This is a genomic window from Burkholderia pyrrocinia (assembly GCF_001028665.1).
GTDB classification, from domain to species: Bacteria; Pseudomonadota; Gammaproteobacteria; order Burkholderiales; family Burkholderiaceae; genus Burkholderia; species Burkholderia pyrrocinia.
In genome coordinates this window covers 2,241,700-2,472,385 of the sequence record NZ_CP011504.1, presented here as the reverse complement: position 1 = coordinate 2,472,385, position 230,686 = coordinate 2,241,700, and the positions used below count along the sequence as shown (strand labels likewise).

The following is a 230,686-nucleotide window of genomic DNA, read 5'->3' as shown; positions in this document are numbered from 1 at the left end:
CGTGCGTCCAAAAGCTGCAGCACCTTCGGATGCAGATCGAACTCAGGATGCCACGTTAACGCGTTCCCAATGAACGCCACGCAATCGTCACGGTCGAACAGGCCGTAGTGCGCCGCACGCGCGGCAGCAGCATCCGCCACTACAACTTCGGATGGCTCCGGTTGGCGATCAACCGCCATCGCATATAGCGCGAGCGCCCTGTTGATCAATCCATGACGATGAATCCGCTGCCATTGCTCCGTCGTGAGCGAAAGCTCATCACGTGACCCCGCCGGTACGCTGTACGCACAAGATTTCGCGCAAGCGTCGAGCGCGTGCCACACCTTTACCGGCCCCAGCAGCGCCTGCTGCTGCTCTTGGGACAACATTGGCCAGATCAAACTGAGCGCTCGCGTATCGTAGAAACGCAGCGCACACGGCCGCCCTTCCTCGTTGTACTGCAGAACGTGGCGGGACCAATGCTCGGCGACCTCCGCCAATGACGCCTCGCTGGCAAGCCATCCACCGACCCGCTGCCCCAACCCTTCGGCCATCGACATTGGACGGCGATCCTCGAAGGCTACCCGCACACTCTCTACCAAAACGTCAACTCCTTCGCGAATGGCAAGGTCCAACTCGACGAGACAGGGCCGATGACCGTCAGGAAAAGCGTCGTGCCTGACCTCTACGATCGCACTCGTCAAATCCTCGAATCGCTCGGATTCCTCGTCGTCATTCATAAGATCTCGCTGGCTCGGATCGACGACGAGATAGCAGTGCATCTCCGGCCGCTTGCTGAAATATGCGCGCAAGCCGCTGACGGCCGCACCTATCACGGCAGCCTCCGGGGACTCATCCATATCAAGCGCATCTGAGTTGTCCATATCCACTTACTCCAGCACAACGCTCGAAGCGCTATCGGCTGATGCCGCAGCGGTCTTCCACGAACAGCCCTTCGGCACGCTCGCGATCGGCGAAGGCAGGCGCATCGACGATGCGCCCGGCTTATCCCACGACGCACACTTTTCGAGAATTTGACCACTGGTGCCGTTCTCAATCAGATCAGGCGTGATCTTGATATACGAGCCACCTGCACCGATCCAGATTTCTTTTTCGGCCGAGATAACAACCTTCCCATTCGAACTCGTGATCGTCACGTCGTTGAGCGCCGAAAACTTCATCTCGTCACTCTGCGCCTGAATCTCAACCTTGCCCTTGGAAGCAAACAGCTTGATACCCGCGTTCTGCGCGAATAAGCTGATCTTTTCCATCACGCTCACAATCAGCGATTTACCGGCAGCCACGTGCGTGCTCTTGCCACTCACGATATTGACCTGCTGATTCGCCGTGAGCTGTGCCGAGTCCTGCGTTGACACGCCCACCCCGGCAGGGCTCGCAATCAGCATGATCGGCGTTGAAAACCCATTTGCGTTCCCAGTGCCGCCGCCGCCCGTGCGGCCACCGCTACCGGCACCACCACTCACGCTGTAATGCGTGGCATCGGTAAACTTCTTGAGCGCGTCCTGCCCCTCCTGCAGACTCTCCGCCTGGTTCGACGAACTCGCCTGCGATGTCAGATCAACAACGGTTTCCGCACTGGCCAACTGTTCGGACGCCGCCGTCACGTTCAACGGTTGGTTCGTCGCTGTCGGGTGAGTCGACACGAACAAACCCTGTCCGGCCCGAATCGCGCCGTAGGCATCCGATTTGAGATCGAAACCGCTGCCGAGGAACGCGCCGCGCGTATTGTCCGTCTGCTGGATCAGGTACCCGAGGTGCAAGTGAGACTGATAGCTGCTCGAGTAAAGGTGAACTCGATTCTGCTGCGTCGAGTCGTCCATCACGAGCTGGTTGTACCCGGTACCGCCGTACTCGCGAGAACGTTGGCCGGAGAGCAATCCGTTCGTATGCCACACAGGCTGCGTCGCGCCCCCGTACATCCTCGCGATAATGACAGGCCTGTCACAGTCACCTTCCATGAAACCGACGATCACTTCGTCGCCCTTGCGTAGCGGCTGAATCCCGCCACGGTTCGAGCCCGCATCAAGGAACGTCGGTCGCACCCAGCATGACGCGCGTTCATCCTGGCCATTGCGACGGTTCCAGTGGAACCACACCTTCACCCGGTTCAGCGAATCCGTATAGACCTCTTCGCCGCCTGGCCCAGCGACGATCGCGTTCTGCAACTGCATCACCGGCTTTTTGTGCTCAAATGGGCTGCGGAACGGAACACTACGCGGTTGAGCTTCAACCGTCACCTGAAAGAAACCTTCGCCACCATCCGCGTGGCTCACCGTCGCACCAACCTTCGCTGCCGCGATTTCCACAGCCAGTCCGTCGGGAAAATCCCCCACCTCATCCAGACCGGGCAGATTATTGCGAATTAACCAGTCCACCCCGAGCAGCACGAATTCACGATCCGGCTGACTTCCAGCGTCATGAACCGGATGGCCGTGCAATTCGAAGCGCCGCCCAGGCATCGCACAGCGCAAGCCGCCCACTCCGTGGAAGCGCTTCATTCTGGACTTCCTCTCCTCTAGCCGGATCTGCGTGAGGCGCTCGCCCTGCTCCCGGTCTGACCACATGTACGCGCCCGGGTAGTCGTAGACTTCGCCGTCCGTCGGCAACTGGCTCTGCGTATCGGTGACGCCTTGAACTTGCCGGGGAAGATCCGGCCGCTTGTAGTCGAACGAGCGCGAGGTCAGTTGAGCACTTTCGATCTGAAGCTGCTCCTTCCATTGCACGAATCCGTCCATTTCGCCGCTGAATCCCGTATGACTGAACTCGACAATGGACTGTTTCAGTTGCGGGACGAAATACACGTCGTCCGTCAGGACCATCGTGTGCGACCGGCCGTTGTCCGCCTGCTCGAAATACGGAAACACGCCTATTTCTTCAAGGCTGCGGTTGACGAAGTTCAGGTCATATTCCCACTGCACCCGATTCGAATAAGACGGCAGCGGCTTGTGGAGATCGAAGCGGAACGCGCCGCGCGCTTGAGGATGCTCATTGAAGACATCCGTCAGAATCTGCTCGCCGTTCTGTTCCTGCCAGTCGCGCATATCACGACGCAGGCGCAAAAAATAGAGCCAGGGGGAGAATGCCAGCTTGTAATAGGTCAACGCCCCATCGAATCCCAGCCGACTGAATCTGTGAACGTAACCGTGAATCGGCATGTACGTGCCGTCTGTCTGTTGAATCCAGAGCGTGACGGGTTTGGCAAGCAGCGCGTTGAGTTCGATCTGACTGCCGCGCGGTGAAACCGCATCAACGACGAATTCATAATCGCGGCCCAGCTTAGCCGTTCCTTTCACATAGAGCGGCAATAACCAATCAACGCCAAGCGGCGTGTCGAGTTTGACAAGACGATTGTATTGCGCGTTGCCCAGACGCAACGTCTTATAAAGTGCGGTGTGGCCCATGCAGCTTGCCCTTGGTTGGTATTCAGGTGGGGTTTCTGCCGAGCGCTGATTATAAATGCCTTTCGGAACAACACGATAGTACTGAGCGCCCATCTACTAGTCTCAATAAATTTACGGTTCGAATCAGTAAAAATTACCCAATCGATCAAAAGATAGGTTGTTATTGCTATTTTGAGTGCAATCCAAAATTTTTGAGTCACATATCACTTCCCTGAGCACGGCCCGGATACGGCCGCTCCGCCGAGGCACTTCCGCATTGGCGCATTTCGCTCAGGAGTTTTCGTGATCTCTCATCCCCCTACCTTTGTGCTGATCGGGCTGAGCCTCGCGCTCGTCGCGATGTTCGCGTTGGGTATCTATTGGCTCGCCACCAGGGACCGGCCAACGGCACCCCGGAGCGGTACGCCCTGATGGTTTTCACCGCCTGCGCACCGCTAGCCGACTGCAAAAGAACAGCCTGAATCTGCGTGCATCACGCGCCATTGCGCGCGATCCAATCGTCATCGCCACGCGATCGACCTTATAATTTCCCGCACCCGCTGCCCCCCCATGCATTCCGCGCAGCCGCATCGCGCGTGAAAAGGAGACTTTCGCTTGACCGGCCTCATCGCGCGCCTGCCTCGCGCCCGGACCACCCTGATCCTCGCCCTCTCGTTCCTGCTGCTCGCGTTCGCCGCAAACGCGTCCGCGCAGCGCGCGCAGCCGCATCGCACCACGCATGCCCACGCGCATGCGAAAGCCGTCAAGAAGAAGCCAGCCCACCGCAAGAGCAAGGCCGTCAAGCATCGCCGCCCGCGCGTGAAGCATCAGGCAGTCAAGCGTCATGCGGCGCCGGCCCCGCAGCATCGCCGCGCGAAGCGCACGACCGCCGTACGCCCGCGCCCGGCGGCCGCCAAACCACGCCTGATGGCAAGCTGCGGCTACACCCCGCGCGCGGTCGGGTCGCTGCATTCACGCGCGGCCTACGTGCTGGACGTCGATTCCGGTACACCGCTGCTGGCCCGCAACGCGCGCACCGTGCGGCCGATCGCGTCGATCTCGAAGCTGATGACGGCCGTCGTCGCACGCGACGCCGACCGTCCGCTGAACGGTGTGCTGCGCGTCACCGCACACGACCGCGACACGATCAAGTTCACCGGTTCGCGATTGCAGGTCGGCTCGCAGCTGTCGCGCCGCGACATGTTCCATATCGCGCTGATGTCGTCGGAAAACCGCGCGGCCGCCGCGCTGAGCCGCGACTATCCGGGCGGGCGCACCGCGTTTGTCAAGGCGATGAACCGCGAAGCGCGCCGGCTCGGCATGCGCCACACGCACTTCAGGGAGCCGACCGGCCTGTCGCCGCACAACGTATCGACGGCCGAGGATCTCGCGAAGCTCGTCGGCGCGGCGGCGCAGGATCCGCTGATCCGCTATTTCTCCACGGATACGTCGACCACCGTGCGCCCCGGCGACGGTGAGTTGCTGTACGTGAATTCCGACCCGCTCGTCCGCTACCGCCGTCTGCCGATCCGGCTGCAGAAGACGGGCTTCATCAACGAATCGGGGCACGGCGTCGTGATGCGCATGCGCGTGAAGGGCCGTCGCGAAACGGTCGTGCTGCTCGGCGCGCCGACGCGCGCCGGCGTATCGAGCGACGCCCTCAAGATCCATCGCTGGCTGACCTGCTCGATCCAGTAAGCGCGCGCAGGCGGCCGGCGCGTTCACCCTACGGGAGCGATGCCATGCAGGACGAATACCGCTTCAATGCATTCGGACGGCTGCTCGCCGTCGTGCGCAAGAACGGCCGCTGGACCGTGTTCGATCTGGGCGCCGAAGGCAAGCGGCGCCCGGCCGACCTGCACATTCCGTCCGCGCTCGCCGCGGACGAACTCGGACAATACCTCGGCGACCTGCTGCACGAGGACGCCACGCCGAAATACAGCGAAGTCGTGCCGGTTCCCCCGACCGGTCGCGTCTAGCGGAACACGCCCTCAGCGGGCGCGCGGGCAGGCGTCGCGCCGCCCGCGTCTCGCATTCCCCCTGTGTCAGCCGGTATCGTCACGCCACGACGTGCGCAACACGCCGATCGTCGAACGAACCGATCGTGTTCACATCCCTTTTTAAATTAGACAGTTTAACTTGCAAGTTAAACTGTCTTAACCTATGATCCCGCCCATGACCGATTCGCGTCCATCCGGCCTTGCTGCCGACACCGTCGCCGCCAACCTGACCCTGGCGGTCGGCCAGCTGATCCGTCGGCTCCGTTCCGAACTCCCGGCCGACGGCCTCGGGATGTCGCAGACGAGCGCGCTCGCGCGGCTCGAACAGAACGGGCCGATGACGACCGCCGATCTCGCCCGCGCCGAGGCAATGAAGCCGCAATCGATGAAGACGATCCTCGCGAGCCTCGAAGAGGAAGGCCTCGTCGAGCGCGAGCCGCACCCGACCGACGGCCGCCAGATCCTTTTCCAGCTGACCGCGATCGGCCTCGACGCGCGGCGCAAGCGCAACGTCGCGAAGCACCAGTGGCTCGGTGCCGCAATCGAGAAGCTCGATCCCGAAGAAATCCGCACGCTCGCCGCCGCGATCCCGCTGATCAGGCGGATCGGCGACCAGTGAATCCGGCGGGCACGCATGCCGCGATGCGCGGCATTCGCGCCCGCCTCCCTTCGTCCACTCCACGGAGCCCCATCATGAGCGCAACCCGTCTCGACACGAACACGGCCCTCGTCGTCATCGACCTGCAGAAAGGCATCGTCGCCCTCCCCACCGCACATCCGGTCGCGCCGGTGGTCGCGCATGCCCGCGAACTGCTCGACGCATTCCGCAGCCGCGGCCTGCCGGTCGTGCTCGTCAACGTCGCCGGCGGCGCGCCGGGCCGCACGCAGCAGCAGGTGCGCGTGGACGCCCTGCCCGCGGACTGGACCGAACTCGTGCCCGAACTGAACCGCCAGCCGGGCGACCATGTCGTGACGAAAAAGACCTGGGGCGCGTTTACCGCGACGGATCTCGACGCGCATCTGAAGGCGGCCGGCGTCACGCAGATCGTGCTGACCGGCGTCGCGACGAGCATCGGCGTCGAATCGACCGCGCGGCAGGCCCACGAACTCGGCTACAACGTGACGCTCGCCGTCGACGCGATGACCGACCTCAACGCGGACGCGCACGTGAACAGCATCGAGCGCATGTTCCCGCGCCTCGGCGAAACGGGCTCGACGCAGGACATCGTCGCACTGCTCGACCGGCGCGGCGCGTGAGCGACCGGTGCGCACTGCCGTTCGTGTTCCTCGCACTGACCGGCTACGATCCGACCGTGCTCGTGCCGGCGCTGTTTCTGCGCGGCATGGGCCAGAGCGCGATCGGCGCGCCGTCGATCTCCGCCGCGTATGCGTCGGTCGAGGGCCGCAACCTGCCGATGGCGACGACCTCGCTCAATATCGTGCAGCGCCTCGGCGGCCCGACGTTCACGACGCTGTGCACGCTGTTCCTCGCGTGGCGGCTGCAAGCGGAATCGATATCGGTCGGCGGCACGCAAGCCGTCGCGTACGCGTGGGCGTTCGGCCTGCTTTGCGTGCTGCATGCGGCGAGCTTCGTCACGACGCTGCGGCTGCCGTTGTGGTCGGCCGGTGCGGGCGGGCGAATTGCCGGCACCGCGCGCGCCGGTTCGCGCTGAACGTGGGGGAGCGCCGCACGACGCGCGCGGCCTCCCCGCTACGGCAGCCACATCGGCACGATCGAGATCACGAGCAACACGCCCAGCCCCGCATTCAGGCAGCGCCACTGCCGCTCCGTGCGCAACACACGCGCGAACAGCAGCCCGGCGAAACACCACAGCGACAGCGACACCATCGCGGCCACGCCGAACGCCAGCCCGAGCAATACGCCGAGCCGTGCCGGCCCGGACGCGAGCGCGGCGAACGACGCGGCCGCGCCGAGCGTCATCGCCCAGCCTTTCGGGTTGTGCCAGAGCATCCAGACGCCGCTGACGAACCCTTGCGGCCGGTGCACGGCGGCATCGAGCCGCGGCTTGCCGCCGCGCCCGATGCGTACGGCCAGCCACACGAGGTACAACGAGCCGGCCGCCTTCATCGCGAACTGCAATGCTGGCAGCGCAAGCAACACGCTGCCGAGCCCGGCCGCGGCGGCCGCCGCCATCGACGCCAGGCCGGCCGCGATGCCGGCCATCAGCGGCAGCGACCGCCGATAGCCGAAATGGGCGCCCGATGCGGTTGCAAGCGTCGTCGCGCCGCCCGGCGTCACGGTGGACACGATCACGAACAGCATCAGCGGCAGGTAGTCGCGAAGCAGCACGGAGGCTCCCGGTTGTCGTCGTCGAAGCCCTGTTTTACGCGCGATCTCCCCATTACGAAAGCGAAAGCTTTTTATGCCTGCCATTAGCATTCATAATGTTACGCATGACACGCAATCTCGACATCGCGCTGCTGCGCGCCTTCGTCACGGTCGCCGATCATCGCAGCATGACGGCGGCCAGCCGTGCGCTGCACCTGACGCAAGGCGCGATCAGCCAGCAGGTCGCGCGGCTCGAAACGCTGTCCGGCCCGCTGTTCGTCCGCGAGCATCGCAACCTGCTGCTCACGGCGGCCGGCGAGCGGCTGCTCGAACAGGCGCGCCGGCTGCTCGCCGTGCACGATGCGCTGCTGACCGACCTGACGGCCGGCGCGGTCGAAGGCGCCGTTCGCGTCGGCGCACCGCAGGATCTCGTCAGCACCTGTCTCGCGCCGATCCTGAAAGGCTATGCACAGGCGCATCCGCAGGTCGCGCTCTCGCTCGTGTGCGCGGCGTCGCCAGAACTGCGGCGGGGGCTCACGCAAGGCGATCTCGACGTCGCGCTGATCGAGGCGCCGGTCCGGCCGTCGCGCGGCGAATGCATCGCGGTCGACCGGCTGGTCTGGGTCGGCGCGAAAGGCGGCACCGCGCACCGGAACACGCCGCTGCCGGTATCGATGGTCGCGCAGACCTGCGCGTTCCGCCCGACCGTGCTCGACGCGCTGCGCGGCTGCGATCGCGCGTGGCGCACCGTGTTCGAGAACGGCAGCTTCGACGCGACGGCCGCAACCGTGCGCTCCGATCTCGCCGTGACCGTGTGGCTCGCGTCCACCGTGCCGGCCGACCTCGACATCCTGCCGGCCGGCAGCGGCCTGCCCGCGCTGCCGAATTTCGCGATCAACCTTCATCTGCCGCGCGGCCAGCGCACGCCGGCCGCAACGGAACTGGCCCGCCACCTGCGCAACGGCTTCGCACGCCTCCGCGCGGCAGCGTAGCGCCGGTTCACGCTACACGGTGCCCGGCTCCTGCGGCGCCGGCGTCGTGCCCGCCGCCTCCAGCGCCTGATGCAGCGTCGCGAAGATGCACGACGCGCCGACGATCTCGGTGATCCGGTGACGATCCATGTCCGCGCGCAGGTAGCGGTTGACGCGCCCGAACAGCACGCCGATCCCGCGCGCGTGCAGCGTCTTGACGAGATCGGTCACGGTCCGCGCGGCCGAATAGTCGAGATCGGTGATCGCACCCGCGTCGACGACGAACCAGCGCGGCGGCACCGGCGCCGCCTCGACGAGCTCGGTCACTTCGCCGGCGAACAGATGGTCGTTCGCGAAGAACAGGTCGGAACCGAACCGGTAGACGATCAGCCCCGGGGCCGTCATCGCGCCGGGCCGCGTGGGCACCGGCTGCCACCGCCCGTTGCCTTCGACCGGTTCGAGCACCATCGTGTGCGGCTGGTAGCTGTGGCGCACGTGCCGCATCAGTGACAACGCGATGGCCAGCAGGATGCCGTGCTCGACGCCGACCGTCACGACGGCCGCGGCCGTCACGAGCGCGAGCGTGAATTCGCCGGGGCTTTCCTTGCGGATCGCCGCGAGGCTGCGCACGTTGATCAGCCCGAGCGCGATCGTGAACACGATGCCGGCCAGCACCGCATGCGGCAGATACTGCAGGGTCGTGCTGAGGAACAGCAGCACGACGGCCACGACGGCGGCGAACGCGAGATGCCCGATCTGGCTGCGCACGCCCGCGCCGTCGGCCATCGCCGTCTGCGTCGGGCTGCCGTTGACGACGAACGCGCCGCCGATCGCCGCAGCCGCATTCGCGGCCGCGAGGCCGAGGATGTCGGCGTTGGTGTCGACCTCCTCGCCGTACTGCTGCGCGAACACGCGTGCGGCGGCCGCGCTCTGCGCGATGATCATCACGAAGCACGACGCGGCGACCGGCACGAGATCGAGGAACTGCTGCCACGTGACGGACGGCCAGCGCAGCGGCGGCAACCCGCCCGCGACGGGCCCGAGCACCGCGATGCCGTGCGCTGCAAAGCCGAACGCATGGCTTGCGGCGATGCTGCCCGCGACCGCGATCATCGGCATCGGCACGCGCGGCAGGAACCGCTTGCACGCAAGAATCGCGACGACGACGAGCGCCGCGAGCGCGAACGTCGGCCGGTTCGCGTGGACGAGATGCGTGACGACATAGTCGAGTTGCGCGAGGCTGCGCGATGCCGGGTACGGTACGGCGAGGCCGAGCATGTCGCCGAGCATCGCGATCGACACCTGCACGCCGACGCCGGCAAGAAAGCCGACCAGCACCGTGCGCGACAGGAAATCGGCGAGAAAACCGAGCTTGAAGAGGCGCGCGAGCAGCAGCATCGCGGCGGTCAGCAGCGCGACCATGCCGGCCAGCGCCGCATAATCGGCGCTGCCGGCCGGCGCCATCGACGAAAGCCGGCTCGCGAAGATCGTCGCGGTCGCGGAATCGGCGGCGACCACGAGATGGCGCGACGCGCCGAAGCACGCGAACGCCACGAGCGGCAGGAACACCGTGTAAAGACCCGTGACGGCCGGCATGCCAGCGATGCGCGCGTAACCGAGCACCTGCGGAATATCCATCGACGCGAGCGAAATGCCCGCGAATACGTCGCGGATCGCCGCTGCGCGGCGGATCGGGAGGATGCCTTTCAGCAGCCGCACGCGTAACGGACGGCTTTCGTTGGAATCGTGCATGCGTGAAATGCGTGAGGTCGAAGTGACGGGGTTCGCGAAGTCGTTCGTGCATCGTGCCCCGGGCAGGCCTCGCATGGCAAGTGCACGAACACGTCGCGTGTCGCTCACCGTCGCCGGATTGGCCGCAAACGACGGCAAGCAATACACCGACGACGCATGCGATGCCGGCATGATGGCATGAATCGCAGGCCGGGTGCCTTCGCCCGCGAAGGCCCGCCGTAGCGGCTTCGAGCCGATCGCGGGACTAACTAAAATGCATCCGGCGACAGGCGTACGCATCGGCTTGCGGTGATGCGGGTTCGCCATTCGCCATCACCGGAATACAGAGGAGACCTGCACAATGGTGAGGATATTCGGGAGCCGCGCGACGCACATTCACGGCACGCGTCCGGAACCCGATGGCACAATCACGGTCCCTTTCATGTGCCCTTCGCCGGGCGCGCGCTGCATCGCGGCGCCGATTCAACGCACCAGTAGGCCCTGTCTGCCCCCGTCTGCCCCATGAACCTGAATGAAGCTTCGTTTGCGCCGCTCGTCGGCATCCTCGTCCTGCTCGCCGCCGCCGGTGCGATCACCGCGGCCGTCCATTTCCTGCTGTTTCGCGTGGTCGCGCGGCTCGCGCGGCTGTCGGCCACGCGCGTCGACGACGCGCTGTTCGAGTTCGGCGCGTTCAAGTGGCTGAACCGCATCGTCCCGTTCGTCGTGATCAAGCTCGGCCTCGGCGCGGTGTCCGGTATTCCGGACACGGCCGCTCAGGCCATCGACAAGGTACTGTTCGCGCTGATCGTGTTCCTCGTGACGATGACGATCAGCGCGACGCTGTCCGCGCTCGAACACATGCATCGCACGCACCATCGCGACCAGCCGCGCCTGTCGCTGAAAGGCGCGATGCAGCTCGTCAAGCTCGTGATGTTCATCACGGCCGCGCTGGTCGTGATCGGCGATGCGACCGGCAAGCAGATCGGCCTGCTGCTGTCCGGCATCGGCGCGATGTCCGCGGTGCTGATGCTGATCTTCAAGGACACGCTGCTCGGCCTCGTCGCGGGCGTGCAACTGTCGTCGAACGACATGCTGCGGATCGGCGACTGGATCACGATGCCGTCGGCCGGCGCGGACGGCACGGTCATCGACATCACGCTGAACACCGTGAAGGTCGCGAACTTCGATCACACGATCATCACGGTGCCGACCTGGAAACTGATTACCGAGAGCTACCAGAACTGGCGCGGGATGACCGAAGCGGGCGGCCGGCGCATCAAGCGCGCGCTGTTCGTCGACGCGACGAGCGTGCGCTTTCTTGCGAACGACGAGATCAAACGGCTCGAACGCCTGACGCTGCTGAAGGACTACCTCGAAGACAAGGTCGACGCGATCGAGCAATGGAACGGCACGCTCGGCGCGGCCGGCGACTGCCCGGCAAACCGCCGCCAGTTGACGAATCTCGGCACGTTCCGCGCGTATGTCGCGAACTACCTGAAGAGCCATCCGCGGATCCGCCGCGACATGACGTGCATGGCGCGGCAGCTGTCGCTCACGGCCGAAGGCATTCCGCTCGAACTGTACTGCTTCACCGATACGACGTCGTGGGTCGACTACGAGACCATCCAGTCCGACCTGTTCGATCACCTGATCGCGGTGCTGCCGGAGTTCGGGCTGCGCGTGTACCAGCACCCGTCGGGCTTCGACATGCGGCAGATGGCGGGGGCCGCGCAAGCCGAATTGCAGGCGCCGCGCGCGAGTTGATCCATGCCACGGCGGCCGGCCACCGGCCGCCGCCTGCCTCGCGGCACAGCACCGCTCACCGCGCCGCGCACTCCGACGCGAGCCGCCCCAGCACCTTCAGCGCTTCCTCGATCTGCCGCGACCACGGATAGCTGTAGTTGAGCCGGATGAAATGCCGGTAATCGGTGCCCGCGGAGAACATGTGCCCGGGCCCGACCGTGATCCGCTGCGCGAGCGCGAGCGTGTAAAGCTTCATCGCATCGACCTGCGGCGGCAGCTCGACCCACAGCACATACCCGCCCTGCGGCTGCGACAGCCGCGTGCCTTCCGGAAAGAAACGCCGCACCATCGCGCTCATCAGGCTCGCCTGCTGCGCGTACTGCTTGCGCATGCGCCGCAGGTGGAAATCGTAGCCGTCGTATTTCAGGTACTCGGCGATCGCGAGCTGCTCGATCGCGGGCGTCGCGAGCGTGTTCAGGAATTTCAGCTTCTCGACCTGGTCGCGGTAGCGGCCCGGCATCGCCCAGCCGATCCGGTAGCGCGGCGACAGGCTCTTCGTGAACGACGCGCAATGCAGCACGAGCCCGTCGCGGTCGAACGATTTCAGCGCGCTCGGTGTCGTGTCGCCGAAGTGCAGCTCGTGATAGACGTCGCTCTCGATCGCCGGCACGCCGTGCTTCGCCAGCAGTTCGACGAGCGCGCGCTTGCGCGCATCGGGCATCTGGAAGCCGAGCGGATTCTGGAAATTCGGCATCACCATGCACGCGGCGATGCGCTCGCGCTCGAGGATCCGCTCGAGCGCGTCGAGATCGATGCCGTCGCTGGGGTGCGTCGCGACTTCGAGCGCGCGCATGCCCATGCGCTCGATCGCATGCAGCATCGCGTAGAACGTCGGCGACTCGACGGCGATCGTGTCGCCCGGCTTCGCGACGGCCTGCAGGCACAGGTTGATCGCCTCGGTCGCGCCGATCGTCATCACGATCTCGCCCGGCTCCACCGCGATTCCGCGCTCCGCATAACGCCGCGCGATCTGGCGGATCAGTTCCTGGTTGCCGGGCGGCAGGTCGTCGATCACGCCCCAGCGCGTGCGGCGGCGCCCGATCGCCTGCGCATAGCGCGCGAGGCGCTGCACCGGGAACTGCGATGCATCGGGATACGGCGAGCCGAGCGGCACCGCGTCGTCGCGCGCGATCGAGCGCAGCGTCGACAGCACGAGCCGGCTCACGTCCACTGCCGACGGCTCGGCGGCCGGCGCCGAGATGTGCAGCTCGGCCTCGGCCGGCGCCGCCGCGCGCGCCCGCACGAAATAACCCGACTGCGGCCGGCTTTCGATCAGGCCGCGGCTTTCCAGCACGAGGTACGCGCGCAGCACGGTCGTGACGCTCAGCTGCTGCTGCCGGCTCGCCTGCCGCACCGACGGAATCCGCTCGCCGGCCCGATACACGCCACGCTCGATCTGCGCCTGGAGATCGTCGGCGAGTTGTTCGTAACGCTTCACGCGCCTCCCTTTCAACTTCCCTTCAACAACACAGTTGCGATCCGCACTGTATGAATGGTCGCAACTGTACTCTTTTTTGAAGTGAACAGGTGTACACACAGCCGGACGGGTGCCGCGCGTACTCTGCACGCATCGACCCCGACACCCGCTGCATCATGAAAAAGAAATCCGCCACCGCGCGCATCGAACCGTACACCCACCCGGCTGCCGGCTGGGGCGCGCTGAAAGCCGTCACGATCAACCTGATCAAGGAAAAGGTCGCCGGCGGCAATTACCGCACGCTGCTGCGCCAGAACCAGCCGGACGGCTTCGACTGCCCCGGCTGCGCGTGGCCCGACCGCCAGCACGCATCGACGTTCGAATTCTGCGAGAACGGCGTGAAGGCGGTGGCCGCCGAAGCGACGAGCAAGCGCGTGACGCCCGAATTCTTCGCCGCGCACACGGTCACCGAGCTGCTCGAACAGTCGGATTTCGAACTCGAACAGCACGGCCGGCTCACCGATCCGATGGTGTACGACGCGCAGACCGACCGCTACGTGCCGATCGCGTGGGACGACGCGTTCGAGTTGATCGCGCGCCACCTGCGCGCGCTGCCCGACCCGAACCAGGCCGCGTTCTACACGTCCGGCCGCGCGAGCAACGAAGCGGCGTTCCTGTACCAACTGCTCGTGCGGCTGTACGGCACGAACAACTTCCCCGATTGCTCGAACATGTGCCACGAGGCGACGAGCCGCGGGCTGCCCGCGTCGGTCGGCGTCGGCAAGGGCACCGTCACGCTCGACGATTTCGAGCATGCGGACACGCTGCTGATCTTCGGCCAGAACCCCGCGACCAACCACCCGCGGATGATGGGCGAACTGCGCGAATGCGCGAAGCGCGGCGCGACGATCGTGTCGATCAACCCGCTGAAGGAACGCGGCCTCGAACGCTTCGCCGATCCGCAAAGCCCGATCGAAATGCTGACGATGTCGGGTACAAAGATCGCATCGACGTTTATCCAGCCGACGATCGGCGGCGATTTCGCGCTGATCAAGGGGATGGCGAAACGCGTGCTCGAACTCGACGACGCCGCGCGTGCCGCCGGTGCGCCGCGCGTGCTCGACACCGCGTTCATCGGCGAGCACACGGCCGGCTTCGACGCGTTCGCCGACGACCTGCGCAACGAAAGCTGGTCCGCGCTGACGGCCGAAAGCGGCGTGCCGTACGAGCAGATCGACGGCCTCGCGCAGCTCTATGCACGCAGCGAGCGCGTGATCGCGACGTGGGGCATGGGCATCACGCAGCACAAGCATTCGGTCGCCACCGTGCAGATGCTGACGAACCTGATGCTGATGCGCGGCAACATCGGCCGCCCCGGCGCGGGCCTGTGCCCGGTGCGCGGCCACTCGAACGTGCAGGGCAACCGCACGGTCGGCATCGAGGAAAAGCCGTCGCAGGCGTTCCTTGACCGGCTCGGCCGCGTGTTCGACTTCGAACCGCCGCGCCACCACGGCTACGACGTCGTCGAGACGATCGAGGGGATGCTCGAAGGCCACGTGAAGGTGCTGATCGGCCTCGGCGGCAACTTCGCGATGGCGACGCCCGACACGCCGCGCACGTGGGAAGGCATGCGCCGCTGCGACCTGTCGGTGCACATCACGACGAAACTGAACCGCAGCCACCTGATCCACGGCCGCGACGCGCTGATCCTGCCGACGCTCGGCCGCACCGAGATCGACCTGCAGGACAACGTCGCGCAAGGCGTGACGGTCGAGGATTCGATGAGCATGGTCCACGTGTCGTACGGAATGAACAAGCCGGCGTCGCCGAACCTGATGTCGGAACCCGCGATCGTCGCGCATATGGGCCATGCGCTGTTCGGCAGCGGCAAGATCGACTGGCTCGCGTACAAGGACGACTACACGAAGATCCGCGACGCGATCGAGGCGACGCTCGACGGCTTCTACGACTACAACACGCGCATCGCGCGGCCGGGCGGCTTCCACCTGCGCGTCGCATCGCGCGACCGCGAATGGCTCACGCCAACGGGCAAGGCGAACTTCATCGCGCACGCGCTGCCGACCGACACGCCGATCCAGCGCGCCCGCGCGCTGCACGGCGAACGCCTGATGACACTGATGACGACGCGCTCGCACGACCAGTACAACACGACCGTCTACGGGCTCGACGACCGCTATCGCGGCGTGTTCGGCCAGCGCCGCGTGGTGTTCGCGAACCGCGACGATCTCGCGATGCTCGGGCTCAAAGCCGGCGAATGGGTCGACATGGAAACCGTGTGGCACGACGGCATCGAGCGGCGCGCGGACGGCTTCCTGCTCGTCGAGTACGACATCCCGCGCGGCTGCATCGGCGCGTACTACCCGGAAACCAACCCGCTCGTGCCGCTCGACAGCGTCGGCGACGTGTGCAACACGCCGACGTCGAAGTCGGTGCCCGTGCTGCTGCATCGCGCGGCCGCGCCGGCATCGATCGCCGCCTGACGGAGCACGACGATGATCGTTCGGCCGCGCGAGCACTGGCTGCGGATGCTGCTCGTCTGGAACGGCTCGGTGCTGCCGACCATCCTGCCGCAGCTCGTGCTGACGCTCGCGATCAGTCTCGTCGCCGTGTGGGGCGGCGGCCGCGTGCTCGGCGAGAAGGTGCCGCTGAACCCGACGCCGTTCACGCTGATCGGCCTGACGCTGGCCATCTTCGCGGGGTTTCGCAACAACGCGAGCTACGACCGCTACCGCGAGGCGCGGCAACTGTGGGGCGGTGTGCTGACCGCCACGCGCACGCTGGTGTCGCAGGCGCTCTGCTACGGCGCGGTCGATCACGACGACGACGCGCGGCGCGCGTTCGTGCGGACCGTCGTCGCGTTCGTCTATGCGCTCAAGCATCAACTGCGCGGCACCGATCCGGCCGCGGACCTGCATGCGCTGCTGGACCACGACACCTACGCGCGCGTCGCCGCGTCGCGGTTCCGCCCGGTCGCGATCGTGCACGGGCTGCGCGAAGCATTCGCCGCGCGCGCCGACGCCGGTCACCTCGCCGACACGCGCCTGTGGATGCTCGACGCGCGCCTCGACGAGCTCGTCTCGATGGTGAGCGGCTGCGAGCGCATCGCGTCAACGCCGATCCCGTTCTCGTACGACGTGCTGCTGCACCGGACCATCTATGCGTACTGCGTGCTGCTGCCGTTCGGCCTCGTCGACTCGATCGGCGCGGCGACGCCGTTCGTCTCCGTGTTCGTCGCGTATACGCTGATCGCGCTCGACGCTATTGCACATGCGATCGCCGAGCCGTTCGGCGACGGACCGAACCATCTCGCACTCGATGCGATCACGCGGCAGATCGAGCGCACGCTGCTCGAACTGAACCGCGAGCCGCTGCCGGCGGAAGTGACGCCCGGCCGGTCGTATCGGCTCACCTGACCCGCCGCCCGCGCGGCGTCGCTCAGCCGCTGCGCCCGCGCAGGAAGCCGCCGTGCTCGGCGGCCGCATCCGCGATTCGCCGCAGCAGCACGATGCCGCGCAACAACGCATGCGTATCGTCGCCGTCGCGGGCGGCCACGCGCCGCCGCAGCACGCGGGCCGCCGCGTCGCAGGCCCGGTCGAGCTGCGCGAAATCCGAGCGCGCGACCCGCGCGCGCACCACGGTTGCCGCACGGCGCATGGCCGGCTCGCGCGCCGCCAGTTCGGCGAGCGACAGCAGGCTGTCGCCGATTCCCCAGATCGCCAGCAAGTCGCGCATGTCGCGCTCGATCAGCGTCTGCGGCAGGCTGCCCGCGAAACCGAGTTCGCGCGCGAGACGATCGGCCGTGCGGCTCAGCCATGTGCTCACGGACCACGCCCGCGGGTCGCGCGCAATGTCGGCCAGATCGCGGCGCACCGCGCGATGCAGGCGCCGCCGGCTGGTGCCGGGATCGCCCGGAAACACGAGCGCGAACACCAGCGCGCTGAACGCGATCCCGAGCATCGTCGCGAGTGCGCCATTCAGGAACGACGCGTCGCCGATGCGCGCCGTATTGTCCGGCGACGTGAAATTCCAGAAGAAGATCGAGAAGCCGCTGCCCATCGCGGCCGTGCGCGGATGACGCATCGCGATGCCCGTGCCGATCAGGAACACGCCGAGGATGTAGGCCAGCATCTCGAAGCCCGACACCGCGGGCAGAAGGATGAAATTGCAGACGACGCCCGCGACAGCCGCGCACGCGGAGCCCTTCAGGAAGCCGACGGCCGCGCGCACCGAGTTCGGGCGGGTCGAGAACAGTGCGCAGACCACGGCCGTGATCGCGACGAAACCGGCGCCCGACGGCCACGCGGTGACGATCCAGAGCGCCGACGCGACCAGTACCGCGATGAATGCACGGATGCCGTTGTGCCACGCGAGCACCGGATCGTGATGGAACGCGTAGCGCACGTGCGAAGGCGGCGGCTCAGGCCGGTCGAGCAGCGCCTGACTCGCGAATGCATGGTCGAAGCCCGCGAGCAGCGCCGCCAGCCGGTCGAGCGTCAGCAGGCGCGACGTGTCGGGGCCGGCCGGCCCGGCGGCCTCGGCGCGCAGCGCGTCGTCCACGCGCAAGCGCAACGCCGCCATCGCGCGCCCCGAGTCGCGTGACGCGCCCGGCTCGCGCGATGCGGCGACGCCGTCGAGCACGCGTGCGGCCTCGTCCACCAGCGGGTCCGGCGCATCGCCGCCGCGCATGGCGTGTTCGCGAATCGCCTGCCCCGCCGCCTGCGCGGTCAGCACGCCCAGCGCCGCGGCACGCAGATGGCCGATCGCGTTGCGCGCCGGCGGCGCGCCGGTCGCCGCATATTCCGCCGCCGTGTCGAGTTCGAGCGCGTCCGCGAACAGCCCGTGTACTGCCGCGTCGTTCGGCTCGCGGCGCAGTGCGCCCGCGCCGACGGCAACGGCCCGATCGAGATAGCGCGCGAGCCGCGTACGGACGTCCGTCAGCGGCGCGCCCGGCGCGAAAATCGTTTCGAACGCCGCGGCACACAGGATGCCGACCACCACGTACAGGAACCGCGCGATCGCGATGTCGAACGCATGCAGCGGCGCGGACACCGCGTCCATCGCGATGATCGCCGCTGTGTAACCCGAGAGCACCGCCGCATACGCGCGGAAATTCCGCTGGAACGTGGCGACGCCCGCGCACAGGCCGATCCACGCCGCGAGCGCCGGCAGGAACAACTCGGGGGTCTGCGCGAACGCGCCGGTCAGCGCGAGCGCGACGGCCGCGCCGATCGCGGTGCCGAGAATCCGGTACTGGCTCTTCGATAAGCCCATCCCGCGGCTGCCCTGCGCGACGATCCATACGGTCGACGCGGCCCATATCGGGTCGTCGAGGTTCATCCGGAATGCGATGTAAAGCGCGAGCAGCGACGCGGCCGTATTGCGCAGCGCGAATGCAATAGTGCCGGGCGGCAGCGTCGGGCGCGCGTCGCGCAGCGCGGCCCGGATGGCCGCGAACGGCGGCAGGCTGGGGAAAGCGAATTTCATCCGGCGAGCATACGATCGCGCGCCGGCCGCCACTACGGGGTACTGACGGGATGCGTTATTGCACCGCGCAGGATAATCGAGCGTGACATGAAACGATCCAGCGAGCGACGGTAAGATGCGCGCTGGCCGAACACTGAAACGACCCGTATGGACTTCGAGAGCATCCGGATATTTTTGCGCGTGGTGGAACGCGGCAACTTCACCGCCGCCGCCACGCAACTCGACATGCCACTCAGCCGCGTGAGCCGCAAGGTCAAGCAGCTCGAGGACGATCTCGGCGTCCAGCTGCTGTATCGCACCACGCGCCGCGTGTCCGTCACCGAAGCCGGGCGCGACTACTACGAGCGCTGCCTGCGCGCCGAGGACATCCTGCTCGACGCGGACCGCCAGGTCCGCGCGCTGCGCACGGACCCCGAAGGGACGCTGCGCGTGCTGGTGCCCTACTCGATCGGCCTGTTCGAACTGGAGCCGGCGCTCGCCGAGTTTCGCCGGCGTTACCCGTTGGTCCAGCTCGTGCTGATCTACGACAACAGCGCGCTCGACCTCGTCGAGCACGGCTTCGACGTCGCGCTGCGCACGGGCGTGCTGACCGATTCCGGCTATGTCGCACGCTCGCTCGGCTGGTCGCACGCGAAATTCGCGGCCAGCCCGCGCTACCTCGACCGCGCCGGTCGGCCGCAGACGCCGCAGGATCTCGTCGATCACGACATCCTGTTCGTCGGCCGCGATACGCCCGGCCTGACGCTGCGGCTCACCAACGCGGCCGGCGACGTGGCCGACGTGCCGGTCCGGCCCGTGCTGATCTCGAACGAATCGGTCACGGTGCTGCGCCAGGCCGCGAGCGGCGGCGGCATCGCGCTGATCTCCACGCACTTCACCGCGCAGCGGCTCGAGAAGAACGAGCTCGAAATCGTGCTGCCCGACTGGTACCGCACCGACGACGTCGAGCTTCATGTGCTCTATCCACGGCGCGCGACGCTCGATAGCAAGGTGCGCGCGTTCGTCGAGTTCCTGACGGAAGTCTTCACAGCGTGGCGGACCGCGCCGTAGCCGGCAATCGACACGTCGCATCCGGATTATTGCGGTACACGAAAGGATTTAATGAGCGCGCGAGCGTTGATCGTCGTACGCCGCATCGTTAGCCTGTGGCAATGAAAAACGACCACACCCGCTATGGCAGCCACGTGCCCGCTGCCCGCCGACGCGTCACGCGCGTCGCGCCTTCCTGACCGGCGATATCCCGCCTCCCGAAGCCTGCCACGGCTTCGTCGATCCGATTGAACGATTGAACGCCTGAACCCACGCTGCGCGCGGACGGCCCCGTTTGCCGGGCCGCCCGCGCGCGGTGCGTATTCGTCCGGTTCGTCCCGTTCGTCCATTGCGCGGCCCGCCCGCGCAGGCATCGCGCGCACGTGCGCGACGGTCTGCGCGCGCGCCGGGCCACCCTCCATCACGCAGGAACACAATGTCATCTCCGTCATCTCCGGCCCCGCTGTCGGGCGGCCGGCTCGCGATCGGCACGATCGCGGTATCGCTCGCGATGTTCATGAACGTGCTCGATTCGTCGATCGCGAACGTCGCCATTCCGACGATTTCGGGCGACCTCGGCGTGTCGGTCGACGAAGGCACGTGGGTGATCACGATCTTCGCGGCAGCGAACGCGGTGTCGATTCCGCTGACGGGCTGGCTCACGCAGCGCTTCGGCCAGGTGCGCCTGTTCGTCACGTCGATCCTGCTGTTCGTGTTCGCGTCGTGGCTGTGCGGGATCGCGCCGAACCTGCCGACACTGCTCGCCGCGCGGATTTTGCAGGGCGCGGTCGCGGGGCCGCTCGCACCGCTGTCGCAGGCGCTGCTGCTCGGCGCATGGCCGCGGCAGAAATCGTCGAGTGCGCTTGCGCTGTGGTCGATGACGGCGCTCGTCGGCCCGATCGCGGGGCCGTCGCTCGGCGGCTGGATCACGTACGACTACAACTGGTCGTGGATCTTCTACATCAACATCCCGGTCGGCTTCTTCGCGGCGGCCGTCACGTGGATCGTGTTCCGTGACCGCGAATCGGCCACGCGCCGCCTGCCGATCGACACGGTCGGCCTGCTGCTGCTCGTGCTGTGGGTCGCGTCGCTGCAGATCATGCTCGATAAGGGCAAGGATCTCGACTGGTTCAACTCGCCCGTCGTCGTCGCGCTCGGCATCGTCGCGCTGATCGGCTTCGCGTTCTTTCTCGTGTGGGAGCTCTACGAGGCCAATCCGATCGTCGACCTGCGGCTCTTCACGCAGCGCAATTTTGCGGGCGGCACGATCGCGATCTCGGTCGCGTACGGGATGTTCTTCGGCACGCTGGTGCTGCTGCCGCAGTGGATGCAGGGTTATCTCGGCTACCGCGCGGTCGATTCGGGGCTCGCCACCGCGCCGCTCGGGATTTTCGCGATCCTGCTCACGCCGGTCATGGGGCGCCTCCTGCCGCGCACCGATCCGCGCTACATCGCGACGCTCGCGTTCGTCGGCTTCGCGGTCGTCTTCATGATGCGCACGACGTTCTACACCGATGTCTCCCACTGGGATCTCGTACTGCCGACGCTGCTGCAGGGCATTCCGATGGCGATGTTCTTCGTGCCGCTGACGTCGATCATCCTGTCCGGGCTGCCGCCGGAAAAGATCCCGGCCGCGGCCGGCCTGTCGAATTTCGGCCGCACGTTCTGCGGCGCGGTGGGCACGTCGCTGATCAGCAATGCGTGGAACAACCGCACGATCCTGCATCACGTGCGGCTCACCGAACAGGCGAGCGCCACCAACCCGGTCTTCGCGCAGCAGGTCGACGCGACGCGCTCGCTGCTGCACATGAGCCCCGACTCGGCGCTCGCGTTCTTCAACGCGTCTGTCGATTCGCAGGCGGCCGTCATGGGATTGAACGACATCTTCTACGTGTCGGCGATCATCTTCATCGCGATCATTCCGCTCATCTGGATCACGAAACCGTCGCGCTCGGGCGGCGGCGATGCCGATGCGGCGGCGGCCGGCGCGCATTGATTCGCGGCGGCGCGGGCCCGCGCCGCAAAACGCAGACGTAATAAAGACTTGCAATCGATACAGGCGGAAACGTCAACAGCCGGTGCCCTCCACGCGTTTTTTCCTCAAGCGCCCACGATTCGGACGCACAACGACAGGAGAAAACACCATGCGAGCCCTTACCCGCCATTTCGCGATCGCCGCCACCCTGATGTCGGTGCTGACCGGCACCGCGTTCGCCGACACGCAGTGGCAGCAGGCGCATCCGCGCCGCGAAGAGGTCAACCAGCGTCTCGCAAACCAGAATCGCCGCATCCATCACGAAGTGAAGGAAGGCGAGATGTCGCACCAGCAGGCCGCGCGCCTGCACCGCGACGACCGCAAGATCCGCCAGGAAGAGCGGGACATGGCTGCGCAGAATCACAGCCACATCACCAAGAGCGAACAGCGCGTGCTGAACCAGCAGGAAAATGCGGTCAGCCACAAGATCGGCCAGTAAGCGACCACAACAAGCGCCCAATCGCCTTCACCTGAAACGCCCGCTGCCGCCGTGCGGCAGCGGGTGCTTGTTGTTGTATCGAATCGTTTCAACGCGCGATCCGTGTCAAATGCCGCGGGTATACTCCGTCGTCAGCCGCTTGCCGTAATCGACCGTCAAGAACGGCCCGATTCCGGGCGGTTTCGTCGCGAAGCTTCGCGTTTCGCCTCCCCCGCGCCCCAGCCTCGATACGAGACACTCGACGATCCGACCATGAAACGATTCCTGCTGCTCCTTCCCGCCGCCCTGCTCGCCGCCTGCGGTTCCGCGCCCTCGTCCGACTCGGCCTCGTCATCCGGCGCAGCGCCGATGATCTACGTGTCGTCGCAACGTCCGGCCCACGCGATCGCCAACTGCCTCGACAGCCGCCTGTCGGGCACCGAGCAGTCGCAGCACAACGGCGTGATCGACATCTCCATCGGATCGAACTCGTACTTCGTCACGCTCACACCGTCGGGCAACGGTTCGGTCGTCAAGGTCGTGCGCGGCTCGGGCAGCGAGCCGCCCGAGGAAGCGATGCGCTTCGCGATCGCACGCTGCGTGATCTGATCCGACACCTGCCGGCGCCGGGCGCCCGCCCGGCCCACTCGTGCGCGTCACCACGCGCACGCCGAATATTTTCATCCGGGTGGCCGTCGATGAGAGAATCGCACCACGATTCCCTTTCGATGGAGCCCGCATGAAGCACCTGCTGTCCCGGCTGTTCGTCAGCGCCGCGCTCGTCGCGCTTGTTCCGGCGCTGCCGGCGCAGGCTGCCACGCCGCCCGGCATCTTCGTCGTCGCCACGCAGCTCGGCGAATTCACGACCCTCGACCCGAGCGGGATCTACGAACTGGTGCCGTCCGAGTATGTCGCGAACACCTACGAACGCCTGGTGCGCGTCGACCTGAAGGACCCGACCAAATTCAACGGGCAGATCGCGCAATCGTGGACGGTCGGCGCCGACGGCGTGACCTACACGTTCAAGCTGCGCCCCGGCCTCATGTTCCATTCCGGCAACCCGGTGACCGCCGACGACGTCGCGTGGTCGCTGCAGCGCACCATCCTGCTCGACAAGGGGCCGGCCGGCGTGCTCGCCGATCTCGGCCTGACCAAGGCCAACGTGGTGCAGAAGGTACGCGCGATCGATCCGCAGACCGTCGTGCTCGAAACCGACCGCAGGTACGCGCCGAGCTTCGTGCTCAACGTGCTGAGCGCGTGCCCGGCATCGGTGTTCGACAAGAAGCTGCTGCTGTCGCACCAGGAAGGCAACGATTTCGGCAGCGGCTGGCTCAGGACCAACGACGCGGGCTCGGGCCCGTACCAGCTCGTCAAGTGGACGCCGAACGAAAGCATCGTGCTGCAGCGTTTCGACAAATACCGCACGCCGTACCCGATGAAGCGCGTCGTGCTGCGCCACGTGCCCGAAGCGTCCGCGCAGCGACTGCTGCTTGAGAACGGCGACGCCGACGCCGCGCGCAACCTGAGCCCCGACAGCCTCGCCGCGCTGACGAAGGCCGGCAAGATCAAGGTCGCGTCGTGGCCGGTATCCGCGCTGCTGTACCTGAGCCTGAACACGAAGAACCCGAACCTCGCGAAGCCGGACGTGCAGCAGGCGATGAAATGGCTCGTCGACTACGACGGCATCCAGCGCAACATCGTCAGCACGACCTACAAGGTGCATGAAACCTTCCTGCCCGAAGGCTTCCTCGGCACGCTGAACGCGCGGCCGTACAAGCAGGACGTCGCGAAGGCGAAGGCGCTGCTCGCAAAGGCCGGTTTGCCGAACGGCTTCGACGTGACGATGGACATGCCGAACGACTATCCGTACCTCGAGATCGCGCAGGCGCTGCAGGCGAACTTCGCGCAGGGCGGCATCCGCGTGAAGCTGATTCCCGGCGATGCGAAGCAGGCGATCGGCAAGTACCGCGCGCGCCAGCACGACATCTTCATCGGCGAATGGTCGCCCGACTACATGGACCCGAACAGCAACGCGCGCGGCTTCGCGTGGAACCCGGACAACTCGGACCAGTCGTCGACCAAGATGCTCGCGTGGCGCAATAGCTGGGACATTCCGCAGCTGACGAAGGACACCGAGGCCGCGCTCGTCGAGCCGTCGCCCGCGAAGCGCGCGCAGCGTTACGAAGCGCTGCAGAAGGCCGTGCTCGCGAACTCGCCGTTCATCATCATGTTTGAGAAGGTCGTGCAGGTCGCGACGCGCCCCGGCACGACCGGGCCGGAAATCGGGCCGATCAACGACCTCGTGTCATACCGTACGCTCGCGAAATAATCGCGGCTTCCCGCGCGGCCGGCCACGCCGGCGCGCGGGTAATCGCCGCGGCCCGCCGCGCCGGCGCTATGCCGTGCGGCGGCGGCGATCTACAATGGCCGACGCCACGGGGCCGGCCGCGCCCGGCGGCGATGAAAACCTCCGAATTCGGGTCACCGACGAAAACTGGATGCGCACGCCCGGGTGCGCGCAACGGGAACAGAACATGCATCCGAGCGAGCACGCGGTCTGCGTGGCGATCAACGACAACAACCGCGCATGGTACGAAATGCTCGTGCCGTTCCTGCTGTCGCTGCGGCACACCGGCTACGACGGGCGGATCGCGGTGATCGGGTACGGGCTGTCCGAACGCAAGCGGCAGATCCTCGCGAGCCAGTCGGTCGACGTGATCGACGCGTCGAGCGCGTATACGCTGCCGGTCGGCCGCTTCATCGAAGCCGCCGAGTATTGCGCCCGCAACCCGCAGATCCGCAAGCTCGCGCTGTACGACGCCGACATCTGGTTCTGTGCGCCGAAATTCGATCTGTTTTCGCAGATCGGCGACGACCGGATCCACGTGTGCCCCGACCCGCTGTTCTGCACGTTCGTCGTCACGCCGCTGATCGGCGAGCGGCGCGACCATCATTGGCGCCTCGTCGTGGACGAAGTCAATGCACGCCACGGCAACGCGTTGCAGGCCGGGCTCGTTGCGGGAACGGCCGATGCATGGGCGCGCTACGCGAACCACCTGCGCGACTGCATCACCCGCATCGGCACCGATTTCCAGGAATGCTTCGGCATCGATACGACGTTCCTGCACCTGTGGAGCGCACAGGGCGAAACGGCGCTGCTCGATCCGGTCCAGAACTTCGTCAGCAAGTACGGCATTCACGAATCGTTCGACGCGAATAACGGCAGCACGACGCTCCGGTACCAGGGCGAGCCGATCCGCGCGCTGCACATGACCGGCGATATCCGCTTCTTCGACCGGTGGCGCTACTATGCGAACCACGTCGACGCCGCGCTGCGCGACGGCATGCCGTTCGCGCTGTCGGACGGCACGCCGGCGCAGTCCGATGCCGTCGCCGCACGGATCGCGGCGACGGACTACGTGCGATCGGCCGGGATGACCGTGTCGGCCGCGGCGATCGAGGGCAGCGCGGGCGCGTACGTGCAGGCGATCGACGAACCGGGCGGCACGATGCTCGTCGGCAGCGGGAACCACGAAATCGTGTTCACCGCGACACGCGACATCGCGCGCCTGAACATCTACATCACGCACCCGTCCGGCTCGCCGTCGCCGCTGCGGTGCGAAGTGCTGATCGACGGGCAGGCGCAGCGCAAAGGCACCGAACTGATGGCGCATTTCTGGTACCAGGTCGCGGCCGGCACCGTCATCACGCTGCGCTCGACGAGCCTCGGCGGCCAGCAGTGCAACGCGATCTGGCGGCTGCGCGAAGCGTCGGACATGCAGCAGTAGGCTGCGGCCCTGCGGTAGCCGCGCACCGCTGCCGCTCAATTGAATGCCGCCCACACCAGATACGCATTCAACCCGACGATCACGATCGTCGCCGCGCCGGCGACGATCCGCAACGGCATCCGCATTGCGTAAGCACCCATCACGTCCTCGCGCGCCGACAGCATCAGCAGCGCGATCATCGGCATCGGCAGCACGAAACTCAGCACGACCTGGCTCGCCACCATTGCACGCGTGACGTCGCAGCCGAACGCGACCACCGCGAACGCGGGCGCGATCGTCACCGCGCGCCGTACCCATACCGACATGCGGCGGCGGATGAAACCCTGCATCACGACCTGCCCGGCCATCGTGCCGACCACCGAGCTCGACACACCCGACGTCAGCAGCGCGACGAGAAACAGCGCACCGGCCGCCGGCCCGAGCACCGGGATCAGCGTGTGATACGCGTCGCCGATGTCGGTCATGCCCGGCGCGCTCAGGTGGAACGCCGACGACGCCATCATCACCATCGCGAGATTCACGAACCCGGCCAGCCCGAGCGCGACGACGACCTCGCGGTTCGAGAAACGCACGAGCCGCCGCCGCTCGACGTCGTCGCGCGGCTCGGTGCGATCCTGCGTGAGGCCCGAATGCAGATACAGCGTGTGCGGCATGATCGTCGCGCCGACGATCCCGACCGCGATCGTCAGCGCCGCATGGTCCGGAATCTGCGGGACGATCAGGTGGAATGCGGCCGCACGCCAGTCCTGCGGCGCGATCAGCAGTTCGCCGAGATAACACGCGCCGATCACGCCGACCAGCGCCGCGATCGCGGCTTCCAGCGGCCGGAAGCCGCGCTTTTCGAGCGCGAGGATCGCGCAGGTCGCGCATGCCGTCGCGATCATTCCCGCGAACAACGACAGGTGACACAACAGCCCGAACGCGAGCGCGCCGCCGAGGAATTCGGCGAGATCGGTCGCCATCGAGGCGATCTCGGATGCGACCCACATGCCCCACACGACCGGCGCGGGGAAACGGTCGCGGCACAGCTCCGCGAGATTGCGGCCGGTCACGATGCCGAGCTTCGCCGACATCGCCTGGAACAGCATCGCGATCGCGTTCGCGGCCAGCACGACCCACAACAGCCGGTAGCCGTACGCGGCGCCGGCCTGGATGTTGGTCGCGAAGTTGCCGGGATCCATATAGCCGATCGACGCGATCACGGCCGGGCCGACGAACGGCAGCAGCGCGGCGACGCCGGTGCGGCGCCCTTCCAGCGCGGCGCGCGCCGCGCCGTCGGCACGCTCGGGAGACAGGCCCGGCAGCGCGAAGCCGCCGGCGGATTTGCTCGAGACGGGAATCATGGTGTGTTGTGTTCCGTTCGGATAACGAAGGCTGGCCCGGAAGCGGGCGCCATGGCCGGCATGCCGCCTGCCGGCCACGGCGGCACGACGGCACGACGGCACGACGGCAGCGTTACAGCGGCACGACGTCGGGACGGTTGCGCGGAAACTGCGCGATCACGTCCGGCGCGACGTTCAGGTGCGCCTCGACGAGCTTCGGCGGCGTGTGCGCAAGCCAGTCGGACAGCGACACCTCGGCGTAGCGGTCGGTCTTGAAGATCTCGAGGAACACCAGGTCGGTCTTGCCGGTGTTCTGCACGTAGTGTCCGAGGCTCTTCTTCACGTAGCCGACGTCGCCCGCGCGGAAGTCGGCCGTCTGCGCCTTCGGCCCCGTGTCGAACACGGTCATCCGCGCCTCGCCCTGCAGGTAGTACTGCCATTCGTCCGCGTTCGGGTGCCAGTGCAGCTCGCGCATGCCGCCCGGATGCACGGTGACGAGCGCCGCCGCGACCGTCGTCGACACGTTGAAGTTGGTGCTGTCCGCGATCCGCACTTCGCCGCCGCGCGTCTTCCTGACCGGCTTCATGTCGCCGAGCGAGAAGACGAACGGATGCGGCGGCGCACCGGCCGACGAAGCGGACGCGCGCTGGGCTTCCGCGAGCGGGCCGGGTTCGTCGCCCTGGAAGATCCACAGGTTGTCGAGCGGAACGTTCCTGAACGCATCGGCCGGCACGCCGAAGTTCAGCGCGAGCACGTCGGGCGGCGTATGCGCGACCCAGTCGGTCAGCAGCAGCGTATTGAATTCCGACGCACGGCCGTTATCGAACGCGAGCAGGAATTCGGCGCCGTCGGTGCCGAGGCCCTGCAGCGAATGCGGCAGGCCGGGCGGGAAATACCAGAGATCGCCGGTTTTCACGTCCTGCACCGACGGCCGCCCCAGTTCGTCGAGCACCGTGATCCGGCAACGGCCGTCGAGCATGATCGCCCACTCGGCCTGCTGGTGCCAGTGCATCTCGCGAATGCCGCCGCGCGTCAGGCGCATGTTTACACCGGATATTGTTTCTGAAATCGCAAAATCGTCCTGTGTAACTTCGCGCGCCCATCCGCCATTTTGAATTCGTTTATGGGCGTTATTGAAAGACGCCCAGAATAATGGCATCCCGTTGATATCGGTGGCCGGCGGATCCTGAAAAGACGGAAACTGGTTTGCGATTGCCGGATTTTTCGGCCCCGGGTCGGTCAGGCTCTGGCGATTACGCGCATTCACCGCGCCTTCCGGCGGGCTGTCCGGATTACCGAACGAGGCGGCCTTGGCCGATACCGCAATGCCCGCTGCGGCAATGGCGCCGGCCGTACCCGCCAGCATCCTGCGTCGAGAAAGATTCGTCATGATGTCCTCTTCATTCTTGCGATTGAGCGAATTTCCATTACGGAACACTTGCCGCTTTTCGGATTATCGAAAATCGAACAGCCCGTGACGCAAGTTAAATACAAATCGACGCAAAACTTAAATGAATTATTAACCTTAATTAATGATTTAATCTGATCTGCTTTAATTTTGTAATTATTGCGGTGCGGCGGGATGCCGGAAGATGACCGATGCCGATGAATCGATCAGGTCCGGTGAATGTGGAAATAGGACCGCGCGGTCGTGATGTAACGAATGGCGACGAGAAAAGATCGAGACACGCAACGACACGGATCAACGCAAATTATTCCCCACAGGCATAAACGTGAAATATGCCTGACAGACATAAAAAGGGCACCATTGCACGCCCCCACCCCGCCCTCGAACACGTTTCCGACCCTATCACCTATCCCCACACCATAGTTTTTATCCGCTGGCGCGAATGATTTTGGCTTTGTTAGATGGATGACATTCGATCATCAGACGACAACGATCTAACAGCCGATGACCTGCGCGTTCGCCCATACCGTCGAATCCCGCTATGCCGAGCTGACGCCGACCGCGAAGCGCATCGCGAGCTACATGCTCGCGAACCTCGACCGGCTCGGGCTCGAGACGGCCGACCAGATCGCGCAGCAGGCCGGCACGAGCGGCATCTCGGTCGGGCGCTTCCTGCGCAGCGTCGGCTACCGCAATCTCGACGACCTGAAACGCGAACTGCGCGGCGGCGGCGATCGCCCGTGGATGATCACCGACCGGCTCGACGAATACCGCCGCGTCGCCGGCACGCAACCGGCCGAAGGCAGCGGCAGCGACGGCACGCTCGCGTCGTCGCTCGAACGCGAGCTCGATGCGATCCGCCACGTGTACCGGCTCGCCGAAGGCCCCGTGTTCGCGCAGGTCGCCGACCGCATCGCGCATGCCGACGCCGTGTTCATCCTCGGCATCCAGTCGACGCGCGGGATCAGCAACGCGTTCAGCAGCTATCTCGAATACCTGCGCCCGCGCGTGTTCTATTCCGACGGCCAGTCGGGCTCGTATGTCGATTCGCTGAACTCCGAATTCGAGCGGCCGTACTGCATCGTCACCGACACGCGCGCGTATTCGCGCAGCGCGCGCCGCTATTGCCAGGCGGCCGCCGAGCGCGGGCAGCCGTTCGCGCTGGTCACCGATCTGTCGTGCCCGTGGGCGCGCGAATGGCCGGCCGACCTGCTGCAGGTGAAGACCGACGTCGGCCAGTTCTGGGATTCGCTCGCGCCGCTCACCTGCCTGTTCAACCTGCTGATCACGGCCGTCGTCGACCGTCTCGGCCCCGCGATCGACCGGCGCGTCGCGCGCAACCGCGAACTGCAGCACACGTTCGACCAATTCGAATCCTGAGCGAGCCTGAACGAACCCGAACCGCCGATGAACGACCACCGCCTCGTCGAAATCACGCCCGCCACGCATCGCGTCGACCTCGATCTCGTCTACGCGACCGACCGCAACCTGACCGGCAAGCCGATCTACCGCCGCGCGCACTGCCTGCTGCTGGAGCCGGCCGAAGCCGCATTGCGCCGCGCGGTCGACGTCGCCGCGCAGGCCGGCTTCACGCTGCGCATCTACGACGCATACCGGCCGCCGCAGGCGCAGCAGGTGCTGTGGGATTTCCTGCCCGATCCGGACTTCATCGCCGATCTCGGCCGCGGCTCGAATCACAGCCGCGGCACCGCGCTCGACCTGACGCTGGTCGGTGCGAACGGCGAGCCGCTCGACATGGGCACCGGCTTCGACGAGATGGTCGCCGCGTCCGGCCACTTCCACGCGGGGCTGCCCGAAGCCGTGCAACGCAACCGCCTGCTGCTGCTCGGCGTGATGCACGCGGCCGGCTTCGCGCACATCGACAGCGAATGGTGGCACTACGAACTGCCCGGCTCACACGCGTTGCCGCAGATCGACAACGCGGCGAGCGGCCCGTGGCGCCTGATGTGATGCATGTCCCGCTGCCGTTTTACGTTCACCCATTGCACGTTCACCTCACGATGGAGCGCACATGAAACCCCTGACATCCCGGCTCGTCGCGGCGCTGGCCGCCGCGTCCGTTCTCGCCGCCGTTCCCCTTTCCGCCGCGCGCGCGGAAACACCGAAGGACCTGTTCGTGATGGCCACGCTGCTCGACGAATTCACGACGCTCGATCCGGGCGAGATCTACGAGCTGGTGCCGGAGGAATACGTCGCGAACACGTACGACCGGCTCGTGCGCGTCGACCTGCGCGATCCGTCGAAATTCAACGGCGATGTCGCGCAATCGTGGACGGTGAGCACCGACGGGCTGACCTATACGTTCAAGCTGCGCCCCGGCCTCAAGTTCCATTCGGGCAACCCGCTGACGGCCGACGACGTCGCGTGGTCGATCCAGCGCGCGGTACTGCTCGACAAGGGGCCGGCCGCCGTGCTGACCGGCATCGGCCTCACGAAGGCGAACGTCGCGGCGAACGTGAAGAAGCTCGACGACCAGACGATATCGGTCACGACCGACCGCAAATATGCGCCGACCTTCGTGCTGAACGTGCTCGGCTCGTGGCCCGCGTCGGTGCTGGACAAGAAGCTGCTGCTGTCGCACCAGCAGGGCAGCGACTTCGGCAATGCGTGGCTGAAGACCAACGAGGCCGGCTCCGGCGCGTACAAGCTGGTCAAGTGGACGGCCGGCGACAGCATCGTGCTGCAGCGCTTCGACGGCTACCGGCTGCCGCTCGCGATGAAGCGCATCGTGCTGCGCCACGTGCCCGAAGCCGCAAGCCAGCGCCTGTTGCTGGAAAACGGCGACGTCGATGCCGCACGCGACCTGAGCCCCGACGATCTCGCTTCCGTCGTGAAATCCGGCAAGGCGAAGGTGTCGGCATCGCCGCAGGCGACGCTGCTGTATCTCGGCCTTAACACGAAGAACCCGACGCTCGCGAAACCCGACGTGCAGGAAGCGCTGAAGTGGCTCGTCGACTATGCCGGCATCCAAAGCAATGTCGTGAAGACGACCTACAAGGTGCACCAGACCTTCCTGCCCGAAGGCTTCCTCGGCACGCTGAACGCGAACCCGTTCAAGCTCGACGTCGCGAAGGCGAAGGCGCTGCTCGCGAAGGCCGGCGTGCCCACCGGCTTTTCGGTGACGATGGACGTGCGCAACGACTATCCGTACACGGAGATCGCGCAGGCCGTGCAGGCGAACTTCGCGCAGGCGGGCATCAAGGTGCAGCTGATCCCCGGCGACAACAAGCAGACGCTCGCGAAATACCGCGCGCGCCAGCACGACATCTACATCGGCGAATGGTCGGCCGACTACATCGACCCGCACAGCAACGCGCAAGGCTTCGCGTGGAATCCGGACAACTCCGACAAGTCGAGCTATAAAATGCTGGCCTGGCGCAACAGCTGGGACATCCCGCAGCTCACGAAGGAAACCGACACCGCGCTCGCCGAACCGACCGCCGCGAAACGCGCGCAGTCGTATCAGGCGATGCAGAAGGACGTGCTCGCGCCCTCGCCGTTCGTGATCATGTTCGAGAAAGTCGCACAGGTGGCGACGCGGCCCGGCGTGAGCGGGCTCGAAGTCGGGCCGATCAACGATCTCGTGTCGTACCGTAACCTGAAGAAGATGTAAGCGTTGCAGGGAAGTACGTCGGGACGAACAGTGGCCCGCTGCCTGTTGGGATCTCTCAAATTGCAACGTGCGACTGCCTATCACGCCATCGGAGGCACCGTGCGCATTCCCATTCAAGATGCGTCTTCGTGTCGACAACGCGCCGCCAGTCAAGTATCTACCGCGACTGGCGGCGATCGCCGGCATGTCCCCGATGATCAGCCGCGCGGGCCGTTCGCTCTTCGTGATATCGGTCATACGGTTCAGTGGCGCGCATCCAGTTCAAGCCGGTTTCCGTTCACGACGAGCCTTACCGGATCGGTCTTCTTCCATTGCGACTTCGGAATGACCAACTGCCACTCGGCCCCATCCTGATCCCGAAAGAATCCAACCACCCCGACGAATTGCGCGTCGTCCGGCATCGGCGCCGATAGCTTGGTCGTCGCGCCCGGCGCGAGTGACACTTCCAGGTTGCCGAGGAGATCGGCCTTCAATAACGCGCGGCCGCCGTCGAGCAACTTAGCGTAGCGCCTTCGCGAAGGCTTTTACATCCTTCAACTGGAAAATCCTTATCACGACCGGTAACGACTGTCCCTGACCGTTCTGATTGAGGGTCGCGCGGCTCTCGACCGCCAGATTCATATGCTTCACTTTCGCGGCGAATACTGCCCGTATCACATCCACCGTCGTGTCTTTCACCGACTGCCACATCCCGCACGCGGAAACGGCCAGTGCGAGGCCGACCGCTACAGTGCATCGCATGATCCATGCTGCCATCAGAAAGGCGCCCCTTCGTGTTCCATGCGTGGATAGAGGATTTCCCTGCCGTCCATGTTCAGCACCAGCCGCATCGAATAGTGGAAGCTCGCGTAGTGGCCCACAAACCGGCTCAACACCTCGCCAAAAAGCGCTGCGTCGCCCGGCCCGTCGAATGCCTTCGCATCGAGCCGGACATGCATGCGGATTTCGCGATGTATATACGCTCGCTCCAATTCCTGATACTCGACAAGCTGCACGCCCTCGATCGCGTTGATGCGCCGCGTCATCCCATCGTCGTCCGACCAGTCGTAGAGCATCAGCACTGCGCGCAGCGCCGGCGCACCGCCCGCTCGTATCGCGATCAACTCGTTTGCCCCGCCGGCCGTAAAGTGCCCGAGTACGCGCAAGTCGTACTCGGGACGGTGGCGCGGCGGATAAAGCGGCAGGGTCGGCGCTGTCAGGTTGCGCACCGATGCGATGCCGGTAAAACCCGATACCGTCTCGGTAATCGTTGCCTTGGTAAGCGCAAGGCGCGGCAAGCGTCCGTTATTCGCAAGCGCACGCACCGTCAGATACCGATCCAGTTCGACCGGCCCTTCCTCCACGGCATCGTCATCCCAGTTGCGCTGACTCCACTGCTGGCCCGACAGCGTTACCCAGAGTTCCAGCCCCGTTGCGCCGAATCGGGTCGCAGTATGGAAATATCGTTCGGGGTTCTCGTAGCGCAGCATCCAGCCGCGATGCCGGAAGGTCGTGAACGCGCGGTACGCATGGCGCGCGCTGTCTTCCGGATCGGAGGCGGTCACCGTAAGCACGTCATACGGTTCGACATGACCGGCTACGTCGGGCGGCACGCGGATGCTATGCTCCCGGTCATGCCAGTCCGCAGGCTGCAGCGGCAGCGCATCCACCTCGAACAGGTTGATCACGGGCGTGCAGAACAGGCGAAAATTCTCGCGGCCGACCGGATGATCGCCGGGCACCCGTCCGTCCAGTTCGATCTCGAAGGTCATCTGCGATTCACCCGCCTGCAGCATGGTCACATCGAAGCCGCACAGATCGACGAAGTGGAATTTCTGTGGGAACGCGAAATACTCCAACAGCGTCTGCTCGCGATCAAGGCCCCGATCACGGTCGGGATCGGCGACCGGCCAAAGCCGCGTCGACGGTCCAAAGCCTGCTGCTTCAAAGCGCACTTCATCGAGCGGCTGCAGTTCGCCGTTGCGCACCGACGGCAGGCGCAGGCCGATCAGTGCGACTTGATGCGTCAATGCCGCGTACAGTGCGGCGGCGGCAGGTCGGTCGCCGTACAGGTATAGGCGAATACGCGATAAATCCACGCGCTCTCGCTGCTCGGCGAGCCTGAGCCTGAATGTAAGACGGATGACCGTTCGCCCGTCGGCGCGTATCGCGGCACCAGCATCCTCCACCGAGAGCGGCAGCAACTGAACCGCTTGCGTCGTCCGGTAGAGACATCGCACCTGGTCAGGACCAATGGGCACCGAGCGCACCACTGCCCCTGCGGGGATCTGCGCGCCTGTCAAGGTAGCACCACTCACAGGTGTGCACTCGATGATCGACAGCGACGGAATCGGTCGTGCCGCATGTTCGTACAGGTTGTCGATCAGCGGCTCGGTGATTTCGGGCATGCCGTCGTCGAGCTTCATGCGCAGGCGTCCCGCGAGCAGCGCGAACCCTTCGAAGGTTGCGCGAACACGCTCATCCGCTTCACCGTAGCACATGCCGAGGCGGCGCGCGGCTTCGGGATGAGCTTGGGCAAATTTATCGGCCGCCGCACGCAGATAACGCATTTCCGCATCGAAATATTTGAGGAACGGATTCCCGTTCTCATGGGGGGATCGTTCCCACGGGGCATTCATGGTTGCATCTCCGGCGGCAAAGGTGGCGTGGACGGAAATGCCGGCATGACGCCGGCCTTGCCGACGACGAAGATCCGCTCGGGCATTCTGAAGCCCCGCAGCTTGAGCAGATCCAGCGGCCCGGCGCCGACTTGCGTGCGCAATACATAGCGCAGCGGCTCGTCGTTAGGCGCGTTCCACGTGAGCTGATAGCGAGTGCTGTCGAGCGGCTTCACGTCGGCGTTGCCCAACAAACGCAGGAATGCCCAGTCGCCCGTCGCATCGAATGCCTGCCGCAACCCCGCATCGACCGTATGCCACGTCAATCCCGCGTGCCCGTTCAGGCCGTTGCCGGGCCACGCGAGCGGCGTCCAGCTTTCCTGTTGGTTGAAGTAGACGATCTGCTTGCCGTCCACCGACAATTCCGAGCGCGTCACGTTCGGTGTCGGCAACGCCATCATCTCGAAGCGCTCGCCCGCATCGCCCTGCAGATACAACTGCGTCCCCACGGTCGACAACTGGCGCAAGCCGGAGAGGAACTTCGGATCGAACTGCAGCGCCCGCGGCGCCAATTCATTCGGCACCCAGTGATCGCCCTCCAACTTCAACACGCCAGCCAGTTGCGTCGAGACGAAGCGCGCGATCAGGCCTGTGTCAGGCCGTACATAGCGCCCGAGTTCGGCAAATGACGCATCAGTGTTGGTGTCGAAGAACGGATACCGGCCATTCATAGTCGTGTTGAATGGCGCAACGATACTCGCGCGCCATGCCTCGTTCAGGCTCGCTGCGGCCGGATGCAGGATAGTCTGCCACGCCCCCTCGAGCGGTTGAGCGAATGCGGCATTGCCGAAGCCCGACCATGCGGCGCCGAGGCTCGCGGCCGTGAGCGCTGCATCGTCGCGGGCCTGAGATAGCTCCGACAGCTTGCCCTGAAAAACCGCCTGCGCAAGCGAGCGGGCCATCGTCTGCGCGTCCGCGCTGCCCGCGACCTGCTGCAGCTTCAGGCGCATCGTCGTCACGGCCGTCAGATAGCGCGACAGGCTCACGCCACTCAGCGCGACGTTGGCGGGCGCGTTTCCCTTGCCATTTCCACCTGCCAGGGCAGCAGTGCCGACGTCACCCATCAGCGCAAGCAGCGGGTCGAATGGCTTGTCAAGTGGATTGACAGCCGGCGTGCCCATCTGTTCGTCGCTGCTCACCAGGCTTTGCGCCTTCCGCACCAACGTGTCGGTCAGCGCTTGCGACGGGCGCCCCGCCTGCGCCTGATCTTGTACCCCCTTCATCAACGCGATCAGCGGCGAGGTCTGCGCATCCGCGAGTCGGGACAACTGCTCGATGGCGCCATTCAGATTCGATGCCGGTTGCCACTGGATGCTGTTGAGCATGTGCTGCCACGCAGCCGTGTACTCGGCGAAATAGCGCGCCGTCAGGCGTTGCTTCAGTTCCTCGGCTGCGCGCTTCTCATCAATTGCCGCTGCCGTCTTGATGGCGCCCGCTGAAGGCCCGTTTCCGATGGTCTGCGTCGGCTGCGCACTGGCCAGCACCCAATCGCCGCTCACACGACGTGCGCTCGACGCCTTGTCGATTGCCGCTGCGATCACGCCGTCCCACGCAGCACGGGTATAGATGCCCGACACCGTCCGCGCGGTCGCATAAAGACCATTTGCGTCCGCACCGGCGAGTAGCGTCGTCAGCGTCGCGTCTGCATACTTGCCGCGTGCCGCATCGAGGATGTGCTGATATAGCACGTCGTCGCTGCCAGCCAGCCCGATCTGGTTGACGAGCGTCGAGCGCATCTGCGTGACAAGCAGCATCGATGCGTTGATCCGCCAGGCCGGGTGTGCCTCGAGGTGTGCAGCCCAAAACCCCGCCAGTTGCTGAGCGGTGTCGAGCCATTCTCCAGCGCGCATGCCGGCGGGCGCGGGCCATACATCGAGCAGTTGGGTCTTGAGGAAAGGCGCGTCGGTGCGGGACGGGTCGGCCAGCATCAGATAGGCCTTGAGGCGGTTATACGCGTGCGCCTGCGCGTCGCGACTCTGCTGTTCGTCGTCGCGAACCTGCGAGAGCTGGGCAAGCTGGCCTTCCAGCGCCTGCGCGACCGGTTGCCGCAAATTGCGTGCGGCGATCGTCTGGTACGGCGACCACAGCGCGTCGAGCAGTTCATCGTTGCGCGACAGGCCCGCGCGCAGATACCACGGCACCCCATGCTGCTGGCGGTATTCGAGCAGGGTAATCTGCTTCTGCAGCGCGAGTTGAGCGCGCAACGCCTGCGGTGTGCCAAGCGGAGCGGCCAGCGCCACGTCGGCCGCCGTTTGCGCAACGCGAATCAGCACCCGGTTGCCGATGCCAGACATCACGAGCATCACAGTCCACGCGATCGCCCCGAGCAACGCGCACGCCACCAGCACGTTCGGCCAGTAAAACTCCGTGCGGCGGCCCCGATAACGACGCACACCAGCGGCGATCTCCCGCCAGACCGGCAGCAGCGCGACCGGCTGTTCGCGCGTGACCGCTTCCACCGGCATCGCCGGAACGGACGGGTCTTGCGCTTCATCGACCTCAGGGATCGGCACCGGGGTGGCGGATGCGCCTGAAAAGACTGGCACGAACATGATCCCCGTCAGCGGCGCGCGCAGCCACTTCGATGCGGCGAGCGCTTGCCAGCCTTCGATCATCCGCGCGCGTTGGTCGCCGATATACGCCGAGATCTCCAGCAACCAGGCAAGCCAGTGCGGCTGGCCGCCCATGCGTACGCCAGCGTCCGCAGTCGTGTATTCGAGACTACACAATCTGTCCAGCAGCACGGTTCTGGCGGCGTGCGTCTCCTTGCGCGAACCGTTCGGCACGAATGTCCCAACCGGATCGAACCGTTCGGGTGGATTGCCGCCTTTAGCCTCGACCGGATGTAGAAAGGTGATCGGAGCAGCCCAGCCCAAAGCGATGGCAATCGCCGAGAGCGTGCGAGGCAGATCGGCATCGGAATCGTTTGCGCGAGCCACCTGTACCAAGCCATCGATCGGACAGCGACGGCGCAATTGCCGGATCTGCCCAAGCCACTTCACGGACTCAATCCCGTCCGGCGACGCATGTACCAGCACCATTTCGTCCACGTGCATGACGCCCGCCTGCTTGAGGCCGGGAGCGACCTGATCGATCCTCTCATCCGTGCCGTTCACCAGCAGCCAACTCAGGCGGCGGCGCCAGAACCAGCCGTGCTCGACGCGTAGCTCTTCGCAGAGACGGTACAGCCGGGCGTCACGCTTGAGCGGCTTCGGCGTCGTGGATGTTGCCCTCTTCTCACCCGTTTCAAGACGAAACAATCGGGCAGCGTTCGCATAGGCGCCCGTCGAGATCGAAAACAGATGAGCGACCACAACAGCGACCAGTAACACCGGAATACAGATCAATACCAGCGTGCGAGGTGTGCCATCTGCAATGCCGAGATGATCACCATAAAACCAGACCAGCCAAATCGCCAAGATGGCAAGAACCAAGGCGCCGAGGGGCAAGCCCCAGATCGTCGCGCGGCTCGGAGCCGTCTTGTCGGCAGCAACTTGGCGCCCCATGTGCTGCAGGTTATTTTTGGATATCGACATGCGCGGAAACCGTTTGAGCTTCGGATATGACATAGAGGACGGCCGACTGCAAACCATCGACGACAAGTTGCGCTCCGTCATCGGCACGAGCTTCGATGGCAGCGGCAATCGCCAACAAGCTATTGCCCGCGCAGGCGTCGCCGATAATGCGATCCAGTCGGCACTGCGCGGTATCTTTTGCGGCAGCCAGAAATCCGGCAGCACGCAAAGCCTCATCGAACTTTTCAATCGGACGGGTGATCCACGCTCTCTTCACCATCGCAGCATCAGTCTCGCCACAGATTGCCGCATCGGCGAAACCGTATTCGGGTTCAGCGGCATCGCCTGTGATGGGCCGGCACAGCTTCGCTTTCCGGCTGACTTCCGACGGAAGCCTGAAATAGCCGGCATCAATCAGTACGGCGGCACATCCCTCGGCGAAGCCTTCGTCAATGCAATCCTCGTACCACGCTGCCGCAATGACGAGAAGCGGACGGCGTTCGTGTGCATCAAGCCACGCATCGGCCACTAGCAATCCGTCGGCAGCCGCCGCTACCTGAACCGCCAGCGGCGGAAGTCCTGCCAGACGCATCGCGTCGCGAACCTGGGCGAGACGCAGGTTCGCCACTTTCGGTTCGGCCAATACTCGGACTTGGGGCCAATAGGTCGCTTTGTATCGGGTCAGTGCCCGAATACTCTCGATCAGCGGTTCAAGCGCCAAACGAATCATTTGAACGGCGGGCATGATCCGTACTGGTACTGGTGGATCACCTGTCTGGTCGCCCTCTTCATTCGTCGCGAATACGGCAGCCAGTAACGGATCGTTGTCCGCAAAGCGATTGCATAAAACCTTGCCTGAGCCGTGCCGAGGAGCCTGAATCTTCAGGATCGGCTTTTTCGCATCCAAAACGTCGGACAATGATTTGCCCGCCAGCGGCAAGCAATAGCCGGCGCCAAGCACGTAGAACGGGCGCTGCGCGAATCTAATTTTCTCCGCGAGCCAGCGATCACGATGATGGTTGCGCCAGTACGCGTGATACCACAGCACTTCGTAGCCAGCGCGGCCAAAGCCGAGCAGCAGCAGAAATAGTCCGTTCGGCGCGCCAACAATCCAGCTCCAGAATTTGAGGCCGCTTGCTGCTTCGCCTTTCGGCCACACAAGCAACACGATCACCGGACCGAATACGTTGCAAACGAACCACGTACATGCCCACGGCCAGAAACGCATCCGGCGGGGGTACGTGCTGGGATGCCCGGCAGGAGAAAGGTCGACCGGCATTAGGCAATACTGACGTTCTGTAGCGACGAAATCAGCCGGCACCCGCAGGCACAGCGGTAATGATGCATGGCGACGAACTTGCCGTCGCGATCGGGAAACCGCTCGTAGCCTTCGTCAATGGTGGTCGGTCCGTGCTGGTCGCAAATTGCGTCATCGCCCTTGCGGGCAAGCTGCCTACCCATGAATACAGTCCATGGGGAGCCGCTGGTGACTTCGCCACCGTTTTCGAGTTTGTCGCCTTTGCGAATGGGAGATTGCATTAATTTTCTTCCTTCTGCAAATCGTGGAGTGGCATCGGTTCACTGCGCGGCACGGACACTTGCAGCCACTGGTTTGGATCCTGAGGTGTCAACGAATTCGACGCTGCGAAGGATTTCAAGAACGTACGGGAGCAGATCGCCATTCGGATCACTAAGGTTCATTACGGGTTCACCACCACATACGGCCATGGTTTCGTGAAAAATACAGAATGACAGGTAGCGCTCGCGCTGCGCTGGATCACCACCCCGATCATCCTGGATCAAATAGAATCCGCTCCCATTGACTGCTTCCAGGCTGTACACATTTTGCAAATGTGCCCAGAAGCTTTGCATCTCTTTTGCTCTCGAAATAAGGGATCCACCTTTCTCCATGTCCGTCGTAGATAGCACCATATTGGCGTGCGACCTCCTCTTTCGATTGCCCGATCAAACTGGCACACACAAAATTAACACCAAACTTCGACAACGACGTTTTAACGGGTGTTTTTTCGTCCAGTAAGACGCATTCAATGGCATCCCGCTAGCCAGGTAACCTTGCAAATAACCTTTTTGATGCTGATGACACATTGCCCTCCCATGTCGACTACAAGCTTCGATGATTTAGCACCTGAAAAAGCTCTGCCTGTCGCACACGATATAAATGGGACGATTACAAAAATGATCCCAATCAAAATTGCACTCAATTTGTCACGCATGCTCAATCTCTCTGCGGAGCGCGTCCCTCAAGAAACCCCAGTGAGGAAGCCCCTGATGCGTCTGAAAATTTGACTTCCACCAGCACCGCTAGCGCTTGTGCGAATGCCACGCACCGAGCGATGTAACCATTAAATGGTTTATCGGGACGGCCTACTTCACCAGGAAGGTTCGCAGCAGCCGACGCGCTCCGAAAATTCATACTACGGCAATATATCTTGTCAACTCGCACCAAATGGCAATTAATACAATTTTGCGTTACCCCATACCTCATTCACTCAAAACCCAACAACACATCCTTCATGAAATAAATTAGTTGCGCAGCGGAATATTTTTAATAAAAATAAAAACCATTCCATTCCATAAATATTGATTTATAGAATAATCAAGATTACCAGGGTCGCTAACACTGTACTCCAAAGCCTCTGGAACCCCATTTTTATTAACCCCCACCTTAACACCAGTTCCATACGAGATAAATTGAAATTCAAATTCATCCAATCTTTTCACAAATACACCAGTATAGGAATTAGCAGCACTAAAGACCGGCTCGACCAAACATACCGACAAAACCCTTCCAATAAACGACTCATCATACTGATGAAATTGCAATCCCCGCTCGAAATCTTGCATTGAGCACGAATCACTCCCGCAGACGAATTTCTGCATATCAGCGTCTTCATATAGTCTCTTAGCCATGCTCTCACGCTGAGCGTCCGAGCCGCAAGCACGCACTAACCCAGAGAACAAAAGTAACGCAGCAAAAACGAAAACCTTTTTCATGGCCGCTGCTTCTCCAATGACACTTGAATATTGTGAGTAGTCGGAAAATATTGCTTCTTCGGAACACGCGTACGCGGGTTCAGCACCGGCTGACCACTTGCATCGAGCACCGGCTCCAGTGCCGAATTCCTCCGCCACACAAAGGAAAGCTGCTCAGAAGCGCCCTCCTCGATCAAATCAAGAAAAATATACTTAATATACACAAATGACTGCAACCGATGCTCAAGGCCATTTAAATTTTGATTTGCGACATTTCCGTTAGTAGATTTTGATGCCTGAATTGCCACTTCAACCTTCAGCCCACCAGTGTCGGTAGTTTTTATGGCATTAACCCCTATGGCCGTCATAGCTCTACACGTCCAATACAACGCCGCACTATCAGCACAATTATGCCGATTAAAAACAGAATTTGTATCCGCAAGCAGAACGTCCGGATTCCATTTAAGGCTTGCGTATTTCACAGGAACAGCCGGATCGATTGGAAATTTCCTAAACTCACCGTACTTAACGTAATTCGACATGTGCGTGAGTTGAATCAGACCACGTCCATAGTACGGACTGTATGATTTACGCTCTCCGTAATACTCTCGGACAGCCTCAAGCCACCCAGACTCCTCCATCAATTGAGCGAGAAAATGGGTCACTCTTTCTCTCGTCGAATTGATACGATATTTACGCATCGCCACATTGAGATCGGCCTTCCAAGCCACTCCCTGCTGAAATGCGTCCCGCCAGGGACGGCTTCTACTCTCAAATTGCGTGCCGTGAAGCGAAAGCATCTTACGGGGGATACATTGTGCAATTTCGGCTGCGGACAACCACCCACACTTTCTAAAATGCCGAATAAACGCCAGCGGATGAAAAAACCAAAGCTTCTGCCCGGCAAGCTGCGTCTTGTCCAGAAACTGAAATTTGCTCAAGAATTCAATGAACTTGTTGTACCCATCCGGGTTGGTATCTTTCTGTTTACCGAAGAAGCCATCCGGGTCACGCAATCCCTGATACCGCTCATCGTTGTCAGACGGGTCCCACTCGCTGCGCGCCTTGCACACCAATCCCCTAAGCTTTTCGCGCGCGCCCTCCGCGTTCCGTACATAGCCTGCGAGCAGCAGGTTGGCACTATCGTCGTTGTTCCTGTCGTATTCGAGCGGCGAGATCATGCCGGACGTGGCTTGCGGATCCGCGACGCCAGTCAGACGACAAAGCTCATCGTACCCGCAGAGTCCATCGTGATTGAATGGCGTACTGTCCTCATCGATCTTTTGCCAATCCGTGAAGAACGGAAAATCCGCGTCGGACAGCTTGATGATCGAATCTGACGCGATGTTGATATATCCCTGATTCCCGTTCTCGTCGACTGGCACCGCGACCCAAGTATCACAAGCCGCACCCGATAGCGTTGGATTGTCCGAGAGAATGCGCCCAAACCGAAGCATCTCGTAGCCATCGCTCGGGCATTCAGAATAGAGTGCCATCGAACGCTGATACAGGTCGTACTCGTACTGCTTTCTGTCATTGTCGTACGGGTCAGCGACGGGAGCAGACGTAAGCAGGGTAACGTCTCCACTGTTGCCGCGGTCGATCCACGCCTGCGTATAGCGCCGCCCCTTGTTGAACCAGGCTTCGACATAAAGTGTGTCGTTTTCACCAATTGAACCGCCCGGCAGTCGGGGAAACCAGGCCTCACTCATACCTGCCGGCTGAGCCACGAAATCCTGCGGGCCAGGAATGACAAAATACGTATGCCCCCAATAGTCACTCGACGTAGGCTGAACGAGGTTCTTTTCACCTAGCTGAACCTTGTGGCCGTCCTGATCGAACCAGGCCGTGAAATCATCGTCTGCCATGAAGATTTCAAAGTGCAGATGCCGCACGCTCTGATGCCGACCGACATAACCAAGCATGTCCTTGCGGTACACCTTTTTCGTGCCGCCCGGCTGAACCACGCCATCCTTGCCTTCTGCCGTGTCGAGCAGCCATTTGGGCAGGGCGTTCGCCGATCCGATCGCTGCCGGATCGTTCGGTTGGGGCACGATATCCTCCTGCTCGGTCATATCCAGCAGGTGCATGTAGAGCGAGTAATACGTGATCGTGCGCCCGTCACCCGTGTCGGTCGTGTGCCTGAGCAGGACGAAGCCGGCATTCGAGTTCAGTTCCGGCTGCCCGGTCGTCGAATCGATCCTGCCATCGGACAGGGCGTTCTTGCAAACCCGATAGGCCACCACATCACCGTCGGCAATCGCGCGCACGGGTTCGTGCTGCTCGTTTGGCGCCAAATGAATACCACCGTGAAAACGCCGGTCGAAAGCAACCGGGTAGACCCCGTGATGGCCGATCTCGAACTGATCGACCGCGTCCATCATGGGGTCCGACTTCGACGCATCGTTAGACGTCAGGCCAGATGCAGGCAGAAACGGAGGGCTGATGATCATGACTTCAATGAGACGACGAGTACTGGTCGGAAATTTTCAGACCGCTTTTCGGCAGGACCGGCAACGGCGCTGCAACCTTGTCCGGCCCTTCGAAGGTGAACGACGCCGCCTTGATAACGAATGCGCCGGGACAGTGGAACGTCATGCTGCCGTTTTCGATGACCAGCGACGCACCGCCGCTGTTGAGCGCGATTTTCGACTTTGCGGCCACCTGGACGTCCGCACTCTCGCTCGCGACACGCAACTGTTTCTGCGCGAACAGGTCCATCCCGTCCGTCAGGGCCGCCGCCGTGAATTTCCCCTTCGCGGCGGTCAGATTGATGCCGAGCTTGTGCGCACACAACGAGATCAACTCGCCCGCCACCATCCGTAGCCGTTTGGTGATGCTAATGTCCATGTGATTGCCCGCCGTGACGATCACGTTTCCGCCCGCCGAGTGCTGGGCCGATTTCGGCGTCACGAACGCCATACCGCCGGGAGCGCTCGCAAGCAGCCCCGCGTCACGAAGCTGGTCCAGCCCGTCCAACAGCGCCGCCTGCGTGGCCCGGTCGGCCGGTTCGGCCTTCGCTTGCCGCGAGGCATCGGCCAGTTCCGTTACGCGCTGCAGTGCGGCCTTCAGCAACTGGATGGCGGCTGACATGTCGAGGTGCGGCGTGTCAGCGCCACCCGCCGAGTCCGCGGAAAAATACAGCCCCTTCTCGGCGCGCATCGTGCCCCACGCGCGAGTCGTGATGTCGATCCCCTCTCCGCGCTTCAATTTCTTGCTGTCGAGCAGATAACCGAAATTCATCGCCGACTGGCCGTAGACCGTGGCGATGCGCGCGCTTTCCTTCTCTTGCAGGTCGTTGAACACGATCTCCGCGCCGCGCAGCGGCGAGCGCCAGATCGCGTAGCTGAACATCGCCTGCGCGCCATGCACCAGGTCCAGGTGCGAATAGTCGTGCAGCGCGCCCGATATATGCAAGCGATCGACGTCGTTGTGTTCCCCCTGCAGCAGAACCTCCGTCTGCGGCAGCAACGGTGAATGGAAACCACCTTGATACGACGACGACGGACGCACAAGGCGCAGATTCAGCAATTGCTTGTCGGCGCTGTCCGATCCCTGCAGGAACTTGGGGAGGACGGGATAGCGCCCATGCTCGTCGAGGCACGCATAGGGTGCGCTGTCAAACGTCGTTACAACGCCGGCGACGGGCCCTTCCAGAAAACGCCAATGCTTTTCGTAGTCGAATTTCGGCCGGTAAGCGCAATGTCCGGGCATCGCCTTGAAGCTGTTGTGCGTCGGCTTGGTACGGCTGCCCTTCATCTCCATCGAAGTGATCACGAACCCGTACTCGGCGCCGGGCATCTTCGTATTGCTGAGTTTCACCACCACACCCGGCATGAGGCCCTTCACGTTGCTGGTGCCGGACAGGGTGACCTGACGGGCGATCTGCTCGTCGCGCCGCGTTTGCGCGAGAGCCTCGCCCTCTCGCAGCGTCAGGTGAAATTCCGCGCTGCGGTTGATCCGGCCGAACACCGAGCGGTCGCCGTCCTCGCTGGAGACGGTCGCCGTCGCTCGTAGAGGATCTTCCGGCGTACGATAGTTGCGCTCCCATACCTCGATCGTGGCTGGCACCAGCGTGCGTTCGCCATTCAGTGAAAGCGCCGCCTCGTGCCAGTTTCCCGTGAGGCCGGAATCCGGCATCAGCGGCACTTCGATCGAACGCACATAGGCGCGCGGATTATCCGCAAATACGACCGTGTCGAGCTGGCCCTGCTTGCCGCGTCCCTGTTTGTAAAACCAGAAAATGCCTTTTCGGCGGCAATGACGTGCGATGAAGTTCCAGACAGACTCCTCGTACATGACCACCTGCTCAAGCTTCTCCTGCGCTCCTTCCAAGTTGAATTCGATATCGAACGCGTCGAAGTTCTGCCGGTCGACAACCAGCTCGGCGATGATCTCCTGCAAGCTCTTGTCGCGGAATACTCGCGAGCCATGCACGCGCTTGAGCAGTGCGGCAAACCTGGGCTCGATGCGCAACTGGTAGGCCGCCTCGTCGCGGCTCGTGCGGATGCGCTTCCAGCGCGTGACGACGCCATTGAAGGTAGCCGCGGCATGGTCGACGGGATCGACGTAGTTCACGGAGGGGACGGCCACCCGCTCGTCAATCTGCAAGCCCGCACGCCGCCCGACGCACCGCTTGCCATCGATATCGAGATGTGGCGAGGTGACTGTGACATCGACCTTGTAGTCCTTGCAGAACCCCGCACGAACCTTGAAGTCGAGCACGTCGAGCCCGAGGTCGAGCGTGCCGATCCATAATCCCAGATGCTGGCTAAGGCATGCGCTCGGATGGCGCAGTGCATCCAAAAGGGTTTTCGTCACAGTATTCATACGTCATCCCTATCCTGTTGAGCGAAACGATGCAATATCGTTGTACCAGCAACTTTTAGCGTAGAAGCGCAGAGGCGACAATATGAAAAATTCAATTTCCAACGCAAAGCATCTGGATTCCATATCAACATCGTTAAATAAAGTGAAAATTTGATTTCCGGGTGTGCACAACATCAATGATCTAATGGATCGGCCAACTATGATTAATATGTAGTCTTCGTGATATCCGGGTGGTGCATCGCTATAGAGAAACCAATGCAGATATCGGTACGCCGGCTTCAGCGCATGCGATCTTCGTGCAGACACGAGCAAGATGATCCTTCTCATGCGGCTACCAAAATCCGCTGGCTGAATTTGCGCAGGATTTGTTTTCCGCTTCGGGTGGCATCGGCTGATCCGGTTCAGATGCGAGTTGCATTGCGAACACCCGCGTGCTTCGAATATGTGGATGTTGTGTGGCGCTGCGTCATGAAGAAGCGATAAGATTCACTCCATGTCGACTCCCGCCTCCTCCCTCGAAGCACTGCGCACGCTGCCCGCGCGGCGCCCGGCCGTGCGCTGGGCACTGCGCGTGCTGCGCTGGGCGCTCACGCTCACCGTCACGTTCGCGGGGCTGCTTGCGCTGACGTTCGTGATCGGCCGCAAGGTGCCGATCGATCCCGTGCTCGCGATCCTAGGCGATCGCGCATCGGCCGAGGCGTACGCGGCCGAACGCATCGCGCTCGGGCTCGACAAGCCGCTCGTCACGCAATTCCTGATCTACGCGCGCGACGTGCTGCACGGCAATCTCGGCATGTCGCTGCTGACCGCGAACCCCGTGCTCGACGACATCAAGCGCGTGTTCCCGGCCACGCTCGAACTGGCGACGATCGCGACGCTGATCGGCATCGCGATCGGCGTGCCGCTCGGCGTCGCGGCCGCCGTGAAGCACAACCGGCCGATCGATCACATCGCTCGCTTCGTCGGGCTGATCGGCAATTCCGTGCCGGTGTTCTGGCTCGGGCTGATGGGGCTGCTGCTGTTCTACGCGCGGCTGCACTGGGTCGGCGGGCCCGGCCGGCTCGATCCCGTGTACGACGGGATGGTCGACCCGCGCACGGGCAGCCTGCTGATCGACGCGGCGCTCGCGGGCGAGTGGGATGTGTTCCGCAACGCGGTGTCGCACATCGCGCTGCCGGCCGCGATCCTCGGTTACTACTCGGTCGCGTATCTCAGCCGCATGACGCGCTCGTTCATGCTCGACCAGCTGAGCCAGGAATACATCGTCACCGCGCGCGCGAAGGGCTTGTCCGAGCGTCGCGTGATCTGGCGGCATGCGTTCGGCAACATCGCGGTGCCGCTCTTGACCGTGATCGCGCTCACGTACAGCAACCTGCTCGAAGGCTCGGTGCTGACCGAGATCGTGTTCGCGTGGCCGGGGCTCGGCTCGTACCTGACCGGCGCGCTGCTGAACGCCGACATGAACGCGGTGCTCGGCGCGACGCTCGTGATCGGCGCGATGTTCATCACCGTCAACCTGCTGACCGACGCGCTGTACCGCGTGTTCGATCCGCGTGCGCGCTGAGGGCCGTTTCGACATGACCGTTTCCCCCCTGCTTCTTTCATCGCCCATGCCGAAGGTCGTCCAATCATGAACGCCGAGCGCCTCACTCTGCGCGCGTGGCTGCTTTCCGATGCACCCGCATCGCGCTCGCAGGCCGCGCTCGGCCTCGCGTATCGACGCTGGCGCCGTTTCGCCACGAATCCGCTCAACCTGTTCGGGCTCGCGATCCTCGTCGCGCTGATCGTCGTCGCGATCGTCGGCCCGCTGATCATGCCGCACGATCCGCTGCGCCAGGTGCTGTCCGACCGCCTGCTGCCGCCCGGCTCGCCATCGCACTGGTTCGGCACCGACCAGCTCGGCCGCGACATCCTCTCGCGGCTGATCGACGGCTCGCGCCTCACGCTCGGCATCGCGCTGCTCGTCGTCGTGATCGTCGTGCCGATCGGCCTGCTGATCGGCACGACGGCCGGTTATTGCGGCGGCTTCGTCGACAGCGTGCTGATGCGCATCACCGACGTCGCGCTCGCGTTCCCGAAGATCGTGCTCGCGCTCGCATTCGCGGCCGCGCTCGGGCCCGGCGTGATCAACGCGGTCGTCGCGATCTCGATCACTGCATGGCCCGCGTATGCGCGGCTCGCGCGCGCGGAGACGATCCGCATCGCGCAGGCCGACTACATCCACGCCGCACGATTGCAAGGCGCGTCGGGCCCGCGCATCCTGCTGCGCTACATCGTGCCGCTGTGCATGTCGTCGGTGATCGTGCGCGCGACGCTCGACATGGCCGGCATCATCCTGACCGTCGCGGGCCTCGGCTTCCTCGGCCTCGGCGCGCAGCCGCCGAGCCCCGAGTGGGGCTTCATGGTCGCATCGGGCCGCAACGTGCTGCTCGACGCATGGTGGGTCGCGACGCTGCCCGGCATCGCGATCCTGCTCGTGAGCCTCGCGTTCAACCTGCTCGGCGACGGGCTGCGCGACGTCTTCGATCCCCGCCATGGAGCGTGACATGCCGACGAATACCGCCACCGCGCCCGCGCCGCTCTGCGAGATCGACGGGCTGAAGATCGGCTTTCGCGGGCACGACGGCGTCGTGTCCGATGCCGTGCGCGACCTGTCGCTGACGCTCGCGCCCGGCGAACGGCTCGGCATCGTCGGCGAATCGGGCTCCGGCAAGTCGCTGACGGGCCGCGCACTGCTCGGCCTGCTGCCCGACGCCGCGCGCTGGTCGGCGCGCACGATGCGCTTCGGCGGCCACGACCTGCTCGCGATGTCGCCGCGCGAACGCCGGCGGCTGTGCGGCAGCCAGATGGGCATGATCCTGCAGGACCCGAAGTATTCGCTGAACCCGGTGATGACGGTCGCGAAGCAGATGGGCGAAGCGTTCCGGCTGCACGAGCCCGGGCTGCGCGGCCGCGCGCTGCGCGAACGGATCGTCGACGCACTCGCGGCCGTGCAGATCCGCGACCCGGCGCGCGTCGCCGATGCGTATCCGCACGAGTTGTCGGGCGGCATGGGCCAGCGCGTGATGATCGCGATGATGGTGTCGACCGGCCCGCGCCTGCTGATCGCCGACGAACCGACGTCCGCGCTCGACGTCGCGGTCTCGATGCAGGTGCTGGCGGTGCTCGACGCGATGATCGCGCGGCACGGCACGGGCCTGATGTTCATCAGCCACGATCTGCCGCTCGTGATGTCGTTCTGCGATCGCGTCGCGGTGATGTATGCGGGCCGCGTGGTCGAGACCTGCGCCGCGCGCGACCTGCGCGACGCGACGCATCCGTACACGCGCGGGCTGCTCGCGGCGAACCCGCCGCTCGCGAACCCGCCGGACGAACTGCCCGTGCTGCGGCGCGATCCGGCCTGGCTCGATCCCGCGCCGCATGCGTCCACATCCGCTGATCGCCAGGAGGCCGCACGATGATCGACGTCGATCACGCATCGATCCGTTTCCCGACCCGCACGGGTCACGTCGACGCCGTGCGCGACGTGAGCTTCGCGGTGCGCGACGGCGAGGTGTTCGGGCTCGTCGGCGAATCGGGCTCCGGCAAGTCGACGCTGCTGCGCGCGCTGACGGGCCTCGTGCCGCTCGCGTCCGGCAGCCTGTCGATCGACGGCCGGCCGGTCGGCGGCACGCCCGACCGTGCGTTCCGCCGCCACGTGCAGATGGTGTTCCAGGATCCGTACGCATCGCTGCATCCGCGTTTCACGGTCGACCAGACGCTGCGCGAGCCGCTGTCGATCCACGCGATCGGGGACGCCGATGCGCGGATCGCCCGCGCGCTCGCCGAAGTCGGCCTCGGCCCCACGTTCCGCTTCCGCTATCCGCACCAGTTGTCGGGCGGCCAGCGGCAGCGCGTCGCGATCGCGCGCGCGCTGATCGTCGAACCGCGCGTGCTGCTGCTCGACGAGCCGACGTCCGCGCTCGACGTATCGGTGCAGGCCGAGATCCTGAACCTGCTGCGCCGCCTGCATCGCGAACGCAACCTGACGATGATCCTCGTCAGCCACAACCTCGCGGTGATCGGCTTCCTGTGCCAGCGCGTCGCCGTGATGCAGCATGGCGAGATCGTCGAGCAGCTGCGGGTCGAGGACGTACGCGCCGGGCAGGTCGCGCGCGACTACACGCGCACGCTGCTGCAGGCGACCGAAGGCTACCGCCGTCTCGACCCGGTCGCGGGCGCGCCGGCCGCCTGACATCTCCGCGACGCACCGGCATGCGATACTCGGCACGCCACGCGCCGGCTTGCCGCCGCATGGAACCCTTGTGCACCGCACGGGTCAATTTGCTTTCGTCAACAGCTCAACAGCAATAGGGAGGCGTTCATGCTGCAATTCATCGAAACCCTGGTCGTCGGGCTCATCGTCGGCCTCCTCGCCCGCGCGCTCAAGCCCGGCGACGACAAGATGGGCATCCTGATGACGGCCGTGCTCGGCATCGTCGGCTCGCTGGTCGCCGGCTACGTCGGCCGCGCCGCCGGCTGGTATGCACCGGGCCAGGGTGCGGGCTGGATCGCATCGATCATCGGCGCGATCGTGCTGCTGATCGTCGTCGGCGCAGTGCGCAAGCGCATGGCCTGATCGCATCGCCACACCGCACCACGCAAAACGGCCGCTCGTGGTCACGAGCGGCCGTTTTCTTGTGGCGACCGACGATTCGCGGCATTGCCAACTCGTTGACTCCGCAACGATTCACCCGCAACAACCGGCGTCCGCCGGCGACCGTCCATCTGGTTTACCGCACCGGCAATACCCGAACTTGCGGCCGCTCAAATTTGAGATAAATTGTTTGAAGGGATACGGCGCCGTTTGCTTATTCCCGTCCTTTCCGTATTTTCATTCAAGAGATCCGATGGAATTGCCGTTTACGCACTCAGCACCGCAGCGTTGACGGACTGCCACCCGAGCGGCCCCGCTGCGACGCGCTTCCTCTCTGGAGCCTGTCATGAAGCATCGCCTGTTCGCCGCCTCGTTCGCCCTGGCTGCCTCGCTTCTGGCCACGTCCTCGTCCTTTGCCGCCGGCGCGTCCGGCATCATTCACTTTTCCGGCATGATCGTCGAGCCGCCCTGCTCGTTCGCACTCGATACGGCCGACGCCGCGCATGCCCGCGTGCGCGCCGACTGCCCGCGCCCGGCGACCGGCCAGATCGCGTTCGTCGACGCGGCCAGCATGCAGGCCGTCAAGACCACGACCTTTACTCAGGCCTCGCGCGCAATCGTTTTACCGAACCGTCCGGGCAACAATCTGGCGCCGATGATCGCCGTCGTGACATACCAGTAACACCGGCCGGCCGCGCGGCGAGCGGCGGGTCCGTCGCGGCCGCACGTCAGTCCCGATGGCGTGCGATCCAGTCGCTGAACGCGCGGATCTTCTGCTGGTTGCCGATATTCTCGGGATAGACGAAGAAGTAGCGTGCGCCCGTCTCGAGCACGATGTCGAACGGCCGTTCGAGCCGGCGCGCGCTGACGTCGTCGTCGACGAGCGTCACGTCGCCGATCGCGACGCCGAAGCCCTGCATCGCCGCGTTCGTCGCGAGATCGAGCGTGTCGAACGTCGGCCCGCGCGCGGGATCGACGTTGCGCTCGCCCGCATGATCGAGCCATGCACGCCAGTCGCGATGGTCGCGTGTCGGATGCAGCAGCGTATGGCGCGCGAGATCGCCGACCGCGTCGAGCGGCGACGCCTGCCGCAACTCGGGTGCGCACACAGGCGTCAGCCGTTCGTCGAACAGCGGCAGCGCGAATACGCCCGCGCCGGGCGACGTGCCGTAGACGACCGCCGCGTCGAACGGCTCGGTCGAGAAATCGACGACGTGCTGCCACGCGGTCGTGATCTGCACATGGAGATCCGGATGCTCGCCCTGGAAGCGCATGATGCGCGGCAGCATCCAGCGCATCACGCAGGTCGGCACCTTCAGCGCGAGATCGGTGCGCTGCCGCGTGAGCTTCATCGAGATGTCCTCGATCCGTGCGAAGCTCTCGTTGACCACCGGCAGCAGTTGCTCGCCCTCCGCCGTCAGCGTGAGGCCCTTCGCATGGCGCTTGAACAGCGGAAAGCCGTAATGCGCCTCGAGCGTCTGGATCTGCCGGCTCACCGCGCCCTGCGTGATGCACAGCTGCTCGGCCGCGCGCGTGAAGCTGCGGTGGCGAGCCACCGTCGAGAAGATCTGCAGCGCGTGCAGGGGCGGAAGTCGGCGCATGAAAAGGCAGAGGAAACGGAGGGTCCGCACGCCGACGCCGGCGCGCGCTGACCGACACGATAAGCCAAACGCCGGCTTTGCGCGAGGCGCGCGACGCTCAGGCCGTCGCGGTGAGCGCGCCCGCCGCGATGCGCGCCGCCGATGCGACGACGTCCGCGCGTGCCGCCGCGTCGGCCTGCGGCTGCGTGAACGACACGGCCATCACGATCGGCGCGCGCGACGGCGGCCACAGCACCGCGACGTCGGTCGTCGTGCCGTAACCGCCGGTGCCGGCCTTGTCCGCGACGCGCCAGCCGGGCGGCACGCCCGCCGCGATGCCGGTCGCGCCACGCGCGCCGCCGACCATCCATTCCGTCAGTTGCGTGCGCTGCGGTTCGTGCAGCGTGTCGCCGAGCAGCAGACGCTGCAGCGCGTCGACCATCGCGACCGGCGTCGACGTGTCGCGTTCGTCGCCCGGCGCGGCCTGGTTCAGCTCGGGTTCCCAGCGATCGAGGCGGAACGTCGTGTCGCCGCTCCCGTGCGCGAACGACGTGACGGCCTGCGGGCCGCCGAGCACGCTCATCAGCAGGTTGCCCGCGCCCTTGTCGCCCGACTGCAGCATCGCCTCGCAAAGCTGCGCGATCGTCATGCCCGTGTCGACGTGGCTTTCCGTGATCGGCGAGCCCGACACGACTTCATAGCGGCGGTACAGGATGCGGCGCGGCAGCAGCGACGCGTCGAGCGAGCCGCGTGCAAGTATCGCGGCGGCCGCGACGACCGCATACGTGCCGCACAGCGGGAAGCGCTCGCGCGCGTGGTGGGCGATGCGCACGCCGTTCGACGTATCGAGCGCGGCGATGCCGAGCCGGCCGTTCGACGCCTTCTCGAGCGCGGCGAGTTCGGCCTGCGCGGCGTGGGCGCGCCCCTGGTCTGCGACCGGCGCGGACGTGCACGCGGCGACGAACGGTGCTGCAACGGCGGCAAGCAACAGCGAGCGACGTGTCGGAGAGTGTTCCATGGATGAGGTGTGTTCTGTCGGAAACGATGGCACGAAGCAATACGGGCGCACATCGGCGATGCGCGCCCGTTCACGCCGACGGCCGGCCCGCGACGGCATTCGCCGCGCATCCCCGAAAGACGCCCGTCGGCCCCGCGCGGAGCGCGGGACTCGCAAACAGCCCCTAGCCTAGCAGCGACCGCCGTCGCGTTCCAGCGGAACGGCCCCGCTTCACCCTTGCGACGAAGGCAGGTACGGCATCGGATTCACCGGCTTGCCGTCGCGCCTCACCTCGAACAGCAGCGCGACGCGCGAGTTGTCGAGGTCGCCCATCTCGGCGATCGCGTCGCCCTGGCGCACGATGTCGCCCGTCTTCACGAGCAGCTTGCGATTGTGCGCATACGCGGTCAGGAAATCCGCGTTGTGCTGGACGATGATCAGGCTGCCGTAATCGTTCAGGCCGGTGCCCGCATACATCACGCGGCCGTCGGCCGCCGCGCGAACCGGGTCGCCCGGCCGGCCGGCGATCTGGATGCCGCGGTTCTGGCCCGGCCTGAACCCCTCGACGATCTTGCCGTTTGCGGGCCACTTGAGCGCGACGCCGCCCGCATGCCGCTTCGTTTCCTTGACGACCTGACGGTCGCTCGCCGTCGATGCCGTGGCCTGTGCCGTTGCCTGATTACCCGCCGCCGCATCGCTCGCGCCGGCCGGCGCGGCAGCCTGCGTGCCGGCCGCGCCCGACGGCGGCAGCGGCTGCTGCCTGACGATGCGCAGCACCTGCCCCATGCGCAGCCTGCGGTTCGCGCCCAGCTTGTTCCAGGTGCGCAGGTCGGCAACGCTGCAGTCGTTCGCGGACGCGATGCCCGTCAGCGTGTCGCCGCGCTTCACGACGTACTTGCGCGCGACGAAAATCGGCGCCGGCGGCGGTGTGGCGGCCGACGGCGCAGCGGCGGGCTGGCTCGACGGCGACGACTGCCCCGCCAGCGTGTCGCTCGGCGGGACGGACTGCGTGCTTGCACAACCGGCCATGACGAGCACGGCGGCCAGGCCCGACAGCCATGCCGCCTTGTGGTGAATCTCGTGCGTTTCCATGGACGATCCGACTCCGGTTTGACAATCTTTCAAGCATCTCAAAAACGGAACGGCCGACGTGTAACCGGATGCAAACAATGATGACAAACGATCACGAACCGGACGCCGGCCGGCATTCGCTACCGGTAATACGGCCCGATCCGGAAAAACTTGATGGTCTTTTCGCGTGAAAACGGAAGAATTTTCGTTCGATAAAACTATGACAGCCTGATTTCAATAGGCGCCCGCCGCCGCGCTCAACGCAACCACGCGACGAGTTCGGAACAGGCCCACGCGATGCCGATGCACAGGAACAACACGTGCAACGCGATCTTGAACGACACGCCCCACGACGAATCGATCTGCATGACAGGCTCCCCGGTCGAGATACGGCCACGATCGGGCATCGATCGTGCCCCGAAAATGCGGAACCGGCGAATCGCGCCTCAGGCTGCGCCTGAGACCGACGCTGCGGTTCCTGCTAACTTATCGGCCATTCCAACGCTATCGCTCCCCGCCCATCATGCGCTTCGACCTGACCGACCTGCGGCTCTTCCTGAACATCTGCGAGGCCGGCACGATCACGAGCGGCGCCGAGCGGACGCACATCACGCTGCAGGCCGCGAGCGAACGCATCCGCGGCATGGAGGACGAGCTCGGCGTGCCGCTGCTGCATCGGACCAAGTCGGGCGCGCAGGCGACCGACGCCGGCCGCGCGCTCGAACACCACGCGCGCACCGTGCTGCAGCAGATCGACCACATGCGCGGCGAACTGCAGCAATACGGACAGGGCCTGCGCGGCCATATCCGGCTGCTGTGCAACACGGCGTCGCTGAGCGAATACCTGCCCGACGCGCTGGCCGATTACCTGCCGCATCATCCGAAGCTGTCGATCAGCGTCGAGGAGCGTTCGAGCCAGGAGATCGTGCATGCGATCCGCAACAGGACGGCCGAGGTCGGCATCGTCGCCGATTCGGTCGGGCTCGGCGGGCTCGAACAGAAACCGTTCCGCGAGGACTGGCTGATCGTCGTCGTGCCGGCCGCGCATCCGCTCGCGTCGCACGACAAGGTCACGTTCGACGCGATCGCCGACGCGGACTTCATCGGCCTCACCGACGGCAGCGCGCTGCAGGTTCATCTCGCCGACCAGGCGCGCGCGCTCGGCAAGCGGATCCGCTATCGCGTGCAACTGAAGAGCTTCGATGCGATCTGCCGCGTGATCGCGAGCGGCGTGGGCATCGGCATCGTGTCGCGGCATGCTGCCGAGCGCGCGATGCAGACGCTGGACGTGCGGCTCGTCGAGCTGGCCGATCCGTGGAGCCACCGGAAGCTGACGCTCTGCGCGCGATCGTTCGATGCGCTGCCGAAGTACACGCGGGAGTTCGTGGCGTTTTTGTCCGGCGAAGCAACGCCGCGGTGACGCGCGCCGCATTCGATGCACCCCAGCGACACACGGAGGCATGGCCTTGGCCGACACCGATCTGCCACCCGCTACCGCGCGTATATCGACTGCCTGAACCGGCAGGTGTGACCGGTGATCGACAAGGCCGCGATCGAGGCACAGCTTTAGCGGCGTCGGCCTGATTCATTTCGATCCTTATGGATAACGTTTTCTCTCGATATCCATCGAGAATGCGTAACCAGACAGCATTCCAGCCTGCCGCATTCACGCCTGCATCTCGCGCCGCACTGCACCACACATCGAAACAATCCCCGGTAATTTCCGCGTAATCCTGTTTTCCCTCTTCTCTCTCCCTTCCCACTATCCGGGTTTCTACCGGCGCCTCCGGCGTGAAAGTTCATTGACATCGCGCCGTCCGATGCATAAATTTGGAAAACGTTTTCCAATGCATCGGCGCGACGCCGCTCACGGCCCGTGCAGGGAGAACGCTTGCCCGCTCGAGTTGTGATTCAGGCCATCCGTCTTCAGGGATCAGGGTTGCAAGGCGGAGGTCAGGTACGGGCATCGAGCGCGGCAATGGCCACACCAGCCCGTCCGTCATCACTATTCAAAACTGGAGACACAATGCATCCGCGCAGCAGATTCGCGCTCGGCGCCGCGCTCAGCGCCCTTTCCGTCCTGTTCGTCAGCGCCTGCGGCGGCAACGACGTGACCGACACGCCGTCGTCATCGTCACCGCCGTCGACCTCGACGCCCACGCCAACGCCCGCGCTCGCCGCGAACTCTCTGCAGGCGCTCGTCTACGGCGCGCCCGACACCAGCGTGCCGGCCGGCACGAACATTCCCGTCACGATGATGGGCCAGATGCGCGCGCTGTTCGACCTGATCCGGAAATCGCCCGACTTCACGCAGGTCGTGATGGATCTCGGCGACGGCACGCCGGTGCACGTGCTCGACACGAACACCGGCGACAAATTCCTGCCCGGCAAGCTCGCGCTCGGCCTGTCGTACATCCTGATCGACATGAAGTCGAAGGGCGACCCGCAATACGCAAGCTATCTCGCGACGTACCAGACGATCACGACCGCGATGATGGCGCAGTCGGGCAGCAACTACGCGTATGCGAATACGTCGTGGGGCGAGTACTACTACCTCGTCGCGCTGAACAACCTGAAGGCGCACGGGATGCTCAACGAAGTCTTCAGCGACGCGATGCTCGCGACGCTGCAGCAGCGGCTCACCTTCTGCGACATGTTCGGCCCCGATGCGAGCGGCAAGACCAGTACGTGCCCGGCCGCCGGCACGCCGATCGACATCGCGTCGCTCAACACCGCGCAGAACTACTATGCGGTGTCCTACGGAATCGCCGGGCTGCGGCAGAAGCTCGGCTGGAGCAGCCCGTCGTTCGCGTCGGCGACCGATCCGTCCGTCGCGACGATGGGCGCGCGCGACGCGCTGCTTTACACGCTCACGAACCACATCCGCAAGGATTCGTCGGGCGGTTTCTCGGACGAAGCGTCGAACACGCACACGACCTATTACGACCAGGCGCGCTTCGACCGCTACAGCACGCTGCTGATCGGCGAAGTAACCGAGCGCACGTTCGAGATGGGTAACGAGGCGAACCTCACGCCGGAACTGAAGGGTTATCTGCGCAAGTCCGTCGACCTGATCCTCCAGCAACTGAACGGCGACGGCCAGGGCTTCAACTACGGCCGCTCGATCGGCCCGTACGGCGATTCCGCGTTCATGGAAGTGCTGACGGCCGCGGCCAACGCGGGCGTGCTGTCCGACCAGGAGAAGCAGATCGCGTATGCGTTCATCTACAAGGCCGCGCACCGCTTCGACACCTACTGGTACGACCCGTCGCTGCCGACGCCGTCGGTGAACATGTGGGTCAAGGGCCGCGGCACCGACACGTATCGCGGCAAGCCGCGCGTGATGGGCGAGAACTTCAGCCTGCTGCACCAGTACCTGTACGTGAACGCGTGGTGGAACAAGCTCGGCTTCGGCGGCAAGGCGCCGATGGCGGATGCGGACTACAACGCGTGGCTCGACGCGCTGCCGCGCTACACGCTCACCTGGTACAACCAGCCCGGCGACACCGCGCATCCGTACAGCGCGGCGCTGGTCACCGTGCGCGACGGCCGGCGCGTGATCAACCTGAACCTCAGCCAGGCGCCCGACTACAACTCGTTCACGCCGTACTACCCGGTGCCGTTCTCCGACAAGCTGATCTACGGCACGACCGACCTCGGCTACGCGCTGCTGGTGCCGCAGGTGTCGTACAACGGGAAGACCTATATTCCCGTCACGTACTACAAGAACCTGAACGTGCAGCAGGCCAACGGCCAGGTGATCGTGTCGTTCGATACGACGAAGTTCCGGCTCGCGTCGAAGAACGCGGCGTACACGACCGATCTCGACCTGCAGGTGCATACGGTGCTGACGTTCGCGCACGGCACGGTCGCGCGCAGCGATACGCTGAGCTCGGGCATGCTCGCCGGCAACCTGTCGGTCGAGACGGACTTCACGTCGTTCGCGGATTTCGCGTCCACGCAGGCCAACGGCGACGGTGTGTCGGTCACGTACGCGAACAGTGCCGCGACCGGCTATGCGGCGTCCGGGTTCGACAACTGCGCGCTGTCCGCCTTCGACACGGTGAACGGCACGACGAATCCGCTGTCGTCGACACCGATCGGTCAGTTGCATTCGAACTTCGCGTGCACGACGAAGCCGTTTGCGCTCGGCACGGGCGTGACCCGCACGTTCGGATGGACGCTGAAGTACGCCGACCCGGCCTGAGCGGTGTAATCGCCGTCCTGTGACGATTCCCGAAGCCGGCTCAGAAACCGGCTTCGGGAAGTTTCGGGACGACGGGCATCACGCTCCGCGGCGATGCCCGCTTACAGCCACCCCGAAACGGCCATGTACGCACCGAGCGCAATCAGCCCGACGAAGAAGCAGCGCCTGAACGCCTTCTCGCTCATCACGCGCCGCGCGTATTGCCCGCCGGCCATTCCGGCCAGCGCCGGCACGAGTGCGAGCGCCGACACGCCGAGATCGACCGTCTGCAGCGCGCCCGTCACGCGCAACTGCAAGCCGAGTGCGATCGTCGATGCGGTAAACGACAGCCCGAGCGCCTGGATCAGGTCGTCCTTCGACAGCCGCAGCGCCTGCAGGTACGGCACGGCCGGCACGACGAACACGCCGGTCGCGGCCGTCACGACGCCCGTCAGATAGCCGACCACCGCCGACAGCCAGGTTTCGTGACGCCCCGGCGCGGGCAGCCGCGCGGCGGCCAGCCCCCACAGCCCGTAGGCGATCAGCACCACGCCGAGCGCCGCATGCGTCCATGTGCTGCCGGCCGCGAGCGCGGGCAGCCCGCCCGTCAGCGTGCCGATCGCGAGACCGGCGAGCAGCGGCCACAGGCGACGCAGCAGCGGCCCGAACGACGGGCCGAGCCACAACTGCCACACATTGGTGATGAACGACGGCACGAGCAGCAGGCTCGCCGCGGCCGACGGCGGCATCGCGAGCGTCAGCAACCCCATCGCGATCGTCGGCAGCCCGAGCCCGATCATTCCCTTCACCGCGCCGGCCAGCAGGAAAACCAGCACGATGATCGTCAGCGTATGAATTTGCATGGAAGGCGTTCCGTACGGTTGGGTTGAATACGGCGCCGATGGTGAACCGCCGTCGGCCCGCCCGCCATCTGGTTTTGCCTGAGGCTGGCTAGGGCCTGTCGGGCGGGCCTGTCAGGCCCGCCGTTCAGGCCCCGTGAATCCCCCCCGCGCCTGCTCGCTGTCGAGGTGAACCATCCGTGAAGCCGGATAGCGGTCACCGGCAGCCGCCCCGGCGGGAACCGCCGCTTCGATGCGCGCGAGATCATTGACCGTTAGTTGCAATTCAGGCGCACGCAATGCGTCCTGCGGTTGTGTGCGCTTGCGCGCGCCGATCAGCGGCACGATGTCGCCCATCCCGGAGAAATCGCCGGTGTCGAGCATCGTGATCCCGTTGTCGAGCGCCGCGTGCAGCGTCGCGATGCTTTCGTCGCGGTCGGCCGGCCCGTAGAAATCCGACATCCCCATGCAGCCGAGCGCGATCGCCGAAACCTGCGGGCCCGTGCGGCCCAGTCGACGCGTGTCCATGTCCGTTTCCTTCAAGTGGTGAGTGGATCGACCGGATTCTGGACGCATCGCGGTGCGCGATAAACGCGAAACGCTCCACCAAACCATTCGACGCTGATTAACAATGGAGCCTGTTCCCACCCGCCAACGCTCCCGCCCCGCATGGACCATCTGCAAGCAATGCGCATCTTCGCGCGCGTCGCCCATCTCGGCAGCTTCACGAAAGCGGCCGAGCAATTGCAACTGCCGCGTCCGACGGTCAGCAACGCCGTCCAGTATCTGGAAAAGCACCTGAATATCCGCCTGCTGCAGCGCACGACGCGGCGCGTCGCACTGACCGCCGAGGGCGCGACCTATTACGAGCGCTGCGCGCAGTTACTGCTCGATCTCGACGATGCGGAATCGCTGTTCGAGGATGCCCGCGAGTCACCGCGCGGCGTGATCCGCGTCGACCTGCCCGAGCGCTTCGCGCTGAACCAGGTGATCCCGGCACTGCCGGATTTCCACGCGCGCTACCGCGACCTGCGCGTCGTGATCAGCACGACCGACCGCTTCGTCGATCTCGTCGCCGACGGCATCGACTGCGCGGTGCGGGTCGGTGTGCTGTCCGACACGTCGCTCGTCGCACGGCGGATCGGCGAGATGACGCAGATCAACTGCGCGTCGCCCGCGTATCTCGCGCGCCACGGCACGCCGCGCTCGCCGGACGAGTTGCCCGACCACATCGCGGTCGGCTATTTCTCGAGCCGCACGGGCCGCGAGCTGGACTGGGAATATGCGGACATGGATTCGGGCGAGTTGCACACGGTGAAGATGCACAGCATCGTGTCGGTCAACAGCTCGCAGGCGTATCTCGCGTGCTGTCTCGCGGGCCTCGGGCTGATCCAGGCGCCGCGCGACGGGCTCGCGCCGCTGCTCGCCGACGGCTCGCTGGTCGAGGTGCTGCCGGAATGGCATGCGGAGCCGCTGCCCGTGTCGGTGGTGTTCCCGCACGGGCGCCATCTCGCGCCGCGCGTGCGGATCTTCGTCGACTGGCTCGCGGAAACGCTCGGCGGCTCGCGCCGGACGGACTGACGACGGCCGGCGCCAGGGCGGTCGGCCCCGGCCGCCGCGCGGTCAGAACTTGTGGCGGATCGCGGCGCGCACCGCGAACTGGTTCGACGATGCGGACGGGCCGTCCGTCCCGACGACGTAACCGCCGTCGGCCGCCGTGCCGGTCTTGTCGCCGCCGACCTTCTGCCACGCGCCCTGCAGATAGACGTCGGTGCGCTTCGACAGGCTGTAGTCGGCCATCAGGCCGACCGTGTGGTACTTCGGCTTGAACGAGCCGGCCGCGGCATCGAACTTGCCGTCCGTGTATACGTATTGCGCGCCGAGATAGAAATCGGGCGTGAGCTGGTACTTGCCGTTGATTTCGAAGTTCTGGAACTTCGTCGCGGTCAGCCCGAGGCCGGCGAACGTCGAGGCCGGCAGGTAGACGGTCGACACAGGGTTCTTCACGTCCGTCTTCGTGTAGACGAAGCCGACCGTTGCCGGGCCGAACGTGTAGTTGACGCCGCCGCCGAAGATGCGCAGGCGATCGGCGACGAAGTTCGCGTCGTCGGCCGCGATCGCGCCCGCGTTGCCGATGCCCGGGTTGTTCGCCTGCAGGTACGCGGCCGCGACCTGCAGCCCGGCCAGCGAATACTGCGCGCCGATGCTGTACTGGCGGTTGTTCGAGAAGCCGGTGCTGTTGCTGAAGCTGTACGTGCCGCCGAACGTCAGTCCGTTCCAGTCGGCGCTCGCATACTTGACCGTGTTGTTGACGCGGAACGAGTTGTCCGTGTTGTCGTTGTCGAACGGGTGCGAGAACAGCGTGCCGCCCCAGTTGCCGTTCGCGGTCAGCGGCGCGAGATAGTCGACGACGGAATCGTACTGGCGGCCGAAGGTCAGCGTGCCGAAGCGCGACTCGCTCAGCCCGACGAACGCCTGGCGGCCGAACATGCGGCCGCCCTGGCCGAGCCGGCCGTTGTTCACGTCAAAACCGTTTTCCAGCGTGAAGATCGCCTTGAGCCCGCCGCCGAGGTCCTCGGTGCCCTTCAGGCCCCAGCGGCTGCCCTGCGCAAAACCGCTCGCGAGCTGGTAATTCGTCTTTCCGACCCCATTGACGTTCACGTTGTTCGTGTAATTGATGCCCTCGTCGATCAGGCCGTACAACGTCACGCTGTTCTGGGCAAACGCCGGCGCGGCGAAAGCGGCGAGCGCGGCGGCAAAAATGACGTGCTTCTTCATGACGGATCTCCGGAGCCGAGGGCCGGGCAGGCGAGCGCCCGGCGAATTGTTTGGTCTGTTGTATGTGTGGCCCGCAGGGCGGACGACGCGGTGTGCGGCCGCGTGCAGACAAAATGGTGTCACGTCGCAAACCGTCCGTCCATCGGGGTAAGGAAACCGCGCGCAAAGCGTTGCGCTCTCCCAACTGCCCCGTTGCGCAGACAGCCTGACCGGGCTTATCGGCAGCGGCGGGCGGGCTCGCCATCCGCGTAAACCCGATCGGCGTCGCATCGGTGGCACAATGCGCATCCGTTCGCCATTTCTTCACGAAGTCATGCTTCACCCCGATTCATGCGCGGCGTGTGCCCGCCGCGCACGCGGCCCGCGCCGGGAGGCGGTCCGATGACCGCGCCTGCCCGGGCCGGCCGCTACGCCGAGCTCGATTTCTTCCGCGGCCTCGTGCTGCTCGTCATCGTCGTCGACCACATCGGCGGCAGCATCCTGTCGCGCGTGACGCTGCACGCGTACGCGCTGTGCGACGCGGCCGAAGTATTCGTGTTCCTCGGCGGCTTCGCGACCGCGATCGCGTACAACTCGCTCGCCGAGCGGCACGACGAGGCCGCCGCGCGCCAGCGCTTCATCCGGCGCGCGTTCGAGATCTACCGCGCGTTCCTCGTGACGGCCGGCCTGATGCTGCTGATCACGGCCGCGCTGAACGCGTTCGCGATCGACGGCCCGAACATGCCGACCAACGATCTCGACGGCCTGCTCCACAAGCCGCTCGCCGCGCTGCGCGACATCCTGCTGTTCCGCCGCCAGCCGTACCTCGCGTCGGTGTTGCCGATGTATGCGTTCTTCGCCTTGCTCGTCCCGCTTGCGCTGCCGCTCGCGCGCACGCAACCGTGGCTGATGCTCGCGTTCAGCGGATCGCTGTGGGTCGCGGCGCCGCACGTCGCGCGCTTTTTGCCGACCGTCGAAGGCGCGCCGTGGGACTTCAATCCGTTCGCGTGGCAGTTCCTGTTCGTGCTCGGCGTGATCGCGCGCTGCCAGCCTGTCTACCAGACGCTCGCGCCCAAACCGCAGGGCTGGCTGCTGACGGCCGTCTCGCTCGCGATCGTCGCAGCCGGCGCGTACTACCGGCTGCGCATCGAGCCGTTCCCGACCGATCCGTCGATCAAGCAGAACCTCGGCGCGCTGCGGCTCGTGAACTTCCTCGCGATCGCGTGGCTCGCGGCCAAGCTCGTGCACCTCGGCTGGATGAAGAAGGTCGCGCACGCGATGCCGTGGATCGGCACGATCGGCCGGCAGGGGCTGCTGTGCTTCGTCGCGGGCACCGGCATCTCGCTCGCGGTCGATTCGCTGCTTTACCAGGCGACCGAAGGCTATCTCGACGTGCCGCTCGGCCTGACCGCCGATGCCGTCGCGATAGGCCTGCTGTATCTCGTCGCCAAACTCTACGGGCCGCTCGTCGCGCGGCTGCCGTTCCGTTCGCGGCAATGACGCGCCGCGCCGTCATGCGCCGCTGCTACGATAGCCGGCGCCTCTCCTGAAACGCTTCGCCATGCGCCGACTCGCCCTTCCGTTCGCCGTCGCCCTGATCGCCGGCTCGATCGCCACCGCCCGCGCCACACCGCCCGCGCCGACGGTTTCGCCCGCGCCGCCGTTGGCCGCGCAAGCCGCCCAGGCCGCGCCGGTCACGCCGGCCGCCCAGGAGCCGCCGGTCAATCCGGGCAGCAGCGTCGTGCTGCGCACGTTCCGGTCGGCATCGCTGAAGCGCGACTGGTCGTACACGGTCTACCTGCCGCCCGGCTATAACCCGGAAGGCGCGCGCTACCCGGTGATGTACCTGCTGCACGGCAATGCCGGCAACGCAAACGACTGGATCACGCAGGGCCGGCTGCAGGCCACCACCGACACATTGATCGAGCGCCGCGAGATTCCGCCCGTCGTGATCGTGATGCCGCAGGGCGGCACCGACTGGTACGTCGACCGCAAGGAGAAGATGCAGAGCGCGTTCCTCAACGACCTGCTGCCCGAAGTCGAAGCGCACTTCGCGGTGTCGAACCAGCGCGCGGGCCGCGCGATCGGCGGCGTGTCGATGGGCGGTTTCGGCGCGCTGCGTTTCTCGCTGCTCGAACCCGGCCTGTTCTGCGGCGCGATGCTGCTGAGCCCCGCGATCTATGCGAACGAGCCGCCGCTCAATTCCGCCGCGCGCTATGTCGGCGTGTTCGGCGACCGGCAGTTCGACTCGCGCGTGTGGCACGAGCTCAACTACCCGGCGCTGATGCGCGGCTATTTCGCGCGTAGCTGGCGCGTGCCGATGTTCATCGCGGCCGGCGACGACGACCTGACGATCCAGGCCGAATCGAGCGTGCTGTACACGCAGCTGCGCCGTGCGCAGAACCCGGCCGAGCTGCGCATCGTCGACGGCGGGCATACGTGGGACGTGTGGCGCGGGTTGCTCGGGCAGGGGTTGAAGTACGCGCTCGAGTGCGTGAAGTGACGACCGGCCGATAACCGGCGAACGCAACACCTGTCGCGTCCGCCATCGGGCTCAAAGCCAGGTACCGCCCTGCCGCTCGCTCGGCTCATCGTCGAGCGCGTCGAAGTCGTGAATCCAGTCGAGGTGCTGCAGCACGCGATCGCGGTCGGCCAGACGCGCGTTGCGCGCCTGCGCGGCCGGCCCGTCGGGCAGGTGCAGCACGTCGGCCGCGGAGATCGATGCGTATTGCACCTTGCGCGTGCGGCCGCGCCGCAACCGCTCGTAGGCTTCCTGCGCCTCGCGCCACTTCCCGGGCCCGGCCTTCGCGAGCTGTGCCGCCAGCACCACCGCATCCTCGATCGACTGGTTCGCGCCCTGCCCGTGGTGCGGCACCAGCGCATGCGCGGCATCGCCGATCAGCGTCACGCGCCCGCGGCTCCAGCGGCCGAGCGGCGGACGGTGGAACAGCCCCCAGCGCTGGCTGATCGGCACCGCGGTGATCATCTGCACCACGGCCGGGTGCCAGTCGCCGAACACGCGCAGTTGCTCTCCCTCCTGAGCCGGCATGACCCAGTCGCGCGACGGCCACGGCGACGGCGACGGATGCCGCTCGACCAGCAGGAAGTTCTGGTCGCCGTTGTCGCCAATCGGATAGTGCAGCAGATGCCCGTGCGGCCCGACCCAGAACTGGATCGTGTCGGGATCGGGCAGCAGGTCCATGCGTGCGGCCGGCACCACGCCGCGAAAACCCGAGCAGCCCGAATACAGCGCATCGTCGTAGCCGAGCATCCAGCGCCGCGTGATCGAACGCGCGCCGTCCGCGCCGATCACGAGATCGGCGTCGACGCGCGTGCCGTTGTCGAACGACAGCGTCACGCGATCGGGCTGCTGCGCGAGATCGACCAGACGATGGCCGAGATGGATGCAGTCGGGACCGACCGCCTTCGACAGCACGGCCTGCAGATCGGATCGATGCACGCCCCAGTACGCGCCGCCGAATTGCCGGCGGTAGTCGGGCTCGCCGCGATGATGGCCGATCACCGCGCCGCTGCGCCCGTCGCGATACACGAGCCCCGGGATGTCCGCGCACACCGCATCGAAGGCCGCGCGCAAGCCCATGCGTTCGTAGAAGCGCGTCGCATTGGCCGACAGCGCGACGGCCGCGCCGACTTCGCGCAATTCATGGGTCTGCTCGTAGAGCTGCGCGTCGATGCCGTGCTCGCGCAATGCGAGCGCGAGCGTCAGGCCGCCGATGCCGGCGCCGACGATCGCAACCTTCAGATTCGTCTGCATGATGAAGGTGTCTCCGATATTTCCGTGTGGGGCCAGCGCCTTGCGCAGCGGCCATGTCGAGTGCATGGGCCGTATCGGTATTTTCAGGAGTGGACTTTCATCCCGCAATAAAATGAAATGAATCTGCTTCATCACGGAATGCAATGAACCGGGCACCGCGAAACCCATGGAACTGAGCGAGATCGACCTCAACCTGCTGCTGCTTTTCCAGCGGCTGATGCAGGAGCGGCGCGTGTCGAGCGTCGCCGAACAGATGAACATGAGCCAGCCGGGCGTCAGCAACGCGCTCGCGAAGCTGCGCCGCCGGCTCGGCGATCCGCTGTTCGTGCGCGGGCCGGGCGGCGTCGTGCCGACGCCGTTCGCGCTGCGCCTGGCCGAACCCGTGTCGCATGCGCTGGCGACGCTGCACGCCGCGCTGAATCCCGAGACCGGTTTCGATCCGCTGCGCGCCACGCGCACGCTGACGATCGGCATGACCGATATCGGCGAAGTCGTGTTCCTGCCCGCGCTGCTCGAACACCTCGCGCGCGCGGCGCCGGGCATCGCGCTCAATACCGTGCGCAACACGAGCGTCAACCTCGGCGACGAAATGGCCGACGGTCGTGTCGATCTCGCGATCGGCCTGCTCCCGCAGCTCAAGGGCGGGTTCTATCAGCGCCGGTTGTTCGATCAGCGCTACGTGTGCCTGTTCAGGTGCGGCCATCCGCTCGAGGAAGCGGCGCTGACGGTCGACGCATGGCGCGACGCCGAACATCTGGTCGTGGTGTCGGCCGGCACCGGTCACGGGCAGGTGGACGAATGGCTGCAGCGGCGCCGCGTGAAGCGCCGGGTAAGGCTGACGGTGCCGCATTTCATGAGCGTGGGCTACATCCTGCAGCGCACCGACCTGATCGCGACGGTGCCCGAGCATCTCGCGCAGCAGCTCGCCGCGCCGTTCTCGCTCGGCTGGCGTGCGCTGCCTGTCACGTTGCCCGGTGCGCCGATTCACATGCTGTGGCACACGCGCGTCAATCAGGATGAAGGCAACCGCTGGCTGCGCGACGTCGTGGTCGACCTGTTCGCGGAGACGGGCGCACGAGCACGGAAGGCCGCGACTGGCCGGAAGAAATGATCGCCTTCGCCGCGTGGTCGGACACGAGTACCGATATCGCTCGAATCCGTGCGCCGCGCAACTCGACTACATTGCCGAAGGGCTGACGACATCGAACCTCGGCCGCCTCGTTCCTCACTCAACCCGCAGGAAATCAAGCCATGTCTGTCTCGAAGAAATTCGCCGCCGTTACGGGCGCCGGCTCCGGCATCGGTCGGGCAGCAGCAATCGCGCTCGCACAGGCCGGCTTCACCGTCGCGCTGCTCGGGCGCACGGAGGCCTCGTTGCGAGAAACGCAGGACACCATCCGCGCCGCTGGCGGCGACGCGCACGCGTTTCCCGCCGACGTCACCGACGAGGCGTCGGTCGACCGCGCGTTCGCGCAGATCGCGCAGCAATTCGGCCGGCTCGACGTCCTGTTCAACAATGCCGGACGCAACGCCCCGGTCGTGTCGCTCGACGAATACGACCTCGACGTGTGGAACAGCGTCGTCGCGACGAACCTGACCGGCGTCTTTCTGTGCGCACGGGCCGCGTGGCGCGTGATGAAAGCGCAGACGCCGCAAGGCGGCCGGATCATCAACAACGGCTCGATCTCGGCGCACGCGCCGCGCCCCGATACGATCGCGTACACGGCCACCAAGCATGCGGTGACCGGGATCACGAAATCGCTGGCGCTGGACGGCCGCCGGTACAACATCGCATGCGGCCAGATCGACATCGGCAACGCGGCGACCTCGCTCACGGAACGGATGACGCAAGGCGTCCCGCAAGCGGACGGCAGCCTCGCGCCCGAGGCGCGGATGGACGTCGCGCATGTCGCGAACGCAGTCGTCCAGATGGCGAACCTGCCACTCGACACGAACATCCTGAACATGACGATCATGGCGACCGCGATGCCGTTCGTGGGGCGCGGATAGCGCGCGCTGCGGGCGAAGGCGCGTTGCGCGCGCCGCACCGGCCGATTCTTCGGAACCCGATCACCGGGTCGCCGTGCAGTATCGCTCCAGGCGCTTCGCGACTTCGTCGATCACCTTGACGGGGGCGACTTCCAGCTGCAAATCATGCGTTGTCAGCACCCTCGCGAACAGATGGAATGCGTCGCCGTCGAAATGGAAATGCCCTTGGCAACCCGAGGAAAACGCGTGGTTTGCGATCTTTTCCAGGTCCTTGTACGAAGCGTCCTCGACATCCCCGTATCCGTATTCGCACAGGATGCCCGTGGCGATCACGGTCCTCATCAGGACCTGAAGCGCGACAAGCGACCCCACCCCGGCATGCAGCGCTTCGAGCTGAAGGTGATACTCCAGCGACAAGGCATCCCGTATCGGCCTCGGCAAGGGCAGCAGTTCCGTTTTCGCCTCGCGTTGCGCGCGGCTGGACTGACTGAGACGATGGGCCCATTTATTCACGTTCCATTCCACCGGCAATGCGCCGCCTCGACGGCCACGACTACGCGGTGCCTCCGACGGTCATTTCATCCACCCTCACGGTCGGTTGGCCCACGCCCACCGGGATCGACTGCCCCGCCTTGCTGCACGTCGCCCTGCCGGGATCGCAGGCGAGATCGTTGCCGACCAGGCTGATGTTCCGGATGGTGTCGGGGCCGTGGCCCGTGATCGTCGCGCCCTTGACCGGCGCGGTGATCCTGCCGTTTTCGATCAGGTAGGCCTCGGATGCCTCGAAGACGAACTGACCGCTCGTGATGTCGACCTGCCCGCCCTCGAGACCCGACACGTAGATACCGTTGCGTACCGACTCGATGATTTCCTGCGGCTCGTGGTCCCCGTTCAGCATGAACGTGTTCGTCATGCGCGGCATGGGCGGCGACGCGTAACCCTCGCGGCGGCCGTTTCCGGTCGGCTCCATTCCCATCAACCTCGCGCTCAGCGCATCCTGCATGTACGCGCGCAGCACGCCGTTCTCGATCAAGGTCGTGCGCCGCGTCGCGCACCCTTCGTCGTCGATATTCAAGGAACCGCGGCCCCCCTGGAGCGTTCCGTCGTCGACGATGGTCACGTTCCCGGACGCCACCTTTTCGCCGAGGCGTCCCGCGAAGGCGGACGTCCCGCGGCGCACGCCGTCGGCTTCCAGTCCATGGCCGACCGCTTCGTGCAGCAAGACGCCATTCCAGCCCGGGCCGACCACCACCGTCATTTTTCCGGCCGGCGCCGGCCGCGCCTGCAGCTTCGTGAGGGCGGCCGTCACACGCTCCCGCACGAAGGTACGAAGTTCGTCGTCATCCCACGTCCGGATGCCATAGCGCCCGCCGATCCCTCCGCTCGCGCTCTCCACGCGCGCGCCGGACCTGACGCGCACGTTGATCCACAAGGCCAGTTGCGGACGCACATCGCCGCCACTCAGGCCGTCGCATCGGGCGATCCAGATCGTTTCATGCACGGCGCTCAGCACGGCATGCACTTCGATCACGCGCGGGTCGGCGGCCCGGGCGATCTCGTCGAGCGTCTTCAGCAGCGCGATCTTGTCCGCTCCCTCCATCGTCCGCAACGGATGAGCCGGGTCGTAGAACGACCGTGCCGTTGCAACCGGCCTGCGCTGCATCGCTGCCGAGCCGTCACGCGACATGCCGCTTCCGGTTTCGCTAAGTCGCGACGCAACATGCCGGAGCGCGATCGCGTCGATGCATTGCGAACTCGCCAGCGTCGCCTGCTCTCCCTTCAACACGCGCAGTCCGAAGCCGCTATCGCAACGATACGAACTCGCGCGCACGGCCCCGCCTTCCAGCGACCAGGATTCCGCGGTCGTTTCCTTGAGGAAGACATCCGCAAAGTCCCATCGCTGGCCGAGGGCGATGCCCATCGCGGAAAAAAGCGCCGTTTCGTCGATGCCATGCCGGTCCAGCAGCGCGTGCCGCGCCAGCGTGCGGATCTCCTCGCGGGCAGGCCGCAATACCTGCCGCTGCTTCATGTCACTCATGTTTCAAGCTCCCCCGATCTTCATTGCATCGATCAGCCACGATCCGGAGGTCGCCCATCCCCTCGTCAACGCGTCGCTGCCGATCGCCTGTAGTCCGCCGAACATCCGGCGGAGATTCGACGCTATCGTGATACCGCTCACCGGGAAGCGGATCTCGCCGTCTTCCACCCAGAACCCCTTGGCACCGCGGGAGAAATCCCCGGTCAGGCGGTTCACGCCGCCGCCGACCATCTCCGTGACCAGAAGTCCGCGATGCAGCTTCCTCAACATCGCGGCGAAGTCGTCGCCGGGCCGGGTCCGTGTACTGCGCATGTCGAGGTTGTGAGGCCCGTAGCCGTTGCCGGTGGGCGTCAGGTTCAAGCGGCGCGCCGCATAAAGCCCGAGAAACAGCCCGCGCAGGCGGCCGTCCTCCACCACCTTGCGGCGCCCGCCCGGAATGCCGTCGCTGTCGAAGCAGCGGCTGGCCATCCCGCGCCTGACGAACGGATCCTCGTCAAGCTGGACATGCGGCGGAAACAACGGCGCGTCGATGTCATCCTTCAAGAACGATCCGCTCCGGTAGAGCGCATCTCCCGATGCCGAGGACACCAGTTCGGCCAGCAGCCCCAGCGATGCCGACGGCTCGAACAGAACCGGGCATTGCTGCGTGGGGACTTGCGTCGCGCCGAGCGCGTCGATGGCTCGCCTGGCGGCCAGTGCCCCGACCTCCTCCGGTTTCGCGAGATCGTCGAATGCGCGACTTGCATCGCCCCAGAAACCGATCTGCTTCTCGCCGGCGCCGAATGCGACGGGCGCACATGCGATCGAATGGACGGACCACGGCGCCGTCGCATGGAACCCCGCCGACGTGGCCAGCAATGACATGCCCGACATCGTTCTCACCGTCACGCCCTTCGACGCCTTGATCGACGGGTCATGTGCGAACGCCGCATCCTCGGCGCGTTGCGCATGGGCACCGATATCGTCGAGCGACCAATCCAGCGGGTGATGGAGATCGAGATCGGGAAAGTCCCTGGCCAACTGGCTCGAATCGGCGAATCCGGCCGCGGGATCGGGCTCGGTTGCGGCGGTACTCTCGATCGCCGCGCGAACGATCTTTTTCAGTCCGTCGTCCGACAGGTCCGACGATTTCGCGAAAGCACGTTTTCCGTCGCGCAACACCGTCACCGTCATCTCCAGGGTGCCGCAAAAACTGCGTTCCGTCTGTACCCGGTTCGTCACGGTCACGGCGCTCGATTCGGCGGCCTCGATCTCCACGCGCGTCCCCTCCGCGCCCGCCTGTCGCGCGAACGCGATCACACGCTCCGCCGAACTCGCCAGTTCAGCGACAACGGTTTGCAACTGCGTACTGCTCGATTGCATCAGCCTGCTCCTCCGCCATGCGGCATCGTGTCGTCGAATGCGTCAGGCGGTCTGCCCGGTGAGCTCGATCAGCATGTCGCCGATCGCGCTGCCCCGCTCGGCCGCGGCAAGATGGCCGTCCTCGTAATAAGACAGGAAACGCCCCACGAGTTGAGGATCGACCTCCGCCGCCCGCTCCATCAGCGCGCTGCCCCGCGGCGGCTCGACGCCGGCGTCGATTGCCTGCTTGAAGACCCCTTCCGCCAATTGATTCAAGCGCGCATCGTCCTGCGCGCCCCAGTTGCATTTGACCTGAAGCCATTTCCGCACGGAGCTGCAAAGTGAAAAGACGAATTCCTTCAAGACGTCCGGATTCCGGGCCAACGACGACGAAGCGGCCTCCAGCACCTCGGCGGCCACGGCAGCACTCCCGTCGCCGAGTTCGGCCGCCGCCTCCCTGGATGCCTGTCGGACGTCCGCCCAGTTCGCGTCCGCCACAGGAGCGCCGTCCGTTTCCGCCGCGTGCAGCGAAACCAGCTCGTCACGAATCGCCAGCAACCTCGATTCCCCCTCCAGCGTGTCCGAGACGATCCGGCTCGACAGGATCGACACCAGCAGCCGGCCGGGCAGCGTCGAGAGATTCGCGCCGACCGGCACGCTTTCCAGCCAGTCCGCCACGAACAGCGCCGCCTTGAAATGGGTGCCTCGATAGCTCGACAGGACCGTCACTGCCTCGACCACATCGGTCGGCATGCCCAACACGGATGCGCACTCGTCCGGATCATGCGAGTCGGCAACGAATTCCAGTGCGCCGCTGATCTTGTCCGGCCACATGGGGGTGTCGAGCGCGGCTTGCTTGTGTTCCAGATAGTCACGTAACCGTGCGATGCGCACCGCTTTCATCTGCGGATCGCCGCCGAACGCGCATAGCGTGATTTCAGGCTTCGCCAGTTGCGTGGCGGTTCCCAGGTGCGCGTCGAGATAGCTCGCCAGTTGCGTGGCCGAGCGGTTCCCCACGATGCGACCCGTCTCCTGGCCGCCGTTCATGAGCACCAGGGCGGGAATACCGCGCACGCCGAAGCGCTCGCGCAAGGCGGGATGTTCGTCGACGTTGACCTTGACGATGTCGACCTTGCCCTCGAAGTTCTGCGCCACCTTCTCGAGCGTCGGCGCCAGCGCCTTGCACGGCCCGCACCACTCGGCCCAGAAGTCGATCAGCACCGGGCGACTGTTCGTCATCACATCGGCCTCGAAGCTCGCTTCGGTCACGCTTTTCAAATCGCTCATTTCACATCCCTATTCGTTGGTTCGGTTTCATCGGATGCCGGGTACCGGCATGGCGGGACCTTGCGACGGCATCCGGGCCTCATGCCGGGAAAGCAGACGGAGCCGGGCCGGTCAGGCCGGCCGCGACCGCGGATGCCCGTTCCGGCGAAAAGTCGATGGTCTGCTGATGAAAGGCCAGCAACGCCTGTCGATGCGCGACGCTGAGGATCGTGGCCTGAGGTAGCCAGTCGATCAGCAGTTGGTAGAGCGTTCGCTCGCTCTCGGTGTCGAGCGCCGACGTGCATTCATCGAGAAATATCGTGGTCGGGCGGGCCAGCAACACGCGTGCGAACGCCACCCGCTGCTGCTCTCCGCCGGAAAGCCGGTCGCTCCAGCGATCGGCGTCCAGCATCGATGCAACGTGCGCATCGAGGCCGCATGCGCGCAGGACGTCCGCGCATTGGCCGTCGGTGTAGGTCGATTCCTCGTGCGGATAGGCGATCGCCGCCTTCAACGTGCCGACGGGAATGTAGCTGCGCTGCGGAACGAACATCGTTCCTTCGGCACTGCAGGTGACGCTGCCCTCGCCGTACGGCCAGAGGCCCGCGAGCGCTCTGAGCAGCGTGCTTTTCCCGCTTCCGGAGCGCCCGCGGATCAGACAGCGCGAACCGGGTGCGAGCGAGAAGTCGGGCACACGGGCAAGCTCAGCGCCGGCTGCGTCGCGCAGAACCAACCCCTGGGCGCCTACGGCTCCGCGCTCGCCGGCGGTCAACACGACGTTTCCCCGCGAATCCAGCGCGTTCACGTAGAGAAATTCCCGAAGCCGGTTCGCTTCGGCGCGCCACGCGGTGAATCCCAGATAGGCCTGGGGAAAGAATGCCAGCGAGCTCGACACGGAATTGAATGCGCTATTCGACTGCATCAACCCGCCCAGCGTCAGCCCGCCCTGCGTCAACTGCGGCAAAACCAGCAGGGTAGGCACCACCGAACTGAACTGCCCGACGATATTGCTAAACAGCGCGACCCGTGTGTTGACCCACAGCAGCGTATAGAGATTCGAAACGACGAGGCGGAAGGCGCCGTTCAATCGCGTGCTTTCCGCGCCGCTCCCATCGAAGAAGGCGATCTGCTCGGCGAATTCACGCACCCGCACCATCAGCACGCGGAAGTCGCCCTCCACGCGGTTCTGCTTGGCGTTGAGGGTGATCAGGCGCCGCCCCAGCAGATGGGTCGCGCCGAAAATCACGCCTTGATAGAGAAAAACGGCATAGACCAGGTATCCATGGATGCTGAATTCGTGTCCGCCGATATCGAGGTTCAGCGAACGCCCGATCGACCACAGGACCACGCTGAAGCTCACGATGCTCACCGGTACCTGCAGCACACCCGTCGCCAGCAACAAGGTGTCCTTGACGAACAGCTTCGCATCCTCTGCGATACGCTGATCGATGTTCTCGAGCGCGCGGTCGCGTTCGATGCGGTAGTAGGTATGGCTGGCCAGCCACTGATCGGCCAGCCAGGTCGTCAGCCATCGCCGCCAGCGAATCTCGACGATCGATTGCATCACCACCGTGGACACCGTCAGCGCGGCGGCGGCCATCGACACCAGCAGGAATTGCAACAGCAACTGCGGCAGCGCCGGAAACCTGCCGGATCCCACCGCGTCGTAGAACGTGCCGGTCCATCGATTGAGCCAGACCGCGATATAGGTATGGCCCCAGCCCGCGCCGAGTACATAGGCGAGCATCAATGCCGACAGCATGCCCTCCCGGGTGGTCCAGTACGGTTTGATCAGCTTCCAGACGGTGGGAAAGTGACGTCTGGCGTCCGGATCCTCGGCCCGGTCCGTCGGGCATGCCCGATTCCCGATCATTGCTGGCCCTTGGTCGGTTGCATGACGAAATTGATCTTGTTCAGCCCGCCGCCCTGCAACGCCGCGAGTATCGTGGCGACCTTCCCGTATTCGACGTGCTCGTCGGCATTGATGTTGACGGCCGGTGGATCGCCCTGCTTCGACGCCGCCTCGACACGCAGCTTCAGCGCCGCGTCGTCGACCACATCCTTGTTCCAAAGCACGGTCTTGTCAGCCGTGATCGACAGGTCGATGTCCTGCGTTTTCGACTGGGCGGGCTGGGCCGCGGCCTTGGGCAGATCGACCTTCACCGCCTTGTTGATGACCGGCAGCGTCACGATGAAAATGATCAGCAGAACCAACATGACGTCGATCAATGGCGTCATGTTGATGTCGTTCATCACGCCTTCGTCGTTGTTGCCATCCATGAGAATCGACACGATAGGCTCCCGGTCAGGCGGCGGCGTTGACGCGCTTGCTCGTCGCCGGCGCCGCAGGCACCGGGCGAACGTCGCAGCGGGCCTTGGCGCCCGTCACGAAGTACACGTGCAACTCGTGCACGAACCGGTTCAGCCGATGGCTCACCCGCTTGTTGCCTCGATTGACGTAGTTGAATCCGAGCACGGCGGGGATCGCCACGAACAGGCCGATCGCCGTCATGATCAGCGACTCGCCGACCGGGCCCGCGACATGATCGAGGCTGGCCTGTCCCGACACGCCGATGGCCATCAGTGCGTGATAGATGCCCCACACGGTCCCGAACAGGCCGACGAACGGCGCGGTACTGCCGATCGACCCGAGGATGGCCAGGCCGTTCTGCAGGCGGGCAACCTCGTCGTCGAAGGCGTTGCGCAGGCCGCGCGCCACCCATTCGCTGCTGCTGAGGCTGCCTTGCAGCGACGCGTCGCCGCCGGCCTGCTGGTCGTTCGCCTCGCGGCCGGCAAGGGCCACGGCGCGATACGGATTGTCGGTGCCGTCGCCCAGCGCCTCGATGCCGTCATCGAGCGACGGCGTGGACCAGAAGCGCGTCTGCGCACGCTTGCCCATGACCTCGAGACGTCGATTCGCCAGGCCCTTGGTCACGATGACGAACCACGACACGATCGACATGCCGAGAAGAAAGACGAAGATGAACCGGGTGATGAAGTCGCCCTGCTGCCAGACGTTGGCGATGCCGTACTGTTCCATTTTTTGCTCCGTAGATTCCAGGTCAATCATTCAGGTTGAAGGCGATCGGCTGCTCGGCCTCTACGGCACGGGCAATACCGGCGGTCGTGTAGGGCTGGCAATGGCCGGCTTCGATCGCCGCCAGCGCGGCCGCATCCAGCAGCGGGTAGCCGCTGCTTTGCGCAACCCGCGCCGTCTTCACCACACCGTCCACGCCGATGTTCAGCCTCACCACCACCGTGCCTTGCTGCTCCAGCCGCCGGGCCTTCGGCGGATAGTCCGGCCGCGGGATACGGCAACCGAGCTGCTTGAGCTCCGCGCTGCTGATCTGCTTCGGGCTATCGAGCAGTTGGGGACCCGGCGCGGGTGCGGGCGGTGTCGCAGCGGAGGGCGCGACCGCGCTGGGCACCGGTACCGGCGGCGCCGGCTCGACCGGTTTGACGGGCTCGGTCTTGGCTGGCGCGACGGTCCGGGCAGCAGGAGCCTCCGAGGAAAGCAAGGGTGCCGTCTTCCGCACCACCGGCTTTTCGACGGGCTTGGGTTCCGGCTTCCGCTGAGGCTCCTGCTTGGGCTTCGGTTCCGGCCGCGCGACGGGCTCGGGTGTCGGCGCGGCAACGAGCCTGACCTGAACCGACGCACCGGAGGCCCGGTCGGCCTCCAGCCTGATCAGGTCCACGCTGCGATGAACGATCAGATACAGCCCCAGTGCGTGCGCCAGCACGACCGCGCCCCCGATCGCCGCGCGCCGCCATCGCGCCCGCGAATGAGTGATGCGCTCAGGATTCGACATGCCGCCGCTCCACGGCCGAGTCTCGAGGGTGTCAGAAATCATAGGTGCCGGTGAGCATGATGGTCCGCTCCGGTCCCATCGGGATCAGGCTAGCGGTCGTGCTGCTGTAGTAGAGCTTGCGATTGAATACGTTCTTGACCGAAAGATTCAGGCCGTAACCCTTCTTCCGATAGAACACGCCGAGGTCCGTCTCCACCTGGCTGGGGATGCGGTACGCCGAGCCCGAACCGATGTACTGCCCGCTCGCGAAGAACAGCCCCGCGCCGACACCGAAACCCTGGAGCTTCTCGGAGCGGAAGTTGTAGGTCGCCCACAGGCTGGCGCTGTTCTTGGGCAGGTTCACCGCCAGCTTGCTGTTCGGCGGCTGCACGAAGTCGTTGTACGTGTAGCTGCCCACCACGTTGACACCGGGCAGCGGCTGCCCGGTAATCTCCGCTTCGAATCCGCGACTCACGGCGCCGCCGGCGGGAAGATAGAAGCCGCGATGGGCCGGGTCGGCAACGTTGTAATTGCTGAACGAGGTGCGGTAAGCCGAGGTCGTGATGGCCAGCTTGTCGTCCAGCAGGTTGAACTTCATGCCCACTTCGACCTGCTGGCTGGTTTGCGGGGGGAGCACACCGCCGCCGAATTTAAGCGCCGTGCCCGGCTGAAAGCCACGGTTGTAGCTGACGTAGGCGGCAACCTCGGACGTCAGTTCGTAGAGCAGGCCGAGGCTCGGGCTATACGCATTCTGATGGTTTCCCGGTGGTGGGTTACCGGCGTAGGTCGCATGTGTCAGATAGGTATCCCGGCGCACGGACGCGAGTGCATGGAAATTCTTGTAGGAGAACTGATCTTGTAGATACAAGCCGGTTTGGGTGAAGTAGGTAGTCCCATTCGGCATCAGGTTTCCCGTGTCGGAAGACGGAAGCGTAAATGAACCGAAGACATTCGGAATGGAAATGAATTTCGATGTCGTGGTGTCAGACTGATGCTGGCTGTAGCGAAGAACGTCCCAGCCAGCAATCACCGTATTTTTCGCAGCGCCGACATTGAACTTGGCGCGCAGGTAGTTCTGGAAGCTCCAACTGTAGAAATCCGAGAGCGAATCGAAATTGTGGAACAACACGCCGTTGGTCGCCGAGAGCGGCGTGGCCGTAGTCCAGGCTTGCTGCGTTTGTTGGGTCCGCGTATAGGAACCCTTGCTCACGAAGGTCAGCGCCGAGCCGAGCTTTTGTTCGAGATGAATGAAAATATTGTCCGTTTGCGCGCCGAAATGGTCGGACGGCGTGCCAAGCGGCTTGTCGATATAGTTTCGATAGATATCGCCGGCAGCATGGCCGAGCGTGAACTGGGGAACCGGCTCGCGGTAGACCGTGCGCTCATAGCCGACCGTCACATCCGTGGTCGAGTCCTTCCATTGCACAGTCGGCGCAAAGTAGAAATTTCTCTTGCCGTCATATCCCATCGAATTCTGGCCGACCCGTTCACCCGAGATGATGAAGCGATACCGGAGTTTCTTGTCGGCGGTGATCGCGCCCGTGCTGTCCAGCGCGATCTGGGTGTCGCCGTACGATCCGTAGCCCACCTGGATTTCATGAAACGGATCGGCCTGCGGCGTCTTCTTGACGAGATTGATGACGCCTCCCGGCGGACTGTTGCCATTCACGATGGCCGAGGGTCCCTTGACCACTTCCACGCTCGAGATGGCGATCGTCGGCGTAACGTTAGGGGCCGTCCCGACAGTCGCCAATCCATCCGACGTGAGGTTTTGCGCTACAAACCCGCGAATCGTGTAACTCGGCACGCCCAGCGGCCCCGGCCGCGTGACGACACCGGAAGCATTCCTCAGCACATCGGAGAGCGACTGAGCACCCTGGCTCTGGATCACCGCGGCATTGATGACGCTGACCGATTTCGGCGTCTCGCTCAGCGGCACATCCGAGCGCGCATAGGTGGAGGACGATTCCGCGACGAAGCCGGTACCGCCGGAATCCCGATTGGCCGCCACGCTGATGAGAGGCAACGTGGTATCCACCTGCGCCGTGGTCGCCCCGGCTGCGGCGGCGGCCGGCGCCGCTGAAACTCCCTTGGCATCCGTCTTCGCGTGAGCCAGCGTGTAACCGCCGTTCGCCGTCGGGACAAGGTCGAGGCCCGTGCCCTGCAACGCCTTGCGGATCGCGGCCTCGGCCGAATACGTGCCGTCCACCGGCGCCGATTTGAGCGACTGCACCAATGACGCGTCATAGCTCAACGGAAGCTGCGCGACCCGGGCGATCTCCACCAACGTGCGATCCAGCGGACCGCTCGGCAGATGATAGGTGTGTTGTTCCGCCTGCTGCGCATACGCCGCGGACACCATGAAAGTCTGGGCAACCGCCATTGCGATCGCCATTGCCGCAACGTTGCGAGCCATACCCTTGCCGTCGAACTTGATCCCCACGATGCACCCATCCCTAGTCGGTTGTATTTCGGCAAAACGCCTGTCTTGTCCCACACGATCGAGAAGTCGAGAAGCAGCGGTCAACCGCAACGGCATGCCTTCCCCCTTCACTCCCGGCTTCGCTCGAGGCCGCTGGCCCCGGCAGGCTTGCCGGCTCCTCATCCACATGAAAAAGTCTAGCGATCCTGCCCGGAATACTTTTTTGAAAGAATTCGTCCTTCGCGCCATTTCCGGTTTTTTATTCCCACCGACTGCGCCGTCTTTGAAAATTCAATCCAGCAGGCGGAATCCGCAGACAAGAAAATCAGCAAACGTAATCGAGGGGCAACCTCGTCGTATGCTTGATGGTCTCCATCGAGAAACTCGAACTCACATCGAAAATTTCCAGCTCGCTGATCAAGCGCTTGTACACGCCGTCATACCCGGCAATGTGCGGAACGACCACCTTCAGCAGGTAGTCGATATGACCGCTCATGCGGTACACCTCGATCACCTCGGGGATGTCGGCGACCACGTCGCAGAAGCGTTTGAGCCAGGCTGCGGTATGCTGCGCAGTCCTGATTTCGACGAGCACGGTCACGCCGACATTGAGCTTGTCGGCGTCGAGCAGGGCAACCCGGCGGGCGATGACGCCGTCCTGCTCGAGCTTCTGTATGCGGCGCCAGCAAGGCGTCGTCGACAAATGCACGCGATCGGCGATTTCCGCCACTGAAAGCGTGCTGTCCTCTTGCAGGACTGTCAGGATGGCCTTGTCGATATGGTCGATCACAGTTCCCCCCTTCGGGACAAGGTAAGCGTCGCAGGCATTCGGACGCCTTCATTTACCTTGTGCAACGAAGCGGGAAAAGTGACACCGGGAAAGAAAAATTTTTTCGCGCCCCGGCCGAACGGGGCGCGGCGTCAAGCCTCGGAGGCGACGGCCAGAACCTTGCCATACACGGCAAGGGAAAGTCCCAGGCCGTTGGCGAGCTGGTGCAGCGCCGCCTCGGCGTCGTTGAGCGGGAACACGCCGCTGACCCGGCGAGCGAGCGCGGCCTGCGGGAACCGGATATAGCCGCCGTAGTAGCGGCCCAGCGTCTCGAGGATGTCAGGCAGCGGCCGATCCAGGACGACGAGCGTGCCGCGGCTCCAGGCGAAGATGTCGGCGGCCGTCTCCGGCATGCGGGCAATGCGCCCCGGCGATAGCGACCAGACCGAACCATCGGCGATGCGGACGCTACCGCCGCGCGGTGTCGCAAGGGTTGCATCGCCGCCCTGCACCGCGACCACGGTGTGATATCGCAATGCATCGACGCTCAGGCGGGCGCGGCTCGTGATTGCCGTCCCGTCCCGCGTCCTCACGGCGAACGGCGAGCGGTTCGTCGTGGCGGGACTCGACAGGATCTGGCCGGACGCAAGATAGACGTCGCCGCGCGCGCCGTCCCGCGTCCAATAAACACGCGCCGATGCCCCGAGGACGATCGGCGTTCCGTCTTTCAGCGCCACGGCCTGCGGCGTCAGATCGCCATTGTGATAATCGGCGTCGAGCGAATAGGCCCGGACCAGTTCTCGCGTCCCGATCGCGGCCAGCGCCAGCGCGCCCACCCCGGCGCCAGCCTTCAACATGCGGCGCCGCGCACGAGACGGCGCGTTCAGCGCGCTTCGCACCGCCGTGCCGGGCGCGTTCCGCAGCGACGCAAACCGTGCCAGCCCTTCCTGGAGCCGTATCCACGCCGCTTCGTGCGCGGGATCGGCGCGGCGCCATGCCTCGAAGCCATCGCGATCCTGCTGCGTGGCGTCCTCGGCACGCAACCGGACCTCCCACTGAATGGCTTCCTCCGCGCACGAATCGACCGTGCCGGCGCCGCGCGCGGCATTCAACTGATCAGAAAGCATCGGGTAAGCGCCTGGGCGATGTATTTGCGAACCATGCTTGTCGAGACGCCGAGTCGAGCGGCAATCTCGGAATAAGTGAGGCCGTCGATCTGGCTGTAGATAAAGGCACTTCTCGCTTTCGGAGGCAATCCATCGAGCGCCTGATCGATCAGGAACAATGCCTGGGAAATCTCGACGATCGATTCGGCGGACGGCGCGAGGGGTTCCTCGGCATTGAGGAGCGCCTCATGATACGCGCGCTCGAGATCCCGGCGGCGCCACATCTCGAAGGTGAGACGCTGGGCGATGACGGTCAGCCACGCTCGAGGCTCGCGAATACCCGGCGGGTCATCGACGCCGGCAAGCGCCTCGAACGACGACGACGCCAGATCCTCGGCATCGGCCGGCGATCCGACACGCCGCAGCAGCTTCGCCTTCAACCATCCATAGCTGGCCCGAAACTCGTTGGCAAGCCAAACCGAGCGGGAACGAGCCGACTCGTCGTCGCTCCTTTCCAGTTTGTCGAGAGGCTGTGCTGCCGGGCCAGTGCTCATGTGCCAATTTCCAAAGCGATGGCGCGATGGGCGTGCACTGCAGGATGCCAATCATCTGCCGAAATGCAACGTCATGCCCCGCTAGATCGGTGTCGTAGTATGCCATTTCAAAATCGCCGCGTGCCGGCGCGATACCAATCCAGAACCCTGACGTCCGGGGCAGTCGTCCTTGACGCCGGGACGGCAAGGACGCCCCGATCACGTCGCCGAGCCGCAGGCCGCCCCGAATCATGCGCGCTCGACCGGCTGCGAGATATCGCTGCGGCGATTCGCCCGTGGATCCGTCGGAACATGACGACGCGCGCGCTGGCGCCGCGATACCCGAGATCCATCGCCACCGGCTCGCCTGCGTCAAATGCCGCCCATTGCCCGATCCATGTCGAGTCGGCAGCGAAGTCGAAGCGGCCGGGCGCAACATGCCCGGCCGCTGCCGTCACGGACGAACTCCGTTCGCGCGGGCCGTCAGTTTCGCCACGAGGACGTCGCCGAATTCCGGTGCCGACATCGGCTGCTGCCCCGTGATCAGTTCGCGGTCGACGACGACATTGCCGTGCCAGTTCGCCACCGTGTCGACGTGAGCGCCGGCTTCAGCCAACGCATTCACCGGATAGAACGGCACGTTGCCGCCAAGCCCGTTCGGCCCCTCGAGCTGCTGCTCCTCGCCCGTCGAGAAGACGGTCATCCGGTAACCGGCATACGGCCAGCCGGCCGCGAAGGCATTCGCCTTGCCGTCGTTGGCGGTCATCGATGCAACGAAGGCATCCGGATCGTGCAGCGTCGACAACAACACGATCGGCCCGTGACAGATGATCCCGGTGGGACGGCCGCTGTCATGGAAGCTGACCAGGATCTTGCCGAGATTCCGGTCCTTGAGCAGGTCGACCATCGGCGCATGGCCGCCGGGGATAAACAGGCCGACATAACCGTCGGTCCCCTCGGAGACGACGGACGCGAGCGTCTTCGGATGCTTCAGTTGCGCGATACCCTGCGCGTATTTCAGTGCATCCGCGCGCGCGGCATCGTCGCCGCCGAAAAACAGCTTGTTGTTCGAGTTCGCGTCCATCACCGGCATGTCGCCATTCGGATTGGCGATCACCGGCTCGTAGCCTGCCTCGACGAGCTTGCGGTACGGCACGACGAATTCGTTGAGGTAATAACCGGTCGAATATGTCTTGCCATCGCGCAGATCGAGCGCGTGAGCGCTCGACATGACAACCAGCACCTTGCCGCGCGACTGTGCCGACGCGCCCACCGGCAATGCAAACGCGGCCGACGTGGCGAGTACGGCAGCACCGATCTTGAGGATGTTCATCATCAAACCCTTCCGAAAAAATGAGTGAGCCGGTTCAAGCGCCGGCCTTGGCATCCGCCGCGTAGCGCGGAGCGGCCTTGGCGTTCGCGAATTTCGGCGTGAGTGCGCGGCGGGCCGCTTCCCATTGCGTCCAGCCGTCGCCGTCGTGCAGCGTCGGGATCGTCACGAGCTCGCCCTGATCGAGGCCCGCGAGCGCGGCATCCACCAGGTCGTCGGCCGTCATCGTGCTGGCGGCTTCCTTCTGTTTCGCATAGCCCGCCACATCCCAGAACTCGGTCGCCGTCGCTGCGGGCAGCACGGTCTGCACGCGCACGCCCTTGTCCGCCAGGTCGCGCTGAAGCGCGTGACCGAAGCTCAGCACGTACGACTTCGACGCGCTGTACACGCCGTTGAGCAGTTCGACCGCAATGCCAACGACGGAGCCGATGTTGACGATGGTGCCCGTGCCCTTGCCGGCGAACACCGGTGCGACGGCGTAAGTCAGGCGGGTGAGCGCGGTGATGTTCAGATTGATCATCGACTCCATCGTGTCGACGTCGCCGTTGAGAATCGACGCGACCGAGCCAATTCCCGCGTTGTTCACCAGCATCGTGATGCTGCTGTCCTCGCGCAGAATGCCTTCGATCTTCGCGAGCGCGGCCTTGTCGTTCAGATCGGCGGCAACGGTCTCGACCGAGCGGCCGGTTTCGGCCGTAAGGCGGCCCGCCAGCGTATTCAGACGATCCTGATTACGCGCCACCAGAATGAGGTCGTAGCCGCGTTTGGCGAGGCGGTCCGCGTAAATGGCGCCGATGCCGGCCGATGCGCCGGTGATCAGCGCGGTGCCTTTCGTAGAAGTCCTCATGTCTTTTCCTTTCCGGGGATTGAGCCGACCGGGTGTCGGTTCGTGGAATGAATTCTGGCTTCGACCACGCTCATCCTCAATGTCATAGATGCAATGATTTCTGCCATCCATGCATTGACCGGAAACCTTGCGGATTCGTCCTTTGCAAGAGACGCCCGGTTACCCAAAATCGGCCCTGCAGGGGGTGCCGCGCGGCGCCTTGCCCCCTCCGAAGACGGCCGACAGGACGAACCTGGAAAAAGACAGGGGAAAAACCGGTGAAGATAGGCATCCTGATTGAATCAAGGCCACACGAAACGCGCGTCGCGCGATGCCCGAAACGGTCGCGCAGTCCGTTGCGCCACGCCATCGGGCGGCGCCTCGACGACATCGACGGGCATGCCGGCGAAAGCGCGGCAGCCCCGGATCGGGCCGGGCACAAGGTCATGGGTGACGCGCCACCGCAGCCCGCGGCGATGTCCGTTTTATGCTAGATTCAATTAATCAGGCCATCCACCTGGCGGACATCATGCACACCGTAGGACTCGTTGTTTACCCAAATTTCCAGTCGCTCGCGCTCGCGGTGGCGAGCGTGTTCGAGTACGCGAATCTGCTCCGCGGCGAGGCGGTGTACCAGTTCCGGATCGTGTCCGAGCACGGCGGAGCGGTCGTGTCGTCGCAGGGGTTTTCGGTCAACACCGAGCCACTGGCCAACGACGGCTATGACACGCTGATCGTCGCCGGCGACAACGAATGCCGGCTTCCGTCGGCGACGCTGGTGGACTTCCTGCGTCGCGCGCCCTTCCACTCGCGGCGCATTGCGTCGATATGCACGGGCGCCTTCGTCCTCGCGGCCGCCGGCCTCCTCGACGGGAAACGGGCCACGACGCACTGGTATCACGCGCGGGATTTCAGGAAGCAATATCCGGACGTGCAGCTCGACGAAGACCGCATCTTCGTCGTGGACGGCCAGGTCTGGACTTCGGCCGGAATGAGCGCCGGGGTGGATCTCGCGCTCGCGATCGTCGAAAGCGACTTCGGGCTGGAAACGGCGCGCATGGTCGCGCGCAAGCTCGTGCTGTACCAACGGCGCGGCGGCGGGCAGTCGCAATTCTCGACGTTGCTGGAACTGGACGCGCGATCGGACCGCGTGCGAATGGCGCTGACCTATGCGAGCGAAAACCTGGCGAGCGATCTGTCGGTGGAACGACTGGCGGAGGCGGCACGTTTGAGCCCGCGCCAATTCAGCCGCGTGTTCCGGGAGGAGACGGGGCAATCCCCGGCCAAGGCGGTCGAGCGGCTGCGCGTCGAAGCCGCGCGCCTGATGATGGAAACGACGCGCCACCCGATCGAAATCATTGCGAGAGAAACCGGCTTCGGCGACCGCGAGCGCATGCGCCAGGCGTTTCTGCGCGCGTTCGGGCAACCCCCGCAGACCATCCAGCGAGCCTCGGGAGTCGCGCCGCTCGTGAACTAGGACTTGTTGAACCAAAAGGCGAGGTTTGCGCGGTCTTGCCTGCCCAAACCCTGAGCGCCCGACTACCGGCAGGTCTGCAGGCAGCGAGCCGTGCAAGCGGACGATCTATTGCTTGCCGGGGCCCCACTCCGGGCTGTAGCCGCCCAGCGCCGGGTGGTACATCTCGTCGCCGGAATGCTGCGTGAATTCGACATTGAGCCGGTCCTCACGCAAGCCGAGAATCTCCACGCAGTGCGCGCAAAGCGCCTGCGCCACTTCCATGCGCTGCTCGGGCGGGCGCCCCCGCCGGATATCCAGCATCATCACGGCGACCGGGACCGGCGCTTTGCCCGCCTCGGCAATGCGCCAGACACCGCCTTGCCCCAGTTCCCGGATCGCGACGCTGATACGCCGAATATCGACCGACATCATCCGCGCATAGGTCTCGCTCATTCTGGCGGCGAGCAATTGCTTGGCTTCCACCGAATAGTGGTCGTTCACGTCCAGTTGCAGATAGGGCATGGTGGTCAGGATTCCAGGTGATTGATCGAACTCGTGCGGCATCGGCCTGTGCGTATGCTGCCAGCCGATTCTGGCACCCGGCTCGCCGCCCTCGCCATGTCGGATAAGCAATGATTCCGGACACAGCGCGTCGCTACTGCCCAATGGCCTGTTGCTCGAAGGAGGCCGCCACCGACTCCGCGAGCACGTCGACCGCGCGCCGCAGATTGCCTAGCGCGCGCGGAAACACGAGCCACACGTCCAGCGCCAGCGCAAAGCCGCCGACCTCGACGACGCTGAGCTGCGAACGCCACGGGCTCGCGCGCAACACGTCCGTCGGCACGAGGCCAAGCCCGAGCCCGCTGGCCACGAGCCTGAGTTGCATGTCGGTTCCATAGGTGTCGATGCTCAATCGAAAGCGCTGCCCCCGATTGGCCATCGCACGCTCGAGCGCGGCGCGATAGCCGCAGCCGTCAGGGTTGAGTATCCATCCGTGGGCGGACAGCGCTTCCACCGTCGCGCGAGCATCGACGACCGGCTTCGATGCGCTCTGCACCACCTTCACATCGAATCTCGTGACGAGGCTGCAGCCGAAGTCCTCCGGCAGCGAAGCCCCCGCCGGCAACATCAGCAACGCGACGTCGAGCGATCCGTTTTCGACCATGCGCTGCAAACCGACGCTCCAGTCGGTAAGCAACCTCACGTCCAGCGCAGGAAACCGCGCCTTCATGGTCATGACGGCGTCGAACAGCACGATATCCGCGACGGCCTGCGGCAAGCCGAAGCGCAGCGTCCCCGACGGCGGCGAATCTTCCCGGGCAATGTCGTGAAGCTGGTTCAACGCGCGCAGAACCGGCACGGCCTGTTCGTAGACCCGGCTGGCAAGCGCCGTCGGCCGCGGCGGCTTGGCGTTTCTGTCGAACAACGTGGCGCCCAGCCCCTCCTCGAGCCGCTGTATGCGCTTCGATATCGTCGATTGCGACACGCACAGCTGATCAGCCGCGCGGGTCAGCGAAGCCGCGTCGACTACCGCGATGAACGATTTCAGTTCTTCAATCACCATTCCGATTCGTCAACATTTCAATGAAAAACATTCGTTTGTGGAAACTCGTGCACCAGCCTACTCTCAACCGCAATCGCACACCAGTCCACGGAGAATGAAATGCCCCTCGTACGAATCAATCTGTCGAAAGACGCATCGCCCGAAGTCGTCAAGGCTGTCAGCGACACGGTCTACGAAGCGATGACCACAGTCGCCAACGTCCCGGAGAACGACAAGTTCCAGATCATTTCGCGCCATGCGCCGGACGAGCTCGTTTATCCGGCCGACGGTTATCTGGGCGTGGTTTACACGTCCGGCATCGTGTTTATCCAGGTCACCTGGAACGCGGGGCGCACGATCGACGTGAAGAAGGCCTTCTACCGCGCCGTTGCGGACGGCATCCACGCGAAGGCCGGCGTGCGCAAGGAAGATGTGTGGATCAGCCTCGTTGACGTCGCGCGCGAAGACTGGTCGTTCGGCAACGGCGAGATGCAATACGCGCCGAAGGCGTGACTCCGCCGCCCCAACTCCTGCGTCACTCGCGCCATCGGACGGTCGGTCACGATGCGCTTTGCCGACATCACGCCGAGCGGCCAGCCGACCGTGTCGCCGGTATCGGCGGCGAGACGGCCTACTGGCCGGAGCACGACCGGGTGTGCCGGGGATAGGGTCGAACCGGGCGTGATCACCGGCAACGCCAGCGCGATGGTTGCGCTATTCCCTCCTCGATCGAGACGAACCCAATTCCCGGCCATCGAATCGAAACGTCATCCCCGAAAGCGAATCCAACCCGTTTCAGGGTCAGTCAAGCAGCTTGGCGGCACAAATTTGACTCAACGTTCTGTTGGCTGCGCCGTAAAGTACTGCGATTTGCACTCACCGATCTGCTCGCAGCTGCAGATCAAGCACTATATCTGGCCAAGTCCCAAGGTGGCAGTCAGCTGGTTCATCACGCCCGAGGACAAGAGCGCGACGAGACCGCACGTGCGTAGCATCGCGAATAAGTCAACTGTGAGCGATCGATAAACGACGCCCCTCGGTCATCAAACGTGCAAGAACGCTCTAATAGCTTTCGCCTCTCATTCTGGCTGACCAGGAGCAGTGACATGCGTTGGATAGTGCCTCTCGTACTGGCGATCGTATGTACGCGTTCCGCGCTGGCTGATTCGGCCGCTTTTAACGCAGGGGTAATCCGGCTCTGCCGCTTTCAATACGGTGATCTTTTACCCTACGCGTGAGCGTGAGGTTCCGTGGCAAGCGGGTCCGGTCACCGTTGAGGCGACGCGCGATGCTTCGCCTGTACCGGATGGCCGCTTCCCCGTTGTATTGATTTCACATGGACGAGGCGGCGGTCCCCTCAGCCTCCGTGAATTGGCCAAGGCAACGGAATCGGCCGTGGCTACTAGTCGACTTTGAAGATAGACACTACTGCTTTCAGGCTTTCCGCTTGGTCGGCCATCGACTACGCCGCGTTGCTTCCCTGGAGCAGGTCAGCTCAGTCTGGATGACTTATAGATTTGCGCGTAGGAAGTCCACGACCTCATGGTCGATCTGGCGATGAATCTCCACACGATCGCTCCCGGGCGCATCCTGACAGATCAGTGCCGCACTGGCTGCGACCGAGGCCGGACAAGGATCAATGAAAACGAAGTGGTTGCCTGGCACGATGTGGACTGCGGGCGGTGTGGGCAAGCCTGACACAACTCCAAGAGCGTTTCTCGCAGAACCAAGATAGCTGTCGTCCCGCGGTCGATAGAGCATCGTCGGTACGCGCACGGCGGACAAGCCAGATGCCTCAAACATCATCGCCAGCGGATCCATCAGCACCAAGGCCTTCAGGCGGCGATCAACGGGCGGTTGCCAAGCTACCAGGTCAGCGGGTACGGCCGCTTTGCCTTGGGTGCCGTGCGCACCATTGCTGGTTGCTGGACGCGGACACGATCCCGGATCATCGTGATCTGCGCAGTACGCGCTGGCATACGCAAAATCGGGTTTCGCTCCGGCCAGAATCAGCGCAGTGTAGCCGCCGGCTGAGTATCCGATCATGCCAATTCGGCCGACATCGGCGCTCGCGGAAAACCGTGGATCCGCGAGGACTGCATTGAGCGCGGCCTCTGCCTGCCGGGGGCGATCAATCAGAATCTGGGCTTGGGACGGCGCTCGGGGATAGCCTGAAGCGTCCCCAACGTGCGTCGGCAAGACGACGATAAATCCGGCGCGAGCCAGAGTTGTGGCCAATTCACGGTGGCTGAAGGGACCGCCGCCTCGTCCATGTGAAATCAATACAACGGGGAAATGGCCATCCGGTACAGGCGAAGCATCGCGCGTCGCCTCAACAGTGAACGGGCCCGCTTGCCACGGAACCTCGCGCTCACGCGTAGGGTAAAAGATCACCGTGTTGAAAGGGGCAGCTTCGTTCACCCCCTTGAGCCGGATTATCCCTGCGTTAAAAGCGGCCGGATCAGCCAGCGCGGAACACATACATACGATCGCCAGTACGAGAGGCACTATCCAACGCATGTCACTACTCCCCTGGTCAGCCAGAATGAGAGGCGAAGGATATCAGAGCGTTCTTACACGTTTGATGACCGAGGGGCGTCGTTTATCGATCGCTTACGATCGGACGATCTCCTCCATTGTCGCTCCAGCGTTCGAAACCGGATTTGAACCTGCAGCGACGTGAGATACCGATGTTCCGATGAGCTCCTTGATTTCCTTCGCCGCTACCGCACTTCGTTGTGCCAAGGTTCGGACTTCACCTGCGACAACTGCGAAGCCTCGTCCCTGCTCATCCGCACGCGCCGCGTCGACCGCTGCGTTGAGCGCAAGGAATGCGGTCGGCTTCCTGTGCCATATCTTGCTGGGCAGTGAGCAACGCCAGATTCCGGATGGCGATTGCGCGATCCTGTATTGATGAGCATAGTGGGTTTGCCAACCGTGCTTCCGTATTGCTTACTCGCGTAATAGCGTCAAGTTGATGGTTCAATTGCCACAGTCCGTAAAACGCGGTCACGGCTATTGCCACCAGTAGGACCGTCAATAACCCGAATCCGATAGTCAGGCGGCTAGATCCTTACATATTTCTCATAGAGGTTCCCGAGGCGATGATGAATGGTCCATACAAGTTGTTTACGACAAAATGCAAACTTGCTGAAGGGAACTCGTGATCGACGGCATTGGGAACCCCGTGCTCCATCGCGCGGGACCGTCATCGTCGATCTGTGTGCGGCTCCGGACGCGCGATCCCGATGCTGCGGGGCGCACAGCAGAAAATGCCGGAGCCACCTCTACAAACGCCGCGCGCGTACTTTTAGGAGGGGAACTTGAAGGCGCATGCAGGATTCTCGCCCTGTAACATCCTCAGTTGCCTGACGATCGTCGGTTGCAGCGCGGCGCGCGACGACAATCGGTGTATCGAGCGTATCAGCCGCTTGCGCGTCAGACTAGGTCTTGCGCAATTGACGCATTGCGGCGAGTGCGACGAGCGCACCCGCCGTGGAGGTGACAATGTCGAGAAACACGCTGTTGGCTACCGATAAATCTAGGACATGAGCAATACCTGAGACCACGCATGCGCCCATGACGCCCAGAACGATATCGCGAATGATCTGGTACGGGCGTCCACGCCAGACCACCCCGGCAAAGCAGCCTGACGCACCGCCGATGAGAATCCACGTTAGCAGGCTATGGGAGGTATCGCTCACGATGGTTTATCCGCGGGTGGCCGGCACGGCATTAATATCGAGTTGATCGAAGCGCTGGCTGTCCTGCACGTGGTGCAGGACGACACCTGCTTCGTAATACTTGCCCGCGTTCAGCAGTGCCGACGCCTGATCGATACGCTCGGCAGTTTGGTCGAGTGGAACGACGTCGACGGTATAGGCGACATTGACGTCAGCAAGTTTCAGCGCCTTGATCGCCCCTTCGCGGTCCCCCTTCTTCAAGGCCGCGTTGGCGTTGGCGACTGCCTTGGCCTTGACCGGCTGGGCGGTAAAGTCATCCAGTACGGTCATGTCACCGCCGACCGGCAGCCATGCCGTAGCCTGATTGCTCGTAGCCGTGTTGGCGTGTGCACCGGCGGCGTCGCTCAGCGTCGATTCGGCCTTCATGAAGGCCGAGTTGTCGGACTTCGCCGCCTGCATGGCCGTCTTGGCGTCGGCCAGCAGATGGGTGGCCGCCTCAGGATGGCCGTCGAAGAGCGCAGATCGGGCAATCATGACGTCAATCATGGCCCGATTCCCGGCATGCGACAGTTTCGTGAAATCCTGGTTGACGGCCTTTGCCTGGGTGACGGCCGCGACCGCATAGCCGGCAGGCACAGTACCGCAGACCAGCAATGCGACCGACATCACGCAGAAGGCTACTTTCTTTCTGTTCAGGGTGGACATGTCGAATTCTCCTTCTCTGATCGTTGTTGTTCCCGTAGGGCGGACTGGACCTCACGCAGTTGCATCATTCACGCGCCCTGAACACAAGATACGAAGGCGGACTTAAAAGAAACTTAACCCTGGCGGTCAACACGAGATTTCACCAACCCATCTGGCGCGCAGTGGAAGCCTCTCGATGGAAATCAACACATGAGTTGATTCGGATTCCGCAGAATGGAGTGCGTTCGCGTCGTGCCAACACAGAGAAATACGAATTAAGGTCACTTTCTCGTCGGTTTCGACGACAAGGCGCCAGCGCCGGGCCGTGCGTCATATCCCGGTGGATGCGCGGAGCATGTTCCATCATGACGAGATCGTTACCGAGGCCGGCCTGAAAAAAATGGAACCGACAGATTCCCTCGTCTCATTAACGTTGCGCTCCACGGCCTTCAGCCGTTCGCGTTCGTCAGTGGTCACGCCATCACGCTCGCCATGATCGACCTGGTTTGCCCAATGCGAGCGGCGTCTGCGCCGTACAGCCCATCATCGGCGCCATTGACTCGACCGCCGCTCGCGTCGACGAATGTTCGCTACGCTGCTCGCGCAAACTTGCCGAGGTTGAACTTCCACACGCGCGGCGTGCCGGTGCGGACGCGGGACCGCATTGCTTTTTATTGATCGCGCACGTACGCAAACGATTGCGCACAAGACGAAAATAAAACGTTTCTGTACCATTCAGATAATAAGGATCACTTCCGGATACGACCACGAACCGGCCTGACACATTGATTTCACAGCCGGAACGTGTCGCATTTCAGAAGCTGTTGTCTGACAAAACCTGCCAAACGAGCGATGCGAGTGCGTGCGTACCGCATACATCGCATGCTTCAAACAAGAATGGCCCGCCACATCGTCCCCACGGCCACCCCATTGTTCTCGACCGAACGTCGACGCAGACGCGAACGCGATTGCCCTGCATTGTGCAGACCATTTCCATGAGCACCGACGTAGCACCGTTCCACGCAAGACCATGCCGCTAGTCAGACCGAGGTTTTCAACGCAATTGTCGCTACTCGGGGCACTTGCCGCGGCGTTGTGCGCATCGCTGGTCGCAATCGTCTGGTTAATGGCCAGTTGCACCGAAGGCCACCGGATCGCATCCGCCAGGCAGCGCGCGAGCGACGCGTGCGACGCGATTGCTTCCCACTACACGCTGTCGTTACCTCACGCGACGGAGCCGAGCGTTCAACTGTTGCGCGACGTACTCAACGCGGCCCTTGCCGCATCCGCGGGTATCGAAGGGGGCTTCTGGCACGCTGGCGCGTTGCATTCCGCGCCGTCGGCGAATGCGCCCGAGCGTGCCGGTGGATTTCTGGCTTACGCGTTTCCGTCGTACCCCGGCAGCGGCATCAAGCGCGACATTCCGGAAGCGGAAACGCCGCTGATCCTGAGCGCGCTCTCGGCAGCGTCCACCGGCGTGCGCTCCGCCGCCGAAATAGCGGGAAGGCACCACGACGCAGTCATCGCGATCGCGTGCCCCGTGAACGGACATACCGGGCTCTATGCATGGACCCTTGTGCGCGCGCAATCGATGTTGGTCCGTCAGGGCGACGCCATCGTAGCAACGTTTGCCGTCGTTCTGGCGCTTCTGTTCGCCGTTTCCCTGTATCTCGCATTCGCACTGCGCGCATGGCGCGACAAACTCGTGCGGCTCGACACGGCGCTCTCGAACGACGACGCCGATTCCGCCGGCAGCATCCCCTGCCCGGGCGAGCCGGAACTGGATCGGATCGCGCATGCATTCAACCGCTGTACTGCGCGTACCCGCAATGCTCGCGAACAAGCGAGCGAACTGGAAATACGCCTCGCTCAAGCACATCGTGTCGCGCTGCTCGGCACACTGGCCGCCGAGGTTGCGCATGAAATTCGCAATCCGGCTGGCGCGATGCGATTGAAAGCCGAGAACGCGCTGGCCGGCGATGCCTGCCGGCAGCAATCGGCGCTGCGCTCGATACTCGGCCAGATCGAGCGCATCGAAATCCAGGTGTCCAGGCTCCTGGCGCTCACCCAGCCCGTTACGCCGCGCCTGGAGCCGGTCGATCCGGCCACGTGGCTTTCGGAAAGCGTGCAGACACACGACGAGCTCGCGCGCGGCAAGAATGTCGCGCTGACGGTGGCCTGCAATATGCCGACGGCCTTCACCAGCGACACGACCGATCGCCCCGTATTCGACCCTGCCCAGATGCGTCGCGCGCTCGACAATCTGATCGTCAATTCGCTGGCGCACGTTCGCCCGGGCGGCAAGGTTCACGTCGAGGCCAGCCGCCGCGCTTCACCATGCGGCGCACGCTTCGTGCTCGAAGTCGCCGACGACGGCCCCGGCGTTGCCGAAGCCGAGCGCGCGCGCATCTTCGAGCCCTTCGTCAGCGCGCGGCCCGGCGGCTGCGGGCTCGGTCTCACCCTGGTTCGAGAGATCGCAGCGTCGCACGGCGGCAACGCCTGTCACGCCGCCACCCCTACTACTTGCTTTGTCATCGATATCCCATGGCGACCATCCTGCTGATCGACGACGACGATGCCTTCTGCGAAGGATTGTCTGAAACGCTGACCGATCTGGGTCACGAAACCCTATGCGCCGGCACGGGCGAGCACGCGCTCGCCCGCGTCGACCGAGGTCTGCAACCCGCCTGCATATTCCTCGACATCCGGTTGCCCGACATGGACGGCATTGCCGTGCTCGAGAAACTGCGGCGCGTCCCTCGACTCGCGACGGTCCCCGTCGTGGTACTGACCGCCTATGCCCGTAGCGGCAACACGATCGCCGCCATGCGCCTCGGCGCATTCGACCACCTGACGAAGCCGGTCGGCCGCGACGATATCGCGAGCCTGCTCGAGCGGATCTTCGCGGCCCATCCTCCGTCCGATGCCGCTCCCCATGCGCAGGCGAACGTCGACGCGTTCGACGAACCTGTCGGTGCGGAGCCGCGCTTGCTCGGCATCAGCGCGGCGATGCGCGAAGTACAGAAATGTATCGGCCGCGCGGCAGCGTCGGATGCGACCGTTCTCATCACCGGGGAAACGGGAACCGGCAAGGAAGTCGCGGCCAGGGTGCTCCACGTCGAGTCGTCGCGTAGCGCCGGCCCGTTCGTTGCCGTGAATTGCGCGGCGATTCCTCATGAGCTGCTCGAAAGCGAGCTTTTCGGCCATTGCAAAGGTGCCTTCACGGGCGCCACGGCCGCACGGACCGGCCGAATCGTCGAAGCCGATGGCGGCACGCTTTTTCTGGATGAGGTCGGCGACATGGCGACCTCCATGCAAGCCAAGCTGCTGCGGGTGCTGCAGGAACAGCAAGTCACCCCACTCGGCGTCAACCGGTCCATTTCGGTGAACGTCCGCGTGATTGCGGCAACCCATCGGGACCTGCGGACCATGGTCGCGAACGGAACGTTTCGCGAAGACCTGCTTTACCGACTCAACGTCATCCCCATTCATCTGCCGCCGCTGCGCGAGCGGCTGGCCGACATCCCGCCGCTCGCCGTCCATTTTCTCGACACGACGTCGGCCTCGACTACGACGAAGCGGCTGTCCGTGCAGGCGGAGCGCCGCCTGATCGCGTATGCGTGGCCGGGCAACGTACGCGAACTGCGCAACGCGATCGCGCGCGTGAATGCGCTCGCGCCCGGCGCCGTCGTCACCGGATGCGATCTCGCGTTCCTCGACGAACCGGGTGTTCCTTCGCGCGACGCGCTGCTGCCTGCCGCGATGCTCAATCGTCCGCTGTCGGAAGCACTCGCCGCCGTCGAGCGCGAGATGATCCTGCGCACGCTGGGACTCACCGGCGATAATCGCGCGGAAGCAGCGAAGCGACTCGGCATCAGCCGCCAGTCGCTGTACACGCGCATGGCACACCTCGACATCGGCTAGCGTCGGATTGCCGGACACGCGTGTCCGGATGCGTTGACAGTCTCGCTGCCGCGCTGCCCGCAAAGCCTTGTCCGACAGTCCCCTTTATGTGGCACACCGCTTGCATGTATTGCCCGGAGCGATCTCGCGGATCGCACCGGGCAGGCGGCGCTCATCCTTCGCGAAACAGCACGCGAAGACATCGAAGCCGGTACCGGTCCCTGCGTGATCGTGATTTCAACGACGGGACGCGGATGAGCGTCGACGCATGTCGATGCCTTCCCGACCCGACGTTCATAACAAGCACAACGACAACCGCTCGACCAGGGCAAACGACAGGGGAAGACTAAACATGAGCTTCGGACAATTGACCGTGCGAGCGAAACTCGCGCTGACCTTCGGCATGATGGCCGCGCTGGTGGTTCTGGTTTCGGTGATCGCACTCGGTGCGCTCGGGGATGCGAACGACAGTTTCGCCAACTACGTCGACGGTGCGCGTGCGCGCGCGGAGTTGACCGAAAAAGTTCGTGCGGCGGTACTTCGTCGCGCGGTCGCCGTCCGTAATCTGGTGCTCGTGACGAAGCCCGACGATATCGAAGCCGAACGCGTTGCGATGACGCAGGCGCACGACGAAGTGCAGGCACGGCTTCGCCAGCTGAACGAAGCCATCGCCACCAACCCCGACGTGACGGCGAAAGGCCGCGCGCTGGTGGCCGAGATCAACCGCATCGAATCGCGATATGACCCGGTGGCCGTCGCGATCGGCGACGCTGCGTTGCACGGCCAGCGAGACCAGGCGATCGCGATGATCGACGATCAATGCCGGCCCCTACTGAAGGAACTCGTCGCAGCAGCCGACACCTACGCCGGCTTCGCAAGCAATCGGGCGGCCGAAAGCAAGCAGGCGTCCGCGCAACAGTACGACAGACACCGCGCGCTGCTGATCGGCATCTGTCTCGCTGCCGTCGCCGCCGCCGTCGTTGCGGCGCTCCTGATCACGCGCAGCATCACGCGCGCACTCGGCGCGGAACCCGGCGCCCTGAGCGACATCACACGCCGCGTCGCGGCGGGCGACCTCGGCACCGTGGACGGCGCCGCGGCCGCGCCGCAGGGCAGCGTGCTGGCATCGATGGGCGAGATGCAGGCGAGCCTCGTCCGGCTGATCGGGCAAGTCCGTACCGCCGCGGACAGCATCGCGACGGGATCCAGCCAGATCGCGTCCGGCAACCAGGACCTGTCGTCTCGCACGGAGCAACAGGCGGCGTCGCTGCAGGAGACGGCATCGAGCATGGAACAGCTCACCGCTACCGTGCGTCAGAACGCGGAGAGCGCGCAACAGGCGAGCGCCCTGGCCAACGGTGCGTCGGACGTCGCGCACAAAGGCAGCGCGGTGGTGAGCCAGGTCGTGGAAACCATGACCGACATCAGCGACAGCTCGTCGAAGATAGCCGAGATCACCGGGATCATCGAGGGCATCGCGTTCCAGACCAATATTCTCGCGCTGAACGCCGCCGTGGAAGCTGCCCGCGCGGGCGAACAGGGTCGCGGCTTCGCCGTCGTGGCGAGCGAAGTGAGAAGCCTCGCGCAGCGTTCATCGAGTGCAGCCAAGGAAATCAAGGCGTTGATCGGCGCATCCGTCCAGAAGATTCGGGACGGCTCGCGTTTTGCCGACGATGCGGGCCATACGATGGCCGAAGTGACGAAGGCCGTGGCACGCGTGACAGACATCATGGGTGAAATCGCCGCGGCGTCCTCCGAACAAAGTCGCGGGATCGAACAGGTCAACATCGCGATCACGCAGATGGACGAAGTCACGCAACAGAACGCGGCACTGGTGGAAGAAGCGGCGGCCGCGTCGAAGTCGCTCGAAGATCAGGGCCATCGATTGACCGAGGCCGTCTCGTTCTTCCGTGTCGGGTCCGTGGATAGCCATGCCTACGACCAGCCGGCGACGCGCCGGGGTGCGGCCACCACGGCGGCCGTGTCACGGCCGGTGCGACCGGGCCGCACGCCCGTGACGGAGGCAAGCGCGCCGTCACCCCGTGCCGCGATGGACGCGGCAGCAGACTGGACCGCCTTTTGATACGGCACGAACCATCCATTTTCTGGAGCATGACATGACGGAAGCAGTTGAAATCGCGGAGAGCACACCCGTACGCGAAAGTGCCGGCGACGCGACCAAGCAGGTATTTGTCGCTTTCGTGCTCGGCGACGACGAATACGGCATCGATATCATGAGTGTCCGCGAAATTCGCCCCTATGTAGAACCGACGCCCGCCGCCGATGCGCCGCCGTTCGTCAAAGGCACGATCAACCTGCGCGGCCTCGTCATGCCGATCGTCGACCTGCGCATGACGTTCTCGCTGGACCCGATCAGCGACACCGTACCGACCGCCATCATCGTACTCGACGGTGCGGAACAGGCGATCGGTTTGATCGTCGACTCGGTGAGCGGCGTCGTCGATATCGATCTCTCCGCTCGCCGCCCCGCGCCGGAGGTCGGGACCGCGATGCAAACGGAATGCGTCACGGGCCTCGCCATCCATGAAGGGGACGACGGCGAACAAATGCTGACCCTGCTCGACATCGATCGACTGATGGAAACGATCGATGTCGGCGCGTGCTGGAACCGGCCGAGCGAAGCTTGATCGACATTCAACCGATGACGAAAGACACGCAACGGCCGCCGGTATGGCGGCCCATCGAGTTTTTGCCGATCCTGTTTTATCTGGTCGACATTCAAGTGGACGAAGCGAGGGCGACCTTCGACAAATTGACCCGGCACACGACGGAAGGACGCATGGCCGATCCTGCGATGCGAGAGCGAGTCACGCATTACTACATCGGGCAACGGAAGCTGTTGCCGATTCAATACGAGCAATTCATGCGTTGGCAATGGGAAGCCACGACTACGGAGCAACGGGAAATGCTCAGGCGGATCGGCGAGCGCGCCGACCACCTCGCCGCGCTGTACGATTCGATCATCGCGTGGCTCGACGAATCGTCCCGGGCAACATCCGGCGTCAAGCAGCCGAACGATTCGTCGACGTTCGCCCGACCTCGATTCGAGCCGTCGCCATGAGGTTATGCGCACTGGCTTTGCTTCAACTCGCCGTACGAACGAATGGTATCGGCGATGTAACCGGCATCGCCTCCCTTTCCAAACTATTTCGGTTGATTGACGACAATAAAACAATACCCACATCAACCTCGATCGGCGTCTAATTCGTTGACGCCGGTGTATCGATTGATTGACACATCTGATTGTTCGCTGTTGGCAGTGCCTTTGTCCGGCATAGGCCTTGACGTGGCACGTCGCTTGCATATTTCGCGCGAACAGGAAGCGGCCCGTGCAACGGTGGACGTAGTCGAAAGCGGACCGGATAGCGCGGCATGCTCGCCTGACCGTCACGCTGCCCCTATGCGCGGCGACATACCGTATGGCCTTCAAACAGGTGCCAAGGATGAACATGCTACCGATCGAGAGCACGCTGCCCGTTTTGACGGATGCGGGCACGCTGCAATTTTCCGCTTATGGATTCGGTTGGGGATATCGCTCGTTTTCGTTATTGCGCGAGACGGTCCGCACCTGCCTCGGCGCCCGGGATACGAGCGAACAGCAGATTCGGCTGGCCTTCGAACTGAATCGGCATCGGATCCTTCGCGCGGTCGGACCGTTCTCGGCGATACCGTATCAAGGCGAGACGATTCCCGTTCCGGTCGAGAACCTGTAGAAAGCTTGCGCAGAATTCATCCACGCTTGAAGAGGGGCGAAACGACATGCGGGCGTGACGTGGTCGCCACACGGAAGCGCGATACGGCCGGCGCTCGGTTCACCGAACATCCTGCGACAAACTGCCTCGATCCACGAAAGCATCGCCACGCGAGCGACTCGGCGCCTCGCGCATCGACTTCGAGTGGAGCACCGAGATTCGGGGGGCGTCAGTGCGCGAGCGCGCGACCGATCCTGAATACACCGACCACCTCTCGCAGCGTGGTCGCCTGCTGCGCCATCGCCTGCGCGGCCGCCGATGCCTGCTCCACGAGCGCCGCGTTCTGCTGCGTGACCGAGTCCATCTGGCCCACGGCGACGTTGACCTGCTCGATACCCGTTCCCTGTTCGTCCGACGCCGATGCGATTTCATTCATGATGTCGGTCACTCGCCGCACGGACTGCACGATCTCCGACATGGTGGCGCCCGCGCGTTCGACCTGCTGCGACCCTTGGGCCACGCTTTCCACCGAACCCGTGATGAGATCCTTGACTTCCTTGGCCGCGTTCGCGCTGCGTTGCGCCAACGTGCGCACTTCGCCGGCCACCACCGCAAATCCGCGCCCCTGCTCGCCCGCACGCGCGGCCTCGACTGCCGCATTCAGCGCGAGGATGTTCGTCTGGAACGCAATCCCCTCGATCACGGTGATGATTTCGGCAACCTTGCCCGAACTGCTCGAAATGGCGCGCATGGAGTCGACCACCTGGTTCACCACTTCGCCGCCGCGCATCGCGACCTCGCACGCGCTGCCCGCGAGCGCATTCGCCTGCCGGGCGTTTTCCGTATTCTGACGAACCGTCGCGGTCAACTGCTCCATGCTGGCCGCCGTTTCCTCGAGCGAAGCCGCCTGCTCCTCCGTTCGCTGCGAGAGATCCAGGTTACCTTGCGCGATTTCGCCAGCCGAAGTCGTGATCGATTCCGCGGTCGACTGGATTTCCGACACGATGCCGCTCAGTTGCCGCCGCATCGATTCGAGCGACGCCATCAGGCTGCCGCGATCGTTCGGCGCGACCGGCACAGGTGCTTCGAGATTGCCTTCGGCAATACGCCCGGCCACGACCGCGGCGTCGGCGGGCTCGCCCCCCAGCGACCGCATGATTCCGCGCGTGATGACGGTTCCCAGCACGATCGAGAGGACGACGGTGATGACGCCTGCTGCCGCCAGCGTCAACTTGGTCAACGCAGTCAAGCTAGCCACTTCCCCTGAGCGCTGATCGAGCAGCGACTGCTCGGCCTCGTTCAGTTCGGCGGCCACGGCTCGATAGCGATCCATGAACTGCTTGTCGTTGCCCTGCTTGAAGTAGTCGATCAGCACGTTGGCCGGCTGCGTACCGGCATTGACGTCACGCCGCATCGCGATCAGCTTGTCATCGACCTCCGCCACCTTCCCATGCATGTCGCGCAGTGTCTCGAGACGACGCTGCTGCGCCGCGTTGTCCGCGGTGAGGCCGCGAACGACATCGAGCGACGCGGCGAACTGCTTGACGCCTGCCTTGTAGGGCTCCAGAAACCGGTCATCCCCCGAGGCCACGTAGCCGCGCACGCCCGTCTCCATGTTGACCATGCTGGTCAGCATGTCGTCGTTCGCTCGCAAGACCTGGTAACTATGAACGTTCCAGCCGTTCGCCTGATTCAGCTTCAGAAAATTGACGATCGAGATCGCGCTGCCGATCAACGATATAAGTACGACGATACCGAATGCAACGCCCAGCTTCCTGCCGACTGTCATGGAGCCCATGCTTGCTTCCCCCCGTGTGTTGTTGTTCGTTATGTCGGCACGCAGGCAAACTTCCTGTAACTCATGCATTCCTCGCCTGAAGAAACCTTTCGCGAGATGGTCGAATATATCGGTCGGCTTGCCCTGACACGCCTCCGCCTCAGGTAACTATCCGTCCTCGCAAACGATCACGGGCGTATTATCTTTTTATCGATTGCCGCGAAAAACGTCGCGTCGGCCGCGATGAAAATGCAGGACGCCCTCGTCACCGGGGAAACGGGGACCGGGAACCGGCAGCGCGGTCGCATCGTCGCGTACCGCGACGAGTACGGATTTCCATACATCGGTGTCACGAACCGTTGACACATGGGTTTCAGCCCTGCCGGCCAACCCTTGCCTGATCGCAGCGGACCAGATGGCATACCGATTGCATGTATTGCGCGGTCGATGTCCAGCCAGTGGCTCAATACCGGCGCGCGCAGCGTGGGGGACTCTCGACACAGATCGACAAAACAGTCATCCCGGCGGATTTCCAACGATGAACGACACCACGCGACAAGCGCCGGCATGGCGACCGATCCAGTTTTTGCCGACCTTCCTTTATTTGTTCGACGCTCAACTGGACGAAGCGCGTGGGATACAGGTCAAACTGACCACGCACAAAATGGAGCCGCACGTGCTGGACGGCGCGATGCTTGGACGAATCCGGCATTACTACGCCCGGCAACGAAAAACGTTACCGATTCAAGACGAGCAGTTCATGCGCTGGCAAGCAGAGGCGACGACCGCCGAGCAGCGAGAAATGCTTGCTCGCGTCAGCGTGCACGCAGACGAGCTCTCCGGGCTGTTCAATTCGATCATTGCGGCAATCGACGCGCTGTCTCGAGATACGCTCGACAGCAGTAGGCCGAATGCGTCAATCTCCGCCCAACCTCGCGTCGCGGCATCGCCATGATGCCGTCGCATCGGGGCCCGTGCCGACGGTGCGCAACGCTCCGTCCGTCACGTACGGAATGAGACCCGTCGCGCGAATCTTCGTGGCGATCGTGTCGCGGCACGCCGCGTCTTCCGGCGGGCAATAGTCGATCGAGACCACCGGTAGCGCATAGCGCGCTTCAATCGCCTTTGCTTGCGCGAGCAACCAGTCGCGATCCGCTGCGGGGACGGCGCCGTAACGCCGGTTGCGCTGATCCCAGTTGCCGAACAGCGATTCGAATGCAACCGCGGCGATCGCGTCATGCACCTTCGGCAAGATCTCGAAGCCGCGGTTCAGGATCAGTTGCGCAGTCGGATAGCGCGATTTCACGGCGTGGATCACGGCGACCAGGCCAGCCTCCTGCTTCGCGCGCGCCGCTTCCGTCTTCGCGACGAGCTGGTACGAATCCAGCGTGTCGAAAAAGAAGCCTCGGTACCCACGCGCCCACAGCGGCGCGATCACCTGTTCGACGAAAAACGACGGCCACCCCTGCGCCGACTGATCGACGACCGCCGACGCCCATGTCGTATTACGCCCGAACAACCACCGTTTCGGCATCCTGCGCGCATAGTCGCGCTCCTGCGTGACTTCGCCGACGCTCACATAGGCGAACCACGCGGGGCGTTGCACGTCTTGCGCACGTGGATCGAAGCCGCTGTCGGGTTCGACGACAACGACATCGAACTTCTCCAGCTGGCGAACCGGCACGTCGTTGCCGTAGAAGAACGCGACGGAATGCGGACGCATCGCATCGGCCGGATCGCACGCGTCAGGCGACGATACGGGCGGTGCGGGTTGCGCATAGCCTGCCCGCCCGCACAGCGCACCCAAGATGACGACTGCGATGGCAGCCGCGGCCGACGCCAGCGCCATCATCGGCCGCCTGTGCGACCGACGGATTCGGAATGAAAACATATCTCCTCAATGACGCAACATATAGGTTTCGTATTCGAGGCGGCCGAACTTGCGGTCGAGCAGCAGGACCGCCGCGACATCGAGAACGAGCAGCGCAAGCGCGAAGCCATAGCCGTATGCATTCGGCGTCATCCATAGCGTGATACCGGTCAGCACGCCGTTGAGCGCGACGAACGCCGTCGACAGCGCCACGACCAGCCGGCGCGCGTCGAGATAGAAGAATACGTTCAGCAAACCCAGCAGCAGCACCTGCAGACTCGCGGCGATCACGTCGACGAGCAGAAGCGGAAGGTACAGCGTCGAGATATGCAGGGCCGCCAGCAGCCAGTGACCGAATGCGACGATCAGCACCAGCACGGCGGCCTGCACCTTGATGATTTCATACAGCCCGGCGCGCACGCTGCCGACCATCATGTCGCGCATGTCGTTGATGTGCCGCAGCGTCGCACCGCTGCGCACGGCTTCGTAGAACGCATCGTAATACTCGACGAAGTCCGCCTCGATGCGTACCAGGAACGTCGCCATCCCGGGCATCACGCAAACGTACGCGATGAACACGGGTATGTCGTAGATCACCGATGCACGCAACGGCCCGATCACCTGCGCACCCGTGCCCGGTGCATACCAGAACATGAACTTGTCGAGCCATACGCCGAGATTGAACAGCAGTCCGACAAGCGCGAGCGTCGGATACGCGAAGCGCCGGTCGAGCATCTCGAACGAGACGAAGCGATCGCTGCGGTAGTTTCGGTAGATCAACCCCGAAAGCCCGGTAAGCAAGACGAGATGCCCGGCGACGAAACCGCCGAGCAGGCCGCAAATGCCCTGCCGGTTCAGCATCAGCGCGAACGCGACCGTGCAGCCGTATCCGACCAGAAATACCGCAAGAATCTGCCGGTACTGTTTCACGCTGGACAAAAAGATCACCGCGATCCAGATATTGCTGACGATGACGAATCCCGCGACCATCAGCAGCCGATACAGCAGCGGCTCGCCGCGAAATCCCGACGCCACCGCGATGAAGCCTGCACATCCCGATGCCGCCGTGGCAATCAACGCCACACCGTTATAGTTCGACAGCACGAGATCGTCGCGCTTCTCGAACAGCCGGTCGGAGATGAAGCGCGTGAACGACAATTGCAGCGGCCCGGTCAGAATCAGACTGCACGCGATCAGGTAAGTCACCGACACCTGAAACTGGACGATCGCATATTTGGGTATCACGAATGCGACGCTCATCACGCCGATGATCAGAATTCCGAATATCGACAGAATCAGCGGCCCGGAGCTGATCAGCCCCGCATATGCGTATGCGCGTGCGACGCCGAAGAGCGTCTGTTGCCGCAGGATCTTGCGCAACTCGAAGCCGATGCCGGCCATCAGCGGCCCTCCTTGCGCGAGCCGGATGCAACCACGCCCGCACCTGCATGGTGCACCGGGCAGCCGGCTTCGAACGGCCGCCCGCGGCGCATCCGGTCGGGGGCGATCGCGAGCGCATCGTACAACGCCCGATACCGGTCGATCATCTGTGCACGCGTGTAGAAGCGTCGGACGCGGGAGAGGCCGGCTTGCTGCGCGGCCTGCCAGCGCTGCGCGTCGCCGAGCAGGTCGAGCGCCGCCTGCGCGAACGCGGCCGGATTCGCGATCGGCACGACCGCGCCGGCGGGCCCGAACGCGCGGTCGTCCTCTCCGAGCCCTTCGATCAGTTGCCGGCACGACCCGACGTCCGTGGTAATCGACGGCACGCCGGCCGCGAAGCCTTCGAGCACGACGAGCGGGAGCGCCTCGCTGATCGAGGTCAGCGCGATCACGTCGACTTTCGGCAAAATGTCGTGCATCCGCTGGAAGCCGAGAAAGCGCACCGTCGTCGCGAGCCCGAGGCTCTGCGCGAGCGCCCGGCATTCCAGCGCGTACGCGGGATCCTCTTCTTCCGGCCCGACGATCCAGCCTTCGATTTCCGGCATCGTCCGCGATGCGATGAACATCGCGCGGACGAACGTCTTGATGTCCTTGATCGGCACCACGCGGCCGATCAGCGCGACGACGCGGCGCGGGCCGCCGTCCCGCTTGTCCAGCAGCGGCGCGAAGCCGTCCACGTCGACGCCGTTCGGAATGTTGCGCGTCCGGGCGGCATCGGCGCCGTCGGCGATCTGACGGTGCCGATTGGCCTCGTAGAGCGCGACGATCTCGTCGGCCGCGTCGTAGGCGAGCTTGCCGAGTGCTTCGAAGAAACGCACCCACAGCGCGCGAAAATAGCTGATCGCCGATACGTCCCGCTCGAACGCACCCCGGTTGTCGCGGATCCACTCGCTTTGCAGCAGATCGATCTTGCGTTCCTTGGTATAGATACCGTGCTCGGAAACGAGTAGCGGCCGGCCCGTGCGGTAATGCAACAGCGCACCGAGAAAGCCCGCATAACCCGTCGATACGGTGTGATAGACGCGCGCCGGCGGCAGTCCGCGTGCGATCCGCGCAAGCTGCCACAGCGGCTTGTGCATGATCCGTACCGTCCAGAAGTAGTCGGTGAAGGACGGGTCGGTGCAGTAGCGGCGATAACGCTCGACGATGAAGTCCCACGCCGCGCGGCTGGCGGAAAACTGCCGCTCGTTCAGCGGCCCGTCGTCGTCGATCAGTTGGACCAGGTCAGCCATCAGCGCAGCCGGATTCGCCACGACGCCGTCCGCATCCCGCCCGCGCCACGCATCGTGCAGCGCAGCCGAACGCCTGAACGCTTCGGCGTCGCCGGGAATCTCCCGTGCGCTGCCCGTATCGGCGGGCACGTCGCCATACAGATAATGGGACTCGAAGTGGACGACGTTGTCGGGCAATGCGTACGCGGCGCCATGATAGTCGTCTTCCCGGCTGCCGATGAACACGATCGCGAAGTGCTTGTGCGGGTAGGCACGAATCATCTCGTTGACCCAGCTCGATACGCCGCCTCGCACATACGGGAACGTGCCCTCGAGCAGCAGGCAAACGTCGATCGCGGTCGACGGACCGGCACGGCGGTGAATGGACGGTTTCATGACGACCAGTAACGAACGACGGGATTGAGAACGGGCAGCGCGGCCGCGTTGCCGAGCGACGCGAGCAGTTCGGCCGTGCGCGGATACTCGCCACGCAGGAATGCAGCCTCGGCAAGCCACGGCACGAGACGCTCGCGCGGAAAGCCCCATTCGAGCGCACGGCTCATGTATTGCACGGCCGCGTCTGCGTCGCCGGTCGCGAGTGCGAGGCGGCCGCGAACGAGCCACATCGCCGCGTCGCCTGCGTCGATCGCGAGCGCGGCCTGCGCGTGGCGGTCGGCCTGTTCGCGCGTGTGCCCGTGCACCGCACCGAGCACGAGATTCTGATAGACCAGCTCGAAGTACAGCTCGGCAAGCCGGCGATGATTCGCCTGGCGCGTTGCATCGTCGGCGGCGGCATCGAGCGTCTGCTGCGCACGGAAGATGTTCTGCGCGATCTCGTTCTCGGCGCGGTCGAGCGTGCCGTATGCGATGAGCCGCACGTCTTCGAGAGGATCGGCGAGCAGATCGCGCAGCAGCGTGCCGGTCGTGCGCGTCGGCATGCTCTGGATCGCAACCAGCGCGGAGAGCCGATCCGACGCGGCCACCCGCGTATTCACGAGACGCGCCTGCAGACGCGCACCGCCGCCGTGCGAGACGCGCGACACGAGATAGGTGACGAACTCGGGCAAAGGCACGTCGGCGTATGCGTCGTCGCCCTGCTTCGCGGGCCAGCAAGCCGCCCACGCACAGCTGGCCAGCACGACGAGGCCGCCGCCGACAGGCACGAACGTACAGGCGAGCCAGAGCGCCGCGAGCGTCCCGTTGCGTTGGGTTCGGTAACGTTGCGGCAGCAACTGCCGGTACAGCACCGCCTGCGCCGCGCCGCCTGCCACCATCGCCCCGAACACGGTCCACAGGGGGTCAACCGACGGTGCCAGGACGGTCATCGCCGCCCCCACCTGGGCGGACCCGCCGAACTGCACGAGCACGGCATACTGCAGTGCCGCGACGATCGCAATGCCGACGCACGACGCGAGTGCGGCCAGCATCGACGCCGGCGGCACGCGCAACGCGCGCCGCTCGAGACCGGGCGCCCGCGAACCGGATCGCGGCCTAGACATGAACGCCGCATCCCTTCAGCAGGCGCTGCAATGCCGCCCCCGGTTCGAGGCTGCCCAGATGCAGCGTATGCACGCCGATCCGCGCGCCTTCGAGATCGAGACCGAACTGCGCCGCGAAGCTCGCCTCGATGCGCGCGAGATAACCGTCGATGCCGGCCGTATCGGTCGCCGGCATCAGGTTCACGAGCACCGATTGCGTCGGCGTCTTCAGCGGCCATATGAGATCGAGCGAACGGCGCCCGCGCATCACGTGCTCGAACAGCGAATCGTCCGCCTCGTCGTGCTGGAACACGAGCGCGACCAGCGACGACGCGATCCCCGACTCGCGCTGCAGGCGCGTCAGACGCGCGATGTCGAGCGCGAATTCGTACGGGCATGCCGGTACTGCCGCCACCACGTCGCGCACGCACGCCGCATGCTCGACGCCGTCCGCGTAAAAGCCGAGCAGCACCAGCAGCAGTTGCAGATTATCGAAGTTCAGCGACAGAAACGGCATGCGCTTGATCGCGAGCAACGCGATCAGGCGACCGTCGGCGCACACGACCGGCGCGGCGACCAGCAGCGCCGTATTCGGTGCCACGTCGCCGCCGCTCTTCGGATGGGCGATGCATTTCGTCTCGAGCGTGCGGGCCACGAGGCCGTCGCGCGGATCGAAATCGAATGCATCGCCGAGCCGCGCAACCGGGTCGCACACGATTCTGGGCGACTGCGTCGCGCCTTCGACCGGATACAGCGCCGCCACCTCGATCTGACATGCCTGCGCGACGAATTCGAGCAGCGCGTGCGCACCGGGTAGCCGCACCGTGCTCGCCACACCCTGCGGAGGCGCATCGAATCCGTGCGCGAGCGACAGACGGCGCAGTTCGGTGATCGAATCCCGCAGCGTGGTCGGCTTCGACAGCAAATCCTTTTCCAGCCGCTCGTGCGACAGACGCATCAGGTAGTGGCTCTTCGTGATCGCGACGAGCCGGTCGTTCAGATAGTCGTTGAGCGCGTTCGCCCGAGTTGCGCGAGCGCCCCACGTGTCGCCGAAATGGCCGACGACGATCGTCTGCAGCAAGCCGCCGGCGAAGCGCTGCAGCGGCCACACTTCGCCGGCCGCGGCAGGATGCAGGTGGGCGACGCATTGCCATGCGCCGATCATCAACGCGTTCGCGAGCAACCCGAGCAGCGTCCCGTAACGCAGCGCGACGATGAGCGGGCCGAACCACAGCCACGGAAAATCCGCATGCAGCAGCAGCGGATCGCTCCGGTCGAAGTGCCACGCAAGCGCGAGCACGATCAGCATGAACACGATCGTTTCCACGACCGAAATCGGCCGCGCAGCGGCCGGCGCGACGAGACGGCGTATCCTACTCAGGTGCCCGAACGGATTCGTCTGGCGCGATCGAGGCGACGCCGATGCACGGCCGCTCCCGCCGTGAGGGTTATCGGTAGCGTTCGCGGAGCTCATGGTCGTCTTCCGGTGCAGTCGTGTCGAGCACGCATCACGAGCGCGGACGCAACGGCGCGAGCAGGCGGCCGACCAGCGCATTCGCGACGCTCGACAGGCTCGAACGGCTCCAGCCGCTGCGCGTACCCGCGGCGCTCCAGACGACCCGGCCCGACTCGACGTCGACGAGTTCGAAGGTCAGGCCGGCGACCGGCTCGCCGTCGACGCCCACCTTGTAGCGCCACTCCTCGACGGCGCCGGCCAGCACGTACTTCACGTGATGCTCGCGCGCCCACGCGAGCCGACGCTCGCCCGTGTCGCGCTGCGCGGTGTCGAACATCGCGTTGCCGTCTCCGTCGGCCGGCGCGAGACGCACGTCGGCCAGCCCGTTCGCGCGCAACACGGTCGCCGCGAGCGCCGCGGCGCTCCCGCCCGCCGCGGGCGTTTCGGTGAAGTTCGCAATCGGCGCGATCGCCACCGCATCGCTGGCCGCGAGCGTCGGCGCCGCAGTCTGGCGCATCGAGCCGCAGCCCGCGAGCACCGCCGCCGACATCGCGATCGCCGCGCCCCAACGGACGAGCCGGGCTGCCTCCGCGCAGCGCAACCATCCGGACCGTACAGCCGCTTCGTTCATCTCGTTCATCGAACCACTCCCTACTCACTTCGTTGTATGCATCATCGTGTGCGTCGTTCGGTTCGCGCCGCGCAACGACGGAAACCGGAATCAATAAAACCAGCGGTATTGCGCGCCGACCACCGTCACAGGCGTACCGAGGCGTGATACACGCTGGTGCTGGATGAACAATGCCGCGTGGTCCCCGCCGAACACCGAACCCGCCATGCCGGCATCGATGGCCGCTCCGCCGCCCTGAATCGAATCGTGCACGACGCCGACCTCGAGAAATGGCCGCCACCGATGCGTGTACCGTTCGCGCAGATCGGTCCCGAACCCCGCGAACAATCCGTATTGCGTGTACGTGGCCGGCATGAAGTTTCCTGCGGAGGCCGACCGGCTCGCGGCAGGCAGAAGCGACGAAATCAGCGTGTCCGCCCGCCCCCCCGCACCGTAAGCACCGTGCGTGCCGACGACGCGGATCGTATAGTCCGGGTACGCCGTACGAATTCGGTAGCTCACCTGCGCGGTCGACAGCACGCCGCTACCGAGATAGGTGCGCGCCTGGCTGTAGAAGCGGTCCATCTCGACACTGCCGGACACCGTCACGCATTCGTTCGCCTGCCAGTTTCCATCGGCGATCAGGTTGTCCTTCATCCCGCCGATGCGCAACGCCGGCAGCTCGTCGGCGACCTGATCGCGACCCGCACGTATGCCGAACCGCAGCGGTCCGTTGCGTCCGAATTCCGCGCCGAGTCCGATCGTATAGAAGGTGTCGAGTCCTTCTCGGCGGCCCGCACTCACCGTGAACGCATCGTCACGCGTCTGCCGACGGGCATGGACCACCAGCGAGCGGTCCGCCGACGGCACGTTGACCAGTTGCGACGCGTCCGTCGATCGCTGGAGGTCCAGCGTGGCGGTCATGCCGATCAGGTAATGCCCGGCGATCTTGCGGCTTGCCGCGATCGTCTGCTCGCTGTAATCGAGCGGACGTTCGGCGTAGGTCGTCATGCTCGCGTCGAGCGACTGCGGCCACGCGAGCGCGGTTTCGACGAAACGCCGATGCATTTCGCTGTCGTCGGGCGCGCCATCGAGGCCATCGAACGCGAGCGTTTGTGCTTGCGCCGGCCGGTCGACGGCTTCGGCCGCATCGATACGGTCGTAGCGCGGCAGGTGCACGCCCTGATCGAGCAGACGTTCCATCGTCCCGATGTCGCCGTCGGCTAGCGCGACGGTCAATTGCGCGGACGCCGGCCGCGCGAACAGGTTCGCCGCCTGCAACGCGAGCCACCGCTTCGCAAGCGGATTCGCCTCGTGCGACAGCGCCCAGCTAATCGCTACCTCCTGCGCGACCGCGACGTACGCACGGCGGTCTTTTTCCAGCATGTCCTGTGTCGATTTCGTGCTGCCCCGCGCCGACGATTCGAGCGGCGAAAGACCGCGTGCATCGCCGAGCAAGGTACGGCGTTCGCTGATGAAATCGGCAGTCGCCGAGCCGTCCTTCAGCAGTTCGTCGAGCAGCGCGACCGCGTGGTCGGCAGTCGAATATTGCGCAGCCAGATCGACGCCGCGGCTGCGCAGCTCCAGGTGCGTCTCGATGTCCTGCGACGTACGTGCCGGAACACCGCGTTGGATGGGTTGCGAGGCTTGCCGCTCCTGCGTCGTCCGTCGCGGCGGCGAGGACCGTGCATCCCGTTCCCGCGGCGTCTGCCAGGCCTGCTTCCGGCCGAATGCGCCGATCTGCAGCCACACCTTGCGACGAATCGACCACGCGAGATCCGGACGTCCTGCCATTTCCTGCGCATCGGCGTACGTGAGCAGCCACAGCGGATCGTGCGACATCATCACGGCCTGACGGCGCAGATATTCGAGCGCATCGACGGGCCGGTTCAGACGGAGTTCGGCCGCGGCGTACGGTCCCCACAGCGGCGCGTCAGCCGAAGCCTTGTCGCGCCAGCGCATGAGCGCCGCATGCAACTCGGCATCCGTGCCGTAATCGATCAGCGTCCACAATAGCGCCGCATTCAGATCCACCGATGCGCCCGGCAGATCGACCGCACGCTGCAGATCGTGCAACGCATCGAGCGGACGGCCCGCTTGCCGCTCGTACTCGGCGCGTACGCCGAGAAAACCCGGCGACGCCTCGGCTGCCTCGCGCTCCTGCGGCGTGAGGCTCGCGAGCAGCGCGTCGATGCGTTCCATCGCGCCGGCTGCGGTGTAGTAGTACACCGCCTGCTGCAGCGCGCGCACGGTATGGTCGCGCCGGTAGTGCAGCACCGAGATGCGGCCGGCGTCGATCGGGTACGCATCGTAGAAGTACGACATGTCGGCCAGATCGTCGGGCGTTGCCGCATCGCTCGCCAGCAGATGACGATACGCGTCGTGCGCCGCGTCGTCACGTTGCAGCAGGCGCGCGAGTTCGCCGTAGTTGCGCCAGAACGCCACTTCGCCGTCCTGCGCGTAACGGCTCGCATTCGTCATTGCATCGAGTGCGCCCGCGTAGTCACCGTCGCGATACAGCACATTGGCGGTGTGCAGCGCGTAGCGCGGATTGCGCGGCTCGCGCCGTTGCAACCGACGGTAGATCGCGAGTGCCTCGTCATCGTGGCCGGCACGTTCCGCGAGCGCACCGGCGCGTTCGTCGAGCGCGTTCGCTTCACGGCCGTGCGGCAGACCGTCGAGGAACGCGATCGCGTCGTCCGGCCGCCCGAGACGCTCATACGTTGCGGTGACGGAATCGACGAGCTTGAGATCGTCGGGCGTCGCCCGTGCCGCGTACAGCAAAGCGGCCAGGTAGGCGTCGTCGTCGTCCAGCATCGGGGCGATGCGCCGAACGTTCCGCCAGCCGACGGGGTCGCCCGTTTGTCGCGCATAGTCGAGCCACGACTTCAGCGCGAGCTGCGACGCCCCGTTCCATTCGGCCACCTGTGCAAGGCGCTTGCGCCACAGCGCCGAATGCGGGTCCTTGGCGAGCTGCGCGAGCGCGACCTTCTCCGCATTGGCGGGATCGGCGGACTCCAGGAACGACTGATAGAGAAGATCGGCAATGTCCGCCCCATCGGCAGCCGGCGGCGACGGAAGTTGCACAGCTCCCGCATGATTCGATACCTGCGTCGCGTCGACGAAGCGCATCATTGCGTCGCGCCGTTGCAGCGCGACCTTCACGATGTGCGCCCGCGGTTGCGTCTGTGCGGTGACTTGCGCTTGCGCCGCATCGATGAACGGGCCATGGCCGTCATGGCCTGCCCGGAGCTGCCGCGCGACGCGACCGCGACGTGCGCTACCCCAGACCATCGGACCGTCCAGATACGCGTACGCCTGCTGCGTCGAACCCGACCGGTGAACCGCCGGCATGGCGAGCACGCGCTCCGCGCGCCTGCTCCGATAGGCAATCCCGCCGATCCCCGCGCGCCGCGCCAACGCCTCCGCATACCGCTCGATCAGGTCCGGCCGCTGCGCCGCCCGTGCGAGATCGAGCAACGCGACGAGCGTCGGCTGATCGTCGATGAACGCGTCGTTCTGGCGCTGCGCAACCGCGATTGCATCGGCGGTCAGATTGCCGGCCTGCAGCACACGAATGCCGGCGATGAAGCAGCGTCGCTGCGCGCCGAGCGTCGTCGCGTTCCGCTGACGCCGGAACCAGCTGTCGGCCGCCTCCTGGTAGTCGCCGATCTGCAACGCGTAGCGCGACACGTATCCGTCCCACTTGTCGCGATGTGCGGTGTCGCGCCGTGCGAGGCGCACATAGAACCGCAGCGCGAGCGCGGGGGCACCGACCGATGCCGCGGATTGCGCGAACCATTCGAGATCGCGATCGGACCAGTCGAGCGCGGCAGCGTCGGAAATCTGCCGGCGCAGTGCGGCAAGCGCAACGGAACGGCGCGGATCGTCGGCCTGCATCTCGTTCGTGCGTTGCTGCGCGATCGCGAGCTGCAGCTTCATCGCGGCCTGCCGCAGGGGCGGGGAAGCCGCCTCGTCCATCCGTTGAACGACCCGCCCCGCATCCGCGAGCCGGCCCAGCGACACATATTGCTCACCGAGCATCGCCAGTAGCGCTTCGTCGCGCGGCCGCACTTTCAGCCATGCTTCGAGATACGCCGCGCTCAGATCGCTCGGGCCGCCCACCGCGGCCATCCGCTCACGCAGCCCGTCATGAGGTGCAACCGCATAGCCAGCCAGCAGCACGACGCCTGCCAGCACCAGCACGAGCCATGGCGGCGCGATACGCGGGCGATTACCGGTCACACGCAATCTCGACCGGCTGGTAGCGCATCGGCTGACGGACGTCGGCCGCCGTTTCGAAACGGAGAGCCGTTCCGTCGCGCCGTGCATCGATCGGTCGGCCCGCGATGCGCACACGGCAGCGCTGCGCGTCAGCAAGCTCGACGAACGGCTGGTAGTAGCCGCCGAACTCGAACGACATCCCGCCGGCGGTACGGTGGAAGTTCCGGACGAATCCGTTCGCTTGCGCGATGTACGGTGTCCCGCCCGGGCCATGCGATTGCACTCCGCCGCGCAGTCCGCTCTCCGTGTCGCGCTCGAACACGACACGTGCGGCGCCGTCGGCAATATGGATATAGAGGCCGTCCGGGCCGGGCGCATAACCTGTCACGCCCTGCGATGCACGCAGGTCCGGCACGTCGTTGCGCGGCCAGTGCAACTCGCGCACGTCGCCGTTGCCGCGCACGACCCATGCGCCGCCGGCCATTTCACGCGCGACCGCGAAATCGCGCCAGTCCAGCACCTTGTGCGTGTAATCGGTGATGTAGACGGGCAGCACCGGCTGCGTCAGCACGGTCGAGTAGATCTGATCCAGCGCGCGCAGCGACGCGATCTTCGTGCCGCTGTACATGTGGTAGTACACGTCGATCGGTTTGAAGCGATACGGATGCTCCGTCATGTCGTAGGTTTCGAGTACCTGCGTGAAACCATAAAACGGGCCCTGCCAGTCGTTCGTGTAAACGTTCTCGTCCTGGTCCGGCGCGTATACCTGGTACGCCCCCGGCCCTTTGTCGATGCCGAGCGGCGCGATATGGGTCCAGCTGTTCACCGACTTGCGGATGATCGTGTCGCCGCCGTTGATGTTCTGCACGCCGGCCGCATAGGCCTTGCGCACGGCGATCGCGGGCGGCTCGCAGTCGCCCGGCCATTGCAACACTTCGGTACGCTTCCCCGGCGGCGCGAGACGCGAATCGATGTAGGCGATCGAGCCGGCGATCTCGCGGTCGAGATCGAACGTGTAGCCCGGGATATCCAGCGAGAACGCCGTATCGCCGCCGTTGCCGCGCTCGACGTTGTTCCGGTGGTCGACGCGCGCGCCCGTCGTCGCATCGAGGTCGGCCATCTGGAACGGATGCGAGTAGGTGTGCGAACCGATCTGCACCCACGGCAGCGCGAACATCTGCCGCGCGAGCGCCTCGAGGCGCGGCGACAGTTTCGGATACAGGCCTGTCGGCCCCACTTCGCCTTCGATGACCGACAAAGTCATCGGCACTTTGTAGCGCGTGAAGATACGTCGATAGAGTGCGTCTCCCGAATAATCGGCACCGGGGAATTCCGCGCGCGACGCATAGCCGTCGCCGTCGACGTGCGTCATGAACAGGCGGCGGCCGTTCTCCGTCGTGACGCTCGGCGACGGCATCCGCACGAGACGCAGCGCGTCGGTCACGAACGAGATCGGCTGGATCGCCCAACGCGTCTGCCCGATGCCGTTCAGCGAAACGACCGTGTACGGACTCAGCGTATAGCCGCCCCACGGCGTGATCGCGGCCGCGTCGATGTTCGTGCCGGCCGCCGCGAGCCGCAACAGCACGCGGCTGCGCGAGCCGACCCGCATCCCGACGAGATCGCGCGCATCCGGCCTCGGATCGATCTCGAAGTGCATCATCGGATCGCGCGTCACGACGCTGAGCGGCGCCGTGAACGGGCCAGGCACCGGCTGCAGATCGAGCGCCGCGCCCTCTTCCTGCGCGGCGTCGAAACCGAACTGTCCCATGAAGGCGACCGGCACGTGATCCGCGATGCGCGCATCGATCCAGCGCCGCCATCTCGCCGGGTCGGCGGGCTCCGCGCCTTCGATCCAGGCGACGACGCCCGCGTAACGGTCCGGTGTGATATCGGCCGGCAGCGGCGCGTCGAGATCCGCGTATTCGACGTCGTAGCTGAGATAATTGAGCGGCATCGCGAGGTCGCGCACGCCGCGCGTTTCGTCCACCGGCGTATCGGCGTCGCGGTTCTGCACGATCAGCACCTTGCGAGGCAGCACTTCGATCGCACCGATGCCGACGACGTCACGGCCGGCGTCCGTCACGTACGGCGTCACGCCGGTCGCGACGACCTGCGCGGCCGTCGCGCGTGCACATGCACGGTCGGTGCGCTCGCAGATCTCGATCGACAACACCGGCACGTGCGTCTCACGCATGAAAATCCGCGCCGCGTCGACGCGTGCGGCACGGTCTGCAGCGGCGACGTCGCGTACCGTACCCATATCGTCGCCGTCCATGAAACCGCGTACCAGCGGCGGACCGAGTACCGCGTAAAGCACATTCGCATGCGATTGCGCCGCACGCAGCGCATCGTGGCCGCCGACGATCAGCCGCGCGTCAGGATAGGCTGCATGAATTGCCTCACTCGATGCGATCGCCTCCGGCGTGTCGAGCAGGAAGCCGCGATAACCGCGCGCCCACAGCGGCTCGATGCGCTGCGAGACAAACGCAGCCGGCCCAAGGGCCGAGCCCGACGCGTCATGCGGTACGTGCGCGATCCAAACGGTGTGCGCGAGCGGGTGCGTTGCCGGATCGAAGCCTCGGGCCGGATCGAGCACCACCGCGTCGAACGCTTGCAGCAACGCCTCGGGCGGCTGCGCGCCGTCGAAAAACGCGACGTTCGCACGTAGTGCGCCCGACGAGGATGGAACTGCCGGGGTATCGGCCGCCATGACGTGCAGCGAAACGAACGCAAGCGCCGCGCTGCACAAGATCGCGGCCACGCTGCCGCGGACGGCAAGCACGGAGGCCGCGCTTGCTCTGGGTGGGTGATTCAATTCGTGTCGTTCCGGACGTAAAGCAATGCCGGCACACGCCGCCCCGGCACAGCACAGGTAAGACCTAGCGGATGGTGTCGAAAGTCGACAGACGTCCGTCCATCTGCACGCGGCCGTCGCGCTCCATCGGAGCACGTGCATGCAGCAACCACGATGAAGTGGAGGTCGTTTGCGCACTCATCGTTTGCCGACGCCCATGCCTGCGAGGGCCCGCGTCCGTGATACGCGGCATCTGCAAGCGCGTGGCGATTCTGAAACCGGCGGCCTTGTCGGCAGCCAGTACGAGGGCGGCTTGAAGTGCGCCCATGCCGTGTATATCCGAGCAATATTCGAAGCAATCCGCTCTCTCGGCCTGCGCCCCGGACGGCACCACTTCGCCTCGATAGGCGACGAAAAAACAGCACGTGATTGCCAGCACACACAAGACCCGCACCGCAAATGGCTGCAAGCGCAGCGCATTGCAGCCATTGATCGCGGAAGAGCCGATGAAACTAGCGACAAGCATCAACCCGGATGCTTTTTCCGACTTGGCCATACTTATTATTTCCCCGTTTGTTCTTCTTTTTTAAATTACCATGCTCATTGATAAATTTTATGTTCTTACATAAATTTATGTTTTGATGCGACATCGTAAAGACGACGAAAGCATTTCGACGGACATTCGCGGCGAGATGGGATGACGCCGTTGCCCAATCGAACCGGAGCCATATACCGAGATCGAAATCACCGGCGGAGTTCCTGGATTATCCCGGCCCAAGATGACCTGCGTATGGCATTCGACTCCCTCGATACGTCGCAACAGGCGTGACGCGCACCATGGCCGCACACGTTTGCAGCGCCGCGCTGCCATGGGTACCGATTGCTTTGAATACCGAATTCAATTGCCTTACAGCCTGCCTTTAACCGCGATTTATCCACGCCGCGGCACATGCGGCGGGCGTGCCTACGCGCGAGCACGCCCGCATTCGCTTCGATCGATAAAATCGCCGATCGGGCGCGACCTGGCCATCTCGCCATCGCGTATCGGGCATATCGATGCCACTGGCGGCCCTCGGCATCACCGCGGCAACGCTACCGGCCGACGCGGTCGGCCCAGCCCCGGCAGAACGCGCGGTACTTGAGCACGAGCTTGTCGTATTTGCCGTACGCGCCGCAGCCGTCCGGCTTCATCCCGCTCCAGATCTTGACGTCGTACCCCGAGGCCTGCCGGGTCTGGAGCCCGAACAGCACGTAGTCGGTCGCGCGGCGCAGGAGGCCGTCCACCTTCCGGATCGAGATGAGCATGTGCATGACGTTCTTGCCGTCGCTCACCGGCGTCACGCACTGGAGCAGCTTGTACTTGACGTCTCCGTCCAGCGCGACGGTCATCACGCACCCGCCGGGGTAGCCGTCGAAGTGCAGGTTCATCTGCGACATGTTCAGGCCCAGCGCGCGCGTGACCTGCGGCGGCGACAAAAGATCTCGCATCTTGTGCCGCTCTAACCACGTCAACAGCTCTTTGCCAGCGACAGAAGCATTGCCAACGTCGATTAGGAATCGATTTGCATCGTGCAACGGCTATACCAACGTCTCCTACATGGGAGGTGGAGCTATACAGTTGGCAATCGCTTTAACCACATCAGATATCGAGACGTAACCCGGATGTAAATGGATTGGTCAAGTTATCAAGATCGTTGAAAAACATGCTGCTTTGGACTGACAGCCGTCGAACCCGATTCGGAGGCATCGATTCCACGAGGATCTTCGTAGACCGATGTCACTCCCGAATGCCTACACGACGCCTACACAATGACAAAAAACGACACGCCATCTTGAAAAACAACCACAACCCACTGAATTAATGGACTTTTCAGTAACAATCAATCATCAAACATCCGGATCCGGAATCCGCGCCGACTGAATCACCACCAGCGTATCGCCCTTCTCGATCCGGCACGGCGGGTCTTCATAAAACGACTGGATCTTCCCGCTCCGATCGAGCCCGACCACGATCGCGCCCGGCACGACATTGGTCATGCAGCCGATCTCGTGCGGCAGCGCCTCACGCTCGACCAGCGTCGCGCGCCCGCGCGTCGACAGCATGTCGTTCACGAACGGCACGATGTATCGGCTCTGCACCGCATCCGCGAGCAGCAGCGCGCCGATCTTCGTCGACGACACGATCACGTCCGCGCCGGCCTGCCGCAGTTGCCGCTGATACAGGTTCTCCTGGATCCGCACGACGATCTTCGTATCGGGCGCGATGCTGCGCACCGACAGCGTCAGCAGGATCGCGGTCGGATCGTCGGTCACCGAGATGATCACGGCCTTCGCCGCGCGCACCTGCGCCTGCTGCAGCAGATCCTCGTGCGCGGGATCGCCGAGCAGCCCTGTCACGCCGAGCGACGTCGCGGCCTCGAGCGCCTGCTGCTGCGAATCGATCACGATGATCGTCGCGGCATCGACGCCGCTCTCGAGCAACTCGCGCACGGCGATCGACCCCGACAGGCCGTAACCGCACACGACGATGTGATCGGACAATTGCTTTTGCAGGCGTTTCATGCGGAATTCCTCGATGACGCGCTGGATCACGAACTGATACGCCGTGCCCAGGAAAATGAACCAGATGACGATGCGGATCGGCACGATGAAGAACGCATCGATCAGGCGGGCGCGCGCGGTGACGGGCACGATGTCGCCGTAGCCGACCGTCGCGACCGTGACCATCGTGAAGTACACGAGATCGGCGACGGTCATCGGCGTGCTCTTGGTCGAATCGCGCAGACCGTCGCGATCGAGATACAGCACGAGGAACGCGAGCACGCACAACAGCACGACCGCACCGACACGAAACAGCAGCGTGCGCCGCGGCGACGTCGCGGGACGCGTGAACAGCATGCGCGCACGCGGCGCCTGCCACGGGTTGCGGGCGCGACGCAGGCGTGAGCGCAACGAACGGCGCTGGGCGGAGGGCGAGGCCAACGGGGAATCTCCTGAAGGATGCGGGCTCGATTCTACGACGGGAAGACGGTGATCCGGCCCGACATCATTGCATCGATTCGTCCGCTACAGCATGCTGCGCGGCCGCACCATCGTCCCGTCGACGAAACGCTGCGCACGAAACGCCGACAGGTCGAGCGACGGCGCGCCCGTGTCGATCCATTCGGCCAGCAGCCGACCGACGACCGGCCCCATCGCGAAACCGTGTCCGCAGAACCCCGTCGCGATCGCGAGCCCCGACGGCGTGCCCGGCGCATCGATCACCGGAATGCCGTCGGGCAGCACGTCGATCAGGCCGGCCCAGGCCTCGACGATCTGCGCGTCCTTCAGCGCGGGGAAGATCGCCTTGAGCTTCGCGAGCGCGCGCGGCGCGTGCGCGCGATTCGGCTGCGGCTGCGGATCGCGCGGCTCGATCGGCCCGGTCGCGCCGTTGATGCGCGCGAGCGCATCGCGCCATGCAGCCGAATTCACGTGCAGCCGGAATTTGTCGCGTTGCGACCAGAACTCCGGCCAGAACAGACTCAACCCGCGCAGGTGGCCAAGCGTCAGGTCGACGTCGACCTGCATGTCGTCGGCGAGATTGATCGCGCCGTTCTTGCGCTGCCGGATGCCGAGGCCGTGCCCCCAGAGCGTCGACGCCGACACCGGAGGCACCACGTTGGTGCGCATGCAGGTGCCGCGCACGGCCTGCTGCGGCAGCCGGATGCCGACGCCGTCGAGCAACCGGAAACTGGTCGCGCCGGCCGCGCAGATCACGCGCCGCGTGCGGATCGTGCCGCGCTCGGTCGCGACGCCGACGACCGCGCCGCCGGCCGTCTCGATCGCCGTCACGCCGCAGCCTTCGAAGAAACGCGCACCGGCCTCGGTTGCGCGCGCGGCGAATGCCGCGGCCACGCGGCGCGGCTCGGCCTGCCCGTCGGTCGCGGTGTACAGGCCGCCGAGCGTGCGCGCGTGCGGCGAAAGGCCGCTGACGCGCTCGTCGATCTGCGCGCGCGTCAGCGTGCGCGTATCGAGCCCGTGCTCGCGCGCGACGGCGAGCCACGCGTTGAACGACGCCCAGTCCGTTTCGTTGTCCGCAATATAGAGACAGCCGCCCTGCCGCCATTCGAGATCGAAACCGAGGGTTTCCTCTAACTGCTCCCAGATCCGCATGCCGGCCATCATCAGCGGCACCTCGGCGGCTTCGCGCCCCTGCTGCCGCACGAAGCCCCACGCGCGTGTCGACTGCTGTCCGGCGATGCGCGACTTGTCGAGCACGACGGCCTTCAGGCCACGCAAACCCAGGTAGTACGCGGCCGCGCAGCCCATGATGCCGGCGCCGGCGATCACGACGTCGGCCTCGGCCGGCAGCGCCGTTTCGACGCGGGTCAACGCATCGTGCAGCGGATAGGTTGTCGTCATTGCTTCCTGTCAGGCGTGAATACATTCGAGATACGGGCTGTCGCGGTAACGTCGTGACACACCTTTCACACAAACGCACCTTTCGCGACACTGAATGACGACCATTTTGCGGTAAAGTTATCTTTTCCGCGCGTGGCCGGTCGGCTCGCCTCTGGACGTCATGAAGATTGTCCATCGAGACTGCCGCAAGGCGTCGTTCTGAACGTCACGATCCGTTCCCGTAGCATGACCACTGAAGCAATCACCACGGATTCCCTCGCGGTTGCCGAGCGCGTGCGCGAGCTGATGACCCGCAACGGCATCGGCAAGCGCCAGCAGACCACCGAGCTGTGCCGCATCCTCGACCTGAGTTTCTCTCAAGGCCACCGCAAACTGCGCGGCAGCAGCCCCTGGACGCTCGCGCAAATCAAGAAAGTCGCCGAAGCGTACGGCGAACCCGCCGCGCAACTGTTCGGCGCGCAAACGCTCGACCCCGGCATGGTCGGCGCCTATTCGCAGGAGGCCGTACTTTACGCGGGCGTCGCCGAGATTCCGTGCACCGCATGGATCGGCGCGCCGCTCGAAGCCGGCGCGCGCCCCGAGTTCGTCGCGTACGAACAGAACGGCCGCTGGCGCGTGCTGCGCCACACCGGCGTGCTGTACCAGAACGCGTACGACGTGCACAAGATCGAAATCTATCCGCGCCGCGCGGAGAGCGACAAGCTCGTCGTCGCCGTGATCGATCCCGATCGCGTCAGCGCGACCGAGCTGTGCCGCTATCTCGAACGGCAGGGTTTCGCGACGGCCGCGTTCGACGGCCTCGCGCCGTTCGTCGACGCGCTGCAGGGCCAGGCCTTCGATGCGGTGCTGACCGAATGGCTGTTCGACGACAGCACGGCCGCGACCGCGATCAAGGCCGTGCGCACGTCCGACAACCCGGGCGCGCCGATTTTCGTGCTGACGGGCGACCTGCTCACCGGCCGCGCGAGCGAAGCCGACATCAGCGAAGTGATCCGCGCGTTCGACGTCGTCTGCTACGAAAAGCCTGCGCGCATGGCGATCCTCAGCGCCGATCTCGCGAAACGGCTCGCGCGCGGGTAATTTCCGCCGCGCCGCTCCTCTTCCGGACGGCCAACGTCCGCGGCACGGCGGCCGTGAACAGGTTCCTCAGTACAATAGCCGCACCTGTTCACGCCCACGCAGCCCGACTCCATGGCCCGCCTCATTCCCGACGACTGGAAAAGCCTCGCCGCGACCGGCGCGGCCGAACGCGAGCGCGAAACGCTCGCCGCGCTCGAACACGCGCTGCCGGACAGCTACACCGTGTATCACGGCGTGCACTGGACGCGCGCCGAACAAGGCTTCTCGGTGTTCGGCGAAGCCGCGTTCGTTGTCGTGAGCCCGGCCGGCCGCGTGCTGCTGATCGAACAAAAGGCCGGCTTCCTGCGCGAAACGCCGAAGGGGCTCGTGAAGGTCTACCTGCAGACCGAGCGCAACGTCGCGATCCAGCTCGCGCGCACGCAGGAAACGCTGCACCGGCGCCTGACGGCTGCGCTGGGCGCGGGCGTCTACGGCATCGAGGCGCTGCTGTACTGCCCCGACTACTCGATCCGCCAGGCGTCGATCGCCGGCGTCGCGGCCGACCGGATCGTCGACGCGTCGCGCAAGGCGCAGCTCGCGCAGGTGATCCTGCAGATCCTGCCCGAGGACGACGAACGCCTCCCGAACGCGCCGAAGCTCCACCATTTCCTCGCGGACGAGCTCGCGCTCACACCCGACACGAGCGCACTCGTCGGGCAGGCCGGCACGCTCGTCACGCGACTGTCGGGCGGCCTCGCCGCGTGGGCGCGTCAGCTCGAATTCGCGCCGTTCCGGCTGCGCGTCACCGGCACGGCCGGCTCGGGCAAGACGCAGCTCGCGGTGCAGGCGATGCGCGATGCCGTCGCGGCCGGCAAGCGCGTGCTCTACGTGTGCTTCAACCGGCCGCTCGCCGACTACATCGCGCGCATCGCGCCGCCCGGCGCGAAGATCGCGAACTACCACCAATTGTGCGACTGGGTCGCGCGCGACGGCGGCTATACGCCCGACTTCCAGGTGCCCGGCGAATTCGAGCGGCTCGAAGCGCGCTTCGCACAAGCGCCGATCCCCGAGCGCTGGCGCTTCGACGTGCTGGTCGTCGACGAAGGGCAGGATTTCCATGCGCCGTGGGCGGCCGCACTGGAGCGTTTGCTGGCGCCGGACGGCGCGTGGTGGTGGCTCGAAGATCCGCTGCAGAACCTGTACATGCGCGAGCCCGTCGCACTGCCCGGCTGGGTCACGCTGAAGGCGCTGACAAACTACCGCAGCCCGCGCGATTTGCTCGAATTCGTGCGCGACGTCGTCGGGCGCGTCGAGCCGCTCGCGGCCGAACTGCGCTCGGGCAGCCCGTTCGACGGGTCCGATCCGTCGGTGTCGGCATACGGGGAAGAAGGGATGTCGGGTGACGCGTTAGCGGAAGCCTGCATCGACGCGACCAAGCGCGCGATCACGCACGCGCTGTCGCTCGGCTTCCGCAAGCAGGACATCGCGGTGCTGTCGTATCGCGGCCGCGAAGGCTCGGTGCTCGCGCCGCTCGACCAGCTCGGCCCGCACCGGATCAAGAGCTTCACCGGCAAGTACGACCTGTTCGGCAACCCCGAATATCGCGAAGGCGACGTGCTGCTCGATTCGATCTACCGCTTCAAGGGCCAGTCGGCGCCGTGCGTGATCCTCACCGAAGTCGACTTCGATACGCTCGACGCGCGTGCCGCGCGCAAGCTGTTCGTCGGCGCGACGCGCGCGACGATGAAGCTGCTGATCGTCGCGTCATCGCGCGCGGCCGCGCAGCTCGCGGCCGTCTGACGCAGCGGGCGAGCAGCCGGCAGGCGATTGCCCGCCCCGTCACCGCCCGCCATCCATCAAGCGACCCGGAACGCCCCGACCGCGCGACGCAGCCCGTCCGCCTGCTCTTCCAGCGACGCGGCAGCCGCCGCAGCCTGCTCGACAAGCGCCGCATTCTGCTGCGACACCTGGTCCATCTGCGACACCGCGCGGTTCACCTGCTCGATCCCGTCGCGCTGCTCGTTCGATGCAGCCGCGATCTCGGTCATGATGCCCGTCACGCGCCCGATCGCCTGCTGGATGTCCTGCATCGTCGTGCCGGCCACGCCGACGAGCCGCGAGCCGTTCGCGACGCGCTCGACCGATTCGCCGATCAACGTGCGGATTTCCTTGGCGGCGGACGCCGAGCGTTGCGCGAGCGTGCGCACCTCGCCCGCGACCACCGCGAAGCCGCGACCCTGCTCGCCCGCACGCGCGGCTTCGACCGCCGCATTCAGCGCGAGGATGTTGGTCTGGAACGCGATGCCTTCGATCGTGCCGATGATGTCCGCAACCTTCTGCGAGCTCTGGTCGATCTCGTTCATCGTGCCGATCACCTCGCCGACCACCGTCGCGCCGCGCGTGGCGATCTCGCTCGCGCTGTCCGCGCACGCCTGCGCCTCGAGTGCATGGTCGGCGTTCTGCTTCACGGTCGCGGTCAGTTGCTCCATGCTCGCGGCCGTCTCCTGCAGCGCGGACGCCTGTTCCTCGGTGCGCTGCGACAGATCGGTGTTGCCGGCCGCGATCTGGTGCGTCGCCGTCGAGATCGCTTCGGAACCCTGGCTGACCTGGCGCACCGTGTCCGCGAGGCTGCGCTGCATGCCCGTCACGCCCTTGACCAGCTCGGCCATCTCGTCGCGCGACGACCAGCGCACTTCCGACGTCAGGTCGCCGTCGGACAGGCTGCGGAAATGCGACAGCAGCCGGTTCACCGGCTGCGTGATCGCGTAATGCAGGCCGATCGCGCAGCCGAGGCACGCGGCCAGGCCGAACGCGATGCCCGCGATCGCGCCTGCGCGCATCCAGCCGTAATAGGTCTGCGCGGTGTCGTAGACATCCTTGCCGCGCGCCGCCTGATACGTATCGAGCGCATCGCTCGCCTGCGTGAGCGCGACCGACAGCGGCGGCGCGACCGACATCAGCAGGCGGTCAGCCTCGTCGCGCCGGCCGTCGCGGATCGCGTCGATCAGCGGCTTCAGCGCCTGCCCGATCAGCGCCTGGCGCGCAGCGTCGAGACGGCTCGCGAGCGGGCCTTCGTCGCCGTCGTGCGGCATCGCCGCGTAGCCGCGCCACGCGGCGTCGGCCTTCGCGAGATAGTTCTCGGCCTTCTTGACGAGATCGGGCACTTCCGCCGCTTCCGGATGCAGCAGCGCGCGGTCGAGCGTCGTGCGCACGATCGTCAGGTTCAGGCTCGCCGCGGACAGCGCGGTCTTCGCAGCCAGCTGCTGCGTATAGGCCTCGTCGAGCGCACGGTTCGAGCTCTGCATCCCGGCGAGGCCGATCAGCCCCGACACGACGAGCAGCGCGGCAACGAGGCCGAGCGTGGAGAAGATCCGCGTACGGATCGAGAAACGGGAAAACAGGGCGTTCAGGTTCATGACGGCACGTGAGCGATGAAAAGTGCCGCGGCAATCGGTCCGCGGCATTCTGGATTACGGTTTGCCTGCAGAAAACTTGAGTCCGGCCCCCTTTCTCCCTGATCCCGGTCAATTTTTCGCGCCGGCAATCTCCTGTTACGGTTGCAACATATCGAGGCTGGGCAGAAATTGACTAGTCAATCACTGGTCGCTATATTTCGAACCAATTCCCTGCCATGGCAGATATCTCGATGACCACCAACACCCTCCTTACTGCGCCGGCCGCCGAAGCGGCCCGCCGCGACGCGCCGACCGGGCTGATCGTCGCGGCGCTGCTGCTCGTCATGCTGCTGTCCGCACTCGACCAGACGATCGTGTCGACCGCGCTGCCGACGATCGTCGGCGAGCTCGGCGGGCTCGACCAGTTGTCGTGGGTCGTCACCGCGTACCTGCTGTCGTCCACCGTCGTGCTGCCGCTGTATGGCAAGCTCGGCGACCTGTACGGCCGCAAGATCGTGCTGCAGGCCGCGATCGTGCTGTTCCTCGCCGGCTCCGCGCTGTGCGGCGTCGCGCAGGACATGACGCAGTTGATCGTGCTGCGCGCGCTGCAGGGGCTCGGCGGCGGCGGCCTGATGGTCGTCACGATGGCCGCGATCGGCGATCTGGTCCCGCCCGATCGCCGGGCGCGCTATCAGGGGATGTTCGGCGGCGTCTATGGGCTCGCGACGATCGTCGGCCCGCTGCTCGGCGGCTTCCTGGTCGAGCACCTGTCGTGGCGCTGGATCTTCACGATCAACCTGCCGCTCGGCGTTCTCGCGCTCGCGGTGATCGGCATCGCGTTCCGCCCGCACACCGCGCACGTGAAGCACCGGATCGACTACATGGGCGCCGCGTTCCTCGCGACCGCCCTCACCTGCGTGATCCTGTTCACGAGCGAAGGCGGCTCGCTGCTGCCGTGGACGTCGCCGCAACTGTGGATGACGCTCGTGCTCGGCCTCGTCGCGATCGGCGGCTTCATCTACGAAGAACGGCTCGCGGCCGAGCCGATCATCCCGCTCGAACTGTTCCGCCATCGCACGTTCGTGCTGGTCAGCCTGATCGGCTTCGTGGTCGGCACCGCGCTGTTCGGCTCGGTCACGTTCATTCCGCTCTACCTGCAGGTCGTGAAGGGCTCGACGCCATCGCAGGCCGGGATGCAGTTGCTGCCGATGATGGGCGGGATGCTCGCGACGTCGGTGATCAGCGGCCGGCTGATCTCGCGGCTCGGCTCATACCGGATGTTCCCGATCGCGGGCACGCTGATCGGCGGGATCGCGCTGGCGCTGCTGTCGACGCTGTCGCTCGATACGCCGCTGCATACGATGTACGCGTACATGGCGCTGCTCGGGATCGGCCTCGGGATGGTGATGCCCGTGCTCACGCTCGCGGTGCAGAACACGGTCGAGTTCCGGCACATGGGCGTCGCGACATCGGGCGCGACGCTGTTCCGCTCGATCGGCAGTTCGATCGGCGTCGCGGCGTTCGGCGCGCTGTTCTCGCACGGGCTGCAGGCGCGGATGCTGCAAGCGTTGCCGGCCGGCACGGAGCTGCCGCCCGCGCTCGGCCCCGGCGCCGTGCACCAGTTGCCGGATGCCGTGCGCGACGCGTACCTGCATGCGTTCGCGGGCTCGCTGCATGTCGTGTATCTCGCGGCGGCGACCGTGGTCGCGATCGCGTTCGTACTCGCGTGGTTCGTCGAGGATGCGCCGCTGCGCAAGGGCGACTGACCAGGCTGGCGGGCGGCGACGATGCCGGATCAGGAAACTGACACGCTCGCATTCATCGGCTCTGCCCACGAGACATCGACGCTGAAAAAGCTGCTTCCGCAAGTCGATACGCCGGCCGGTCAGGTTGCGATGCGTGGGTGTACGAGGTCAGCAAGCAGGAAGACAACAATTCGTCGTTCCCGTTGGCTTTGAGGCTGCCAGGTGGGCGTGTTGGGGCATCGATCAGGTCTCGGACCGTCGGCAATGACGCGAACGCAATTCGGTGGCATGCCCGCGGTTTCGAGGCCGCGATCTCGGCTCTGAGTGGCGACGCTCGACTCAAGCTCGTCACGTCGCCCAATCTGCAGATGCAGAAACCGTAACGCGTGTTCGGCGACGAATTCATCGTGCTCGTCGCTGGCGTTGCTCGAACCTCACCTCGTACCCGAGCAGGCGAATCTGCAGGCCATTCGGAAGTCGCTCCCCTATGGCGAGATACCGGGGTGTTTCCAGAACGGTTTGCGCTGAATCGTGTGTCAGGTGCCGACGGCGAGGGAGTGACATGGGGTAGCGGTGCTGCTTGGGGTAATCGTGCGGATCTGGCCTCTTGTCGTGCATGCGTCGCGGTACCCCGGAGTTGTTTGCGGCACGGTATCTAATCCGCTGCTCTCGCTCGCACTCGCAAAAATGGCAGGCGGGCCAAAGCGTGCGTCCAGCGTCAGGAATGGCCGGCCGGTGCCAGAACGACTTAGGGCGACTGCTTCGGCCTATGGTTGCGGGTTGGCGCGGCTCGGTTCGGCCTGCCGGACCGAGTAGCAGATATCTCCGTGAACGGGGATCGCTGGCAATGCCACATGCGCTCCTCTCCGCAAAGTTGCTTTTACTCTCAAGGACGTATTGCACATAGCCGAAGACGGATTCGAACTGTGCAGTGCTTCCCCAATCGCACAAACGACGCAGGCACGCCATTGCCATGGTGTAATTGAATGTAATGGACTTGCCGCCTGACGGAGAATATGTTTTTGGTGCGCGAGCTTTCAAATGTCGCGCTGCAGACCTAAATGACATTGATTCAATCGGGCCAATTATAGACGTGCGCCACCAATACCCGTGCCGCATGCATTGCCCGCCATCAAATCGCACTGGAGATTGACATGAGCACACAAGCTTCCCCTTCTCAAAAAGACCTGGTCCGCGCCACCGAGCAAGAGGCGAAGGACGCCCTGGCGGGCACTGACTGGAGAGCGTACGATGGCATACGTGTCAGGTCCCACCAGAGCACCAACCTGTACCTCGTTGTCAACGGCGTTCTCCATTACATTCCGAATCCGGATACGTATTTCAATTTGTTCCCGTCGTGGGAAGGCATCTTCATTGACGATTATCTCACCACCCATATCCCTAAAAGCATTCCACTGAGCGTTGGAGCTTCGCTCATCAGGGGGGATTCGTCTTCGTTGCGTTATTTGCTGACAAACGGCGAAAAGCGCGCGATCCCCGACGATATTATTTTCAAGAAGTTCGATTTTGATCCCAGTAAAGTCAAAGTCATTCCCGATAGCGTTGTTGAGTCTTTGCCTACGGGAGAAGACATCGACTAGTTGTCCGATGCCATGCATCGAGCGTCAGGTGTGTCCGGCCGGTTTCAAAGTGACGTAGAGCGACGGCCTTGACGCGGAATCGTGGCGATTGTCGCGCAGCTCGGCGCGGCCAGTCGAACCGAGCTGCGGGTATCTACGGGGGCGGGGAGCGCAGGCAGTGCCGTATGCGCCCCCTCCCGTCTCTGCGGGCTGCTTTTTATCGAATGAGCGGCGGCTGGGCGTGTGGGCCGGCGCGATGAATCGCACGCTTGATGCTCGATCGTCGGACACCGTATTCGTAAGCAGGCGCGGTAAGCGTGTAGCGTCCGACGCCATTGGCGCAGGACGCGGCGCCCGTCCTCGCTTTCAAGGCTTCGCGGTCGCCCCAGGCGAAGGCCGAGCTCGGTGGCAGCCTACATGCCGCTCCTGGTCCGCTCTCGGATCGTCTCCCGCTCGAATTCGGCGAGCGTGCCCAGCATCTGAAGTATCAGCCCGCCCCGCTGGCGAATGGGTGTCGATGTGCTCGGCAACGCTTTCGAAGCCTGCGCCACGCTCGAGGCTTCCAAGGAGTTTGCCTGGAACCGGTCTCCCGGGTGATGCCCCCGACCGCCGTTCTTCGCGGATTGCGTCTACCCCAGCCTTAGTCGATGCGTCGATCCGTGCTCGCCTTTCCAACTCCTGGGTGGAAACTCTGGCGTAACCGATTCTCGTAGGACGAAAAAATCCAGAAAGACAGTTTCGCCAATGCACACCGTATCGAGAATGCTCTTTTTTGTCTGGCGGAAGGGGGCCATTTCGCGCCGGGAAGCGACGTGATCGCCGTGCCCCGCCGGCTCGGCGATGCGCGAGTATCGAGCGGGATGTCCAAGCCGGCCTCGCCGCCCCGCTCACGGCACCAGCACGACCGCGCCCGTCGTCGCACGCGACTCCAGCAGCCGGTGCGCGTCGGCCGCCTGTTCGAGCGGCAGCCGTGCGCCGATCTCGACGTGCATTCCGCCGGCCAGCCGTTCGAGCGTCGCACGTGCGGCTTCCCGATATCCGGCCACATCGCGCGCGATGAAACCGAGCACGCTCGGCCGCGCGAGCGCGATCGAACGGGCCGGCCCAAGTTCGTCGAGATCGAACGTCTGCCGCGCGCCGATCGCGGCCACCTGCCCGATGCTCGCGACCATCCCGAACGGCCGGATCGCGCCGAGCGTACGGGTCAGCACGTCGCCGCCGATCCCGTCGATCGCGTAATCGACACCCGCGCCGCCGCCGAACGCACGCGCGGCCGCCACGAAATCCTCCTCGCGATAATCGACGACTTCCTCCGCGCCATGCGTGCGCACCAGCGCGGCTTTCGCGGCCGACCCGACCGTGCCGATCACCCGCGCGCCGAGCGCGCGCGCCCATTGCGTCGCCAGCAGCCCGACGCCGCCGGCCGCCGCATGCACCAGCACCGTGTCGCCGGCGCCGACCTGCCGGACGCGATGCAGCAGCATGTAGACCGTGATCCCTTTCAGCAGCCCGGCGGCGGCTGCGTCGTCGCTCAGGCCGTCGGGGATCGGCACCACGCGCCCGGCCGGCATCGTGCGCAGGCTCGCATAACTGCCGGTCGGCATGCCCGCATACGCGACCCGCTGGCCCGGCACGAGATCCGTCACGCCGGGCCCGACCGCGTCGATCACGCCTGCCGCCTCGACGCCGAGCGCGTCCGGCAGCGCGGGCAACGCGTGCGCCCCCGTCCTGAAATAGATGTCGACGAAATTCACGCCGACGGCGGTCTGGCGAATCCGCACCTCGCCGGCGCCGGGCGGCGCGACGGGCGCATCGACGCGGCGCAGCACGCCGGCGTCGCCGTAGCGGTCGATCCCGATCCGGACGGCGGTGGTTGTTTGGGTCATGACGTTCCTCGCAATCGAATGAAGTGACATGATCATCCCATCGTGCATAATCGATCGGAATTCCCGTTTTCCGCCCATTTACTGTGCAAAATTCGACCGATCCAGATCCCGTTCCTGCGTCCGCGTTGCCGATGAACTGGGACGACATCCGCACCTTCCTCGCGGTGATGCGCGGCGGCAGCCTGTCGGCCGCCGCACGCACGCTGCAGGTTCAACATTCGACAGTTGCGCGGCGCATCGACGCGCTGGAGTCCGCGCTCGGCATCCGGCTGTTCGACCGGTTGCCGCGCGGCTGGCCGCCGACCGACGAAGGGCTGCACCTCGCCGAGCACGCCGCTCGCCTCGAAACCGATGCACATGCGTTCGCACGCGCCGCGCAGGGTGCGGCGGCGCTCGACGGCGTCGTGCGCGTGTCGGCATCGCCGGTGTTCGCCAGCCATTTCCTCGCGCCGCGCCTTGCCCGCGCGCAGCGCGCATGGCCGGCGCTGCGGATCGACCTGATGGGCGAGATGCATGCGGCGAACTTGTACGCACGCGAAGCCGATCTCGCGGTGCGGCTGTCGCGGCCGAGCGAGCCGGGGCTCGCCGCGCGCCGGCTCGGCACGATGCGCTTCGCGCTGTGCGCGTCGCCGGAATGGGCGGACGCGCCGCCTGACACCTGGCCGTTCGTCGGCTACGACGACGCGCTCGCGCAAACACCACAGCAGCAATGGCTCGAACGCTTCGCGGCCGGGCGCCGTTTTGCGTTCGTCGCGAACGACCTGGCCGCGCAACATCGCGCGTGCGTCGCCGGCGCGGGGGTCGCGCTGCTGCCCAGGTTTCTCGTCGACGATTCGCTCGCCGAGGCCGGTGCGGCACCCTCGTCCACGCCAGCGCCGCTCGTCGAACTGACGTCCGCGCCCCGCTGCAACATCGAGCGCGAGATCTGGCTCGTCGTCCATCCGGATGTGCGTCGCTCGCCGCGCGTCCAGCGCGTCGCGGATGCAATCGCGGACGCGGTGCGCGCGGCGGACGGGCGGCTCTGACGGAGCATCCCCGTCGGAGCCCCTGCTCCGGGCCGGCCATGATCCCCGGCCGGTTGCGCCCCACCGATGCGCCGCTCAGGACTGCCGGACAGGCGACGCCTGCCGCTCACCGGCGCAGGCCGGGCGATCGCGATGCGACGCCGAGCGCCGATGATCGATCAGGCCGACCGCGACGGCCGCCGCCAGCGCGGGCAGCCCGATCGCCATGAAGTTCTGTTCCAGCGGCAGATCGATGCCCACCAGCAAACCGATGACGATCGGCGCCAGGATCGCGCCGCTGCGGCCCACGCCCAGCGTCCAGCCGATGCCGGTCGAGCGGATCGCCATCGGATAGAACTGCCCCGCATATGCGCAGTTGACGATCTGCGTACCGATCGTCGACGCGCCCGCGAGGCCGACCAGCACGAACAGCAGCGCGGTCGGCATCTTGTAGCCGAGCAGCGTGATCGACACCGCGGCGAGCAGATACATCGACACGAGCACCGTCTTGATCGGAAAGCGATCGGCCAGCCAGCCGCCGCCGATCGCGCCGACCATCGCGCCGGCGTTCAGCACCAGCACGAAGGTCAGCGCAGAGCCGAGGCTGTAGCCGGCGCTCGCCATCAGCCGGGTCAGCCACGAGCTGAGCGCATACACCATGAACAGGCACATGAAGCACGCGATCCAGAACATGACCGTGCTGAATCCACGACCGTCGTCGAACAGTTGGCGAACCGGCGCGCCGCCCGCCTTGTTCTCGCGCGGAACGACATAACAGTCGCCCGGCTGACGCCGGTATGCGGGATCGAGCCGGCGCGCGATACGCGCGAGCTCGTCGGTCCTGCCGCGCCGAATCAGGAACGGCAGCGATTCCGGCATCCATTTCACGAGCAGCGGAACGAGCAGCACCGGTGCACCCGCGGCGACGAACACGGACTGCCACCCGTACGCTTCGATCATCCCCTTGCCCATCACGGCCGCCAGCATGCCGCCGACCGAATAGCCGCTGAACATCAGCGTCACCAGCGTGCTGCGCACGCGGCGCGGCGCGTACTCGGTCATATGGGCGATCACGTTCGGCATCACGCCGCCGATGCCGATGCCTGCCAGGAAGCGCGCCGCGCCGAACAGCGCCGGCGTCGGCGCCAGCCCGGCCGCCGCGGTAAAGACGCTGAACAGCGTCAGGCAGGCCGCGATGGCCCAGCGGCGCCCGATCCGCTCGGCGACGGTCCCGAACACGATGTTGCCGAACATCATGCCGAACAGCGCCGAGCTGACCATAAAGCCGGCCTGCGCGGGGTTGACGCCCATCTCCTTCATGATCGCCGGCAGCGCGATGCCGGCCACCGCCAGGTCATACCCGTCGAACACGATGATCAGCGCGCACCAGAACAGCACGACGCCGTGCAGCTTGCCCAGCCGCGCATCGTCGGAGAGCGCCTGCAGGTTGATTTGACGCATGGAGCTTCCTTCCTTTTTCCAGAGGGGATTCAGGCCCGGCGGTAGCCGTCGCATTACGCGCATTCGGACTAATACGATCTATAAGCCTGTCTATTTAGTAGTTGTACGAATCGTTGTCGTGAATTGCGCCGCTGTCCGTCCGGCTGTCGGCGCAGTGTAGGAAGCCACAATGATTCCCACTATCCGGAATTTGCAGGCGGCTCGCGAACTTGATCCGCTTTTTCTCGTACCGCACGCCGCGCGCTATCCGATTTTTTCCCCGGTTGACGCGGGACTATCCGATTCTTGCGAAACTTTCGACAAGCCTGACAAAGATCAATATCATCCTTTCAGGTTATCTCGCTCACAAGAGAAGCCGATGTGGCACGACGCGCATCCACGGCCAGCCGGGTGCGCTGCACGAAAAACGCCACACAGGAGACGCCCCATGCCCCTCACCCCGAATGCGGAAGTGCTGTCCGCGCTGTATCGGAATTGCGTGTTCCGATCCGGCGTGCGCACGGATGCGCACGAGCAGGTCTCGCTGGAACTGGCCGAGCATGCGCTGCGCTGGAAGCAGGGCGTACCCGACGCGGCGCTTTTCAAGGGGCAACTGAATCACCTGAGCGTCTACGCGCTGCAGTACGGCGCCGAAGTCGAGGTCGCCCCGCGCCCGTTCGACGGCTTTTCGCTCGTCCACACGTCGCTTGCGGGCGGCGCCGAAATCGAGTGCGACGGGCACGTGATGGGCGTGTCCGAAGGGCGCACCGCCGTGCTGGCGCCGACGTCGCGCGTCCGCCTCCGCTGGCGCTCCGGCACCCGGCAACTGATCGTCAAGGTGCCCGATGCGCTGATGCGCGCGGTCTGCGGCCGCCGGCCCGACGACGCGGCGCCCGGCCTCGCGCCGGGATTCCTGTTGCCGACGGCGCTTGCGTCGCAATGGGATCTGATCGCACAGTCGCTGCTCAACGTGCTCGCCGTTGCCGACGACGGCGGCATCCGGGCCGAATGGCGCGACCACTTCGAACGAAGCCTCGCGCTGTTCCTGCTCGTGCATTGCCCGCCGTCGCCCGTCGCTGCGCAGGCCGGCCCGGCGCCGCACGCGCTCGGCGCGCCGGCGCAAGCCGGATCGCGCGGCGGCATCCGGCAGATGGATGCGCTGCACGAATTCATCCACGCGCGGCTCTGCGCGCCGATCTCGCTCGAAGATCTCGCCAGAGCGGCCGGCGTCAGCCTGCGAACGCTGAACGTGCTGTGTCGGCGCTACCACGGCGCAACCCCGATGGAGCTGCTGCGCAACATCCGGCTGGACGCCGCGCGCGTGCAGTTGCTGACCGACCCGGTGGCCAGCATCACCGATACGGCGCTGACGTTCGGCTTCGGGCACCTCGGCCGCTTTTCCGCCTACTACTTCGCCCGCTTCGACGAGTTGCCGCGCGACACGCAGAAGAACCGTACGCCGAACTGAACACCGCGGCGCCGGACGCGCGGCCGCCGCTTTACGCGTCACTCAATCGCCCGCATAGTAATGGTTTGCCCGCATCCCCGCCCTGCCGCACCGTCACCATGTCCGCCACGCCAGCCGCCTGCATCGTCCGCGATGCGACCGACGCCGATCTCGCCGCCATCCACGCAATCTATGCGCACCACGTCCGCCACGGCGTCGCGTCGTTCGAGGAAACGCCGCCCGACACCGCCGAGCTGCGCGCGCGCCGCGACGCGGTACTGGGCCACGGGTTGCCGTATCTCGTCGCGGAATGCGACGGCCGCGTGGCCGGCTATGCGTACGCGACGCCTTACCGCACGCGCAGCGCTTACCGCTTCACGATCGAGGATTCGATCTACATCGACGATGCGCAGCGCGGGCGCGGGATCGGCCGCGCACTGCTCGCGGCGCTGATTGCGCGCTGCGAGGCCGGCCCGTGGCGGCAGATGATCGCGGTGATCGCCGACGGCGGCACGGGCGGTTCGACGTCGCTGCATCGCGCGTTCGGCTTCGAGCCGGCCGGCACGCTGAAGGCGGTCGGCTTCAAGCATGGCCGCTGGATCGACACGGCGCTGCTGCAGCGCCCGCTCGGGCGAGGCGCACGCACGCTCCCCGCCTCGCCCGAGCCTGCCGCGTCGCGCTAGAATGGCCGCATGTCAAAACAGACTCATTCCACCCCCGACGAGGCCGCAGCGGATTCCCGCAACGAATACACGGTCGACGAACTGGCGCGCGTGTCCGACACGACCGTGCGCAACGTCCGTGCGTACCAGGATCGCGGTTTGCTCGCCCCGCCCGAGAAGCGCGGGCGCGTCGGCATCTACGACGACACGCACGTCGCGCGCCTGAAGCTGATCAACCACCTGCTCGCGCGCGGCTACACGCTGTCGAACATCCAGGACCTGATCAAGGCGATCGACGAAGGCCACGACCTGCGCTCGATCCTCGGCCTCGAAAACGCGATCGGCGGCCGCTGGTCGCATGAACTGCCGAAAACCTATTCGCTCGCCGCGCTCGCGCAGATGTTCGGCGCGCAGGCAACCACGCAGCTTTCGCGCGTGACCGAGCTCGGGCTGCTCGAACGGCGCGGCCTGTCGTTCGTCGCGAAGAGCCCCGCGCTGCTCGAGGCAGCCGCCGCGATGACGAAGGAAGGGATCCCGCCGCGCGAGCTGCTCGACGTGATCAGCCTCGCGCGGCCGCACTTCGACGCGATCGCGCGGCTGCTCGTCGATCTCGTCGTGAAGCGGCTCGACCGCTACGACGCCGACACGCTTCCGCCGGCCACCGACGTGCCCGAACTGGTCGACGCGATCTGGCGCCTGCGCCCGCTCGCGGCCGTGTTCGTCGAAGGCGAGACGAACCGCGCGCTCGAAACCGCGGCGAGCGCGTATCTTGGCGGACGCGTCGCGACGATCCTCGACAAGAAGCTCAGCGACGACGAGGCCGCGCGTCAGTCGGGCACGCCCGATACGCAAGACGACGGCGACAAAGCATAGGGCCGTCGCCGTCATATTCTTATCGGCAATGCTTCGTTTGCGGGCGCGATCGCCCATGCGACGATTCTTCCAACCGAGCGGCACCGGCCGCTCTCCCGAAGACGTTTCGCATGGAGTCCGTTCGATGATTCGTTTCACCCGCTGGATCACCCGCACCGCCGCCGTCACGCTCGTCGCGCTGTCCGCCGCGTCGGCCTTCGCGCAGGGCGGCGCCGACAAGGTCGTGCGCATCGGCTATCAAAAGGCCGGCCTGCTGTCGATCATCAAGGCGCAAGGCTCGCTCGAAGCGCGGCTCAAGCCGCTCGGCTACAACGTCCAGTGGTTCGAATTCCCGGCCGGTCCGCAACTGCTCGAAGCGCTGAACGCGAACAGCATCGACTTCGGCTATACGGGCGCGCCGCCGCCCGTGTTCGCGCAGGCCGCAGGCGTGCGCTTCGTGTACGTCGGCGCGGAACCGCCGTCGCCGCACAACGAAGCCGTGTTCGTGAAAACCGATTCGCCGATCCGCTCGCTCGCCGAGCTGCGCGGCAAGAAGGTCGCGCTGCAGAAAGGCTCGAGCGCGAACTACCTGCTGCTGGAAGCGCTGAAGAAGGCCGGCGTGCGCTATGACGAGATCCGCCCCGTGTACCTGCCGCCCGCCGACGCGCGCGCCGCGTTCGAAAGCGGCAACGTCGACGCGTGGGCCGTCTGGGATCCGTATTACGCGGCCGCGCAGAATTCGCTGAAGATCCGTACGCTGTCCGACTACACGGGCCTCACGCCGGCGAACAACTTCTACGAGGCGACGCGCGATTTCGCGGAGCAGCACGCCGACGTGGTCGGCGCGATCCTGAAGCAGGCGCGCGAGACGGGCCTGTGGGTCAACAGGCATCCGGCCGAGACCGCCGCGCTGATCGCGCCGAAGGTCGGCCTGCCGTTGCCGCTCGTCGAGACCTGGATCAAGCGCGTGCCGTTCGGTGCGGTGCCGGTCGACGAGAAGATCGTCGCGGTTCAGCAGGGCGTCGCCGACGCGTTTTATGCGGCGAAGCTGATTCCGCAGAAGCTGAGCGTTGCGGATAATGCGTGGACGGATAAACGCGTGGCGACCGCGCTTGCGGCGAAGTAACGCGCGAACGCAGCACAGCGCGAACTCATTCGAGAACGGCCGACGGGCACCCTGCCCGTCGGCCTTTTTTGGTTCTTCCCGACTTTTCGGGAAACGTAGGGCGAACTGTCGGCGTTCGGCCATCTACCCGCACTCTCGAGCTGCCATTCAAACGTCGCTTCCGCCCAGACAATGGACCTTTGTGTGCGGATTTCGTCAGCCATGTAGTCGGCCGTTAATTACATCCCCGTTTCATTCTTGGCCCCAGGCGGCACCTGCGGCACGGCGTGCGGGCGACGCCCGCGGAACGCCGTGAATTTCGATGGGTTGCCGCGAATTCATTGCACGCGACCTATACTTTCAAAATCATTTCGTCCGCGACAAGGAGGCGCAATCGTGCCCTATGTACTTCGCGCGGCATCCCGCGCGGTCATTCACGCAAGACCCATGACTACTGTCGTATGAGGAAGGCATCATGACGCGCAAATACATCGATTGTCGGGAATTCCCGAGCGAAATGAATTGTTCCGTTGCGCTATCCGCGGATTCCGAAAACGAGTTGCTCGAGGCGGCCGTACAGCATGCGGTCGCGATTCACAAGCATACCGATTCGCCGGAGCTGCGTTCACAGCTGAAAACGCTGTTTCATGACGGCACACCACCTGTTGAAGCACCGCGTCACGCGTAACGCCGGCGCGACGGATTGAAGAGCAGCGACCGGCTCACGACGGCCGTCTGCCAGCAACGAATTTGTGTTGACCGTAGCTGCACATCTTGCCGATATCTTCTTCTGCGCGTGGTCCAGTCGGGCGGCTACGGAAGTTCGGCTATCGTGCGAATACCTCGCTGTCGGGCCGAACTCATACTTCCGCGTTCGGCCAGGAGCGGCCCTTCGGGGGTATCTCACGCATGACGACTACTGAGCCGAAGCGGCCATTACGAGTTATATACCCTCGTTTGGCAAGATCTCCGTCAGCAGCGCAAGTTCTATGGATAAAAGGTTTCGCCACGGTTCAGCATGTCGACGAATTCCTCGATTTTACGCGCCCTTGTTTCCGGCTTTTTCGCATTCTGTACCCGAAACAGAATGGCATAGCGGTTACGGCTGTTCAGTGTCGCAAAGAACTTCTTGGCCCCCGGATTTGCATCCAAAGCCACCTGTAGGTCGTCCGGCACGATCGAGTTGCTGGCCGATGTATAAGCCGCCTCCCAGCGGCCGTCCTTCCTGGCCTTCTCGATTTCGCGCATACCGGGCGGGTGCATTCTGCCTGCGGCGATCAGCGCATCGGCCCTGTCTTTGTTGAGTTTGGACCAGATGCTTTTTGCGGAGCGTGGGGTGAAGCGTTGTAACCAGTATTTCTCGCTCTCAGCCCGCTTTTGACCATCGATCCAGCCATAGCAGAGCGCGCTTTCCAACGCCTGTTCGTAGGTTACGGTTCGCTGCCCGGTGCCTTTTTTCGCTAGACGCAGCCATGCTCCGGTCGAAGTGCTGCCGTTTTGCGCTAACCAGCTTTCCCATTCGGTCTGACTGGTAAATGTTAGAGCGCATTCGGTCATGTCACTCTCCTGAATGGTTGAGTACATGTGCGGGGAAGGCGTCCGCAGTCTAGCAGCGTTTATGCGGACATCAGCGTCCGTGGTGCGACCAAAGACCGGTCGCTCAGTAGCCGCTATCCCGTCGGCTGGTTCGGGTCGCGAGCGCCCGGCCGCGAGCCGCCGCCAGGGCGCGGCGACGGCCCTCCTCGAAATGTCGCGTCAGCGCGCAGCCTCGCCGTCGCGGGGCGATGATCCCCGGCGGCCGACGGAGTTCAGGCTGCTGCCGCCTTATGCATCGAGTCGTGCTGATCGCCACCCAGGATACCGACAAGATCGGTCAACATCTGCGCCAATTCGCCCGTCATCAGCGTGACATCCGAGTCGAAGCGCTCATCGTCGTTCTGCGCGGTGGGATCCGTCGCCTCCTTGATCACGTCGAGCGGCGTGACACGCTTGATCGTCAGCGACGGTGTCAGCACGAAGGAGATCCGGTCGTTCCAGGTCATCGCGAGGCGCATGCATTGTTTGCCGGCCTCGATGTGCCGGCGCATGTCGTTCGCTTCCAGCGCGTGGCCGACATATCGCACCGTGGCACCGCCTTCGCCGCTCGAGCGCAACTCGGCGTCCTGGTCCACGGTGAATCCGCCCGGCGCCTCGCCGGACAGCAGCCAATCCGTCATCGCGGCGACCGGCGAAAGCGCCACCTGAACGCCGGCGAGCGGCAACTGATCGATCGATTTGACGAGCAGGCCGCGAACCTCGTCGGCAAGAGCCTGTGCAGCGGCATCGATGACGAGCCAGCCGTTCGCCGTATCGATCCACACGCGGGTATCGCGGCGAATGGTGAACGCGCGCGGCAGCAGTTCGTCGGTCACCTGCTCCTTGAGTTCGCGCAGCTGTTTTCGCCCCACCTTGAAGCCCTGCTGCTCCTCGACTTCAAGCGCCCGGGCCTTGGTCACCTGATTGACGACCGACGCCGGGAGCAGCTTCTTTTCGGCACGAAACACCAGCAGCATCTGCCGGTTGATCGAATACACGAGCGCGCCGTCGTCACGCGGCGACGCCCATCCGTGGCGCTGCATCTCGACGCTGCTGCCCGGCTGAAACGCGTGGGGCGCCAGCCATTGTTCCATCTGATCGGGGGTAACGGCCCAAGGTGCCGGAAGACGATGAAGCTGAAGATTCTTGAACCACATAGGAGTACGGGCAAAGCGCACCATTCTATATGACGGGGGCGCTTCCCGGACATAAAGAGACAGTCGACGGTTGTATCAAGATTGATGACAATGAGAAGATGCTTGGGATTGGAGTCGCCGCTGCCGCCAGACAAACCAGATTCGGAGACGCCAATAAGCTATGGCGCCTACCACTACACGGATATAACCATTCCAACAAAGGCAAGACAATGATGACTTCCAGCGATGACCTGACCAGTCCAGCGCGGCTCCTGCGACTCGCCTCATGGGTGATTGCAATCGTCTTCGCCGTCTTTCTGAACATGCTCGGCAGTCTCGTGATCCGCGACATGGCGTTCGCGCCGAGGGGTGGGCCGCCCGTCATCGAGCAATTCGCTGATGCTCCGGCGAAAGCGCGGCTGGACGCAGCGCGGCGCGATCTGCAGGCGCAGCACGACAGGCTCGCCGAGAAGGCTGACACGATGGAGGTGGCGCGCGGACGCGCCGCGAAGGAGTACGCGGCCGAGAAAGAAAGTTTCCGCAACTGGCTGGCAACCCGCTCGGTGACGGGAGACAGTGCGAGGGACCCGGACATTCTGGCGAGAAACCGCAAGCTCGATACGCTCCAGGCAGTGGTGATCAACTGGCAGCATCAGATCGATGCGATCGGCGACCAGCAACGGGCACTGGCATCGCGGCAGGCTCAAGTGGATACGCAAATCGCCGACGCGGACGCAGCAGCCGAAAAGCGCTTCGAAGCGGCGACCCGGCATTACGAGTTACAGGTGTTCGGACTGCGGCTTGCGCTAACGTTACCGATATTGCTGGTTGCGATCTGGCTGTTCATCCGCTACCGCAAGGTGCGCTACTGGCCTTTCGTGTATGGTTTTGGCCTGTTTGCACTGAGCGCGTTTTTCATCGAACTGGTCCCGTACTTGCCGAATTTCGGCGGCTATGTCCGGGTCCTGGTCGGCATTGCGCTCACGGTATTCGCCGGCCTCTACATGATGAAGACGTTTCAGCGTTATGCCGAACGCAAGCGGCTCGAATTGCAGCAGGATCAGGGAGAACGCGCACGCACGATCGGATACGAAAAGGCCGTCCGTTCACTCGAAAAAAAGCGCTGCCCGTCATGCGACAAGCAATGGAATCTCGGCGGCGACGACTCCACGTTCTGCGTGCATTGCGGATTGCGGCTCTTCAATGTATGCGGATGCGGTGGCCGGAATTTCTTCTTCTTCCCGCATTGCCATCAATGCGGTGCTGCGCAGGGAAATGAGTTGCCAGCGTCATCCGAATGACGGTCAGCGTGTTTGCAACACGCAGCCGGCCTACGACCGCTTTGGAGAACTGTCGATGTCTCTTGCGGGTCGGTTTGGCACGTCGCGGACCGCCGGAACGGCAATCGGCCGGGTTCGGCCAGTTTCGGTCAGTCGCGCCGGAGCTTCGAATCGTTGACAATTCGCGATACGAAAGTCGATCGAAGGTATCTCTCGGCTTGCAGCCCAGGATCAAAAGCCCGGCGCTGGCCGCCAGTGAACAAATGGTGGGTACGGTGCACCGTTGAGGAAGGCTAGAAATACTTCCACAACCTGGTCGGCCATGAACCATTCATCTGAGCGCATCGGAATGCTGCCCGCTCCGAAGACGAGGATCGTGCCATCTGGACGCACAGGAGAAGGTTTGTCGTGAAACGCCCTCCATCGTTGGGCGCCGAACTCGAAACGCTCGATCATACAGCTGACACCGCCGCCCGCTACCTGCACATAGTTGCCGGCAGCGTCAGTCAATGACGCATAAGAGGACTTGCCAAAGCTTCGCAGTGATTTCAGCACGCGGGTAATCTGTATTGGAGTTGGCGTGATGATTCCCGCTTTCCCCTCGATGTCGAATTTCATTTGCTGACTTTTCCCGCTCCCGCTCAACCAGATACGAATCCTACCAGCCCCGAAGCCCTACACGGTCGCCGCTATTGGCAAACTTGGCGGGCCGCTCCGGGTCGGCAACCGCCGACTACATGCGGCGGTTTGCGGCCAGGAGCGGACTAGTCGACAACCGCTACACAAAGCGGCCATTGGCGTCGTCCGCAATCGCGAAGGACGATCTAAAATGAACTTCTGGCAGTCGGATTGTATTGAAACCACCCAATGAACATCGATCGTTCTCGCGTCTACGATTCGTCGGATGACTTTTTTTTCCTCGATGGAAGCATTGTGATGAAGCTTTCTACCGACGCGGCAATTGCAGTTTGTGAGCGGGCGGCCCAACACGGCTTGGTTGTCGCTCGAATCGAAGGCGGCATATGGCATTTCCCTGGATTCGAAGCGAGGGTCGATTGCATTTGGGATGGTGCTGATCCTCCTATTGATCTGGAGGCTGCGGAACGCAATAACCAAAGGGCAGCCGAGTTCATTAGATCGGAGAGCCCTCCGCACGATGTTTTCTTGATGACGGCCCCGCCGATGACAGGCTGGAAATCCAGACGGCCACGCGGCTTTTGACGCCCCCATGATGCATCTCGACCACCCGGATTTACACCCAGGTCACGGCCCCGCTCATTCCACGGTAAACGTTCGCTTTGCCAAGACGTCAAGGTCCGCAACGGGTCGACGACAGTCGACCGCGTGGGGCGGTAGCCGGCCACCAGCTGACATTTGGCTTCTGAAGTCGAAATGCTGGCTTCTCGGCTATCTCCGGCCGCTCCTGATATGAGACCCTCCCGGACAAGCGCACGTCTGCTGCCGAGCAAGCGAGCAGACTATTTCCCCGCCGACAGATCCGGGAGAGACAGGAAACGAGGGCATTCGCCTCCAAGGAATAGGCCGACTATCAAACTCAAACTCGACTACGTTGGCGTGTCGTTGCGAATACCCATCACGTAACGCGCATTGCGCGCCACGGACGGGTCGGGATCGGCGGCCAGCCGGGCAAGCAGGGCGGACGCCGCGCCATTGAATTCGGCGAGCGCCTGACAAACACGTACACGGGTCTGGACATCGGCTGGACCGTCCGAGATCGCTGCTTCAAAGCGCTCCACAATCTGCTTTGCGATCGCAGGGTCTTCCGCCAAATCGGCTAACGCATCGGCCGCCTCGACATCGTGAGTCCCGCCAAGAACCTGCTCGATCAGCAGGGGAATGGCGTCGCGTATCCCCCATCCGCCAAGCACCCGCGCAGCGCGATACCGCACGCGCTCCGCGGGGTCAAGAAGCGAGCCACGCAAGGTCTCCACCGCATCGGAACCGCCGAGTTTCGCCAGCGCGAGCACGGCCCGTTCGCGTACTGCCGGATCGGGCTGTTGAAGCGCCGCGCCAAGTACGCTGGCGCCGCTGCCTACGGTTCTTCCCAGCGCCCAGTGCAGCGCACCTGCGACATTCGGCTCCTGTTCCTGGAGCAGTGCGTGGGCGATGAGTGCTGCAAGCGGGGCATCGCTGGACGCGGCGTCAAACGCAGCACGCTGTCTCTCAGGCGCATGCGTCGACTCCAGTCCTTTCAACAGATGCACGACCTCAAGCACTGCTGACCAATCATCGGGAGAGGTGGCGGACACAGAAGTCAGCCGGCAAAGCAACGCTTGCTCTGCGGCCAGCCGCTCGCGGCTGCGAACCATCAGCGCGTCAATGAGCACATCGGGGTGAGGCGCCTGTTGGCTGAGCGCCTGACGCACCTCGGCCAGCCCAAGGCCCAGCGAACGCAGGCTCTCCACCTGGAACAGGCGCAAGGCATCGGCTTGCGAATACTCGCGGTATCCCGCTTCCGTACGTCCCGATGGGCTGACCAGTCCGATCGCGTCGTAGTGCCGCAGCATGCGCGCGCTGACGCCGGAACGATTGGCCAACTCGCTGATGCGCATCACTTGTCTCCGGTGTCATCTGGTTCACGCCGCGTCGTGTCTCGGCCTTGGCTCCCATCGAGCCTCGAAGATTCTAACAAACCGCCAACGGCTTCCATCACCTCGGCCAACACGTGGCTCATCACATCGATCGCCGTCAACCCGCCTATTCATCGGCGTAGGGCAACGGTGCACCTGCGCGCCACGCATCGGCTGGATCGAGCACAAACGCACTCTCCGGGTCCGTGATGAGCCTGAGGCTCGCGCAGGCATGAACGCGAACCGCCGGGTCCGTGTGTCGGGCCGCCGCATCGAGCGGGGCCATGGCGTCGTCTCCAAGCATGAGTAAGGCCCGGCTCAGACTCCGCTTGAGGTCCTTGTCGCCGCGGCCCAGCTCGCGAACCAGTTCGCGTGCCAAGGCGGCTCGTTGCCAGGTCGGCACCAGCCCCGCCGCGGTGCGCCACGCAGTTCGTGCCACCTCCGGATCGGGGTCATGTAGATGCCCGCTTGTGATCGCTGACCAGGTTGCGGGGTCGCCGATCTTCGAGAGCGTATGCAGCGCCTGGCTACGCGCTTGCGCCAACGGCGAGCGCAGCTCGTCAAGCAGCAATGGCAAGGTCAGATCCTGCGCATGCCGGGTGAGCGCCCAGGTGAGCATGTCGCGAACGAAGAAATCCGGTTCGACACCGCAACGCTTCACCAGTAGCGTGATCTGGCCTGGATCGGGAGCCGTGCCGGCACCAAGCGCAGCCGCAAGACGGAGCGAAGCGTCCGGATGCTCGAGTGCCGTGGTCAGTGCGTGACGGGAAGTCGGGGGATAGTGACGGGTCATGAACGCCTCCTCGCCCGACAGTGGACGCCTTGTCACTGTGACAAGGTCAAGCGTTTTCGGGCGAGGGGCGAATTGCACGCCCAGGCAGCCGTTCGTGGGGCCGATTACCGCCTCCTCCGCGGGTGAGGGGCGGCGGGCGGACAATATCGGTCACTCGAAATTTCCCGAAGAAATGACCACGTGGGTGCACTCAAACCCCTGCTTGTCGCACCAGGCAGTCAAACGAACCGTGTTCAGGTCCGAATAGCCAGTACCGTCTTCGCGTATGACGATCAAGGTGTTGCGGCCGATTGGGCGAAGCTCGGTGTCGGTCCTGCAGTAGGCGTGGGTGTCGACGAGCTCCGAGACCGCATCGTCGAGAACTACTCCATGTTTCTTGTGGATAATTTCGGAGAGGGAGAGATCCAGCTTGAGGGGGGCGGGTTGCAAAGTGAGGGACTTGGCCACGTCAACGGCTGCTGCGGAGAGCTGTCTCGGCTCCCAATCCGTGGCCCCAGGGCGCTTGAGGTCTTTCTCTGAGAGTTCGTGTGTACTAAGTTTGAAGACACCCTTTCCGTTTACAGATTCGCCTCGCATGACGATGAGTTCCGCAAGGTATTCATGATCCAGATCCGTGCCGAACGGCATCGGGACGCCACAGATAATCGAAATCTTGGTCCAAAGGAATTCCAAGAGGATGCGCGCGACATTGTTCCGGCCTGACGCTAGAAGAACCCATCCCCCATTTGGGGCACGGCACAGGTACGGTTGCCCCGTGCACTTCACCAGACTGAAGGTACCGGCGGTAATGAGTGCCGGCAAGATTTCTGGCAAATTCTTTGCCAACGCGCCTATGTTGGATTGGGTGAATTTGAGCATTGCCGAGCGAAGACCATGCTCGGTGGCGTAGCCGTTAAATCCCAGAAGCACCGCCACCGGGGCGTAGCTTTGGCGGAGAAGGGTGACAAAATTGATCCGATCCGGCTCTGGGAGGCTGAGTGCGGCCTGTGTACTGAGAGGCCCGACGCGGCCAGTGAGCATCTCGTACGACTCTCGTGCCGACCTTATGTCGAAGTACTCACCTGCGTCGAGCCTAGCTCGGACATCTACATCGCAGTAGCGCAGGATGTCTGCCAGATGCGTGACGCCCTCGGCTAGTGCTGTGCTCTCCAGGGTCTTCTTGACTTCGAGCACACACAGAACCTGACATGCCGGATAGATGTATTTATCGGTTAGGCCGTAGCGCCGCCCCTCTCCTTGGACGAGCATGCCATCTATCTGTTTGTGACAGCCTTCAATGAACCCAGAAACGACGCGCAGATCCAAGCCGGGCGGCAGAACGAATTGTTGGTCGATGCCTTCTTTTGCGATCGCCTCGTAGGCGCTGCCGAGCGTCGGCATATGCTGCATCGAGATGGCCTCGACCTTCTCACTCTCTTTAGCAATGAAGGCGGTCAGGATATCTGAGGCGTTCTTGATCATGGTGCGAGATTGTCGATTAATTTAAGGATTGTTTTTGCAGCAGCTAGTGGCAGACGTGGGCGAAGTCAAAAGTTCGCCGCGTGAATTGCCCCCAGACACAAGAAAGCCCGCTTCGAGCGGGCTTTTTTTCTAACCGATGTAGTTCGGTCTCTGATTCCGAATAGCCTCCGAAACCTCCGTAATCGTATCGAAGCAATATCGCACAAATTTGTCGTCAACTTCGATCAAGGTCGCAACTTCTGCTGTATCGCCCTCGTTAAAGAAATCCTGTCCAGGCAACTTCACACGGAACGGTAGTTGGCCAGCTTTCACACAGAGAGCGTTATAGCTCTTTCCGTGACCGTGCTTCAAGACATTAATTGCGAAGTACAAGTCTTCGAATCGTTCATTTAGGTCTGTCAATCCGGCCTGGGTAAGAATGGCCTTTGCCTCTTTGAATCCGTCCGCACAGGCTAGTCCGTCCTGCAACCGAGCCTCAAAAATTGAAAAGACACCGATCGCATGAATTACCTTCTCAAGCTGTACCGCTTGCAGCGTTTTGATATATGTCGTCGCGGCGCTTGTTTGCAGTGCCGCCGTAGCCGCCGTCGTAACTTCCTCCAGCTTTGAAAGTATGAACTCTGTGTTTCTCAGTGCTAGTTCGGTGTAGCTGTGCATTTCGTTCTCGATGGTGGTCTGTGTTTGGCTAACTACGGGCTCTTCGACAAGCTTAAGGCATAGCGGACGTCCTATCAAAGATCGGAATCCTTCCAGTCACGTCGAATGACCGCTTTGTAGAGTGCCGACTGTCGCCTTCGGGTCGGGAAGCGCCATCCACGGAAATCCGCGAAGCGCCTTTTTCTTGACACACGACGGGCAATCAGCACCCGCTCATTGATCCGGCGAAGTCACGCGCAGCGCATGAAAAAAGGCCGGCAGTCACCCTGCCCACCGGCCTTTTGCATTACGTAGCCATGCGCACCGGCCTACTTCAACGCCCCCGCCACCTTCTTCTGCCGCCACAGACACAGCAGATCGCACGCGACATGCGCGGCCGCGATCGCAGTAATGTCCGCATGATCGTAAGCAGGCGCCACCTCGACCACATCCGCCCCAACCAGATTCACCGCCCCGAGCGCACGCACGATCGCCAGCGCCTGCGCTGACGACAACCCGCCCGCAACTGGCGTCCCCGTCCCAGGCGCGAACGCCGGATCGAGGCAGTCGATGTCGAACGTCAGGTACGCGGGCCGCGCGCCGACGATGTCGACGATCCGCTCGACCGCCGCGCGTGAACCGTGGTCGTGCACCCACGCGGCATCGAGCCGCTCGATCCCGAGAAAGTCGTCGTTCCACGTGCGGATGCCGATCTGCACCGACGTGGCGGGATCGATCAGCCCTTCCTTCACGGCCTTGTAGAACATCGTGCCGTGATTGAGGCTGTCCGGATCGTCGTCGGCCCACGTATCGCAGTGCGCGTCGAAATGGATCAGCGACAGCGGCTTGCCGTAGCGCTCCGCGTGCGCGACCAGCAGCGGATACGTGATGTAGTGGTCGCCACCGAGCGTCAGCATCTTCGCGCCCGAGCGCAGGATCGTGCGCGCATGCTCGACGATCGCCGGCTTGATCGACAGCGGGTTGTGCGCATCGAACCAGCAGTCGCCGTAGTCGATGGCGGCAAGGTCGTCGAACGGATCGAAGCCCCACGGATACGGATTGAGTTCCGCGAGCTGCACGCTCGCCGCGCGGATCGCGGCCGGCCCGAGCCGCGCGCCGGAGCGATAAGTCGTCGCGAGGTCGAGCGGCACGCCGGAAATCGCGACGTCGACGCCGTCCAGCGCGCGAGAGTAATTGCGGCGCATGAACGACAGCACGCCCGCATAGGTGTTTTCGATCGAGGAGCCGTATGGCGTCGTGCGACGGATCGCACCGTCGCCGCGGAGAAGTTCGGTCATGGTCGGACCTGTTTTCGTGGGAGCCGGCTCCGCCCCGCTTTGCATTGGCGCGCGGGCCGGGCACGGCATGGATTCATCGGGCACGCACCGGCTTGCGCATCCAGTCGCGCGGCCGGGCGGGACAACGACAACGGCAATACCGCGGCGATCATAGCAAGCCGAATTGGAGTCGTTGCCCCGGTTCGGCGGGGGCAACGCGTTGAAGAAATCCGGCGGCAACGCCCGCGCATCGAAGGCCGGCATCGCCGGATCGATGCAGCGGCGGGCTCACGCCTGCGCAGCCGTCCCGACCGCGTCCTAGAAGGATTCGCCGGTTTTCGCCCGCCCTTTCTTCCGGATAATGGCCGCAGCCGCGCCGCCGACGGCGCGCCGTCCACCGCAGACAACAACAAACCGGAGACACCCGCCTTGATCGCCACGCTTCCCGCCACCTACCGCCGGCTCTGGCCGCTCGCCGCCGCCGCCGCGCTGCTGTACGGGCTGTCGCTCGCCGCCGCGCCCTATCCGGGCCAGGCCGCCGCGAAAGCCGCGATGGGCATCCTGCTGCTCGCGGCAGGCAGCACCTGCGGCGCGCCGCGCGAACGCGCGTGGCTGTGCGCAGCGCTCGCCACGGCCGTGCTCGGCGACGTGCTGCTCGCGCTGTCCGACTGGCCGCTGTCGTTCGTCCTCGGCCTCGGCGCGTTCCTGCTCACGCATCTCTTCTATTGCGCGATTTTCTTCCGCTGGCGCGCGCGGCCGCACGGCTGGCGCATCGCCGCGCTGGTCGGGCTTTGGATCGCCGCGCCGGCGTTCTACCTCGCCTTCCTGCCGCACCTCGGCGAGCTGCTGGCGCCGGTCGCCGTCTACATGCTCGTGCTGTGCGCAATGGCGAGCTTCGCGCTCGCCGCCCGCACGCACGGCCCGCTGGTGGCCGTCGGCAGCCTGGTCTTCGTCGGCTCCGATACGCTGATCGGCGTCGGCCGCTTCCTCGGCGGCTTCCCGGGCATCGATTACCTGATCTGGGGCCTCTACGCGCTCGCGCAGGTCACGATCGTGGCCGGGGTTTTCCATGAGACGGCCGCCCGATCGATCCGCCCCTGATTCCGTTTCAAACAGGCCGCCGCACGCCGGCGGTCTCGTCCACCGCTTCTCTTGCCCCATCGACGGGCCTTTCCGTGAATTCCGCAATGCGGAAACCGGCCTGTTCCAAACCCCGCTCAGCCTTTTCCCGCCTGGCTTCCGGCCCTTAGAGCGCCGCTTCTAGCCTCTTGCGGTTTCCGGGCTCACCCTCTATCGTTACATCAAACAATGTAACATTCGAAAATGAGCCAAATCGGAGACACCCGGATGAATGCTCGCACGTTGCCTTTCGGTCCGCCCGGCCACGACGGCCTGGACGAAACCATCGACATCGCCATCATCGGCACCGGCTTCGCCGGTCTCGGGATGGCGATCCGCCTGCGGCAAACAGGCGTGACCGACTTCGTCGTCCTCGAGAAGGCCGCGTCGGTCGGCGGCACGTGGCGCGACAACCATTACCCCGGGTGTGCATGCGACGTGCAATCGCACGTCTATTCGTTCTCGTTCGCGCCGAACCCGCGCTGGACGCGCATGTTCGCGCCGCAGCCGGAGATCCGCGCGTATCTGGAAGACTGCGTGCAGCGCTTCGGGATCGGCCCGCACCTGCGCCTGAACCATGAACTGCAGCGCGCCGAGTACGACGAGGCCGCGCAGCGCTGGCGCCTCACGTTCGCGAACGGCAAGCGGCTGTCCGCGCGCGTGCTGGTGTCGGGGATGGGCGGCCTGTCGCGCGCCGCGCTGCCGGCCATTCCCGGCGTCGAGAATTTCCGGGGCCGCGCGTTCCATTCGCAGCAGTGGGATCACGACTACGCGCTCGAAGGCAAGCGCGTCGCGGTGATCGGCACCGGCGCGAGCGCGATCCAGTTCGTGCCGCAGATCGCGCCGCGCGTGAAGGAACTCGCGCTGTTCCAGCGCACGCCGCCGTGGATCATGCCGAAGCCCGACCGCAACCTGACCGGGTTCGAGAAATGGCTGTTCCGCACGCTGCCGTTCACGCAGAAGGCCGTGCGCAGCGGCATCTACTGGATGCTCGAATCGCGCGTGCTCGGCTTCGCGATCCATCCGTCGCTGATGAAGAACGTGCAGAAGCTCGCGCTGCGCCACATCCGCAAGCAGATTCCCGATCCTGAGCTGCGCAAGACCGTCACGCCGAACTACACGCTCGGCTGCAAGCGCGTGCTGATCTCGAACGACTACTACCCGGCGCTGTCGCGCAAGAACGTCGACGTGATCACGACCGGCATCGACCATATCGAAGCCGACGCGGTCGTGACGACCGACGGCCGCCGCCATGAAGTCGACTGCCTGATCTACGGCACCGGCTTCCAGGTCGCCGATCCGTATCCGCGCGGCGCGATCGTCGGCCGCGGCGGCCTCGACATCGTCGACGCATGGCGCGACGGCGCGCACGCGTATCTCGGCTCGACGCTGCCCGGCTACCCGAACTTCTTCATGATCGTCGGCCCGAACACGGGGCTCGGGCACAACTCGATGGTGTTCATGATCGAGTCGCAGATCGAATACATCCTTGGCGCGCTGCAGGCGATGCACCGCGAGCGCGCGGACGCGATCGAGGTGCGCCCGCTCGTCGAGGCGCAGTTCAACAGCGACCTTCAAGGCAGGCTGAAGAAAGCGATCTGGTCGACGGGCGGCTGCAAGAGCTGGTATCTCGACCCGCGCACGGGCAAGAACACGACGCTGTGGCCGGGCTTCACGTGGCGCTTCCGCCAGGCGACCGCGCGCTTCTCGATCGCCGACTACCACGCGTATCGCGCGCCGCAAAACGACACGATCGCGCGGCCCGTCACCGCGCCCGCCGCTTCCGCATCCACTTCCGCCGAAGCGGCCTGAGCCAGACAAGGAGCCATCGACATGAGAGATTTCGCCAACAAGGTCGCCGCGATCACGGGTGCCGGCTCGGGCATGGGCCGCTCGCTCGCGATCCAGCTCGCGCAGGCCGGCTGCCATGTGTCGCTCGCCGACAAGAATGGCGTCGGCCTCGCCGAAACCGAACGGATCGTCCGCGCGATCGCGCCGAACGTGCGCGTGTCGACGCGCGTGCTCGACGTCGGCGAGCGCGACGCGATGTTCGCGTGGGCCGACGACACCGCGAAGGAACACGGCAAGGTCAACCTGATCTTCAACAACGCGGGCGTCGCGCTGTCGAGCACGATCGAAGGGATGGAATACAGCGATCTCGAGTGGATCGTGAACATCAACTTCTGGGGCGTCGTGCACGGCACGAAGGCGTTCCTGCCGCACCTGAAGGCATCGGGCGACGGCCACGTGATCAACACGTCGAGCCTGTTCGGGATCTTCGCGCAACCGGGCATGAGCGGCTACAACGCGACCAAGTTCGCGGTGCGCGGCTTCACCGAATCGCTGCGCCAGGAACTCGACATGATGAAGTGCGGCGTGTCGGCGACCTGCGTGCACCCGGGCGGCATCCGCACGAACATCGCGCAGGCCAGCCGCGTGTCGAAGAACATGGTCGGCTTCATGGTCGCGAGCGAGCAGCAAGGCCGGGACACGTTCGAGAAGTTCTTCATCACGACCGCCGACGACGCCGCGCGCACGATCCTCGCCGGCGTGCGCCGCAACAAGCGCCGTGTGCTGATCGGCCGCGATGCGAAGGCCGGGGACTGGATGGCGCGCGTCCTGCCGTCCGCGTACCAGGCGCTCGTCGTGCTCGCGACGCGCCGCGAGGCCGCGAGAGCCCGCCGCGACGCCGCACGCGGCACGCCCGCGCCCGCACCGCTGCACGCCACCTACAACAACGCAGGTAATCAGGGAGGAGAACAATCATGACGACCCCGAACATGATGCCCGTGCGGCGCGACATCCGTTTCGCGCTGCCGCCGGAACACGCGAAGGACTGGCACGTGCAGGGCGTGCCGGTCACGCACTTCATGAACGCGCTGTCGCTGCTGTTCCCGGCCGGCGAACGCTTCTTCATGGATTCGGTGCGCAACTACCGCGACCGGATCGAGGATCCCGAGCTGAAGAAGCAGGTGCTCGGCTTCATCGGCCAGGAAGCGATGCACACGCGCGAACACATCGAATACAACGACCTGCTGCAGGCGTCGGGCCTGCCCGCGCACAAGCTCGACAGGCGCCTGTGGACGATCCTCGGCTGGTTCAAGAAGGCGCTGCCGCATTCGATGCAGCTCGCGATCACGATCGCGCTCGAGCACTACACGGCGATCCTCGCGAACCAGTTGCTGTCGGGCCACGAGCACCGGATCGACGGATCGGTCGAAGGCTACCAGCAGATGTGGATGTGGCATGCGATGGAGGAAACCGAGCACAAGGCCGTGTCCTACGACGTATGGACCGCCGTGATGAAACCCGGCCTTGGCAGCTACCTGCTGCGCACGGGCACGATGCTGACGACGACCGTGTTCTTCTGGACGATCGTGTTCGACTTCCACGTGCGCCTGATGCGCGCGCACCGTCGCGAACACGGCAAGTTCGGCGGCATGTGGCGCCTCGTGAAGTATCTGTACGGCCCGAAGCACGGCGTATTCCCGAGCATCGCGCGCGAATGGCTCGACTACTTCCGCCCGGGCTTCCATCCGTGGGACCACGACAACCACCAGTACCTGCAGGGGCTCGACACGCTGCTCGAGAACATCGACGCGACCAACGCGCGCTACGCGGCGCAGGCCGCCCCGCGCCGCGTGCCGCTGCATCCGGTTCCGCAGGCATGACGCAATGGCGCGCGCACACGAGATGCTGACCGTCCAGTCCGGCGACGTGAAGCTCGCCGTCTACGTAAGCGGATCGCGTCGCGCGCCGCCGCTGATCCTCGTGCACGGCTACCCCGATTCGGCGGCCGTGTGGGCGCCGATCCGCGCGCGGCTCGCGAAGCGCTACCGCGTGATCGCGTACGACGTGCGCGGCGCCGGCGCGTCCGATGCGCCGCGCCGCCGCGCCGACTACACGCTCGCGCGGCTCGCCGACGACCTGAAGGCGGTGGCCGACGCGACCTGCGGCGGCCGGCCGTTCCACCTCGTCGGCCACGACTGGGGCTCGATCCAGTGCTGGGAGGCCGTGACCGACCCCGCGTTCCGCGGCCGGATCGCGTCGTACACGTCGATCTCGGGCCCGTGCCTCGATCACGTGTTCCGCGCGAAGCTGCGGCTCAAGCAGAGCCTGAAATCGTGGTACATCGCGTTCTTCCACCTGCCGCTCGTGCCGTCGCTGGTGTGGCGGCTCGGCGGTGCGGCGCTGTGGCCGCGCTGGCTGCAGCTCACCGAGCGCGTGCGTGCCGAGCGCGATCCCGTGCAGCTGAAGAATGCGCTGAACGGCCTGCAGCTGTATCGCGCGAACTTCATCGCACGGGCGCGCAAGCCGCGCGAACGGTACGCGCAGGCGCCCGTGCAGATCCTGGTGCCGGTGCGCGACCGTTATGTCACGCCCGAGATGTCGGTCGACCTCGACCGCTGGCTCGGCGACCACGTGCGCGAGGAAATCGACGGCACGCACTGGATCGTGCTGCGCCACCCGGACATGATCGCGTCGCGGATCGACCGTTTCGCGTCCGCGCAGGAGCGGCCGGCGGTCACGAACGCCGCGGTTCAGCGCCCCGTCGGCGCTGGCAGGCGTCTGAACAGCGTCTCGTAGTCGACGACGAGCCCGTCGGCGTCGATGTCCATCTCGGCCGTGAAATTCCGGAAGATGCCTTCGTAGCGGTAGCGCCGGCCCGGCTCGATGCATGCGTAGGCCTGCTTGACCGGCGTGACCTTCAGGTCCGGCGTCGAGACATACGCGACGTCGATCGGCCGCCGCTCGCCGCGCGCAAGCCCGAGGCGGCCGATCGGCAGCGAATTCGTGAACGGCGTTGCGGCGATGTCGATGTCGATGCAACCGTCGAGCTCGGTTAGCGCGCGGCCCGCGCCGTCGTGCCAGTGGCCTGCCCCGTCGCCGCGCAATTCCAGCGTGCCGCCGCCCATCACCTTGAGCACCGCGTATGTCACGCGCCAGTGCGGATCGCATTCGACGCGATACGCGAGCCCGTATGCGCGGCCGTACCGCTGGCCGACCACCGCGCTTTCGACGACGATCCCGCCGCCGCTCCGGTCGAACGTCAGATGTTCGACCCCGTCGCCTTCTAGCGACGCCCAACGCACTTCGCGCATCGTTCCGCCTCCCGGTTTCCTTGATGCGGGGCATCGTCGCACAAATTCCCGAACGAAGACGCCAACAAACGCGTACTTGCGCGGAAAGGCTAGCGATTGCCCAAATTCGCTACCGAAACCGACAAATTGCCCAAAAACCGTTAACGCAGGCCGGCTGGCATCGCCACGCCCCAGTTCGGGGCATCACCCACAAATCCTGACTATCCAGGATTCCCTATTCCGGTGCATGGAATTGTGTCCTATGCTCGCGGCTCGTCCTGTTCGGCCGCCATCATGCCTACCGCCCGCCCCGCTTCGCCGTCGATCGACCTGCGCATCCTTCTGCGCGGCATCGGGCAGATCGTACTGCAGGCGAATGCGCTCACCGGCGCGATGCTGCTCGCCGCGCTGGTGTTGACCGACATACGGCTCGCGTGTGCGGCGCTGATCGGTTCGGCCGCCGCCAGCATGACCGCCGTGCTGACGGGCGCCGAGCGGCGCGACGTCGAACAGGGGCTGCACGGCTTCAACGGCGCGCTCGCCGCGCTGATTGCCGTGCTGTTCGCGCCCTATTCGCTCGCTGCCCTGGCGTTGATCCCGCTGGTCGCGATCGGCGCGGCACTCGTGCAGCGCGCGACGCGCGCGCCACTCGCCCGCTGGCGCCAGTGCCCGTATTCAAGCCCGTGCCTGGCCGTCACCGCGCTGTGGCTGCCGTTTGTCGTGCTGCAGCATGCGGGCGACGCCGCGGTCGGCGCGGCACTGACGCCGTCTTCCGTCGCCGACGCGCTGCTCTCGGGCGTCGCGCAGACGACCTTCGCGCAAGGCGCGTGGCCCGGCGCGCTGATTGTCGCCGGCATCGCCGCCGCGTCGCGCCGCGCCGCCGCATTCGCGCTCGGCGGCGCAGTCGTGTCGACCATACTGCTGCTCGCGCTCGGCGCGAACGGCACGTCGTTCGCCGACGGCCTGCTCGGCTTCAACGGCGCGCTCGCCGCGCTCGCGCTGATGCCGCGCGGCCCGCGCGCGGCGTTCGCGGCCGCCGCACTCGCCGCGTTGATCCAGTGGCTCGCGACGCGCGCGGGCATCCCCGCATTCACGGCCCCGTTCGCGCTCGCGTCGTGGGTCACGGTGGCCGTCGCGCGCCGCTTCACCCTCGGAGAACCCGATGTCGTCATTCGCACACCGTCCTGATACCGTGAAACCCGGCGGCCCGATCTCGGACGCCGAACGCCGGCTGCGCGTCGACCTCGCCGCCGCGTATCGGCTCGTCGCGCTGAACGGCTGGGACGACCTGATCTACACGCACCTTTCCGCGACCGTGCCGGGCGAACCCGGCCACTTCCTGATCAACCCGTTCGGCCTCGCGTTCGACGAGGTCCGCGCATCGAACCTCGTGAAGATCGACCTGGCCGGCAACCGGATCGGCGACAGCGAGCACGCGGTCAACGTGACGGGCTTCGCGCTGCACGCGGCCGTACATGCCGCGCGCGCCGACGCCGTGTGCGTAATGCATCTGCACAATACGGCCGGGATTGCCGTGTCGATCCAGCGCGACGGGCTGTTGCCCGCATCGCAGCACGCGCTGCGCTTTCACGGCGACCTCGCGTACCACGACTACGAGGCGCTCGCGTTCTCGCCGGCCGAAGGCGCGCGTCTGACCGCGAGCCTCGGCGCGAAATCCGCGATGCTGCTGCGCAATCACGGCACGCTGACGGTCGGCCGCACCGTTGCCGAAGCCTATGTACTGATGGATACGCTGATCAAGGCGTGCGACATCCAGGTCCGCGCGCAGGCAGGCGGCGGGCCGCTCGTGCTGCCCGACCCGGCCGTCGCCGACCGCACCGCCGAACAACTGCGCGACGGCGGCGCGATCGAAGGCGAACTGGAATGGCCGGCGCTGCTGCGCCGGCTCGACCGGATCGACCCGTCGTATCGCGACTGACGCCGCACCCCTCGCCACAATCGCGGCCGAATCGTTCAAACCCAACCGGAGCACCTGTCATGCCGACTTTCAATATCCAGCTCTTCGAAGGTCGCACCGTCGACCAGAAGCGCGAATTCGTCGAAGCAATCACGCGCGTCACGTGCGAGACGCTCGGCTGCGCGCCGGGCTCGGTCGACATCATCCTGACCGACGTGAAGAAGGAGAACTGGGCGACGGCCGGGAAGCTGTGGAGCGACGAGCGCTGAGCGTGAAAACCGGAGTCGCTTCCGCGCCGCCAGCATCGCGCTGAGTCACCCCCTGCAGCGCCGCGCCACGGGCGCGGCAGGCTCCCGCTTCACGCGCCCTCCCGTTGTGCGCCCGCACATCGCTTTGTCACGCAATCGGCGCATAATGCCGGACAGACGCAGCAGCCAATGGCCACCCGGGAGACCGCCATGGAAGCGAAGAACGAGGAAGTCGTCGCACACCTGCTCTCCGACGTCGTCGAATTCGCGCGCGGGCGCCTGCCCGAAGCCACGTTCCGGATCGTCGAACCTTTCCTGCGTCATTACTACGATTTCGTCGACGCCGACGATCTCGAGAACCGCGGCATTGCCGACCTGTACGGCGCCGCGATGGCGCACTGGCAAACCGCCCAGAAATACGTGCCCGGCAGCGAGCGGCTGCGCGTGTACAACCCGATCCTCGAGCAGCACGGCTGGCACTCCGACCACACGGTCATCGAGATCGTCAACGACGACATGCCGTTCCTCGTCGACTCGGTGACGATGGCCGTCAACCGCCTCGGGCTCGCGCTGCATTCGGCGCTGCACCCCGTGTTCCGCATCTGGCGCGGCGCCAACGGCGGCATCGAGCGCGTCGACGCGGGCGGCGCGACGCCCGGCGATGGTCAATCGCAGCTCGCGTCGTTCATCCATTTCGAAGTCGATCGTTGCGGCGATGCAGCGCTGCTCAACACCTTGCGCAACGACATCGCGCACGTGCTCGGCGACGTGCGCGCATCGGTGGAAGACTGGCCGAAGATCGTCGACATCGCGCGCGCGACGATCAAGGACATGAAGGCGCGCGAATCGACTGCGGAAGACATCGAGGCGCGCGCGTTCCTCGAATGGATGTCCGCCGATCACTTCACGTTCCTCGGCCACCGCGACTACGCGCTCGTGTCGGACGGTACCGGCTTCGGCCTGCGCGGCATCGAGGGCACCGGCCTCGGCATCCTGCGCGAATCGCTGCGCACGTCGGGCGCGCCCGACGTGACGCCGCTGCCGCCGGCCGCCGCCGACATCATCACCGGCTCCTGGCCGATCTTCCTGACCAAGGCGAATTCGCGCGCGACCGTGCACCGGCCCGGCTATCTCGACTACGTGGGCGTGAAGCTCATCGGCGCCGACGGCAAGGTCACCGGCGAGCGCCGCTTCATCGGGCTCTACACGTCGACCGCATACATGGTGTCGAGCGCCGAGATCCCGATCGTGCGCCGCAAGTGCGCGAACATCGTGCGGCGCGCGGGCTTCCTGCCGAAGGGGCATCTCGGCAAGTCGCTCGTGACGGTGCTCGAAACCTACCCGCGCGACGAACTGTTCCAGGCCGACGAAGACCAGCTCTACGACATCGCGCTCGGCATCCTGCGGCTGCAGGAACACCAGCGCACGCGCCTGTTCGTGCGCCGCGACCGGTTCGACCGCTTCGTGTCGTGCCTCGTGTTCGTGCCGCGCGACAAGTACAACACCGACCTGCGCCGCCGCATCGCGAAGCTGCTCGTCGACGCATACAACGGCGTGAACGTCGAATTCACGCCGCTGCTGTCGGAATCGGCGATCGCGCGCATTCATTTCGTCGTGCATGCGGAACCGGGCACGATGCCCGACGTCGACACGCGCGAGCTCGAAACGCGGCTCGTGCAGGTGGCGCGCCGCTGGCAGGACGATCTCGCCGACGCGCTGCTCGACGCATTCGGCGAAGAGCAAGGCAACCGCCTGCTGCAGCGCTATGCCGACTCGTTCCCGGCCGGCTATCGCGACGACTATCCGGCGCGCACGGCCGTGCGCGACATCGAGTTGATCGAGCGCGTGAAGGATACGGGCCAGCTCGCGATGAACCTGTACCGGCCGATCGAGGCCGAGGCGCGCGCGTTCCGCTTCAAGGTCTATCGCGCGGGCGACCCGATCGCGCTGTCGCGCAGCCTGCCGATGCTCGAGCATCTCGGCGTGCGCGTCGACGAGGAACGGCCATACCGGATCCAGACGCAGGACGCCGCGCACGCATGGGTGCACGACTTCGGGCTCGAGCTCGCCGACGATACCGAGTTCGACATCGAGCGCGTGAAAGGCCTGTTCGAGGATGCGTTCGACAGGATCTGGAGCGGCCGGATCGAGAACGACGACTTCAACCGCCTCGTGCTGCGCGCGCACCTGAGCGCGCGCGAAGTGACGATCCTGCGTGCGTATGCGAAATACCTGCGGCAGGTCGGCTCGACGTTCAGCGACGCGTATATCGAGCGCGCGCTGACCGGCAATCCGGCGATCGCGCGACAACTCGTCGAGCTGTTCCTGCTGCGCTTCGATCCGCGCACCGGCGACACGCGCGACGTACAGGCCGAACGGCTGCTGAAAGCGATCGAAGCTGCGCTCGACCAGGTGCCGAACCTCGACGAGGACCGCATCCTGCGCCAGTTCCTCGGCGTGATCAACGCGACCGAGCGCACGAACTACTTCCTGCTCGACGCGAACGGCGAATCGAAACCCTACCTGTCGTTCAAGTTCAATCCGGCGAAAGTGCCGGGCCTGCCCGAACCGAAGCCGATGTTCGAGATCTGGGTGTATTCGCCGCGTGTCGAGGGCGTGCACCTGCGCGGCGGGCGCGTCGCGCGCGGCGGGCTGCGCTGGTCGGATCGCCGCGAGGATTTCCGCACCGAGGTGCTCGGGCTGATGAAGGCGCAGATGGTGAAGAACGTCGTGATCGTGCCGGTCGGCTCGAAAGGCGGCTTCGTCGTGAAGAACCCGCCGCCGCCGAGCGATCGCGAAGCGTGGATGCGCGAAGGCATCGCGTGCTACCAGACGTTCCTGCGCGGCCTGCTCGACCTCACCGACAACCTGGTCGGCAACGCGATCGTGCCGCCGCCCGACGTCGTGCGCCACGACCCCGACGATCCGTATCTGGTCGTCGCCGCCGACAAGGGCACGGCCACCTTCTCCGACTACGCGAACGCGATCTCGCACGAATACGGCTTCTGGCTCGACGACGCGTTCGCGTCCGGCGGCTCGGTCGGCTACGACCACAAGAAAATGGCGATCACCGCGCGCGGCGCGTGGGAATCGGTGAAGCGGCACTTCCGCGAGATGGGCATCGATACGCAGACGACCGACTTCACGGTGGTCGGCGTCGGCGACATGTCGGGCGACGTGTTCGGCAACGGGATGCTGCTGTCGCCGCATATCCGGCTCGTCGCCGCGTTCGATCACCGGCACGTGTTCCTCGACCCGAACCCCGATCCCGCGATCAGCTTTGCGGAGCGTCAGCGCATGTTCGCGCTCGAACGGTCGAGCTGGGCCGATTACGATCCGGCCGCGATCTCGGCGGGCGGCGGTGTGTATCCGCGCACCGCGAAGACGATCCCGCTGTCGCCGGCCGTGCAGGCCGCGCTCGGCATCGACGCACAGGCACTGCCGCCGACCGAGCTGATCCGCGCGATCCTGCAGGCGCCGGTCGACCTGCTGTACAACGGCGGCATCGGCACCTACGTGAAGGCCGCGCGCGAAACCCACCTGCAGGTCGGCGACCGCGCGAACGACGCGGTGCGCGTGAATGGCGCGGACCTGCGCTGCAAGGTGGTCGGTGAAGGCGGCAACCTCGGCTGCACGCAGTTCGGCCGCATCGAGTTCGCGCAGCGCGGCGGCCGCATCAACACCGATGCGATCGACAACTCGGCCGGCGTCGATTGTTCGGATCACGAAGTCAACATCAAGATCCTGCTCGGGCTCGTCGTCTCCGACGGCGAGATGACCGAGAAGCAGCGCAACGCGCTGCTCGCGGAGATGACCGACGAAGTCGGGCTGCTGGTGCTGCGCGACAACTACTACCAGACGCAGGCGCTGTCGATCGCCGGCCGTTATGCGGTCGAGCTGCTCGACGCCGAGGCGCGCCTGATGCGCTGGCTCGAACGCGCGGGCCGCCTGAACCGCGTGATCGAATTCCTGCCGACCGACGACGAAGTCGCCGAGCGGCAAGCCGCGAAGCTCGGCCTCACGTCGCCGGAGCGCGCGGTGCTGCTCGCGTACAGCAAGATGTGGCTCTACGACGCGCTGCTCGAATCCGACGTGCCGGAAGATCCGCTCGTCGCCGCGATGCTCGTCGACTACTTCCCGACGCCGCTGCAGCAACGCTTCAGCGAACCGATGCGCCGCCATCCGCTGCGCCGCGAGATACTCGCGACGCACCTGACCAATGCGCTCGTCAATCGCGTCGGCTGCGCGTTCGTACACCGGCTGCTGGAGGAAACCGACGCGAAGCCGGGCGACATCGTGCGCGCATGCATCATGGCGCGCGACGTGTTCGACCTCGATGCGGTATGGCGCGACATCGACGCGCTCGACAACCGCGTCGCCGACGACGTGCAGGCGCGCATGTTCGTCGACGTCGCGCGGTTGCTGGAGCGCGCGGCGCTATGGTTCCTGCGTCATCTGCAGTCCGGCGCGGTGGCCAACGGCGGCGTTGCCGAGTTGATCGCGCGCTGCCGCGACGCCGCGCAGCGGCTCGCGCCGCAACTGCCGTCGCTGCTGCCGGCCGACGCGCTCGATGCGTTGTCCGAGCGGCAGCGCGTGCTGGTCGAAGCCGGCGTCGACAGCGCGCTCGCGGTGCGTGTCGCGAGCGGCGACATCTCGGCCGCGCTGCTCGACATCGCCGAAGTGGCCGCGACCTGCAACCGCAGCCTCGAACTCGTCGCAGGCGTCTATTTCTCGCTCGGCACGCTGCTCAATTACGGGTGGATCGGCGAACGCGCGTCGACGCTGCCGACGCCGACGCACTGGGACATGCTCGCGCGTGCCGCCGCACTCGCGGAAATCGCTCGCCTGAAGCGCACGCTCGCGACGAGCGCGCTCGCGGAATCGCCGGATTCGACCACGCCGGAGACGATCGTCGGCGCGTGGCGCGAGCGCCGCGAGGCCGCGCTCGCGCGCTACGAGCACCTGCTCGCGGACTTGCGCGCATCGGGCGGCGCCAGCCTCGCGGTGCTGCTCGTGATCGTGCGGGAGATGGCCGTGCTCGAACGCGCGTAACGGTTCGGGCAGGGTCAGACCGTCGCGACCAGCAGCTCTTCCGCGTTGTTCGGCGGCCGCAGGCCGTCCGTGCGATCGGCGAAATAGCGGCGCGTCAGCTCCGCAGCCGACACGTGCCCGGCTGTCGCAAAGCCGGCCTCCAGCGCGAGCGCCTGGATCTGCGCAGGCATGAAGAAGCTGATGAACGGCGTGCCGCTCGCGCGCGCGCCCTTCGCGGCCATTTCGAGCCCCGGGCGCACGTCCGGGTCCGCGTTCTCCAGCGGCAGCAGGAACGTCATCGCCAGCGTCGAGCCCGGCGCGAGCGACGCGACTTCGCGCAGCGCGGCCGCGTTCGCTTCGCGCGTCAGGTACATGCTGACGCCGGTGGACACCACGACCGCCGGCTTGCCGGCGTCGAAGCCCGCGCCGACGAGCGCAGCGCGCCACGACTGCTTCGCCTCGAAATCGACCGGCACGAAGCGCAGCCAGTCGGGCACGCCGAAGCCGAGCTCGACCAGGCGGCGCTGCTTCCATGCCTGCGGCGCCGGCGGGTCGACTTCGAAGACGGTCACGCGCGACGCCATGTCGGGCCGGCGCTGCACGAAACTGTCGAGGCCCGCGCCCAGGATCACGTACTGGCTCACGCCGCGCGCGGCCTGCTCGACCACGAGATCCTCGATGAAGCGCGCCCGCGCGACGATCGACGCGCGAAACGGCCGCGTGAACTGCGGATCCATGTCGCCGCGCTGCTGCCAGCCCGGCGCCGGCGCGAGCAGTCGAAGCCCGACTTCATCGGCGAGCACGTGCGGCGGCGCGTCGAGTTCGACGTGCAGCGCGCGCCACAGTGCTACGCGTGCGGCGGTGCTGTCGGGGGCGTCTTCGCGGGTATCGGTCATAGCGGCCTCACGCGCCCTGCTTGCCCGGCGCCTGCAGGCGCCACACGCGACCGTCGGGATCGCGCACGGTCATGTCGCGCGTGCCCCAGTGCGTGTCCTCGAACGGCGTGACGACATCGACGATCGGCTGCGGCCGCACCGCCTGCTCGTCGGGCACCTTGAGCACGACCTGCATGCCGGGCGTCTCGCCCGGCGGCACTTCGGCGATGAACAGAAACGGGCCGTCGCCGCTGCGGAGCTGGCCCGAGTTGTGATCGGTTTCGAATTCCAGCGTGAAGCCCAGCGCCTGGAAGAACTTCGCCGACTTGCCCCAGTTGTGCGTCGTCAGGTACACGGCTTCGATTCGCTCGGATGACATGTCACTCCTCCTCGGTGGACGGCCTCGCGCCCGGCTGCGGCGCGGCCAGGTATGCGCGCAACGCGTCGGCCACCAGCGCGGACAGCGATTGCTCCGTTTCGATGGCGCGATGCTTGACCTGCCGGATCAGGCCGAGCGGCAGGTACACGTTGAATTGCTTCACTTCTTCGTCGGTCATGGAAGCTAGTATGCTAGTAATCTAGCAAAAATCAAGTACGGGTGATGGCGATGGATCGCGTGATCGGGCGCGGCCCGTGTGCGGGCCGCCTTCGAATACCGTGCGTTCGGGTTACTTCGCGGCGCGCGCCGCCAGCCGCGCAAACAGCGCGTCGAGATCGAATCCGGCCGTATCGATGCCGATCGTGTCGCGCAGGCACGCGCCCCACTCCGCTGCGTCGTCGAACGTGACGGTGCGCCCGGCCCCCGCCGCGTCGCGCAACGTCAGTGCGGTGTTGAGCAGCGCCGCGCGGCCGTCCGGCAGCACGCGACACGCGATCAGGTCGTTCACGAAGATCGATTCGGGATACGTCGACGTGAACCAGTTCGCGGCGTCGTAATCGATCCATTCGGCCGGTTTCAGCGAGAAACGGTACGTGGTCTGCCAGCCGTCGGGGATCTCGAACTGCATGTCGAATTCGCCGTCGACCGGCGCGTCGACCACGCGAAACGCGCCGTGCGGCGTCAGTTGCCGCTCGCCCGGCACGAAGCGCAGCGGCGCGGTCAGCGTCGCGCTGCCGAAGCCGATGTCCGCGAGCCAGGCCGCGCCGTCGAGATCGATGCGCAGCAGCATGTGGGTCTGCGCGGTGACGATCTCGGGCGGCCGCATCCAGCGTACGCGCGCGATCAGCGGCGTCACGCGAAAACCGATCGTCGTGAGCGCGGTGTAGAACAGCTTGTTGAGTTCGAAGCAGTAGCCGCCGCGGCGGCGCCCGATCACCTTGTCGACGATGGCGGGAAGGTCGAGCGCGACGCGCGCGCCGGTCAGCGGATTGAGGTTTTCGAACGGAATCGCCTGCGGGTGCAGCAGATGCAGGCGGCGCAGCACGTCGAGCGTCGGCTCGGCCGGGCCGTCGTAGCCGATGCGGGAGAAATAGCGCGAGAGGTCGAACGAGTCAGTCATGAACCTGCACCGATAAAAGGGACACGCCACGATAGCATCGTGCGAAATCCCCATGTTGTGCAGGGCGATTGTCCGTCGTCGCGCGCGATGCCGGCACCGCACCGCGCGCGGCCCCGCGCAACGTTACGGCAGCAGCTTCAGCGCCGACGACGCGACCGACGGCACCGAAATGCCCTGGCTCGTCGCGAACTGCACGGCCTGGCTGAGCGTCGCCGCGAGCGACTGCAACTGGCCCGGCGCGCTTTGCGCGATATACGACGCGGCCTGCATGTTCTGCGGATTCAGGCCCGACTGCAGCAGCGAAGCGGCGCTCGTCGAACCGAGATTGCCGAGCCCCGACTGCAGTTGCGAATACTGCGTGAGCCCCTGGCCGAGCGACGCGAGGCCGTTGCTGAACGCCTGCTTGTCGATCGGGCCGTGCGAGGCGCCGCCGCTCGCGAATGCCTGGCCGAGCGCCTGCGACACCGACTGCTGCGCGCCGCCCATCTGCGACAGCGCGGCCGGCGTCAGCGCATTGCCGCCGGCCAGTTGACCCGCGGCCTGCTGCGCCTGCCCGGCCGCGCCGGTGAGCCCCATCGCCGACGCGAGCGACGACTGGCCGGACAGCACCTGCTGGTTCGCACCGACATACGCCTGCAGCAACTGCGCGACGCCGCCCTGCGCGGGTGCCGCCTGCTGCTGGCCGCCGCCGAGCAGCGACGCGCCGAGCGACTGCAAGTCGAGCTGCGCGTGCGCGGCGCCGCTCACCAGGATGCCGAATGCGATGCCTGCCGAGGCCAGGTGCCTGCCCGTCGCGCGAATGTGCTTCATGTGTTTTCCCTCGTGCCGGAATGATTGAGGCCGATATTGTCGAAGCGCGTCGCGCGCCGCCGCAACGACTGAAACACATCGAAACGAAATCGCGCCGCGCGGCCGCTTGCAATTCCGCGAACGACGGGCCCTGTCGAGCGGATTCGTCCGCGGTTGCTGCGCGATATCGGGCGTGTGCCGGAATTCGTTCTCCGGTGGCATCAATGCAGGCGGGTTTCGGGCTTTGCGAGCGGTACCGCAAACGCATCGCGGACAGGAAACGCGTTCGTCGCCGGTGTGCCGGGTGCCGGGTGCCGACAAACATCCCGTTCAGAGATCGAAGCAAAACGGACAGCTCGCCGCCGCCCGTTTCGTCACCCCGCTACCGGCTGCCGGCCGGCCGCGACCTTACGCAGCCATCCACGCCGGCAGCCGCTGGCCGACCCAGTCGGCCGCCTGCTCGTAGCCGCGTGCGAGCTGCAACACGGCGAGATCGGCGCGCGGACGCCCGATCAGTTGCATCCCCATCGGCAGCCCCGCGTCGTTGAAGCCGACCGGCACGTTGATCACCGGGCAGCCGGCCAGCGTCCACGGCACGACCGTTTCCATCCAGCGGTGATAGGTGTCCATCGCACGGCCCGCGATCTCCTTAGGCCAGCGCTGGTCGACGTCGAACGGGAACACCTGCGCGGTCGGCGCCGCGATGAAGTCGTAGCGGTCGAAGAAACTCAGCACGGCCTGGTGCCACGCGGTGCGCTCGACGCTCGCGTCGAACACGGCCGCGCCCGGCATCGCAAGCAGCCCTTCGACCTCGTAGATCGCCTCGGGCTTCAGCAGCGCGCGGCGCGCCGGGTCGCGATAGTGCGCGAGCAGCCCACCGCCGGACAGCAGGTGCCGGTGCGCGAGCCACAGGCGCCAGATCCGGTCGGGCGCGAACGCCGGCAGCGCGGCATCGACGTCGCAGCCGATCTCGCGCAGCGTCGCCAGCCCCTGCTCGCACTGCGCGAGCACGCCGGCCTCGGTCGCGAGATAACCGTTCCAGTCGCCGACCCACGCGATGCGCTTGCCGCGCAGGTCCGCGTCGAGCGGTTGCGCGAACACGGCCGGATCTTCCGCGAGCGACAGCGGATCGTTGCGGTCGTAGCCAGCCTGGATCGCGAGCAGTTGCGCGACGTCGCCGACCGTGCGGCCCATCGGACCTTCGATGCCGAGCTGCTGCACGAACACGTCGACGCCCGGCCAGCGCGGCACGCGTCCCTGCGACGGGCGGAAGCCGTAGATGTTGCAGAACGCAGCCGGATTGCGCAGCGAGCCGCCGAAATCGCTGCCGTCCGCCACCGGCAGCATCCGCGACGCGAGCGCCGCCGCCGTGCCGCCGCTGCTGCCGCCCGCGCTCTTCGTCAGGTCGTACGGATTGCGCGTCGCACCATAAACCTCGTTGAACGTGTGCGAACCGAGCCCGAACTCCGGCGTATTGGTCTTGCCGATGAAGATCGCGCCGGCCGCGCGCATCCGCGCGACGCCGACGGAATCGGCCTGCGGCACGTTCTCGCGGAAGATCGGCGAACCGTAGGTCGTCCGCAACCCCTTCGTCATCGCCAGATCCTTCGGCGCCTGCGGCATCCCGTGCATCCAGCCGTGGTACTCGCCGCGCGCCAGCGCGGCATCCTTTTCCGCGGCTTCGGCGAGCAGCGCATCGCGGTCCCGCAGCGCGACGATCGCGTTGACCGCGCCGTTCACGCGCTCGACGTGGTCGAGATAGGCGCGCATCGTCTCGACGCACGAAACCGCCTTGCTGCGGATCGCCGACGCGAGCTCGCCGGCCGACAGGCGCACGATCGGGTCGACGGGGATGGAAGCGGGAGCGAGAAGCTGCGGGGCGCCGTGCGGCATGCGGAGTCTCCTGGAATCGGATTGGAATGGCGGGCCGCGTGGCGGCAGCGGTCGTTCCCGAACCGGCCGGGAGGGGCCGCGCCGCGGCCGATGTTCTACTCTACGCGACGCCGATTCGGCGACCTCCGATATTTTCCGCCGCGATTCATTGCGGATCCGACTAAATCGATGCGACGCGTGCCGGGCAGCCCGCGCCGCCCCGATCGATGAAATCGTTTATGCGCATAAACTTAAATTTCTTATATTTCTAATAGGCGCGACACGAGGCGGCACGCGTTAACGACATTTTTACGCGGCCGCCCGATCTCTTTAGATTGCGCGTTCCGGCCGCGCGCTACGCTGGAAGCATCTCGTTCTCTTGGACATCGTTCATGCTCAAGCTGCTGGTTCCGGTCGGTCACTCGCCCCGCTCGCTTCAGGCGGTTCGCCACGCGACATTCCTGTATCGCGAGCGGTGCGCGTCGGAGATCGTGCTGATCAACGTTCAGGCGCCGCTCGAATCGACGCGGCTCGAGGCCTATCACCCGCTGTCGCGGCTGCGCGCGATCGAGGAGAAGTTCGCGTCCGACGATCTGGCCATGGCCGAGCGGATTCTGCGGGAAGCCGGCGTCAAGTACAGCGTCGTGATGAAGGTCGGCCCGGTGGCCGATACGATCGCGACCGTGGCGGCCGAGACCGGATGCGACGAGATCGTGGTCGTCGCGCCGAGGCACGATCCGCTCCATGCGCTGATGTCGATGTTTCGCCGCAGCGTGATGGGCCGGCTGGTACGGATTTCGAATGTGCCGGTGACGGCCGTGCAATGACAGGAACGATGCGCGGCGGTGCGCCGATGCGTCGACGGTCGGTCGCATGACGGGCCGCAGGCTTGCACCGGCGATGGACGCATGAGCGGCGCAGTGCGTGTACGCGTTGCGCATCGCACGTGTACCGCCCGTCGCGCAACGCTTATTCGATGACCTTGCGCCAGAACACGAAATAGGCGGCCGCCGAAGACGCAACCAGCAGGATTGCCCACATCGGAGCGAGACTGATCAGCACGGAAGAGACGTTCAACATTTGGATTCCTCACTATTTCGACAGCGATGTTCAACACGCACCTGCTTGCCGGAACCGATGCATTCATCCGTCATCGCGCTCCGTCAAATCATGCATTCATGCTATCGCTTTGAGCGGCAGCGCGACCGTCCCCGCCTGCCCGTAACCTGACATTCGTCAAACTCGCGCGAATCACGCGCCTGTCGTGCCGAAACCCGTCGCGCGATTACCGCGCTGCGGGCCAATCCTCGTCTGCCTGCCGCCGGCCTGAAGTCCCCCTTCCTTTTGCACGCGAAACACGAAAAACGGGACAGGATCACGCAGCCCCGCCACCGATTCAGCAGACGTTTACCGGGGGAACCCCCAAGTGCTTCGCCGAACGTGTCCGCGTTACGCTTGAGCGACGAGGAGACGAACCGTGAGACGAGCCGTACATATCGCTGTTTTCGCGCTGCTGGCATATCTCATTGCCGATCGCGCGATCCTGCATGCGCAGGGCCGCGACGCCAGCCCGCTTGCATGCGAACAGGGTGCCGCGCAGGTGAAGGCCGACGCGCTCGGCCGCGGCTTCGGCGAAGCAGCCGCCAGCAGCCAGCGCGAGGCGTTCATGTCGGGTTGCCTGGTGACCGGGCGAGGCAATCAGGACGTCGCGATGGCGAACCGTTGACGCGAATCCGGTGACGTTCCGGTCGCGTTCAAGTCCGAACGCCTGGACCGAAGCCACGAGCGCCCACGTCAGTTCCCGCGGTTTATCGTCATTTTCCCGATCGCCGTTCCGACGGAGGCCACGGTCCGGACGCCGTTCGCGCTGAACGTCTGCTCGCGGTCCGTATCGTTGCCGGGGAGACGCATCGGCATCTGCGCCATCAGGCCATCCTTGCCGTAATAACCAAACCAGTGGACCAGCCGGCCGATGTAGCACGCGCCGCCGACATGAACCGGCATGTCGCCGACGATCTCGTATGCGTCGTGGTTCATGTACTCGCTGCGATCGTCGCCTTGCACCGAAGGCGGAACCGGACACAGCAGCGGGTCGAAACCGGCATCTCGTGCAGTACTGTCGCTCACATCGCGCAGCGCCCGTTTGATTTCCGATACAGTGGCTTGCCCGATATCATCGGGCCGTCGCGTCGAGACGCCGCTTCATCTACAACGACAGCCAATCAAAAGATGAGTCACCCCAACACCGATTTGATCCAGCGCTTTTACACGGCCTTCCAGCAGCGCGACATCGACGCGATGCTCGCCTGCTATGCCGACGACATCGTCTTCAGCGATCCCGCGTTCGGCGAATTGCGCGGCGAACTCGCGCGCGACATGTGGCGCATGCTGGTGGCGCGCGCGCAGGAATTTTCGCTGACGTTCGGCGAGGTCGACGCCGACGAACAGACCGGGCGCGCCCAGTGGGTCGCGCACTACAGGTTCACGACTACCGGCCGCATGGTCGTCAACCGGATCGACGCACGTTTCCGGTTCCGCGACGGGCTCATCGCCGAGCATCGCGACACTTTCGACCTGTGGCGCTGGGCGCGTCAGGCGCTTGGGCTGAAGGGCGCCCTGCTCGGCTGGACGCCGTTCGTGCAACGCGCGATCCGCGCGCAGGCGCGGAAGAATCTCGACGCGTATCGGGCGAAGCGGAGATAGGACACGCGCCGCTATTGCCTCATCGTGGCGTTGATGAGGTCGGAATGCCGTCCGGGCTCGTAAGACGGCACCGGCAATGCAAGCATTCAGCGGCTTCGGGGGTGCGAGCCGGCGAGCCCGACGCGCCCTATGCCATAGCGATAACTCGCGACCGCGATTTCGTTGTTCGGACAAGTCGCCGGCATGACACCGCCGGAGCCCGCCTTGGCGACAGGGAGCATCGCGCCGTCCTGGAAGTCGATCCAGCGCTTGTCGCCGCATCATACGGCCGGCGTCACCGCGTCCGCGATACCGTGAATCGTTGAACCCTTGGTCTCGATCCCGGAATCGAGACCAAGGGCTTCCTTGGCCGGGCACATGCCGTCGTCCGGCGCGGCCTCGCACGGTCCGCCTCTGTTCCACATCACGAAAGCCAGCCCCGACAGGGTCGATCCACCGTCCGCCGACGACCCCAAACCGCAGCCGGGCAACCCGCCCCAAATCGCCTCGCTCCCAGCCGACAACCGCAAGAACCACGCGGAATACCCTGCCCGCAAAGGCGCTCAGGCCAACCGCCGGCGCACGCCTGGAAAGGCCAACGCCCCCGTGCGACCACGCTCCCCCGCGTCTTGCGCCGCAACTCTTATATAAGACATAAGACATTTGACGTTCCAGAGCATTGAGATTAGAATCCCGCTCAAAGCAGTGCCTGGAACAGCCTCGGAGTGCCGGAAAGGCCTTCCCCTCAAACGCCATATCAGCAGGTCTCCCCATGCTTGAAAACTTTCGTGCTCACGTGGCCGCCCGCGCCGCGCTCGGTATTCCTCCCCTGCCGCTGACGGCTCAGCAAACCGCCGAACTGGTGGAATTGCTGACGAACCCGCCCGCCGGCGAAGAGCAGACGCTGGTCGAACTGATCACCTACCGCGTGCCCGCCGGCGTCGACGAAGCCGCCCGCGTGAAAGCCGGCTTCCTGGCCGCCGTGGCCAAGGGCGAGACCGCCTGCCCGCTGATCTCGCGCGAGCGCGCCACCGAACTGCTCGGCACGATGCTGGGCGGCTACAACATCCAGCCGCTGATCGAACTGCTGTCCGACGACGCAGTCGCGGCCGTCGCCGCCGACGCGCTGAAGAAAACCCTGCTGATGTTCGACCAGTTCCATGACGTGAAGGAACTCGCCGACAAGGGCAACACGCACGCGAAGGCCGTGCTGCAAAGCTGGGCCGACGCCGAATGGTTCACCAGCCGTCCGGAAGTGCCGCAAAGCCTGACCGTCACCGTCTTCAAGGTGACGGGCGAAACCAACACCGACGACCTGTCGCCGGCGCCGGACGCCACCACCCGCCCGGACATCCCGATGCACGCGCTGGCGATGCTGAAGAACGCGCGCCCGGGCATCACGCCGGAAGAAGACGGCAAGCGCGGCCCGGTCAAGTTCATCGAATCGCTGAAGGAAAAGGGCCACCTGGTCGCGTACGTGGGCGACGTGGTCGGCACCGGCTCCTCGCGCAAGTCGGCTACCAACTCGGTGCTGTGGTTCACCGGCGAAGACATCCCGTTCGTGCCGAACAAGCGCTTCGGCGGCGTGTGCCTCGGCGGCAAGATCGCGCCGATCTTCTACAACACGATGGAAGACGCAGGCGCACTGCCGATCGAACTCGACGTGTCGCAGATGGAAATGGGCGACGTGGTCGAACTGCGCCCGTATGACGGCAAGGCGCTGAAGAACGGCGAAGTGATCGCCGAATTCCAGGTCAAGTCCGACGTGCTGTTCGACGAAGTGCGCGCCGGCGGCCGCATTCCGCTGATCATCGGCCGCGGCCTGACCGCGAAGGCACGCGAAGCGCTGGGCCTCGCGCCGTCGACGCTGTTCCGCCTGCCGCACCAGCCGGCCGACAGCGGCAAGGGCTTCTCGCTCGCGCAGAAGATGGTCGGCCGCGCATGCGGTCTGCCGGAAGGCCAGGGCGTCCGCCCGGGCACGTACTGCGAACCGAAGATGACCTCGGTCGGCTCGCAGGACACCACGGGCCCGATGACCCGCGACGAACTGAAGGATCTCGCGTGCCTCGGCTTCTCGGCCGACCTCGTGATGCAGTCGTTCTGCCACACCGCCGCTTATCCGAAGCCGGTCGACGTGAAGACGCACCAGACGCTGCCGAACTTCATCAGCACGCGCGGCGGTATCGCTCTGCGTCCGGGCGACGGCGTGATCCACTCGTGGCTGAACCGCATGCTGCTGCCCGACACCGTCGGCACCGGCGGCGATTCGCATACGCGCTTCCCGATCGGCATCAGCTTCCCGGCAGGCTCGGGCCTGGTCGCATTCGCGGCCGCCACCGGCACGATGCCGCTGGACATGCCGGAATCGGTGCTGGTCCGCTTCAAGGGCAAGATGCAGCCGGGCGTCACGCTGCGCGACCTCGTCAACGCGATTCCGCTGTACGCGATCAAGCAAGGCATGCTGACGGTCGCGAAGCAAGGCAAGAAGAACATCTTCTCGGGCCGCATTCTCGAAATCGAAGGCCTGCCCGACCTGAAGGTCGAGCAAGCGTTCGAGCTGTCGGATGCGTCCGCCGAGCGTTCGGCCGCCGGTTGCACGGTGCACCTGAACAAGGAACCGATCATCGAATACCTGAACAGCAACGTCACGCTGCTGAAGTGGATGATCGCGCAGGGCTACCAGGATCCGCGCAGCCTGCAGCGCCGCATCGCGGCGATGGAGCAATGGCTGGCCGACCCGCAACTGCTGTCGCCGGATGCCGACGCCGACTACGCGGCCGTCATCGAGATCGACCTCGCCGACATCCACGAGCCGATCGTCGCGTGCCCGAACGACCCGGACGACGTGAAGACGCTGTCCGACGTGGCTGGTGCGAAGATCGACGAAGTGTTCATCGGCTCGTGCATGACCAACATCGGCCACTTCCGTGCGGCGTCGAAGCTGCTGGAAGGCAAGCGCGACATCCCGGTCAAGCTGTGGGTCGCCCCGCCGACCAAGATGGACCAGAAGCAGTTGACCGAAGAAGGTCACTACGGCGTGTTCGGCACGGCCGGTGCGCGTACGGAAATGCCGGGCTGCTCGCTGTGCATGGGTAACCAGGCACAGGTGCGCGAAGGCGCGACGGTCATGTCGACGTCGACCCGCAACTTCCCGAACCGTCTCGGCAAGAACACGAACGTGTACCTCGGCTCGGCGGAACTGGCGGCAATCTGCTCGCGTCTGGGCAAGATCCCGACCAAGGACGAGTACATGGCCGACATGGGCGTGCTCAGCGCCAACGGCGACAAGATCTACAAGTACATGAACTTCGACCAGATCGAAGACTTCAAGGAAGTGGCCGACACCGTGCAGCTGTAAGCACGCTGCCGGACTGCGGCGGGTTGTTGCCGCCGCAGCGCCACGCAATGGCGCCGCAGGCTGAATGCCTGCGGCGCCATTTTTTTATGCGGCTCTCATCAGCGCCGCTTCGCGACACTCACACGGCATCGCCGCCCGGCTCGCGACGGATCACCAGTTCGTTGAAGCCGGTACCCGCGTCAGGTTCGCGAGAGAAACGATGCGCGGGGAGCAGCGCGAGCAGGATCTCGGCGGTCGTGCGCACCACGCAACCGCTCGCCACATGGCCGCCCGACACGCGGCCGCCCGCGTCGGATACGGACATGTGCAGGTGTGCGCCGTCCGGCGAGACCGAGCCGGCCAGCGTCAGGATTTCGAGGTCGCCGCGCAGTTCGGTCGGCAGGTCGGCGCCGGCAAAACGCAACTGCGCGACGCTCAGGCTGCCGATGCCCTGGATCACGAACGCCGCGTGCGCGCCGTGCTGACGCAACGCTTCCTCGATGGATCCGCGCAGATCGTCGCCGGGGGACAGACGCAGAGGATGGGTTTGCATGATCGAGAACCCGCTGGTGGATCGTGTGTCGACAAAGAGTACGTTCGACCCGTGAATCCGGCAAGTCACCCCACCCTCACGAAAACTGCGCGCCCGCGTTCCGCACCGCCTGCCCGCCCGCGAGCGCCCTCGTCGGCGTCGCTTCGTTGTTCCGCCCGGATGGGCCGGTTGAAGCGGACGCGTTCGCGATCGTTCCTGCCGCGAAGTGATCCGCCCCGGCCGCATCACGCGCGGCGATCGCTCGCCAGCAATCCGTACAACGCGCTGTCAGACACTTCGTCGCCGACGATCCAGCGTTCGCGCAGCAGCCCTTCCCGCGCGAAGCCCAGCCGTTCGAGCAGCCGCGCCGACGCAACATTGCGCGGATCGATATCGGCCTCGAGCCGGTTCAGGCGTAGCGTGCCGAACGCATGATCGATCACGGCCGACGCCGCTTCGCGCATGTATCCGCCGCTCCAGTACTTGCGCTGCAGGCTGAAGCCGATCTCGGCACGGCGGCACTGCTCGTGCGCATGGAACAGCACGCATTCGCCCAGCGCTTCGCCGGATTCCCGCGATTCGAGTACGCACACGAAATCCTGTCCGCTGGCGGATGTCTTCAGGTTGCGCGCGACGCGCTCCGCTGCCTGCTCGATGTGCGTCATCGGCTCAAACGAGAAATAGCGCATCGCTTCCGCATCCGACCAGATCTCGAAGAAGGCCTGCGCGTCTGCGTCGCGCAACGGCCGCAGGACGAGGCGGGATGTATTCAGCGTGACAGGTTCGAACAGGGGCATGGCGACGGTCGGACGAAACACGGGATCGTGAATTAGACCATGCAAGCCATACGCCAACAATTGCATGCGTCCGCACTGCCCGACGACGCAACCGGATCGCCCCAAACAAAATGGCCCGGACATTGCCCGGGCCACTCTTTTCACCTCATCCGTCACCGCCGGCCGCGCTTACGCTTCAAGCGCCTCGAGCACCTTCCCCTTCGTCTCGATCCCGACGAAGTGCACGGTCACCGCCGCGATCAGCGGCACGACGCCGATCAGGTAAAACGCCGGCGCGAGGTTCCCGCCGATGATCGCGTGCGGCACGACCATCGGCGCGACGAACGACGCGATCTTCAGCCATGCGCTGCCGAGCCCGCAGCCCGACGCGCGGATGCTGGTCGGATACTGTTCCGGCGTGTAGACGTACGCGGTAATGAACCCCGATGCCATCAACCCGAGCGACAGCGAGCAGAAGACCGCGACGACATACACCGACGATGCGTGACAGATGCCGGCGAACGCCAGCGACAGCGCGCACAGCACGAACGACCACACGATCACCGGCTTCCGGCCGAGCTTGTCGACGAGCAGCGCCGACGCCAGCGACCCGAACACGCCCATCACCGAACCGATCACCGCGAGGTTCAGCGCGAGCTGCAGCGGCGCGTGATAGAAGTTCTTGTAGATCGTCGGCAGCCACGTCGACAGCCCGTACTGGATGAAACCGCAGGTCGCCCACAGTGTCGCCACCGCGAGCGTGCGCTTGCGATACGCGGCGCTGAACAGGTCGCTCATCTTGCGCTTCGGATGCTGGCGCACCATCTCGTCGAACGCGGCCGCCTGCGTAACCGGCGGCAGCTCGCCGCGCACCGACGCTTCGAACACGCCGACCGCGCGCCCGGCTTCCGCGAGCCGTCCGCGCGATGCGAGCCAGCGCGGCGATTCCGGCACGAGGCGCGTGAGCACGAACGACAGGATCAGCGGCAGCCCGCCGACGAAGTACATGATCTCCCAGCCGAACCGCGGCACCAGCCACGCACCGAGCGCCATCGACACGAGCAGGCCGATCGGGAACACGATCTCGTACAGCAGCACGAAGCGGCCGCGGCCATGCGCGCGCGTGATCTCGTTGATGTATGTCGCGGCGACCGGCAGCTCACCGCCGAGCCCGAGCCCCTGCAGGATCCGCAGCAGCACGAACACCTCGAAAGTCGGCGCGAAGCCGCATGCGATGCTCGTGACGCCGATCACGGCCGAGCTCCACGCGATCGCCTTCACGCGGCCGTGCTTCTCGGCCAGCGCGGGAAACAGGAATGCGCCGATCAGCTGGCCGATCGCGCCGGACGCGATCAGCATGCCGACCTGCGTCGGCGACAGCCCCCATTTGTGAATCAGCAGCGGCAGCGTCGCCGCGATCGTGATCACGTCGAAGCCGTCGAAGAACGTCGCGGTGCCGATCAGCACGCGCGCGCGGATCTGCATCGCGTTGCCCGGAAGCCGCTCGAGCCGCGCGATGATCGCGCCGGGCGTGGAAGCGGCAGCTTCCATCGTGGCGCGACCGGCCACGACGTTGTCGAAAGTGCTCATGCGGGGTGTCTCCTGGATCTTTCGCTGGTCAGGCAAGCGCTTTGGTCGTGTCTGCCAGGGCTTCCGTATCCACTGCCCGGCCCTGGTTCATCCACTTGCGCGCGAGCTTCAGCTCGCGTGCGTTGTTCACGGCGATGACACCTCTCACATGCCCGTCGCCAACGAAAAACAGCGTCGCGCGGCGCGCGGCGAGTTCGCCGCGCACGACGAGCTGCGCATCGGCCGGCAGATCGCCGAGGATCTGCAGGTTCACGTCGTACTGATCGGACCAGAACCACGGAATCTCCGCGTACGGCGCACGCACGCCGAGTACGGCCTTCGCAGCCGCGATCGCCTGGTTCTGCGCGTTGGCCCACGATTCGAGCCGCACGCGCCGCTTCAGCCAGCCGTTGTGATGGTTCGCGACGTCGCCGCACGCGAAGATCGCCGGGTCGCTCGTCGCGCCGAATTCGTCGACGACGATGCCGTCGTCGACGGCCAGCCCCGCATCGTTCGCAAGCGATGCGTTCAGCGCGAGGCCGATGCCGGCCACCGCGAAATCGGCGTCGATCGTCGTGCCGTCGGCGAGCGTCGCGCGTACCTTCGATACGTCGTCCGGCTGCGCGTCGAGCGATGCGAGCGCCGCCCCCAGACGCACGTCGACGCCGTTCGAGCGATGCAGGTCGAGCAGGAAATCCGACACGATCTGCGGCACCGATCGGCCGCACAGCCGCGGCGCGCCTTCGACCACGACCGCCTCGACGCCGAGCTTGCGCGCGGTCGCCGCGACTTCGAGGCCGATCCAGCCGCCGCCGATCACGAGCACGCGTTGGCTGGCACGCAGCTTCTCGCCGAGCGCGGCCGCTTCGTCGAGCGTACGCAGGTAGTGCAGGTTCGGCGTCTTCACGATCGTGTCGGGCAGGCGGCGCGACGTGCCGCCGGTCGCAATCACGAGCCGGTCGTATTCGATCTCGCGGCCACTGGCGGTCGTCACCACGCGGCGCGCGCGATCGATCGCTGCGGCGCGTTCCGGCTGCCACGCCTCGACATTCAATGCGTCGAATTCGTCGGGACGCACGACGCGCACGGTTTCGATATCGGCGTCGCCGGCCAGCACGGCCTTCGACAGCGGCGGGCGCTCGTACGGCAGATGCGGCTCGTCGGCGATCATCACGAGGCGGCCCGTGTAACCTTCCGCGCGCAACGTCTTCAGCACCCAGCCGGCGGCCTGGCCGCCGCCGATCACGACGACCGTGCCGGGTGCGGGCTGCGCCTGTGTGTTCGCTTCGGTCATGATTTGCGCTCCGTCATGAACTTGCCTTCCGGCGCCTTCGCGTTCTTCTGCCGGCGCGTGTTGCCGTCGAGGCCGCCGTCGACGGCCCACTCGGCGAACACGGTCGGGCCCGGTTCGAATTCGCGCGGCGTCCATTCGGGCGTCAGGACGTCCTCATCCGCGTAGTATTCGATCAGCCCGCCGGCCGGATTCTGGAAGTACCAGAAGTACGCGGACGACACGGGATGGCGGCCCGGGCCGAGTTGCGTTTCCCAGCCGCAGCGGTCGATATGCATGCCGCCGCCGAACACTTCATGGATGTCGCGCACGGTGAACGCGACGTGGTTCAGGCCGCGCTTGCCGTTCGGCAGCGCGAGCAGGAACAGGTCGTGGTGACCGCCGTGCGGCGCGCAGCGCATGAACGCGCCGCGGCCCGGGTAGCGATCGGACGTCTCGAAGCCGAGCAGCTCGTGATAGAACTTTTCCTGTGCGTCGAGGCAGTTCGTGAAGAACACGACATGCCCGACCTCGACCGGCTCCGCGCGTGCATAGATCGGGCTCGGCTGGTCGACGCGCAGCGTCTGGCCCCACACGTTCGACGGCGAGCCCGTGATGTCGAGTTCGCGCTTGCGCGTGACCTCGACACGGATCGCCATCCCGTTCGGGTCGGTGCAGCCGAGCGCATCCTTCCGTGCGTAAAAGCCGGGCTGGCCGGCGAGCTTGCCGCGCAGCGCGTCGAGTTCCTGCTGCGTCGCGACGCCCCACGTGACTTCACGCAGCGTCGGGCCGGCCTCGAACGCGGGCGGCAGCGCCGGATCGTCAGCCTTGACGGCCAGCACGGTGCAGCCGTTCAACGTCTCGAAGCGTGCTTGCATGTCGTCGTGCGCGACCTCCTTCAGCCCCCAGTCGGCGAAAAAGCGCCGGCAGGTCGCGAGATCGTCGACGCCATACGTGATCTGCTCGATTCCCAAAATGCTCATTGCGTCATTCCCCTTCGCTCAGTTCGCCCACGGCAGCGGCGCGTCGTTCAAACCCCAGTAGAGGCTCTTCTGCTGCATGTACTCGCGGATGCCGAGACGCCCCTTCTCGCGCCCCATCCCGCTCTCCTTCCAGCCGGAGAACGGCGTGGAGATCGAGAACAGCTTGTACGTATTGATCCAGACGGTGCCCGTCTCAAGCGCGCGCGCGATGCGCCAGGCACGCTTGTAGTCGCGCGTCCAGATGCCGGCCGCAAGGCCGAACACGCTGTCGTTCGCCTGCGCGATCAGCGACGCTTCGTCGTCGAACGGCATCGCGACGAGCACGGGCCCGAAGATTTCTTCCTGGCAGATGCGTGCGCTGTTCGGCAAGCCTTCGAGAATCGTCGGCTGATAGAAGAAGCCGTTCTCGCGCCCGTCGCCCGACGGCCGCTCGCCGCCGCACAGCAACCGGCCGCCTTCTTCCAGGCCCAGTGCGACGTAACGCTCCACCGATTCGCGGTGTTTCGCGGTAATCAGCGGCCCCATCTGCGTATCCAGCCGCGTCGGGTCGCCCACGCGCAGCTTGCGTGCGCCCGCGACCAGGCGCTTCATGAATTCGTCGTACACCGCGCGCTGCACGAACAGCCGCGAACCCGCGATGCACGCTTCGCCCGACGAGCTGAAAATGCCGTACAGCACGCCGTTCACTGCATGATCGAGATCGGCGTCGTCGCACACGATCGTCGGCGACTTGCCGCCGAGTTCGAGCGACACGGGCATCAGCTTCTCGGCCGCGATGCGCGCGATGCCGCGGCCCACTTCGGTGCCGCCCGTGAACGAAACCTTCTTCACCAGCGGATGGCGCACGAGCACGTCGCCGATCACCGAGCCCTTGCCCGGCAGCACGCTCAGCACGCCCTTCGGCACGCCGGCTTCCTCGCAGATGCGCGCGAGCGCCAGCGACACGAGCGGCGTGACCTCGGCAGGCTTGAGCACCACCGCGTTGCCGCCGGCGAGTGCCGGTGCGAGCTTCTGCGCATCGGACGCGATCGGCGAGTTCCACGGCGTAATCGCCGCGATCACGCCGATCGGCTCGTACACGCTCATCGTCAGGTAGTCGCCGCGCGAAGGCGTCAGTTCCTCGTCGAGCGTTTCGAGGCACGCCGCGAAATAGCGGAACGTATTCGCGGCGCTCGCCACCAGCACGCGCGTCTCGCCGATCGGCTTGCCGTTGTCGCGACGCTGCAGGTTCGCGAGCGCTTCGTGGCGTTGCATGATCAGATCCGCGATGCGGTAAAGCACCTGCGCGCGCTGGTGCGGCTTCAGCCCGGCCCAGTCGGCGCGGCGCCATGCGGCGTCGGCGGCTTCGACGGCTTCGGCCGCGTCTTCCGCGTTCGCCGTCGACACTTCCATGTTCACCGACTGGTCGGCCGGATAGATGCTGGCGTAGGGCGCGCCACGGCCGCGCCGCCACTCGCCGCCGATCAGGATGTTGCCGTCGGGTACCAGGCTCGTATCGAAAGGTGTCATGTCACAAGTTCCACAAATCTGTCTCTGCGCACCCGCCCTCGCCGTGGCGCGGACGGACGTTCAATAGTCCGAATCTCTCGAAGCGCCGCTCAGATCACGCAGCGGGACGCGCGGTTGCGCAGCGCGCGGATCGCGCTGAACGCCGTCAGCGCGGACGTCTTCGGGTTGTCGGGCAGCGGCTTCCCGCTCATTTCCAGCGACATCTCGCCGAATGCGCCGCGCGCGGTGAAGCGGTGCACGTTGCGCGCGACGGCCGGGTCGGCGATCAATCGCACGCGCGTCGCATCGAGGCCGAGGCCGGCGAGTGCGACGGTCGCCGCGACGTTCGCGTTCTTCGGATACAGCCGTGCGGCATCGCGCGCAGTGCCTTCGAAGATCACCTTCTCTTCGGTCATCGCTCGCAGGTCGCACAACTCCTCGGCCGGCGTGCCGAGCCAGCCGAGCGGCGGCTTGCGGCCGACGTACAGCACTTCGTCGAGGCCGCCGTGCTTCGCCGAAGCCAGCGCGTCGATGCCGCCGATCGCGCCGGACAGCAGCGTCAGCGTCGCGTTGCCTTCGTCGGCGGCCTGCGACAGCACATCGAGCAGCGCGAGATCGGACAGCGCGCCGATCGATGCGACCGCGCAATCGGTGCCGGCCTTCAAGAGCGGCACGACGTGATCGACGAGCGCACTGTGGCCCGCGCATTCGAGCGCGAACTCGGGGCGTCGGGCCAGTGCGTCGACCGACGACACGACCTCCACCGCGCCGCCCAGCACGCCCTGCACCTCGGCGCGCTGGTGTTCGGGCACGATCACGTGCGCGATGCGCAGCGACGCATCGTGCTCGACCGCGTGGTACACGGCCGCGCCGATCGCGCCGAAGCCGATCATCGCGACATCGACGGGTGCGTGCGCGTTACGCATACTGGCGCTCCGACGGCGCTTCCTTCTTCACCGGCGGGCCTGCGAACTGCGATGCGAACGAGCCGACCGACAGCATGTCGACCTCGACCATCACCGGCCCTTCCTTCGCGAGCCCGTCGCGCACGATCGCCTCGGCCTGGTCGAGCGACGTGATCCGGTAATGCGTGAGGCCGAAGCTCGCGCAGAACTGCGCGAAATCGGGCTGGTGCAGCTGGACGAAGCAGCGGCGGCCACCGTAGTGCGCGTCCTGGATGTTGCGGATCACGCCGTAGCACTGGTCGTTCATCAGCACGATCATCACGTTCGCGTTTTCCTGCACGGCCGTCACCAGCTCGCCGACGTTGACCATCAGGCCGCCGTCGCCGACGAGGCAGACCGTCTTCGCGGCTGCGCCCGCGAGCGCCGCACCGATGCCCATCTGAATGCCCTGGCCGATGCCGCCGCCGAGCGCATGCACGCCCGCGCGCGGTTCGAAGATCTTCAGCAGGCGGTTGCCCCACGTGCTGTTCGAGATCGTCACGTCGCGCACCCAGTTGTAGTCGCGGCCGACGGCGCCTTGCAGCGTATCGACGAGCTGCTTGTAGGGCCCGAGGCCCTTCGCCACATCGGCGACGGCCTGCTCGCGGGCCGCCGCGAGATCGGACGCGAACTGCGGATCGACCGACAGGCGGCCTTCGAGGCGGTCGGCCAGTTCGGCCAGCACGCGCTTCGAATCGCCGTGCACGAACAACTCGTTGCGATAACCGCGGTTGTCGGCGAGCGCGTCGGCATCGACGCGGAACAGCGGTTGCGGCAGCGCGAGCTTGTACTTCAGCGTCTCGTTGCCGCGCAGGCGCGAGCCGACCACGACGAGTGCGTCGCAGGTCTTGTAGAACGCTTCGACGGACGCGTGCACGTTGAACGCGCCGAGCGTCGCCGGATGATCCTCGGGCAGCACGCCGCGGCCCTGCACGCTCGTCACCACGCCGAAGCCGAGCTTCACGAGGCGTTCGACTTCCTCGCGGGCGTGGCGCGCGCCGCCGCCGAGCCACAGCAGCGGGCGGCGCTTGGCCGCGAGCGCGTCGGCGAGCTTCGCGACGCGTGCGGCGTCGTGCTCGCGCACCGTGATGTGCGCCGGCGCGAGATCTTCCGGCCATTCGATTTCGGCGGCCTGGATGTCGATCGGAATCTCGACCGACACGGGGCCCGTCGGCGCGGTCTGCGCGATGCGCACGGCTTCGCGGATCGTCGGCAACACGGTTTCGACCGTGCGCACGCGGAACGCGGCCTTCGAGATCGCGTCCAGCATCGTCAACTGGTCGGGCGCTTCGTGGATGTACGCGAGATCCTGGTCGAGGTACGGCGTCTCGATCTGCCCCGTGATGTGCAGCATCGCGGTGCCGGCCGTCAGCGCCTCGACCATCGCGCCGGCTGCGTTACCGGCTGCCGTGCCCGTGCTCGTGAACGCGACGCCGAGGCCGCCCGACACGCGGGCCAGGCCATCGGCCATGTTCACCGCGCCCGCTTCGCCGCGCGCGCCGACATAGCGGATGTTGCCGCGCGAGTGGATCGCGTCGAGGATCGGCATGTTGTGGATCGAGATGACACCGAATGCGGTTTTCACGCCGCACTGCTCGAGAAAGGCGGCAATCAGCTCGCCAACCGTGGTTTTTTTAGACATGGCGTGCAAACCCTCCAGAAACGTCGATATGGCTGCCCGTCGTATAGGACGACAGATGCGTTGCGAGATAAAAAAGTGCCCAGGCGGCCTCGTCGGGCTTGCCGAAGCGATTCAGCGGAATGTTCTTCTTGCGCGCGAGCGCGCCCGTCCAGTCCTCCCAGCTTTCGCCGGCTTGCGCCTGCGCTTCGTAGCGGCGGCGCCACTGGCCCGACTCGACGATGCCGATCAGGATCGAGTTCACGCGGATACGCTGCGGCGCGAGTTCGGTCGCGAGCGACTTCACGAGGCTCAGCACACCTGCCCGCGCCGACGACGTCGCGACCATGTGCGGCTCGGGCTGCAGCGCGAGCAGCGAGTTCACGCAGGTGATCGTCGGCGCCTGCGCGTCGCGCAGCAGCGGCAGGAACGCGCGCGTCGGGCGGATGATGCTGAAGTACTTCAGTTCGAGCTCTTCGCGCCACGCGTCGTCGGTCGTGTCGGCGAAGGTCGACACGCGGCCATGGCCTGCGTTGTTCACCAGCATGTCGGCACGGCCCAAGCGTGCGGACACCGCTTGCGCGAACGCGGCCACGTCGGCTTCGTCGAGCACGTTGCAGCGCTCGGCGAGCAGTTGCGCGCCCGGATATTTTTCGCCGAGCATCGCGGCAGCGCGTGCGAGGCGGTCGCTGTCGCGGCCGCAAATCGCGACCGATGCGCCGGCCTGCAGGAACCGTTCGGCCGTCGCTAGGCCGATGCCGGACGAACCGCCCGTCACCACCGCAACCTGCCCGGTCAGATCGATCTGAATCATCGGAGTCCTAACGCCTTAAGAAACGTGTGCTCGTCATCCGAGCGGTAATTGAGCCGCCGCGACAGTTCCGCCGCCGCGCGCTGCACCTTGTCGATCAACCCGTCCGCGATCAGCGCCGCGTCGATCTCCGGCCGCGGCACCGTCACCGTGATGCACGCGACGATCCTCTGCGTCTCGTTGCGCACGGGCGCCGTGACCACCGAGATGCCGCGTTCGAACGACGAATTGCTGACGCCATAGCCGCGCAGCGCATCCTCGCGGATCACTTCGTACAACGCATCGACCGTCTCCGGCGTCGCGCTCGTCATCCGGTTCAGCGTGCCTTCCGGATACAGCGAGCGCAGCTCCTTCAGCGACAGGTCGCCCATCAGCACGTGGCCGTGCGTCGTTGCATACGCGGGCAAGCGGGTGCCGACGTTCACGCGGATCGAGCTGAACACCGGCGACTGGCTCTGCGCCTTCGCGACGAACACGACGTCGCGGCCGTCGCGAATCACGATGTGCGTCGTGAAGCCGGTCGCGTCGCGCAGGCTCTCGATCACCGGCAGGCCGAGATCGGTCAGCTCCAGCGAGCTCAGGTATTCGAAGCCGAGCCGCAGCACGGCGATGCCGAGCCTGTAGTTGCGATCCTTGTCCGCACGCTCGAGGAAGCCGAGCGATTCGAGCGTCTGCAGCAGACGGAACACCGTCGTGCGCGGAATGCCGAGCCGTTTCGACAACTCGGGCGCGCCGAGCACGGGCTCGCGCGGCGAGAATTCGGCGAGAATCCGCAGCCCGCGTTCGAGGCCCGGCACCACGTAGCTGGCTTCGGCCTTCCCGTTTTCGGGTTCTTGTTGCAGCGGTTCGCTCATGATGCCTCCCGCCGGGCCGCCCCAAGGGAGGCATCCGCCCCCTCGGGGGGCAGCGAACGATAGTGAGCGTGGGGGTCGCTCATACCAGACCCCACTGCGTATCGCACTGACGGCAGAACGTTTCGATCAGTGCGGAATAAACGGACGGCGCTTCCACGTATCCGGCATGACCGGCTTGCGGAATCACCTGCAACCCGACGTGCGCGGCCGCGGCGATCCGCTCGCATGCGGCGGGCGGCGTAATTGCGTCGTTCGCGCCGACGGCCACGGCCGTGCGGCCGCGAAAACCGGCGAGATCGGTCGCGAGATCGGCGTTCGCGAGCAGATGCGTGGCCTGCGCATAGCCGGCCGGCACGATGCGCGCCATGTTCCAGCGCACCCACGCGCGCGCATCCTCGCTCGCGAAACCGGACAGCATGTTGCCGCTGCGCTGCTCGGCGAGCCCGGCCGGGCCGAGTTCCGCGAGCATCGCGAGCCGCGCGTCGCGGCGCGATTCGCGCGTTTCGGCGGGCGCGCTGCCGTAGCCGCCCGCGGGCGACACCAGCAGCAGGCCGGCGATCCGCGCGGGCATCACGCGGGCGAGACCGCCCGCGACGATCGCGCCGAGCGAATGCCCGACCAGCACGCAGCGCTCGATGCCGAGTGCCTCGAGCCACGCGTTCAACGACGCCGCGTAATCGGCGGCGGCCGGCGACGCGCCGTGCACGGGCGTCGACGCGCCATAACCGGGCGCATCCCACGCGAGCACGCGCCGCGATGCGCCGAGCGCGTCGAGCTGGCGCACCCACGATGCGGCGCCCGAGCCGATCCCGTGCAGCAGCACGACCGGCAGCGCGCGGCCCGCATGCTGCGCGCCGGCCTCGCGATAACCGATCGTGCCCGCCGCGCCGGCCGCGCAACGCTGCTCGGGAAACTGCCCGAGCAGCGCGGCGAACGCCGCGGTGCGGTCGCGTTCACGTTTGTCGATGACACTCATTGCTTCACCTGCCCCGTCTCAACGCTTGATCTTCGCGAGCGGCGAATCGGGCGGATAGGTCGGCGTGATCGGCTTCGACGAACCCAGCATCACGCACATCAGCGCGTCTTCCTCGCCGATGTTGATTTCCGTGCGATACACGCCCGGCGGCACCGAGATCAGGTCGCGCTCGCCGAGGATCGCTTCCCACGTCTCGCCGTCGCGCTCGCAGATCACCTTCATCTTGCCGCGCAGCACGAAGAAGATTTCTTCCACGTCGATATGGATGTGGCTCGGGCCGATGTTGCCGGCCGGGATGACCATCGTCGAGAACGTGAAGTTGCCGGCCGGCACCGTGTTGACGTCCTTCGCGACGCCCGTGCCGCCGGTGCCGACATAGCGCATCTGCGCACGGCGGTACTTCGGGTCGTAGTCGGCCTGGAACTTCAGTGCGTCCCAGTCGTAGCGACGCGTCGCGTAGCGCGCCACGCGCCCTTCCATCCAGTCGTTGAAGCTTGCGCCTTCCGGCTGGTCCCACGACTTGCGTTCGAGATCGGCGTCCGCCATCGTCAACTCCTTCATCAAGGGTGAAAACATCAATTCATTACGAAGCCGCCGTTCACCGGCAGCAGCTGGCCCGTCACGAAGCGCGCGCCGTCCGACAGCAGGAACAGCACGGGGCCCGTCACGTCGTCGGCCACCTGCGCGCGCGTCAGTGCGCGGCCCTGCATGTAGAACGCATGGCGCTCGGCCGGCACGTAGGCGGTCGCCTCGACTTCGGTCAACCCCGGCGCGATCGCGTTGACCGTCACGCCGTGCACGCCGAATTCCCGCGCCTGCGCATGCGTCATCGCGATCACCGCGCCCTTGCTCGCGACGTACGCGAGCAGCTTCGGCGCGCCCCACAGCGCGGTGTCCGATGCGAGGTTCACGATCGCGCCGCGGCCCGACTTCGCGAGGTGCGGCAGCGCCGCATTGCTGACGAGCCACACGCCGCGCACGTTGACGTTCATCACGGCGTCCCACGTCGCGACGTCGAGCTCCGTCGACAGCTTGCCGCCCGAGTTCGTGATCGCCGCGTTGTTGATCAGCGCGTCGATGCCGCCGAGCGCCGCCGCGCCCTGCGCGACGAATGCGTCGACGCTCGCCGGATCGGCCAGGTCGAGCGCGAAGAAATGCGCAACATGGCCGGCTTCCGACAGTTGCGCGGCAAGCGCACGGCCTTCGTCGGCCAGCACATCGCCGAACGCGACCTGCGCGCCCGCGGCGACGAGCGCCTTCACGAACGCCGCGCCGAGACCGCGCGCGCCGCCGGTGACGAGCACGCGGCGCCCCGCGAGCGGCACGACCGGTGCGAACTCAGCCATTCGCGGGCTCCGCAGCAGCTTGCGCCGCACGATGCGCGTCGAGCGCGGACAGGTGTTCCTGCGCACGCTGGCGCAGCATCCGGCGCACGCGCGTGATGCCGACGTCGTGCTGGTACAGGTATTCGTGATCGCGCGCCTGCGGCGCGAGGCTTTCGAGGACGTAGCGGTCCTGCTCGAGCACGTCCCAGTGCAGCCCTTCGAGGCGGTTGCGGTACATGAAGCGCCACACGTCGCGCTGCCAGCCGCTGACCTTGCGCGTGCGCCAGAAGTAGACCTGGCAGTTGTCGCCGTCGACCGGCGTCGCGAAGCCGATGATCCCGAAGTTGCCGCCCGGGCCGAACTTCTGCTTGTACGGAATCGCGAGGCGCATCCACAGGCAGCCGGTTTCGCCGAGTTCGACCCAGTCGAAGTTCACGTCGCGCTGGCCGATCTTCTCGAACATCAGGCCCGTTTCCGTCTTGCGCACGCGCATGTCGGCCTGCTTGTCGCCTTCGGCCATCGAGTGCGACGTCGCATGCAGGTACGCGCCGTGCATCGGGTCCATCACGTTGTCGATCGCGTACTGGTAATTGCACTTCCAGTTCGACACGCACAGGAAGTGGCCGTACTCGTCGGCGACCAGTTCCTCGGGCAGGTTCAGCGGCGCCGGCTCGCCGTGCGCTTCGTCGCCGAACCACAGGAAGATCGCGCCGGCCTTCTCTTCGACCGGATAGGACTTCACGCACTTCGTGCCTTCGAGCGGACAGTTCGACACGGCCGGCACGCGGTTGACCGTGCCGCCGCCGTCGACTTCGATGCCGTGATACCAGCACGCGATGCTGCCGCCGAGGTTCCAGCCGAGCGACAGGCGCGCGCCGCGGTGCGGGCAGCGATCCTCGAGTGCGTGGACCTTGCCCTCGTGATCGCGCCACAGCACGATCTGCTCGGACAGGCGCGTCAGGCCGACGGGGGCGTTCGACACCTGCCAGCTCGGTGCGACGGGATACCAGTAGTTCTTGATGCCGCGGTCGAGATAGTCACGGACCGGGTCGTGTTGGGAAGCGTGTTGTGCGGGGGACGTCATCAGTGTGCTCCGGATACGGTTGTCGTCGGGTCGGCGGATCGCGCGCTCGGCGCGGTCATTCCGCGAGCGCGGCCATTTCGGCGCGGAAGCGCTCCGGTGTCCACGGCGTGCCGTCCGGTGCGCGGAAGCCGATGCGGTTCAGGCCCGCGACGACGTCGTCCAGTTCGGTCGCGCCGGCCTCGAACACGCGTTCGAGCGCATCGCCGAGATCGTTCTCGTACTGGGTCGGCTCGGCCTTGCGGTTCTGCCAGATCCGGTTCTCGACCTGGCCGGGGATCTCGATCTGCCCCTTGCCGGCGACGTTGTTCGGCTGCGGCGCCACCCACGGCTTCAGGAAGGGATTGAAGTTCACGGTCGCTTCTTTCATGTCATTCCACCTTGATCTGGATTTCCTCGCCGGCGAGGCGCACCGCGTACTGCTTCAGCGCGCGTCCGCCCGGACCCTTCAGGCATTCGCCCGTCCTGATGTCGAACACGGCCTCGTGCAGCGGGCATTCGACCGTGCCTTCGTCGACGAACCCCTGCGTCAGCAGCGCGTACGCATGCGGGCACACGTTCTCGAGCGCATACACGTCGTCGCCGACGCGGTAGATCCCGATTTCGACGCCGTCGGTCCGCTTGAACTCGATCGGCGTGTCTTCCGACAGCGCGCCGGCGTGTCCGGCGCAAATCCATTGTTCAGACATCTCACACCCTTCCTTCTGATCGACTCTCGGTTTGTTCCTTGTTTGTTCCATATTAGGAACATCAGTTTATGGATGGTGATTATAGGAGCGACTTTCCACGAGTAAAACAAAAAGCTGCATGCCCTAGGGAAAACACTGACCGGTGGGTCGGCGATCGTCTCCGTCTACCCTATCAAATGTAATTTTTTGTTTGATAGCAGGGAGTTATGCCCTTTTTGCGGGCTTCGCGCACCGCTGCCACTCGTCGTGTCGGAACCCATCCGTCCCGAAAAAATTATTTTTGATCACCTGCATGACGCCTCTATACTCCATTCCATCAGAGGCACGTTGTTCCTTATATGGAACATACGAAATGCCCATCCGGCGGTGGATCACGCGTGACGGCCGGCCGTCCCAGCGCATGCCGCCACGGCACGTTTTCATCAGGTTGGAGAGTCAGGAGATCAAATGGTCAAGCATGCGGTAGCAGCAGCAGTCATCGGGATGGGCGCCATGTCGGGCGCGTGGGCGCAGAGCAGCGTGGTGCTGTACGGCAGCCTGGATGCGGGCGTCGCGTACGTGAACAACGTCGGCGGCCATGCGAAGTGGGCGATGATCCAGGGCAACACGCAGCCCGATCGCTGGGGCCTGAAGGGCAAGGAAGACCTCGGCGACGGCCTGTCGGCGATCTTCCAGCTCGAAAACGGCTTCTATACGAACAACGGCCAGTTCGCGACCGCGAACACGATCTGGAACCGCGCGGCGTTCGTCGGCCTCAGTTCGGACCGCTACGGCACGCTGACGCTCGGCCGCCAGACGCCGCTGTCGTTCGACTATCTCGATCCGCTCAGCACGGCCTACCTGGCGCTGAGCTGGTACGCATTCCACCCCGGCAACATCGACGGGCTCGCCGCAACCGGCAACGTGCCGTACAACAATTCGGTGAAGTACCGCTCGCCGACCTACGCGGGCTTCTCGGCCGCGGCGACGCTGGCGCTCGGCAACACGACGAACTTCTCGACCGGCAAGTCGGTCGGCGTCGCGCTGAACTATGCGAACGGGCCGTTCAAGGCGTCGGCCGTCTACTCGAACGAACACGACCGCTCGATCCTGATCGGCCAGACGGGCATCGCTTCGTTCCAGGGGCAGAACACCGCGAACGGCTATATCGCGAACAAGGTGGAGAACATCGGCGCGGGCGCGTCGTACCAGTTCGGCGACTTCCTCGTGCATGGCCTCTACACGCGCACGAAGATGCAGTCGAACGGCCATTCGGATACGTTCCAGAGCTATGACGCGGGCGTGAACTACCGCAGCAGCGCGTTCAACACGATCGCGGGCGGCGCGGCGACCACGACGCTGGCCGGTCGCCGCTGGACGCAGGTCGAGCTCGGCGACATCTATGCGCTGTCGAAGCGCACGCAGCTCTATGCGAACGTGTTGTACGAGCACGGTTCGGGCGGCGCGAAGGCCGCGTTCTTCACGGCCGGCGTATCGAGCACCGCGAACCAGGTGATCGTGCTCACCGGGATCCACCACTCGTTCTGAGCGGTTTCGCGGGTTCGGCGTCCGAAACGACAAGAGCGGCCCGCGGGCCGCTCTTGTCGTTTGCGATGCCGGATGCGTCGCCTGCGTGTCAGAACATCGCGACCTTGTGGCGCGCGTGCGCGAACGTCGGGTCGCTTTCGAGCGGACGGTAGTTCAGGCGCTGCGACAGGTCGACCGCCGCGCCGCACACGGCTTCGACGAGCCGCTCCTTCTCGCCGGCCTCGCCGATCTCCGAGCGCGGCACCGTCGCGGTAATCGCCGCGACGATCGAGCCCGAATGATCGCGCACGGGCGCGGTCACGGCCGAGATGCCGCTTTCGAACGCCGCCTCGCTGACCGCATAACCGAGCCGCGCGTAATGGCGCACGCGTTCGTACAGTTCGTCGACGGTGCCCGGCGTGCGCTCGGTGAACTGCTCGAGCCGCTTTTCCGGATAGAGCTGGCGCAGCGCGTCGCGCGTCAGGTCGCCCATCAACACGTGGCCGTGCACCGTCGCATGCGCGGGCAAACGCGTACCGACGTGCACCTTCACCGAACCGAACATCGACGCATTGCTCTGCGCCTTCGCGACGAACACGACGTCGCGCTGGTCGCGGATCAGCAGGTGCGTCGAGAAGCCGGTGGCATCGCGCAGCCGTTCGAGCACGGTCGCGCCGAGATCGGTCAGTTCGAGCGAGTTCAGGTATTCGAAGCCGAGCCGCAGCACGCCGACGCCGAGCCGGAAATAGCGGTCGCCGTTCACGCGCTCGAGGAAACCGAGCGCCTCGAGCGTCTGCAGCAGGCGGAACGTGGTCGTGCGCGGGATGCCGATGCGCTTCGACAGCTCGGGCGCGCCGAGCACGGGCTCGCGCGCCGAGAATTCGGCGAGGATCCGCAGCCCGCGTTCGAGCCCCGGCACCAGATAGGACGAAGCGCCGCCGGACGATTCGTCGTCGCCGGCAGCGGCAGGATCGGGTGCGTCGCTCATCGTTGTCTTGACCATGTGGACATGGACGGAAGGAAATCAGTCACGAAACAGGTCATGGATCGTCGTGGATATTCAGTCATGCTACTCCAGCGCGCGCGCAGGCTCGCACCCGCGCGCTGCGCCGCGATGCAGCATGCGCATCCGCGACCCCATGCAGAGTCATTCACGGTCGAGAGGATAGCAGCGATGGACAGCGCGACGCCATGCGGAAATGGCCGAACGGCGGGAACACGGCGGCCCGGCCGCTGCTCGCCTCGGGCCGCTGAAGGAAAGCGACCGCCTCTGTATTCGACGCCGCGCCGCCTACAGGCGCGACAGGTGGACCCGGATGTTCGCGCGGTCGTACGTAAAGCCGCCGGCCGCATCCTGCTCGAGCACGCGCGCAAGGTCGACCGCATACATCCAGCCGCTGCCCAGACGGCCGCCGTTCACGGCCCGGATCCGGCTGCCGCCGACCGCGATCGCGGCATGAAAGACATTGCCGCCGCGCGAGAAACCGACCGCGGTTCCCGCCGGAATGCTGGCGCGGCCGTCCCACTCGTTGCCGGTCTCGAAGTTGAACCGCGTCTTCCAGTGCTGGCCGATCGTGTCGAGCAGCGCACCGGGCGCGATCATCGCGTCGCCGCGCAGCAGGTATCGGACATAGGCCGCGGCGTCGTAGCAGACGCCGCCGGACATGTACTCGTTGATATCGGCCATACCGTACATCAGCGCTTGCGCATGTTTCTGCTTTTCGGCGAAGCCGGATTGGGCGACATGGCCGCCTAACGGAGTCAGTTGCATGGGTAGGTCCTTTTGAGGAAAAAGGGCATCGTCGCCCCGCCAACGCAATAAGCTCATATCTTATTACGATATCCGCCGGTATCGGCCGGCCCGTGCGTCACGGCGTGCGCGCCGCCGACGCCGGTGCGGCGGCCGCCGCGCCAGGATTCGGCGCGAGCCGCAGGCGCACGCGCAACGGCTGCAGCATGTCGGGTGGCGGTGGCTCGGCCAGCGAGCCGCCGGCCGTGAGCAGTTGCCGCAGCGTCGCGTCCGCGTCGGGATCGCCCAGCGACGCGAACTCGACGCGCGTGACGGCGCCGTTCGCACCGATCCATGCGCGCACGACGATCGCGGGCGGCGGTGCATCGGCGCTCGCGTTCAACACGCGCGCCTCGAGATAGCGGTGCAGCCGGTCGGCCGCGTCGCCGTCCGCTTCGAGCCACGCCTGGAACTGCTGCCCGGTGAGTTGTCCGTAACGGATCCACGCCTGCGGCACGTCGGCCGTCTGCGCAACGGCCGGCGCGACACCCACGGCCAGCGCGGATGCGACGACGATCGCCCGCAGCCATCCGGATGCGCCCCACTCCTGCATTCGCTTCATCCCGCCTCCCGTTTCGACGAATCGCCCCGCGCGACGTTTCGTGCGCGGCCTTCGCGCTACCCTCGTGCCGCCCGGTTTCGCCCGTTCACCCGATCTCGATCGGCACATACAGCCGCGTGCCGCCGCGCTGGACCAGCAGCGCGACGTTGCCGTGCGCGGCGTCGATCTCGGTCATCAGCGCGCCGATGCTCGCAACCGGTGTGCCATTCACCGACAGCACGATGTCGCCCGGCTGCAACCCCGCACGGGCGGCCTGGCCGCTCGCCTGCTCGACGACGAGCGCCTCGCCGACGCCGAGCCGCCGCCGCTCCTGCTCCGTCGCCGCGCGCAACGCCAGCCCGAACCGCGCGGGCCCTTGCTCGCCACCGGCCGACGCCGTGCCGCTGTCGAATGCGCCGACCGTCGCGACCACGTGCATCGCCCGGCCCGCGCGCCACACGAGCAGGTCGGCCTGCCGCCCGGCACGCATGCCCGCGACCGTGCCGAGCAGGTCCGCCGATTCGGCGACCGGCTTGCCGTCGACCGCGAGCACGACGTCGCCCGCCTGCAGGCCCGCATGCGCGGCCGGGCCGTCCGGCTCGACCATCGTGATCAGCGCGCCGTCCGGGCTCGCGAGGCCGAACGAACGCGCGAGCGCCTGGCTCACTTCCTGCACGGCCACACCGAGCCGGCCGCGCGTGACCTTGCCGGTCCGCAGCAACTGATCCTTCACGTCGAGCGCGATGTCGATCGGGATCGCGAACGCGAGCCCCTGATAACCGCCCGTCTTCGAAAAGATCATCGAGTTGATCGCGATCACGCGGCCGCCGAGGTCGAACAACGGGCCGCCCGAATTGCCGGGGTTGATCGGCACGTCGGTCTGGATGAACGGAATCGCACGCTCGCCGGGCAACGAGCGCGATTTCGCGCTGACGATGCCCTGCGTGACCGTATTCGCGAACCCGTACGGCGACCCGATCGCCATCACCCAGTCGCCGACCTCCGTGCGCGCGGGGTCGCCGGTCTCGACGACCGGCAGGTTGCGCGCGTCGATGCGGATCACCGCGACGTCGGACACGGGATCGCTGCCGATCACGCGCCCCTTGAACTGGCGCTTGTCGGTCAGCTTCACGTCGATGTTGGTCGCGTCGCCGACCACGTGCCGGTTGGTCAGAATCACGCCGTCCGCGCTGACGATGAAGCCGGAGCCGAGACTCACTTCCTCGCGGTTGCCGATCACGCGCCGCGCGAGAAACGGTGCGAGCGGATGATCGGGTGCGATGCCCGGCGGCAACTGGATGCCCATCTGCGTGACTTCGCGCGTGACGCTGATGTTGACGACGGCCGGGCCGACGCGCCGGACCAGCGCGGCGAAGTTCGGCAGCGCGACGGTCGGTGGTGCGGCCCCCGCCTGCGCGGGCCGCTCGGCAGTCTGTGCCGTCGAGCACGCGCAGGCGAACGCGAGCACGCCCGCGATCGCCTGCAACACCACCGTCCGGCCCGTGTGCTTGCCCGCTTTCATGTCGCTGGTCCTCGTCGGTTTGCGCCGGAACGCCGCCGGCCCGTCGAAGCCCGCGCCGCGCGCCCTGCCGCATGCGTCACTTCGGCGGCACCGCGACCGGCGCATCGGGCCGCTGCGGCGTCACCGACCGCCCCCAGTTCGAGCCGAAGCGGTTCCGCTCGGTCGACAGGTTGAACGTGCCGAGACGGTTCGACGGCTGCTTCGACAGCCGCTCCGAATCCGTCTGCGATGCGCCCGCCTGCGGTTCGGCTGTCGGCTTCAGTTGCTGGCTCAGGCAGTCGTACGACAGCGCGCGCTTGCCGTCGACTTCCGCATCGACGCATACCGGTTTCGCAGCCGAACCGGGGCTGGCCGGCGCAGGCATGACCGCACTCGCCGCCGCGCGGCTGCCCTGCGCATGGGCGCCGGCCGCCAGCAGCAGGCAGACGATCGCAGCGAGTCCGTTTCGTCGCATCTTCATCCGCGGCTCCTTCAGTGATGGCTTCTTCGCATTCGCGCCGCCGCACTCACACGCTCGCATGCGACGCCGGTGCGCGCGCCATAACGCGCTCGAACGCCGCGCGATCGGACGCATCGACGGCCGGTTCACGTGCATCGGCGTGCCGCGCCCATGCATCGCGCATGCCGTCGACCGGCTGCCACGCCTGTACCTGCGCACCGGTCGGATACGGCGTGACGAGCGGTTCGCGATAGTCGACACGAAACAGCGGCGGCGCTTCGCTGCCGGCCGCCCACAGATCGCCGACGTCGCGCACGCTCGCGTCGAACCAGAACCGCACCCAGCGCACCGTGGGCGCGCGTGCATCGCCGGCCGGCGCGTCGGCGCCCGACGCATCGGCGCCCGACGCATCCGGCACGCGCAGGAAGCCGGCCAGCACGAGCAGCACAGCCGCGAGATCGTCGTCGCGCAACATCCGGTACGACCAGAGATCCGCGACGTCCACGCATGCGATCACCGCGATGAAGCGGCCGATCGTGAGCGCGGGCCACGCGCGCCGCATCAGCGCGTAATGGCGCGACCACTGCGCAATGAAGCGCTCGCGATGACGCGCCGCGACCTGCGCGTCACGCGAGCCGCGTATCGTCAGTTCGTCCGGCTGATACTGGCGCGTCGTGAGCACGCACTGCGCGGAGCACCGCGCGCTGCGGTGCCGCGCATAACCTCCCGCGCCGGGCAGCGGTTCCAGCGCGCCGAAGCAAAGCGGGCAATGCGTCGGCCATTCGCCGGGCCGGCCCGGCCACGGGTTCGCCTTCGGCATGCGCGGACGGTCGGACGCGGCCGCCGGGCGACGCCGCGCCGGCGTGCGTGCGTCGGGAGCAACGACGCGCGGCGTCGAACGGACAGGTGCCATGAGCGCGCCTACCGGGCCGACGCGAGCGCTTTCTTCAGCGCGTCTTCGTTGATCGGCGCGTTCGCGGCCAGCTTCGCCAGATACGCCTGCGCATTCTGTTGCGTGCGCTGCGCGCGCAGCATCGCGCGCAACTGCTCCTTCACGTCGGCCAGCGGGCGCGGCGCGGCCGCGCGCACGTCGATCAGCTTCACGACGTGAAAGCCGGCCGGCGTCTGGATCGGCGCGGAGACCTGGCCCGGCTTCAGCGCGTCGGCCGCCTGCCGGACGGCCGGCAGCATCGACTGGTCGGACACGAAACCGAGATCGCCGCCGTTCGCGGCGCTCGCCTTGTCCTGCGAGTTCGCCTTCGCGAGCGCCGCGAAATCGCCGCTGCGCGCGCGGTTCGCGAGATCGGCCGCCTGCTTGCGCGCCTTGTCGAGCGTCGCGGCATCCGCGTTCGGCGGCACCGCGATATAGATCTGCGCGACGTGCAGCGCGCGCGGCGCGGTGAACGCGGCACGGTTCCTGTCATACGCGGACTGGATCTCCGCGTCCGACGGATAGTCGGCCGGCGGTGCACTCACCGACGTCAGATAGCTGCGCGCGACGATGTCGCGCTGCGCCTGCTCGACGGCCGCCTGCACCTGCGCCTGCTTGTCCCAGCCCTTCGATTTCGCCTCGGCCAGCACGGCTTTCTGCGCCAGCGTCGAACGCACGACCTGGTCCAGCGCCGCGGGGTCGGCCGCGAGGCGTTCGCGCCCTTCGGCGCTCACCGCCTTCAACAGCCCCGCGATGTCGGCCTGCGTGACTGACGCTTGCCCGGCGTTCGCGATCACGTCGTCCTGTGCATGCGAGACGAGCGGCGCGCTCAGCGCGAGACTGCCCGCCAGCATTGCCAGCGTCTTCATTGTCGTCATCATGATTCGACAGCCCTCTCGATTGCTTTTGAAGCGCGTACACCGTCCGTCGCGCGGTGTCCGCGTCGTTCCGTTCTTCGCCGTCCCGCGCTAGCGCATGCCCGTCAGCGTCATGCGCATCACGATCGGCTGCGTCATCCGGCGCGGCGGTGCCGTGCCGACCGCGCGGCCCACCAGCGCGTCGCGGAGCGCGGCATCGACCGCAGGATCGCCGGCCGACGCACTGTCGACCCGCGTCACGCGCCCGCGCCGGTCGAGCCATGCGCGCACCGGCAGCACGGGCACGTCGTCGCCGGTATCGGCGAGCCGGTCGGCCCAGCGCCCGACGTCGGCGCGCAGCCGGCACACGGCCGCGTCGTCGCCGTCGAGCACCGTCCGCAGCCCGTGCGCGACGCGTTCCGCATACATCACCCACGCAGCGGGGGCGTCGGCGGCGGACGTCGGACTCGCGTCGGGCGGCCGGCCATCCGAAGGCCAGCCATCCGGCAGCAGCGCGCGCAGCGCGGCGGCGATCCAGCGGCCGGCGCTCCGGGTTGCGGCGCTCATGACTGCGCGGCGGCCTCGCGTGCAGCCGTAGCCGTGGGCAGAGCCTCAGCCGGAACCGCCGCCTGTCCGCCCGCCGCCGCACGCGCCGCCGCTTCCTGCTCGGCCATCGCGGGCCGGTTGCGCAGGTGCAGCAGAAATTCCTGGATCAACCGATCCCACAGCTCGATCGTCGAGCGCAGGTAGCGCTCGGACACGCCGCCCGCGACGACGACGTCCATCTCCAGCGCGAGAAACTGGCCGTGGCTCGCGAGACGCGCAAAGCGCTTGGTGCGGTTCCAGTCCGCGACGAGTTCGGCCGGCAACTCACCTTGCACCTGCAGCACGCACGACAGCGTGTAGTCGATATACGGCAGCGCGGCGGCCTGCGCATCGGCGCCCTGCGGCGCGAGCGCCGTGGCCGGGTTGCCGAAGCGCACCGCGAAACCGATGCCCTGGCTCGCGCTCATCAGCTGCACCGTGCCGTTCTGCTCGGCGGCCGTCACGCGGTAGCCCGCGCGGCGCAGCACGTCGGCCAGGCGCTCGGCGCTGATCGCTTCGATCGGCGCATCGTGTGCCGCGCGTTCGTCGCCGGCGTTCGGTTGCTTGTCTTGCATGTCTGTCTTCTCCGTGTTCATCGAATCGATCGGTTCAAGTGCGGCTTCGAGCCGTGCGCTCATTGGGCGCTCACTGCGCGCTCGCCGCCGCGGCCGACGCCGGTGCCGCAGCGGCCGGACGCGCAGCCGGGTCGTACTTGCCCGCATACAGCGCATCGCCGTAGCGTTGCGCGAGATCGTCATACTTCACGCGCGCCGACTGCGCGAACGGCTGCCGCGACGAGAAGAACGTGCCGATCCCGACATGCTCGTACGCGTCGAGAATCTCGTGCCCCACGCGATACAGCTCGGCATTGTGTGCCTGGCAGGTTTTCAGTTGCGTGTCACGCGCGGCGACGTCCTTCTGCAGTTGCGTGTGCTGCGCATCGCGGGCGCGCGACACGGCGAGCAGGTCCTCGTAGGACGACTTGTATTTCGCCAGCGACTTCGCGTCCTGCTCGCGGCCCGCGCGCTCCTGCGCGAGCGCGCGCTTCGCGGCCGCCTCGGCGCCCGAATCGCCGCGCGCCGCCGCAAGCTGCCCCTGCAACGCCTTCAGTTGCGCGAGCGCGTCGTCGCGCTGCTTCTCGGCCGCCGCCTTGTCGCTCTGCAATTGCGCCTGGCTGTCCTGCAACTGGCGCAGCTCCTGCACGGTCGAACGCAACTGGCTGCGCAGCTTGTCCTCGATGCTCTGCGCGTGCGCGCCGCCGGCCGCCAGCAGCAGCGCGGCGGCCGCACCGGCCGCGAGCATCGTGCGATAGGTCGTATTCATTCGCGGCTCCGGTCAGAAGCGAGCATTGAGCTCGATCTGCAGCACGTCGATCGATACCGGCGGCCCGTACACTTCCTTCGAGCTCAGGTAGCGGGCCGACACCCACGTGTCGCGCGCAACCGCGTATGCGGCGCCGAGCACGTAGCCGCGCGCATTGGTGCCGCCGAGATGGAAGTCGGGATCGTTGAACGCGTCGAGCACGGCGTCCGGCTGCAGGTACTTGTACGCGATCGAGAAATTCCACTGCCCCTTCTCGCGCGGCTCCGGCTCGCCGATCGTCGCCTTCGCGAGGAAGCCGTTCGGGCCGCTGCGATAGTCGGCGCGCGTCGCGTTCACCGACGTCGATTCGTAGTTGTTGACCGGCAGCGACGCCGCCGCGAACGCCTTGTTGTCGTTGTACGCGAGGTTGCGCACGTATTCGCCGTCCAGGCGCAGCTTGAAACGGTCGGCCACCACCGTATCCCACTGCGCCTTCAGGTCGAGCAGCCGGTAGTTGTACGCGAGCCCGAAGAGCTGCGGCTGCTGCGTCATCCCCGGCGCGAGGTTCGGGTTCTGCACGATGTTGCGCAGCGCGATCAGCGTATTGCCGCCCTGCATAAAGGCCGGCGCCTCGTTGTCGGTGCTGCAGTTCGTCGCGCCGAGATACAGCGCGCACGGCGACGACAGCGTGCCGCGCATGTTCTGGAAGTCGTAGTACGCGACCGCTCCGCGCAGCCGGTTCTTCGCATCGATCTTCCAGTCCGCGCCGAACTGCGCGCCGAACATCCACTTGGTGTCGCTGCCGGCCTTGTCGGTGCTGTTCGACGGGAAGTTCTCGCTCGTGTACTGGATCGGGAACACGCCAAGCGTGCCGAACAGCGTGACGTCCGGATTCCACGGCAGCGCATGGCGCAGGTTCGCGGCGAGCCCGTCCATCATCAGGTCGTCGGAGAACACCAGGTCCGACTTGAAGAACGGATTGTCGAAGCGGCCGGCCGTCAGGTTCAGCCACGGCGTCGGCCGGTACGCGAAGAACGCCTTGTTCAGCCAGATGTTCTTCTTCGCGAAGCCGCCGCCGGCGGTCGACGTGGTCGACACCGGCCCGTTGTCGTTGCCGCTCGCGAGCTGGATCCCGGCGATCATGTCGTCGGACAGCGTCGCCGTCACGCCGAGCCGCGCGCGGTAGCGCAGCAGGTTGTTGCGGTTCAGCGTGGTGTTTTGCGTCGGCAGCTGCGTCGTGTTGGTGTTCGGGTTGATGTCGAACCCGCCGCCCTGGTTGATCGCCGCGAAGTTCGTCACGTTGTTCGCGTTGCGGCTGCCGTAGAAGTGGTATTCGTCGCGCACGCGCAGGTCGCCGTCGAGCTTGATGCGCGACACCCAGTCGGGGAACGTGTTCGGCTGCGCCCAGTTCTCGGCCTTCGCCTGCGCGATCACTTCCTGCTTCACCTGGTCGCGGATCTGGTCGCGCACGAGCTGCGGCACGTACGGCACCGCGACGTCGCCCGGCTGCGTCGGCGGGCTGACCACGGCGGCACCGGCCACCACCGGCGCGCCGGACCCACGCGCGGCCCTCGCCTGCACGGCCTCCGTGCGCGCCTCGCTGATCAGCTCGTTCGCATTCTGCTGCGAGAGCACGCCGCGCTTGACGAGCAGGTTGATCAGGTTGATCACCACGCTCTCCGTCGGCGCGGCCTTCCCCGACGCCGCCTGCGCCTCGAGCGATTGCCCGTGCGCGGCGGACGCGCACGTCAGCCCGAGCGTCAGCACCGCCGCGCCGACGCGCGACAGGCGCGCGGGCAGCACGCCGTTGCGGGGCACCGCACCCCGTCCGTTCATTTTCCGCTTCATCAAAGGACTCCGAACAATTTCCGTCTCTTTTTCGGCAGCACCCGACCAACGGATGCTGCCCCATGATTCATTCGCGTATCGTGCGCGGCGCGTCATGCCGGCTTGCGCCCCTGCAGCTTCACAAGCACCGGATACGCGGTCGCGGGCGGCGGCACCTCGTCGACCTTGCCGAGCGCTTCGACCGCCGCGATCACGGCTGCGTCGATCTTCGCGTCGCCGGTCGACTGCGCGACCGTCACCTTCGTGATACGCCCGGATGCATCCATCCACAGGTTCAGGCTGCCCGCGAAACGCGCGCCGCCGGCCTCCTGCACGCCCTTGTCCTGTTCGATCGCGCGCTGCAGCACGTACACCATGTATTGCGCGTAGCTCGCATTGCCGAACTTGCCGCCCCCGCCGCTGCCGATCATCCCCGAGCCGTCGCCCGCACCGATGTTGAAGCTGTCGGTGCCGGCCTGCGCGGGCGCATTCATCGTCATCTGCTTCGGCTGGTTGTCCGACGGCTTCGGCGCCTCGGACGGCTTCGGCGCGATCGTCGGCCGGTCGACCGGCGTCTTGACCTCTTCCTTCACCTTCTCGGGCGGCGGCTTCTGTTTCGGCGGCGGCGGGGGCGGCGGCAACGGAATCACCGTCGTCACCTGCGGCGCGCTCACGCGCTTCACGCCCGCGGTATCGCCCGCGAAACGCCAGATCAGCGCGGCCAGCCCCGCGAGCACCAGCGCGATCGCAACCGGCTTCACGAAGCGGCCGGGGCCTTTCTGCGGCGGCCCGCCGTTATAAGTCATTTCCATCGCGCTAGCCGCCCTGCTTCGCCTTGCCGGTCACGAGCCCGACCTGCGACAGGTCGAGGCGGCGCAGCAGGTCAAGCACGTCCATCACTTTCTGGTACTGCACGGCCGCATCGCCCTTCAGCACGATCGGGAATTCCGGGTTGGTCGCCTTCTCGGTGCGCAGCCGGCTCTCGAGTTCGTCCATCGTCACCGGGTACGCATCGAGGAAGACCTGCCCCGAATCGGCGACCGTGATCGCCTTCGTCTTCGGCTTCGCGAGACTTGCAGACGAGCTCGCCTTCGGCAGGTCGACCTTGATGCCCTGCACCGACGCGGTCGTCATGATGATGAAGATGATCAGCAGCACGTACGCGAGGTCGAGCATCGGCGTGATGTTGATGTCGTCGTACGGTTTTTCGTCGTCCTGAACCTGCATGGTGGTCTCCTGCGTGCGTTCAGTGCGGTCAGTCGGCCAGCACCGCGTGATCGGGCGTGCGGTGCGCTTCGGCGAGTCGCGTGACGAATTCGTCGACGAACACCTGCATGTTCGCGGTCACGTTCTTGTTGCGGATCAGCAGGTAGTTGTAGCCGAACAGCGCGGGAATCGCGACGAACAGGCCGGTGACGGTGGCGAGCAGCGCGGCCGCGATACCCGGTGCGATCGCGTTCACGTTGACGTCGCCGGCCGCGGCGATCGCCGCGAACGTGATCATCACGCCGACCACCGTGCCGAGCAGGCCGAGGAAGGGGCCACCGGAGATCGCGATCGTCAGCAGCACCATCGATTTCGACAGCCGCTGGTTCTCGCGCACGAGCGTCGCGTCCATCGACGCGCGGATCGCCTCGATCGATTCGGACGTGATCACCGTGCGGCCGTTGCCGTCCACGCGGCTGTGGATTTCATGCACGCCGGCCTTGTACAGCCGGTACAGCGACGACTGGTACAGCCGGCGGCCGTCGTCGCTCGCTTCGTCGACATGCGCGAGACCGACGAGGTGTCGCCCGGCCACTTCGCGAAAGCGCTGCACGAAATACAAGTTCGCCTTGTCGACGGTGCCGACGTAGCGCGCCTTCGTCCACATCACGATCCACGACACGAATGCCATGCCGAGCAGGATCGCGATCACGACCCATGCGTCGACGGTCACCGACTGCACGATCACGCCGAAGTAGCCGAAGCCGAAACCCGACTGCTTCTCGTCGGCGCCGTACGCGACGAGCTTCGATTCCGAGCCCTGCGCGAGCGCGTCGACGGCGAGCGCGGCCGGCGAGCGCGCGATCTTCGACAAGCGCAGTTCGTCGAGCGCGCCCGCGTAGGCGGCCAGGCCGGCCGGCGCGCCGGTCGCATCCGCACCGATCGTCGCCGCGCCGTTCAGTGCGGGCAGCGTCGCCGCGACCTGCGCGGCCTGCTTGCCGTTCACGTAGACGGTCAGGTTCTTGCCGTCGGCCGTGACCGCGAGATACGTCCACTGGTTCGTTGCAACCGGCGCGGCGGCCGGCGTGCGTACCGGTGCCGGGCTGTTGGATGCGCCGTCGACTTCCGCGAACGGCACGCCGTTGTCGAGACCGATCAGCAGCGCGTTCGCGCCGTCGCGGCGGCTGTACAGCACGGTGTTCGGCGCCTGCGCCGACGGCTTCACCCACGCGCTGAACGTGAAGCCGCCGCCTGCGGCCAGGTTCAGCGACGGGCTCGCCGGCAGCGTCAGCGACCCGCTGCCGTCGAAGCGCGCGCCCTTGCCGACGATGCCGTCCTCGACCGTGCGGAAGGTCGCGTTCTGCGCGTTGTTTCCGTATGCGGTCGCATCCTTCGGCGGCGCGCCCGCCGCGCCGTTGAAGTGGTAGACGAGCGTGTAGTCGGCATCGAACGTCTCGGCCGGCTTGCCGCCGTCCGGTGCCTTCTTGTTGCCGTAGTACATCCAGATCGACTCCGCGGCACCGGCCGGCATCTTCGGAACGTCGACCCAGATCAGCGCGACGCCGAGCACCGGATCGTATTGTTCGACGTGGTAATTCAGCGGCGTCTTGTCGTCGGCGGCGACGAAGCGGATATCGGCGCCGTTGTCGGCCAATCCGTCGAACTGGAAGTTGCCCGAATGCAGACGGATCAGCAGCGGCACGCGGCCGGCCGATTCCGCGAGATTGGCGCCCTTCGCGCTCGCGTCGATCGTGATCGCCTTCCGGTACGACCAGTCGTTCTGCCACCATGCGTTCGCGATGCCGGGCAGCACGCCGAGCATCACCGCCAACAGGAAAAACAAGACTCGCTTCACGATCCACTCCCCGAATGTGCGGGCGCCGCGCTCGTCGCATCGCCCCGGCACGATCAAAAAAAATCGGTCAGAACCCCAGCCGTACGTAGAAATCGAATCGCGGGCTGTACTGCCGCGTATAGACGCCTGCCTTCAACGGCCACCCGGCCTCGAAATCCGCGCTCGCATACTTCATGATCTGCAGCCGTGTGCCGACGCCGACGCTCATCAGGTTGAAACGCGACGTCTGCTCCGGCAGCGGGCTCAGCAGCCACAGGTGCGCGGCGTCGAAGAACGCGTGGAAGCGCCACTCGTTCAGGCGGCTGCCGACCGCGCCGCCGAGCCACTTCGCGAGCGACGGGCTGCGCAGCTCGAGCGACGCGATCACGCCGCTGTCGGCCGTGTTCTCGGCCTGCATGTAGCCGCGCACGCTGTTCATCCCGCCCGCGGCGAACTGCTCGCTCGACACGAGCGGCGAGTTCGAGATCTGCGCGTTCACGTGCGCATTGGCCTGCATGTCGTTCGCGAAACGCTGCGTGTGGTTGACGTCGAACTTGCCGTACACGAAATCGGGCGTCGCGTTGTAGCGCTTGTTGTCCCACGCGCCCCAGTCGCTGCCGAGGCCGCGGATGTTCGTCGTCAGCGACGCGGAGAACGATGTCTGCGAGTTCTTCAGGCTGAGCTGGCCGTTGTACGAGAACGTCACCGGCACATAGGTCAGCGGCGCCGTGGACGTCTGGCCCACCAGGCTCACGTTCTCGTCGTAATGCTTGCGGTCGATCTCGATGCTGACCGAATGCGCATAGGTCTCCGTCGCCGGCAGCGCGTAGATCGCGGTGAAGCCGTAGGTCGTGCCCTTGCCGAGCACATTCGTGCCGCCGACCGACGCGACGTTGCTGTCCGAGTGCACGACCGTCGCGAGGAAACTCCAGCGCGAGTCCTTGATCGGCGCGAGATACGAAAACGCGTAGACACGTGCGTCGTTCGGATGCTGCGGCGCGATCACATAGGTGCCGGAAATCACGTGGCCGAGCTGCCACAGATTCGAGTAGCTGAGGCTCGCGCTCGTGCGCAACGTCGACGTGCCGGGGCTGTTGTCGTTGTTCAGTTCGAGCGTGCCGTGCAGCGGGCTGTGATCGTCGACCTTCAGGTCGACGTCGACCGTCTGCGGCAGCGCGCCCGGCTTGAGCACCGGGATCACCTGCCGGTCCGCCGAACGGTTCAGGTCGGTGAGTTGCTGCTGCGCCTGGTTGAAATCGGGCACCTGGCCTTCGGCCAGCGCGGGCACCGCATCGCGGATGTTCTGCGGCGAGTTGTATTTCGCGCCGTCGACGCGCAGGCGGCCGACCTTCGCCTCGGTCACCTGCAGCAGGATCACGCCGTTCTTCACTTGCTGCTGCGGCAGCTCGACGACGACCGATTGATAACCACGCTCCTGGTACGCCTTCTGCAATGCGTCGCGTGCCGCGTTCACGTCGGCGAGCGTCCGGCCCGGCCCTTCGAACGGATACACGGCCTTCTCGATCTCGATCGTCGGCAGCGTCGTGTTGCCGCGCACCACGAAGGCATTCACGTCGAACGTCTGCGGCGCCGACGGTGCCGCCTTTGCGGCCGGCGCGGCAGCTTCCTGCGCATGAATGCCCGGCGCGAGGCCCAGCCCTCCGACCAGCGCGGCGCCGGCCAGGCATCGGCAGTTCAGCCGCCATCGTTCGCGTGACTTGCGGTCTACTCTCGGCGGCATGCGCCATTCCCCTTTGTTGTTCCGGATCGCAGCGAAGCGCTCGGCACCCGTCGCTCGCTCCGCTATCAAATGCCTGTTTCACTTTGATGACGATTTATTCGTCATCCTTAGCATGATCTGTGCAATGCTTTCCCTGATCTTCGATTCGAACTCAGCCGTAACGCACCTGCACTGGCCGCGTATCCGCCACGCAACCGAACTGCGCGCACGCGAATCGCATCAGCGTATCGACGCACATCGCGAGCGACGCCCGCCCCGTGTCGATCGTGAGATCGGCGTCGACCGGCGGCTCGTACGGCGACGAAACGCCCGTGAACTCCGGCAGCGCGCCGCACCGCGCCTTCGCATACAGCCCTTTGGGATCGCGCGCCTCGCAGCAGGCCAGCGGCGTACTCACATACACTTCGCGAAATGCCGGCCCCACGATCGATCTCGCTTCGTCGCGCATCGCCGCGAGCGGCGAAATGACCGCGACGATCGCGAGCGCGCCCGATTCGCTCGACAGCGCCGCGACTTCGGCGATGCGCCGCACGTTCTCGAAGCGTTCGTGCACCGTAAAGCCGAGATCCCGATTCAGCCCTGCCCGCAGCCGGTCGCCGTCGAGCACCACCGGATGCACGCATCGTTCGCGCAACCGCGCCGCCAGCGCATCGGCCAGCGTCGTCTTGCCCGCGCCCGACAGCCCAGTGAGCCACAGCACCCCGCCCGCCCGCTGCGGCGACGCGCCGCGCACCGCATGCGTCGCGTCTATCGATAAGGACGAAACGACGCCGAAAAACCCGCAACAATCGCTCTTCATCACGCTCGCCCGCCGGTGTTCGCGGGCTCGTCGTCCTCGCGCGGACGCGTCTGCCAGAAGCCGCCCTGCATCGTCACGATCGACGGCGTCTCGGCCCATTGATGCGGGCTCAGGATTTCCGCACGTCGCACGTTCGGGAGCACCTGCACGTCGAAGATCTCGTCGACGCCATTGAAGAACTGAAGGATGCCGAGCACGTCGCCGCTGTTCGCGTCGAGCGCGGCAACCCCCGCGACCAGCACGTCCGATTCGCTTTCGATCGGCAACCCCTGCGGGCCGCGCTTGTCGCGCAGCTTCGACAGTCCGACGAACAGCACGCCACCGTATTCCGCGAGGCCGTGCGTAAAGCCCGGCAGCTTCGCGAGCACGCGCCGCGCGCCCGATTGCGGATCGATCTGCAGCACGTGGCCGCGACCGCCTTCGAGCACGTGCAGACGCCCGCCGATCACGCGCGGCGAATGCGGCATCGACAGCCCCGATGCGACGATCCGGCCGGACGGCACCTCCATCACGATGCCGCCGCCGGCCATCCCGCTTCGCCAGCCGAACGGTTCGTCGCTCATCCCGAGCGCGGTCGCGAACCGCACCTTGCCGTCGGCAAACGCCATGCCGTTCAGGTGACAGCGATCGTCGGGCACCGTCGCCGTCACGAACGGCGGCTGCCAGATCGGCGTGAAGTTGAAATATCCGTCGATCACGCTGATGCACGAATAGCGCGTGTTGACCGCGAGCAGGACGTGCTTGTCGAACGCCATGTCGTGCAGGTCGAGATCGCCGGTGTAGTAGGACATGCGCGGCACGAACATCGCGTCGTAATGATCCGGGCGGCCCGGATAGAGCGGCGCGAGCGTCGACACGTTGGCAAACACCATCAGCTCGTGCATCGTCGCGACCGCGAGCCGGTTGCCCGACACGGCCATGCCCATCGAGCGCGGCAACAGGCACGCGGACAGCGTGGGGACGCCGTTGTCGACGCCGATCACCGCCACGCCGGACGGGCGCCGGCTCACGGCCAGCGAGCACTTGAGCGCGTCGAGCACCTGCAGGAAGCGCCCCGTGTCGCGCAGGTTGATGACCGGCGACAGCGCTTCCGCTGCCCGCGCCGATACGTCGTCCGTTGCCGCGCCGCTATCGTCGGCCGGCCGGGTTTCCTCGAACTGTTCCACTGTCATGCACCTGTCGGCTTCATGCCGCCTGATGAGAAAAATGCGCGTATCCGTGTGCTCCCGCCCGCCGACACGACGCATGTGCATCGGTCGCGAACGGGGCGCGTACGGCGCACCAAGTCGCAGCTCCCACCTACCTAGACGGAACGAAGCACGCATTGCCGCAATGTTTTTTTGCGTGACGTCGACCGATCTGCCGCCACCGGCAAACGGTCGACGCAAGCGGCCCGCGTGTGCCATGCCGTGCGACCGACAAGGCGCGGACTGCAATGCGTGCGCAGCCAGCCCCTCGCGCGATGCTCGCGAGACGCGGCGCATGACCTTGCGTGGCCCCCGTTTCGTGTGCGTGTCGTCGCCCGGCCGGTATCCGGCTCTTCAGCAGCCCGCACTTGCTCACGGACCGCCGGCAAACGTGTCGCCGTCTTGCTGGCCGACGTGCAAAAACGCGACGCGCCAGCGTGCGGCCGGCACCATCCTCCGGTTTCAACCGGGAAGTTTTTGTGACATTCCGCTGAAGATATTCACGAAACGCACGCAAAGCCCGGCCGGGGACCGCGCCGATACCGTTTACGCACCGCGGACTCGCGATGCGCCGCGCGACGAACCGCCGGCCCGCACGAAATCCTGCGGCTTGCGGCCGCCCGCTTCGTCCTAGCTATTGAGAACGGACAACCTCAACGACAGGACCATCCATGTCATTCGCCACGATGCTCGTACGGTGGCTCGCCGGGCGATTGTCCGGCGCCGTCGGAACGCCGGGCCGGCTGCTTCCGCCTGCCGCTCATGGGGCGCCGAATCCGCCGCTGCGCTGGCGCACGCCCTGGCTCGCGTGGCAACTGCTGTCGTGGACCGTGCTCACGCTGCTCGCGCCGCCGATCTGGACGATCGGCACGCTGCTGCTGATCAATCCATCGAGCGACCAGCCCTTGTTCTGGGCGCTCGCGATGGCAATCGTCCCCGTCGCGAACGGGGTCGCGATCGTCGCGACGAACCAGCGGCATCACCGCACGCCGTTCGCGCGACGCCCGGCCGTTGCGCTGCACATGTTCGGCATCGCGATGACCGTCGGCTGCACGCTGTTCGTGCTGCTGCTGTGGCGTTCGCACGCGATCGCCAGCCTTGTCGGCCCGCTTGCGGCCGACGGCATGCGCCCCGCGACGCTCGCGTGCTGGGTGGCGGGGCTCGCCGCGCTGTTCGGCGTCACGTCATCCGCGCATGCGAGCATCGCGCATGCGTGGCTGGCGTTCGAGGTCTGAGCGCGCCGCGCCGACACTGCCGGGGGCACGCGGATGCATCGATATGGGACAGGAAGGGCCGCGCACGCACGCCGCGAACGCGGCATCGCGATCGTGACGGTGCTGCTCGTCGTCGCGCTGGCGGCCACGCTCGCCGCCAGCGTGCTGTGGCGCCAGCAGGTCGCGACGCGCGACGTCGAGAACCAGCGGCTCGCGACGCAGACGATGTGGGTGGAGCGCGCCGCGGTCGAGTGGGCGCGTGCGACGCTGCGCGCGCAAAGCGCGACGTCGAACGTCACGTTCGTCGGCCAGCCGTGGTCGTTGCCGGTCGCCGACGTGCAGCTCTCGGACCTGCTGCCGCCCGACGCGCTGACGGTCAACGCCGAGCTGTCGCGCGCGTGGATCTCGGGCAGCGTCGAGGATGCGCAGGCGCGCTTCAACCTGATGAACCTCGTGTCGCGCGTCGCGCCCGGCAAGCCGTGGCAGTCCAACGGCGAAGGCGTGCTGGCGTACCGGCGGCTGCTCGGCCAGCTGTCGCTCGAACCCGCGCTCGCGCAGCAGACGGCCGACCACATGCTGCGCTCGCTGCGCGACGCGAACGGCCCCGGCGGCTGGCCGCTGCAGCTCGTGTCGGTCGACGATCTCGCGCGCATCCCCGGCTACGACGCGCATGCGATCGAAACGCTCGCGCCGTTCGTGACGATCCTGCCCGACCTGACCGTCGTCAACGCGAACACCGCGGCCGAGCCCGTGCTCGTCGCCGCGATTCCTACGCTGTCGGCCAGCCAGGCGAAGCGGCTCGTCGATCGGCGCGCCACCGCGTATTTCGTCAGCACCGGTGACATCGCCGAATACCTGCTGCCCGCGCAGGGCGGCAACCCGACGCTGCCGGACGGCTCGGCCGTCGGCGTGACCAGCGGCTATTTCATCGTGCACTGCCGCGTGCATTCGGCGCGTATCAACGCGCGCGTCGACACGCTGATCGCGCGCTACGGCAGCGGCAATTTCGCGTGGACGTCGGTCGTCTGGGTGCGTCGGCTCGCCAGTTGAAGCCGGGAGCGGTGTACGCCGGTGTGGCGGGCCGGCAACGTGCGGTCATCGGCCCGCATTCCGCATCAACGCCCGCCAGGCCAGCTAGTTCAACGACGATTCGCTCAACGCGACCGGGCGCACGCCCTGCGACGCCGCCGCATCGAACGACAGCCGCGTGAGGCTCGTCTCGCGCACTTCGCCGAGCAGCCGGTTCCAGTCGTCGATCGACACCAGCAGCGCGATCGGCCGGTTGTACTTGGTGACCATCACGAGCGCCTCGCCCGCGTGCCGCAGCGCCTTCGACGGATTGCTGCTGAAGTCGCGCGTCGCCATCGCGATCGTGCGCAGGCTGAACACGTTCGCGGCCGGATCGTCGCCGTCGTCGTGCATCAGGCGCTCGAGCGTCGCCGCGCGCAGCAGCGCCTGCGACTTCGCGGACAGCCGGTTGTCGCGACGCCGGCGCCGTTCGCTGCGCGGATCGACGTGCACGGCGAGCATGCGCACGATCTGGCCGAGCGCCGTCGCGGGCAACTGGTCGTAACGCTCCCACCACTCGGGCGGCAGCGCGATCATCATCCCCGCATAGGTGGCCGTCACGCCGTCGGCGATCAGCGACGGCAGACGCTTGACGTCGCGCGAGTCGAGCACGAGCGCAGCGCCGACGACGCGCGTCATCACGCTGAACGCGTTGTACGCGAACGCCGCGATCCCGCTCGCCAGCAGCGCCGCGCGCGCAGGCACGCCGCCGAACGGCGCGCCGCCCGTCACGGGCTCGAGCGACAGCGGCAATGCATCGCGCCAGCGCCGGCACGACAGTTGGACGACCTGCGGCGCGTCGAATCGCTCGGCCGGCAGATCGGTCAGCAGCGTGACGATTGCGCCGGTTTCGCCGTGCGCCGCGGCGCGGCGCCATTCGATCCGCCGAAACGCGCCCGACACCCCGCCGTCGCCGGCCATGCCGACGGACTGCTCGTACACGCGACCGTCGCCGAGCCCGCCGGCGTCCTGCCAGTCGCCCAGCGGCCGGCACGCGGCCGGGCGGCCGTATTCGCGCACGACGAACGCGCCGCCGCGGCGCGGCCAGCCGGACAGGATCGCGTCGGTATCGAAGCGCCCGTCGACGATCCACAGCTCGCCCGGCCTGACCGTTTCGAGCAGCGCGCCGACGAATGCGCGCTCATGCGAGCGGCCGCGCTCGTATGGCAGCAGGTCGACGATCATCCCGAGATCCGGATCGTAGACCGGCAGCACGCGCGGTCCGCCCGCGGCGGCATCGCGCGCCGGGTCGTCGCACGCGCGTCCGCAGCCGCAACCGTCGGCCCGTGGTGCGCATGCATCGCCGGCACCGTCCAGCACGCGCAACCGCATCCCGTCGACTGCACGCGTGCCGTCGACGGTGCGCACCGACGCGACCGGCAGCAGGAGGTCGACGCTGTCCCTCGCCAGCGCGCGCCCCCAGCCGGAGCGCCACCGGCTCATGCGGTCGTGCAGCGCCGTCACTGCAGCGCCCAACCCCGGCGCAGCCGCGCCGGCCGCATCCGGCATCCGCTGCCACGCGGCGATCGCCGCGATCGCGTCGACGGCCAGCGTAAACAGCGCCTCGCGGGTCGACTCGTCGTCGGGTTCGTCGCCGGCGTCTGCCGCGGCGCCGATCCAGTCGTCGTGCAGCGCGCACTGCAGCACGAGCCGCGTCATGATCGTCATCGGGCTCTGCTCGACAAAGCGTTCCACGATCGTGCGCATCATCGGGTTACCCCACACTGTCTGGTTGATTGCGCGGGCCGCCGCAGCGGCGTGCGCACGCGTACGTCGCGATGCGATCGCACTTGACGGAGCGCTTTCGGCGCCGCAGCATCGTGGGCGACCGGATCCGCGCGACGCCGCGCCGTCGCGGCGGTCCGCCCGCAATCGATGCACGAGGCACCGGCATGTACGTAGATCCACGCGTGGCGCACGGCCGCGCCCGGTTCGACCTGAGCGGCTCGCCGCGGCTCGTCGCCGACGAGCGCCGCTGGGAGATCAGCGACGTCGTCACGCGCGGCATCGACGATTTCACGGGCGTGCGCAACCGCCGCAACCTGATGCGGCTGCTCGAACGCCAGATCGCGCCGAAGCTCGCGCGCCTCGGGCTCGAGCCGTACGTCGGCGCGCTCGGTCACGCCGAAGGATTGTTCGTCAATTTCTCGACGATGAGCGCCGAGCACGGCCTGCGCGAATTCCAGCTTCAGTTGACGGTGCCCGACCTCGTGCTGCGCAGCTTCGCGTCGAACGCGATCCGGCCGCATGCGGTCGCGCGCTGCATGCAGCGCAACGGCGTGATGTCGCTCGCCGAAATCGAGCATGAAACGCGCATTGCGTTCGTCGCGGCGCGCGTGATGCGCTCGCTCGCACTCGCGGAAGGCTGGCAGCAGATCGGCGTGCCGACGCCGCACGGGTTGTTCGTCGGCACGCTGACCGACGCGCACGACGTCGCGATGAACACCTATTTCCGGCCCGGCGACAACGACCGGCCGTCGCGCTGGAGCGGCTTCTCTGCCCTCTTCTCGACGATGCCGGACTGGCGCCCGGAACAGGTCCGGCACGGCGGCGAGCTGCTGCAATGGATGGTCAACCATATCGTGGCCTTGCAAGAATCCGCACCGTTCGTCGAACGCCTTCCGTTTCTGCGCGAGCCGCTGCGCGACACCGGCGATCCGCTCGACGCCGCGTGGAGCGGCGCACGTGCGGGCATGCAGCGCGGGTCGCCATCCTGAATCCCGATTCGTGAATCGGGGCTTCCATGGTTCGGCCTGCACGGCCTCGCCGCACGCCGCCCCGCTGCACGAACGGTGATCCGGGGGCCGATCCGGCCCCCGGTCCCGCTCTACGGCCCCTCTACAGCCCCTCTTCACGGCCCCCTCGCTCTCTCATATACAAGGTCGAAGCGAGCCCGCCTAACCCGCAGACTTTCTTCCTGCGCCCGCTCGCCGAATCAATGCGTGCGCGTCGACCCGCCCGGCTCACCCGGCTCCTGGCGACCGACCGTTTCCAGCACGGCCCACATCCAGATCAGCTCGCGGACCGTGCGCGCATGCTCGTCGCTCTGCGTGCGCCAGCGCCCGAAAGCGTCGAGTTCGTGTTCCGTCGTGTCGCCGGCACGCAGCCACAGCAGCCAGCGCACCGCGCCCTCGCGGATCGCGTCGGCGCGCGTGTTCGCGTCGCCGGAATCCGCATCCCGTTGCGATTCGTTCATGATCACGCCACCGCCCGAAGCTCCCTCGACACACATCCCCCACACCGCACATCGCTGCGCGGCCGGGGCGCTTGCCACCCACGCCTCGGGTCCGACGACGCCCCGCCGGGCCGCCACGAAAGACAGCCCGGCGTTTGCCGGCCCTCATTGATCAGGTCGTATCGGACGGCCGTAACCCGCAGCATGCGGACAGCCGGAAAGGAGGCGAATGAATCGCCCTCAGAAGGAAGACAGGGAAGTAAAGCGCGGGAAGCCGCTCAGCTCAGCAGCACGATGTTGCCGGGCAGGCGCGTGATGTGCGCGCCGTACAGGCGGCCGACCATGTCGATCACGTCGTCGAGCCGCGTGATCGGGAACTGCGCCTGCATCCGGTTCGCGCCGAGCGACGCGCTGCGCAGGATCACCTTGCCGCGCCGGTAGCGGTTGATCTCGTCGACGACATCCGCAAGCGACACGCCGTTGAACACCAGCATGCCACGCCGCCATGCGCTGACCGCGCCCGGATCGATCCGCGACACGGGCTGCACGCCGCGATCGTCGTAGACGACCTGATCGTCGGCCTTCAGCGTCCGTGCGCCGCGCGGATGCTCGAGCGCGACCGTGCCCGACAGGCAGGTCACGCAGACCTGCGCGCCCGTGCGCCGCACGTTGAAGCGCGCGACGCTCGCCTGCATGCGGCCGCCGCCCGCAACCACGGTGACGGGCTGGATCGGCGTCGCGCGGCCGGCCGGCGGCACGGCCGCGTCGATCTCGGCTTCGCCCGCGACGACTTCGACGCCGTGCGCGGCATCGCTCGCCGGCAGCACGTCGACACGCGTCTGCGTATTCAGCTCGACCGTCACGCGCGACGACAGCGCGATGCTGCGCTGCTCGCCGGTGCCCGTGTGGTAATCGGCCGCGAGATCGCCGAGCGAGGGCCACAACTCCATCGGCGGGCGCAACGCGAGCCACGACGCACCGGCCGCGACCGCGAAGCCGATGAACGCGCGCCGCCCGGTGCGCATCGTGCGCTCGCGCTTTGCAACGTTCGCCCACGCAGCGGCCGCGCGCTCCTCGTGCGCGAGCTCGGTCGCAGCCGTGCGCAACGAGCTCCAGGTGTCGCGCAGCAGATCGGCGGCCTGCGGACGATCGGCGCACCAGCGCTCGAACGCGTCGGCTTCGGCCTGGCTCGCGTCCCCCGAGCGCAGACGCAGCAGCCACGCACTCGCTTCGTCGAGTTCGTCGTGGGCAGGTTCGGCCTGGGCTTTCGTCATCGTCCGGATGCTCAAAATTTGCGCGGGCCGCCTCGCGAACCCGTGTACGAATCACCGTCTTCCTGCATGCGCTGCAGGCAGTACTTCATCGCCGCGCTCAGCTCGCTTTCGACCAGCCGCAGCGAAATACCGAAATGCTCGGCGATCTCGCGGTTCAGCAGGCCGTCCACGCGGGCGGCCAGCAGGATCGCGCGGCGCCGCGGCGGCAGCCCGCGCAGCACGTCCTTCAGTGTATCGACCTTGCGGCGCGCCGCGACGATGCGCTCGGGATCGGCCAGTTCGTCGGGCATCTCGAGCAGCGTCTCGACATCGTCGTCGTGCAGATGCCGCCGTTCGCGACGATGCTGGTCGATCGCGACATTGTTCGCCATCCCGAGGATATAGGCGTCCGCATTCGTCACCTGCGTGGAGACGTTCGCGTTTTCGAGGCGCAGCCAGGTTTCGTGCAGTGCGTCGGCGGCGCCGTCCTTCGAACCGGTCACGCGCTCGAGGCGCCTGACCAGGTACGCGTAGCGCGTCGCCAGCAGATTCCGGAGCCCGGTGCGATTGCTGTCGGACATGGCGGCCTAGCCCCGAACGGCCGGCTGCGGCGCCGGACAGCGGAAATGCACGCCATTGCCAGCCGGCCGCAACAGGATCGTGACCGGCTGCGGCAAGTCCGCCGGCGGCGCGTCGTCCAGCTTCAGCGCGCGCAGCGCGCGCATCACCGCCGCGTCGCGGGCGGCCGAACCGCTCGATGCCACCATGTTGACCGCCACCACCGCCCCCCTGTTGTCGATGCGCACCTGCGCGACGAGTCGATAGCTGCCCGGCACGGCCGCCGGCTGCGCGCACAGCGCATCGATCAGATGCGCCTGCAGCGAGCCCGCGAACGCGCGCCGCTCGCCGGAATCGCCGATCCCGTCGATCGGCAAGGCCGCATCCGCCGGCGTGTCGGCCGTCGCGGGCGCCGTCTCGGCGGCCGGCTGCGCGACGATGATCGCTTCGTCCGGACGCGAGAATTCCGCACGCAACCCCGTTCCGGCCAGCATCCGCTCGAGCGCGTCGCGCGGCGCGAATTCGCCCTGGACCGGCGCACTCGTGCGCCCGTCGAGCAGCGGCGCCGGCGCCAGCACGATCAGCTCGGTCATTCGCGCGAAGTCCTGCAACGTCTTCGCGAGCGGCTGCGCGGGCAGATCGAAATGCACCGCGCTGCCCGGCTGGCGGCCGATGGAACCGGTCTCCTGTGCCTGTACGCCGCGCATGCACAGCACGACGAACGCGAGCCACGCGACGAACGCCAGGACACCGGTCGGCGCCCGTGAACGAGTCATGAATCCCTGGACGGAAGTGGAGTTGCACGTTGCCGGCGAAACGCGCTCCCCCGTGAGCGGCTCCGTCGCAAGCGAACGACAGATTGTGAGCGGGCACTATGACAGTCAGGTGAACCGTGCAGCCGCGCGAATCAATACGGCGCACCACTTTCGAGCGTCACGTGCTTATGGGGCTTCGCATGCGGTTCATGGCCGGCGCACGACGAAGTTGCCGATGCCCGTGCCGACCACCGCCATCCGCACATCGCCGGACCACAGCGTGATCGTGACCGGCACGTCGATGCTTTCGCTGCCGAGCACGATCCGCGACGGCGCTTCGCCGCCACCCGTGTAACGCACCGACACGCCCGTCACCGCGTTGCCCCAGCGGCGCGCGCGATACAGGTCGTCGGTCATCGGCGCCCATGCGCCGTTTGCCGTGCGCTGCACGAACCGGTAGCCGCCGCCGACCGGCTGCCACGCGATCGGCATCGACCGTACCTGCGCTTCGTCGCCGGCCGATTCCAGCAGGTTCGCGAGGCGCTGTGCTTCCTCGGCCAGATCCGTGCGGCGATTGCGCGACGGCGCGAGCGTCACGACCGCGACCAGCAACCCGACGATCAGGAGCACGACGAGCATCTCCAGCAGCGTGAAGCCGCGTTGCGCGCGGGGGCGTGCACGTTCCTGCGTCGGCCCTGCGTGCGACGTTCGCGCTGCGTCGTGCCCCGTCATCATGCATTCACCCTTTCATCAAAGAATGGAAATCGTCTTTCGTCCATCGCACCGACCTGTCGCCATGAAACCGTTCGCTCTGCTTCGCTTCGCTCCGTCCCGTGTCGATTTCCTGCCGCTCGTCGCGACGCTCGTTTCCGGCGCGGCGCTCGTTGCCGTATCGCTGTGGGCCGTGCGCTCGCTGACCGTGTCCGACGCGCCGGCACCTTCGCCTGCCGCATCGCCCGCGCCGCTCGACGTCACCGCGAGCGCGCAGCTCTTCGGCGCAAAGCCCGACAACGGCCGCGACGCGATCCAGTTGCTCGGCGTACTCGCGTTCGACGCGCGCCGCGCGGCCGCGATCGTCAGCATCGGCGGCGAGGCATCGCGCGTCGTGTCGCTCGGTGCGGCGATCGGAGAAGCCGCAAAACTCGCCGAGGTTCGCGCGCGCTCGATCGTCGTCGAGCGCAACGGCGTTCAACGCGAAATCGGACTGCCTGCCGCGGAGAAGGCGAACGCGTTCGTGCGCTGAGCCGCGTATCACTGCACCATGTTGTTCAGCTCGATGATCGGCATCATCACCGCGAGTACGATCACGAGCACGACGCCGCCCATCGCGAGGATCAGCAGCGGTTCGAGCAGGCTCGTCAGGAACATCGTGCGGCGCTCCAGCTCGCGCGACTCGCCTTCGGACGCACGGTCGAGCATCGTCGTCACGTCGCCGGTTGCCTCGCCCGAGCGGATCAGGTGCACGAGCACCGGCGGGAACGTCTTCGTGTGGGCCAGCGCCCGCGACAGCGCAGAGCCTTCCCGAACGCGCACGATTGCATCGTCGACGTTTGCGCTCATTGCACGATTCGACAGCGTTTCGCCGGCCGCCTGCAATGCGCGCAGGATCGGCACGCCGGCCGCAGTCAGGATGCCGAGCGTGCTCGCGAAGCGCACCGTGTTGTAGCCGCGCACGAGCTTGCCCGCGAGCGGCGCGGTCAGCAGCCAGTGATCGAACCTCAGCCGCGGCCCCTCCTGCGACAGCACCTTGCGGATGGCGAACACGATCGCGACCATCGCAAGAAGAGACGCCCACCACCAGTGCCGCACGAAATCGGACAACGCCATCATCACGACCGTCAGCGTCGGCAACTGCTGCTTCGTGCTGGTGAACACGTTGGCGACCTGCGGCACCACGTAGCTCAGCAGGAACGTGACAATGCCGAACGCGATCAGCGTGACGATGCCCGGATACGTGAACGCGAGCAGGATCTTCTGCTTCAGCGCGTTGCTCTGTTCGATGTAGTCCGCGAGACGCGACAGCACGACGCCAAGCTTGCCCGTATGCTCGCCGGCCGCGACGAGCGCGCGATAGATGTCCGGAAAATCGCGCGGATGCTGGCCGAGCGCATTCGCGAACGAGTGGCCGCCGACGACTTCCGCGCGGATCGACGCCATCAGCTCGCGCAGGTATTCGCGTTCGGCCTGCTCGCTCAGCACCGACAGCGATTCGTCGAGCGGCAGCCCCGCGACCAGCAGGCTCGCGAGCTGGCGCGTGAGGATCGCCTGCTCGCGCTGCGACAGCTTGCGGCCGAGCGACAGGCGTTGCTGACGCTCGCCGTGCAGGCGTTGCGCGGCCAGTTCGACGACGAGCGGCGTGAGCCCCTGCGTGCGCAGATGGCTGCGCCCTGCGCGCGCGCTGTCGGCTTCGAGCACGCCTTTCAGCGTGCGGCCGGTGGGATCGATCGCTTCGTAGCGGAATGCCGACATGTCTGTGCCCTCCTGTCACGCGTAGGACGTTTTCCGACGACGTCGCGCAACGCGCCGGACGGAGTCGCCGAGGAAGACTAAGGAGCGAACCGGCGCAAATTTGTGACGGATGTTGGGCTACCTTTTTGGCGGGCTTTATTACTTTCGGCCGCCATTCTTATATCGGAAAAACGATTTCATTCCGGATCGCAAAAGCAGTCATTCAAACATTAACGATCACGCACTCACGAATCAGCGTTCTTTTATAAAACTCATTCAATCGGTTTCCGGAATATCTCAACAGGTAGCTCATTCGTCCCTGGAAGAAATGTTCCGTAGCATCCGCCACGAAACTGACTTGGAGTTGCTATAGCGCGGCACCGCATGCGCGGACCAGCCCGAGTGACGCACGAAAACGCGTCCCTGCGCCCTACCACAAGGCGGTTCGAAAGCACCCAGCAACGCTCCACGGCGCAATCTCAACATCCGGGAATCACGACACACATCGAATACCAGCGAAATCGACGCTTTATCAATCCGAATAACGCAATGACTTATTCGATGAAAATGTTACGCACCATTCGTTATGAAAAATTCACACGCGTCATTCGGATTTCCCCCTACATTTACCCGGCGGTCCATAAGTACTCCAACCGCAGTAGCAGGGGTTCCCGTTTATCTTCGTCCAAGGAAATTTCTCATGAAATCCAGCAAGCGCAAGATCTGTCAAGTCCTCGCTCTCCTCGTTTCCGGTCTGGGCGCCACGGCCGCGATGGCCTCGCCGAACGTGCAAGGCGGCGGTTCGTCGCTCGTCGCCCCGACCATCGGCGCGATCGGCAACAGCGCGACCGAAATCGGCCTGTTCGGCACCGCCGAAGGCTCGTTCACGTATTTCTCGGTGGGTTCGGGCGCAGGCCAGAACGCATTCCTGAACAACCAGCCGACGTTCTTCGGCGCAGGCGTCACGGGCACGGTCCACTTCGCGAACAGCGACGCAGCACTGTCGACCGCCCAGCTCACGTCGTACAAGGCCGGCCTCGGCGCGACCAACGGCCCGCTGATCCAGATCCCTTACATCGTCACGCCGATCACGGTGCCGGTCGTCAACGGCCCGGCCGTGACGAGCACGACGACGCCGCAAACGACGCCGGGTCAGGCGCATAGCATCGCGCTGAACGACGACGATCTGTGCGGGATCTTCTCGGGCAAGCTGACGAACTGGAACCAGGTCACGAATCCGGAAACGAGCGCGGTGTATACGACGAACGCGCCGATCAAGGTTATCTATCGTTCGGACGGCAGCGGTACGACCGAACTGCTGACCCGCCATCTGGCGGCTGTTTGTAAGACTGCCAACACGGCGACGGGCGTGACGTTCGTCGACTCGCTGACGTTCACCGCATCGTTCCCGGGCGGCGTCGTACCGTCGAACTTCACCCCGGCTTCGGGTAGCGGCGGCGTGCGCAACGCACTGTCGGCTTCCACGGGCGCTGCGGTCGCGTACCTGAGCCCGGATTACACGAACACGTTCCTCGCCCCGTCGAGCACGGTCGTGACGTCGGCAGGTGCGCTGCAACTGCCGGTGGCGAGCCTCGTGAACCAGACGAACGGCGTCTACTATGCCCCGACGTACGCGAACGCGACGACGGCGCTCGGTACCGTTACGCCCCCCGGCAAGCTCACCGCAAACAATCCGGCAGCCTGGGTGCCCGCTGCCGGCAACCCGGTTTCGGGCTATCCGGTTTCGGGTACCAGCCAGATCATCCTGAGCCAGTGCTACAAGGATGCGACGGTCAAAACGGCGGTGCATGACTTCCTGAACAGCCACTACACGAACGCCAGCTTCGCGTCGATCGTTCACGGCAACGGCTTCGACACCGTGCCGTCGAACTTTCAGACCGCGATTTCGGCCGACTTCCTGAGCAACACGAGCGGCTTCAACCTCGACATCGGCAACGCGGGCGTCTGCACGGGCACGGTGGTCGGCCGTTAAGTCGCCGGCAAGCTGACTTCCGAGCTCTAGACAACTGCGCCCCTGGGTTACCAGGGACGCAGTTTCATTTGGTCGTCTTCAACATATCCGTCGGGCGAGCCGCAACGACTCCGAACATCCCGTATCGCAATCGGAATTCCCCCACGGTCTCATGACATGCAAGAAGCCCGGGTGGACTGATAGGCGGCATAACTTACGTTCACGTCGGAATCGTTCCGTTCCGCTCATCGAACGACCCGCACGAAGCATGCAAAATAAAACGCGGGTCACCGGTACAACCGGCGACCCGCGTCACGCCATGCGTTCGTCCGAATCAGATCTTGCCTAACCTGGCACGTTCCTCCGGCGTCAACGTGGCCCGTTGCGTTGCGCCTGCGTGACCGAAGCCGAGAATCGACACCGCGTTCGATGAATCGTAGCCGACTTGCTGCTTGTGTTTCTTCATGCCGTCGCCACCCGCATCGCCAAAACCTTCGACCTGCACCGAAATCGTCCAGCGACGGACTGACCCGCCGGATGCGTTGTTCTTCGCAATGTCCTGCGCGACTTGCGTCGCAGCCGATGCAGCCGCGCTCGCGGCCGTCAACGCACCGGTATTCACCGCCTGCACGAGCGGGATACCCGACGCCTTTCCCGTCACCTGAATGTTGTCGGCATTCACCACGCGCAGCGCGGCGACGTTCAGGTTGCCTGCGCGAATCCCTGCATCTCCCGCATCGACCGTGCCGCGCGGCGCGATCAGGTTGATCGTGCCGATCGGCACGCCCGGCACGCTCTGCAGCGTCGCGATGCCCGCACCGGTGACCTGCCCGCGCGCGTCGACCGTACAGTAGTGGTTCGCATCGCATACGTATTGCGGCGCGGGCGTACTGGCCGACGACTTCGAGCCCTTGCCCGCGTTGATGTCGCCGTTCGAGCTCCAGATCGTCATGTCGCCGCCCTGCTCGGTGAAGATCCGGCTCTGCGCCAGAAGGACACTTCGGTCCGTAAAGATGTCAATGTCCCCCTTCTCGAGCGTGAGAATCCCCATCGTCCCCGGCCCTGCAATCACCTTGCCGGTGGTGGGATCGACGATCTGCGGCGGTGCGGATGTACTGCCGATCAGCGCCTGCCCGCCCGGGCCGAGGATCGATACGTTGCCGCCCTGCTGCGTCTGGATGGTCGTACTGCGAATGTCCAGGTCGCCCGTATCGATCAACTTGTTCGCACCGTTGCTGCCCCCGCCGAGATTGTTGGCCGTGTAGCCCAGCGAAGCCGGGAACATCGTATTGAGCGCCTCGTAGCCGCGTGCATATTTCTGATAGTACGGACTGGCGGGATTGTTGTAGTCCTCGCCGACGCTGGTCAGCACCTTGAACAGCACCTGCTCGGCAAAGAGCTGCTGGACATACCGCGGCAGCGCCTTGAATTTCGACCACGCTTCGTCCGCGGTCAACGGCTTGATCGCCGGCTGATCGTTGAGCAGCCCCGTATCGACCGAAAGACCCGCCTCGTATTGCTCCACGAATGTGACGAGCGCAGGCGTCGCACTGGAAACGCCGGATACGAATTTCGCTGGATCGACGTACGTCGAAACGAACGAAGCGGTATCGATACCCGGCCCTACGCCGAACAGTACATTGACGTTCGCGCTCTCATGGGGCAGATACGGGTTGTTCGCGTTTCCGATCGCATTGATGCCAGTGACTATGCCGCTCGGATTCGTCAGGGCGGAGTTCACGTCCAGTTGACTGGTCAGCGGGCCGATGTTCCGACCAGCTTCAATATCGAATGTACCTGGCCCGCCAAGCGATAGAACAGGCACGACGACGTTGTGTAGCGGTGTATCGTAGATATCTCGCCCAGCGACAATACGCGTCACGTCGGACTTGCGCAGGTTTTGTCCGAGAAACGACAGGTTCACGATGTCGCGCCCGGCCTGAATCAAAGCAGGCTTGTCGATTGCGACAGGAACCAGATTGTCGTAGAAACCTGCGGCAGCACCGGTCGCCTGCAGCACGCCATCGACAATATCGCCGTTCAAACTGTAAATTCTTGCCGGAGCGGTATCGTCGCCATGCAGCGCAATCGGATCATGTGCCGCCGCCGATGCAACGGTCGGATTCGCGACAAACGCATTCGGCTTGGCCGGCGAGGGCATCGCGAACGGATCGGCATCGAGCATGCCGAATACCGGTCCCCCGTCGTGAGCCAATCCGTTGACGCTCGACAAATTGACCGACTGATCCGCAATCAGGTTCAGATTGCCCGACGCCGACGGATAAAGTTCGCCGCTCGCCCCCACCGTGATGCCCCCGGTAAACGCGGTCAAGCTCACCGACGCCGGCAGAATGGACGACAGGTCGATCCTGCCCGGTGTCTGCGTAACGGTCGAGCCACCGCCGATCAGATCGGCTCCCGCCAGCGTGCCGATCGAGACATCGCCTGTAGTCGACACGATATTGACAGCAGACGTCGACGAATAACCCTGCATGTCGGCTTGCTGCTTGTATGCATACAACAACGTATTGTTTTGCACGTACGACGGATCGAACACGCGCCCGATGCTAATGCCTTGTCGCGCGTTCACGTCGAGCACGCCGTCCTGTGTCGCCAGCAACGTATCCACCGTCACAGGAGGCTGACCGAGAAACTGCGAGGGCACCGTCACATCCGCCCCGACCTTCCCGCCCGCCGTGATCGTGCCCGATCCTTTCGCGACGAAATAACCACCGCTCAGAATGTCTCCGCCGGCCCTCACAGTCAGATTGCCGCCGCCGACCGTATTGACGGTTGGGTTGTCGGTGTTGGTGCCGGTCAGATACCACGTCGTTGGCAACGACACCGACAAGTCGGAAATATTGCCGCCTGCCGACACCGACACGTTACCGCCCGCGCTCAACACGCCTTGATCGAATGCACCGAAGTTGATCGACGTCTGCACGGTCTGCGTCGCAGGGTTGGTCGCCCCGACTACGCCGGTCGGATTGCCGATCTGCATCCACTGCCACCAGAATTGGCTGATGTTGGCGCCCTGCCGTCCGGTCACCGTGCCGCTTACATCGGTCAGATACTCCGCGCCCGTGATATCGCCCTGCGCATGAATCGTGATATCGCCGGCCGAATCCGGATTGACGGCGGACGTGACCAGAATATCCGGATTGTTGTTCAGGCCATGGACGATCGAAAGACCCGTGCCGGAGGCCGGCGCCCCTGCGGCAGGCGCACCGCCGGTGTAAATCACGCCGGGAACCAGCGCGTCCGGGCTGCCCGGCTGTATCGAACCGACGTCGAACAACGCAATGTCGTTGGCCGCCGCTATATCGATCGAACCAGTACCGGTACGTATCATCGTCGGCGCCAGCACAGCCAGGCCGTTGTTGTCCACAAACGTCGTATGCCCGTCGAAAGTCACGCTCTTTCCGTTCGATCCGCCTCCTGCGCCCGGCGCCTGGAGCGCAAGCGGATTCGTGCTGTTCAGATCCGCCCCTGCGACCACGCGGAACGAACTACTCGACCCACCCGTCAGCGAAGCAGACACAAGCGGAATTGGAACCGTCGCAACCGACGTCGGGGTAGGTGAATTGTCCGTTACCGCCGGCAAGCTGATCGTCGTTGTTCCGATTACCGATACGGGCTGAACTTTCGGTGCCTCAAGGTTGGCCACCAGCGGAAATTGCAGTTGATGCTGGACCATAAACTGTACGGTATCGGACAGATACTTCTGATACTGATTCAGATAGATCAGGTAAGAACCGGGATTCGATGCCTGTTCGGCTGCCGCCGGCACAATTGGCGCCACGGGCTGACCGGGCAGCTTCGTAGTGGAATTTTGCTGCTGAATTCTGTAGACAACCTCAAAATTGGTAAAGGTTGACGGCATATTCAGCGCTGACGAAAAATTCGTCGCGGTCTGGTCGAGGAATTGCGCATACGCAGAATAAAGCGCGTAGTACTCGGCAATCTCGTCCGGCGTACCGCCGGTCGGTTGACCTGGACCAGACGTCAGGCCACTGTTCGCGAAGTACGAAAGTCCAACGCCCAACACCCCCCCGTAGTACCCCGCCGGTGCGTCGAATATCGACTGCACCGCATTCAGCGTCGACAACGGCGGCACCGGAATCGTTCCACCGCCGCCCAGCGGGTTCGCGATCTGGAAAAACCCGTCCGACAGACTCGCCTTCACCTTCACATTATTCTCGGCGCGCAGCGTTACAACCGGCGCCTGCCCGTCGAACCGGAACGCGAGATTCGTCGGCGACGCACCCGCACCAAGGTTCCAGTTCGTCAGCACCTGGATATCGCCGCCGTTGATCGCCGCACTCGGGTTGTCGAGCTCGATCCCCGGCACGATGCGCGCATTCGCGATGTTCTTCCCCGCGAACGGATCGACCAGCGTATCGAGCCCGTGCTGCACGAATCCCATCAGCGTGCCCGGCGCCGCCGTCGACGCATCGCCGTTCTGATATCCGTAGAAGGTCTGGTGATCCGCATTCGTGCCGCCGCTCGCGGGCGCGAAATACATGTTGTTCAGCCCGCCGAACCCGATCGTGGAATTCCCGCTCTGAAGCTGTGCCTGCGTGACGCTCGCCGATGCACCGGTCGCCTGATTCGTCAGCGTGCCGCCGCCCGATCCGTCCGGCGTGAACGAGAACGTCGCCGGCGTGCCGGATGTGCCTTGCGCCGTGAACGTGCCGCCCAGCAGATGCCCGCTCTTGTCATACCATCCCGCCGGATCGATGACGCCATCGAAGTGCTTCGCACCCGTCGTCGCATCCGTCGTGCTCCACACCGCATACGCTTCCAGCGTCGTCGCGCGCGAACCGACGATCCCCTTGCCGTTGTTGAACGTATCCGGCAGATTGAGATTCACGCCGTTGTCGATCAACAGCGGCGCGCGGAAATTCACCGTGCCGCCCGACAAGCCGCCCGCCGTCCCGCCCGACACGTCGATCAGCGCATTCGCACCGAGCGTGATGGCGCCAGCATTCCCGCGCAGGATGTTCTCGTAACCATAGGTCGCGTTGTACGCGATCGCGTTGCCGTTCGCGTCGACGATCGTCGGATCGAACAGCGCAGTCGTGCCGATGTTGACCTTGCCGCCGCGCTGGTTCGGATCGGAGCCACGCGCGAGCAGCGAACCTTCGATGTCCACGCCGTTGCGGCCGTACAGGTCGATTTCGCCGCCCGCCTTGCCGGACGCATCGATCGTTCCGAGCACGTTCACGTTGCCGTTCGCCGTATCGGCCGCACTGCCCACGCCGCCGTCGGCCGTGAGTTGCACCGAATGCGCGGTCAGCGTGTTGCCCTGCGACAGCGTCAGGTTGCCCGTCTTCGTGCGAATCGCGATCGCCTGGTTCACGCCGCTCGATGCAAGCGTCTTCGACAGCGCATCCAGATCGGCTGCGCCGCCCGTATTCAACGAGAACGCGCCGCCCGCATAACCGCTCGCCGCACCGCCCTTGATCGTGCCGTTCAGGTTGACGACCTGTTGCGGCGCCGACAGCGCAAGGCTGCCCGCCGCACCGCCGCCGCTCGCCCCGGAAAAATCGAGCGTCGAGCCGGCCTGCACGTCAACCGTGCCCGCATCGGCCGTCAGCGTGATCGACCCGGCCGGCGCGTAGCGCGTCACGTCGAAGAACTGCTTCGACACGCCCGCCGAGCTGACCGTCGAGCCGCCGCCGATCGTCAGGTTGCCGCTCGTCGCTTCGAGCGTGACGTTGCCCGCCGGCGCGCTGATCGTCGCGCCGTTGTCGGCCACGGTGCCGCCGATGAAGGTCCATGCACCGCCAACCGCATCGCGCTTCAACGCGGTACCCGACGCACCGTTCAGCGTCAGCGCGCCCGTGGTCTTCACGGTCGCGGCCGAGCTCGTATCGGCCAGATAAACCGGCGCATTGAGCGTCACCGGCAACGCGCCGAAGTCGAACGTTCCGGTGCCCTGTCCGACGATGCCGCCCGTCGCATTCATCACAGCCGAGCCGAAGCCGCTCGCGCTCTTCGTACCCGTGCCGAAGTCGATTTCCTTCGCGTTGACCGTCAGCGTGCCGCCGCCGGCCATCGCCGTGCCGGGCGTGGCGCCCATTTCGTTCGTAAACGCGATCTGCTGTGCGTTCAGCGTCACGCGGCCGCCGTCGCTCGTGAAGGTGCCCGCGCTCAGATCGACGCTGTTGCCGAACGTCGCGTTCACGTCGCCGACAAAACCGATCGCGCCGTAGCTACGCAGCGTCACCTGCTGCGCATTCGCAAACTGTGCGAGGCCGGCCGGATCGATCACGAAACCCGGCAGGCTCGCGGCCGCGCCGCCGCTCGCGTTCGTGAACGTGATCGCGGCACCGTCCGCCGTGATCGCCTTGGCCGACAGCGCCGCAGACGGATCGACCTTCAGGTTGCCGGACGAATCGAGCAGCAGCGCCTGGCCACCCGCGAGCGTCGCACCCGCGCCGACCGTCAGCAAACCGGTGCCCGTGCCGCCCGTGCGCGTGAGCGGTGCCATCGCGCCGTTCGACACGCGCAGCAGCGCGCCATCGCCGGCGACCGAGATCGGCTGGTCCTTCGCGGCCGGATAATCGCCCTGCGCGGTAATCGATGCGCCCGCATCGACACGCAAACCGTTCGCCGCGTTCGGATCGGTGCCGCTGCCGTCGGTCTTCGTGACGAGCAGAATCTCGGGGCCCTTCAGCGTTGTGTTCCCGTCGTTCGACAGGACGACGCTGTTCGCGATCGGCGTGATCGTGACACCGCTCGTCGTCGCCGCTCGCGTGCCGCCGATCAGCAGGCTGCCCGCGTTCAGCGAATCGAGCGCGTCGCTGCCGATCTGCAGATAACCGGGCAACGCCGCGCTGCCGTTGCCGGTGATCTGGATGTCCTGCGATGCGATGTCGACCTCGGCCGGCGCGCCGCCCGTGCCGGCTGCCGCGTTCAGCGTCGCGCCGAGCGTCAGCGCCTTCGTTGCCGCCAGCACCAGCTGGCCGCCGTCCACCGGCAGCGGCGGCGTCACGTTGCCCTTGCTTGCGGCAAGTTTCGTGAAGTACGCGTTCGCCCCTGTCAGCGTGTATTGCGAGTATTGCTGCCACACGCTGTTCGACTGCACGTTGAACAGCGTCGGCGTCGCGCTGCGGCTGCCCGTCAGCGCGTCCGCGAAATAGCCGGCCGTCACCACCGTGCCGTCCTGAAGTACCTGGCTTGCGCCCGGCACGAGATTGCCGGCCGTGCTCGACACGGTCACGCGATACGCGCCCGGGACCGTCGCGTACTTGCCCGGCAACAGCGTGTAGTAGCCGGGCGCCAGCCCCGGCACACCCGACAGATACACGGCCTTGCCGACCGGGTCGGTCAGGCTCGCCTGTCCCACTCCCATCGTTGCCGTCGCGGTCGTTGCCGTACCGTTTTCATTGGTGGAAGGCTGTACCGTCTGCGCGAGGGTCGGGTCATAAGCCGCGACCGGCGATTGCTTGCCCGGCAGGATCGCATAGACGTTGCCGGCCCCGGTATTGACCGGCACTGCCGTCGCGCCCTTGCCGCTCGCATAGCTCACGTTGTATTGCGACAGCACATCGCGCGTGCCGCCGGTGCCCGGCACCCATTCGACGGCCTGCAGGTCGCCGCCGCCGGACAGGTCGATCGTCGCGCCCTTGTCGAGTGCGACGTTGCCGCCGTTCACGCCGACATATTTCGCAGGCGGTGCGGTCAGGTCGGCCGTCGTCGTGCCGACGACCGGATTGAACTGCCACTCGACCCCGTCGACCGTCGTGCCGTACGGGATGATCGCGCCTTCGTTCGACACCGACGTCACGCTGCCGCTTGCCAGCCTGACCGAATCCGTCGCGACCAAGGGCAGACCGGCAAACTGCGCCTGCGTCGTCGTATTCGACGGATCGCCGATACCGAACACGAGCGTGCCCGACGGTGCGTGCACCGTGCCGCCCTGCACGATGTTCGTTGCGTCCACAAGCAACGTACCGCCTGCGGACAGCGGTGTGCTCGACGTGCCGTTCGACGCGAACGTGACCGTCGTCGGCGCCGGCTTGCCGGTTGCCGGATCGGTCGGGCCGACCGCGTCGACGATGAACGTGCTGCCGGTCGCCGGATACAGGTCCGCCGCCTTGAACGTCAGGTCACCCGGCGTATATAGGACGCCCGGCGCCAGACCTGAAGTCTGTGACCGGCTTGCGCTCGTCGAACTCAGGCGGATATCGCCACTGCTGGTGAAGTTCGCGTGGCCGAAATTGTTGAGTTGAAACTGGTTCCGCAGGTCGATGAACGACGCGTTCACGTTGAGCGTCGCATCGGAAACAGTCGCGACCGGCTTGAACGCCGGCGACTGCGTCGTCTGTGTCGGTCCAGTCAACGCGACATACGGCGCATCGATCTCGACCGTCGTGCCGAGCGGTTGCTGCGGCGGCTGCGCGAGCAGCATCGAGAGTACCGTCGGCGGCGTCGAATTGTTGTCCGGCTGTTGGGCCGGCGTCGACAGCAACGTGGCGAGCTGATCCATGCCAAGTGCGGCGATCCGGCCGGTATTCAGCGTCACCGATCCCGGCAGGTTCAGGTTCACGTTCCCGGCGAACACGATCGGTGGGACCGGCTCGGCGATACTGGACGGCGCTGCGCTGCCGAGCACCAGATTCGCGATGCCCGAGCCGCTCAGCCGGTCAGCGGCAAACTGAATGACGCCGGTCGGCTGGCCGATTGGCAGTCCGGTCGTCGGATCGATCGCCGTCGCCAAGCTTTGCCCGGGTGCCAGGCCGACCGGCGTCAACTCGCCACTTTGCCGGATAACGAGCGCGGTCGCGCCGGCGAACCCTTTGTTCTGCTGCGGCAGAATCGTCAGCGTTCCGCCCCGCGCCTGTGTGCCGCCCCCATGCGCGGCGAGCGTCGCGTCGGCGAAGAGACCATACCCGGCGGACAGCGTGATCGAACCGGCATCGCTCCACACCGGCTGAGACGCGTAAGTACCGTTCGCCTGCAACTGGTCGAAGTTCGCTGACGTACCCGACACATCGATCTTCGAGCCGGCCTGAGCGACCACATAACCCGCATCGCTCGACAGCGCGACCGAGCCGCCCGGCAGTACCTTGCCGGTATTCGGCACAACGGCCGCCCCGCCGATCTTGACCGGCGCGGCGAGTGGATTCGCGAGCGCGATACCCGACACGTCGAGCGTCGCGGCCGGGCCAAGCCAGACCGATCGACTGTCGCTCGCCGTGAATATGCCGTACTGCCCCGTCTGTGCGAACGTGCCACTCGAATCCGCGCTGAGCGTAATCGACCCGCCGGGCGCCACGATCGAGCCGAGTACCGTCACCTGCGTCGGCGAACCGAGGCCGATCTTCGCGCCGGCATCCGCATGAATCGACGCGCCGGACGACAACGTAACGGCCCCCGTCACACCCGGATACGACGGCGCCGTATTCGACTGCGGCAGCCATGATGTGTAATTGCCACCCGTCAACACGAGGCTCGTGGGCTGCCGGTGATAGTCGTCGAGACGGCCCGACGTCGTCAGGCCCGACTTCGACAGGTTGGCGCCCGTCGCCGTTTGCTGAAGCGCGGGCAGGCCGGGGATCAGATTGCGTTGCGTTAGCGCGACCGTCGCGCCGGGCGCCACCGTGGAGTCGTAGTACGCGTTCAACACGTACTTGCCAAAGCCCTGCTGCGCGAAAAAGCTCTCCGGCAAATAGACATCCCAGGGTGCAGCGGCCTTCGGATCGCCGCCGATCCGGAAACCGAGTGCCTGCAACGCTAACGTGCCACCACCCGAGAAACCGTCGCTGACGATCGTCCCGTCGAGTGCGATCGTACCGTTGGCGGGCTGCGTGGTCGGCATTACCGGAGCGCTGTCGCCCGTGTGACCGAACTGTGTGGTGACCGAGGCCGCGTAGGTCTGAAGCGATACGTTGCCGCCGCGCCCGACCGGCACGCCGTTCCGCATCAGCAACTGGCCGTTCGCCAGCAGTTCGCCACCGCTCGACACGTCGAGCACGCTTCCGGGCCGCAGCAGAATCGATCCCGTCGCGTCCCTGAAACCGTCGCCCGAGTTTCCGACCGTCTGCTCGCCGGTCGACAACGCAATGCTGCCGCCATTGATGAACTGGCTGTTGCCGGGTGTCGTGCCGGGCGCCGCCTGCACGTCGTTGTTGACCCATTGACCGGCGGCACTGATTACCGCCTGCGGCCCCACGATGACGTTGCCGCCACTTGCAATCGAAATCGTGCCCGACGGCACGATCAGCTTTCCGGCCACGTTGACATCCGCACCGAGCGGTGCGCTGTTGAGCGAAATGGAGCCCCCCGGCTGCAATGCCAGTTGCGTGCCTTGCGGCACGACAATTCCCTTGCCGCCGGATTTGTCCTCGGTCACGTTCAGGTTCGCGAAGCCGCCGTTGTTCAACGTTGCGACCGGCACTACGGTGGTCGTCAACACGTTGCGCGGGTCGGTCGCCGGCAACGCCTGCAGTGCCGTCTTGTCGAGCGGCGTATCGATCGAAAAGCCCGGCGCGAGGTCGGCGAGCTGCGGCGCATTGTCCTGCAGCACGACGAGGCCGGCGGTGCCTGACGCATAATCGTGATTGTTCGACGTCAGGTGCACCAACGCGCCGCCGTCGAGCTTCGGATCGGCCCCGAGGTTGAACGTCCCGCCACTCGGCAGGCTGTTGCCCTGCATCTGCTTCGCGCCACCGAACGCCTGCGCGCTGATGTCGCCGTCCAGCACCGTCGACTGCAGCGCAAAGATGTCCAGCGTGCCCGCATTGCCGCCGACGATGTAGTCGCCCTGGTACGCGCCCGCCGTCTGTAGCGGGTTGTACCAGGACTTCGTCACGCCCCAGCGTGGATGCGATTCGATGAATTGGCCGGCAATGCCGACATAGGTCTCGTACGGGCTCGCCTGCCCGATCGGCACGATGGCGCCGTTCGCATCGACCAGGCGCGTGGTGTTGACCATCCCGCCGTCGTAATGCACGTAGCCGCCGTTCAGGTTCATCGACGAACCGGTTGCGGTCATCACCTCGTTGCCGGACAGCGTGATCGAACCGCCATTGGTCAGCAGTTGGTCGACCGTGCGCGGAATCAGGTTCACGTAGCCCGACAGGTTCAGGATCGGGCTGCCGACCCACTGCACGCCGTCGCTGCGCGTGCCCGTCAGCGTGCTGTCGAACACGAGGTTCTTGTACCCGAGCAGGAACCCGTTGCGCAGCAGCGGCGAATCCGCGAGTTCGTTCTGCCCGATCCGGTCGACCGTCACGAGCGTCTGCGAGATCGGTACCTCGACGTTCGCGAGGCCCGACACGTCGATCGTCGCGCCGTTGTCGAGATAGATCCGGCCGGGCACGGCGGTCTGGCCGGCCGGCGCCTGCGCACCTGATGCCGAAGGCGACAGCGCCGTGACGGATACCTTCGAACCAGGCGCCTCGATCAGCGAGCCGCCCTGGAACCAGACCGAGCCGGCCGTCATGCCGATGCTGCCCGGCGTGAAGGTTGCGCCCGGCGTCGACGGCGTCGTCTGGCCGTTGCCGTCCGGCATCACCGTCGTCACCGAGTCGGGGCCGAAGCTCAGCAGGCCGGCGCGATGCGTGTCGCTGCCGCCTCCGGTCGCGTCCGTCGTCTGAATCGCCTGTCCGAGATAGGCGGCTCCGACCGGATTGTTCGAACTGTATTCGTCGACCGTGGAAATCGTGATCGTGCCGGGCGCGTTGACGCTCGTCGTCACGCCAACCACCCCGTTCTGCGCAACACGGCTGCCGAGCAGGTTCACGTTGCCGCGTGCGGCCTCGACGATACCGGTATTGGTCAGCGTGCCGGCCGGCGTGATGTCGGTTGTCGTGCCATTCGGCCCAAGCAGCATGATCTGCCCGCTCAGTTCCGGCAGCAGTACCTGAGGATTCACCGCGGCGCCGCTATTGGGCCGCAGGCTCACGCCGACACCGGCCGCCAGCACGACCTGCCCGTCCGTCGCCTTGATGTGCCCCGCGTTCGTCACGTTCGGCGCCGCGATCATCACGAAACCACCGTCGCTCGCGTTGCCGTTCGCGTGCGTGGTAATCGACGCGCCCTGTTCAATGGTGATGTCGCCCCACGGCTGATATTGGCTGGCCGACGTGAGATTGACCTGGTTGCCGAGGCCCAGCACCTCGTTCGGAATCCGATTGCTGCCATTCACCCCCGTCGAACTACCCGACTCCGGATACGCGAGCCCGCCCGTCGTCCCGGCCGGGAGGCTCAGGAACTGCCTGTTGCTCGCGACGATCCCGGCGGCATCCTGCGCAAGCGTACTGTCCGCCACAACCGGCACCTTGTTCTGCAGGGTCTGGTTGTAGTTGTTCATGTTCAGCACGTCGAGCGACGACGCCACCAGCGAATGCACGTTCACCTGCGACCCGGCCCCGAACAGCACGCCGTTCCGGTTGATCACGTACACGGCCCCCTGCGCGGTGATGTTCCCGAGAACCTGGCTAGGCCTGCCACTCGGATCGTTGATCCGGTTCAGCACGGCCCAGTTGTTCGCGCCGTTCGTCTGCGTGCCGCCCGACTGGTCGAAGTTCAGCGTCGTCTGCCGCCCGACGTTCATCGTCTCCCACGTCAGCACCGCGTTCTGCCCGGTCTGCTTGACGTCGACGTTCACGTGCCCGGTCGTGTCGACGCTCTGCTGAGGCGCGTTCGCGTTGAACCACAGCACCGGATTGTTGGTATCGCCCGTCGCCCCCGCCGCGACCTGCAGCCCGCCCGGCGCGAGCCCGTTCGGCACGGTCGACGGCAGCTTCGCCGCCGCCGCGGCCGCGTTCTGCTGCGCGGCGATCTGCGCGGCAATCGCGTGCGCGGCATAACCGAGGTTGCGGATCGACGGCTGGCTCGCCTGCAGCGCCTGCTGCGGCGACACGCCGAGATTCGGCATGCCCGGCACGCCGCCGGCACCGCCCGCGCCGCCGCCCGACACGCGCGCGGTGGCCTGCCCGAGGTTCGTGATGCCCGCCGCATGCGCATGCGCGGACACGCCCGCCGCGATCATCAGCACGACTGCCCGGTACAGCGGGCTCAACTCCGATTTCAGGACCGACCGCGAGGCCGTTGCGCGAAGTTGCCGATCCGTACGTGCGCGTGCTGCCATTCTTTCCACCCCGATGCTAGGAAATTGCGTGCGGCGCCGGTCCGGCACCGCACATGTCGTTGCGCCTGGAACAGGCCGCTGGAATCCGGAGACCATACGAAGCGCGAATGGCAGCGGCATGGCGACTGTTACGGACCATTCCGGCCGCCGCGAAAAGGTCCGTAGCTTTTGTCATGGAAGGCCGGTCACGCCGGTTCGGGGCGTACGCGGCGCACCGCGTCGAGCGCCCCGGCCACCCGCTCGACTACCGTCGGCCAGTCGCCGGGCTGCTGCTGCCGGAACAGCGTCACGGCCGGATACCACGGGCAGTCGTCGCGTTCGAGCAGCCAGCGCCAGTCCGGCACGCGCGGCAGCAGCACCCACACGGGCCGCCCGAGCGCGCCGGCCAGATGCGCGACCGACGTGTCGACGCTGATCACGAGATCCAGCGTGTCGACCAGCGCGGCCGTTTCGGCAAAATCCGTCAGCGCGTCCGCGAACGACAGCACACCGCTGGCCGCGAACGCGTCGGCGTCGCGCGCACGCATTTGCGGCTGCAGGCTCACGAAGGTCACGTCGA

Annotated in this window: 185 protein-coding genes and 6 pseudogenes (2 of these 191 running past the window's edge); 71 read left to right on the top strand and 120 right to left on the bottom strand. The window is 65.6% G+C overall.

All coding sequences use genetic code 11. The features are described 5' to 3' along the window. A protein-coding gene (locus ABD05_RS27140) for a DUF4123 domain-containing protein (protein WP_047903050.1) crosses the window boundary here: on the bottom strand, window positions 1–863 show its 5' portion. It extends 112 nt beyond the left edge of the window; 863 of the gene's 975 nt are visible here — the first part of the coding sequence; the start codon lies at window positions 861–863; its stop codon lies off the left edge, out of view. Window positions 864–869: 6 nt separating this feature from the next. Beyond that, window positions 870–3,401: a type VI secretion system Vgr family protein gene (locus ABD05_RS27135; protein ID WP_047903049.1), complete on the bottom strand. Its 2,532-nt coding sequence runs from the start codon at window positions 3,399–3,401 to the stop codon at window positions 870–872. A 594-nt stretch (window positions 3,402–3,995) separates the two neighbouring features. On the opposite strand from ABD05_RS27135, the gene ABD05_RS27130 reads away from it, so the two are divergent. From ABD05_RS27130 to ABD05_RS27110, 5 genes and pseudogenes are all read left to right on the top strand, one after another. Then, on the top strand, window positions 3,996–5,078 hold the full coding sequence (locus ABD05_RS27130) for a serine hydrolase (protein WP_047903048.1): 1,083 nt from the start codon (window positions 3,996–3,998) through the stop codon (window positions 5,076–5,078). A 44-nt stretch (window positions 5,079–5,122) separates the two neighbouring features. Further along, entirely contained in the window at window positions 5,123–5,359 is a 237-nt protein-coding gene (locus ABD05_RS27125) for a DUF7661 family protein (protein WP_047903047.1), read from the top strand. A 196-nt stretch (window positions 5,360–5,555) separates the two neighbouring features. Continuing rightward, window positions 5,556–5,999 carry a MarR family winged helix-turn-helix transcriptional regulator gene (locus ABD05_RS27120; RefSeq protein WP_047903841.1) on the top strand — a complete coding sequence of 148 codons (444 nt, stop codon included), beginning with the start codon at window positions 5,556–5,558 and terminating at the stop codon, window positions 5,997–5,999. A 74-nt stretch (window positions 6,000–6,073) separates the two neighbouring features. Continuing rightward, on the top strand, window positions 6,074–6,637 hold the full coding sequence (locus ABD05_RS27115; protein WP_047903046.1) for an isochorismatase family protein: 564 nt from the start codon (window positions 6,074–6,076) through the stop codon (window positions 6,635–6,637). A gap of 11 nt (window positions 6,638–6,648) precedes the next feature. Beyond that, window positions 6,649–7,053: pseudogene (locus ABD05_RS27110) on the top strand (DHA2 family efflux MFS transporter permease subunit); the annotation flags it as partial. 38 nt (window positions 7,054–7,091) lie between these two features. On the opposite strand, the gene ABD05_RS27105 reads toward ABD05_RS27110, so the two are convergent. Then, window positions 7,092–7,691: a LysE family translocator gene (locus tag ABD05_RS27105; protein WP_082146235.1), complete on the bottom strand. Its 600-nt coding sequence runs from the start codon at window positions 7,689–7,691 to the stop codon at window positions 7,092–7,094. Between the two features lie 95 nt (window positions 7,692–7,786). On the opposite strand from ABD05_RS27105, the gene ABD05_RS27100 reads away from it, so the two are divergent. After that, window positions 7,787–8,662: a LysR substrate-binding domain-containing protein gene (locus tag ABD05_RS27100; RefSeq protein WP_047903044.1), complete on the top strand. Its 876-nt coding sequence runs from the start codon at window positions 7,787–7,789 to the stop codon at window positions 8,660–8,662. Between the two features lie 12 nt (window positions 8,663–8,674). On the opposite strand, the gene ABD05_RS27095 is transcribed toward ABD05_RS27100, so the two are convergent. After that, the gene (locus ABD05_RS27095; RefSeq protein ID WP_047903043.1) at window positions 8,675–10,393 is read right to left on the bottom strand and encodes a SulP family inorganic anion transporter; all 1,719 of its coding nucleotides are present in this window, start codon (window positions 10,391–10,393) and stop codon (window positions 8,675–8,677) included. A 501-nt stretch (window positions 10,394–10,894) separates the two neighbouring features. Here ABD05_RS27095 and ABD05_RS27090 point away from each other — a divergent pair. Continuing rightward, window positions 10,895–12,136: a mechanosensitive ion channel family protein gene (locus ABD05_RS27090; protein ID WP_047903042.1), complete on the top strand. Its 1,242-nt coding sequence runs from the start codon at window positions 10,895–10,897 to the stop codon at window positions 12,134–12,136. Between the two features lie 55 nt (window positions 12,137–12,191). Here the strand turns inward: ABD05_RS27090 and ABD05_RS27085 are convergent, their stop codons facing one another. After that, on the bottom strand, window positions 12,192–13,613 hold the full coding sequence (locus ABD05_RS27085; RefSeq protein WP_047903041.1) for an aminotransferase-like domain-containing protein: 1,422 nt from the start codon (window positions 13,611–13,613) through the stop codon (window positions 12,192–12,194). A gap of 155 nt (window positions 13,614–13,768) precedes the next feature. Here ABD05_RS27085 and ABD05_RS27080 point away from each other — a divergent pair, with 155 nt between their 5' ends. Further along, window positions 13,769–16,093 carry an FdhF/YdeP family oxidoreductase gene (locus tag ABD05_RS27080; protein WP_047903040.1) on the top strand — a complete coding sequence of 775 codons (2,325 nt, stop codon included), beginning with the start codon at window positions 13,769–13,771 and terminating at the stop codon, window positions 16,091–16,093. A 12-nt stretch (window positions 16,094–16,105) separates the two neighbouring features. Next, on the top strand, window positions 16,106–17,026 hold the full coding sequence (locus ABD05_RS27075) for a bestrophin family protein (RefSeq protein WP_047903039.1): 921 nt from the start codon (window positions 16,106–16,108) through the stop codon (window positions 17,024–17,026). Window positions 17,027–17,048: 22 nt separating this feature from the next. Here ABD05_RS27075 and ABD05_RS27070 read toward each other — a convergent pair whose 3' ends face one another. Next, on the bottom strand, window positions 17,049–19,097 hold the full coding sequence (locus ABD05_RS27070) for an FUSC family protein (RefSeq protein ID WP_047903038.1): 2,049 nt from the start codon (window positions 19,095–19,097) through the stop codon (window positions 17,049–17,051). 147 nt (window positions 19,098–19,244) lie between these two features. Here ABD05_RS27070 and ABD05_RS27065 point away from each other — a divergent pair, with 147 nt between their 5' ends. The 6 genes from ABD05_RS27065 to ABD05_RS27040 all read left to right on the top strand — a co-directional run bounded on the left by ABD05_RS27065 (window position 19,245) and on the right by ABD05_RS27040 (window position 26,367). Beyond that, window positions 19,245–20,147 carry a LysR family transcriptional regulator gene (locus ABD05_RS27065; protein WP_047903037.1) on the top strand — a complete coding sequence of 301 codons (903 nt, stop codon included), beginning with the start codon at window positions 19,245–19,247 and terminating at the stop codon, window positions 20,145–20,147. A 415-nt stretch (window positions 20,148–20,562) separates the two neighbouring features. Next, window positions 20,563–22,122, top strand: coding sequence for a DHA2 family efflux MFS transporter permease subunit (locus ABD05_RS27060; protein WP_047903036.1), 1,560 nt, complete (start codon window positions 20,563–20,565; stop codon window positions 22,120–22,122). A gap of 148 nt (window positions 22,123–22,270) precedes the next feature. Next, window positions 22,271–22,600: a hypothetical protein gene (locus ABD05_RS27055; RefSeq protein WP_047903035.1), complete on the top strand. Its 330-nt coding sequence runs from the start codon at window positions 22,271–22,273 to the stop codon at window positions 22,598–22,600. Window positions 22,601–22,852: 252 nt separating this feature from the next. Further along, window positions 22,853–23,188: a sugar ABC transporter ATPase gene (locus ABD05_RS27050; RefSeq protein WP_047903034.1), complete on the top strand. Its 336-nt coding sequence runs from the start codon at window positions 22,853–22,855 to the stop codon at window positions 23,186–23,188. A 130-nt stretch (window positions 23,189–23,318) separates the two neighbouring features. Further along, on the top strand, window positions 23,319–24,908 hold the full coding sequence (locus ABD05_RS27045; RefSeq protein ID WP_047903033.1) for an ABC transporter substrate-binding protein: 1,590 nt from the start codon (window positions 23,319–23,321) through the stop codon (window positions 24,906–24,908). A 169-nt stretch (window positions 24,909–25,077) separates the two neighbouring features. Further along, entirely contained in the window at window positions 25,078–26,367 is a 1,290-nt protein-coding gene (locus ABD05_RS27040; RefSeq protein ID WP_238594135.1) for a hypothetical protein, read from the top strand. 35 nt (window positions 26,368–26,402) lie between these two features. Here the strand turns inward: ABD05_RS27040 and ABD05_RS27035 are convergent, their stop codons facing one another. Together ABD05_RS27035 and ABD05_RS27030 are read right to left on the bottom strand one after the other, a co-directional pair. Further along, a complete protein-coding gene (locus ABD05_RS27035) occupies window positions 26,403–27,710 on the bottom strand; it encodes an Nramp family divalent metal transporter (RefSeq protein WP_047903032.1) in 1,308 nt (435 codons plus the stop codon). 112 nt (window positions 27,711–27,822) lie between these two features. After that, the gene (locus tag ABD05_RS27030) at window positions 27,823–29,079 is read right to left on the bottom strand and encodes an oxalate decarboxylase family bicupin (RefSeq protein ID WP_047903031.1); all 1,257 of its coding nucleotides are present in this window, start codon (window positions 29,077–29,079) and stop codon (window positions 27,823–27,825) included. A gap of 522 nt (window positions 29,080–29,601) precedes the next feature. On the opposite strand from ABD05_RS27030, the gene sapR reads away from it, so the two are divergent. The 3 genes from sapR to ABD05_RS27015 all read left to right on the top strand — a co-directional run bounded on the left by sapR (window position 29,602) and on the right by ABD05_RS27015 (window position 32,731). Continuing rightward, on the top strand, window positions 29,602–30,477 hold the full coding sequence (gene sapR, locus ABD05_RS27025) for a sap1 transcriptional regulator SapR (RefSeq protein WP_047903030.1): 876 nt from the start codon (window positions 29,602–29,604) through the stop codon (window positions 30,475–30,477). 27 nt (window positions 30,478–30,504) lie between these two features. Continuing rightward, window positions 30,505–31,068 carry a D-alanyl-D-alanine dipeptidase gene (gene ddpX, locus ABD05_RS27020; RefSeq protein WP_047903029.1) on the top strand — a complete coding sequence of 188 codons (564 nt, stop codon included), beginning with the start codon at window positions 30,505–30,507 and terminating at the stop codon, window positions 31,066–31,068. 61 nt (window positions 31,069–31,129) lie between these two features. Further along, window positions 31,130–32,731, top strand: coding sequence for an ABC transporter substrate-binding protein (locus ABD05_RS27015; protein ID WP_047903028.1), 1,602 nt, complete (start codon window positions 31,130–31,132; stop codon window positions 32,729–32,731). A 242-nt stretch (window positions 32,732–32,973) separates the two neighbouring features. Here the strand turns inward: ABD05_RS27015 and tssJ are convergent. The 9 genes and pseudogenes from tssJ to ABD05_RS26980 all read right to left on the bottom strand — a co-directional run bounded on the left by tssJ (window position 32,974) and on the right by ABD05_RS26980 (window position 46,727). Further along, a pseudogene (gene tssJ, locus ABD05_RS27010) lies at window positions 32,974–33,421 on the bottom strand (type VI secretion system lipoprotein TssJ). Window positions 33,422–33,486: 65 nt separating this feature from the next. Next, a complete protein-coding gene (gene tssF / locus ABD05_RS27005) occupies window positions 33,487–35,349 on the bottom strand; it encodes a type VI secretion system baseplate subunit TssF (RefSeq protein WP_053059981.1) in 1,863 nt (620 codons plus the stop codon). Continuing rightward, window positions 35,346–38,924, bottom strand: a complete 3,579-nt coding sequence (locus tag ABD05_RS27000) for an ImcF-related family protein (RefSeq protein WP_047903026.1) — start codon at window positions 38,922–38,924, stop codon at window positions 35,346–35,348. The genes tssF and ABD05_RS27000 overlap by 4 nt, the downstream gene beginning before the upstream one ends. Further along, window positions 38,905–40,077 carry a hypothetical protein gene (locus tag ABD05_RS26995; protein ID WP_238594134.1) on the bottom strand — a complete coding sequence of 391 codons (1,173 nt, stop codon included), beginning with the start codon at window positions 40,075–40,077 and terminating at the stop codon, window positions 38,905–38,907. Before ABD05_RS26995 ends, ABD05_RS27000 begins: the two co-directional genes overlap by 20 nt. Before the next feature lie 104 nt (window positions 40,078–40,181). Continuing rightward, window positions 40,182–40,442 carry a PAAR domain-containing protein gene (locus ABD05_RS26990; RefSeq protein WP_047903024.1) on the bottom strand — a complete coding sequence of 87 codons (261 nt, stop codon included), beginning with the start codon at window positions 40,440–40,442 and terminating at the stop codon, window positions 40,182–40,184. 39 nt (window positions 40,443–40,481) lie between these two features. After that, the gene (locus ABD05_RS37950; RefSeq protein WP_148669146.1) at window positions 40,482–40,775 is read right to left on the bottom strand and encodes a hypothetical protein; all 294 of its coding nucleotides are present in this window, start codon (window positions 40,773–40,775) and stop codon (window positions 40,482–40,484) included. A 672-nt stretch (window positions 40,776–41,447) separates the two neighbouring features. Continuing rightward, the gene (locus ABD05_RS37945) at window positions 41,448–41,918 is read right to left on the bottom strand and encodes a hypothetical protein (protein WP_148669145.1); all 471 of its coding nucleotides are present in this window, start codon (window positions 41,916–41,918) and stop codon (window positions 41,448–41,450) included. After that, a complete protein-coding gene (locus tag ABD05_RS26985; protein WP_238594133.1) occupies window positions 41,915–44,281 on the bottom strand; it encodes a M23 family metallopeptidase in 2,367 nt (788 codons plus the stop codon). Before ABD05_RS26985 ends, ABD05_RS37945 begins: the two co-directional genes overlap by 4 nt. Before the next feature lie 73 nt (window positions 44,282–44,354). After that, window positions 44,355–46,727, bottom strand: a complete 2,373-nt coding sequence (locus ABD05_RS26980; protein WP_047903022.1) for a type VI secretion system Vgr family protein — start codon at window positions 46,725–46,727, stop codon at window positions 44,355–44,357. A gap of 493 nt (window positions 46,728–47,220) precedes the next feature. Here ABD05_RS26980 and ABD05_RS26975 point away from each other — a divergent pair, with 493 nt between their 5' ends. From ABD05_RS26975 to ABD05_RS26950, 6 genes are all read left to right on the top strand, one after another. Next, window positions 47,221–48,291 (top strand): ABC transporter permease, encoded by a 1,071-nt coding sequence (locus tag ABD05_RS26975; protein ID WP_047903021.1) that lies wholly within the window; start codon window positions 47,221–47,223, stop codon window positions 48,289–48,291. A gap of 66 nt (window positions 48,292–48,357) precedes the next feature. Next, the gene (nikC, locus tag ABD05_RS26970) at window positions 48,358–49,272 is read left to right on the top strand and encodes a nickel transporter permease (protein WP_047903020.1); all 915 of its coding nucleotides are present in this window, start codon (window positions 48,358–48,360) and stop codon (window positions 49,270–49,272) included. 1 nt (window position 49,273) lies between these two features. Beyond that, window positions 49,274–50,188: an ABC transporter ATP-binding protein gene (locus ABD05_RS26965; protein WP_047903019.1), complete on the top strand. Its 915-nt coding sequence runs from the start codon at window positions 49,274–49,276 to the stop codon at window positions 50,186–50,188. Next, the gene (locus ABD05_RS26960) at window positions 50,185–50,961 is read left to right on the top strand and encodes an ABC transporter ATP-binding protein (protein WP_047903018.1); all 777 of its coding nucleotides are present in this window, start codon (window positions 50,185–50,187) and stop codon (window positions 50,959–50,961) included. The genes ABD05_RS26965 and ABD05_RS26960 overlap by 4 nt, the downstream gene beginning before the upstream one ends. A gap of 129 nt (window positions 50,962–51,090) precedes the next feature. Then, window positions 51,091–51,345, top strand: a complete 255-nt coding sequence (locus tag ABD05_RS26955) for a GlsB/YeaQ/YmgE family stress response membrane protein (RefSeq protein ID WP_047903017.1) — start codon at window positions 51,091–51,093, stop codon at window positions 51,343–51,345. 364 nt (window positions 51,346–51,709) lie between these two features. Beyond that, window positions 51,710–52,045: a hypothetical protein gene (locus ABD05_RS26950; RefSeq protein ID WP_047903016.1), complete on the top strand. Its 336-nt coding sequence runs from the start codon at window positions 51,710–51,712 to the stop codon at window positions 52,043–52,045. 46 nt (window positions 52,046–52,091) lie between these two features. On the opposite strand, the gene ABD05_RS26945 is transcribed toward ABD05_RS26950, so the two are convergent. From ABD05_RS26945 to ABD05_RS26935, 3 genes are all read right to left on the bottom strand, one after another. Continuing rightward, window positions 52,092–52,964 (bottom strand): LysR substrate-binding domain-containing protein, encoded by an 873-nt coding sequence (locus tag ABD05_RS26945; RefSeq protein WP_047903015.1) that lies wholly within the window; start codon window positions 52,962–52,964, stop codon window positions 52,092–52,094. Between the two features lie 97 nt (window positions 52,965–53,061). Next, window positions 53,062–53,961 (bottom strand): class A beta-lactamase, encoded by a 900-nt coding sequence (gene bla / locus ABD05_RS26940; protein ID WP_047903014.1) that lies wholly within the window; start codon window positions 53,959–53,961, stop codon window positions 53,062–53,064. A gap of 210 nt (window positions 53,962–54,171) precedes the next feature. Continuing rightward, entirely contained in the window at window positions 54,172–55,032 is an 861-nt protein-coding gene (locus ABD05_RS26935; RefSeq protein WP_047903013.1) for a peptidoglycan DD-metalloendopeptidase family protein, read from the bottom strand. Between the two features lie 502 nt (window positions 55,033–55,534). Here ABD05_RS26935 and ABD05_RS26930 point away from each other — a divergent pair. After that, entirely contained in the window at window positions 55,535–56,431 is an 897-nt protein-coding gene (locus ABD05_RS26930) for a LysR substrate-binding domain-containing protein (protein ID WP_047903012.1), read from the top strand. A 606-nt stretch (window positions 56,432–57,037) separates the two neighbouring features. After that, window positions 57,038–59,218 carry a hypothetical protein gene (locus tag ABD05_RS26925; RefSeq protein WP_047903011.1) on the top strand — a complete coding sequence of 727 codons (2,181 nt, stop codon included), beginning with the start codon at window positions 57,038–57,040 and terminating at the stop codon, window positions 59,216–59,218. Between the two features lie 101 nt (window positions 59,219–59,319). On the opposite strand, the gene ABD05_RS26920 is transcribed toward ABD05_RS26925, so the two are convergent. Both ABD05_RS26920 and ABD05_RS26915 read right to left on the bottom strand, forming a co-directional pair. After that, window positions 59,320–60,060 carry a sulfite exporter TauE/SafE family protein gene (locus ABD05_RS26920; RefSeq protein WP_047903010.1) on the bottom strand — a complete coding sequence of 247 codons (741 nt, stop codon included), beginning with the start codon at window positions 60,058–60,060 and terminating at the stop codon, window positions 59,320–59,322. 111 nt (window positions 60,061–60,171) lie between these two features. After that, window positions 60,172–60,564, bottom strand: a complete 393-nt coding sequence (locus ABD05_RS26915) for an aldo/keto reductase (RefSeq protein ID WP_047903009.1) — start codon at window positions 60,562–60,564, stop codon at window positions 60,172–60,174. A gap of 141 nt (window positions 60,565–60,705) precedes the next feature. Here ABD05_RS26915 and ABD05_RS26910 point away from each other — a divergent pair, with 141 nt between their 5' ends. Beyond that, complete coding sequence (locus tag ABD05_RS26910; RefSeq protein WP_047903008.1) at window positions 60,706–61,617, top strand: LysR family transcriptional regulator; 912 nt, start codon at window positions 60,706–60,708, stop codon at window positions 61,615–61,617. A gap of 42 nt (window positions 61,618–61,659) precedes the next feature. On the opposite strand, the gene ABD05_RS26905 is transcribed toward ABD05_RS26910, so the two are convergent. Beyond that, a complete protein-coding gene (locus ABD05_RS26905) occupies window positions 61,660–62,814 on the bottom strand; it encodes a porin (RefSeq protein WP_047903007.1) in 1,155 nt (384 codons plus the stop codon). A gap of 381 nt (window positions 62,815–63,195) precedes the next feature. On the opposite strand from ABD05_RS26905, the gene ABD05_RS26900 reads away from it, so the two are divergent. Both ABD05_RS26900 and ABD05_RS26895 read left to right on the top strand, forming a co-directional pair. Next, window positions 63,196–64,293, top strand: a complete 1,098-nt coding sequence (locus tag ABD05_RS26900) for an OpgC domain-containing protein (protein ID WP_047903838.1) — start codon at window positions 63,196–63,198, stop codon at window positions 64,291–64,293. A 61-nt stretch (window positions 64,294–64,354) separates the two neighbouring features. Next, a complete protein-coding gene (locus ABD05_RS26895; RefSeq protein WP_047903006.1) occupies window positions 64,355–65,296 on the top strand; it encodes an alpha/beta hydrolase in 942 nt (313 codons plus the stop codon). A 51-nt stretch (window positions 65,297–65,347) separates the two neighbouring features. Here ABD05_RS26895 and ABD05_RS26890 read toward each other — a convergent pair whose 3' ends face one another. Continuing rightward, window positions 65,348–66,568 (bottom strand): FAD-dependent monooxygenase, encoded by a 1,221-nt coding sequence (locus tag ABD05_RS26890; protein ID WP_047903005.1) that lies wholly within the window; start codon window positions 66,566–66,568, stop codon window positions 65,348–65,350. 166 nt (window positions 66,569–66,734) lie between these two features. On the opposite strand from ABD05_RS26890, the gene ABD05_RS26885 reads away from it, so the two are divergent. Both ABD05_RS26885 and ABD05_RS26880 read left to right on the top strand, forming a co-directional pair. After that, the gene (locus ABD05_RS26885) at window positions 66,735–67,679 is read left to right on the top strand and encodes a LysR family transcriptional regulator (RefSeq protein WP_047903004.1); all 945 of its coding nucleotides are present in this window, start codon (window positions 66,735–66,737) and stop codon (window positions 67,677–67,679) included. Between the two features lie 140 nt (window positions 67,680–67,819). After that, a complete protein-coding gene (locus ABD05_RS26880; protein WP_047903003.1) occupies window positions 67,820–68,578 on the top strand; it encodes an SDR family oxidoreductase in 759 nt (252 codons plus the stop codon). Window positions 68,579–68,638: 60 nt separating this feature from the next. On the opposite strand, the gene ABD05_RS26875 is transcribed toward ABD05_RS26880, so the two are convergent. The 14 genes and pseudogenes from ABD05_RS26875 to ABD05_RS26810 all read right to left on the bottom strand — a co-directional run bounded on the left by ABD05_RS26875 (window position 68,639) and on the right by ABD05_RS26810 (window position 83,997). Next, the gene (locus ABD05_RS26875) at window positions 68,639–69,070 is read right to left on the bottom strand and encodes a Fis family transcriptional regulator (RefSeq protein WP_238594132.1); all 432 of its coding nucleotides are present in this window, start codon (window positions 69,068–69,070) and stop codon (window positions 68,639–68,641) included. Window positions 69,071–69,110: 40 nt separating this feature from the next. Next, entirely contained in the window at window positions 69,111–70,586 is a 1,476-nt protein-coding gene (gene tldD, locus ABD05_RS26870; protein WP_047903001.1) for a metalloprotease TldD, read from the bottom strand. A 12-nt stretch (window positions 70,587–70,598) separates the two neighbouring features. Further along, a complete protein-coding gene (locus tag ABD05_RS26865) occupies window positions 70,599–71,957 on the bottom strand; it encodes a TldD/PmbA family protein (protein WP_047903000.1) in 1,359 nt (452 codons plus the stop codon). Window positions 71,958–72,902: 945 nt separating this feature from the next. After that, a pseudogene (gene trxA, locus ABD05_RS39455) lies at window positions 72,903–73,223 on the bottom strand (thioredoxin); the annotation flags it as partial. Between the two features lie 79 nt (window positions 73,224–73,302). Next, window positions 73,303–75,075: an ABC transporter ATP-binding protein/permease gene (locus ABD05_RS26855; RefSeq protein ID WP_047902998.1), complete on the bottom strand. Its 1,773-nt coding sequence runs from the start codon at window positions 75,073–75,075 to the stop codon at window positions 73,303–73,305. Continuing rightward, window positions 75,072–75,494: an ExbD/TolR family protein gene (locus tag ABD05_RS26850; protein ID WP_082146233.1), complete on the bottom strand. Its 423-nt coding sequence runs from the start codon at window positions 75,492–75,494 to the stop codon at window positions 75,072–75,074. The genes ABD05_RS26855 and ABD05_RS26850 overlap by 4 nt, the downstream gene beginning before the upstream one ends. A 13-nt stretch (window positions 75,495–75,507) precedes the next feature. Further along, window positions 75,508–76,242, bottom strand: a complete 735-nt coding sequence (locus ABD05_RS26845; RefSeq protein ID WP_034187958.1) for a MotA/TolQ/ExbB proton channel family protein — start codon at window positions 76,240–76,242, stop codon at window positions 75,508–75,510. Window positions 76,243–76,264: 22 nt separating this feature from the next. Further along, a complete protein-coding gene (locus ABD05_RS26840) occupies window positions 76,265–77,011 on the bottom strand; it encodes an energy transducer TonB (RefSeq protein WP_238594131.1) in 747 nt (248 codons plus the stop codon). Window positions 77,012–77,042: 31 nt separating this feature from the next. After that, the gene (locus tag ABD05_RS26835) at window positions 77,043–79,406 is read right to left on the bottom strand and encodes a TonB-dependent siderophore receptor (protein WP_047903837.1); all 2,364 of its coding nucleotides are present in this window, start codon (window positions 79,404–79,406) and stop codon (window positions 77,043–77,045) included. Window positions 79,407–79,737: 331 nt separating this feature from the next. Continuing rightward, entirely contained in the window at window positions 79,738–80,202 is a 465-nt protein-coding gene (locus ABD05_RS26830) for an Lrp/AsnC family transcriptional regulator (RefSeq protein ID WP_105392488.1), read from the bottom strand. 131 nt (window positions 80,203–80,333) lie between these two features. Next, a complete protein-coding gene (locus ABD05_RS26825; protein ID WP_047902995.1) occupies window positions 80,334–81,308 on the bottom strand; it encodes a DUF4880 domain-containing protein in 975 nt (324 codons plus the stop codon). Then, window positions 81,290–81,841: a sigma-70 family RNA polymerase sigma factor gene (locus tag ABD05_RS26820; protein WP_047903836.1), complete on the bottom strand. Its 552-nt coding sequence runs from the start codon at window positions 81,839–81,841 to the stop codon at window positions 81,290–81,292. The genes ABD05_RS26825 and ABD05_RS26820 overlap by 19 nt, the downstream gene beginning before the upstream one ends. Before the next feature lie 433 nt (window positions 81,842–82,274). Continuing rightward, the gene (locus tag ABD05_RS26815; protein ID WP_238594130.1) at window positions 82,275–83,156 is read right to left on the bottom strand and encodes a type 1 glutamine amidotransferase domain-containing protein; all 882 of its coding nucleotides are present in this window, start codon (window positions 83,154–83,156) and stop codon (window positions 82,275–82,277) included. A 31-nt stretch (window positions 83,157–83,187) separates the two neighbouring features. Next, complete coding sequence (locus ABD05_RS26810) at window positions 83,188–83,997, bottom strand: SDR family NAD(P)-dependent oxidoreductase (RefSeq protein ID WP_047902994.1); 810 nt, start codon at window positions 83,995–83,997, stop codon at window positions 83,188–83,190. A gap of 508 nt (window positions 83,998–84,505) precedes the next feature. Between ABD05_RS26810 and ABD05_RS26805 the strand changes: the two genes are divergently transcribed. Continuing rightward, on the top strand, window positions 84,506–85,453 hold the full coding sequence (locus ABD05_RS26805) for a GlxA family transcriptional regulator (RefSeq protein ID WP_034187962.1): 948 nt from the start codon (window positions 84,506–84,508) through the stop codon (window positions 85,451–85,453). A 105-nt stretch (window positions 85,454–85,558) separates the two neighbouring features. Here the strand turns inward: ABD05_RS26805 and ABD05_RS26800 are convergent, their stop codons facing one another. Both ABD05_RS26800 and ABD05_RS26795 read right to left on the bottom strand, forming a co-directional pair. Continuing rightward, the gene (locus ABD05_RS26800; RefSeq protein WP_047903834.1) at window positions 85,559–85,954 is read right to left on the bottom strand and encodes a tautomerase family protein; all 396 of its coding nucleotides are present in this window, start codon (window positions 85,952–85,954) and stop codon (window positions 85,559–85,561) included. A gap of 133 nt (window positions 85,955–86,087) precedes the next feature. Further along, window positions 86,088–86,996, bottom strand: a complete 909-nt coding sequence (locus ABD05_RS26795; protein WP_047902993.1) for a LysR family transcriptional regulator — start codon at window positions 86,994–86,996, stop codon at window positions 86,088–86,090. Between the two features lie 99 nt (window positions 86,997–87,095). On the opposite strand from ABD05_RS26795, the gene ABD05_RS26790 reads away from it, so the two are divergent. After that, window positions 87,096–87,488 (top strand): tautomerase family protein, encoded by a 393-nt coding sequence (locus tag ABD05_RS26790; protein ID WP_047902992.1) that lies wholly within the window; start codon window positions 87,096–87,098, stop codon window positions 87,486–87,488. Window positions 87,489–88,484: 996 nt separating this feature from the next. Here ABD05_RS26790 and ABD05_RS36780 read toward each other — a convergent pair. From ABD05_RS36780 to ABD05_RS39045, 5 genes and pseudogenes are all read right to left on the bottom strand, one after another. Further along, window positions 88,485–89,456, bottom strand: a complete 972-nt coding sequence (locus ABD05_RS36780) for an alpha/beta hydrolase family protein (RefSeq protein ID WP_238594129.1) — start codon at window positions 89,454–89,456, stop codon at window positions 88,485–88,487. A gap of 135 nt (window positions 89,457–89,591) precedes the next feature. Next, a pseudogene (locus ABD05_RS36775) lies at window positions 89,592–89,813 on the bottom strand (methyl-accepting chemotaxis protein); the annotation flags it as partial. Window positions 89,814–90,418: 605 nt separating this feature from the next. Then, window positions 90,419–90,679: a GlsB/YeaQ/YmgE family stress response membrane protein gene (locus tag ABD05_RS26785; RefSeq protein ID WP_034187966.1), complete on the bottom strand. Its 261-nt coding sequence runs from the start codon at window positions 90,677–90,679 to the stop codon at window positions 90,419–90,421. A gap of 6 nt (window positions 90,680–90,685) precedes the next feature. Beyond that, a complete protein-coding gene (locus tag ABD05_RS26780; protein ID WP_034187967.1) occupies window positions 90,686–91,363 on the bottom strand; it encodes a YfdX family protein in 678 nt (225 codons plus the stop codon). Between the two features lie 366 nt (window positions 91,364–91,729). Next, a pseudogene (locus tag ABD05_RS39045) lies at window positions 91,730–91,949 on the bottom strand (IS3 family transposase); the annotation flags it as partial. Between the two features lie 456 nt (window positions 91,950–92,405). On the opposite strand from ABD05_RS39045, the gene ABD05_RS26775 reads away from it, so the two are divergent. The 6 genes from ABD05_RS26775 to ABD05_RS26750 all read left to right on the top strand — a co-directional run bounded on the left by ABD05_RS26775 (window position 92,406) and on the right by ABD05_RS26750 (window position 98,979). Further along, a complete protein-coding gene (locus tag ABD05_RS26775) occupies window positions 92,406–93,905 on the top strand; it encodes a sensor histidine kinase (protein WP_338012463.1) in 1,500 nt (499 codons plus the stop codon). Next, window positions 93,887–95,266 carry a sigma-54-dependent transcriptional regulator gene (locus ABD05_RS26770; protein WP_047902990.1) on the top strand — a complete coding sequence of 460 codons (1,380 nt, stop codon included), beginning with the start codon at window positions 93,887–93,889 and terminating at the stop codon, window positions 95,264–95,266. The genes ABD05_RS26775 and ABD05_RS26770 overlap by 19 nt, the downstream gene beginning before the upstream one ends. 331 nt (window positions 95,267–95,597) lie before the next feature. Beyond that, window positions 95,598–97,328 carry a methyl-accepting chemotaxis protein gene (locus tag ABD05_RS26765; RefSeq protein WP_047902989.1) on the top strand — a complete coding sequence of 577 codons (1,731 nt, stop codon included), beginning with the start codon at window positions 95,598–95,600 and terminating at the stop codon, window positions 97,326–97,328. Between the two features lie 34 nt (window positions 97,329–97,362). After that, window positions 97,363–97,893: a chemotaxis protein CheW gene (locus ABD05_RS26760; RefSeq protein ID WP_047902988.1), complete on the top strand. Its 531-nt coding sequence runs from the start codon at window positions 97,363–97,365 to the stop codon at window positions 97,891–97,893. Next, the gene (locus ABD05_RS37935; protein WP_141685029.1) at window positions 97,890–98,327 is read left to right on the top strand and encodes a hypothetical protein; all 438 of its coding nucleotides are present in this window, start codon (window positions 97,890–97,892) and stop codon (window positions 98,325–98,327) included. Before ABD05_RS26760 ends, ABD05_RS37935 begins: the two co-directional genes overlap by 4 nt. A 358-nt stretch (window positions 98,328–98,685) precedes the next feature. After that, the gene (locus ABD05_RS26750) at window positions 98,686–98,979 is read left to right on the top strand and encodes a hypothetical protein (RefSeq protein WP_175804780.1); all 294 of its coding nucleotides are present in this window, start codon (window positions 98,686–98,688) and stop codon (window positions 98,977–98,979) included. A 208-nt stretch (window positions 98,980–99,187) separates the two neighbouring features. On the opposite strand, the gene ABD05_RS26745 is transcribed toward ABD05_RS26750, so the two are convergent. Beyond that, window positions 99,188–100,756: a methyl-accepting chemotaxis protein gene (locus ABD05_RS26745; RefSeq protein ID WP_047902987.1), complete on the bottom strand. Its 1,569-nt coding sequence runs from the start codon at window positions 100,754–100,756 to the stop codon at window positions 99,188–99,190. A 517-nt stretch (window positions 100,757–101,273) separates the two neighbouring features. Here ABD05_RS26745 and ABD05_RS26740 point away from each other — a divergent pair. Continuing rightward, window positions 101,274–101,690, top strand: coding sequence for a hypothetical protein (locus tag ABD05_RS26740; RefSeq protein WP_047902986.1), 417 nt, complete (start codon window positions 101,274–101,276; stop codon window positions 101,688–101,690). On the opposite strand, the gene ABD05_RS26735 is transcribed toward ABD05_RS26740, so the two are convergent. The 12 genes and pseudogenes from ABD05_RS26735 to ABD05_RS26680 all read right to left on the bottom strand — a co-directional run bounded on the left by ABD05_RS26735 (window position 101,652) and on the right by ABD05_RS26680 (window position 120,222). After that, window positions 101,652–102,587, bottom strand: a complete 936-nt coding sequence (locus ABD05_RS26735) for an endo alpha-1,4 polygalactosaminidase (protein WP_238594128.1) — start codon at window positions 102,585–102,587, stop codon at window positions 101,652–101,654. The two genes, ABD05_RS26740 and ABD05_RS26735, sit on opposite strands and share 39 nt — an antisense overlap. A gap of 45 nt (window positions 102,588–102,632) precedes the next feature. After that, window positions 102,633–104,006, bottom strand: a complete 1,374-nt coding sequence (gene pelG, locus ABD05_RS26730; protein WP_047902985.1) for an exopolysaccharide Pel transporter PelG — start codon at window positions 104,004–104,006, stop codon at window positions 102,633–102,635. Next, the gene (pelF, locus tag ABD05_RS26725; RefSeq protein WP_047902984.1) at window positions 104,006–105,652 is read right to left on the bottom strand and encodes a GT4 family glycosyltransferase PelF; all 1,647 of its coding nucleotides are present in this window, start codon (window positions 105,650–105,652) and stop codon (window positions 104,006–104,008) included. Before pelF ends, pelG begins: the two co-directional genes overlap by 1 nt. Then, window positions 105,649–106,683: a tetratricopeptide repeat protein gene (locus tag ABD05_RS26720; protein ID WP_053060002.1), complete on the bottom strand. Its 1,035-nt coding sequence runs from the start codon at window positions 106,681–106,683 to the stop codon at window positions 105,649–105,651. Before ABD05_RS26720 ends, pelF begins: the two co-directional genes overlap by 4 nt. Before the next feature lie 64 nt (window positions 106,684–106,747). After that, window positions 106,748–108,208: a PelD GGDEF domain-containing protein gene (locus ABD05_RS26715; protein ID WP_047902983.1), complete on the bottom strand. Its 1,461-nt coding sequence runs from the start codon at window positions 108,206–108,208 to the stop codon at window positions 106,748–106,750. Between the two features lie 34 nt (window positions 108,209–108,242). Beyond that, on the bottom strand, window positions 108,243–108,740 hold the full coding sequence (locus ABD05_RS26710) for a penicillin-binding protein activator LpoB (protein WP_080287820.1): 498 nt from the start codon (window positions 108,738–108,740) through the stop codon (window positions 108,243–108,245). A gap of 171 nt (window positions 108,741–108,911) precedes the next feature. Further along, window positions 108,912–113,132, bottom strand: coding sequence for a tetratricopeptide repeat protein (locus ABD05_RS26705; protein WP_238594189.1), 4,221 nt, complete (start codon window positions 113,130–113,132; stop codon window positions 108,912–108,914). Then, the gene (locus tag ABD05_RS39040) at window positions 113,035–115,983 is read right to left on the bottom strand and encodes a bifunctional glycoside hydrolase/polysaccharide deacetylase family protein (protein ID WP_420796363.1); all 2,949 of its coding nucleotides are present in this window, start codon (window positions 115,981–115,983) and stop codon (window positions 113,035–113,037) included. Before ABD05_RS39040 ends, ABD05_RS26705 begins: the two co-directional genes overlap by 98 nt. Beyond that, complete coding sequence (locus ABD05_RS26695) at window positions 115,907–116,377, bottom strand: hypothetical protein (RefSeq protein ID WP_047902981.1); 471 nt, start codon at window positions 116,375–116,377, stop codon at window positions 115,907–115,909. The genes ABD05_RS39040 and ABD05_RS26695 overlap by 77 nt, the downstream gene beginning before the upstream one ends. Before the next feature lie 536 nt (window positions 116,378–116,913). Next, window positions 116,914–117,282: pseudogene (locus ABD05_RS26690) on the bottom strand (Rieske 2Fe-2S domain-containing protein); the annotation flags it as partial. 426 nt (window positions 117,283–117,708) lie between these two features. Further along, a complete protein-coding gene (locus ABD05_RS26685) occupies window positions 117,709–118,803 on the bottom strand; it encodes a potassium channel family protein (RefSeq protein WP_047902979.1) in 1,095 nt (364 codons plus the stop codon). Window positions 118,804–118,887: 84 nt separating this feature from the next. Next, complete coding sequence (locus ABD05_RS26680; RefSeq protein WP_047902978.1) at window positions 118,888–120,222, bottom strand: NAD(P)/FAD-dependent oxidoreductase; 1,335 nt, start codon at window positions 120,220–120,222, stop codon at window positions 118,888–118,890. Between the two features lie 225 nt (window positions 120,223–120,447). Here ABD05_RS26680 and ABD05_RS26675 point away from each other — a divergent pair, with 225 nt between their 5' ends. Beyond that, entirely contained in the window at window positions 120,448–121,302 is an 855-nt protein-coding gene (locus tag ABD05_RS26675) for a helix-turn-helix domain-containing protein (RefSeq protein WP_006485970.1), read from the top strand. A gap of 111 nt (window positions 121,303–121,413) precedes the next feature. Then, window positions 121,414–123,081: an ATP-binding domain-containing protein gene (locus ABD05_RS26670; RefSeq protein ID WP_047902977.1), complete on the top strand. Its 1,668-nt coding sequence runs from the start codon at window positions 121,414–121,416 to the stop codon at window positions 123,079–123,081. A 56-nt stretch (window positions 123,082–123,137) separates the two neighbouring features. On the opposite strand, the gene ABD05_RS26665 is transcribed toward ABD05_RS26670, so the two are convergent. Further along, on the bottom strand, window positions 123,138–124,697 hold the full coding sequence (locus ABD05_RS26665) for a methyl-accepting chemotaxis protein (protein ID WP_047902976.1): 1,560 nt from the start codon (window positions 124,695–124,697) through the stop codon (window positions 123,138–123,140). Between the two features lie 230 nt (window positions 124,698–124,927). On the opposite strand from ABD05_RS26665, the gene ABD05_RS26660 reads away from it, so the two are divergent. Together ABD05_RS26660 and ABD05_RS26650 are read left to right on the top strand one after the other, a co-directional pair. Then, window positions 124,928–126,442, top strand: coding sequence for an MDR family MFS transporter (locus ABD05_RS26660; RefSeq protein WP_047903828.1), 1,515 nt, complete (start codon window positions 124,928–124,930; stop codon window positions 126,440–126,442). A gap of 1,133 nt (window positions 126,443–127,575) precedes the next feature. Next, a complete protein-coding gene (locus ABD05_RS26650) occupies window positions 127,576–128,022 on the top strand; it encodes a hypothetical protein (RefSeq protein WP_047902974.1) in 447 nt (148 codons plus the stop codon). A 392-nt stretch (window positions 128,023–128,414) separates the two neighbouring features. On the opposite strand, the gene ABD05_RS39450 is transcribed toward ABD05_RS26650, so the two are convergent. Next, entirely contained in the window at window positions 128,415–128,480 is a 66-nt protein-coding gene (locus ABD05_RS39450) for a hypothetical protein (protein WP_338012467.1), read from the bottom strand. A gap of 408 nt (window positions 128,481–128,888) precedes the next feature. Then, complete coding sequence (locus ABD05_RS26645; RefSeq protein ID WP_047902973.1) at window positions 128,889–129,887, bottom strand: quinone oxidoreductase family protein; 999 nt, start codon at window positions 129,885–129,887, stop codon at window positions 128,889–128,891. A gap of 131 nt (window positions 129,888–130,018) precedes the next feature. Between ABD05_RS26645 and ABD05_RS26640 the strand changes: the two genes are divergently transcribed. Further along, window positions 130,019–130,912, top strand: a complete 894-nt coding sequence (locus tag ABD05_RS26640) for a LysR family transcriptional regulator (protein ID WP_047903827.1) — start codon at window positions 130,019–130,021, stop codon at window positions 130,910–130,912. Window positions 130,913–130,987: 75 nt separating this feature from the next. Here ABD05_RS26640 and ABD05_RS26635 read toward each other — a convergent pair whose 3' ends face one another. Further along, window positions 130,988–132,352, bottom strand: coding sequence for an MFS transporter (locus ABD05_RS26635; RefSeq protein ID WP_047902972.1), 1,365 nt, complete (start codon window positions 132,350–132,352; stop codon window positions 130,988–130,990). Window positions 132,353–132,779: 427 nt separating this feature from the next. Here ABD05_RS26635 and ABD05_RS26630 point away from each other — a divergent pair, with 427 nt between their 5' ends. From ABD05_RS26630 to ABD05_RS36755, 5 genes are all read left to right on the top strand, one after another. Then, window positions 132,780–133,799, top strand: a complete 1,020-nt coding sequence (locus ABD05_RS26630) for an AraC family transcriptional regulator (RefSeq protein WP_047902971.1) — start codon at window positions 132,780–132,782, stop codon at window positions 133,797–133,799. Window positions 133,800–133,897: 98 nt separating this feature from the next. After that, the gene (locus ABD05_RS26625) at window positions 133,898–134,461 is read left to right on the top strand and encodes a GNAT family N-acetyltransferase (RefSeq protein ID WP_047902970.1); all 564 of its coding nucleotides are present in this window, start codon (window positions 133,898–133,900) and stop codon (window positions 134,459–134,461) included. Window positions 134,462–134,470: 9 nt separating this feature from the next. Then, complete coding sequence (locus ABD05_RS26620) at window positions 134,471–135,313, top strand: MerR family transcriptional regulator (protein ID WP_047902969.1); 843 nt, start codon at window positions 134,471–134,473, stop codon at window positions 135,311–135,313. A gap of 124 nt (window positions 135,314–135,437) precedes the next feature. Further along, complete coding sequence (locus ABD05_RS26615; RefSeq protein ID WP_047902968.1) at window positions 135,438–136,418, top strand: sulfonate ABC transporter substrate-binding protein; 981 nt, start codon at window positions 135,438–135,440, stop codon at window positions 136,416–136,418. A gap of 454 nt (window positions 136,419–136,872) precedes the next feature. After that, window positions 136,873–137,085 (top strand): DUF1059 domain-containing protein, encoded by a 213-nt coding sequence (locus ABD05_RS36755; protein ID WP_065501713.1) that lies wholly within the window; start codon window positions 136,873–136,875, stop codon window positions 137,083–137,085. A gap of 299 nt (window positions 137,086–137,384) precedes the next feature. Here the strand turns inward: ABD05_RS36755 and ABD05_RS26610 are convergent, their stop codons facing one another. Then, on the bottom strand, window positions 137,385–137,954 hold the full coding sequence (locus tag ABD05_RS26610) for a YdeI/OmpD-associated family protein (protein ID WP_047903826.1): 570 nt from the start codon (window positions 137,952–137,954) through the stop codon (window positions 137,385–137,387). A 251-nt stretch (window positions 137,955–138,205) separates the two neighbouring features. Continuing rightward, a complete protein-coding gene (locus tag ABD05_RS26605) occupies window positions 138,206–139,129 on the bottom strand; it encodes a recombination-associated protein RdgC (protein ID WP_047902967.1) in 924 nt (307 codons plus the stop codon). Window positions 139,130–139,341: 212 nt separating this feature from the next. On the opposite strand from ABD05_RS26605, the gene ABD05_RS26600 reads away from it, so the two are divergent. Then, window positions 139,342–140,409, top strand: coding sequence for a hypothetical protein (locus ABD05_RS26600; RefSeq protein ID WP_175804787.1), 1,068 nt, complete (start codon window positions 139,342–139,344; stop codon window positions 140,407–140,409). 210 nt (window positions 140,410–140,619) lie between these two features. On the opposite strand, the gene ABD05_RS26595 is transcribed toward ABD05_RS26600, so the two are convergent. After that, window positions 140,620–141,006, bottom strand: coding sequence for a hypothetical protein (locus ABD05_RS26595; protein ID WP_047902965.1), 387 nt, complete (start codon window positions 141,004–141,006; stop codon window positions 140,620–140,622). A gap of 249 nt (window positions 141,007–141,255) precedes the next feature. On the opposite strand from ABD05_RS26595, the gene ABD05_RS36750 reads away from it, so the two are divergent. Beyond that, on the top strand, window positions 141,256–141,609 hold the full coding sequence (locus ABD05_RS36750; protein ID WP_082146230.1) for a colicin immunity protein: 354 nt from the start codon (window positions 141,256–141,258) through the stop codon (window positions 141,607–141,609). A gap of 344 nt (window positions 141,610–141,953) precedes the next feature. Here the strand turns inward: ABD05_RS36750 and ABD05_RS26590 are convergent, their stop codons facing one another. The 5 genes from ABD05_RS26590 to speB all read right to left on the bottom strand — a co-directional run bounded on the left by ABD05_RS26590 (window position 141,954) and on the right by speB (window position 147,167). After that, window positions 141,954–142,961, bottom strand: coding sequence for a HEAT repeat domain-containing protein (locus ABD05_RS26590; protein WP_047902964.1), 1,008 nt, complete (start codon window positions 142,959–142,961; stop codon window positions 141,954–141,956). Window positions 142,962–143,106: 145 nt separating this feature from the next. Next, window positions 143,107–143,772: a HEAT repeat domain-containing protein gene (locus ABD05_RS26585; RefSeq protein WP_047903825.1), complete on the bottom strand. Its 666-nt coding sequence runs from the start codon at window positions 143,770–143,772 to the stop codon at window positions 143,107–143,109. 150 nt (window positions 143,773–143,922) lie between these two features. Beyond that, on the bottom strand, window positions 143,923–145,233 hold the full coding sequence (locus ABD05_RS35350; protein WP_053059978.1) for a DUF6602 domain-containing protein: 1,311 nt from the start codon (window positions 145,231–145,233) through the stop codon (window positions 143,923–143,925). Window positions 145,234–145,362: 129 nt separating this feature from the next. Further along, on the bottom strand, window positions 145,363–145,890 hold the full coding sequence (locus ABD05_RS26575) for a hypothetical protein (RefSeq protein WP_047902963.1): 528 nt from the start codon (window positions 145,888–145,890) through the stop codon (window positions 145,363–145,365). 308 nt (window positions 145,891–146,198) lie between these two features. Beyond that, window positions 146,199–147,167, bottom strand: a complete 969-nt coding sequence (gene speB / locus ABD05_RS26570) for an agmatinase (RefSeq protein WP_047902962.1) — start codon at window positions 147,165–147,167, stop codon at window positions 146,199–146,201. 408 nt (window positions 147,168–147,575) lie between these two features. Here speB and ABD05_RS26565 point away from each other — a divergent pair, with 408 nt between their 5' ends. From ABD05_RS26565 to ABD05_RS26545, 5 genes are all read left to right on the top strand, one after another. Then, window positions 147,576–148,247, top strand: a complete 672-nt coding sequence (locus tag ABD05_RS26565) for a lysoplasmalogenase (RefSeq protein WP_047902961.1) — start codon at window positions 147,576–147,578, stop codon at window positions 148,245–148,247. 246 nt (window positions 148,248–148,493) lie between these two features. Next, window positions 148,494–150,077 (top strand): flavin-containing monooxygenase, encoded by a 1,584-nt coding sequence (locus ABD05_RS26560; protein WP_047902960.1) that lies wholly within the window; start codon window positions 148,494–148,496, stop codon window positions 150,075–150,077. A 21-nt stretch (window positions 150,078–150,098) separates the two neighbouring features. Beyond that, on the top strand, window positions 150,099–151,034 hold the full coding sequence (locus ABD05_RS26555) for an SDR family NAD(P)-dependent oxidoreductase (RefSeq protein WP_047902959.1): 936 nt from the start codon (window positions 150,099–150,101) through the stop codon (window positions 151,032–151,034). Beyond that, window positions 151,031–151,936 (top strand): metal-dependent hydrolase, encoded by a 906-nt coding sequence (locus ABD05_RS26550; protein ID WP_047902958.1) that lies wholly within the window; start codon window positions 151,031–151,033, stop codon window positions 151,934–151,936. Before ABD05_RS26555 ends, ABD05_RS26550 begins: the two co-directional genes overlap by 4 nt. Before the next feature lie 4 nt (window positions 151,937–151,940). After that, window positions 151,941–152,852 (top strand): alpha/beta fold hydrolase, encoded by a 912-nt coding sequence (locus tag ABD05_RS26545; RefSeq protein ID WP_047902957.1) that lies wholly within the window; start codon window positions 151,941–151,943, stop codon window positions 152,850–152,852. On the opposite strand, the gene ABD05_RS26540 is transcribed toward ABD05_RS26545, so the two are convergent. Next, window positions 152,807–153,367, bottom strand: coding sequence for a putative glycolipid-binding domain-containing protein (locus ABD05_RS26540; protein WP_047902956.1), 561 nt, complete (start codon window positions 153,365–153,367; stop codon window positions 152,807–152,809). The genes ABD05_RS26545 and ABD05_RS26540 overlap by 46 nt on opposite strands. 273 nt (window positions 153,368–153,640) lie before the next feature. Here ABD05_RS26540 and ABD05_RS26535 point away from each other — a divergent pair, with 273 nt between their 5' ends. From ABD05_RS26535 to ABD05_RS26520, 4 genes are all read left to right on the top strand, one after another. Then, a complete protein-coding gene (locus ABD05_RS26535; RefSeq protein WP_047902955.1) occupies window positions 153,641–154,534 on the top strand; it encodes an urea transporter in 894 nt (297 codons plus the stop codon). Beyond that, window positions 154,509–155,285: a class II aldolase/adducin family protein gene (locus ABD05_RS26530; RefSeq protein WP_047902954.1), complete on the top strand. Its 777-nt coding sequence runs from the start codon at window positions 154,509–154,511 to the stop codon at window positions 155,283–155,285. Before ABD05_RS26535 ends, ABD05_RS26530 begins: the two co-directional genes overlap by 26 nt. A gap of 59 nt (window positions 155,286–155,344) precedes the next feature. Then, window positions 155,345–155,533: a 4-oxalocrotonate tautomerase gene (locus ABD05_RS26525; RefSeq protein WP_011354745.1), complete on the top strand. Its 189-nt coding sequence runs from the start codon at window positions 155,345–155,347 to the stop codon at window positions 155,531–155,533. A 189-nt stretch (window positions 155,534–155,722) separates the two neighbouring features. Further along, complete coding sequence (locus ABD05_RS26520; RefSeq protein ID WP_047902953.1) at window positions 155,723–160,564, top strand: NAD-glutamate dehydrogenase; 4,842 nt, start codon at window positions 155,723–155,725, stop codon at window positions 160,562–160,564. Window positions 160,565–160,578: 14 nt separating this feature from the next. On the opposite strand, the gene ABD05_RS26515 is transcribed toward ABD05_RS26520, so the two are convergent. From ABD05_RS26515 to ABD05_RS26490, 6 genes are all read right to left on the bottom strand, one after another. Next, a complete protein-coding gene (locus ABD05_RS26515) occupies window positions 160,579–161,439 on the bottom strand; it encodes a class I SAM-dependent methyltransferase (protein ID WP_047902952.1) in 861 nt (286 codons plus the stop codon). A 7-nt stretch (window positions 161,440–161,446) separates the two neighbouring features. Then, a complete protein-coding gene (locus ABD05_RS26510) occupies window positions 161,447–161,797 on the bottom strand; it encodes a VOC family protein (RefSeq protein WP_047902951.1) in 351 nt (116 codons plus the stop codon). A 1-nt stretch (window position 161,798) separates the two neighbouring features. Next, window positions 161,799–161,975: a ribbon-helix-helix protein, CopG family gene (locus ABD05_RS26505; RefSeq protein ID WP_047902950.1), complete on the bottom strand. Its 177-nt coding sequence runs from the start codon at window positions 161,973–161,975 to the stop codon at window positions 161,799–161,801. Between the two features lie 111 nt (window positions 161,976–162,086). Beyond that, entirely contained in the window at window positions 162,087–162,917 is an 831-nt protein-coding gene (locus tag ABD05_RS26500; protein WP_047902949.1) for an arylamine N-acetyltransferase family protein, read from the bottom strand. Window positions 162,918–163,040: 123 nt separating this feature from the next. After that, window positions 163,041–163,727 (bottom strand): hypothetical protein, encoded by a 687-nt coding sequence (locus ABD05_RS26495; RefSeq protein WP_047902948.1) that lies wholly within the window; start codon window positions 163,725–163,727, stop codon window positions 163,041–163,043. Between the two features lie 387 nt (window positions 163,728–164,114). After that, window positions 164,115–165,599 (bottom strand): amidase, encoded by a 1,485-nt coding sequence (locus ABD05_RS26490; protein ID WP_047902947.1) that lies wholly within the window; start codon window positions 165,597–165,599, stop codon window positions 164,115–164,117. Window positions 165,600–165,970: 371 nt separating this feature from the next. Here ABD05_RS26490 and ABD05_RS26485 point away from each other — a divergent pair, with 371 nt between their 5' ends. Both ABD05_RS26485 and ABD05_RS26480 read left to right on the top strand, forming a co-directional pair. After that, complete coding sequence (locus tag ABD05_RS26485) at window positions 165,971–166,405, top strand: universal stress protein (RefSeq protein ID WP_047902946.1); 435 nt, start codon at window positions 165,971–165,973, stop codon at window positions 166,403–166,405. A gap of 650 nt (window positions 166,406–167,055) precedes the next feature. Next, window positions 167,056–167,304, top strand: coding sequence for a hypothetical protein (locus ABD05_RS26480; protein ID WP_047902945.1), 249 nt, complete (start codon window positions 167,056–167,058; stop codon window positions 167,302–167,304). Window positions 167,305–167,372: 68 nt separating this feature from the next. On the opposite strand, the gene ABD05_RS26475 is transcribed toward ABD05_RS26480, so the two are convergent. Next, the gene (locus ABD05_RS26475; RefSeq protein WP_148669144.1) at window positions 167,373–167,615 is read right to left on the bottom strand and encodes a hypothetical protein; all 243 of its coding nucleotides are present in this window, start codon (window positions 167,613–167,615) and stop codon (window positions 167,373–167,375) included. A gap of 192 nt (window positions 167,616–167,807) precedes the next feature. Between ABD05_RS26475 and ABD05_RS26470 the strand changes: the two genes are divergently transcribed. Together ABD05_RS26470 and acnB are read left to right on the top strand one after the other, a co-directional pair. After that, window positions 167,808–168,281 (top strand): nuclear transport factor 2 family protein, encoded by a 474-nt coding sequence (locus ABD05_RS26470; RefSeq protein WP_047902943.1) that lies wholly within the window; start codon window positions 167,808–167,810, stop codon window positions 168,279–168,281. A 751-nt stretch (window positions 168,282–169,032) separates the two neighbouring features. Continuing rightward, complete coding sequence (gene acnB, locus ABD05_RS26460; protein ID WP_047902941.1) at window positions 169,033–171,618, top strand: bifunctional aconitate hydratase 2/2-methylisocitrate dehydratase; 2,586 nt, start codon at window positions 169,033–169,035, stop codon at window positions 171,616–171,618. A gap of 118 nt (window positions 171,619–171,736) precedes the next feature. On the opposite strand, the gene ABD05_RS26455 is transcribed toward acnB, so the two are convergent. From ABD05_RS26455 to ABD05_RS26380, 16 genes are all read right to left on the bottom strand, one after another. Then, window positions 171,737–172,150: a PPC domain-containing DNA-binding protein gene (locus ABD05_RS26455; protein WP_047902940.1), complete on the bottom strand. Its 414-nt coding sequence runs from the start codon at window positions 172,148–172,150 to the stop codon at window positions 171,737–171,739. Window positions 172,151–172,374: 224 nt separating this feature from the next. Beyond that, entirely contained in the window at window positions 172,375–172,926 is a 552-nt protein-coding gene (locus tag ABD05_RS26450; protein ID WP_047902939.1) for a GNAT family N-acetyltransferase, read from the bottom strand. Window positions 172,927–173,094: 168 nt separating this feature from the next. Further along, entirely contained in the window at window positions 173,095–174,495 is a 1,401-nt protein-coding gene (locus ABD05_RS26445; protein WP_047902938.1) for an MFS transporter, read from the bottom strand. A gap of 28 nt (window positions 174,496–174,523) precedes the next feature. Then, window positions 174,524–175,768, bottom strand: a complete 1,245-nt coding sequence (locus tag ABD05_RS26440) for an NAD(P)/FAD-dependent oxidoreductase (protein WP_047902937.1) — start codon at window positions 175,766–175,768, stop codon at window positions 174,524–174,526. Beyond that, entirely contained in the window at window positions 175,765–176,727 is a 963-nt protein-coding gene (locus ABD05_RS26435; protein WP_047902936.1) for a VOC family protein, read from the bottom strand. The genes ABD05_RS26440 and ABD05_RS26435 overlap by 4 nt, the downstream gene beginning before the upstream one ends. A gap of 18 nt (window positions 176,728–176,745) precedes the next feature. After that, window positions 176,746–178,236 carry an aldehyde dehydrogenase gene (locus ABD05_RS26430; protein ID WP_047902935.1) on the bottom strand — a complete coding sequence of 497 codons (1,491 nt, stop codon included), beginning with the start codon at window positions 178,234–178,236 and terminating at the stop codon, window positions 176,746–176,748. A gap of 89 nt (window positions 178,237–178,325) precedes the next feature. Further along, on the bottom strand, window positions 178,326–179,141 hold the full coding sequence (locus ABD05_RS26425) for an aspartate dehydrogenase (protein WP_047902934.1): 816 nt from the start codon (window positions 179,139–179,141) through the stop codon (window positions 178,326–178,328). After that, window positions 179,134–180,801, bottom strand: a complete 1,668-nt coding sequence (locus ABD05_RS26420; protein WP_047902933.1) for a thiamine pyrophosphate-binding protein — start codon at window positions 180,799–180,801, stop codon at window positions 179,134–179,136. Before ABD05_RS26420 ends, ABD05_RS26425 begins: the two co-directional genes overlap by 8 nt. Further along, complete coding sequence (locus ABD05_RS26415; RefSeq protein WP_047902932.1) at window positions 180,794–181,591, bottom strand: SDR family oxidoreductase; 798 nt, start codon at window positions 181,589–181,591, stop codon at window positions 180,794–180,796. The genes ABD05_RS26420 and ABD05_RS26415 overlap by 8 nt, the downstream gene beginning before the upstream one ends. After that, window positions 181,588–182,442 carry an IclR family transcriptional regulator gene (locus tag ABD05_RS26410; protein WP_047902931.1) on the bottom strand — a complete coding sequence of 285 codons (855 nt, stop codon included), beginning with the start codon at window positions 182,440–182,442 and terminating at the stop codon, window positions 181,588–181,590. The genes ABD05_RS26415 and ABD05_RS26410 overlap by 4 nt, the downstream gene beginning before the upstream one ends. A 79-nt stretch (window positions 182,443–182,521) precedes the next feature. Next, window positions 182,522–183,418, bottom strand: a complete 897-nt coding sequence (locus tag ABD05_RS26405) for an alpha/beta fold hydrolase (RefSeq protein WP_047902930.1) — start codon at window positions 183,416–183,418, stop codon at window positions 182,522–182,524. 18 nt (window positions 183,419–183,436) lie between these two features. Continuing rightward, entirely contained in the window at window positions 183,437–183,964 is a 528-nt protein-coding gene (locus tag ABD05_RS26400) for a cupin domain-containing protein (RefSeq protein WP_006489904.1), read from the bottom strand. A gap of 29 nt (window positions 183,965–183,993) precedes the next feature. Next, entirely contained in the window at window positions 183,994–184,764 is a 771-nt protein-coding gene (locus ABD05_RS26395) for an SDR family oxidoreductase (RefSeq protein WP_047902929.1), read from the bottom strand. Then, window positions 184,757–185,827 (bottom strand): aromatic ring-hydroxylating dioxygenase subunit alpha, encoded by a 1,071-nt coding sequence (locus ABD05_RS26390; protein ID WP_047902928.1) that lies wholly within the window; start codon window positions 185,825–185,827, stop codon window positions 184,757–184,759. Before ABD05_RS26390 ends, ABD05_RS26395 begins: the two co-directional genes overlap by 8 nt. Window positions 185,828–185,882: 55 nt before the next feature. Beyond that, window positions 185,883–186,194 (bottom strand): recombinase-like helix-turn-helix domain-containing protein, encoded by a 312-nt coding sequence (locus ABD05_RS26385; protein ID WP_034180372.1) that lies wholly within the window; start codon window positions 186,192–186,194, stop codon window positions 185,883–185,885. Between the two features lies 1 nt (window position 186,195). Continuing rightward, window positions 186,196–186,513 carry a non-heme iron oxygenase ferredoxin subunit gene (locus tag ABD05_RS26380; protein WP_027789384.1) on the bottom strand — a complete coding sequence of 106 codons (318 nt, stop codon included), beginning with the start codon at window positions 186,511–186,513 and terminating at the stop codon, window positions 186,196–186,198. Window positions 186,514–186,960: 447 nt separating this feature from the next. On the opposite strand from ABD05_RS26380, the gene ABD05_RS26375 reads away from it, so the two are divergent. Next, window positions 186,961–188,040 carry a porin gene (locus ABD05_RS26375; protein ID WP_047902927.1) on the top strand — a complete coding sequence of 360 codons (1,080 nt, stop codon included), beginning with the start codon at window positions 186,961–186,963 and terminating at the stop codon, window positions 188,038–188,040. A gap of 88 nt (window positions 188,041–188,128) precedes the next feature. Here the strand turns inward: ABD05_RS26375 and ABD05_RS26370 are convergent, their stop codons facing one another. The 17 genes from ABD05_RS26370 to ABD05_RS26290 all read right to left on the bottom strand — a co-directional run bounded on the left by ABD05_RS26370 (window position 188,129) and on the right by ABD05_RS26290 (window position 204,564). Beyond that, entirely contained in the window at window positions 188,129–189,022 is an 894-nt protein-coding gene (locus ABD05_RS26370; RefSeq protein ID WP_047902926.1) for an IclR family transcriptional regulator, read from the bottom strand. 288 nt (window positions 189,023–189,310) lie between these two features. Next, window positions 189,311–189,790: a type 6 secretion system effector deamidase TecA gene (tecA, locus tag ABD05_RS26365; protein WP_047902925.1), complete on the bottom strand. Its 480-nt coding sequence runs from the start codon at window positions 189,788–189,790 to the stop codon at window positions 189,311–189,313. Between the two features lie 97 nt (window positions 189,791–189,887). Next, complete coding sequence (locus tag ABD05_RS26360; RefSeq protein ID WP_047902924.1) at window positions 189,888–190,370, bottom strand: hypothetical protein; 483 nt, start codon at window positions 190,368–190,370, stop codon at window positions 189,888–189,890. 85 nt (window positions 190,371–190,455) lie between these two features. After that, window positions 190,456–191,871, bottom strand: a complete 1,416-nt coding sequence (locus tag ABD05_RS26355; RefSeq protein ID WP_047902923.1) for a Do family serine endopeptidase — start codon at window positions 191,869–191,871, stop codon at window positions 190,456–190,458. Window positions 191,872–191,947: 76 nt separating this feature from the next. Next, window positions 191,948–192,331: a hypothetical protein gene (locus ABD05_RS26350; RefSeq protein WP_047902922.1), complete on the bottom strand. Its 384-nt coding sequence runs from the start codon at window positions 192,329–192,331 to the stop codon at window positions 191,948–191,950. A 46-nt stretch (window positions 192,332–192,377) separates the two neighbouring features. Further along, complete coding sequence (locus ABD05_RS26345; RefSeq protein WP_047902921.1) at window positions 192,378–193,223, bottom strand: hypothetical protein; 846 nt, start codon at window positions 193,221–193,223, stop codon at window positions 192,378–192,380. A gap of 8 nt (window positions 193,224–193,231) precedes the next feature. After that, window positions 193,232–194,122 carry a peptidylprolyl isomerase gene (locus ABD05_RS26340; protein ID WP_047902920.1) on the bottom strand — a complete coding sequence of 297 codons (891 nt, stop codon included), beginning with the start codon at window positions 194,120–194,122 and terminating at the stop codon, window positions 193,232–193,234. A gap of 87 nt (window positions 194,123–194,209) precedes the next feature. Then, window positions 194,210–194,665, bottom strand: a complete 456-nt coding sequence (locus ABD05_RS26335; protein WP_047902919.1) for a hypothetical protein — start codon at window positions 194,663–194,665, stop codon at window positions 194,210–194,212. Further along, complete coding sequence (locus tag ABD05_RS26330) at window positions 194,662–195,258, bottom strand: YbjN domain-containing protein (protein WP_047903823.1); 597 nt, start codon at window positions 195,256–195,258, stop codon at window positions 194,662–194,664. The genes ABD05_RS26335 and ABD05_RS26330 overlap by 4 nt, the downstream gene beginning before the upstream one ends. 70 nt (window positions 195,259–195,328) lie before the next feature. Then, window positions 195,329–196,006, bottom strand: a complete 678-nt coding sequence (locus ABD05_RS26325) for a hypothetical protein (RefSeq protein WP_047902918.1) — start codon at window positions 196,004–196,006, stop codon at window positions 195,329–195,331. 12 nt (window positions 196,007–196,018) lie between these two features. Continuing rightward, complete coding sequence (locus ABD05_RS26320; protein WP_047902917.1) at window positions 196,019–197,833, bottom strand: putative porin; 1,815 nt, start codon at window positions 197,831–197,833, stop codon at window positions 196,019–196,021. Window positions 197,834–197,925: 92 nt separating this feature from the next. Continuing rightward, the gene (locus tag ABD05_RS26315) at window positions 197,926–198,624 is read right to left on the bottom strand and encodes an energy transducer TonB family protein (protein WP_053059977.1); all 699 of its coding nucleotides are present in this window, start codon (window positions 198,622–198,624) and stop codon (window positions 197,926–197,928) included. A gap of 4 nt (window positions 198,625–198,628) precedes the next feature. Next, entirely contained in the window at window positions 198,629–199,039 is a 411-nt protein-coding gene (locus tag ABD05_RS26310; protein ID WP_047902916.1) for an ExbD/TolR family protein, read from the bottom strand. Between the two features lie 28 nt (window positions 199,040–199,067). Beyond that, a complete protein-coding gene (locus ABD05_RS26305; RefSeq protein WP_047903821.1) occupies window positions 199,068–200,873 on the bottom strand; it encodes a DUF2341 domain-containing protein in 1,806 nt (601 codons plus the stop codon). Window positions 200,874–200,940: 67 nt separating this feature from the next. After that, the gene (locus ABD05_RS26300; protein ID WP_238594127.1) at window positions 200,941–202,593 is read right to left on the bottom strand and encodes a ShlB/FhaC/HecB family hemolysin secretion/activation protein; all 1,653 of its coding nucleotides are present in this window, start codon (window positions 202,591–202,593) and stop codon (window positions 200,941–200,943) included. A 151-nt stretch (window positions 202,594–202,744) separates the two neighbouring features. Then, on the bottom strand, window positions 202,745–203,395 hold the full coding sequence (gene cysC / locus ABD05_RS26295) for an adenylyl-sulfate kinase (RefSeq protein WP_053059976.1): 651 nt from the start codon (window positions 203,393–203,395) through the stop codon (window positions 202,745–202,747). Further along, window positions 203,392–204,564 (bottom strand): TIGR03032 family protein, encoded by a 1,173-nt coding sequence (locus ABD05_RS26290; protein WP_053059975.1) that lies wholly within the window; start codon window positions 204,562–204,564, stop codon window positions 203,392–203,394. Before ABD05_RS26290 ends, cysC begins: the two co-directional genes overlap by 4 nt. A 686-nt stretch (window positions 204,565–205,250) precedes the next feature. On the opposite strand from ABD05_RS26290, the gene ABD05_RS26285 reads away from it, so the two are divergent. After that, on the top strand, window positions 205,251–205,814 hold the full coding sequence (locus ABD05_RS26285) for a hypothetical protein (RefSeq protein WP_047902914.1): 564 nt from the start codon (window positions 205,251–205,253) through the stop codon (window positions 205,812–205,814). A gap of 33 nt (window positions 205,815–205,847) precedes the next feature. Continuing rightward, entirely contained in the window at window positions 205,848–206,843 is a 996-nt protein-coding gene (gene gspK / locus ABD05_RS26280) for a type II secretion system minor pseudopilin GspK (RefSeq protein ID WP_047902913.1), read from the top strand. Between the two features lie 84 nt (window positions 206,844–206,927). On the opposite strand, the gene ABD05_RS26275 is transcribed toward gspK, so the two are convergent. Then, window positions 206,928–208,571 (bottom strand): transposase, encoded by a 1,644-nt coding sequence (locus ABD05_RS26275; protein ID WP_047902912.1) that lies wholly within the window; start codon window positions 208,569–208,571, stop codon window positions 206,928–206,930. Between the two features lie 182 nt (window positions 208,572–208,753). Here ABD05_RS26275 and ABD05_RS26270 point away from each other — a divergent pair, with 182 nt between their 5' ends. Further along, complete coding sequence (locus ABD05_RS26270; RefSeq protein WP_047903818.1) at window positions 208,754–209,578, top strand: hypothetical protein; 825 nt, start codon at window positions 208,754–208,756, stop codon at window positions 209,576–209,578. A 218-nt stretch (window positions 209,579–209,796) separates the two neighbouring features. On the opposite strand, the gene ABD05_RS26265 is transcribed toward ABD05_RS26270, so the two are convergent. From ABD05_RS26265 to ABD05_RS26245, 5 genes are all read right to left on the bottom strand, one after another. Beyond that, window positions 209,797–210,057 (bottom strand): FecR/PupR family sigma factor regulator, encoded by a 261-nt coding sequence (locus ABD05_RS26265; protein ID WP_231944142.1) that lies wholly within the window; start codon window positions 210,055–210,057, stop codon window positions 209,797–209,799. A gap of 257 nt (window positions 210,058–210,314) precedes the next feature. Further along, entirely contained in the window at window positions 210,315–211,310 is a 996-nt protein-coding gene (locus tag ABD05_RS26260) for a FecR family protein (protein WP_047902910.1), read from the bottom strand. An 11-nt stretch (window positions 211,311–211,321) separates the two neighbouring features. Then, a complete protein-coding gene (locus tag ABD05_RS26255; protein ID WP_047902909.1) occupies window positions 211,322–211,870 on the bottom strand; it encodes an RNA polymerase sigma factor in 549 nt (182 codons plus the stop codon). Between the two features lie 6 nt (window positions 211,871–211,876). Continuing rightward, the gene (locus ABD05_RS26250; protein WP_047902908.1) at window positions 211,877–212,623 is read right to left on the bottom strand and encodes a secretin and TonB N-terminal domain-containing protein; all 747 of its coding nucleotides are present in this window, start codon (window positions 212,621–212,623) and stop codon (window positions 211,877–211,879) included. Between the two features lie 186 nt (window positions 212,624–212,809). Then, window positions 212,810–213,337, bottom strand: a complete 528-nt coding sequence (locus ABD05_RS26245; protein ID WP_082146227.1) for a GspH/FimT family pseudopilin — start codon at window positions 213,335–213,337, stop codon at window positions 212,810–212,812. Between the two features lie 61 nt (window positions 213,338–213,398). Here ABD05_RS26245 and ABD05_RS26240 point away from each other — a divergent pair, with 61 nt between their 5' ends. Next, complete coding sequence (locus tag ABD05_RS26240) at window positions 213,399–213,845, top strand: general secretion pathway protein GspC (RefSeq protein WP_047902907.1); 447 nt, start codon at window positions 213,399–213,401, stop codon at window positions 213,843–213,845. 8 nt (window positions 213,846–213,853) lie between these two features. Here ABD05_RS26240 and gspF read toward each other — a convergent pair whose 3' ends face one another. Then, window positions 213,854–215,071, bottom strand: coding sequence for a type II secretion system inner membrane protein GspF (gene gspF / locus ABD05_RS26235; RefSeq protein WP_047902906.1), 1,218 nt, complete (start codon window positions 215,069–215,071; stop codon window positions 213,854–213,856). 679 nt (window positions 215,072–215,750) lie between these two features. Between gspF and ABD05_RS26230 the strand changes: the two genes are divergently transcribed. Beyond that, window positions 215,751–217,043 carry a substrate-binding domain-containing protein gene (locus tag ABD05_RS26230; RefSeq protein WP_047902905.1) on the top strand — a complete coding sequence of 431 codons (1,293 nt, stop codon included), beginning with the start codon at window positions 215,751–215,753 and terminating at the stop codon, window positions 217,041–217,043. 313 nt (window positions 217,044–217,356) lie between these two features. On the opposite strand, the gene ABD05_RS26225 is transcribed toward ABD05_RS26230, so the two are convergent. Together ABD05_RS26225 and ABD05_RS26220 are read right to left on the bottom strand one after the other, a co-directional pair. Next, a complete protein-coding gene (locus ABD05_RS26225) occupies window positions 217,357–230,028 on the bottom strand; it encodes a filamentous haemagglutinin family protein (RefSeq protein ID WP_047903816.1) in 12,672 nt (4,223 codons plus the stop codon). Window positions 230,029–230,312: 284 nt separating this feature from the next. Then, window positions 230,313–230,686 carry the final stretch of a tetratricopeptide repeat protein gene (locus ABD05_RS26220; RefSeq protein ID WP_047903815.1) on the bottom strand. Its footprint extends 1,858 nt past the window's final position, so only the last 374 of its 2,232 coding nucleotides appear in the window; its start codon lies off the right edge, out of view; the stop codon is at window positions 230,313–230,315.

Excerpts from the sequence above, each read along its gene's own strand:
- ABD05_RS26635 (WP_047902972.1), bottom strand. The coding sequence starts at position 132,352 with ATGCGTCAAATCAACCTGCAGGCGCTCTCCGACGATGCGCGGCTGGGC.
- ABD05_RS26950 (WP_047903016.1), top strand. The coding sequence starts at position 51,710 with ATGAAGCATCGCCTGTTCGCCGCCTCGTTCGCCCTGGCTGCCTCGCTT.
- ABD05_RS26420 (WP_047902933.1), bottom strand. The coding sequence starts at position 180,801 with ATGTCTAAAAAAACCACGGTTGGCGAGCTGATTGCCGCCTTTCTCGAG.
- ABD05_RS26915 (WP_047903009.1), bottom strand. The coding sequence starts at position 60,564 with ATGGACACGCGTCGACTGGGCCGCACGGGCCCGCAGGTTTCGGCGATC.
- ABD05_RS26550 (WP_047902958.1), top strand. The coding sequence starts at position 151,031 with ATGACGACCCCGAACATGATGCCCGTGCGGCGCGACATCCGTTTCGCG.
- ABD05_RS26225 (WP_047903816.1), bottom strand. The coding sequence starts at position 230,028 with ATGATCGCGGCGGGCGTGTCCGCGCATGCGCATGCGGCGGGCATCACG.
- ABD05_RS26955 (WP_047903017.1), top strand. The coding sequence starts at position 51,091 with ATGCTGCAATTCATCGAAACCCTGGTCGTCGGGCTCATCGTCGGCCTC.
- ABD05_RS26355 (WP_047902923.1), bottom strand. The coding sequence starts at position 191,871 with ATGAAAGCGGGCAAGCACACGGGCCGGACGGTGGTGTTGCAGGCGATC.
- ABD05_RS26470 (WP_047902943.1), top strand. The coding sequence starts at position 167,808 with ATGAGTCACCCCAACACCGATTTGATCCAGCGCTTTTACACGGCCTTC.
- ABD05_RS26960 (WP_047903018.1), top strand. The coding sequence starts at position 50,185 with ATGATCGACGTCGATCACGCATCGATCCGTTTCCCGACCCGCACGGGT.
- ABD05_RS26930 (WP_047903012.1), top strand. The coding sequence starts at position 55,535 with ATGCGCTTCGACCTGACCGACCTGCGGCTCTTCCTGAACATCTGCGAG.
- ABD05_RS26370 (WP_047902926.1), bottom strand. The coding sequence starts at position 189,022 with ATGGTCAAGACAACGATGAGCGACGCACCCGATCCTGCCGCTGCCGGC.
- ABD05_RS26435 (WP_047902936.1), bottom strand. The coding sequence starts at position 176,727 with ATGAGCATTTTGGGAATCGAGCAGATCACGTATGGCGTCGACGATCTC.
- ABD05_RS26695 (WP_047902981.1), bottom strand. The coding sequence starts at position 116,377 with ATGGCCAAGTCGGAAAAAGCATCCGGGTTGATGCTTGTCGCTAGTTTC.
- ABD05_RS26585 (WP_047903825.1), bottom strand. The coding sequence starts at position 143,772 with ATGACCCGTCACTATCCCCCGACTTCCCGTCACGCACTGACCACGGCA.
- tldD (WP_047903001.1), bottom strand. The coding sequence starts at position 70,586 with ATGAAGCAGCGGCAGGTATTGCGGCCTGCCCGCGAGGAGATCCGCACG.
- ABD05_RS26980 (WP_047903022.1), bottom strand. The coding sequence starts at position 46,727 with ATGAATACTGTGACGAAAACCCTTTTGGATGCACTGCGCCATCCGAGC.
- ABD05_RS26885 (WP_047903004.1), top strand. The coding sequence starts at position 66,735 with ATGGAACTGAGCGAGATCGACCTCAACCTGCTGCTGCTTTTCCAGCGG.
- ABD05_RS26905 (WP_047903007.1), bottom strand. The coding sequence starts at position 62,814 with ATGAAGAAGCACGTCATTTTTGCCGCCGCGCTCGCCGCTTTCGCCGCG.
- ABD05_RS26475 (WP_148669144.1), bottom strand. The coding sequence starts at position 167,615 with ATGAACCACGACGCATACGAGATCGTCGGCGACATGCCGGTTCATGTC.
- ABD05_RS26800 (WP_047903834.1), bottom strand. The coding sequence starts at position 85,954 with ATGCCCTATCTGCAACTGGACGTGAACGACCACTATTCGGTGGAAGCC.
- ABD05_RS26975 (WP_047903021.1), top strand. The coding sequence starts at position 47,221 with ATGTCGACTCCCGCCTCCTCCCTCGAAGCACTGCGCACGCTGCCCGCG.
- ABD05_RS26765 (WP_047902989.1), top strand. The coding sequence starts at position 95,598 with ATGAGCTTCGGACAATTGACCGTGCGAGCGAAACTCGCGCTGACCTTC.
- ABD05_RS26910 (WP_047903008.1), top strand. The coding sequence starts at position 60,706 with ATGGACCATCTGCAAGCAATGCGCATCTTCGCGCGCGTCGCCCATCTC.
- ABD05_RS27090 (WP_047903042.1), top strand. The coding sequence starts at position 10,895 with ATGAACCTGAATGAAGCTTCGTTTGCGCCGCTCGTCGGCATCCTCGTC.
- ABD05_RS26610 (WP_047903826.1), bottom strand. The coding sequence starts at position 137,954 with ATGACCGAATGCGCTCTAACATTTACCAGTCAGACCGAATGGGAAAGC.
- ABD05_RS27075 (WP_047903039.1), top strand. The coding sequence starts at position 16,106 with ATGATCGTTCGGCCGCGCGAGCACTGGCTGCGGATGCTGCTCGTCTGG.
- ABD05_RS26555 (WP_047902959.1), top strand. The coding sequence starts at position 150,099 with ATGAGAGATTTCGCCAACAAGGTCGCCGCGATCACGGGTGCCGGCTCG.
- ABD05_RS27065 (WP_047903037.1), top strand. The coding sequence starts at position 19,245 with ATGGACTTCGAGAGCATCCGGATATTTTTGCGCGTGGTGGAACGCGGC.
- ABD05_RS26500 (WP_047902949.1), bottom strand. The coding sequence starts at position 162,917 with ATGACTGACTCGTTCGACCTCTCGCGCTATTTCTCCCGCATCGGCTAC.
- nikC (WP_047903020.1), top strand. The coding sequence starts at position 48,358 with ATGAACGCCGAGCGCCTCACTCTGCGCGCGTGGCTGCTTTCCGATGCA.
- ABD05_RS26735 (WP_238594128.1), bottom strand. The coding sequence starts at position 102,587 with ATGATGGCGCTGGCGTCGGCCGCGGCTGCCATCGCAGTCGTCATCTTG.
- ABD05_RS37950 (WP_148669146.1), bottom strand. The coding sequence starts at position 40,775 with ATGCAAAGCTTCTGGGCACATTTGCAAAATGTGTACAGCCTGGAAGCA.
- ABD05_RS27050 (WP_047903034.1), top strand. The coding sequence starts at position 22,853 with ATGAAACGATTCCTGCTGCTCCTTCCCGCCGCCCTGCTCGCCGCCTGC.
- ABD05_RS27060 (WP_047903036.1), top strand. The coding sequence starts at position 20,563 with ATGTCATCTCCGTCATCTCCGGCCCCGCTGTCGGGCGGCCGGCTCGCG.
- ABD05_RS26770 (WP_047902990.1), top strand. The coding sequence starts at position 93,887 with ATGGCGACCATCCTGCTGATCGACGACGACGATGCCTTCTGCGAAGGA.
- ABD05_RS26985 (WP_238594133.1), bottom strand. The coding sequence starts at position 44,281 with ATGATGGACGCGGTCGATCAGTTCGAGATCGGCCATCACGGGGTCTAC.
- ABD05_RS36780 (WP_238594129.1), bottom strand. The coding sequence starts at position 89,456 with ATGTGTTCCGCGCTGGCTGATCCGGCCGCTTTTAACGCAGGGATAATC.
- ABD05_RS27135 (WP_047903049.1), bottom strand. The coding sequence starts at position 3,401 with ATGGGCCACACCGCACTTTATAAGACGTTGCGTCTGGGCAACGCGCAA.
- ABD05_RS26835 (WP_047903837.1), bottom strand. The coding sequence starts at position 79,406 with ATGGCTCGCAACGTTGCGGCAATGGCGATCGCAATGGCGGTTGCCCAG.
- ABD05_RS26525 (WP_011354745.1), top strand. The coding sequence starts at position 155,345 with ATGCCGACTTTCAATATCCAGCTCTTCGAAGGTCGCACCGTCGACCAG.
- ABD05_RS26680 (WP_047902978.1), bottom strand. The coding sequence starts at position 120,222 with ATGACGACAACCTATCCGCTGCACGATGCGTTGACCCGCGTCGAAACG.
- ABD05_RS26505 (WP_047902950.1), bottom strand. The coding sequence starts at position 161,975 with ATGACCGACGAAGAAGTGAAGCAATTCAACGTGTACCTGCCGCTCGGC.
- ABD05_RS27080 (WP_047903040.1), top strand. The coding sequence starts at position 13,769 with ATGAAAAAGAAATCCGCCACCGCGCGCATCGAACCGTACACCCACCCG.
- pelF (WP_047902984.1), bottom strand. The coding sequence starts at position 105,652 with ATGAAACCGTCCATTCACCGCCGTGCCGGTCCGTCGACCGCGATCGAC.
- ABD05_RS26290 (WP_053059975.1), bottom strand. The coding sequence starts at position 204,564 with ATGACAGTGGAACAGTTCGAGGAAACCCGGCCGGCCGACGATAGCGGC.
- ABD05_RS26650 (WP_047902974.1), top strand. The coding sequence starts at position 127,576 with ATGAGCACACAAGCTTCCCCTTCTCAAAAAGACCTGGTCCGCGCCACC.
- ABD05_RS26925 (WP_047903011.1), top strand. The coding sequence starts at position 57,038 with ATGCATCCGCGCAGCAGATTCGCGCTCGGCGCCGCGCTCAGCGCCCTT.
- ABD05_RS26820 (WP_047903836.1), bottom strand. The coding sequence starts at position 81,841 with ATGAGCACTGGCCCGGCAGCACAGCCTCTCGACAAACTGGAAAGGAGC.
- speB (WP_047902962.1), bottom strand. The coding sequence starts at position 147,167 with ATGACCGAACTTCTCCGCGGCGACGGTGCGATCCGTCGCACGACGCCA.
- ABD05_RS26405 (WP_047902930.1), bottom strand. The coding sequence starts at position 183,418 with ATGAGTGTCATCGACAAACGTGAACGCGACCGCACCGCGGCGTTCGCC.
- ABD05_RS26670 (WP_047902977.1), top strand. The coding sequence starts at position 121,414 with ATGGCCCGCCTCATTCCCGACGACTGGAAAAGCCTCGCCGCGACCGGC.
- ABD05_RS26270 (WP_047903818.1), top strand. The coding sequence starts at position 208,754 with ATGTACGTAGATCCACGCGTGGCGCACGGCCGCGCCCGGTTCGACCTG.
- ABD05_RS26790 (WP_047902992.1), top strand. The coding sequence starts at position 87,096 with ATGCCCCTCGTACGAATCAATCTGTCGAAAGACGCATCGCCCGAAGTC.
- ABD05_RS26840 (WP_238594131.1), bottom strand. The coding sequence starts at position 77,011 with ATGTCGAATCCTGAGCGCATCACTCATTCGCGGGCGCGATGGCGGCGC.
- ABD05_RS26300 (WP_238594127.1), bottom strand. The coding sequence starts at position 202,593 with ATGCCGCCGAGAGTAGACCGCAAGTCACGCGAACGATGGCGGCTGAAC.
- ABD05_RS26325 (WP_047902918.1), bottom strand. The coding sequence starts at position 196,006 with ATGAATACGACCTATCGCACGATGCTCGCGGCCGGTGCGGCCGCCGCG.
- ABD05_RS26945 (WP_047903015.1), bottom strand. The coding sequence starts at position 52,964 with ATGCGCCGACTTCCGCCCCTGCACGCGCTGCAGATCTTCTCGACGGTG.
- ABD05_RS26965 (WP_047903019.1), top strand. The coding sequence starts at position 49,274 with ATGCCGACGAATACCGCCACCGCGCCCGCGCCGCTCTGCGAGATCGAC.
- ABD05_RS26255 (WP_047902909.1), bottom strand. The coding sequence starts at position 211,870 with ATGTCCGACAGCAATCGCACCGGGCTCCGGAATCTGCTGGCGACGCGC.
- ABD05_RS27100 (WP_047903044.1), top strand. The coding sequence starts at position 7,787 with ATGTTACGCATGACACGCAATCTCGACATCGCGCTGCTGCGCGCCTTC.
- ABD05_RS27095 (WP_047903043.1), bottom strand. The coding sequence starts at position 10,393 with ATGCACGATTCCAACGAAAGCCGTCCGTTACGCGTGCGGCTGCTGAAA.
- ABD05_RS26510 (WP_047902951.1), bottom strand. The coding sequence starts at position 161,797 with ATGTCATCCGAGCGAATCGAAGCCGTGTACCTGACGACGCACAACTGG.
- ABD05_RS26315 (WP_053059977.1), bottom strand. The coding sequence starts at position 198,624 with ATGGAAATGACTTATAACGGCGGGCCGCCGCAGAAAGGCCCCGGCCGC.
- ABD05_RS26385 (WP_034180372.1), bottom strand. The coding sequence starts at position 186,194 with ATGAAAGAAGCGACCGTGAACTTCAATCCCTTCCTGAAGCCGTGGGTG.
- ABD05_RS26535 (WP_047902955.1), top strand. The coding sequence starts at position 153,641 with ATGCCTACCGCCCGCCCCGCTTCGCCGTCGATCGACCTGCGCATCCTT.
- ABD05_RS26590 (WP_047902964.1), bottom strand. The coding sequence starts at position 142,961 with ATGCGCATCAGCGAGTTGGCCAATCGTTCCGGCGTCAGCGCGCGCATG.
- ABD05_RS27045 (WP_047903033.1), top strand. The coding sequence starts at position 23,319 with ATGAAGCACCTGCTGTCCCGGCTGTTCGTCAGCGCCGCGCTCGTCGCG.
- ABD05_RS26335 (WP_047902919.1), bottom strand. The coding sequence starts at position 194,665 with ATGAGCGCCGCAACCCGGAGCGCCGGCCGCTGGATCGCCGCCGCGCTG.
- ABD05_RS26265 (WP_231944142.1), bottom strand. The coding sequence starts at position 210,057 with ATGAACGAATCGCAACGGGATGCGGATTCCGGCGACGCGAACACGCGC.
- ABD05_RS26340 (WP_047902920.1), bottom strand. The coding sequence starts at position 194,122 with ATGATGACGACAATGAAGACGCTGGCAATGCTGGCGGGCAGTCTCGCG.
- ABD05_RS26895 (WP_047903006.1), top strand. The coding sequence starts at position 64,355 with ATGCGCCGACTCGCCCTTCCGTTCGCCGTCGCCCTGATCGCCGGCTCG.
- ABD05_RS27015 (WP_047903028.1), top strand. The coding sequence starts at position 31,130 with ATGAAACCCCTGACATCCCGGCTCGTCGCGGCGCTGGCCGCCGCGTCC.
- ABD05_RS26805 (WP_034187962.1), top strand. The coding sequence starts at position 84,506 with ATGCACACCGTAGGACTCGTTGTTTACCCAAATTTCCAGTCGCTCGCG.
- ABD05_RS26795 (WP_047902993.1), bottom strand. The coding sequence starts at position 86,996 with ATGGTGATTGAAGAACTGAAATCGTTCATCGCGGTAGTCGACGCGGCT.
- ABD05_RS26630 (WP_047902971.1), top strand. The coding sequence starts at position 132,780 with ATGCCCCTCACCCCGAATGCGGAAGTGCTGTCCGCGCTGTATCGGAAT.
- ABD05_RS26920 (WP_047903010.1), bottom strand. The coding sequence starts at position 60,060 with ATGCAAATTCATACGCTGACGATCATCGTGCTGGTTTTCCTGCTGGCC.
- ABD05_RS26275 (WP_047902912.1), bottom strand. The coding sequence starts at position 208,571 with ATGATGCGCACGATCGTGGAACGCTTTGTCGAGCAGAGCCCGATGACG.
- ABD05_RS37945 (WP_148669145.1), bottom strand. The coding sequence starts at position 41,918 with ATGAAAAAGGTTTTCGTTTTTGCTGCGTTACTTTTGTTCTCTGGGTTA.
- ABD05_RS26600 (WP_175804787.1), top strand. The coding sequence starts at position 139,342 with ATGACTTCCAGCGATGACCTGACCAGTCCAGCGCGGCTCCTGCGACTC.
- ABD05_RS26230 (WP_047902905.1), top strand. The coding sequence starts at position 215,751 with ATGAAATCCAGCAAGCGCAAGATCTGTCAAGTCCTCGCTCTCCTCGTT.
- ABD05_RS26440 (WP_047902937.1), bottom strand. The coding sequence starts at position 175,768 with ATGACCGAAGCGAACACACAGGCGCAGCCCGCACCCGGCACGGTCGTC.
- ABD05_RS26395 (WP_047902929.1), bottom strand. The coding sequence starts at position 184,764 with ATGGCTGAGTTCGCACCGGTCGTGCCGCTCGCGGGGCGCCGCGTGCTC.
- ABD05_RS26760 (WP_047902988.1), top strand. The coding sequence starts at position 97,363 with ATGACGGAAGCAGTTGAAATCGCGGAGAGCACACCCGTACGCGAAAGT.
- ABD05_RS26350 (WP_047902922.1), bottom strand. The coding sequence starts at position 192,331 with ATGAAGATGCGACGAAACGGACTCGCTGCGATCGTCTGCCTGCTGCTG.
- ABD05_RS36755 (WP_065501713.1), top strand. The coding sequence starts at position 136,873 with ATGACGCGCAAATACATCGATTGTCGGGAATTCCCGAGCGAAATGAAT.
- ABD05_RS26825 (WP_047902995.1), bottom strand. The coding sequence starts at position 81,308 with ATGCTTTCTGATCAGTTGAATGCCGCGCGCGGCGCCGGCACGGTCGAT.
- ABD05_RS26665 (WP_047902976.1), bottom strand. The coding sequence starts at position 124,697 with ATGAACCTGAACGCCCTGTTTTCCCGTTTCTCGATCCGTACGCGGATC.
- ABD05_RS26780 (WP_034187967.1), bottom strand. The coding sequence starts at position 91,363 with ATGTCCACCCTGAACAGAAAGAAAGTAGCCTTCTGCGTGATGTCGGTC.
- ABD05_RS27040 (WP_238594135.1), top strand. The coding sequence starts at position 25,078 with ATGCGCACGCCCGGGTGCGCGCAACGGGAACAGAACATGCATCCGAGC.
- gspK (WP_047902913.1), top strand. The coding sequence starts at position 205,848 with ATGCATCGATATGGGACAGGAAGGGCCGCGCACGCACGCCGCGAACGC.
- ABD05_RS26400 (WP_006489904.1), bottom strand. The coding sequence starts at position 183,964 with ATGGCGGACGCCGATCTCGAACGCAAGTCGTGGGACCAGCCGGAAGGC.
- sapR (WP_047903030.1), top strand. The coding sequence starts at position 29,602 with ATGACCTGCGCGTTCGCCCATACCGTCGAATCCCGCTATGCCGAGCTG.
- ABD05_RS27070 (WP_047903038.1), bottom strand. The coding sequence starts at position 19,097 with ATGAAATTCGCTTTCCCCAGCCTGCCGCCGTTCGCGGCCATCCGGGCC.
- ABD05_RS26640 (WP_047903827.1), top strand. The coding sequence starts at position 130,019 with ATGAACTGGGACGACATCCGCACCTTCCTCGCGGTGATGCGCGGCGGC.
- ABD05_RS26745 (WP_047902987.1), bottom strand. The coding sequence starts at position 100,756 with ATGGGCTCCATGACAGTCGGCAGGAAGCTGGGCGTTGCATTCGGTATC.
- pelG (WP_047902985.1), bottom strand. The coding sequence starts at position 104,006 with ATGGCCGGCATCGGCTTCGAGTTGCGCAAGATCCTGCGGCAACAGACG.
- ABD05_RS26540 (WP_047902956.1), bottom strand. The coding sequence starts at position 153,367 with ATGCGCGAAGTGCGTTGGGCGTCGCTAGAAGGCGACGGGGTCGAACAT.
- ABD05_RS26845 (WP_034187958.1), bottom strand. The coding sequence starts at position 76,242 with ATGGAACAGTACGGCATCGCCAACGTCTGGCAGCAGGGCGACTTCATC.
- ABD05_RS26595 (WP_047902965.1), bottom strand. The coding sequence starts at position 141,006 with ATGAAATTCGACATCGAGGGGAAAGCGGGAATCATCACGCCAACTCCA.
- ABD05_RS26675 (WP_006485970.1), top strand. The coding sequence starts at position 120,448 with ATGACCACTGAAGCAATCACCACGGATTCCCTCGCGGTTGCCGAGCGC.
- ABD05_RS26815 (WP_238594130.1), bottom strand. The coding sequence starts at position 83,156 with ATGATGAACATCCTCAAGATCGGTGCTGCCGTACTCGCCACGTCGGCC.
- tecA (WP_047902925.1), bottom strand. The coding sequence starts at position 189,790 with ATGCAACTGACTCCGTTAGGCGGCCATGTCGCCCAATCCGGCTTCGCC.
- ABD05_RS26740 (WP_047902986.1), top strand. The coding sequence starts at position 101,274 with ATGAACGACACCACGCGACAAGCGCCGGCATGGCGACCGATCCAGTTT.
- ABD05_RS26490 (WP_047902947.1), bottom strand. The coding sequence starts at position 165,599 with ATGCCGCACGGCGCCCCGCAGCTTCTCGCTCCCGCTTCCATCCCCGTC.
- ABD05_RS26320 (WP_047902917.1), bottom strand. The coding sequence starts at position 197,833 with ATGAAGCGGAAAATGAACGGACGGGGTGCGGTGCCCCGCAACGGCGTG.
- ABD05_RS26450 (WP_047902939.1), bottom strand. The coding sequence starts at position 172,926 with ATGCCCCTGTTCGAACCTGTCACGCTGAATACATCCCGCCTCGTCCTG.
- ABD05_RS26615 (WP_047902968.1), top strand. The coding sequence starts at position 135,438 with ATGATTCGTTTCACCCGCTGGATCACCCGCACCGCCGCCGTCACGCTC.
- ABD05_RS27035 (WP_047903032.1), bottom strand. The coding sequence starts at position 27,710 with ATGATTCCCGTCTCGAGCAAATCCGCCGGCGGCTTCGCGCTGCCGGGC.
- ABD05_RS26705 (WP_238594189.1), bottom strand. The coding sequence starts at position 113,132 with ATGCACGGCGCGACGGAACGGCTCTCCGTTTCGAAACGGCGGCCGACG.
- ABD05_RS26715 (WP_047902983.1), bottom strand. The coding sequence starts at position 108,208 with ATGAGCTCCGCGAACGCTACCGATAACCCTCACGGCGGGAGCGGCCGT.
- ABD05_RS26330 (WP_047903823.1), bottom strand. The coding sequence starts at position 195,258 with ATGCAAGACAAGCAACCGAACGCCGGCGACGAACGCGCGGCACACGAT.
- ABD05_RS26890 (WP_047903005.1), bottom strand. The coding sequence starts at position 66,568 with ATGCAGACGAATCTGAAGGTTGCGATCGTCGGCGCCGGCATCGGCGGC.
- ABD05_RS26455 (WP_047902940.1), bottom strand. The coding sequence starts at position 172,150 with ATGCAAACCCATCCTCTGCGTCTGTCCCCCGGCGACGATCTGCGCGGA.
- ABD05_RS27125 (WP_047903047.1), top strand. The coding sequence starts at position 5,123 with ATGCAGGACGAATACCGCTTCAATGCATTCGGACGGCTGCTCGCCGTC.
- ABD05_RS26545 (WP_047902957.1), top strand. The coding sequence starts at position 151,941 with ATGGCGCGCGCACACGAGATGCTGACCGTCCAGTCCGGCGACGTGAAG.
- ABD05_RS26605 (WP_047902967.1), bottom strand. The coding sequence starts at position 139,129 with ATGTGGTTCAAGAATCTTCAGCTTCATCGTCTTCCGGCACCTTGGGCC.
- ABD05_RS26380 (WP_027789384.1), bottom strand. The coding sequence starts at position 186,513 with ATGTCTGAACAATGGATTTGCGCCGGACACGCCGGCGCGCTGTCGGAA.
- ABD05_RS39040 (WP_420796363.1), bottom strand. The coding sequence starts at position 115,983 with ATGCACGTGCTCCGATGGAGCGCGACGGCCGCGTGCAGATGGACGGAC.
- ABD05_RS26520 (WP_047902953.1), top strand. The coding sequence starts at position 155,723 with ATGGAAGCGAAGAACGAGGAAGTCGTCGCACACCTGCTCTCCGACGTC.
- ABD05_RS27000 (WP_047903026.1), bottom strand. The coding sequence starts at position 38,924 with ATGTCGATATCCAAAAATAACCTGCAGCACATGGGGCGCCAAGTTGCT.
- ABD05_RS26645 (WP_047902973.1), bottom strand. The coding sequence starts at position 129,887 with ATGACCCAAACAACCACCGCCGTCCGGATCGGGATCGACCGCTACGGC.
- ABD05_RS26530 (WP_047902954.1), top strand. The coding sequence starts at position 154,509 with ATGTCGTCATTCGCACACCGTCCTGATACCGTGAAACCCGGCGGCCCG.
- ABD05_RS26430 (WP_047902935.1), bottom strand. The coding sequence starts at position 178,236 with ATGACACCTTTCGATACGAGCCTGGTACCCGACGGCAACATCCTGATC.
- ABD05_RS35350 (WP_053059978.1), bottom strand. The coding sequence starts at position 145,233 with ATGATCAAGAACGCCTCAGATATCCTGACCGCCTTCATTGCTAAAGAG.
- ABD05_RS26750 (WP_175804780.1), top strand. The coding sequence starts at position 98,686 with ATGGCCTTCAAACAGGTGCCAAGGATGAACATGCTACCGATCGAGAGC.
- ABD05_RS26240 (WP_047902907.1), top strand. The coding sequence starts at position 213,399 with ATGAAACCGTTCGCTCTGCTTCGCTTCGCTCCGTCCCGTGTCGATTTC.
- ABD05_RS26245 (WP_082146227.1), bottom strand. The coding sequence starts at position 213,337 with ATGATGACGGGGCACGACGCAGCGCGAACGTCGCACGCAGGGCCGACG.
- acnB (WP_047902941.1), top strand. The coding sequence starts at position 169,033 with ATGCTTGAAAACTTTCGTGCTCACGTGGCCGCCCGCGCCGCGCTCGGT.
- ABD05_RS26710 (WP_080287820.1), bottom strand. The coding sequence starts at position 108,740 with ATGTCGGCGGCGGTGCTCGCGGGCTGCGGCTCGATGCGCCAGACTGCG.
- ABD05_RS27120 (WP_047903841.1), top strand. The coding sequence starts at position 5,556 with ATGACCGATTCGCGTCCATCCGGCCTTGCTGCCGACACCGTCGCCGCC.
- ABD05_RS26560 (WP_047902960.1), top strand. The coding sequence starts at position 148,494 with ATGAATGCTCGCACGTTGCCTTTCGGTCCGCCCGGCCACGACGGCCTG.
- ABD05_RS26660 (WP_047903828.1), top strand. The coding sequence starts at position 124,928 with ATGACCACCAACACCCTCCTTACTGCGCCGGCCGCCGAAGCGGCCCGC.
- gspF (WP_047902906.1), bottom strand. The coding sequence starts at position 215,071 with ATGTCGGCATTCCGCTACGAAGCGATCGATCCCACCGGCCGCACGCTG.
- ABD05_RS26485 (WP_047902946.1), top strand. The coding sequence starts at position 165,971 with ATGCTCAAGCTGCTGGTTCCGGTCGGTCACTCGCCCCGCTCGCTTCAG.
- ABD05_RS26880 (WP_047903003.1), top strand. The coding sequence starts at position 67,820 with ATGTCTGTCTCGAAGAAATTCGCCGCCGTTACGGGCGCCGGCTCCGGC.
- ABD05_RS26390 (WP_047902928.1), bottom strand. The coding sequence starts at position 185,827 with ATGACGTCCCCCGCACAACACGCTTCCCAACACGACCCGGTCCGTGAC.
- ABD05_RS26250 (WP_047902908.1), bottom strand. The coding sequence starts at position 212,623 with ATGACTCGTTCACGGGCGCCGACCGGTGTCCTGGCGTTCGTCGCGTGG.
- ABD05_RS27030 (WP_047903031.1), bottom strand. The coding sequence starts at position 29,079 with ATGACGAATCTTTCTCGACGCAGGATGCTGGCGGGTACGGCCGGCGCC.
- ABD05_RS26720 (WP_053060002.1), bottom strand. The coding sequence starts at position 106,683 with ATGCTGGCCGCACTCGCGTCGTGCGTCGGCATTGCGATCGTCGCGGCA.
- ABD05_RS26900 (WP_047903838.1), top strand. The coding sequence starts at position 63,196 with ATGACCGCGCCTGCCCGGGCCGGCCGCTACGCCGAGCTCGATTTCTTC.
- ABD05_RS26990 (WP_047903024.1), bottom strand. The coding sequence starts at position 40,442 with ATGCAATCTCCCATTCGCAAAGGCGACAAACTCGAAAACGGTGGCGAA.
- ABD05_RS26445 (WP_047902938.1), bottom strand. The coding sequence starts at position 174,495 with ATGAGCACTTTCGACAACGTCGTGGCCGGTCGCGCCACGATGGAAGCT.
- ABD05_RS26865 (WP_047903000.1), bottom strand. The coding sequence starts at position 71,957 with ATGCAATCGAGCAGTACGCAGTTGCAAACCGTTGTCGCTGAACTGGCG.
- ABD05_RS26575 (WP_047902963.1), bottom strand. The coding sequence starts at position 145,890 with ATGCACAGCTACACCGAACTAGCACTGAGAAACACAGAGTTCATACTT.
- ABD05_RS26345 (WP_047902921.1), bottom strand. The coding sequence starts at position 193,223 with ATGGCACCTGTCCGTTCGACGCCGCGCGTCGTTGCTCCCGACGCACGC.
- ABD05_RS26495 (WP_047902948.1), bottom strand. The coding sequence starts at position 163,727 with ATGAAGCACATTCGCGCGACGGGCAGGCACCTGGCCTCGGCAGGCATC.
- ABD05_RS26625 (WP_047902970.1), top strand. The coding sequence starts at position 133,898 with ATGTCCGCCACGCCAGCCGCCTGCATCGTCCGCGATGCGACCGACGCC.
- ABD05_RS26360 (WP_047902924.1), bottom strand. The coding sequence starts at position 190,370 with ATGAAGCGAATGCAGGAGTGGGGCGCATCCGGATGGCTGCGGGCGATC.
- ABD05_RS26285 (WP_047902914.1), top strand. The coding sequence starts at position 205,251 with ATGTCATTCGCCACGATGCTCGTACGGTGGCTCGCCGGGCGATTGTCC.
- ABD05_RS26810 (WP_047902994.1), bottom strand. The coding sequence starts at position 83,997 with ATGAGGACTTCTACGAAAGGCACCGCGCTGATCACCGGCGCATCGGCC.
- ABD05_RS26935 (WP_047903013.1), bottom strand. The coding sequence starts at position 55,032 with ATGGAAACGCACGAGATTCACCACAAGGCGGCATGGCTGTCGGGCCTG.
- ABD05_RS26620 (WP_047902969.1), top strand. The coding sequence starts at position 134,471 with ATGTCAAAACAGACTCATTCCACCCCCGACGAGGCCGCAGCGGATTCC.
- ABD05_RS26410 (WP_047902931.1), bottom strand. The coding sequence starts at position 182,442 with ATGAGCGAACCGCTGCAACAAGAACCCGAAAACGGGAAGGCCGAAGCC.
- ABD05_RS26375 (WP_047902927.1), top strand. The coding sequence starts at position 186,961 with ATGGTCAAGCATGCGGTAGCAGCAGCAGTCATCGGGATGGGCGCCATG.
- ABD05_RS27115 (WP_047903046.1), top strand. The coding sequence starts at position 6,074 with ATGAGCGCAACCCGTCTCGACACGAACACGGCCCTCGTCGTCATCGAC.
- ABD05_RS26515 (WP_047902952.1), bottom strand. The coding sequence starts at position 161,439 with ATGACCGATACCCGCGAAGACGCCCCCGACAGCACCGCCGCACGCGTA.
- bla (WP_047903014.1), bottom strand. The coding sequence starts at position 53,961 with ATGGAACACTCTCCGACACGTCGCTCGCTGTTGCTTGCCGCCGTTGCA.
- ABD05_RS26415 (WP_047902932.1), bottom strand. The coding sequence starts at position 181,591 with ATGATTCAGATCGATCTGACCGGGCAGGTTGCGGTGGTGACGGGCGGT.
- ABD05_RS26425 (WP_047902934.1), bottom strand. The coding sequence starts at position 179,141 with ATGCGTAACGCGCACGCACCCGTCGATGTCGCGATGATCGGCTTCGGC.
- ABD05_RS26260 (WP_047902910.1), bottom strand. The coding sequence starts at position 211,310 with ATGACGAAAGCCCAGGCCGAACCTGCCCACGACGAACTCGACGAAGCG.
- ABD05_RS36750 (WP_082146230.1), top strand. The coding sequence starts at position 141,256 with ATGAACATCGATCGTTCTCGCGTCTACGATTCGTCGGATGACTTTTTT.
- tssF (WP_053059981.1), bottom strand. The coding sequence starts at position 35,349 with ATGAATGCCCCGTGGGAACGATCCCCCCATGAGAACGGGAATCCGTTC.
- ABD05_RS26855 (WP_047902998.1), bottom strand. The coding sequence starts at position 75,075 with ATGATCGGGAATCGGGCATGCCCGACGGACCGGGCCGAGGATCCGGAC.
- ABD05_RS27055 (WP_047903035.1), top strand. The coding sequence starts at position 22,271 with ATGCGAGCCCTTACCCGCCATTTCGCGATCGCCGCCACCCTGATGTCG.
- ddpX (WP_047903029.1), top strand. The coding sequence starts at position 30,505 with ATGAACGACCACCGCCTCGTCGAAATCACGCCCGCCACGCATCGCGTC.
- ABD05_RS26310 (WP_047902916.1), bottom strand. The coding sequence starts at position 199,039 with ATGCAGGTTCAGGACGACGAAAAACCGTACGACGACATCAACATCACG.